The organism is Nocardia glycosmidis (assembly GCF_052545115.1).
Genome location: NZ_JBQWRH010000003.1, coordinates 1 through 230,686, shown reverse-complemented (window position 1 = coordinate 230,686; position 230,686 = coordinate 1). Strand labels below are relative to the sequence as shown.

The 230,686-nt window shown below is 67.6% G+C and carries 146 protein-coding genes and 1 pseudogene (1 of these 147 cut by a window edge); 45 read left to right on the top strand and 102 right to left on the bottom strand.

From position 1 onward, the window contains the following. Positions 1 to 2,417 carry the 5' portion of a type VII secretion protein EccCa gene (gene eccCa / locus ACT86A_RS05100; RefSeq protein WP_445090818.1) on the bottom strand. Its footprint begins 1,621 nt before the window's first position, so 2,417 of the gene's 4,038 nt are visible here — the first part of the coding sequence; it begins with the start codon at positions 2,415 to 2,417; the stop codon falls past the left edge of the window. Between the two features lie 170 nt (positions 2,418 to 2,587). Here eccCa (ACT86A_RS05100) and eccD (ACT86A_RS05095) point away from each other — a divergent pair, with 170 nt between their 5' ends. After that, positions 2,588 to 4,054: a type VII secretion integral membrane protein EccD gene (gene eccD / locus ACT86A_RS05095; protein WP_445090817.1), complete on the top strand. Its 1,467-nt coding sequence runs from the start codon at positions 2,588 to 2,590 to the stop codon at positions 4,052 to 4,054. Positions 4,055 to 4,060: 6 nt separating this feature from the next. Then, positions 4,061 to 5,524, top strand: coding sequence for a type VII secretion-associated serine protease mycosin (gene mycP / locus ACT86A_RS05090; protein WP_445090816.1), 1,464 nt, complete (start codon positions 4,061 to 4,063; stop codon positions 5,522 to 5,524). A gap of 166 nt (positions 5,525 to 5,690) precedes the next feature. Here the strand turns inward: mycP (ACT86A_RS05090) and eccB (ACT86A_RS05085) are convergent, their stop codons facing one another. Next, positions 5,691 to 7,181: a type VII secretion protein EccB gene (gene eccB / locus ACT86A_RS05085; protein WP_445090815.1), complete on the bottom strand. Its 1,491-nt coding sequence runs from the start codon at positions 7,179 to 7,181 to the stop codon at positions 5,691 to 5,693. Between the two features lie 112 nt (positions 7,182 to 7,293). Here eccB (ACT86A_RS05085) and eccE (ACT86A_RS05080) point away from each other — a divergent pair, with 112 nt between their 5' ends. Continuing rightward, on the top strand, positions 7,294 to 8,934 hold the full coding sequence (gene eccE, locus ACT86A_RS05080) for a type VII secretion protein EccE (protein ID WP_445090980.1): 1,641 nt from the start codon (positions 7,294 to 7,296) through the stop codon (positions 8,932 to 8,934). Between the two features lie 3 nt (positions 8,935 to 8,937). On the opposite strand, the gene ACT86A_RS05075 is transcribed toward eccE (ACT86A_RS05080), so the two are convergent. Together ACT86A_RS05075 and ACT86A_RS05070 are read right to left on the bottom strand one after the other, a co-directional pair. Further along, positions 8,938 to 9,498 carry an NADPH-dependent FMN reductase gene (locus ACT86A_RS05075; RefSeq protein ID WP_445090814.1) on the bottom strand — a complete coding sequence of 187 codons (561 nt, stop codon included), beginning with the start codon at positions 9,496 to 9,498 and terminating at the stop codon, positions 8,938 to 8,940. A 34-nt stretch (positions 9,499 to 9,532) separates the two neighbouring features. Continuing rightward, complete coding sequence (locus ACT86A_RS05070) at positions 9,533 to 10,342, bottom strand: S-methyl-5'-thioadenosine phosphorylase (RefSeq protein WP_445090813.1); 810 nt, start codon at positions 10,340 to 10,342, stop codon at positions 9,533 to 9,535. A 210-nt stretch (positions 10,343 to 10,552) separates the two neighbouring features. On the opposite strand from ACT86A_RS05070, the gene ACT86A_RS05065 reads away from it, so the two are divergent. Then, positions 10,553 to 10,876: a metal-sensitive transcriptional regulator gene (locus ACT86A_RS05065; protein ID WP_445090812.1), complete on the top strand. Its 324-nt coding sequence runs from the start codon at positions 10,553 to 10,555 to the stop codon at positions 10,874 to 10,876. A gap of 145 nt (positions 10,877 to 11,021) precedes the next feature. On the opposite strand, the gene ACT86A_RS05060 is transcribed toward ACT86A_RS05065, so the two are convergent. Then, entirely contained in the window at positions 11,022 to 11,855 is an 834-nt protein-coding gene (locus ACT86A_RS05060) for an LLM class F420-dependent oxidoreductase (RefSeq protein ID WP_445090811.1), read from the bottom strand. Between the two features lie 174 nt (positions 11,856 to 12,029). Here ACT86A_RS05060 and ACT86A_RS05055 point away from each other — a divergent pair, with 174 nt between their 5' ends. Further along, positions 12,030 to 12,506: an Hsp20/alpha crystallin family protein gene (locus tag ACT86A_RS05055; RefSeq protein ID WP_445090979.1), complete on the top strand. Its 477-nt coding sequence runs from the start codon at positions 12,030 to 12,032 to the stop codon at positions 12,504 to 12,506. Positions 12,507 to 12,549: 43 nt separating this feature from the next. Here ACT86A_RS05055 and ACT86A_RS05050 read toward each other — a convergent pair. Continuing rightward, positions 12,550 to 13,025 (bottom strand): annotated as a pseudogene (locus ACT86A_RS05050) (tRNA pseudouridine synthase A); the annotation flags it as partial. On the opposite strand from ACT86A_RS05050, the gene ACT86A_RS05045 reads away from it, so the two are divergent. After that, positions 12,943 to 13,305: a metal-sensitive transcriptional regulator gene (locus tag ACT86A_RS05045; protein ID WP_445090810.1), complete on the top strand. Its 363-nt coding sequence runs from the start codon at positions 12,943 to 12,945 to the stop codon at positions 13,303 to 13,305. The pseudogene ACT86A_RS05050 and the gene ACT86A_RS05045 overlap by 83 nt on opposite strands. 7 nt (positions 13,306 to 13,312) lie before the next feature. On the opposite strand, the gene ACT86A_RS05040 is transcribed toward ACT86A_RS05045, so the two are convergent. The 12 genes from ACT86A_RS05040 to infA all read right to left on the bottom strand — a co-directional run bounded on the left by ACT86A_RS05040 (position 13,313) and on the right by infA (position 23,776). Next, a complete protein-coding gene (locus ACT86A_RS05040) occupies positions 13,313 to 14,245 on the bottom strand; it encodes a TAXI family TRAP transporter solute-binding subunit (protein ID WP_445090809.1) in 933 nt (310 codons plus the stop codon). After that, positions 14,242 to 15,675, bottom strand: a complete 1,434-nt coding sequence (locus ACT86A_RS05035; protein ID WP_445090808.1) for a sensor histidine kinase — start codon at positions 15,673 to 15,675, stop codon at positions 14,242 to 14,244. The genes ACT86A_RS05040 and ACT86A_RS05035 overlap by 4 nt, the downstream gene beginning before the upstream one ends. Positions 15,676 to 15,694: 19 nt before the next feature. After that, positions 15,695 to 16,354 carry a response regulator transcription factor gene (locus ACT86A_RS05030; protein ID WP_445090807.1) on the bottom strand — a complete coding sequence of 220 codons (660 nt, stop codon included), beginning with the start codon at positions 16,352 to 16,354 and terminating at the stop codon, positions 15,695 to 15,697. 252 nt (positions 16,355 to 16,606) lie between these two features. Beyond that, on the bottom strand, positions 16,607 to 17,971 hold the full coding sequence (locus ACT86A_RS05025) for an MFS transporter (RefSeq protein ID WP_445090806.1): 1,365 nt from the start codon (positions 17,969 to 17,971) through the stop codon (positions 16,607 to 16,609). Between the two features lie 550 nt (positions 17,972 to 18,521). Continuing rightward, complete coding sequence (gene truA / locus ACT86A_RS05020; protein WP_445090978.1) at positions 18,522 to 19,331, bottom strand: tRNA pseudouridine(38-40) synthase TruA; 810 nt, start codon at positions 19,329 to 19,331, stop codon at positions 18,522 to 18,524. Between the two features lie 251 nt (positions 19,332 to 19,582). Then, positions 19,583 to 20,110, bottom strand: coding sequence for a 50S ribosomal protein L17 (rplQ, locus tag ACT86A_RS05015; protein WP_445090805.1), 528 nt, complete (start codon positions 20,108 to 20,110; stop codon positions 19,583 to 19,585). A gap of 203 nt (positions 20,111 to 20,313) precedes the next feature. Next, positions 20,314 to 21,372, bottom strand: coding sequence for a DNA-directed RNA polymerase subunit alpha (locus ACT86A_RS05010; protein ID WP_445090804.1), 1,059 nt, complete (start codon positions 21,370 to 21,372; stop codon positions 20,314 to 20,316). Between the two features lie 133 nt (positions 21,373 to 21,505). Further along, complete coding sequence (gene rpsD / locus ACT86A_RS05005) at positions 21,506 to 22,111, bottom strand: 30S ribosomal protein S4 (protein WP_043719990.1); 606 nt, start codon at positions 22,109 to 22,111, stop codon at positions 21,506 to 21,508. A gap of 20 nt (positions 22,112 to 22,131) precedes the next feature. Next, positions 22,132 to 22,545 (bottom strand): 30S ribosomal protein S11, encoded by a 414-nt coding sequence (gene rpsK, locus ACT86A_RS05000; protein WP_040704448.1) that lies wholly within the window; start codon positions 22,543 to 22,545, stop codon positions 22,132 to 22,134. Positions 22,546 to 22,554: 9 nt separating this feature from the next. Beyond that, positions 22,555 to 22,926, bottom strand: coding sequence for a 30S ribosomal protein S13 (rpsM, locus tag ACT86A_RS04995; RefSeq protein WP_039795645.1), 372 nt, complete (start codon positions 22,924 to 22,926; stop codon positions 22,555 to 22,557). A 193-nt stretch (positions 22,927 to 23,119) separates the two neighbouring features. After that, positions 23,120 to 23,233 (bottom strand): 50S ribosomal protein L36, encoded by a 114-nt coding sequence (rpmJ, locus tag ACT86A_RS04990; protein WP_011207363.1) that lies wholly within the window; start codon positions 23,231 to 23,233, stop codon positions 23,120 to 23,122. A gap of 321 nt (positions 23,234 to 23,554) precedes the next feature. Beyond that, positions 23,555 to 23,776: a translation initiation factor IF-1 gene (infA, locus tag ACT86A_RS04985; RefSeq protein ID WP_003418601.1), complete on the bottom strand. Its 222-nt coding sequence runs from the start codon at positions 23,774 to 23,776 to the stop codon at positions 23,555 to 23,557. A gap of 421 nt (positions 23,777 to 24,197) precedes the next feature. Here infA and ACT86A_RS04980 point away from each other — a divergent pair, with 421 nt between their 5' ends. Further along, complete coding sequence (locus tag ACT86A_RS04980; protein ID WP_445090803.1) at positions 24,198 to 27,233, top strand: MinD/ParA family ATP-binding protein; 3,036 nt, start codon at positions 24,198 to 24,200, stop codon at positions 27,231 to 27,233. Positions 27,234 to 27,360: 127 nt separating this feature from the next. Here the strand turns inward: ACT86A_RS04980 and ACT86A_RS04975 are convergent, their stop codons facing one another. Next, on the bottom strand, positions 27,361 to 27,861 hold the full coding sequence (locus ACT86A_RS04975; protein ID WP_445090802.1) for a DUF4254 domain-containing protein: 501 nt from the start codon (positions 27,859 to 27,861) through the stop codon (positions 27,361 to 27,363). Between the two features lie 174 nt (positions 27,862 to 28,035). On the opposite strand from ACT86A_RS04975, the gene ACT86A_RS04970 reads away from it, so the two are divergent. Together ACT86A_RS04970 and ACT86A_RS04965 are read left to right on the top strand one after the other, a co-directional pair. Beyond that, complete coding sequence (locus ACT86A_RS04970) at positions 28,036 to 28,269, top strand: GntR family transcriptional regulator (RefSeq protein ID WP_445090801.1); 234 nt, start codon at positions 28,036 to 28,038, stop codon at positions 28,267 to 28,269. Beyond that, complete coding sequence (locus ACT86A_RS04965) at positions 28,269 to 28,484, top strand: hypothetical protein (protein WP_445090800.1); 216 nt, start codon at positions 28,269 to 28,271, stop codon at positions 28,482 to 28,484. The genes ACT86A_RS04970 and ACT86A_RS04965 overlap by 1 nt, the downstream gene beginning before the upstream one ends. 178 nt (positions 28,485 to 28,662) lie before the next feature. Here ACT86A_RS04965 and eccCa (ACT86A_RS04960) read toward each other — a convergent pair whose 3' ends face one another. From eccCa (ACT86A_RS04960) to eccD (ACT86A_RS04950), 3 genes are all read right to left on the bottom strand, one after another. After that, a complete protein-coding gene (eccCa, locus tag ACT86A_RS04960) occupies positions 28,663 to 32,775 on the bottom strand; it encodes a type VII secretion protein EccCa (protein WP_445090799.1) in 4,113 nt (1,370 codons plus the stop codon). 213 nt (positions 32,776 to 32,988) lie between these two features. Further along, positions 32,989 to 34,440: a type VII secretion-associated serine protease mycosin gene (mycP, locus tag ACT86A_RS04955; RefSeq protein WP_445090798.1), complete on the bottom strand. Its 1,452-nt coding sequence runs from the start codon at positions 34,438 to 34,440 to the stop codon at positions 32,989 to 32,991. A 1-nt stretch (position 34,441) separates the two neighbouring features. Next, positions 34,442 to 35,920, bottom strand: coding sequence for a type VII secretion integral membrane protein EccD (gene eccD / locus ACT86A_RS04950; protein WP_445090797.1), 1,479 nt, complete (start codon positions 35,918 to 35,920; stop codon positions 34,442 to 34,444). 135 nt (positions 35,921 to 36,055) lie between these two features. Here eccD (ACT86A_RS04950) and eccA point away from each other — a divergent pair, with 135 nt between their 5' ends. Further along, entirely contained in the window at positions 36,056 to 37,873 is a 1,818-nt protein-coding gene (gene eccA, locus ACT86A_RS04945) for a type VII secretion AAA-ATPase EccA (RefSeq protein ID WP_445090796.1), read from the top strand. Between the two features lie 58 nt (positions 37,874 to 37,931). Here the strand turns inward: eccA and eccB (ACT86A_RS04940) are convergent, their stop codons facing one another. After that, positions 37,932 to 39,377, bottom strand: coding sequence for a type VII secretion protein EccB (gene eccB, locus ACT86A_RS04940; RefSeq protein WP_445090795.1), 1,446 nt, complete (start codon positions 39,375 to 39,377; stop codon positions 37,932 to 37,934). Positions 39,378 to 39,526: 149 nt separating this feature from the next. On the opposite strand from eccB (ACT86A_RS04940), the gene eccE (ACT86A_RS04935) reads away from it, so the two are divergent. Then, on the top strand, positions 39,527 to 41,302 hold the full coding sequence (eccE, locus tag ACT86A_RS04935) for a type VII secretion protein EccE (RefSeq protein ID WP_445090794.1): 1,776 nt from the start codon (positions 39,527 to 39,529) through the stop codon (positions 41,300 to 41,302). A gap of 65 nt (positions 41,303 to 41,367) precedes the next feature. Here eccE (ACT86A_RS04935) and ACT86A_RS04930 read toward each other — a convergent pair whose 3' ends face one another. The 17 genes from ACT86A_RS04930 to ACT86A_RS04850 form a co-directional block, all read right to left on the bottom strand. Next, on the bottom strand, positions 41,368 to 41,649 hold the full coding sequence (locus ACT86A_RS04930; protein WP_445090793.1) for a hypothetical protein: 282 nt from the start codon (positions 41,647 to 41,649) through the stop codon (positions 41,368 to 41,370). Between the two features lie 29 nt (positions 41,650 to 41,678). Beyond that, positions 41,679 to 41,978 carry a WXG100 family type VII secretion target gene (locus ACT86A_RS04925; protein ID WP_445090792.1) on the bottom strand — a complete coding sequence of 100 codons (300 nt, stop codon included), beginning with the start codon at positions 41,976 to 41,978 and terminating at the stop codon, positions 41,679 to 41,681. Positions 41,979 to 42,067: 89 nt separating this feature from the next. Further along, the gene (locus ACT86A_RS04920; RefSeq protein ID WP_445090791.1) at positions 42,068 to 42,847 is read right to left on the bottom strand and encodes an ESX secretion-associated protein EspG; all 780 of its coding nucleotides are present in this window, start codon (positions 42,845 to 42,847) and stop codon (positions 42,068 to 42,070) included. A 5-nt stretch (positions 42,848 to 42,852) separates the two neighbouring features. Next, positions 42,853 to 43,827, bottom strand: coding sequence for a PPE domain-containing protein (locus ACT86A_RS04915; protein WP_445090790.1), 975 nt, complete (start codon positions 43,825 to 43,827; stop codon positions 42,853 to 42,855). 17 nt (positions 43,828 to 43,844) lie between these two features. Beyond that, positions 43,845 to 44,141, bottom strand: coding sequence for a PE family protein (locus tag ACT86A_RS04910; RefSeq protein WP_445090789.1), 297 nt, complete (start codon positions 44,139 to 44,141; stop codon positions 43,845 to 43,847). 12 nt (positions 44,142 to 44,153) lie between these two features. Next, positions 44,154 to 45,500, bottom strand: coding sequence for a hypothetical protein (locus tag ACT86A_RS04905; protein WP_445090788.1), 1,347 nt, complete (start codon positions 45,498 to 45,500; stop codon positions 44,154 to 44,156). Beyond that, on the bottom strand, positions 45,500 to 45,841 hold the full coding sequence (locus tag ACT86A_RS04900; RefSeq protein WP_445090787.1) for a type VII secretion target: 342 nt from the start codon (positions 45,839 to 45,841) through the stop codon (positions 45,500 to 45,502). The genes ACT86A_RS04905 and ACT86A_RS04900 overlap by 1 nt, the downstream gene beginning before the upstream one ends. Positions 45,842 to 45,966: 125 nt before the next feature. Then, entirely contained in the window at positions 45,967 to 46,278 is a 312-nt protein-coding gene (locus ACT86A_RS04895) for a YbaB/EbfC family nucleoid-associated protein (RefSeq protein ID WP_445090786.1), read from the bottom strand. Positions 46,279 to 46,356: 78 nt separating this feature from the next. Beyond that, positions 46,357 to 46,671, bottom strand: a complete 315-nt coding sequence (locus ACT86A_RS04890; protein ID WP_445090785.1) for a hypothetical protein — start codon at positions 46,669 to 46,671, stop codon at positions 46,357 to 46,359. Positions 46,672 to 46,722: 51 nt separating this feature from the next. Further along, entirely contained in the window at positions 46,723 to 46,944 is a 222-nt protein-coding gene (locus tag ACT86A_RS04885) for a hypothetical protein (protein ID WP_445090784.1), read from the bottom strand. A gap of 10 nt (positions 46,945 to 46,954) precedes the next feature. Next, positions 46,955 to 47,764 (bottom strand): ESX secretion-associated protein EspG, encoded by an 810-nt coding sequence (locus ACT86A_RS04880; protein WP_445090783.1) that lies wholly within the window; start codon positions 47,762 to 47,764, stop codon positions 46,955 to 46,957. Further along, on the bottom strand, positions 47,761 to 49,812 hold the full coding sequence (locus ACT86A_RS04875; RefSeq protein ID WP_445090782.1) for a hypothetical protein: 2,052 nt from the start codon (positions 49,810 to 49,812) through the stop codon (positions 47,761 to 47,763). The genes ACT86A_RS04880 and ACT86A_RS04875 overlap by 4 nt, the downstream gene beginning before the upstream one ends. Positions 49,813 to 50,021: 209 nt before the next feature. Next, entirely contained in the window at positions 50,022 to 50,684 is a 663-nt protein-coding gene (locus tag ACT86A_RS04870) for a hypothetical protein (RefSeq protein ID WP_445090781.1), read from the bottom strand. Further along, positions 50,684 to 83,656, bottom strand: coding sequence for a LuxR C-terminal-related transcriptional regulator (locus ACT86A_RS04865; protein WP_445090780.1), 32,973 nt, complete (start codon positions 83,654 to 83,656; stop codon positions 50,684 to 50,686). Before ACT86A_RS04865 ends, ACT86A_RS04870 begins: the two co-directional genes overlap by 1 nt. Before the next feature lie 16 nt (positions 83,657 to 83,672). Beyond that, positions 83,673 to 84,167, bottom strand: coding sequence for a YbaB/EbfC family nucleoid-associated protein (locus tag ACT86A_RS04860; protein WP_445090779.1), 495 nt, complete (start codon positions 84,165 to 84,167; stop codon positions 83,673 to 83,675). A gap of 76 nt (positions 84,168 to 84,243) precedes the next feature. Beyond that, positions 84,244 to 84,561 carry a hypothetical protein gene (locus ACT86A_RS04855; RefSeq protein ID WP_068056970.1) on the bottom strand — a complete coding sequence of 106 codons (318 nt, stop codon included), beginning with the start codon at positions 84,559 to 84,561 and terminating at the stop codon, positions 84,244 to 84,246. Between the two features lie 189 nt (positions 84,562 to 84,750). After that, positions 84,751 to 86,349 (bottom strand): hypothetical protein, encoded by a 1,599-nt coding sequence (locus ACT86A_RS04850; protein ID WP_445090778.1) that lies wholly within the window; start codon positions 86,347 to 86,349, stop codon positions 84,751 to 84,753. Between the two features lie 401 nt (positions 86,350 to 86,750). On the opposite strand from ACT86A_RS04850, the gene ACT86A_RS04845 reads away from it, so the two are divergent. Continuing rightward, positions 86,751 to 87,425: a response regulator transcription factor gene (locus tag ACT86A_RS04845; RefSeq protein ID WP_445090777.1), complete on the top strand. Its 675-nt coding sequence runs from the start codon at positions 86,751 to 86,753 to the stop codon at positions 87,423 to 87,425. A gap of 234 nt (positions 87,426 to 87,659) precedes the next feature. Further along, positions 87,660 to 89,009 carry an MFS transporter gene (locus tag ACT86A_RS04840; RefSeq protein ID WP_445090776.1) on the top strand — a complete coding sequence of 450 codons (1,350 nt, stop codon included), beginning with the start codon at positions 87,660 to 87,662 and terminating at the stop codon, positions 89,007 to 89,009. A 223-nt stretch (positions 89,010 to 89,232) separates the two neighbouring features. Here ACT86A_RS04840 and ACT86A_RS04835 read toward each other — a convergent pair whose 3' ends face one another. From ACT86A_RS04835 to ACT86A_RS04825, 3 genes are all read right to left on the bottom strand, one after another. Next, positions 89,233 to 120,138 carry an alpha/beta hydrolase gene (locus ACT86A_RS04835; RefSeq protein WP_445090775.1) on the bottom strand — a complete coding sequence of 10,302 codons (30,906 nt, stop codon included), beginning with the start codon at positions 120,136 to 120,138 and terminating at the stop codon, positions 89,233 to 89,235. Between the two features lie 19 nt (positions 120,139 to 120,157). Next, complete coding sequence (locus ACT86A_RS04830) at positions 120,158 to 120,661, bottom strand: YbaB/EbfC family nucleoid-associated protein (RefSeq protein WP_445090774.1); 504 nt, start codon at positions 120,659 to 120,661, stop codon at positions 120,158 to 120,160. Positions 120,662 to 120,722: 61 nt separating this feature from the next. Further along, positions 120,723 to 121,043, bottom strand: a complete 321-nt coding sequence (locus ACT86A_RS04825; protein WP_445090773.1) for a hypothetical protein — start codon at positions 121,041 to 121,043, stop codon at positions 120,723 to 120,725. A 427-nt stretch (positions 121,044 to 121,470) separates the two neighbouring features. Here ACT86A_RS04825 and dtd point away from each other — a divergent pair, with 427 nt between their 5' ends. The 4 genes from dtd to ACT86A_RS04805 all read left to right on the top strand — a co-directional run bounded on the left by dtd (position 121,471) and on the right by ACT86A_RS04805 (position 124,761). Further along, on the top strand, positions 121,471 to 121,902 hold the full coding sequence (gene dtd, locus ACT86A_RS04820) for a D-aminoacyl-tRNA deacylase (RefSeq protein WP_445090772.1): 432 nt from the start codon (positions 121,471 to 121,473) through the stop codon (positions 121,900 to 121,902). 152 nt (positions 121,903 to 122,054) lie between these two features. Further along, on the top strand, positions 122,055 to 123,560 hold the full coding sequence (locus ACT86A_RS04815; protein WP_445090771.1) for a hypothetical protein: 1,506 nt from the start codon (positions 122,055 to 122,057) through the stop codon (positions 123,558 to 123,560). A gap of 317 nt (positions 123,561 to 123,877) precedes the next feature. Continuing rightward, positions 123,878 to 124,336, top strand: a complete 459-nt coding sequence (locus tag ACT86A_RS04810; protein ID WP_445090770.1) for a DNA-directed RNA polymerase subunit beta — start codon at positions 123,878 to 123,880, stop codon at positions 124,334 to 124,336. Beyond that, positions 124,333 to 124,761, top strand: a complete 429-nt coding sequence (locus ACT86A_RS04805) for a DUF4254 domain-containing protein (RefSeq protein WP_445090769.1) — start codon at positions 124,333 to 124,335, stop codon at positions 124,759 to 124,761. The genes ACT86A_RS04810 and ACT86A_RS04805 overlap by 4 nt, the downstream gene beginning before the upstream one ends. A 564-nt stretch (positions 124,762 to 125,325) precedes the next feature. Here ACT86A_RS04805 and map read toward each other — a convergent pair. The 9 genes from map to rpsH form a co-directional block, all read right to left on the bottom strand. Further along, the gene (gene map, locus ACT86A_RS04800; RefSeq protein ID WP_445090768.1) at positions 125,326 to 126,123 is read right to left on the bottom strand and encodes a type I methionyl aminopeptidase; all 798 of its coding nucleotides are present in this window, start codon (positions 126,121 to 126,123) and stop codon (positions 125,326 to 125,328) included. Between the two features lie 29 nt (positions 126,124 to 126,152). Further along, entirely contained in the window at positions 126,153 to 126,698 is a 546-nt protein-coding gene (locus tag ACT86A_RS04795) for an adenylate kinase (RefSeq protein ID WP_445090767.1), read from the bottom strand. Beyond that, the gene (gene secY, locus ACT86A_RS04790; RefSeq protein ID WP_445090766.1) at positions 126,695 to 128,017 is read right to left on the bottom strand and encodes a preprotein translocase subunit SecY; all 1,323 of its coding nucleotides are present in this window, start codon (positions 128,015 to 128,017) and stop codon (positions 126,695 to 126,697) included. Before secY ends, ACT86A_RS04795 begins: the two co-directional genes overlap by 4 nt. Before the next feature lie 177 nt (positions 128,018 to 128,194). Continuing rightward, complete coding sequence (gene rplO / locus ACT86A_RS04785) at positions 128,195 to 128,638, bottom strand: 50S ribosomal protein L15 (protein ID WP_445090765.1); 444 nt, start codon at positions 128,636 to 128,638, stop codon at positions 128,195 to 128,197. Between the two features lies 1 nt (position 128,639). After that, positions 128,640 to 128,819, bottom strand: a complete 180-nt coding sequence (gene rpmD / locus ACT86A_RS04780) for a 50S ribosomal protein L30 (RefSeq protein WP_039795559.1) — start codon at positions 128,817 to 128,819, stop codon at positions 128,640 to 128,642. Next, positions 128,819 to 129,478 carry a 30S ribosomal protein S5 gene (gene rpsE, locus ACT86A_RS04775; RefSeq protein WP_445090764.1) on the bottom strand — a complete coding sequence of 220 codons (660 nt, stop codon included), beginning with the start codon at positions 129,476 to 129,478 and terminating at the stop codon, positions 128,819 to 128,821. Before rpsE ends, rpmD begins: the two co-directional genes overlap by 1 nt. A 70-nt stretch (positions 129,479 to 129,548) precedes the next feature. After that, positions 129,549 to 129,956: a 50S ribosomal protein L18 gene (rplR, locus tag ACT86A_RS04770; protein WP_445090763.1), complete on the bottom strand. Its 408-nt coding sequence runs from the start codon at positions 129,954 to 129,956 to the stop codon at positions 129,549 to 129,551. A 2-nt stretch (positions 129,957 to 129,958) separates the two neighbouring features. After that, positions 129,959 to 130,495: a 50S ribosomal protein L6 gene (rplF, locus tag ACT86A_RS04765; RefSeq protein WP_445090762.1), complete on the bottom strand. Its 537-nt coding sequence runs from the start codon at positions 130,493 to 130,495 to the stop codon at positions 129,959 to 129,961. A gap of 16 nt (positions 130,496 to 130,511) precedes the next feature. After that, positions 130,512 to 130,910, bottom strand: a complete 399-nt coding sequence (rpsH, locus tag ACT86A_RS04760; protein WP_445090761.1) for a 30S ribosomal protein S8 — start codon at positions 130,908 to 130,910, stop codon at positions 130,512 to 130,514. Between the two features lie 287 nt (positions 130,911 to 131,197). Here rpsH and ACT86A_RS04755 point away from each other — a divergent pair, with 287 nt between their 5' ends. The 4 genes from ACT86A_RS04755 to ACT86A_RS04740 all read left to right on the top strand — a co-directional run bounded on the left by ACT86A_RS04755 (position 131,198) and on the right by ACT86A_RS04740 (position 134,101). After that, positions 131,198 to 131,848, top strand: a complete 651-nt coding sequence (locus ACT86A_RS04755; RefSeq protein WP_445090760.1) for a Uma2 family endonuclease — start codon at positions 131,198 to 131,200, stop codon at positions 131,846 to 131,848. Between the two features lie 101 nt (positions 131,849 to 131,949). Continuing rightward, positions 131,950 to 132,168 (top strand): CopG family transcriptional regulator, encoded by a 219-nt coding sequence (locus ACT86A_RS04750; RefSeq protein WP_445090759.1) that lies wholly within the window; start codon positions 131,950 to 131,952, stop codon positions 132,166 to 132,168. Positions 132,169 to 132,245: 77 nt separating this feature from the next. Beyond that, positions 132,246 to 132,716 carry a DIP1984 family protein gene (locus tag ACT86A_RS04745; protein ID WP_445090758.1) on the top strand — a complete coding sequence of 157 codons (471 nt, stop codon included), beginning with the start codon at positions 132,246 to 132,248 and terminating at the stop codon, positions 132,714 to 132,716. A gap of 725 nt (positions 132,717 to 133,441) precedes the next feature. Then, positions 133,442 to 134,101: a DUF8020 domain-containing protein gene (locus ACT86A_RS04740; RefSeq protein ID WP_445090757.1), complete on the top strand. Its 660-nt coding sequence runs from the start codon at positions 133,442 to 133,444 to the stop codon at positions 134,099 to 134,101. 126 nt (positions 134,102 to 134,227) lie between these two features. Here ACT86A_RS04740 and ACT86A_RS04735 read toward each other — a convergent pair whose 3' ends face one another. The 3 genes from ACT86A_RS04735 to ACT86A_RS04725 are packed head-to-tail and all read right to left on the bottom strand — an operon-like array spanning position 134,228 to position 135,431. Then, positions 134,228 to 134,434, bottom strand: coding sequence for a hypothetical protein (locus tag ACT86A_RS04735; RefSeq protein WP_445090756.1), 207 nt, complete (start codon positions 134,432 to 134,434; stop codon positions 134,228 to 134,230). Continuing rightward, on the bottom strand, positions 134,431 to 134,922 hold the full coding sequence (locus ACT86A_RS04730; protein ID WP_445090755.1) for a hypothetical protein: 492 nt from the start codon (positions 134,920 to 134,922) through the stop codon (positions 134,431 to 134,433). The genes ACT86A_RS04735 and ACT86A_RS04730 overlap by 4 nt, the downstream gene beginning before the upstream one ends. After that, a complete protein-coding gene (locus ACT86A_RS04725; RefSeq protein WP_445090754.1) occupies positions 134,919 to 135,431 on the bottom strand; it encodes a DNA-directed RNA polymerase subunit beta in 513 nt (170 codons plus the stop codon). Before ACT86A_RS04725 ends, ACT86A_RS04730 begins: the two co-directional genes overlap by 4 nt. Before the next feature lie 247 nt (positions 135,432 to 135,678). On the opposite strand from ACT86A_RS04725, the gene ACT86A_RS04720 reads away from it, so the two are divergent. The 4 genes from ACT86A_RS04720 (at position 135,679) to ACT86A_RS04705 (ending at position 138,353) form a co-directional block, all read left to right on the top strand. Next, positions 135,679 to 136,578, top strand: a complete 900-nt coding sequence (locus ACT86A_RS04720) for a helix-turn-helix domain-containing protein (protein WP_445090753.1) — start codon at positions 135,679 to 135,681, stop codon at positions 136,576 to 136,578. Next, entirely contained in the window at positions 136,568 to 136,774 is a 207-nt protein-coding gene (locus ACT86A_RS04715) for a DUF397 domain-containing protein (protein WP_445090752.1), read from the top strand. Before ACT86A_RS04720 ends, ACT86A_RS04715 begins: the two co-directional genes overlap by 11 nt. A 514-nt stretch (positions 136,775 to 137,288) precedes the next feature. Continuing rightward, positions 137,289 to 137,942 carry a hypothetical protein gene (locus ACT86A_RS04710; RefSeq protein ID WP_445090751.1) on the top strand — a complete coding sequence of 218 codons (654 nt, stop codon included), beginning with the start codon at positions 137,289 to 137,291 and terminating at the stop codon, positions 137,940 to 137,942. A 3-nt stretch (positions 137,943 to 137,945) separates the two neighbouring features. Continuing rightward, a complete protein-coding gene (locus tag ACT86A_RS04705) occupies positions 137,946 to 138,353 on the top strand; it encodes a hypothetical protein (RefSeq protein ID WP_445090750.1) in 408 nt (135 codons plus the stop codon). Positions 138,354 to 138,508: 155 nt separating this feature from the next. Here the strand turns inward: ACT86A_RS04705 and ACT86A_RS04700 are convergent, their stop codons facing one another. After that, positions 138,509 to 138,790 carry a hypothetical protein gene (locus ACT86A_RS04700; protein WP_445090749.1) on the bottom strand — a complete coding sequence of 94 codons (282 nt, stop codon included), beginning with the start codon at positions 138,788 to 138,790 and terminating at the stop codon, positions 138,509 to 138,511. Between the two features lie 90 nt (positions 138,791 to 138,880). Here ACT86A_RS04700 and ACT86A_RS04695 point away from each other — a divergent pair. Continuing rightward, positions 138,881 to 140,052 (top strand): IS3 family transposase gene (locus tag ACT86A_RS04695; RefSeq protein ID WP_445090748.1). Its coding sequence is split into 2 segments (ribosomal slippage): positions 138,881 to 139,136 and positions 139,136 to 140,052, totalling 1,173 coding nucleotides; the frame shifts between segments, so codons are not numbered across the junction. Between the two features lie 404 nt (positions 140,053 to 140,456). Here ACT86A_RS04695 and ACT86A_RS04690 read toward each other — a convergent pair. From ACT86A_RS04690 to ACT86A_RS04665, 6 genes are all read right to left on the bottom strand, one after another. Beyond that, positions 140,457 to 140,717, bottom strand: a complete 261-nt coding sequence (locus ACT86A_RS04690; protein WP_445090747.1) for a transposase family protein — start codon at positions 140,715 to 140,717, stop codon at positions 140,457 to 140,459. Between the two features lie 174 nt (positions 140,718 to 140,891). Beyond that, positions 140,892 to 141,305 carry a hypothetical protein gene (locus ACT86A_RS04685; protein ID WP_445090746.1) on the bottom strand — a complete coding sequence of 138 codons (414 nt, stop codon included), beginning with the start codon at positions 141,303 to 141,305 and terminating at the stop codon, positions 140,892 to 140,894. Then, complete coding sequence (locus tag ACT86A_RS04680) at positions 141,302 to 142,579, bottom strand: WXG100-like domain-containing protein (RefSeq protein WP_445090745.1); 1,278 nt, start codon at positions 142,577 to 142,579, stop codon at positions 141,302 to 141,304. Before ACT86A_RS04680 ends, ACT86A_RS04685 begins: the two co-directional genes overlap by 4 nt. Next, positions 142,576 to 142,875, bottom strand: a complete 300-nt coding sequence (locus ACT86A_RS04675) for a WXG100 family type VII secretion target (RefSeq protein ID WP_445090744.1) — start codon at positions 142,873 to 142,875, stop codon at positions 142,576 to 142,578. Before ACT86A_RS04675 ends, ACT86A_RS04680 begins: the two co-directional genes overlap by 4 nt. A gap of 17 nt (positions 142,876 to 142,892) precedes the next feature. Beyond that, positions 142,893 to 143,207: a WXG100 family type VII secretion target gene (locus ACT86A_RS04670; protein WP_445090743.1), complete on the bottom strand. Its 315-nt coding sequence runs from the start codon at positions 143,205 to 143,207 to the stop codon at positions 142,893 to 142,895. A gap of 210 nt (positions 143,208 to 143,417) precedes the next feature. Then, positions 143,418 to 143,567 (bottom strand): hypothetical protein, encoded by a 150-nt coding sequence (locus tag ACT86A_RS04665; RefSeq protein ID WP_445090742.1) that lies wholly within the window; start codon positions 143,565 to 143,567, stop codon positions 143,418 to 143,420. A gap of 176 nt (positions 143,568 to 143,743) precedes the next feature. On the opposite strand from ACT86A_RS04665, the gene ACT86A_RS04660 reads away from it, so the two are divergent. Beyond that, on the top strand, positions 143,744 to 144,400 hold the full coding sequence (locus ACT86A_RS04660) for a DUF8020 domain-containing protein (protein WP_445090741.1): 657 nt from the start codon (positions 143,744 to 143,746) through the stop codon (positions 144,398 to 144,400). A gap of 214 nt (positions 144,401 to 144,614) precedes the next feature. Here ACT86A_RS04660 and ACT86A_RS04655 read toward each other — a convergent pair whose 3' ends face one another. The 3 genes from ACT86A_RS04655 to ACT86A_RS04645 form a co-directional block, all read right to left on the bottom strand. Further along, on the bottom strand, positions 144,615 to 144,911 hold the full coding sequence (locus tag ACT86A_RS04655) for a type II toxin-antitoxin system PemK/MazF family toxin (protein WP_445090740.1): 297 nt from the start codon (positions 144,909 to 144,911) through the stop codon (positions 144,615 to 144,617). Next, a complete protein-coding gene (locus ACT86A_RS04650; RefSeq protein ID WP_445090739.1) occupies positions 144,908 to 145,099 on the bottom strand; it encodes a hypothetical protein in 192 nt (63 codons plus the stop codon). Before ACT86A_RS04650 ends, ACT86A_RS04655 begins: the two co-directional genes overlap by 4 nt. A gap of 195 nt (positions 145,100 to 145,294) precedes the next feature. Continuing rightward, positions 145,295 to 146,536 carry an MFS transporter gene (locus ACT86A_RS04645; protein WP_445090738.1) on the bottom strand — a complete coding sequence of 414 codons (1,242 nt, stop codon included), beginning with the start codon at positions 146,534 to 146,536 and terminating at the stop codon, positions 145,295 to 145,297. 127 nt (positions 146,537 to 146,663) lie between these two features. Here ACT86A_RS04645 and ACT86A_RS04640 point away from each other — a divergent pair, with 127 nt between their 5' ends. Further along, a complete protein-coding gene (locus ACT86A_RS04640; protein ID WP_445090737.1) occupies positions 146,664 to 147,635 on the top strand; it encodes a LysR family transcriptional regulator in 972 nt (323 codons plus the stop codon). Between the two features lie 228 nt (positions 147,636 to 147,863). Here ACT86A_RS04640 and ACT86A_RS04635 read toward each other — a convergent pair whose 3' ends face one another. The 6 genes from ACT86A_RS04635 to rplN form a co-directional block, all read right to left on the bottom strand. Beyond that, positions 147,864 to 149,147, bottom strand: coding sequence for a Fic family protein (locus tag ACT86A_RS04635; RefSeq protein ID WP_445090736.1), 1,284 nt, complete (start codon positions 149,145 to 149,147; stop codon positions 147,864 to 147,866). A 100-nt stretch (positions 149,148 to 149,247) separates the two neighbouring features. Continuing rightward, positions 149,248 to 149,829: a Uma2 family endonuclease gene (locus tag ACT86A_RS04630; RefSeq protein WP_445090735.1), complete on the bottom strand. Its 582-nt coding sequence runs from the start codon at positions 149,827 to 149,829 to the stop codon at positions 149,248 to 149,250. A gap of 123 nt (positions 149,830 to 149,952) precedes the next feature. Further along, positions 149,953 to 150,138 (bottom strand): type Z 30S ribosomal protein S14, encoded by a 186-nt coding sequence (locus ACT86A_RS04625; RefSeq protein ID WP_014981705.1) that lies wholly within the window; start codon positions 150,136 to 150,138, stop codon positions 149,953 to 149,955. A gap of 4 nt (positions 150,139 to 150,142) precedes the next feature. Beyond that, the gene (gene rplE, locus ACT86A_RS04620) at positions 150,143 to 150,706 is read right to left on the bottom strand and encodes a 50S ribosomal protein L5 (protein ID WP_445090734.1); all 564 of its coding nucleotides are present in this window, start codon (positions 150,704 to 150,706) and stop codon (positions 150,143 to 150,145) included. Position 150,707: 1 nt separating this feature from the next. After that, complete coding sequence (gene rplX / locus ACT86A_RS04615; RefSeq protein ID WP_445090733.1) at positions 150,708 to 151,025, bottom strand: 50S ribosomal protein L24; 318 nt, start codon at positions 151,023 to 151,025, stop codon at positions 150,708 to 150,710. 1 nt (position 151,026) lies between these two features. Continuing rightward, positions 151,027 to 151,395 carry a 50S ribosomal protein L14 gene (gene rplN / locus ACT86A_RS04610; RefSeq protein WP_067807954.1) on the bottom strand — a complete coding sequence of 123 codons (369 nt, stop codon included), beginning with the start codon at positions 151,393 to 151,395 and terminating at the stop codon, positions 151,027 to 151,029. Positions 151,396 to 151,732: 337 nt separating this feature from the next. Between rplN and ACT86A_RS04605 the strand changes: the two genes are divergently transcribed. The 3 genes from ACT86A_RS04605 to ACT86A_RS04595 all read left to right on the top strand — a co-directional run bounded on the left by ACT86A_RS04605 (position 151,733) and on the right by ACT86A_RS04595 (position 156,363). Then, positions 151,733 to 153,781: a M13 family metallopeptidase gene (locus ACT86A_RS04605; protein ID WP_445090732.1), complete on the top strand. Its 2,049-nt coding sequence runs from the start codon at positions 151,733 to 151,735 to the stop codon at positions 153,779 to 153,781. A 192-nt stretch (positions 153,782 to 153,973) separates the two neighbouring features. After that, entirely contained in the window at positions 153,974 to 154,951 is a 978-nt protein-coding gene (locus tag ACT86A_RS04600; protein ID WP_445090731.1) for an ABC transporter substrate-binding protein, read from the top strand. A 41-nt stretch (positions 154,952 to 154,992) separates the two neighbouring features. Further along, the gene (locus tag ACT86A_RS04595; RefSeq protein ID WP_445090730.1) at positions 154,993 to 156,363 is read left to right on the top strand and encodes a SagB family peptide dehydrogenase; all 1,371 of its coding nucleotides are present in this window, start codon (positions 154,993 to 154,995) and stop codon (positions 156,361 to 156,363) included. A 55-nt stretch (positions 156,364 to 156,418) separates the two neighbouring features. On the opposite strand, the gene ACT86A_RS04590 is transcribed toward ACT86A_RS04595, so the two are convergent. From ACT86A_RS04590 to ACT86A_RS04560, 7 genes are all read right to left on the bottom strand, one after another. Then, a complete protein-coding gene (locus ACT86A_RS04590) occupies positions 156,419 to 160,951 on the bottom strand; it encodes a non-ribosomal peptide synthetase (RefSeq protein WP_445090729.1) in 4,533 nt (1,510 codons plus the stop codon). Next, entirely contained in the window at positions 160,948 to 166,020 is a 5,073-nt protein-coding gene (locus tag ACT86A_RS04585) for a non-ribosomal peptide synthetase (protein ID WP_445090728.1), read from the bottom strand. The genes ACT86A_RS04590 and ACT86A_RS04585 overlap by 4 nt, the downstream gene beginning before the upstream one ends. A gap of 12 nt (positions 166,021 to 166,032) precedes the next feature. After that, the gene (gene nbtC, locus ACT86A_RS04580; protein ID WP_445090727.1) at positions 166,033 to 169,137 is read right to left on the bottom strand and encodes a nocobactin polyketide synthase NbtC; all 3,105 of its coding nucleotides are present in this window, start codon (positions 169,135 to 169,137) and stop codon (positions 166,033 to 166,035) included. Then, positions 169,130 to 170,446: a beta-ketoacyl [acyl carrier protein] synthase domain-containing protein gene (locus ACT86A_RS04575; protein ID WP_445090726.1), complete on the bottom strand. Its 1,317-nt coding sequence runs from the start codon at positions 170,444 to 170,446 to the stop codon at positions 169,130 to 169,132. The genes nbtC and ACT86A_RS04575 overlap by 8 nt, the downstream gene beginning before the upstream one ends. A 19-nt stretch (positions 170,447 to 170,465) precedes the next feature. Next, positions 170,466 to 171,218: a thioesterase II family protein gene (locus ACT86A_RS04570; protein WP_445090725.1), complete on the bottom strand. Its 753-nt coding sequence runs from the start codon at positions 171,216 to 171,218 to the stop codon at positions 170,466 to 170,468. 173 nt (positions 171,219 to 171,391) lie between these two features. Next, entirely contained in the window at positions 171,392 to 172,327 is a 936-nt protein-coding gene (locus tag ACT86A_RS04565; RefSeq protein WP_445090724.1) for a methionyl-tRNA formyltransferase, read from the bottom strand. 40 nt (positions 172,328 to 172,367) lie between these two features. Then, positions 172,368 to 173,678 (bottom strand): SidA/IucD/PvdA family monooxygenase, encoded by a 1,311-nt coding sequence (locus ACT86A_RS04560; RefSeq protein ID WP_445090723.1) that lies wholly within the window; start codon positions 173,676 to 173,678, stop codon positions 172,368 to 172,370. 166 nt (positions 173,679 to 173,844) lie between these two features. Between ACT86A_RS04560 and ACT86A_RS04555 the strand changes: the two genes are divergently transcribed. The 8 genes from ACT86A_RS04555 to ACT86A_RS04520 all read left to right on the top strand — a co-directional run bounded on the left by ACT86A_RS04555 (position 173,845) and on the right by ACT86A_RS04520 (position 181,826). Further along, a complete protein-coding gene (locus ACT86A_RS04555; protein ID WP_445090722.1) occupies positions 173,845 to 174,315 on the top strand; it encodes an MTB12 C-terminal domain-containing protein in 471 nt (156 codons plus the stop codon). Positions 174,316 to 174,415: 100 nt separating this feature from the next. Further along, positions 174,416 to 175,123 carry a siderophore-interacting protein gene (locus tag ACT86A_RS04550; RefSeq protein ID WP_445090721.1) on the top strand — a complete coding sequence of 236 codons (708 nt, stop codon included), beginning with the start codon at positions 174,416 to 174,418 and terminating at the stop codon, positions 175,121 to 175,123. Between the two features lie 248 nt (positions 175,124 to 175,371). Beyond that, positions 175,372 to 175,566, top strand: a complete 195-nt coding sequence (locus ACT86A_RS04545; protein ID WP_445090720.1) for a hypothetical protein — start codon at positions 175,372 to 175,374, stop codon at positions 175,564 to 175,566. A gap of 131 nt (positions 175,567 to 175,697) precedes the next feature. Beyond that, complete coding sequence (locus ACT86A_RS04540) at positions 175,698 to 176,150, top strand: TIGR03667 family PPOX class F420-dependent oxidoreductase (protein WP_445090719.1); 453 nt, start codon at positions 175,698 to 175,700, stop codon at positions 176,148 to 176,150. A 6-nt stretch (positions 176,151 to 176,156) separates the two neighbouring features. Further along, complete coding sequence (locus ACT86A_RS04535; RefSeq protein ID WP_445090718.1) at positions 176,157 to 176,738, top strand: putative glycolipid-binding domain-containing protein; 582 nt, start codon at positions 176,157 to 176,159, stop codon at positions 176,736 to 176,738. An 82-nt stretch (positions 176,739 to 176,820) separates the two neighbouring features. Then, positions 176,821 to 177,816, top strand: coding sequence for an RluA family pseudouridine synthase (locus tag ACT86A_RS04530; protein WP_445090717.1), 996 nt, complete (start codon positions 176,821 to 176,823; stop codon positions 177,814 to 177,816). Between the two features lie 63 nt (positions 177,817 to 177,879). Then, complete coding sequence (locus ACT86A_RS04525; RefSeq protein WP_445090716.1) at positions 177,880 to 178,620, top strand: CPBP family intramembrane glutamic endopeptidase; 741 nt, start codon at positions 177,880 to 177,882, stop codon at positions 178,618 to 178,620. Between the two features lie 425 nt (positions 178,621 to 179,045). Further along, the gene (locus ACT86A_RS04520) at positions 179,046 to 181,826 is read left to right on the top strand and encodes a hypothetical protein (protein WP_445090715.1); all 2,781 of its coding nucleotides are present in this window, start codon (positions 179,046 to 179,048) and stop codon (positions 181,824 to 181,826) included. A gap of 625 nt (positions 181,827 to 182,451) precedes the next feature. Here ACT86A_RS04520 and ACT86A_RS04515 read toward each other — a convergent pair. The 6 genes from ACT86A_RS04515 to ACT86A_RS04490 all read right to left on the bottom strand — a co-directional run bounded on the left by ACT86A_RS04515 (position 182,452) and on the right by ACT86A_RS04490 (position 187,563). Then, positions 182,452 to 184,644, bottom strand: a complete 2,193-nt coding sequence (locus tag ACT86A_RS04515; protein ID WP_445090714.1) for an MMPL family transporter — start codon at positions 184,642 to 184,644, stop codon at positions 182,452 to 182,454. A gap of 43 nt (positions 184,645 to 184,687) precedes the next feature. Continuing rightward, on the bottom strand, positions 184,688 to 185,158 hold the full coding sequence (locus ACT86A_RS04510; RefSeq protein WP_445090713.1) for an EXLDI protein: 471 nt from the start codon (positions 185,156 to 185,158) through the stop codon (positions 184,688 to 184,690). Positions 185,159 to 185,361: 203 nt separating this feature from the next. Next, a complete protein-coding gene (locus ACT86A_RS04505; RefSeq protein WP_445090712.1) occupies positions 185,362 to 185,811 on the bottom strand; it encodes a type II toxin-antitoxin system VapC family toxin in 450 nt (149 codons plus the stop codon). Continuing rightward, positions 185,808 to 186,032 carry a ribbon-helix-helix domain-containing protein gene (locus tag ACT86A_RS04500; protein WP_445090711.1) on the bottom strand — a complete coding sequence of 75 codons (225 nt, stop codon included), beginning with the start codon at positions 186,030 to 186,032 and terminating at the stop codon, positions 185,808 to 185,810. The genes ACT86A_RS04505 and ACT86A_RS04500 overlap by 4 nt, the downstream gene beginning before the upstream one ends. Positions 186,033 to 186,256: 224 nt before the next feature. After that, complete coding sequence (locus ACT86A_RS04495; RefSeq protein WP_445090710.1) at positions 186,257 to 186,715, bottom strand: NUDIX domain-containing protein; 459 nt, start codon at positions 186,713 to 186,715, stop codon at positions 186,257 to 186,259. A 98-nt stretch (positions 186,716 to 186,813) separates the two neighbouring features. Beyond that, entirely contained in the window at positions 186,814 to 187,563 is a 750-nt protein-coding gene (locus ACT86A_RS04490; protein WP_445090709.1) for a helix-turn-helix domain-containing protein, read from the bottom strand. Between the two features lie 80 nt (positions 187,564 to 187,643). Between ACT86A_RS04490 and ACT86A_RS04485 the strand changes: the two genes are divergently transcribed. Then, on the top strand, positions 187,644 to 187,961 hold the full coding sequence (locus ACT86A_RS04485; RefSeq protein WP_445090708.1) for a hypothetical protein: 318 nt from the start codon (positions 187,644 to 187,646) through the stop codon (positions 187,959 to 187,961). 539 nt (positions 187,962 to 188,500) lie between these two features. Here the strand turns inward: ACT86A_RS04485 and rpsQ are convergent. Genes rpsQ through rpsJ form a run of 11 tightly spaced genes read right to left on the bottom strand, consistent with a single transcriptional unit; the run spans position 188,501 to position 193,810 of the window. Then, the gene (gene rpsQ / locus ACT86A_RS04480) at positions 188,501 to 188,773 is read right to left on the bottom strand and encodes a 30S ribosomal protein S17 (RefSeq protein WP_445090707.1); all 273 of its coding nucleotides are present in this window, start codon (positions 188,771 to 188,773) and stop codon (positions 188,501 to 188,503) included. Further along, positions 188,770 to 189,009 carry a 50S ribosomal protein L29 gene (rpmC, locus tag ACT86A_RS04475; RefSeq protein WP_445090706.1) on the bottom strand — a complete coding sequence of 80 codons (240 nt, stop codon included), beginning with the start codon at positions 189,007 to 189,009 and terminating at the stop codon, positions 188,770 to 188,772. The genes rpsQ and rpmC overlap by 4 nt, the downstream gene beginning before the upstream one ends. Then, on the bottom strand, positions 189,009 to 189,425 hold the full coding sequence (gene rplP / locus ACT86A_RS04470; protein ID WP_445090705.1) for a 50S ribosomal protein L16: 417 nt from the start codon (positions 189,423 to 189,425) through the stop codon (positions 189,009 to 189,011). The genes rpmC and rplP overlap by 1 nt, the downstream gene beginning before the upstream one ends. A 3-nt stretch (positions 189,426 to 189,428) precedes the next feature. Next, a complete protein-coding gene (gene rpsC, locus ACT86A_RS04465) occupies positions 189,429 to 190,223 on the bottom strand; it encodes a 30S ribosomal protein S3 (protein WP_040774085.1) in 795 nt (264 codons plus the stop codon). Further along, positions 190,224 to 190,652, bottom strand: coding sequence for a 50S ribosomal protein L22 (gene rplV, locus ACT86A_RS04460; RefSeq protein WP_445090704.1), 429 nt, complete (start codon positions 190,650 to 190,652; stop codon positions 190,224 to 190,226). It lies immediately after the preceding gene. Next, the gene (gene rpsS / locus ACT86A_RS04455; RefSeq protein WP_043719741.1) at positions 190,649 to 190,930 is read right to left on the bottom strand and encodes a 30S ribosomal protein S19; all 282 of its coding nucleotides are present in this window, start codon (positions 190,928 to 190,930) and stop codon (positions 190,649 to 190,651) included. Before rpsS ends, rplV begins: the two co-directional genes overlap by 4 nt. Before the next feature lie 15 nt (positions 190,931 to 190,945). Continuing rightward, entirely contained in the window at positions 190,946 to 191,782 is an 837-nt protein-coding gene (gene rplB, locus ACT86A_RS04450; protein WP_040864840.1) for a 50S ribosomal protein L2, read from the bottom strand. A gap of 33 nt (positions 191,783 to 191,815) precedes the next feature. Then, entirely contained in the window at positions 191,816 to 192,121 is a 306-nt protein-coding gene (gene rplW / locus ACT86A_RS04445) for a 50S ribosomal protein L23 (protein ID WP_445090703.1), read from the bottom strand. After that, positions 192,118 to 192,828: a 50S ribosomal protein L4 gene (gene rplD, locus ACT86A_RS04440; protein ID WP_445090702.1), complete on the bottom strand. Its 711-nt coding sequence runs from the start codon at positions 192,826 to 192,828 to the stop codon at positions 192,118 to 192,120. Before rplD ends, rplW begins: the two co-directional genes overlap by 4 nt. After that, positions 192,825 to 193,490 carry a 50S ribosomal protein L3 gene (gene rplC, locus ACT86A_RS04435; protein WP_445090701.1) on the bottom strand — a complete coding sequence of 222 codons (666 nt, stop codon included), beginning with the start codon at positions 193,488 to 193,490 and terminating at the stop codon, positions 192,825 to 192,827. The genes rplD and rplC overlap by 4 nt, the downstream gene beginning before the upstream one ends. 14 nt (positions 193,491 to 193,504) lie before the next feature. After that, the gene (rpsJ, locus tag ACT86A_RS04430; protein WP_003938093.1) at positions 193,505 to 193,810 is read right to left on the bottom strand and encodes a 30S ribosomal protein S10; all 306 of its coding nucleotides are present in this window, start codon (positions 193,808 to 193,810) and stop codon (positions 193,505 to 193,507) included. Between the two features lie 469 nt (positions 193,811 to 194,279). Between rpsJ and ACT86A_RS04425 the strand changes: the two genes are divergently transcribed. Beyond that, positions 194,280 to 194,756 carry a hotdog fold domain-containing protein gene (locus ACT86A_RS04425; RefSeq protein ID WP_445090700.1) on the top strand — a complete coding sequence of 159 codons (477 nt, stop codon included), beginning with the start codon at positions 194,280 to 194,282 and terminating at the stop codon, positions 194,754 to 194,756. Positions 194,757 to 194,840: 84 nt separating this feature from the next. After that, on the top strand, positions 194,841 to 196,031 hold the full coding sequence (locus ACT86A_RS04420) for a lycopene cyclase family protein (protein WP_445090699.1): 1,191 nt from the start codon (positions 194,841 to 194,843) through the stop codon (positions 196,029 to 196,031). Here ACT86A_RS04420 and ACT86A_RS04415 read toward each other — a convergent pair. Genes ACT86A_RS04415 through ACT86A_RS04405 form a run of 3 tightly spaced genes read right to left on the bottom strand, consistent with a single transcriptional unit; the run spans position 196,001 to position 198,671 of the window. After that, a complete protein-coding gene (locus ACT86A_RS04415; protein WP_445090698.1) occupies positions 196,001 to 196,870 on the bottom strand; it encodes an ABC transporter permease in 870 nt (289 codons plus the stop codon). The genes ACT86A_RS04420 and ACT86A_RS04415 overlap by 31 nt on opposite strands. After that, the gene (locus ACT86A_RS04410; protein WP_445090977.1) at positions 196,867 to 197,646 is read right to left on the bottom strand and encodes an ABC transporter permease; all 780 of its coding nucleotides are present in this window, start codon (positions 197,644 to 197,646) and stop codon (positions 196,867 to 196,869) included. The genes ACT86A_RS04415 and ACT86A_RS04410 overlap by 4 nt, the downstream gene beginning before the upstream one ends. A 41-nt stretch (positions 197,647 to 197,687) precedes the next feature. After that, entirely contained in the window at positions 197,688 to 198,671 is a 984-nt protein-coding gene (locus ACT86A_RS04405) for an ATP-binding cassette domain-containing protein (protein ID WP_445090697.1), read from the bottom strand. A gap of 606 nt (positions 198,672 to 199,277) precedes the next feature. On the opposite strand from ACT86A_RS04405, the gene ACT86A_RS04400 reads away from it, so the two are divergent. After that, a complete protein-coding gene (locus ACT86A_RS04400) occupies positions 199,278 to 200,801 on the top strand; it encodes an aldehyde dehydrogenase family protein (protein WP_445090696.1) in 1,524 nt (507 codons plus the stop codon). A gap of 10 nt (positions 200,802 to 200,811) precedes the next feature. Here the strand turns inward: ACT86A_RS04400 and ACT86A_RS04395 are convergent, their stop codons facing one another. Further along, a complete protein-coding gene (locus tag ACT86A_RS04395; RefSeq protein ID WP_445090695.1) occupies positions 200,812 to 202,041 on the bottom strand; it encodes a TetR/AcrR family transcriptional regulator in 1,230 nt (409 codons plus the stop codon). Between the two features lie 127 nt (positions 202,042 to 202,168). On the opposite strand from ACT86A_RS04395, the gene ACT86A_RS04390 reads away from it, so the two are divergent. Further along, positions 202,169 to 202,987 carry an enoyl-CoA hydratase-related protein gene (locus ACT86A_RS04390; protein ID WP_445090694.1) on the top strand — a complete coding sequence of 273 codons (819 nt, stop codon included), beginning with the start codon at positions 202,169 to 202,171 and terminating at the stop codon, positions 202,985 to 202,987. A gap of 49 nt (positions 202,988 to 203,036) precedes the next feature. Beyond that, positions 203,037 to 204,062, top strand: coding sequence for an SDR family oxidoreductase (locus ACT86A_RS04385; RefSeq protein ID WP_445090693.1), 1,026 nt, complete (start codon positions 203,037 to 203,039; stop codon positions 204,060 to 204,062). 106 nt (positions 204,063 to 204,168) lie between these two features. Here ACT86A_RS04385 and ACT86A_RS04380 read toward each other — a convergent pair whose 3' ends face one another. From ACT86A_RS04380 to ACT86A_RS04370, 3 genes are all read right to left on the bottom strand, one after another. Further along, entirely contained in the window at positions 204,169 to 205,158 is a 990-nt protein-coding gene (locus ACT86A_RS04380) for an alpha/beta hydrolase (RefSeq protein WP_445090976.1), read from the bottom strand. 239 nt (positions 205,159 to 205,397) lie between these two features. Next, entirely contained in the window at positions 205,398 to 222,182 is a 16,785-nt protein-coding gene (locus ACT86A_RS04375) for a non-ribosomal peptide synthase/polyketide synthase (RefSeq protein ID WP_445090975.1), read from the bottom strand. Between the two features lie 470 nt (positions 222,183 to 222,652). Beyond that, positions 222,653 to 230,686: non-ribosomal peptide synthetase (locus tag ACT86A_RS04370; RefSeq protein ID WP_445090692.1), on the bottom strand; the 8,034-nt coding region annotated here is incomplete at its 5' end.

Genomic DNA, 230,686 nt, shown 5'->3' with positions numbered 1-230,686 from the left:
GCCAACGGAGAGTAGTCGCCGGTGACGATGGAGCGCTGGATAAGCTGATCGAGCGTGGGAGCCTCGTCCAGCGGCGGCAGCCAGATCTCGTGCGCCGGGCGGCCGTGGCCACGGATCCGGGAAACCAGCATGCTCACGTTGGACAGCTGTTCGCCGTCGTCGTCGTGATGCTCGGGCTCCAGACTGGGCTCCGGCGGCAGCGGAACGCGGTCCGCGGCCCGGAAATCGGCATGTGTCGCGGTGAACAGCCGTGCGTGGACGTCGATTTCGCCGGACTGGGTGGCGATGGTGATATCACGCTGCGAGCCGCCGCCGACATAGGGACCGGAGACGTAGGACGCCTGAAAGCGTTGGATCTCACCGGAATCCGCCTTGAGGTAGCCACCGCCGGGGCTGTTCGGCAGGTTGTAGGCGTCCGGCACGCCGAGTACTTGGCGGGATTCGTTGGCGGAGAACGTCTTCAGACCGATTCGATAAGAAAGGTGGCTCTCCAGGCCCTTGAGCTTGCCTTCCTCGAGGCGCTGCGAGGCGAGCAGCAGATGCACGTGCAGCGAGCGGCCGAGGCGGCCGATCATGACGAACAGTTCGGCGAAATCCGGGTGCTGGGTGAGCAGTTCGGAGAACTCGTCGAGCACGACGAACAGGGCGGGCAGCGGGTCCAGGTCGGCGCCCGCGGCCCTGGCCTTCTCGTACTCGGAGACATTGGCGAAGTTGCCCGCCGCGCGCAGCACTTCCTGGCGACGGTTCATCTCGCCGGCCAGAGCGTCCTTCATCCGGTCGACGAGATCGGCTTCTTCCTCCAGGTTGGTGATGACCGCGGCGACATGCGGCACGCCGTCGAGGCCGAGGAAGGTAGCGCCGCCCTTGAAGTCGACCAGCACCAGGTTCAGCTGGTCGGGCGAGTGCGTGGCGAGCAGGCTGAGGACCAGGGTGCGCAGGAACTCCGACTTGCCGGAGCCGGTGGCGCCGATGCACAGACCGTGCGGCCCCATGCCGTTCTCCGCGGCTTCTTTGATATCCAGTTCCACCGGAAGGCCGTCGGCGCCGACGCCGAACGCAACCCGCAGGCGTTCCCGGCCGTAGCGCGGCCGCCAGGCGTGCTCCGGGTTGAACGTGCCGATATCGCCGAGACTCATCAGTTGCGCCCAGGTCGAGATCACCTCGGAGTCGTCGGTTTCCACGTCGCTGCTGCGCTGGGTCGCCGCGCGGTAGGGTGCGAGTCGACGCGCCACCTGCTGAGCCTGCTGCGAGCTGATCCGGTCGATCAGGGCGAAGCGTTCCTGATTGCCGGTCGCGCCGCGACCGACGCACTCCCCGTTCTCCACGATCATCTTGATGCCGCGGGACACGGCCAGGCGCGGCGCGTAGCCGCACAGGTCGAGGATGGTGACGCCCTCATAACCGGATTCCCGCAGCTGATCGTCCTCGGCCTCGAGCAGACCGCCGTCGACCACGATGACGATGTGCACCATGTTCGGGTTGGCCGGCTGGTTGCGCGAGTAACGGACCCGGTTGCCCAGCAACGGCTGCAGTCCGGCCATGGCTTCGCGAATCGAGCCGTAGAACATGCGCTGGCTACCGATGCCGTCCTGCGTGTCCGGATGCTGGGTGTGTGGCAGCCACTTGGTCCACTCCCACTCCCCCGCCGTGTCCGGTCCGCAAACAACCGCGACGAGCACCTGGTCGGGCGCCTGGAACATGCACAGCTGCACCAACATCGCGCGCGTCATTTCCCGCGCTTCACCGCGATCGCCGTCGAGCGCGATGGTGGCGAAACCCTTGACCGCGATCGCGGTGGGCAGGTCCGGCACGGTGGAGTGGGCTCGCACGAAACGGCGCAGCGAGACGGCGGCGATCGGCTCGAGCTCTTCGACCGGGCCGGTCTCCGGGGCGACCAGCCTGGTCGCCAGGCGCTGACCGCCGATGCCGATGCGGGCGTGGCAGAAGTCCTTGTCCCCCGCGCGGCGTTCCCACATGCGGCTGGTGCCGGCGAGCATCCAGACCAGCTCGGGCTCCGGATGGCTCCACTCGACGGAAGCCCGCTGCTGGCGCGCGGTCTCGTCGACGTCCTTGCGGACCTGATCGAGGTAGCGCAAGTAGTCCTTGCGATCCTCGTTGGCCTCCGCGGCCTTCTGTCCCTTGCCGCCGCCCTGACCGGCGAACATGCCGACCATGGAGAACACCATCATGATCGGGAACATCATGCTCATCGGGTTCGACGCGATGCCGCCGCCCTGGGTGAACATCAGGGCCATCATGCCGACCATGCCGATCACCATCACGACCGGCATCAGCTTCATCAGCAGGTTTCCCGGTGTCACCCGGGGGATTTCGGGCGGCGGCTGCAGGGTGACCTCGCCGCCGGGCGAGCGCGGCATCTCGCGGCGCGCACGGCGCTGGAAGCGGACAGTGCTCATCGGCGAGAATCCCCCTTCGGATGCTGTGATACGGCCTCAGTGTAGAGGTCACAGCCGACATGTCGTACAGTTCGACCAGCATTCTGCTGCCCGGACCTTGGGTTCGCAAGCTCGCCCTCGGCCCGCGGCCCTCGCGGAATCATGAAGTAGCAGACCGAGTTGGGGGAAGCTTGACGCACGCGCGACTTGACCACATCGACGAAGAAGCCTTGCGCGGGATCGTCCGCGCTCCCGATCTCGCCCGGGTGACGATTCTGGCCAAGCACACCCAGGTCGACATGGCCATCCCGGTCGACGTGCCGGTCGCGCTGGTGATTCCGAGCGTTGTCGACATGGTCGCCCAGCACAGCCGCACCAACGAGTTCGACAACGAGGGCGAGCGTTTCGAGCCCGCGGAATGGGTGCTCGCCCGCATCGGGCATCCGCCGTTCTCCAACTCGCTCAGCCTCGGCGAACACGGCGTACGCGACGGCGAACTGCTGATGCTGGAGAGTGCCTCGCACACCGCGCCGACGCCGTTGTTCGACGACATCATGTACAACGTGGCGATCGCCGATACCGACCACTACCGGAGCTGGACCCCGCGGGTCGCGCGGATCACCGGCTCGGTGCTCGCCGCGATCACCATGGTCGTCGGCTGCCTCGGCCTGCTGCTGTCGCCCGGCTCGCTGCCGATCGCGGTGGGCGGCTCGGTCGCTCTGGTTGTCGCGATCCTGCTCGTGGTGGCGGCGATGGTGCTCAGCAGGATGTACGGCGACACCGGCACCGCGCTGGTGCTCGGCGGCTGCGCGCTGCCCGCCGCGTTCACCGCGGGCATGCTCTACGTGCCGGATCACTATGGCTGGGCACACATTCTGCTCGGCGCGGTATTGACGGGCGCGACGGCGATTCTGGCCTGGCGGGTCACCGGCGTCGGCCTCGGGTTGTTCATCGGCGCGGCCACCCTCGCGGCGTACGCGATCCCCGCGGCGCTGGTCGGTCTGCTCACCGACCAGCACACGCGGGCGATCGGCGCGGTCGCCGCGGCGCTCGGGCTCGGCGGTCTGTCGCTCGCGCCGCGCGTCTCGATGCTGCTCGCGAAATTGCCGCTGCCGCCGGTGCCGTCACCGGGCACGCCGATCGACCCGACCGAGGACGACCCGGACGATCACCGCGCCCTGCCGACCATGGACGTACTGCGGGCGAAGTCGGAACGCGCTCGGATGTATCTGGCCGGCCTGGTCGCCGCGACCACGCTGGTCACCGCCGCAGGCGCGCTGGCGGCCACGGACCCGATGGCCGACGAACCATACTGGCAGGGCATCGCGCTCGCGCTGGTGAGCGCGACGGTGCTGATGTTCCGCAGCCGCACCTACGCGGGCGCCGAGCAGGCCGTCGTGCTCATCGCGGGCGGGGCGGCAATCGCGCTGATCATGCTGGGCGGGGCGGGATTCGCGATGCACCAGCCGCTGGCCGTGTTCGGCGCGGCGATGGTGGCGCTGGTCGTGGCACTGATCCTCGGCATCATCATCCCGAATCAGTCGGCTACGCCACCGATGCGCCGGGGCGTCGAACTGCTCGAGTACGCGTTCGTAGCGGCGGTGTTGCCCCTGGTGTTCTGGGTGACGGATCTCTACTCGCTCGTCCGTGGGCTGTGAGCCTCGATGGGTACGAGATATTCGGGCAGCGGTTTGCGTGCGGCTCAGGTGGGTGCGGCCGCATGCGTGCTCGCATTCAGTGCGTCCATCGGGTTCGGTGCAACCACTGGAAGCCCGTTCGCGCATGCGGACAAGCCGGCTGTGAGCCCGAACACGGCTCCACCACCGGGCAATCCGGCCGCGCCGCCGGACAAGACCGAGCGGGCCTCGAACACGCCGTGCGTCGGTACCGGGTCCGGCGGTGACGGTCCGTCCATCCCCGCGGCACAGCTGTCTCTCGATCTCGAGCATGCCTGGCAATTCTCCAGAGGTGCGGGACAACTGGTGGCGGTCATCGACACCGGCGTTGCCCGTCATCCGCGCCTGCCGGGGCTTATCGGGGGCGGCGACTATGTGAGCAGCACTGACGGCACCGAGGACTGCGACGCGCACGGAACGCTCGTCGCCGGACTCATCGCGGCGACGAAGATTGACCGTCAAGGCTTCTCGGGGGTCGCGCCCGAGGCGCAGATTCTCACCATCCGGCAGACCAGCAAGCTGTACCAGAAGGAGGGCGCGAACCGGGACAAGGGGCCGGATGCCCTGCCCGCCGGGTATGGCACCACGCGCACCATGGCATCGGCGATCGTTCGCGCGGCGGATATGGGAGCCACCGTCATCAATGTGTCCGAGGTCGCGTGCAGGGCGACTTCGGAGCCATTCGAAGACACCGACCTGGGCGCCGCAGTCCGGTACGCCGCGATCGAGAAGAACGTGGTCGTCGTGGTGGCGGCCGGCAACCTCGACGACAGCTGCAACGGCACCAACCCGGTCATCGATCCGCTCGATCCAGCCGCGGACCCGTGGAGCAAGGTCAACCTGAATGTGTCGCCTGCCCGCTATGACGACTACGTACTGTCCGTCGGTTCGATCGACCAGAACGGGCAGCCGTCGAAGTTCACTGTGCCCGGGCCGTGGCTCGGCGTGGCCGCGCCCGGTGAGAACATCACCTCGCTCGATCCCCTGTTCCACGATGCGAACAGCAAGGGAACTGCGGTACAAGTAGGCAGCATCCGTCAACAGGGACAGCTCGGGTCGATTCAAGGCACCAGCTTCGCCACACCCCTGGTGTCCGGTGTGGCCGCCCTCGTGCGGGCTCGTTTCCCAGAGTTGAGCGCGCTGGAGGTCATCAAACGCATCGAGGCCACCGCCCACGCCCCTGCCGAAGGGTGGAACCCCTACGTCGGCTACGGCGCCGTCGACCCGGTGGCCGCGCTGACCGCCGAGGTCAGCAACGCATTACCACCCAAACGACCGTCTCAACCGAAGAGTGTTCAGCTCGCGGTACCCGCGCCGGCACCGCCGCCGGACCATCGCGCGCGCAATGTCGCCTTGATCGGCAGCGGAGCCATCGCAGCGTTGCTCGTCTTGGGCATGCTCGCATCGTTTCCTATCCGTCGCAGGTTCGGTGTGTCCGACGACGACATGTAACAGGCCGATAGGAAACCAGCAGCTCTATCAATGTGACGCGCTCGCAGCGACCAATCCTCGCTGCGGGCGCGCCCACGGTCCTCGATCGAGAGGGCCGAAACCGGCACCAGCGAGCTACTTTCGCTGCCCCTCGGCATCGGCCGGCGGATCACCGCCGGCCGATCGATTACTTCGCCGAGGCCACCGGCTGCTTGGCGGGTGCGGAGTCCGGGGCGACACCGTCGTGCGCCACCATCGCGGCATCACGGGCCATGGTCGGGCCGCCGGCAAGTAGCCCGACGATCGGCCATGGCGCCGGTTCCGGCGTGACGCCCGACTCCTTGTCCATGCCGAGCGCCTTCGCGGCGTCATTGTCCTTGATGCCGAAGCGGACACCGGTGTCGGCGACGTAGAACATGCTGTCTTTGCGTCGGCTGTCCGGTTCGATGCCGGTGGTCTGGACGAAGGCGCCCGAACCCGGCGGGAAGTACACCGAGTCGATGTTGTCGCCTTTGCCATCCGCCTGCGCGAGCGGGACCAGCTTGGCGTTGCTCGGCATCGGCAGATCATGGCCATCGATGACCGACAGTTCGGCCCGCACGGCCACGTCGGTATTGCCCGCGACTCCCGGGATCGGCTTCCACGACAAGCAACTCACCGGCCGCGCCTTGGACTGGATGATCGTGGGCGCGGTGTCCGGATAGGTGTCGACCGTCAATGCTCTCGACTCCGGCGCATTGGTCTTGTCGAAGGACTGGATGGTGGTGCCGTGGTCCGGATTGCGCTGCGAGCTGCGGATCACCTCGGCGGTGAACGGACTGATGGGCTGCAAACCATCGTGCAGGAGCACGTAATTCTGATTCGCTTTGCCGTCGAGTTGGACGACCGTACCGATCTTCAGACCATTGATCGAATACCCGGACGGTTGCCCACCCGGATCGGTGATCTTGGGCGGCACAATGGGATTCACCTCGGGAATAGCGTTCAGCAGGCCCTCACTGATCGGTCGCGGGGCCACCCCCCGGATCCGCAGCGAGTCGGTGACGGCCGGTTCGTTCAGGTCGACGCGGGCGCGCGTATTGTTCCAGACCAGGTAGGCCGCGCCTTTGCCCTTCACCAACAGCGCTTTGTCCTTGCCCATCGGCGCGGCCTTGTCACCCAGCTCCAGATCACCGATCAGCACGGAACTGCTGCGGTCGTCGCTGCCGTCGGTCTTGAGCGAGTCGCACACCGTCCAGACCCGCCCTTTGCCCTCCTTGTCGAAGTGCAGCGAGCCGGGAGCGCCTGGGATGCCGATCAATTGGCCGCGCGGCTTCTTGCCGAGCTCCGATTCCTTGACGATCGCCGGTTTGGCCGCTTCGCCCGCGGCCAGGCGCGCCGAGGCGAGGTTGAGGGCCGGGTGCACCACGTTGTCGATCACCACGTAGACCGCGCCCGAATCCTTGCCGATCAGGATCTTGTTGTCGTTGATCTTGTCCTGGGGGCGCAGTAGTGCGAGCACGCCGCAGCCGGCCAGCACGACGCACGCCAGGATCAAACCGACCGCGTACGCGCGGGACTGGGAACGCATGGGGTCGTGCAGCATTCGCACGTCCCGGCGCACCAAGGCGTGCTCCATCCGCCGGACCAGAAAGCGGTAACCGCTCACCTGCCAGCGTGTAGTGGGTTTTGAAGGCATTATTCCTCCCCCGAACAGTGCTCGCGTTCGCCGAACACAGTACAGTTCCCGAGGACTCTTGTTCAGCTCGGCCACGACAAACCGGCCGACACCGGGTACATGGGGGACGATGATGGCGGAACCGGCGGGCGCGCAACCACGACCGCTGCTCGGGCGCATTTCGATGCGAAATCTGCTGACCGCGCAGGTCATCGGGCTGATCGCCGGACTGATCGCGTTGCTCGGTCTGCCCCCACTGCCCGCGCTCGGCGTGGCGGTGGCCGCGATGCTGATTCCGCTCATCCCCGTCGCCAAACGCACCCTGTTGGACTGGATCGCCACCTGGTGGCGCTATCTCACCCACCGGGACTACGCGATCGGCGACACCGTCGACTACCGCGGCCAGGACGGACGCTCGCTCGGCCTGTTCTGGGACGGCAGCCGGGTGGTGACGGTCGTCGAGGTGCTACCCCCGCCGGGCGGCCTGACCAGGATCGGCCGCACCACGGTGCACGCCTCGCACCTGCTTCCCCTGCCGGAGCTGGCGAAATGCCTGAACCAGCATGACATCCTGCTCAGCGGCATCGACATCATCAGCCACGGGCACCGCAGCCGCTCCGGCACGCCGGCCGGCCCGATCTACGAGTCGCTGCTCGGGCCGCTGCCCGCCACGGCCCACCGCACGGTGTGGCTGGCGATCAGTTTCGACGCGGTGGCCTGCCCGGAGGCCGCGGCCCGGCGCGGCGGCGGGGCCGAGGGCGCTGCACGCGCGGTCACCATCGCCACCCAGCGCATCATGCGCACGCTCGAAGACGCCGACTGCAACGCCCGTATCCTGACCGCGCCCGAGATCCGCAAGGCGGTCATGCAGATCACCGGCGACTATGACCCGCGCACCCTCGCCCACCGGTGGCGCTACGCCGAAATCGGCAACAACGTGAACATCGGCAGCGCTGTCGACCCCAAGCGTCTCGCCTCCGACCTGCTCGCCCAGCTGTGGGTGGCACCGTCGCGCGGCACCACGGTGGCCGTGCGGCTGCGCCCCGGCAGTTCGGCCGAGTCGGTGAATATCGGCGCCGCGTGGCGGCTGACCGCGCGGGAGCTGCCGGAGCGGACCAAGTTGCCGAGCATGGTCTCGATGAACGGCCGTCACCGCGACGGGCTGCTCGCCCATCTGCCGATCGCCATCCCCGGCCTGGACGACACCGTCCCGATGATCGAGTACCCGATCGACGTGATCGACGCGCTCCACCTGCCCTCCTCCGGCTGCGGCCAGCTGATCGGCTCCGATGACGAAGGTAACGGCGTCGCGGTCCGCATCGTCGGCGCGGGGATCGCGACGGTGTATGTGGCGGGCGAGCTGTACTTGGCACAGCAGTTGGTGTTTCGCGCGCTCGCGGTCGGCGAACGGATCCTGATCCGCACCGACCGGGCGCAAGCGTGGGAGAACCTGGTCACGACGATCGGCAATGCCGAGCGGCTGACCATCGCGGTGGAAACCCACCAGTCCGACGCAGGATTCACCGCCACCGTCGTGGACGGGGTGCTCGCTCCCGCACCGCACGCGGGCGTCACCACCATCTACGTGACCGGTGATCCGATGGGCTGGCCCGTTACTCGCCCCGACCTGGCCATCCACCAGCCGGGCGCGATCGGAAACCACGTGAACCTGCGGACCGGCACAGCGCAGGTCGACCTGACATTGGTATCGATCCCGCGCGAAGCCACCTATATCGGGCAACCGCGTGGTCGCCGTGCCGTCGCGGCTCGGTAGCGGCTAGCCGGGGTACGGGTCGGCGGCCCGTGCGGCCCGCAAAGTTCGTGCCCACCAGGCCAATTGACGAAGCATTCGTGCAGCGGCGTCGATCGCGGCGCCGTCACGGGTGTCGCCCACATCGTCGAAACGCTTCTTGGCCTGATGGAAACTGACCGTCTCGCGGACCGAGACCATATGGATCTCGCTGACGACCTGACGCAGCTGCTCGACCGCGCGCAAGCCGCCGGAAAGGCCGCCGTAGGAGACGAAAGCGATAGGTTTGGCACGCCATTCGTGTTTGGCGGTGTCGAAGGCGGTCTTCAGCGACGCCGGGTAGCCGTGGTTGTATTCCGAAGTGACCACGACGAAGGCATCGGCCGCGCGCAATCGAGCACGGTAGGCCACCGTCTGCTCGGTCTCGGTGAGGTCGATCGGAAGCGGAGTGTGCGCGAGATCTATGACGCCCGTGTCGAATTCGGCATGGGCGCGTAGCGTGCGCAGAAACCAGTCGGCGACCACCGGAGCGAACCGCTCCGGACGAACGCTGGCCACGATGACCTCGAGCCGCAACGGGGTGTCCACCGCGCGAGCCTAACCCACGCATTGTCGATCGGGCTCAGGGCAGCTCGAACGGCAACGAGACGCCCGCGTGGACGCGGCATCGCGTGCAAGTTTCGGCGCCGTCCACCGCGGCCACCGCACGGCGAATGAGCTCTTTGAACGGTGCGAGATTGCGCGTGAACTCGGCGAACACATCGACGGCGTGCACACCCTCACCTTCTTCCAGGCCCGCGTCCAGATCGGTCACCAGCGCGATGGCGGCGTAGCACATCTCGAGTTCGCGGGCCAGCACCGCCTCCGGGTGACCGGTCATGTTCACCAGGTCCCAGCCCTGCGCGGCGAACCACCGACTCTCCGCGCGGGTGGAGAACCTCGGCCCCTCCACCACCACCATCGTGCCCGCGTGCATCATGTGCAGCGCGTCGGACTCGGCTTTGATGGCGGCGGCGCGCAGTTCCTCGCAGTACGGGTCGGCGAACGACACGTGGATGCCGCCGCCATCGAAGTAGGTTTGCGGACGGCCCGAGGTGCGGTCGACCAGCTGGTCCGGCACCACGACCGTGCCGGCCCCCCAGTCCGCGCGCAGGCTGCCGACCGCGCACGGCGCGAAGATCCGGCGCACGCCCAGCGAGCGCAGCGCCCACATGTTGGCCCGGTACGGCAGCGTGTGCGGGGCGAATTCGTGGTTCTTGCCGTGCCGCGGAAGGAAAGCCAGCGGCCTGCCGTCCACCTCCCCTACCGCGATCGGCGCGCTCGGCGCGCCGTAAGGCGTCTCGACGTCGACGGTGGTCGCCTCGTTGTCGAAGAAATCGTAGAAGCCGCTGCCGCCGATGACGGCGAGTGCGGGACGGGGGTGCGAACTCATATCACAATTGTCCCGTCCCGCCGCTGCCATCGTTCGGCGGGATCGGCTTCGGTCCACGATTGTGCCGACATCGCAGCGGTCACCGATGTCGGCAGCGGGCGATTGTCGGGTCCCGCACCAGGGCGAACGATCTGACAAGCCGGGCCCGACACTGTACCCTAGGGGGGTATTGGCCCGGTTCTCGGACCAGCAGGCGACGAGGAGACACCGGTGGCGGCTACCCCCCACGACCACGCGGCGGCCGAGCACGCGACGCACGGCTACATCACCGCCAAGGACGATTACCTCAAGCGGCTGCGCCGCATCGAGGGACAGGCACGCGGCCTGCAGCGGATGGTCGAGGAAGAAAAGTACTGCATCGACATCCTCACCCAGGTTTCGGCCATGACCAAGGCACTCCAGGCGGTGGCCGTTGGGCTGCTCGAGGACCACATCAGCCACTGCGTGGTGGACGCCGCGGTCGCGGGCGGTCCGGAGGCCGAAGCCAAAATCAAGGAAGCCACCGACGCCATCGCCCGGCTCGTGCGCTCCTGATCCGGGCGAAGGCGCCTATCTCACCGACACCGGTCGGCGTACCGACGCGGCTCAGCTACGTTCGAAACGCTGGGCAGCGCTGGTCGGAGGGTGGGCGGCGTTGGTCGGCGTTGGGCGGCGTTGGTCGAAGGGGCCGAAAGGACGCTCACAATCGCGCGGCGAACAGCGGCGCGAGGGTGCGCAGCGCGGCGAGGTAGTTGTCGCCGAGGACCTGCACCGCGACGTGGTCGGCGCCGGCGTCCAGATGTTCCGACAGCCGCGCGACGATATGCTCCGGGGTGCCGTGCGCGATGACGGCGTCGAACAGCCGGTCGCTGGGCGGGGTGGTGAGATCGGCGTCGGTGAACCCGAAGCGGCGCAGGTTCGACACATAGTTGGTCAGGCCGAGGTAGAACCCGGCAGTCTCCTCGGCGACGGCGTGCGCTGCCCGGACGTCGTCGGTCAGCACCACCTTGTGCTCGGTCGCCAGCAACGCATCCGGACCGACGATCTCGCGGGCCCTCGCGGTGTGCTCCGATGGTACGAAGTAGGGCAACGCGCCCGCCGACCGCTCGGCAGCCAGCTTCAGCACGCGCGGCCCGAGTGCCGCCACCGCGCGACGCTCGGCGGGCACACCCGCCTCGTCGAGTTCGTCGAGGTAGTCCACCAGCGCGTCGTAAGGCTTGCGGTACTCACCGGTGTGCTCCGGGTGGCCCGCGCCGATGCCGAGCAGGAACCGGCCAGGGAATCGCGCCTCGATCCGATGAAACGAGTCGGCAACCTCCTTCGCCGGCGCGGCCCAGATGTTCACGATGCTGGTCGCCACGGTGATCGTGGTGGTCGCCTCCAGCAGCGGCTCGACCCCCGCCAGATCCGCCGGGGGCGAAGCCCCCAACCACAGCGCGCCGTAGCCCAGTTGCTCCAATTCCCGCGCGTCCGCCGGACTGAAACCGGTGTGCGCCCGCCATGCTCCGAACCGTCCGAGACTGTCGAATGTCATGTCCCGAGCCAACACGGGTCGGTATACGGCTATTCCGTGCCGGCGCAGGACGCGCTTACCCGATTCCGTCAGACCGGAGCGAGCCCGGCCCATACGAGCTACTGTGAGAATCGCACAGCTATCGGCGCCCGCCGCCGTGGCAGGCGCCACCATTACACAATGGAGGTGATCGTTGTGCTCAGATTCGATCCGTTCCATGACATAGATACCGTCGCCCGCCAGCTGCTCGGCGAAACCGCCGGAACAGCTCGCGCACCACGATTCATGCCGATGGATCTCTTCAAGGCGGGAGATCACTACGTACTGAACGCGGACCTGCCCGGCGTCGACCCCGGTTCGATCGATGTCAGTGTCGACAGTGGCACGCTCACCCTCCGCGCCCAGCGCACAGTTCCCAGCGAGGAAGGTGTCCAGTGGATCGCCTCGGAGCGCTTCGCGGGCACGTTCATGCGTCAGCTGTCCCTCGGCGAGAACGTCGAAGCCGACCACATCAGCGCGACCTACAACAACGGTGTGCTGTCGGTGACGATCCCCATCGCCGAGCGCGCCAAGCCGCGCCGCATCGCGATCACCGGGGCGGCCCAGGAACCGCGGACGATCGAAGCATCGACCCAGTCCGAACAGCGCAAATCCAGGCAATCATCGAAGTGACCGACCCGCTACCCGCACCCACATGGGTGCGGGTAGTCCGTTGTCAGTCGCCGCAGCAACCGCCATCCGGTACCGGGACCGACCGCCTCTCTCGGCATTGCGAGCGGCAAGTTCGCCGACCGCGGGGTAATCGACGCCGATCAGGCTCGAGCCGTGGGCGGGAGCGACGGTGATCGCGTTGGACCGCTCCGGCGCACCCAGCAGCTCACCCACCCGATCCGGGCCGCGGCGGCCCTCGCCGACCGCGAGGACGGCGCCGACCAGGCTGCGGACCATCGACCAGCAGAACGCATCGGCGCTGACATAGGCGACCAGCAGGTCACCGTCGCGCACCCAATCGAAGCGCTGCAGCTCGCGGACCGTCGTCGCGCCCTCTCCGCGGCGGCAGAACGCCGCGAAATCATGCAGTCCCAGCAGCTCGCGCGAGGCCGCGTGCATGGCATCGACGTCGACGCCGGACCGGCAGGCGACCACACCGCGCGCCTGCAACGGCTCCGCGCCGTACGGTGCGGTGGTCAATTCGGCACACGGCTACATCACCGCCAAGGACGACTACCTCGAGCACCTGCGCCGCATCGAGGGACAGGCCCGCGGATTGCAGCGGATGGTCGAAGAGGAGAAGTACTGCATCGATATCCCTACCCAGGTCTCCGCGATGACGAAGGCGCTACAGGCCGTGGCGGTGGGACTGCTGGAGGACCACATCGGTCACTGCGTGGTGGACGCGGCCGTCGCGAGCGGACCTGAGGCCAAGATCAAGGAAGCGACCGACGCGATCGCCCGCCTGGTGCGCTCCTGATCGACGCTCACCCGTGGCGCAGCCGATAGGCCGCGGCCGCGCCGGGGTGCAGCGGGATCGGGCCCGTGCCGATCAACGAACGCGCGTCCAGGAATTGGGTGCCCGCGGCCTCCGCCGGGACCAGCAGGTTCGGGCGCCCGACCAGCAGGTCGACGATCGCGGCGGCGGCGGCGTCCGCCAGGGCGGGTGCCGCGAGGAGCAGGTTCGCCACGCCCACGGTCTGGATCGCGGAGGCTCCCGGATAGGCATCGCCCGGGATCTCGACGCGGTCGTAGATGTGCCCGTAGCGCTGGCGCAGCGGTGCGGCCAGTTCGCCGAGATCCACCAGTCGCATCCGCAGCGGCACCTCCAGCGCCGCGGTCGGCACGCCGCCGGCCCACAGCAGCGCGTCGACCGCACCGGAGCGAAGCGCCGCCACGGCGTCGCGCAGCGGGCGATGCTCCACGATGACATCGGTCGCCGGGTCCAGTCCGGCGGCGAGCAGGATTCGCTCCCCCGTCAGCGCCGCGCCGGAACCCTGGGCGCCCAGATTCACCCGCCTGCCACGCAATTCGACTACCCGGCGGACGCTGCTGTCCGCCCGCACGGCGAGCTGGAGATAGTTCTCGTAGACCCGCCCGAGCGCGAGCACGCCGCCCGGCGCACCCCTGCTCGAATCCGCCAGCGCCAGACCGGCTTCCGCCTCACCCCTGGCCAGCATGGCGAGATTGTCCTGCGATCCTGAGGTGGTGATCGGCTCAATCCGCACCGTCCCCGCGTCGGCAGCCGCCGCGGCGAGCAGGCGCGCGAACGCATCATAGAAACCGCCCACCTCACCCGAGGCCAACCTGACCACCGGATGGTCCCCGCGCCCGCACGCCGCGACGCCGGCAGCGCCGACGCCCGCGCCGCCGATGGCCGTGAGCGCCAGGAACTTTCGCCTGTTCAGCCGACCAATCACGACACCACCGCCACGGGAAGACGGACGGAGATCGCGAGTCCGTGCGGAGCCACCGCGGAGACCGACAGCGTGCCGCCGCGCGCTTGGGCGAGGGCTGCGGCGATCGGCAGGCCGAGTCCGGAACCGCCAACCTGCGCCGAAGAACCGCGGAAGAACCGGGTGGTGAGCTTACGGATCTCATCGGCGGGGACACCGCGGCCGTCGTCGCGCACCGTCACCGTGACCCATTCCGGGTCGATCCCGACGGACACGACGGTGTGCGCGCCGGATCCGGCGTAACGGTTCGAATTGCTCAGCGGCACATCGAGAATCTGCGCAAGCACATCCCTGGTCACGGCGACCTCGGCAGGCCGCCCCGGTTGCTCGGCGCGCAGCGACTGCCTGGAAGCGGCGAACGCGGAATGCCAGGCGTCGATGCGGTCGGCGACGACTTGGCCAGCATCGCAACGATGTTCCGCCGTGACCGCCGCAGGCGCGAACGCGTCCTGCGTCTCCGCAACCGCGAGGGTGAGCAGACCGTCGAGCAGTGTGGTGAGCCGCTCCACCTCCGCGCTCGCGCCGCGGAAGGTGTCCGCGGCGTTCTGCGCAATCGCGTACTCCAGCGAATCCAGCCGGATGGTGAGGGCGGCCAACGGATTGCGCATCGCGTGCGCGGTGTCGGCGACCAACTGGCGCTGCGCCTCCGTCGAATCCGCCACCGCCAGCGCCATAGCATCGAAAGACTCCGCGACAGCACGCATTTCGGGAGGCCCGCCGTAGCGGCGGGCGATCGACGCGGGCGGTGCGTCGTCCGCGGCCTGCGGCACGGACCGCGCCTTCGGCAGCGTCGCGGTCAACTCGGCGACAGCCCGGGAGAGGGCCGCGAGCGGACGCAGCACCCAGCGGCTCAGCGTCAACGCGAGCACCGTGAAGAGCACCATGGCCCCCACCCCGCCGACACCGATGATCAGCCACGCGCGAATGATGTCACGGCGCGCCTGCACGGTGGACGTCTCGATGACGACGGCCCCGTTGACCTGCACCCCGGTCCCGACCGGTCGCGCGACGAGCATCATCGGATCGCTCCACGGCACGAGCCGGTCGATCGGATGCGGTCGCTGATTGCGCCGCGCGTCGGCGACCGCGGCGACGACAGCCGGATCGATGATGGTGACGCCCACATTGACCGCGGTCGCCCCGCGAGCGTCGACCACGAGCACGTTCTCGCCGTACAACTCGTGGTAGCGCGTGACCTCCTCCGCCAGCGCGGCGTAATTGCCCTCCACCGCCAAGGCATCGGCGAGAGTGGCGAACCGATCCGCGTCGCCGGAGCGGCCGAGCACCAATTCCTGGGTCCTGCTGGTGGCGTAGGTCAACGAGAGCGGCACCGCGAACGCGAGGACGGCGATCGCCGCGAACACTGTCAACGCGGCAAGAAGTCTGCGCCGCATGATGTTTCGCCTTCCGTGCTCACTGCCCCCACCGGTACCCGTAGCCGCGGATCGTGGCGATCAGCCCTGGCCGGTTCAGCTTGGCGCGCAGACCGGTCATGTGCACGTCCAGCGACCGCGAGACGGCGACGAACGCGTCGCCCCAGATCCGGTCCATCAACTGCTGGCGGCTCACCGCCGCGCCCGGCCGCTCCACGAGCGCCTCGACCAGCTCGAATTCCTTCTGCGTCAACGCGACCGGTGCCCCGCCGACCTCGACAACCCGAGCCGCCAGATCGACGCGCACGTCGCCGGTGATCACCTCGGTGCGCTCGGAATGCGCGACCGCGGCCGCCCGCCGCATCACGGTTTCCAGGCGCGCCATCAGCTCCGCGATCCGCGGCGGCTTCACCAGGTAGTCGTCCGCACCGCCGCGCAATCCGCGCACGATCGAACGTTCATCGCTGCGCGCGGTGAGTATCAGCACCGGAACCACGCTGACCTCGCGCAACTGCCGCAGCACCTGGAGTCCGTCGCCGTCGGGCAAACCGAGATCGAGGATGACCGCGTCGTACCCGCGATGATCGAGCAGCAGATCGGCACCGCGGCGTTTGCGCTCGGCGAGATAGCCACGGGCATTGAGCGCCTCCACCAGCGCATCACCCACACCGTCGTCATCTTCGACCACCGCAAGCCGCACTCGCCGATCCTTCCATACCGAGCAGTCCCCCACGACCCACTCCAGCCGACTTCTCGAGGTCGCCCGATTCCGGTACCCGGCATGCCGCACACCTTTGTTCGCACACACCACAGCCCCGGCTCCTATCTCATAACCCCCACGGCACGGGAACGACGAAGAACCGGCGAACCGCCCAGTCGGCCGCCGGTCCCCTTCGGATCAGGGGCGTTCGAGGCGGCGTGGGATCGACGCGCCGCTCGAACGCCTGATCTGTCAACCACGCACGGTGGTCACTTCCCGGACCGGTTCGACTGCCGGGACATCTGCGGCACCTGCGGTGTCGGCGTCGATGGTGGACGTCTTCTTGGTGTCCCGCATGAAGGCGTAGGTGCCGAGCGAGATCGCGATGCAGGCCGCGACGTACCAGAAGAACGCCGATTCGTGACCCAGATCCTTGAACTTCAGCGCGATCATCGGCGCGGTGCCACCGAAGATGGCGACGGTCAGCGCGTAGGGCAGGCCGACGCCTAGTGCGCGGATCTTGGTCGGGAACAGCTCGGCCTTCACGATCGCGTTGATCGAGGTATACCCGGTGACGATCACCAGGGCGCCGAGCATCAGGAAGAAGGCGCCGATCGGGTTCGAGGTCTTCGACAGCACAGTCAGCAGCGGCACGGTCAGCAGCGAGCCCGCAACGCCGAAGAACAGCAGCAGCTTACGACGGCCGATGCGGTCCGACAGCCCACCCGACAGCGGCTGCATCGCCGCGAAGATCAGCAGCCCGATGAAGTTGATCCAGGCCGCGGTCGGCTTGCTGATACCGCTGGTGTTGACCATGAAGGTTTGCATGTAGGTGGTGTAGGTATAGAACGCCACCGTGCCACCCAGTGTCAGACCGACCACGAGCAGGCATTCACGCGGGTACTGGAACAACATCGCCAGCGAACCGCGCTTGGGTCCGCCGGTCGGTTCGGTGTCGGCCTCGGCCTTGTACTGCTCCGACTCGTCCATGCTGCGCCGCAACCAGAGGACCGTGATGGCGGAGATCGCACCGATGATGAACGGGATGCGCCAACCCCAGGCGTCCATGTTCGCCGCGCTGATGAACTGCAGCAGGATGAGCTGCACGCCGATGGCGAAGAGCTGGCCTGCCACCAGGGTCACGTACTGGAAGCTCGAGTAGAAGCCGCGCTTGCCCGGCGAGGCCACCTCGGACAGGTAGGTCGCGCTGGTGGCGTACTCGCCGCCGACCGAAAGCCCCTGCAGCAGGCGGGCGAACAGCAGGATCGCCGGTGCGGCGAGGCCGATGGTCTCGTAGCTCGGCGTCAGCGCGATGAGCAGCGAGCCCGCCGCCATCACGGTCACCGACAGGGTGAGCGCCGAGCGCCTGCCGAATCGGTCCGCGTACCAACCGAGCGCCCAGCCACCGATCGGGCGCATCAGGAAGCCGACCGCGAATACCGCTGCGGTGGAGAACAATTGCGCGGTCGAATCACCCTTCGGGAAGAACGACTTCGCGAAGTAGACACCGAAGGTTATGTAGACATACCAGTCGTACCATTCGACGAGATTGCCGATGGAACCGCGCAAGACATTTGCAACGACCCGGCGCTCGCCCGTGAGCTGTGTCGCAGTCACTTGATCTCCTCCTTCGACGCGGCAATGCGTCGCGTCGAGAAGAGTGTGTCTGCTGTCACAAGCCCAACGGAAGCTCGGCGGGGGGTTCCTAACTCTCCCTTAGGACGATAAAGCACAGGCCAGGACGGGTGGAGCGACGGGCGGCAGCGATCCGGGGCCAGACAGAACCGTTTCACACCACGATCCAGCCGCTCTCCCACCGAGACCGGCCCCTCGCAGGTACCCGGCAGTCCTGCTCGCCGAATAATTGTGACAATCAATTCTTTCCGAGCAGGAATAGCCGCATATCGCTACACACGGGCGCAATTCGAATCGGTCGCACTCGAATTCGATTCACACCGTCGGGAATACCGGATCAGCAACCGTCGCGGAGGTAACAACTGTTCCAACCAGAACGAGCTGATCAAGATCACTCGGCCGCTGCTGTTCGATCAGGAGTACTGCGTGCCTGCGGGCAAGGACGACCATCGATTGTCATGAAGCGAGCACCGGCGACTGAACCACTCCGGTACCGAGGTTCGCTGAGACCGGCCGAGGTACCGGTCCCCTATCAATCTCCGCCGCAGCACCCTCGGTTCGGCACGACCCGTATCTCCCTGGTCTCGGCATTGCGCGCCGCCAGGTCCGTGTCGGCGGGATAGTCGACCGCGACGAGGCTCAGGCCGTGGGCCGGGGCGACGGTCACCGCGCTCGAACGCTCGGTCTCCTCCAGCAGTCCCGCGATCCATTCCACGGTGCGCCTGCCCTCACCAACGGCTAGCACCCCGCCGACCAGGCTGCGCACCATCGACCAGCAGAACGCGTCGGCGCTGACGAACGCGGTGAGCAGGTTCCCGTCCCGCTCCCAGTCGAAGCGCTGCAATTCGCGGACTGTGGTCGCACCCTCCCTGCGGCGGCAGAACGCCGCGAAATCGTTCAACCCCAACAGGCTTCGGGACGCCGCGCGCATCGCCTCCAGATCGACGCTTGGCCGACAGGGCACGATGCTCCGGGCGCTCAGCGGCTCCGCGCCGTAAGGCGCCGTGGTCAGCCGGTACACGTAGTGGCGGCGAATCGCCGAGAAGCGCGCGTCGAATTCCGACGGCGCGCTTCGAGCCGCCTTGATGCGCACGTCTTTCGGAAGGAAGCGAGCCATGCGGTGGACGAGCTTGTCACCGTCGAACTCGGCGGTGGTGTCGAAGTGCGCGACCTGCCCCTCGGCGTGCACTCCGGCGTCGGTGCGGCCCGCGACGGTCAGCTGGATCGGCTCGCGGAACACATGGCTCAGCGACTCCTCCAGCACACCCTGCACGGTCCGCAGCCCCGGCTGGCGGGCCCAGCCGATGAAGTCCGTTCCGTCGTAGGAGATATCGAGGCGCACCCGCCCGGCGGCCGTGGGCGCGGCCGCCGGCGTCAACTCGAACTCGGTCTGCGAGTTCGCCATTTCCATCGAATTCTCCACTGTCACAACGATCTCCTCGTCGAACGCGAACAGGCCCGCAGCGTCACGGAGAGCGGGTTGGTTCGGCCACAGACGCGAATGAGCCCGCCACCCCAGGGGCAGCGGGCTCATTCGAGAAACCCGACCGAGGTCAGGCGTCCGGCTCATCCCGGCGCGCGGGGAAGGCAGCCTCAGGCGTCCTTCTTGTCCTCGGCAGCCTCGTCGGCCTGCTCCTCGGCAGCCGGAGCCTCGGCCTCGGCGACAGCCTCGTCGGCCGTCTCCTCGACGACCTCGGGAGCCTGCTCCTCGGCCTTCTGCGACGCGGCGACCCGACGAGCGCGGTCGGCCTCGTTGGTCACGGTCTTTTCCCGGACCAGCTCGATGATCGCCATGGGCGCGTTGTCACCCTTACGCGGCAGCGTCTTGATGATCCGGGTGTAGCCACCCTCGCGTCCCTCGAACGACGGCCCGATCTGCGCGAACAGTTCGTGCACGACATTCTTGTCGCGGATCACCTTGAGCACCTCGCGACGGTCGGCCAGCGTGCCGGCCTTCGCCTTGGTGATCAGCTTCTCCGCGTAGGGGCGCACCGCCTTGGCTTTGGCCTCGGTGGTGGTTATCCGGCCGTGCTCGAAGAGCGCCGTGGCCAGATTGGCGAAGATCGCCTTCTGGTGCGTCGCCGACCCGCCGAAGCGGGCACCCTTCTTGGGCTTGGGCATTGTGTGGTTCTCCTTATCTGATGCCCGGCGCTCCCGGGGCCCTCCGTGGTCACGCTCCGCTACCGCCTACGGGCCCGTCGCTCGCGCCGGGTGTTGGTTTGATGCCGGCGCTCCCGGGGCCCTCCGTGGTCACGCTCCGCTACCGCCTACGGGCCCGTCGCTCGCGCCGGGTGAGGCCGGTTCGGGGTGCCTACCCCGACGGCCTAGAGCTGTTCGGTTTCGGCGTAGTCCTGCTCGCCGCCTTCGGTGTCACTGAACGTACCGGTGTCGCTCCACGTGCCGGTGCTCGCGTCGTATCCGACCACGCTGGTCGGATCGAACGACGCCGGGCTGTCCTTCAGCGAGAGGCCGAGCGCGTGCAGCTTGACCTTGACCTCGTCGATGGACTTCTGGCCGAAGTTGCGAATGTCCAGCAGGTCCGACTCGGTGCGGGCGACCAGCTCGCCGACCGTGTGCACCCCCTCGCGCTTGAGGCAGTTGTAGGACCGGACGGTGAGGTCCAGGTCCTCGATCGGCAGACCGAACGAGGCGATGTGATCCGCCTCGGCCGGCGAGGGGCCGATCTCGATGCCTTCGGCTTCGACGTTCAGCTCGCGGGCCAGGCCGAAGAGCTCGACCAGGGTCTTGCCCGCCGAGGCGAGCGCGTCCCGCGCGCTGATGGAGTTCTTCGTCTCCACGTCCAGGATGAGCCGGTCGAAGTCGGTGCGCTGCTCGACACGGGTGGCCTCGACCTTGTAGGTCACCTTGAGCACCGGCGAGTAGATCGAGTCCACCGGGATCCGGCCGATTTCCGCGCCGGACGCCTTGTTCTGCACGGCCGGGACGTAGCCGCGACCGCGCTCGACGACGAGCTCGATCTCCAGCTTGCCCTTGTCGTTCAGGGTCGCGATGTGCATGTCCGGGTTGTGCACCATGACGCCGCTGGGCGGGACGATGTCACCGGCGGTGACGGTGCCGGGGCCCTGCTTGCGCACGTACATCGTGACCGGCTCGTCCTCCTCGGAGGAAACGACCAGGCCCTTGAGGTTCAGGATGATGTCGGTGACATCCTCCTTCACCCCGGGAACAGTGGTGAACTCGTGCAGGACGCCGTCGATGCGGATGCTCGTGACCGCGGCCCCCGGAATCGAGGACAGCAGAGTACGCCGCAGCGAGTTGCCGAGGGTGTAACCGAAGCCCGGCTCGAGCGGTTCGATGGTGAACTTCGAGCGGTTTTCGGCGACGACCTCTTCGGTCAGCGTCGGACGCTGTGAAATCAGCATTGGATCATCCTCCTTTTTGGGCGCCCGCTATTTGACGCCTCGTCTCAGGGGTTGTGCGTGATCACCCGTTCCAGGCGATCACGCACCATGCGCGTGTGCCGCCCAGGGTATGCCCAGGACGGCTCGCCGAGTGCTACTTCGAGTAGTACTCGACGATCAGCTGTTCCTGCAGCGGCACATCGATCTGGGCGCGCTCCGGCAACTGGTGGACCAGGATCCGCAGCCGGCCCGGGATGACCTGCAGCCAGCCCGGAACCGGGCGGTCGCCGACAGTCTCCCGTGCCACCTGGAATGGCAGGGTGCCCAGCGACTTCTCCTTGACATCGATGATGTCGTACTGAGTCACCTGGAAGCTGGGAACGTCGACCTTCTTGTTGTTCACCAGGAAGTGGCCGTGGCTGACCAGCTGGCGGGCCTGACGACGGGTGCGCGCCAGACCGGCGCGGTACACGACGTTGTCCAGGCGGGTCTCCAGCAGACGCAGCAGGTTGTCACCGGTCTTGCCCTTGAGGCGGTTGGCCTCCTCGTAGTACCGGCGGAACTGCTTCTCCATGACACCGTAGGAGAAGCGGGCCTTCTGCTTCTCCTGCAGCTGGAGCAGGTACTCGCTCTCCTTGATCCGCGCGCGGCCGTGCTGGCCCGGCGGGTAGGGACGACGCTCGAACGCCTGGTCGCCTCCGACGAGGTCGACACGCAGACGACGCGACTTGCGGGTGATAGGGCCTGTGTAACGAGCCATTGTTCGTTATTCCTTTCCCGCTAGACGCGACGCCGCTTGGGCGGACGGCAGCCGTTGTGCGGCTGCGGGGTGACATCGGAGATCGTGCCCACCTCGAGGCCGGCGGCCTGCAGCGAGCGAATCGCGGTCTCGCGGCCCGAGCCCGGGCCCTTGACGAACACGTCGACCTTCTTCACGCCGTTCTCCTGCGCCTTGCGGGCGGCGTTCTCGGCGGCGAGCTGCGCGGCGAACGGGGTCGACTTGCGGGAACCCTTGAAGCCGACATGACCCGACGACGCCCAGGAGATGACGTTGCCGTTCGGGTCGGTGATCGACACGATCGTGTTGTTGAACGTGCTCTTGATGTGCGCGTGGCCGTGCGGGACGTTCTTCTTTTCCCGGCGACGCGACTTCTGGGTCTTCTTCGGGCCCGCGGCCCGACTCTTCGGAGGCATCGGTTATCCCTACTTCTTCTTGCCGGCGACGGTGCGCTTCGGGCCCTTGCGGGTGCGCGCGTTGGTCTTGGTGCGCTGGCCACGCACGGGCAGCCCACGACGGTGGCGCAGCCCCTGGTAGCAGCCGATCTCGATCTTGCGGCGAATATCGGCCTGCACCTCGCGGCGCAGGTCACCCTCGACCTTGAACTCGGAAGCCTCGATGTAGTCGCGCAGCTTCGTGAGATCGTCGTCGCTGAGGTCCTTCGAACGCAGGTCCGGGCTGACGCCGGTGGCCTCGAGGATCTCCTTGGAGCGGGTACGGCCAATGCCGAAAATGTAGGTCAGTGCGATCTCCATGCGCTTCTCGCGCGGGAGATCGACGCCCATGAGACGTGCCATCTGGCAGTTTCCTTAATCGTTGCGGAGGTCTGCTCCCTGTCCGTCCCCTCGTCTTGTGGGGCACCGGCCTCCGAACCGGCGGTGGGCACGCACGCCCCAGGGCGAACCCTGGATTTCCGCAGCGTGCGGCTGGTGCTGGGAGTTCTTCTCTGCCAATCCGAACTGCGTTCGGTGCTTGGCGGTGAGGCCTTGATCAGCCCTGGCGCTGTTTGTGGCGCAGGTTGTCGCAGATCACCATGACCCGGCCGTGGCGGCGGATCACCTTGCACTTCTCGCAGATCTTCTTGACGCTCGGCTGAACCTTCACGTCCGTCCAATCTCGTTGTGGTTCACAGAGGTGTGAACACAGTTTTTCCCCAGTCGGCGACTGGGGAAGTCTTTGTTGTGCCGTCCTCGCGGACGGCGGTCCTGCTGGGGCAGGATCCCTCGACACGGGCTGGTCTGGGTTCACACCCAACCCCGCCGATCCGGTGAGAAACCCGCACCGCCGATCGGCACCTTAACGAGCCACCCGTCCGGGGGTCCGGGGCGAAGCCCGCCGGGCGGGGTGCGGGGGTCGCACCCCCACTGAACACCAAGTGAATCGACGCAGGCGAGCGCGCTTCGCGAGCATAGACGCCGACTCGATTCACTTGTAGCGGTAAACGATCCGGCCGCGGGACAGGTCGTAGGGCGAGAGCTCGACGACCACCCGGTCCTCGGGAAGGATGCGAATGTAGTGCTGCCGCATCTTTCCGCTGATGTGCGCGAGAACCTTGTGCCCGTTCTCGAGCTCGATACGGAACATCGCATTGGGCAGCGGCTCGACAACTCGACCCTCGACCTCGATGGCCCCGTCCTTCTTCGCCATGTCCTCCGCGATCCCGGTTCATCGAGCGGTTTCGCCGATCGAACCTGGTGTGATTGCCTGGTGTCTGCTTGTATGTACCGGGCGGCGTAACCGAACCGGCGGCATGCAAACAGGCGGCGCATAGGTGCACCGCCGCTCCAGCTTACCGGGAGGCATCCGATCCGGCAAAAACACCCCGCCGGGACGCCACGGGGCGGCCGCTCCCTGCCCCACGCCGGGCGGGCCCGGTCACGTAAACTGATCAAGTCCAGGAAACGGTCCAGCAGACTTAGGGGGATGCCGTGAGCCAGCGTACGGGGCCAGCTGTCGGCACCGCGCCCCTCGGCCACGACAGGGCCGAGCGCGAGGATAGCGGACGAGCCATCTCGGGCACCACGAAAACCGAGCGCACGACGGAGCCTTGGGACAGCGAGGCGATGCGGTGAGTCGTAACAACGACCTCCCGATGCTCCCGCCGTGGCTGTCCGACAGCGAGGTCACCGGCGGTTACGAAGCACCGGTACAGAATCTCCCGCACGAAGAGCTCATCGACGACGCGCCCGACCGCAAACGACGCCGCAGGGCCCAGGCTCCCGATGGTCGAAACGACGCGAATCAAGGCTCCGGCCGCAGGGACAAGAAGCGCAGGTGGCTCGGCCGCGACAAGGACGAACTGGTCGAGGAACAGCCCAGCGCGCCCACGGCCGGAGAGCAGCGCGGCCCCGAACCGCCCGCCGACTCCTGGGGACAGCCGCCGTCCGGTTGGTCCTCCGGCGCCGATGCCGAGCCGGGCAGGCCCGGTGATTCACCACAGCAGGCCACTCGCGGCCAGGCGGATCGCAACGAATCCCGGCAGCAGACCGAGGGTCCGGTTCGGCAGCAGCCGAGCGGCGGGCCGGACCACCCGGCCCCGCCACGGTTCGACGCCCACGGGCAGCCCCCGCAGACGAGCCATGTGCCCGGTCCGCCCCCCCCGCAGCAGTTCGGCGGACCGGGACAGCCTATCGGCGGTCCCGGTCAGACACGGCCCGAGCAGTTCGGCGGACCGGGCCAACCGCAGCAGCAGACCAGCGGCCCCGGGTATCCGCAGCAGCCGGTCGGTGATGGAGGGCCGCAGTGGAGCGGCGGGCCGCAGCAGCACGGTGGCCAAGGACAACCGGCCTATCAGCAGACCGGCATGCCCGGATACCCGCAGCCGATGGGTGGGCCGGGACACCAGCCGCAGCAGCCGATCGGCGGCCCAGGCCAGTCGACGGTCGACGGTTCGAGCCAGGTCGCGCAGCCTCCGGGCGAGGCATGGGCCCGGCAACCGCACCCCGACGACCCGAGGTCGTCCGCGCCGCGACGAGCGGGGGGGCATTCGAGCCTGCCCACCCGGCAGCCGAGCCAGCCCTCCGAGGGCTTTCAACCGCTCGGTCAGGCCATCCCCACGCCGCCCTTTCCGGCTCCAGAGCCGCCTCCGTCGCACGAGGCGACCACGCACCACCAGCGCAGCCTTCCCGACCTGCCGCCCCCACCAAGCGACGTCCGGCCGTCTCCGGCCGCCGAGGACAGCTCCGCCCGAACGGTCGGCGATCCGCAGGCCGGGCACAGCGTCACCGGCGTGGCGGCCGAGAACCACGTGGCCGACTCGCCTGCCGAGCACCACATTCCGGCCGGGGACCTCGTCGCCCCTCCGGCAGCGGTGAATCACGCTCCCGCTCGGGCGGACACGGGTCCGGGCTCCGCATCGACAGTCCCGGACCACATTTCCGTCGCGGCCATCGAGAACCACGCCGCGGCCGACGCGGAGCGTCCGAACGTCGTGCCCCGGCCGGTCGGCGACGAGGTGGCACCGCGCTCCTCCACGGCCGAGGGGACCGAAAGCGGAATCCCACCGCACCCTGACGACTTCGGGCAAGGACCGTCAGCGGTCGGACGAGGCCGAGTCGACGAGTTCACGCGCAACACCGCGGGCACAGCCGAAGACGCGGAGTCCGCGCGGGAGGGCAGGCATCGACTGTCCGCGGAACCCGAACCGAGCGAGCGTCCGTCGGACGCACCCGGTCCAGCCCAGGGCGGACACCGGGCTCCGGTCAGCGATCAGCCCGCTCCCGGCGACGTGCGCCGGAATCCCGGGGTCTTCGCACAGCAGGGCGGCGGTGAAATGCCGTGGACGCAGGTCGGATTCGGTACGCAGCCGCCGTCTCCGCAGAACGCCCCGCGGCCCGGCTACGGCTATGCCGACCAGCGTCAGGGCGGCTACGATCCGACCCCCGGCCCCGACGCGAACGCCTATCACATCCCCGGCGACCGCAGCCCCCGCGAGTCGGGATATCCGACGCAGTCCGGGCCAGGAACGGTTGAGCCCGCGAACAACCCACCCCCTTTCGTCGCGCCGCCGGCCGCCGATCAGCAGCCACCCGCACCGCCCTCATCGAACCAGGGCACGCAGCCTCCCGCGCCCCCGCAGGGCCCCACAGGCGAGAGCTGGGGTCGGCCGCAGCACGGACCGGCCGGTGAGGGCTGGGGTCAGCAACCGCAGGGCGGTCCGCGTCGGCCCCAGCAGGGCCAGCCCTCGCTGGACGACGTTCCCTTGCGCCGCGCCAAGAAATCGCCGGGCAGCGGTTGGCGCAAGGCCGTACACCACATGTCCGGCGGTGCGATCAATCCCGGCATGTCGGCCGAGGAGTTGCGGCTCCAGGAACTGGTGGCCAGGATCAGGCAGCCGGTCCGCGGCGACTACCGCATCGCGGTGCTCTCGCTGAAGGGCGGCGTCGGGAAGACGACCACCACCGTGGGCCTGGGATCGATCTTCGCCTCCGTCCGCGGCGACCGGGTGATCGCGGTCGACGCCAACCCGGATTTCGGCACGCTCTCCCAGCGCGTGCCGCTGCAGACCCGGTCGACGGTGCGCGACCTGCTGCTCGATCCGTCGATCGAGCGCTACTCGGACGTGCGCAGGCACACCTCGCAGGCCACCAGCCGACTGGAAGTGCTTGCCAGCGAACGGGATCCGGCGGCGTCCGAGGCGTTCAACGACGATGAGTACCGGGCGGTCGCTCGAATCCTGCAGCGCTACTACAACATCATCCTCACCGACTGCGGCACCGGTCTGATGCACTCGGCGATGGCCGGTGTCCTGGACCTGGCGCATTCGCTGGTGCTGATTTCCTCGGCGGCGATCGACGGCGCCCGCAGCGCCGCGGCGACGCTGGACTGGCTGTCCCTGCACGGCCACGATCACTTGGTGCGCAACGCCGTCGTGGTGATCAACCTGCCACGCGAGGGTTCACCGAATGTCGGCGTGCAACAGCTGCGCGAATACTTCCTGTCCCGCTGCCGCGCGGTGCACATCATCCCTTATGACGCGCACCTTTCGGAGGGCGCCGAGATCGATCTGCACCGGCTCAGCAAGCAGGCCAAGCGCGCCTACGTGGAACTCGCCGCGACGGTCGCCGACGAGTTCAGCGTCGACCACCGTCGCTTCCACAGCTGAGCGCCGTGGTCGACCGAGAGGTTCGACCGAGCAGTTCGATCACGCGGTTCGAAAAACACTGCGTGCCACAGCATTTCGCCGGTCAGGTGCCCGAGGAGGGTGACGACACCGGACCGAACAAACCACCTCACCACTCGGGCAGCCGCCTCCGCCCCGCGACCACGTCACGGACCAGGTCGTCGTAGGCGTCCGCCAATTCGGCGAGGTGGTGCCAGGCACAGTGCAATAGCTCGTCCTGCGCGTCGAGTGTCATCAGTGCGTGGTGCGCACGCACCGAGGACTCCGCGATTCGATCGATCACCGCGCCAACTGTCTCGGTGTGCAAAGTAGCGCCGAGCCGATGCTGGGGCACGCTGCGTGTCACCCAGTCGTCGATAGCCATGACCAATTCGCTTCGGCGACGCTCGTTTTCGAGAATATGCGCGGGATCGGTGTTCACCGATCCACCACGACCGACAAGGCGCCGCTCGTGTAATACCGCCAGATCACGGGCGAACCAGAGCAGGGGGCCACCTACGACCCGATGCCCGCGACACGCCCGAACAAGTAGATCCGAAGTGGGCAGTAGCCCAGAAGACACGGACTGCACTGCCGAATCGACGCACCGGAGTGTGCCGGGAACTGCCATCACAATCGTTGATGAATCCGAACCTGCCACGTTGCCTCGCCGTTCATCGCCGCACAACACCGGATCAGGACGTTCATTACAATAAACCTCTGAAGGTACCTGTCAAGCGTTACCCGGCCGTAGGAACAAACGAAGAGTACACTTCGTTACCTGCACGACCAACCGACGAGCAAGATGGCGGGCGGTCCGACGTATCACCGGATCGCAGACCTTCTGCGCGAGGAGATCCGCACAGGCAAATGGAAGCCGGGCGATCGGCTTCCGAGTCACACCCAGCCGGCCGAGCAGATCCAGGTTTCGATCGCCACGGCCCGCAATGCCATTCATGTACTTGGCGCCGAAATCTTGTCCATACAGCGAATTCCCGCGGCACGGTCGTCCGAAACCAGGAAGTACTCGAGTCGGTGATGACCGATCACATCCGTCGCGACCGGCCCAAGTCGCCGCGCAACATCCCCGCGGCCACCACCGGCCGGATGGCCGACCGCGGCTATCCCGAGACCGCCCAGCGCGACACGCTGGTCGCGCGACCCGCCAGCGCCGGGGAGGCGACCGTGCTCGGCGTTGCGACCGGAACGATTCTGCTCGACCATCTGAGGACCGGGCGGACCGCAGCCGGATAACCCGGGCGACGCGACAGCGCTCCATCGCCACGCGCAACCGCCTGACGTACGAGCTCGGCGACGCCGCAAAGCGACGGAGCCGGACGCACTCCGCCCTCAGTCCGCGCAGGCCAGAGCGAAGGCGGAGTACGCACAAAGTCACAGAGCCGGACGAAGCGCGCGCACGGCCGGAGGTCGCCTACAGCGGCGGCAGGTACGCCACCTGGATCATCTCGTCGCCGCCGCGAGTAACCAGCGTGCCACGACCGGGCGGCAGCTTGGCGGCGCGGATGTCTCCGATGATCTTGCCCTCATCCTTGGGCGCGCTCATCAGCAGCGCGTCCACACCCATTTCCTTGAGCGTGCCGAGCACCTTGTCGTACATGGCCCGGCCGGCGCCGCCGGCGCGGCGGCTGATCACCACGTGCAAACCGATGTCGCGTGCCTGGGGCAGGAACTCGATCAGCGGCTCCAGCGGGTTGCGCCCACCGGAGACCACCATCTCGTAATCGTCGACGACGACATAGATCTCGGGCCCGGTCCACCAGCTGCGTTCGCGCAACTGCTGTGGCGTGATGTCATTGCCCGGTATCCGCTTTTGGAGGTAGTTCGCGACCTCCTTGATCATTCCGAAGGACGTCTGCGCGGAGGTCGAGTATCCGGCCAGCTGCTCTCCTTCCAGCACTCCGAGCATGGTGCGCCGGTAGTCGATCAGGATGACGCGGGCTTCCTCGGAGGTGGAGTTCTCAGTGACGCCCGCGACGATATTGCGCAGCAGCGTGGTCTTACCGCACTCCACATCGCAGAAGCTGTAGAAGTGCGGCTGCACCGCGAAATCCATGGCGATCGGCTGCAGGTCGGTCTCGCCGATGCCGATGACGGCAAGCGTCTTGCTCTGTTGGATGCCCCGCCGCGCCGCCTCCGCGAGCACGGCCTCGCGCGAGAGCTCCATCGGCAGCATCCGGACCTCGGGCGCGTTCCGGCCGGTGTAGAGCTCGTTGAGCTGCTGCTTGGCGCTGCCGATTCCCTCGGACAGGGTGCGCGGATCGGAGTCGGAGTCCAAGCGCGGCAAGGCGAGCAGCAGATGCAGCTTCTGCGCGGTGAGACCACGGCCCGGACGCCCAGTGGGCACGAGCACCGCGGTACGCCGGTCCATCTCGGAGTCGGACGGGTCACCGAGGCGGAGCTCGATTCGGGTACCGATGAGGTCCTTGATCTGCGGGCGGATCTCCGGCCACCGGGTAGCGGAGACGATCAGGTGGACACCATAGGAAAGACCCTGTGCGGCGATGGCATTGAGCTGCGGTTCCAGCGTGTCGTAATCGGCACGGATGGTGGGCCAGCCGTCGATGACGAGAAAGACGTCACCGTGCGGATCCCGAGCAAGCGGGTCGGCTTGCCGCTCGGCAGGCGACTTCTCCGCCAGCAGCGCTTTCCGCCTGCGGAATTCGACGATGGAGTCGATGCCCAGCTCGCGGAACAGCTCCTCACGGTGGCGCAGAATGCCGGTCACCTCCGCGATGGTGCGGCGGATCCGATCGACTTCCATGCGACCCGCGACGGAACCGACGTGCGGTATCCCCGCCAAACCGGAGAGTGTGCCGCCACCGAAGTCGAGACAGTAGAACTGCGCCTGCTCGGGTGTGTGAGTGGCGGCCGCGGCCATGATGATGGTGCGCAGGGTGGTCGACTTACCCGACTGCGGACCACCGACGACCGCGACATTGCCCTGCGCTGCGGACAGATCCACGATCAGCACGTCGCGCCGCTGCTCGTAGGGCTTGTCGATGACACCCAGCGGCAACCACAGCTGACCGTGCCGGTTGACCGGCGAGCGCCAGTCCGGGTCGGGCAGCAACATGTCGACCGACGGCGACTCGTCCAGCGGCGGCAGCCATACCTCGTGCGCCGGGCGGCCGTGGCCGCGCAGGCGATCGACGACGGTGGTCAACAGCGTCGCGGGAACGGCCTCGGCAACCGGCACCGGGGTACGCTCCTCGTCCTCCTCCACGAGTTGCCCAGGCGGCGGCGGCAATTCGGGCAAACGCATCCGGCCAGGCGGCGGCGGCAGCTCGGGCCGGCCCCTCGGCACGGCCTCCCGCTCGGCCTCGACGATCTCCGGCAGCGCCACCGGCGCCGCGGTGAACACCGCCGGCGACTGCCCGCCGACGGTCTTGCCGTCCACCTGCCGGGTACCGCGCGGCGAAACATACGGCCCGGACACGTAACTGGCGTTGAAGCGCAGCGGATCGTCGGCGTCGCTCTTGAGGTAGCCGGAGCCCGGCGCGCTGGGCAGGTGGTAGGCGTCGGTAATGCCCAGCACCGCCCGGGACTCGTTGGCGGAGAAAGTACGCAGGCCGATCCGGTAGGACAGATGCGAGTCCAGACCGCGCAGTTTGTTCTCCTCCAGGCGCTGCGAAGCCAGCAGAAGATGCACGCGCAGCGAACGGCCGAGGCGGCCGATCATCACGAACAGGTCCGCGAAATCCGGTTTCTGCGAAAGCAGTTCGGAGAATTCGTCGACCACCACGAACAGCGCGGGCAACGGATCCAGGTCGGCGCCTGCGGCGCGAGCCTTCTCGTACTCGGTGACATTGGCGAAGTTGCCTGCCGCGCGCAGCAACTCCTGGCGCCGGGTCATCTCACCGGAGAGGGCGTCCTTCATGCGGTCGACGAGGGCGAGTTCCTCCTCGAGGTTGGTGATGACCGCGGAGACGTGCGGCAGCGAGTCGAGGCCGAGGAAAGTCGCGCCACCCTTGAAGTCGACAAGGACCAGGTTCAGCAGATCGGGCGAGTGCGTGGTCACCATGGAAAGCACCAGCGTGCGCAGGAACTCCGACTTACCGGAACCCGTTGCGCCGATACACAATCCGTGCGGACCCATGCCGTTCTCGGCGGACTCCTTGATGTCGATCTCGACCGGCGTACCGTCGGGGGTGACGCCGATCGGCACCCGCAGCCGTTCCCGGTCGCTGCGCGGGCGCCACACCACCGCGGGATCGATCTGGGCGGCGTCGGAAACCTTCAGCAGCGCCATCAGGCCGGGATCGACCCTGGTCTCGGCACCCAGGCTCACCATCTGGGCGGCGGTCGCGATCCGGAAGCGCGCCAGATCCCGGGCCAACGCGGTCGCCTCGGCGCGGGTCACCTGGTCGGCAGTGGCGAATTTCTCCACGCCCGCAGCAGATTTCGCGGCCACCATGCCGTCGTCGGTGACGACCAGTTGCAGGCCGCGGCGCACCGCGAGGCCGCTCTGCGGTGCGGTCAGGTCGAGCACGGTCACCGAGTCCAAGCCCGCGTCGCTGACGACGCGTTCGGAACCGCTGACGTAGCCGTCGTCGATGATCACCAGCAGATGGATCCGGCCCGCTGTCGGCTGCGCGTTGCGCATGAAGCGACCGCGCTCGACCAGCTCGGCGGACATAGAGGTCTCCAGTTCGGCCAGCGAGCGGTACATCATCCTGGCCGAGCCCATGCCGTCGCGGTCCACCGGATGTTGGAGGTGCGGTAGCCATTTCGCCCAGGACCAAGCCGGGCCGTCGGGGTCGGCACAGATGATGGCGACCGCGGCGTGGTCGGGGCCGTGGAAGGTGGTGAACTCCATCAGCGTCGAGCGCACCAGCGTGAGCGCGGCCTCACGGTCGCCTTCGATATTGATGGCGGGGAACGCGCGCAGCGAGATTGCGGTGGGCAGGCCGTGCACCACCGAGTGGGTGCGCACGAACCGGCGCAAGGCGACGGTGGACACCGGTTCCAGGTCTTCCAGCGGACCGGTCTCGGGCCGGGCCAGCTTGGTGGCCAGGCGGTGGCTGCCAACGCCGACCCGCACGTGCCCGAAATCCGGATCGTTGGGCCTGCGTTCCCACATGCGGCGGCTGCCGATCACCGATTGCAGGTCGCTGGGTTCGGGATGACTCCACCGCAGCGCCGTCAGCTGCTGGATGCCGGTCTTGCGCACATCCTTGCGGACCTGATCGAGGTACCGGAAGTAGTCCTTGCGTTCCTCGTTGAGCTCGGCGGCCTTCTTCGGCCCGCCGCCGCCGCGCATGCCGGCCATCATGCCGAACATCGACATCAGCATCATCATCGGGAACATCATCATGAACGGGTTGGCCAGCAGGTTGCGGCCCATCATGACCATCATCGCGATCATGCCGACCACGGCGACCACCATCACCACCGGCATCAGCTTCATCAGCAGATTTCCGACGACGGGACGATCTAGTTCCGGCGGCGCGGACAACGCGACCTCACCGCCCGGCGGACGCGGCGGCGCGATCCGCGGGCGGCGCACGAAACCTTCGGTTGCCATGTCCTACAACCCCTCTGGTGTTAGATCGGCGCCGCTCACGACTGCGCCTCGCTGACGCTCAGCTCCGTCGTGCGCAGAGGCGCGCTGTGTCCATGGTTCACTCGCTGACGCTCGCTCACGACTGCGCCTCGCTGACGCTCAGCTCCGTCGTGCGCAGAGGCGCGCTGTGTCCATGGTTCACTCGCTGACGCTCGCTCACGACGCCCTCGGTGGTCACGCTGCGCTACCTCCTCCGGGCGTTGAGCTCGCGTCGCGAATTTGTTGCTCCGCAACCGGATCCACACTCACCCGTTTACCGCGCCGGAACGGGATCGAGGCGGCGTAGCCGAGCCCGAGCAGGGCGAGCAGCGTGAGCGAGCCGATCGTGGCGACCAGGCGCGGGGCCGGGTTGACGTACGGCGCCGGGGACGGCCCGGCGATCTTGCGCGGTATGTCGGAGCCGACGGTGACCGGCTGCTGCGGCAGTTGCGCGGTGAGCGCGGCCAGTGGATCGATCAGTCCGTGCCCGACCTTGTCGTTGCGTCCGTTGTCCGGTGCCTGCGCGGTCAGCTTGATCCGGTCGATCACCTCGGCGGCGGTCAGCCCCGGGAAGCGCGACCGGACGAGCGCGGCCAGTCCGGCGACATAGGCGCTGGAGAAGCTGGTGCCGTCGATGGTGGAGTAGCCCTCGTTGGTCTGGGTGGCGTTGACCAGGCCCGCGCCCCCCGGTTTGCTGTCCAGGGAGACGATTTCGCGCCCCGGCGCGGCGACGCCGACCCACGGGCCGTGCAGCGAGAACGGTGAGACCGCGCCCTCGGGATCCACCGAGGCGACCGACAGCACATAGGGCGTGAACCAGGCCGGAGTGACCACGGTGCCCACCGCCGACCAGCCCGAGCGGTCGTTCTGCTTCTCACAGGGAGTGCCCTGCATGATGTTTCCGGCCGCGGCGACTACGACCACATTGCGGTCGTAGGCGTATTTCACGGCGGCGCCCAAGGCGCCGTCGGCAGCGCCTGCGCTCGCGGCCATGCAGGCCACCTCGGAGATGTTGATCACCGTGGCGCCCATGTCGACCGCGCGAATGACACCGGCGGCCAGGGTATTGACCGTGCCGTAGCCTTCGCGCGTGATGACGCCCGGCTCCTCACGGCGATTGCGATCTTTGGCCTCATAGGCCGAGCTGAGCTGGCGGATGGTCAGGATCTCGGCTTCCGGTGCGACACCGGAGAATCCGTCCTCCAGGCTGGGCGCAGCGGCGATGATCCCGGCCACGAAGGTGCCGTGGCCGTCGCAGTCGACGGTGCCGTCGGTGGTGGAGACGAAGTCGCCGCCTGCCCGGAGCGCGGGCAGGCGCCAGTGCCGGTTCACCCCGGTATCGATGACGGCGACCTTCTGACCGGCGCCGCGACTGAACTGCCACACCTCGGGCAAATCGAGGATCCGCTGCGCCAGTGGCGGATCGCGGGGCACCCCGCCTTGGAGGGTGGGTTCGGCGCAGACCTTGGCCTGTTCGGTCTCGTCCGGCGGTCTACCGCTGGCGGCGAGGCCGAGCACGGCACCGAGTGCGCCGTCGTCGATCTTCGGCGGCGCGACCGCCAGTGCGGGCGTGGGTGTTCCGGTGGCGAGCGCGAGCACCGCCGCCACCGTCACCGCCCGCAGCGGCCGCCGTAGGAGCGGTGCCATGTCAGATGTTCCGGGCGGCCGAGTAGATGTCCATGATCCACAGCACCAGCGGAAGGATGGTGCAGATCAGAAGGTATTCGAAGATCTCACCGGCGCGGCGCATGGGTGGCGACATCTCGGTGTGCGGCCCGATCACCCCGAAGACCACCGCGGCCGTGGCCACGACGAGCAGCATGCAGGCGATCGGCAGCAGCCAGTTCTCCTCGCCGAGACCGGCGCCGATGCCGAGCGCGATCAACGCGATCGCGCCACCGGCGATCAGCGTGCACGCCTGCACCAGGTCGGCGAAGGCGCGCCCGCGCAGGCACAGGATGATCGAGACCACCACGCCGAGGGTGATGCCCTGCCAGCGGGCCGCGCCGAGCGGATCCGCGGCCAGCACCACGCCGATCGCCGCGGCGACGGTGCAGCCGATGATCATGCCGGACTGGTATTCGTTGGCCGCGCGGGCTCGATGCTCGAGACCGGCGGCCGAGGGTAGCGCGGTGGCGCCGATGGCGCCGATGTCCTTGACGGTGGGACGGGGTTCGTGGTCGGCGGGGTCGATGGCGGCGCCCGCGGTCGGCACCGGCGGCACCGGCAGGCGTGCGGCCGCCACGGCCAGTCGCGGCACCAGGGTGATCACGATGAGCACACCGACCAGCACGCCGGCGGCGATCTTGGACAGCGCGGGATCCCAGATCATCCGCACCATCGCGGCCACGCCGCCGAACAGCGCTAGGGTGATGACCGTGGTGAACATGGTCGCCCCGACCCGGACCAGGCTGTAGAGGACCGCGGCGGCGGTAAGCGTTGCGACACAGGCGAACATCGCGTGCGGGCTGCCGAAGGCGTTGGGCACGAACAGCGCGGTGCCCGCGAAGATCAGCAGCAGCGCGTACAGCGACAGCATGATCACCGGCAAGGACGCTTCGGCCTGATACCGGCGGGCGACGAGCACGGCCGCGCCACCGGCGATCAGTCCGGTGCCGAGGCCGATGACACCCACTGCGGCACCGGCACCGTCGAGCTTGGCCACTGCGAGCAGGTAGATCCCGGCCAGCACCGCGAGTAGGCCCATGGACAGACCGAGCCAGCGCGCCGACAGCGGCGACCAGTGCCGGAACGAGGTCGCGGTCAGCTTGGAGACGGCGTCGATCACGTCGTCGAACAGCGCCGGTGGCTCCTTGGCGGTCACCGAGCGCAATACCAGCAACTCACCGTCGAAAACCTCGGCCTCGGTGAGCGATTGGTTTGCCGGGATGGGGTCGCGGCCGATCCGGGCCAGCGTCCAGTGCTGCGTTTGCCGCGGTGCCCCGTCCTCGGGCTCGGTGAGATCGGGGTTGCGCGATTCGATCAGCTCGACCACATCGGTAATGAACGCCGCGATCGGAACTGTGGCAGGCAAACCCAAGTCCAACTGGGTATTGCCGCCGATCACCGAGACTCGGCACAACTCCGGATCAACGGCAACCACAGCGCTGCTAGACGGATCGGTCACAGCTCGGATGACTCCCTACCTAGAACACACTTCAATGCCACGCAAGGTACTCAACTTAACGGAGAAGTCCCTATATTGCAGCAGCTATGCTTGGCAAGGAACAGCACATCCGTTCGTTTTTAGGGGCAGACCCATATGACCGGCAACCGCCAGGCACAACGCGCATTCGACGCTGGTGTCTTGTCCTTGGGCATTGTGATCGACGGACAGGAATCTGCCCGCGATCTGGAATACGCTCAGCTAGCCTTCCAGCGCGCCACCGAATGGGATCCCGGTATGTGCGACGCTTGGCTCGGACGTGCGGCCGCCGGCGAGCACACCCGTGAGGTGATCTTCAATCTCTTCAAGACCAGCACCTCGACGCTCTTCCGGGAGCAGCGCAGGCTCGGCCTGCAACCGCGGGTGCTGGCGGGCCGCTTCACCGTCGGGCAGTACATCGACTACCCGCTGGCCAGCTATGCCGAGATCTGGCTCGCGCAGGCCGCGCAGCTGATCACCGAGGGCGACTACGACGAGGCCGAGAAGGTTCTCGACGACCTGGCCAAACACCGTTCCGCACAGGTCTCCTCGTCGGATCGCGAGATCGACGACCGGATCTGCGCCTACGTCCGCGGCGTGCTGCACTTCACCACGCAGCGCTGGCCCGATGTGATGACCGTGCTGGCCGGTTCGGCGGACTGGGAGGATCCCTACCTGGCCGCGGGCGCCCACGTGATGGTCGGCACCGCCTGTGCCCAGCTGGGTTTGTTCGGCGAGGCCATCCGCCGTATGGAAGCCGCTGAGAAAGGCCCGATTCCGGCCGCGGCGACCACTGCCCGCTTCTGCCGCGGACTCGCCCTTCGCGAGACCGGCGAGGAAGAGAAGGCGCAGGCGCTGTTCGAGAAGGTGTTCTCCGAGGCACCGGGTTTCGAGGCCAACACCATGGCCATGCGCGACCGCAAATACCGGATCACGGTGACCACCAAGGAACTCATCGATGCGCGCACCAACAAGTGGGATCCGGCCTCGGCGCCGACGCTGGAACAGATGGGCCAGGAGGAGCGCGACGACAAGGCCAAGCTGATCCTCGAGAAGGCGCGCGGCGAACTCGACGAGCAGATCGGTCTCGCCGGCGTGAAAATGCAAGTTGCGAAGTTGCAGGCAACCGCTCAGCTAGCGCGGATCCGGGCCGAAAAAGGAATGGCGAGCGGATCCCGCGGCCAACATCTTGCATTTACCGGACCGCCAGGTACCGGTAAGACAACCGTTGCCCGCGTGGTGGCAAAAATTTACTGTGGCTTAGGAATTCTCAAAACCGATAAGCTGATCGAAGCCAAACGTTCCGATTTCGTCGGCCAGCATTTGGGCAGCACCGCGATCAAGACGAACAAGTTGATCGATAGCGCGATGGACGGCGTGCTGTTCATCGACGAGGCCTACACGCTGATTCAAACCGGCCTGTCCGGCGGTGACGCGTTCGGTCGCGAAGCCGTCGATACGCTGCTCGCGCGAATGGAGAACGACCGCGATCGCCTGGTGGTGATCATCGCCGGATACGACGGCGAGATCGACCGATTCCTGGCCTCCAACGACGGTCTGGCGTCCCGCTTCGCCAAGCGGGTGAAGTTCGATTCCTACTCGCCGGAGGAGCTCGGCGATATCGGCTGTTTCATTGCGCGAAAACGGGATTCGGAACTGTCGGACGACGCGCAGACGCTGCTGGTCGCCGCCTGCGGTGAGCTCTACCGCAAGGAGGCCACGGATCAGAGCGGTGAGATCCGGCGCGGCATCGACATGGCCGGTAACGGCCGGTTCATCCGCAATGTGATCGAGGCGGCCGAGGAGGAGCGCGAGTTCCGGCTGGCCAATGACATCAACCTGGATCTGAGCGCCGTGGACGAATCGGTGCTGATGCGGATCGAGGCGGAAGATATGCAGAACGCGCTGGATAACGTGCTGGACACGCTGCGCTGATATCCGGACACAGCAGTACGGCCGTGAGTACTCGGAGCGTACCGCTGTGCGGGGCAGGTCAATTGGTGGTCGGCAGAATGTCGTAGCTGACGAGCGCTTCCTCGCGCGAGAGCGTCGGCCCCGGCACCAGCTGGCTGATGATCGGCCACGGCGCCGGCCGCGGTTTGTCGGCCAGGCCGAGCAGGGTGGCCGTCTCCTGATCCGGAATGCCGTAGCGAATCCCGTTGTCGGAGATGTAGAACAAGCTGCCCATGCGGACGCTGTCGGGCGACATGCCGGTCGTCTGGAGGTACTCCCCCGAGTTCGGCGGGATGTAGGCATGGTCGATCCGGTCGCCGGTGCCGTCGCCGCTGGCCAGGTTTACCACCTTGGCCGATTTCGGCAGCGGCAGTTCACGTCCGGCGAGCAGCGTGATCGTGGCGGCCGGATCGGAGACCTTCTTGGCCCACTGTATGCAGCTGACCTTGTTCTCCTCGGGAGTAAGGATGGTCGGGACCGGCCCTGGGAACCTGTCCACCGGTAGCGGGCTCACCACGGGCACGCCAACCACCCGGTCCGGCGGCACCGAGATGATCTCGTTCATCTCCTGGGAGTTCGCGTTGCGGATCACCTCGGCGGCGAACGGCGTCAGCCGCTGCACGCCGTCGGCGAGCACCACGTACAGCTCTTCGGAGTCGACCCGCTGCACTCGGATCACGCCGCCGATCGGCACCCCCTGCAAGCGACCAGGGCCGGGTTCGCCGAGCCGATCGATCTTCGGCGGGACGATCGCGGGGACCTGGGCGGCGGAATTGAGCATGCCCGCGCTGACCGGACGCGGGTTGTACTGCCGCATGCCCAGCGAGCGCGAGATCACCGAATCGTTCGGATCCACTTCGGCGCGTTTGCCGTCCCACATCAAAAAAGTCTTGCCGCCGCGGGTCACCAGCAGCGCCTCGTTGTCGCGCAGCGGGCGGGCGGTGTTCGGCTCGCTCGAGTCGAGCGCGCCTGCGATGACCGTGGACTTGGCGCCTGCGGAACGGGCGGCGCTGCCTGCCGCGGACAGTTCCACCGCATCGCACAGGCTCCAGACGGAGTCCGGCGAGGCCGCGCCGGGCAGGGTGGCCGGAACGCCGGAAATCCCCACCATCGGGCCGCGCGGCATCGTCAGCTTCGATTCCTTGACGGAGGTGGGATTTTCGTTGCTGGCGACGATCAGGCGGGCGGAAGCCAGGTTCAGCGCGGGATGCAGTGTGCCGTCGACGATCACGTAGAGCGCGCCGGTCTCCTTGCCCATCACGATGGTCGCGTCGCCGATCGCGCCCACCGGGCGCAGGAACGCCAGGATCGCCGCACCGGCGACCACCAGGATGCCGAGCACCGCGCCGACCACCAGCGACCGGAACTGCGAGCGCATCGGATCGTGCAGCATCCGGACATCGCGCCGAATCAGCGCGTGCTCGTACCTTTTCAGCAGAAACCGGTAACCGTTGACTTGCGCCTTCGTAGTCAACTGTGCGGGCACGAAACGCCTCCGAACTGACGCGGGTACAACGGACCGAGCATTTCACCCGGCACCGGCTTACAGTACCTACCCACCCCGCCGGCTACGCAAGCTCCGCCGACGGCCATTCCCGGTAGCGAAGCCGAACGAGTTCGGGCCATTATGTCCGCATGGGTTCCACCACAGCCGGCGGCGAAAATCGCGACACCGCGCCGCAGAGTTCACCTGCCCCGTCGGCAGAACCTGCCCCAACTCCCCTGCGCTCCCCGTACTTCTGGCTGTTCCGAATTCTGCCGCTACGCTGGGTGATTCCGGCGGCGCTCGTTGCGGTCGCGGCCTCGCTGGTCGCGGTGATCTTCGATGCCTCGGTGTGGATCGCGGCCGGAGTATGTGCCGGTGTGCTCGTGCTCGGGCTGACACCACTGCCGCGCCGCAAGTCGCCGGCAGGCTGGCTGGACGAGGAAATCACCTTCCGTTGGCGGGCGTTCCGCAATCGTTCCGCAACTGTTAATCAGGCGCCGTTCGACGTACCGCTGCCCGAGGGCGGCACCTATGGAATGCGCTGGGACGGCGCGCGATTGCTCATCATGCTGCGCGTGGAGGCGCATCCGCGCACGGTGACGTTGCTGAGCCCGCGGTCGCTGATCTCCGACGATATGATGCCACTGCCGGAGATCGCGCACTGCCTCAACCAGTTCGACATCGAACTGGCCTCCATCGACGTCATCAGCACCGGCGCGCGCACCGCAGGGCCCGGCCGGATCTCGCACCTCTACGAGCAGATCTTGGGCCCGCTGCCCGCAGTGGCGCACCGCACGGTGTGGGTGGTGCTGCGGCTCGACCCGCTGGCCAACGCAGCCGCGGTGGCGCGGCGCGGCGGCGGCGCCACCGGCACACTGCGCTCGGCCATCGTCGCGACCCGACGTGTTGCGAATCGACTCGCCGCCCAAGGTATCTCCACGGCGGTGCTGTCGGCCGCCGAGGTCACCGCAGCGGTCAACCAGCTCACCCGGCACACGCCGCTGGAAGAGTTCACCGAGACCGCGCACAGCGTGGAACGCGATGGCATCCACTACACCACTTACGGGATGGCGCCGGAGGCGCTTGGACCCCGCGGATTCGCGGCGGTGTGGTCGACGCCGACGCTGGCGACCACCGTCACCATGCGTCTTCGGCGCGCCGCGGCACAGACACCGCGCGACCAGGCCGCCACACCCGGCGCCGCGGGCATCGAAGTGACCGCGGTGGTGCGCTTCGATACCCCGGACAAGCCCGCTGTGGTCAAGGCCGAGGGCCTGGTTCCTTTGCCTGGCAAGCAGTTCCGCGCCCTGCTGTATACGCTGCCGATCGCCCAGCGTGGTCGTCAATTCGCCCCGGAAACCTATCTGGGCAAGCCGGATTCGCTGCGCACACTGCCGATGCCGATCGCAGGCTGCGGGCAACTGATCGGTGCCGACACCTCAGGACAGGGCGTGGCCCTGCCCCTGGTCGGGCACCAGGTGCGGCGCGTGGAGGTGATCGGATCGTTGCTGGTCGCCCAGCAGATGATCCTGCGCTCCATCGCGCTCGGCGCCTCGGTCGTGGTACACACCAACCGCCACGACGCGTGGCGGCAGATGGCCGCCGACGTTGGCGTGCCCCAGTCTCTGACCATCGCGGCCTGGTCCGCGGCCGGACAGCAGGCCAGCGCGCACCGCTCCGCCAATGTGATCGTCTACGACGGCATTCAGCCGACGGGGCACCATTCCGACGCCACCACCGTGCTGCTCCGCAATGCCCCGGCGATCATGGAGGACCACTTCGACCCCGACGTCACCCTCGCCGAGGACCCGGAGACCGCCAACCTCGTCACCGTCCGCACCGCAGGTGTGACCACCCGCGTGCACATGGTGGCGACTCCGGACGAAATGCAGTACCTGCACACGGCTTTGGCCGCCGCCCGATAGCCGAGCGCACGGAAAGCTCCGGTTACCCGCGCGGGTGACCGGAGCTTTCTCGTTGCGAACCCGGATCAGAAGGAGTTGTAGACCTTCTTGTCAGCGGCGAACGCGTTGTTGAACGCGCCGTCGATGGCGTTGCGCAGGGCCTGCATCTTGGTGTGGGTGTCGCTGAGCTCCTCGAGCAGGGAGTTGGCCTGCACGGTGAAGGACTCCAGCGCCTCGTTCTCTTCCCAGCCCTTGGTGACCAGCCTGTCCTTGGCGGCGACGAAGGCGTCCTTATAGCCGTCGAGGTCCTTGTAGTACTGATCCATTTCGCTGATCAGCTGGTCGTGGACCTGTTTGGTGTACTTCATGGCGGTCTCTCCTTTCGAGTGGTGTGGTGTCAGATCAGGTTGGTCAGGGCGTCCACGTTTTCAGGATCGACATTCCCGAGGGTCGTGTTGCCCTCGGAGATGGTCTGGTTCATCGTGTCGATCTTGGTGTTGATACGGGTGGTTTCTTCCTGCCAAGCCGTGGAAGCCTTCTGGCCCGCTACCGCGGCGTCACCCTCCCAGCCCGAGCGGGCCGCGTCGAAGGTTTCCTGCACGGCCGAGATGGTCCTCTTGATGCCCGCGACGGCCTCCATGTATTCATTGACGACCGCAGCAGCTTCGGCCTCTGTAAAACTTGTCTGTCCGGACATTGTTCACCTCATCATGTCGGTGTGTATTTCATGTTCCGCTGCGCTGGGGCCGCGGTGGTTCGGTCGGTTCGTGAGTTCCGATGCGTTAACTAGGGCATCCACCTTCCTCCGGGCAAGGTTTCGATCAGCGCCGAGATCGCCTGGGCGATCCGGTGATCGGTTCCCGGGGTGAAGGTCGACCAGACCCGCAGGTCCGGCGCAGCGCCGGGGCTGGCGGCGATCCGACCACGCGAGGTGTCGTAAACCACTACCGCTCCGGGCGTTCTGGTGGTGACGCCGTCGTCGTAGGCATAGGCGACGATCTCGGCGTGCGCGTGGCAGCTGGACATGGCCAGCCCGAACTCGATGGCATCGCGTTCAGCCACGCCACGGGCGTAGAAGATATCGGAGTAATCGCTGGATCGCGTTGCCTCGTCGAGTCTTTCGCGCAGTTCGTCGACGGGCACGCTGATGCTCGGGAGATCGGCGGCCGGTGCGCGGCCCAGCGCTTCGAGCACCGGCCGGGCCAGCGCTCGACCGCCGCCGTCGCACCAGATGGTGCCCACGTCGAAGGCGTCGCCGGTGCGGGTGGCCAGCGCGTGCTGAGCTCCCTTGCGCGCCACGCAGACCTGGCGGACCCCCGACTCCGTGTAGATCCGGGCCGCGAGCTCACGCTCCGGGTTGGCCAGGATGAACAGCGCGTCGGTCAGGTCGGCGTCGACATCGTCGTAGGTGTTGACCAGCCCGGCCGCGCGCAGGTCGGCGATCGCCCGGTCGCGTGCGGCCCGCCAGGCATCGACCGAATCCTGCTGCGGTCCGACCCCCAGCACCAGCGGCAGGGTCTGCACGCCGATCAGGTCGGACACCGCCAGGAGCCCATCGTTGGTCATCGTCGTCATGCCGCCCCCGGTGCCGTGGCCTTCGGTGCGGGTTCGGCGGCGCCGAGCACCGCTGGGCTAGCGGCGAATCCGGCTTCGATCTCGAACGGCTTGTCCGGCTGCGCGGACGCGGCGCCTGCCCGCAGGGTGCGATCGTCGTCCTGCATGGCCGCGGCGGGCGCCATCGCGGCCGGAGTGCCCATGCGGCTCGCCGACGACGAATCTCCGGCCACCGGAGCCGTTTCCACCGGCAGCGGAGTCGGTTCGGCGGTCGCGGAGGCGGCCACGGCCCGCGTGGTGAACGCCGTCTTCGCGCGCGGCGGCGGTGTGGCCCTGGCGAACGCCGCGGCGAACGAGGTCGGCAAGGCGGTCGTGGGCATGGCCGTGGGACGCACCTCGGACGCGGCCCGCTCGGCTTCCAACGCAGCGCTATTGGCGATGACCGGTGGCGCGGTCTGCGTCCACGGCGTCTCCAGCGGCTTGGTCGCCTCTTCGTAGACGCGCATGACCCGGGCCGCGTTGACCTTGGCCAGATCCTGTTCGGCGTCGATATCGGCGGCCGCGCCCACCAGGGGCGCACCCAACCCGGCGCCGATCGCCTCCACCGCCTTCTTCGCCTCTTCCAAGGCGGCGATCTCGGCGACGTGCGGCATGGCCAGCCTGGCCACCTCGTAGGCCAGCGCTTGCGAGCCGGTCTTGGTGGCGTTCTGGGCCGCGGAACCGGCCGCCTCCAGCAGCCACTCCCGCAGTTTGGTGATCCGGTCCAGGATCTCCGGGCTCGTCTCCGAACGCCACGATTCGCCGATGGCCTTGACGATCTGGTCGTATTCGGGCACGGCCGCACCGAAACTCACGCCGAGCCGAGTCCAGGCCTGAGCCGCTTCGGCCATCGGCGCCGCGCCGCGACCGGTAGTCAGATCCTGGGCGAGTTTCTCCGTGGGCCTGGCTTCCCAGACCACGCCGGTGAAACCAGGAATCGGCGGTTCGACCATATGTCCCCCGCTTCGCGCTAGGCCGACGCCCCGAGACCAGCGGCGTTCTCGGTATCCATGCCCACCAGCGACTGCGACTGCGAGCGCAGCGCGGCGGCCAGTTTGCGTAGTTCGAGAACGCCGGCGGTCGCGGCTTCGTCGTAGGAGGCGGCTACGCCGCGCAGGGTCTGCGCGGCGCGCTGGGAAACTTCGTCCAGCCCAGCGGCTTCCACGGCCAGGGCGGGCGTGTTGGCCTTCAGATCGGCTTCCAGCCGGTCCGCGAGGGCGTCCAGTGCGGTGGCGGACTTGATTGCCCCGGCGCGATCGAATTCCATGACGTCCTCCTGTCAGAGGGTGAGTGCCTGGTCCGGCGGTTCGTTGAGTCCATCGGTGTTGGCCGCGCCGACCACCGGCAGCGAGGCGCCTTCGATGTCGCCCACGACCTCGTTGCCGTGCGAGGCGGACACCAGTTCGCCGCGCAAGCCGTTCGCGGCGTCCTCCGCGCCGCGGCCCATGCCCGCGGCCGCCATCGGCGACATCGGCATCATGCCGCCCGGTGAGCTCGTCGCCGTGGTGCTGCTGCTGCGGGCCGCCGAACTGGCGCCTGCCTGTATCGCCAAGGCCGGGTTGCCGACGCCGTTCACGCCGGCCGCGCCCAGATTGCCGACCGTGCGGCCACCGGCCCAGGGGCTGAGCTGGCGCGCCGCGGCGGCCGCAGCGCCACCACCACCACCACCGATACCACCGATACCGCCGGACTTGGCGGCGTTCTTGTTCAGCTCCGCCGGCTCGGCCTTGTCCTTATCCAGCGCCGGGTTGGTGGAGGCCACCGGGTTCAATGTCTTGTGCAGCGAGACGGCCGATTCCATGCCGGACTTCACCGCGCCGGTCAGCGTGGGGATCATCTGCATCAGCATGCTCAGCATCTGCATCTGGTCCATGCCCTTGGGGGCATCGGTGACGGGCACCTTCTGGCCCGTGGCCGTCATCTCGGCGCTGTGCACGGTCATTTCGGCGCGCGTCTTCGCCACCGTCGCCGTGGCCTCGGCCATCGTCTCGATGGTGGAGGCGACCAGGAAGGCCTGGCCACCGGGGGTCGAGAGGAACGGCGCGGAGGCCGCGACCTGTGCCATGTACTTCGCGATGATGGCCGCCATCGTCGCGCCGCCGATGGCGACCGAGGTCGCGGCGGAGGCGACGCCGACCGACTCCTGCGCGGCCTGGGTCGCGATCTTGCCGCCGTCCTTCTGTGCCTCTTTGCCTTTTTCCTCGGCGGCGGCCGCGGCCTGACTCTGCCACAGCTGCATCGCCATCGTGAGCGCCGTGCTGCCCAGCTGCACCACCGTCGAGACGACGCTGGAGACCTGACTCAGCACCTCGGTCGGATCGACGGCGGGCGCGGCGGCCGGATTCGCGGCCGGATCACCATTGGCCGCGGGCGCGGCGGCCGGCGCGGAAGCGGGGAATTGGCCGGTGCCGAAGGTGGCGGCCAGATCGGTAAGCGGCTTGGCCAGCAAGGACAGGTCGATCACCGGCAGCGGCGGCAGGCCAGGAATCGGTGGCATCAGCGGAATTTCGGGCAGCTGCGGCAGGCCCATGTCCGCGAGGACACTGTTCACCGGCCGGTCCAACATCGGACCCACCGCGCTCTGGCGCAGCAAGTCCAATACCGACTGATCGACCAGCTCCGACATCAGGCTCGACCGACCGCGTCGATGTCGGAGCCCGAGAGTCCGTCCGTCACTTGGTATTCGGCGGCGGCCTGCTGGCAGGTCAGCGCCGTCATGCCGTGCACGTAAGCCAGCTCGGCGACCGAGGTGAGGTGATTGGCCTGCGCCACCGCGAAGGAGGCGAGGAAATCCTGGCCGATCAAACCGAACACCGGGATGGCCGCGGCCATGGTGGCCGCCTGGTTCACCGAACCAGCGCTCGCCACGCTGGCCGCACACGCCGCAGCCGTGTCCGCGTAGGCCCGAATCGCGTCAGGTTCGGCGACCACATGGGGCCAGGGATTGATGTCAAAACCGTTAGGCATCGGAAACACCCTCTGCGCGAATATGATTGGAACTTCCAGTGGAAATATACCGGATTACAGGATGGCTCTTGCAGTAGATATTCGGGTGAAAAACCTTAAGGGAGGGTAAATATTTGATGTTGAGGCTAGGTCTGACCCGCGGATTCCGCATTGAACTCGGTGATGAGCTCACCCATCCGGGCCAAGGCTCGGGCCGCCGCGCGATGGGCCGTGGAAACCACCGCCCGCTCGAATTCACCGGATGACATTCGCGACACCGCACTGGTGAATCGCAAGTCCCGCAAAGCTCCGCTGCCATCGACCTCGACGGTGACCGCACCGTCCTCCGACGACTCCTGCTCGCGCACCTTCGCCATCTCGTCGCCGAGATCGCGCAGCCGGTTCAGCGCCCGCTGCGCCCGCGCCTCGATCTCGTCCATCACGGGGTTGGTACTCATGCCTCCGCCTCGCTGACGCTCGGCTCCGGCATGCGTACCGCACACTGGCACATGATTCGCTCTCCGCGTTCGCTCATGTCAAGCTTCCCTCAACCAGCTCTGCGGCTCTTCTTCGTACTCTTCTTCCTCGACCCACTCCTGCGCCGCGACATCCTCCGGCTTCGGCAACCCGGTCAGCGCGAGCTGCTGGTTGGTCAACCCCGCCGCCTGCAACTCCTCCCGCCGCGCCAGCCCGGCCCGGTTCGCCGCCTGCCTGCACAACCGCATGATCTGATTCGCCAGCTCGGCCGGATCCCGCCGCAGCTCGGCCGCTTCCACCGAAATCGCCAGCGGCAAGCCCTGTTCGGTGGTCCGCACCGAAATCGTGCCACTGATGTTCGCCGCTGTGGACATCGCATCAACCCCTCATCGCTTGTTGCTCAGTGTATGTTCCCGCCCAGGGGTTCATACCCGCTCGTCCTCGATCGCACGGACCACCTCGGCGATCTCGGCGTTGCCGTGCCGGCGGCCTCGCGCGCATCGCCCTGACATTTTCGAAGTGCACACCCCGCTAGCACCTTTCGGCATCACAACCTTGTTGAGGTCGTCCGCCGACGGCCTGCCCACGGCGTGATCGTTGGCCTTGACCGCCGCCACGAAGGTATCGGCCATTTCGGACAGGTGCACGGGAGAATTTTCAGGCCCCTCGCAGCGAACTTCGCTCGTCCTTGATCATCTGGACAACCTTGGCAATCTCTTTGTTGATCACGGCGGTGAACTTCTTGTCATCGGCGGCTTGCGCGACCGGCGGGAGCTCTGGACCGATGACGTAGCGGCCGTCGTCCAGCAGGTCTCGCCAGCGCAACAGACTCCGCATCCGCCCACGCGGACCGAAGGCCGACCTGCCCTGGCTTACCAGGATGTATCCGAAGGTGATCGGCTCCATCTGCTCGAACTGTTCGGCCCGCGTGGAGTTGCTGTCCTCGAACGAATCCCACAGGCTGGATTCGCCGAAGCTGTGGTCCATCTCGTCCTCAGTCCTGCTGCTGTCCGGCAGCGGTAGCGTGACGTTCTTGCGAGTGCCCGCTTCGACTTTCGGGAGTGCGGCCACCACCACAGCAGCCAAGGCCAGCGGATCACACTCGGTGATCGTGAATCCACCTGAGGCGTCATAAGTCTTACCCGGTAACTGCGTTGCGAGGTAACCACGGCTATCCCGACGGACCGCACGCAGGCGGATGGTGTGTTTCGCATCGGTCCACTTCGACCCGCTGCCGCCGCGGACCTCCAGGCTCAGATCCGGGTTGAGCAGGTCATCGCACAGCTGATCGAAATCTGGGTCCGCATTCGCCTTCAATTGTTCCCGGTGTGCACGCAATTCCCGCTGGAAGTCGTCGTAGTCCGGGATATCGGTAACAAAAGTGAACGGCCGGGGCAACGTGTCAGCTCGAGTCCGCGACCAGAGGGCCACGAACTCGATATCGGTGAATTTCCACGTGCGGCTCACTGTTCGACCACCGGACGCACCACCTTCGGCGCCTCACCGAGCAGCTCGTCCAGATGGGAGTCGGACTCGAGGTAGGCGGGGCGCTTGTAGTTCTGCTGGCCTTGACCGGCACCCTGTCCGGCCGCACCGGCGGGGCCGGGGGAACCGGGCGTCGCCTGCGCGGCTGCCCCGGCCCGGCCGAGCGCGCCGAGACCCGTTCCGGCAGCGGTCGCTGCCGTGGCGGCGCCCGCGCGGGGGAACAGCTTCGCGGCTTCGGTCAGACCCAATCCCTTTGCCAGGGAGCCGGGACCAGGCCCGGGGCCGCCGAGTTTCGACGCCAAGTCGCCTACCTTCGGCATGCCGTTGGCCAACGCGTTCTGCGCGGCTTGCTGCGCGGCCGCCAGCGCCTCGCTCGCACCCTTCTGCCCACCCTGGAGGGCTTCCTGCACAGCCTGCTGCGCGGCCTGCAAACCTTGCTGGGCGGCCTGCTGTACCGACGACGCGGCTTCCCTCGCAGCGGCTTGCGCCCGCTGCTGCTGCTGGTCGGCCTCTTGCCGCGCGGCCGCGTCCTTGGCGCGCTGCTCGGCCTCGGCCTGCCGACGCTCGTTGTCGGCCCTCATCTTCTTCTCGTAGGCCTCTTGTTCCTTCGCGCGCCGGGCCGCGTCCCTGCGCTGTTGCTCAGCGAACTCCGCGGCCTTCTTCTGCTCCTCCTCGGAGCGCCCCGCCGCTTTCGCCTGCGCCTTCTTCTGTTCCGCCGTCAGGCCGGGACCGGGGCCGGGGCCCGCCTTGGCTTTCGCCGGACCAGGGCCAGGACCGGGACCAGGACCAGGACCCGCGAGCTTCTGCTCGTTCTCGTCGACCTTGCCGTCACGGTTGAGATCCTTGGGATCGAAGTCCTTTTCGTCGACCTTGCCGTCCTGGTTCTTGTCCCTGGGGTCGAAATCGTTCTTGTCGACCTTGCCGTCCCCATTGGTGTCACCGGGAAGTTTCGGCAGCGGCTGCAAGCCTTTGAACGACGTCGTCGGGTCGGCGAGGACCGGAACATGCTGGGCCGCCCACTCGATGCCCTCGCCATAGGTTTGATCGAACCAATTCTGGAAATCCCCGAGCGTATCCTGCTGGTACTCATCGCCTGACGGCTCTTCCCGCACGGTCGGCGCGGCATCTTTGGTCCACGACAAGAAGGTTGCGGCGTACTCCATCACGCTCTTGTAGTAGCCAGCGGTCTGCTGAAGAGGTTTCACGGACTCGTTGTACTTACGAATTGCTTCCTTGACGTACTCCGCTCCTTCCCCCTCCCACCGCGCGTTCATCGCATGCGTGACCTGGTCACCGAAATTGGTGTAATACTCCTGGAGCTTCGACTCGATGTGGCCCCATTGCCCAGCCTTGTCGGCCAGAATGGAGACAACGTAGTTCTTCCCGATATGATCACCGTTGTCGTAAAGCGTTTTCCACTCCTGCTCCTTGGAAGGCCGAGAGATGGAAACGCTCTTGTCGAAATCGGCACCTTTGAGTTCGGGCTTGTTGACGTCTCGATAGGAGTCCCGGTTGGAACTCCAGTCGTCTACGCCGTGCATTTCTATGTCAGGCTTGGGAACAGAATATGGTTTGTTGCCGTAGTCTGCGGCCTTGAATTCGGGATAAGCACTTTTCTCGATGCTCTCGAGATCCTGCTCATTGTTCTTCTCGGCGTTGTCATAGTTCTTGGCGGCCGCGACAATGATATCCAACATGTCGTTGAGAATTTTTACGTGCGCATTGAGGATCTGATACAGCTTCTCACCCCCTTCGGCGTACGTCGACGCCAACGCCGTTCCCGAATAGAAATTCGAGATCGCGAACGGCGACAAAGGGAAGAGCCCCTCCGCACCCCAGGCCAGCGTCCGCACATTGGTGATGATCTTCGAGATCGCGCCTGCGAGCATGGAGGCGACCTCCGGGTCGAACTTCACCCAGTCGGGATTACCCTCGATGCGCGTCTTGAAATCAGGCCAAGGACTACCGGTGAGCGGCAGCTCCGCTGGCATCGGCTTCGTGGGCTGCCCATCATCTTCCCTGGGTGGCATGCTCGTACTCCTCGACTATCTCCGAAACTCCGGGACTGTCACGTGCGCCCGTGTGCCGTCTTACGTCCATCTTGTCACGGGATCAGGGTCCGAACATCTACGGACGACCCGTAAGCCCGAGCAGCGCAAGAGGTCCGAGCATTCGGACATTATCGCTCGTTCGTTGCTATCCGAACATGGTGGCCGCCAAGGAAAGTCTTAAGGAACGGTTAGGAAATATGCGGGTAGTGGATGCGGTCGTCGTCGGACAATTCGGTGATGCGGAGTTCGCCCGCTCCCCCGCAGATCGGGCACACCCGTGACCCCTGGCAGGTGCGGCAGCGGTGGCGGCCGGTGGCGGTGGGCGCCTTGGTCCGGCCGGTGCCGTGGCAGGTCGGGCACAGCCCCTGGCCGTCGCATTCGTAGCAGAGGACGGCGCCGTCGCTGACGGTGTCGGGGGTGATGGCCGGGGCGGGACGGGCAGCAGGTGGATCCGGTTGGTAGAGCTGGATGTTGGGGGTTTCACCGAGCAGGACGATGCCGCCGTAGCCGTCCTCGATGCGGGCTTGCAAACAGTAGCCCTCGCGATCGCCGCGGACGACGACGACCGTCGGCGCCTGCGGATCACGATGCACCTGGACGGCCCAGCCTGCGGTGTGCAGCACCTGGGCGGCGCGGTCGGCGCGAGACGGATCCGGCGGGCCGGACAGGTTGGCGAGGGCCTCGAACCGGTGGCGGGGCGGATCGGCCCAGTCCACCTGGCTGGGATGCTTCGGGATGACCACGTACGGCGCCGACCCCGGCACGAGCTGGGCGGCGAACCAGCGCATCTGGCCACGGAGGAACTCAGCGGAGCGGTTCAGCCACTCGCGCACGCCCTCGATCTCCGCCATTACCGTGCACCACCTTCGAGATCAGCCGTTGCCGGACGGTAACCGGCGGGCTTGTACACGATCACCATACGGTCGGTGGGCTGCGGCGGCGAGTATCTGGCCATGGCCTCCTGGTTGAGCACATTGCTGGCGCCGGTGTCGATGGTGAACAGGTATTCGTCGCTGCCGTCGCCCTCGAACTCGGTGTGCTCGATCACCTCGAAGGCGGCCGCGAGCGAGGGCGGCAGCACGCGGCTGATGGCGAGCATGAGCTTATCGCCCTGGATATGCCCGCGGTCGCCGGGTTCGCCACCCTCCACCAGTTCCGACTTCATGTCCCACTGGATCTCGATGTGCGCTCCGGACACCAGTGTGTGCGGCAATTGCCGGGCCAGGGTGTCATAGTCGGCGTCGCCGTAGTGGGCGCTGACATTGTTGATGTAGTAGCGCGCCACGCCACCGTTGCCGCCGACATTGAGCACCGCGCCGTGCAGCAGGAAGTCGGCCCACACCATGAGCGAACCCGGGCGGGTCAGCGGACCGGCGTCGAGGATGCCGAGGTTGCGGCGGCGCTGGCCGGCGTCGGCGTAGTCCATGGGCAGTTCGGTTTGCAGGACGAGGCCGCGGCCGGAGGTGTCCTGTACGGGCGTCAATTCGACCGCGAACCCACCGCGCCCGACACCCACGTCCACGGTGTGGCCACCCTCGACCGCCGCGGGCACCGACGGGCGCGGTACGAACCGCACGGGATGGCTGTGCTGGGCGGGCAGTCGATACTGCGCGCGCGGACGCGAGAGCACGTCGACCAAGGACCGGCCGTTGGCCTCGTCATGGATCACCACGACGTATTCGATGTCCAGGCCGGCCATTTCGGTGCCGCGGTTGGCCCGGTCCATCGCGTGGAAGAACTCGAGCATAGACATGGTCTGCCCGCCCGGATGGGTGGCGGTGGTCGGGAAGTACACCTGACCGGTGGACCGATCGAGCATGCCGCCGACCCGGTCGGGCATCTGGGTGTAGGCACGGGCCGCCTGCCGCATCCGGTCGAAATCGATGAACCGGTTGATCTGCTGCATGTGGCCCGCGGTGTTCTGCACCTCGGTGATCGCGGACTCCAGCGCGGACCGCCGCCACTCCGGGGGCATCGGATCGTTGAAAGCGCGTTTGATCGGAGCCAGCGCGGCGACCAGGTCGTCGCCGGTGAACAGTTTCGCCGCTTCGAGCTGTTTGCGGATGGTGCTGACGTCGCGGTTGGCGAAGATCGGCTCGAACAGGCGGCGGCACTGCTCCTCGCGCATCCGGGCATTGAGCGAAAGTCCTTCCGCCATCAGCACGTCGGAGGCGTGCTCGCCGGTCAGGAAGCGAGACAGCTGGCCGAAGTGGGTGAGCGCGGCCTCTTGGAACGCCGGGTCGGTCAGTGTCTTCCCGAAGACGGGCCGGAAGGCGACGGCGCCACCATATTCCAGTCCGATTCGGCGCGAGAGCTCCGGATCGTGGGCGGCCAGCGCTTCCGCCGCCGGACCGACCGGGTCGACGTCCATGCCCAGGTGCGCGATCAGGTCATCGAAATCCGCCCGGATCTCGGGGGTCAGCTTGCTACGGGCGGGGTCGAAGATCGACTGATCGAGCTGGGTGGCAAGCACTTTCAATTCCGCGAAGCGCGGACCGGGGTGCTGGAATTCGAGGTCGGTCAGCTGCCGGATCCGGGTGAGCATGTGCGCGACGGCCCGCGGCACGTCCCGGGTGCGCAGTCGGTCGTACAGGATGATGTCGAACGCGGCACCGCCGGGATGCAGCTGAACGCTTCCGACCTCGTCGCCGATGGTGCTGTCGACCTGCACGTGGACGGTGCGGCCGTCGGGGAGCACGAAGTGGCCGTCACGATGCCAGTCGGTCACAGGGGGCATGATCGCGCGGAGCATGTTCTGCACCGTGTGCCGGGCCACGTTGGTGGTCAGCACGCCGTCGTCGGCGGTGCGGCCGTTCCCGTCGAAGTTGCCTACGCCCTCGATGATTTCACCGAAGTCATCCGGCAGGACGACGGTCTGCGGTTGCGACGGCTCCAGGTACTCCGGTCCTTCGGTGTCCGGTTCGCGCCCGAGATTCTCCGGTTCATCGAGCTTCCCGCTCGGCACGACTGCTTCCGGCAACGACGGATCCACACCGAGGTACTCCGGACCCCCTACCTCTCCGCCCGGCACGACCGCTTCCGGCAACGACGGATCCTCACCGAAATACTCCGTTCCCTCGGTACTCGGCGCGTTGGGCAGGATCTGGGTCGGCGGCACCGGGTTCGATCCGCCGAGACTCGATTCGCTCGCCTCGTCCGTTCCCTCGGTACTCGGCGCGTTGGGCAGGATCTGGGTCGGCGGCACCGGGTTCGATCCGCCGAGACTCGATTCGCTCGCCTCGGTGGACGGGCCGGACATCAGCTGAGTGGAGGTTCCGGGCTCGACGGTGCCCGGCAGCCCGACACCGGGCATGGTCTGCGCCTGATCGCGCTGCTCGGCGGAGGCGACGCCGGTGTCGATCATGGTTGGTGCGTGCGGCACCGCGGGCGTGGCCGGGGTGGGAATCGCGGTGATCGTCTCGGCGCTCGCCACCAGCTCGGCGGCCGAGTCGATGCCGAGCTTGTGCGCGATCCGCGCCACATAGGTGGCCACGGTGTGCTCGGAAATCCCCAGCGCCTCGGCGATTTCGGCGTTCGACCGGCCAGCGAGGCGCCGGGTGCGCACCTCGGTTTCCCGGGGGCTCAACTCGCTGTGCCCTGCACCGGACGACGGCCGGAGAGCGACCTCGGCATCCATCGGCAGGATCCCCGCCCGCAGCGCCGTCGCCACCATGCCCGCCCGGCTGTTGATACCCAGGATGCGGCCGATCCGGACCAGGTGGTTCTTCACCACGGACTCGGTGGTGTCCATGGCCAGCCCGATCTCCTTGTTCGACCAGCCGTCGGCGACCAGCGCCAGCACCTCGAGCTGGATGACATCCAGCGCGTCCGCCCCAAGCCCGCCTTCGATCTTCGCGGCGACATCCGGCTCGGAGAACGGCACCAGGCCTCGGCGCACGCCGATGGCCGCCAGCGCGGCCCGATCGCCGGTGCCGAGCTTGTTGGCGACGCCGGTCAGGTGGGTGTGCACGGTGGCCTCGGCCATCGTCAGCCGCTGCGCGATCTGCTTGTTGGTCAGACCCTCGGCCACCAGCTCCAGCACTTCGGTTTCCCGGGCGGTGAGGTCGGTATGGGTGATCAGCTGATCCGGGTGGGCCGCCGGGTCGGCGACGTGCTCGGTGCTCGGCAGCAGCGCTTTTCCATCGGCGCCGTATGCGATTGCGGAGAGCTTGCGAGAGCCGGGAGTCACGGTCCCTGGCACGTAATCGTGCCACGCGCCGTTGTCGACATTGGGATCGCTGACCATGACCTTGCCGTTGTCCAGCCGCATCATGGACAGGTGCGCGACCGCCATGTCGCCGATCGAGTACTCCTCGACCAGCAGCATCGCGGTCGCCGGATCGTCGGAGTCGGTCAGCCGGGCATCGGCCGCGTCCCTGGAATCGATCTGCCGCATCCGGCCGTGCGCGTAGTTCTCCTCCACCTCGAGCGGTGTCCGGCCGGACAGCTTCGACTCGGTGGGGACGGTGACATCGAGCCCGGCCTCGTCGGCGGTGCGCATGGTCTGGCGGACGCAATCCTCGGCCGGGGCTTCCGGCCCCGTTTGTGGCGCAACCGGTTGCGGGCTGGTGAAGGCCAAGCCACCGTCGGTGCTGTCCGAGGCCGTGCGGGGCCCGCTCTCCAATGGCTGCGCCGACAGCGGCGGGGTGCCTGGGCCGCTCGACTCCCGCCCGAGAACACGATCGGTGAAGCGCCGCAGCAGACCCTTTTTCGGGGCCTCGCCCTCGGATTCCACTGCGCGGCTTCCAGTCTCGGCCTGCGGCTTTACGGCCGCCCCGGACTCGGCCGCGGTGTCCACGGCCGACGCAGGCGCAGGAGTGCGCGCGGCGATCAGCGACGGCGGGACCAGCGGCGCGATCCGGGCCGACCCGTCCTGGAGCAACTGGGCGAGGTACTCGGTGAGCTGCAGCGGGCTGGCCCCGGGCAAGCCCTGGAACCACCGGGACAGCACATCCGCCGGATGACCGGAATGGGTCGGCGGCGCGACCCGCCAGCCGCCCGCGCCATCGGCTTGCAGCCGGACCTCGAAGTGCGCGGCCGGGATCGGCAGCACCTTCGCGACAACCTTGCCCGCGGGACGGGCGGATTCGCTGTGATCGCGGATCGGGAGCGGAATCTGGCGGGTGACCAGCTGGTGAGCGACTGCGGCAGGATGCGGCTCGGTGATCGACGGATCCGCTTGCACCACGCGGAAACCCACGTGCTCGTAGCCGTGTGCCAGCGTGCCGGTTCCGTCGTCACGGGCTCCGTCGTCACGGGCGACAATGAAGGCCTCCGGCCCGAGCAGCTCCAGCCACTGCTGGACGGAGAGATCGAAGGTGAACGACGGATCCAGCTCGGCCCGCAGCCGGTAACGCAGATAGCGATTCAGCATCTGCGGCGCGACCTCGTCGTACCCCGGCGCGCGGAACATGCCTTCGGCCTCGTTCGGCAGCATCTCCGCCACCACGACCTCGCCATCGGGTCCGAGGGTGACCGACAGGTATTCGAGCGCGTGCGAGCCCCGCCACAGCACGCCATCCCAGTCCGGGTGCTCCAGCTCCAGGTCGCGCAGCAGGTCGACGTGCTCCCCTGGTTCGGCGAGGACCAGCAGGCGTGCCTTGTCGCTGCCCGGATGCGGTGGGAGCAGCGCGAGCCGGTCCGCGAGCGGGCCCGCGTCCACTACCAGTTGCGCGCCAGGGGTCTCGGCCAGTACGCGAGCCATTTCCCGGCCGAAGACCGCGGCGTCGATCCTGGGTGCGGCCGACTCCAGCTCGACGGCGATGGCCGCTTCGATCGCGGCATCCAGTGCGTCGAGCGTGAGGTGGGTGCCCGGAGTCTCCTCGGTATCCCACGGCAGGCGTCGGTTCAGGTCCTCGCTGGCGAAGCGGGCCAGGTCCAGCGCGATCTGCGCATCGGCCAGACCGGTCTCGACCAGGTACGCCTTCATCGCCGCGAGTCGCCGCGCGGTGATGTCCTCGGCGGCCAGATACGTCTGCTCGGCGGGACCGCGCGGTACGAACACGCCCGCGGCGCGCTGCCGCATGAGCTCTTCGACAGCCTCGACGAAGCGGGCGGCCTGTTTGTCCAGCTGGGCGTCCGTGAGCTCTGCGGCAGCCTCGCGCCCCGCGACAGCCTCGCGCCCCGCGACAGCCTCAGAGGCCGCCGCGACAGCCGGAATACCGTGTGCGCGATCCCATTCCGAGCCGAAGAATTCCGCCAGATCGACGCCGTCGATCAACGGGCCGTTGGCGGACAGCTGCTCACGGATCGTGCGGGCCGCGAACCGGTAGGCCACCGCCTGCATCGCCGCTCTCGGCACCTGGCTGTCGTCGCGGAGATTCGAGTAGTTCGACTCCACCGTGTAGACGTTGCGCAGCACATTTTGGGCGCGGTCGTGGGCGGCGTTGAAGGCCTGCGCCAGCGGACTACTGGTGTAGCGGCCGTGCCCGCTCAACTCGCGCCGGTGCTGAAAACGGCGGGCTTCGGCTTCGGCGCGCAGATCCTGCATCGCCGCCACATAGTCGTCGCGGCTCTCGGTCAGCAGAACCAGTGGGTCACCGCTGGCCGAACGCGCCGCATCCGCCAGGTAGGCGGCGATGACCAACTGGTCACCGTTGGATATCGCGCCACGGCCGAAGGGCAGCACGAGAGTATTGGTCGTGGCGTCATAGCCCGCTTCGCGCGCCAAGTTCTCGCGATCCACGGACGATCCGGTCGATCCGGTCGACTCGAAACCGAACCGGATCCGGACATTCAGGCGCTCCAGCGTCCGCATTGCCCACCGGCCGGTCTCCGTTGCCTGCAATTCGGCCCGGACGATGCTCATTTCGCTGTTCGCCGTCTGATCCAGCGACGGCAGCATCGACCGATGGGCGATATCCAGGCCGTCCGCCGAAACCTCGACCCGGTTGTCCGGGCGTCCGTTGATGGCGGCTATCCCGTTCTCGATCCCCGCGTAACGCGCCCGCGCCCGCTGCCACAGCTCGGTGAGTTCGACCAGAGCACCAACCTGCTGCCGGGAATGCGCGGCCCACATGTAGATCTCGGCGCCCCGGAAGCGGTCGTACATGGTGTCGATCACGAAGCGCAGCCGCGCCACCCGGTCGGTGGTGTCGGGCATCGCGTCGCCGCGGGCGGGCGTCATCGCGCTCATCTGGCTCTGGACCCGATCCAAGGCGGTCTCGAGAGCGTCGATCTCCCGCTGCACCGCCGCACCTTCGCGCATCAGACGCTGCCGGGCCCGCACCTGCTCCACCGAAAGGTCGAGGCCGCGGCTCATGCCCTGCCTGCTCTGCCACTGCTCCTCGAGGGTTGCGGGCAGATCCGTTGCCCTGAACTCCGCGCTCTCCAGCAGCGCGTCGACTCCGGCCACCCGCCGCACCCGGCTCGCCAGCGCGTCGTCGGTGCCCGGGGCAACCGGAGCCTCCGCGTAGGCGGCGAGGTAACGGGCGAACAAGCCCTGCCGGAACGCCAGATCGGCCGGGTCGGCGCCGGACAGATCGGTCCGGGCGAAACCGGCTTCCTGGACCTGCAAATCGAATTCGGCCTGCCAGGCGATCGCCGTGGCTTCCGCGCGCAGCCACGGCCGCACGAACGCGTCCCGATCCATCTCGGGGATCAGCATCGGCTCGGTCTCCACCGCGGCGGCGGCGACAGCTTGCATGCGCGCCGCGTGCGCGAGTACCTCCTCGGCCACTGCGATCAAACCGCGTCCGGTGGTGTCGATCGTGATCGCGCGGACCCGGCCGTGGAAATGATCCCGGTCGCCGAACTCCACGTGGGCCTCGGCGTTGTGCAGGACCGCCATGGCTTCCTGGCCGATGGCGGTGCGGAACAACAACTCCCACACCGGGTGGGTGGTGCCGTCGGGCTGACCGGCGACCGGCGGTCCCAGCAGCGGGTCCGGTGGTTGCGACCGGAGCTGCACCCGTGTGGTCCGCGGCTCATCCGCGAATGGGTCGTCCGGATCCGGTTGCGCAGGCCCTTGATCCGCCGGGCTCTTGCCGATTCGCAGGTCGCCGTCGGGCAGCGGGGCGGTGCGGTCGCCGACATTCTGGACGACCTGGCCGTCGCGCCACACGACCGCCCGCGTGTGGGCGGTCTCCGCGCGGGAGCTACCGGTCAGCTCGGCCAGCGAAACCCGGTTGCCCGCGGCGGTCCGGAACCAGGCCAGGCCATCGGCGTCCGGGCTGCCCTCGTAGGTGACGCGCTGTCCGTCGACCTCGAAAACGTTGTCGCCCAGGTATTTCACCGCGTACGCGTGCGCACCGATTCCGGTCTGCTGATCGGCGGTGTGGCGCTGGTCGAGCACCCAGGCCATCGCCCCCGGCCCCGCCCGGTGGATCAGGCCCTCGACCAGGTTCGCGTGCGCTTCGTGCGCCCCGGCGGTATCGAACCCTTCCGGCCGAGCCCCCCGAAGCAGCCCCTGCACGTCCCGCCACCGCCGCCCGAACGGACTCCGCGTCTGCTCATCCGGCAGGCGGGCCACATCCCCCTGATCCGCGACGACTCGGCCGAGCGACCGATCGACACAATTGGCAAACGGCAGCTCCTCCGCGGCCGGCTCCAACGGAACTGACTGCGAAGCAACGATATCCGGCTCACCGAACGCGTGCCCGCCATCGGACAGCGGCCCGCGGGCCGAAACCGCCGCGGGGTCGATCGGCTGCGCGGTCACCCGCGGATCGTGTGCGGCGCCATCCCAGCCGCGAAGCCCTTTGGCGGCCTGCGCGATTCCCTCGCCCGTGAAAGCCGCCGCCGCGGTGGCACCGATGACGCCGCCTGTCCCGGCGGCGGCCGCGGCCTTCCAGGCAACGGCACCGGCGATCCCGGAACCCGGGGCTGTGGCGGCACCGGCGGCATCCCAATTGACCTCAGCGGGAAGATTCGCAGCCATGCCTGCACCGGCAACCGCGCCGATTCCAGCAGCGGCTGCGGCATCCCAATCGACCTTGTCGGTGCTCTCCTGACCAGGGATGTTCGCGGTCATGCCTGCACCGGCCACCGCGCCGACCCCAGCGGCAGCCGCCGCATCCCAATCGACGGTGCCGGCGGTGCGCGCGAGGTCAAGGCGGATCGGTGGCGCGTTGCTGGCGCCCTTCACCAGGTTGTCGTCGTGGTGGACAGTCGGTTCGGACAGCGCGTCGAGCCCGGTAGGTGTGTGCCCCGGTACCGGGCCGGTCTCGTAGGCGCGGTTCTTGCTGGCGTCGACGCCGAGGTCGGCGGCATCGAAGATGTTCTTCGGGGTGAGGCCGGGCAGGATCTCGGTGACGCCGACGTGCAGGCCCATGCCGCAGTAGGCCGCGTCACCCGGGTGCTTCGGGTGCTCGATCAGGTCCAGCCCGTGCTCGGCGGTGTAGGCGGCGACCCGGGCTTCGATTTCGGCGAGGATGCCGGTCAGTGTTTCCTGATCGATGCCGATGACGACGGCGGACAGTTCGTCACCGCCGGTGCGCATCGGCACGACGACCCCGCCCGCCGCGTCGAGGGCGTAACGGAACGCCTCGGCAATGCCGCGGAAGTGCACGTTGGCGGCCGCGGCCCGGTTGTTCATCGCCGCGTTGAGGCCGCTGAGGTTGGCGATATCGGCGGACAGGTAGAACGCAGGCGCCCCAGTTTCGGCGACGAACTGCTGCGCGCGCACCACCTCGGCGGTCTTCACGCCGGAGAGCCGGGCGTCGTAGAAATCGGTGACCTCGTCCCTCGCGACCGGGCGATACATCGCCTCCGCCACGAGCTCGGGGGTCAACTCACCCAGGGCGTGCAAACCCTCCGCGAAGGCGAAGCGGCGCACTTCGTCCGGCGACGGGTATCCAGCGAGCGCGGCGAGGTTGCGGTTCAGTCCGTCGAGGGCGAGTCCTCGCGGCGCCGCTTCCGGTCCGCTCGCAGTTCGGCTTTGGCCGCCGCTCGCTTCTGCGCCAGTTCGCGCTCCAGTTCCTGGATCCGTCGCGCCCGCTGTTCCGGTGTCAGCCCGGTCAGCCCCAGTCGCTCGTCGCGGGTCTCCTGCGACATCGGTCCTCCCGTTCTTGCTGTCGTCGACGCCGAGGTCGGCGGCATCGAAGATGTCCTTGGGGGTCAAGCCGGGCACGATCTCGGTGAACCCGACATGCAGGCCGACACCGCGATAGGCCGCCTCGCCCGGATGCTTCGGGTGCTCGATCTCGCTGAGGCCCTCCTGCCGAGCATAGGCAGTGACGCGCCGATTCACCTCGGCGACGATCTCGGTCAAGGTGTGCTCGTCGATGCCGAGCACGATCGCGCCGACCTCGTCACCGCCGGTGCGCATCGGGATCACCACGCCGCCGGAGTCCTCCAGCGCAGTGCGGAACGCGGTGGCGATGCCGTGATAGTGCGCGTTCGCCGCCTCGGCCTGGTTGTTGCAGAACGCGTTGAGGCCGCTCAAGTTGGCCACGTCCGCCGAGACGAAGAACGCGGAAGCGCCGGTGTACGCGACGAAGTTCTGCGCCCGCAGCACCTCCGCCGTCTTCAGCCCGGACACCCGCGCGTCGTAGAACTCGGTGACCGCGTCCCGCCCGACCCGCTCGTACAGCGCATCGGCCACCGCACCCGGCGAGGAGAGGTCCGTTTCGCGAACCTTCTGTTCGAATTCGGCGCGGTGCACGTCGTCCGGGGACGGGTAGTCCGGGGCGGGGTCGGTGTATGCGGCGACGGACTCCCCCAGCCACGGGACCACGACCGAATTGTGCAGCTGCCGCCAGGCTTTGGTAACCCGATCCGCGTCCGGGCCCAGGTCGACATCGGTGTAGCGCAGGGTGACGCCGTCGCCGTCACGGGTCAGTTCCAGGGTGACCCGGCCGGGTTCGCCACCGACCGGGTGCAGCGACACGGTCACCGTGGCGCGGTCGCCGGTGGTGGCGATATCGGGGACGTCCAGCCAGAAGTCCGCGCCCCAGCCTCGGAACACCATGGCCGCGAGCTGATCACCGCGAGCCATCAGCTCCGTGACGGTGGCGAAAGGCAATGCCGGGCGCCAGATCCCGTTCTGCTGCTGCACGCCGTCGACGACCGTGTCCGAGGTGTCCACCCCGGCTTCGCTGAGCACCGAGCGCAGCTGCGCGGTGAACAGCGCTTGCCGGTTCGGGTCAAGGAAGGCGCCGCTCATCGGAATGAGCTCGGTGAGCTTGCCGTTCTCGATCACCCAGTGGCCGAAGGCGATCGGGCCGTCCGAGGGGTCGGCGTAGCTGCTGTAGAGCAGCTGGTGCAGTTGCACGTCCCGCCGATCCAGCTTGCCTTCGACATCGGCGACGGCGACGGCGACACAGCGGATATCGCCCGGGTCGGCGCCGACGAGGAAGGACACGCCCTTCGGGCCCGAACTGTAGGGCTGGTTGTTCTCGTCGTAGAAGACACCGTCGCGCAGCTGGAGCTTGCCGATATCGATGCCGTCGGTGAGCTCGGGCCGGTAGGAGTTCGCCGACTTCGGCTCGGCGACCTGGTAGCCGGTGCCAGGCCCCGGAGTGGCGGCGTCGGAATCCGGAGGAGCGGGCGTATCACCTTGCGGCGCAGTGGGATCGGTCGGTTCGGCCGGGTCGGTGCCGGGATCGGGGTCGGTGCCGGGATCCGGGTCGCTGTCGGCCATCGAGCGGATGAACCAGATCGACTTGCCGCGGCCGTTCGCGAGCGGCGCATAGTCCCAGGCGTCGGTCTGCGTGTGCAGGATCTGGATTCCGCGACCGCGTTCGTCGTAGGCCGCGGCGTCCTGCTTCTCGGCTTCGGTCCGCTCGGGTGCCGCCGGTGCTTCGTTGTCGCCGGCCAGCGCGTCCAGATCCAGATTCGCGATGGCGCCCTCGTCCACACCACCCAAGAACGCATCGAGATCATCACCCTGCAACAGCTCCGGCTTCGCGTCGCCATCGGCATCGGCATCCGCGGCCGCCAGCGCCTCCAAATCCAGATTCGCGATGGCGCCCTCGTCCACACCACCCAAGAACGCATCGAGATCATCACCCTGCAACAGCTCCGGCTCGGCGGCCTGCTTCGCGGCGGCCTCTTCCGCCAGGCGGCGCTTCTCCGCCGCCGCCACCCGTTCCTCCATCAGGTTGGCGTTCTCGCGGATCGGGCCGCTCGGCGGGTGGCTCGCGACATTGTCGATGCTTTGCACTACGAGTTGACCGGCACCGGGCAGCACGCGCAGCGTGACCCGGACCGGGCCGGTGCTGTGCTCCAGGGAGTTCGCGACCGCCTCGCTGGTCGCCACCCACACCATTTGAAGGTGCACGGGTGCGTTGGCGCTCCAGCCGATGGCCGCGAGCTGATCCCGCAGCCAGCGACGCGCGATTCCGGCAGGACGGACGCGCTCGCTCTTGGCGTGGTCGTGCTCGTAGAGGTCGTCGGGACGTTCGGTATCCGTAACCTCCTCGCCAACGGTCGTTTCCGCATAGTGGCCGGGGTTCCCCTCGAATGCCGCACCGGACTGGGCGAGCCACGGCAGGATCACCGATCCGTGCATTTCGACGAACGCGTCCGCGAGCCGGATCGGGTGCGAACCCGGCTGGAAGGCCGGATCCTTCGTGTCGACGCCGGCGTAACCCAGATCGAGGTCCCGGTACCGCATCGCGGTGCCGTTCGCGTCGCGGGTGAATTCCAGCGTGACCCGGCCCGAGCCGCCGCGCGCGAGGTCGAGCGCCAACGTCACCGACAGCGTGTCGACCGGCCCGTCGGCGGTCTCCAGCTGCTGCGTGTCCACGGTCTCAACCCGCCTCGCGAAATGCGTTCCGGGGCCAGCTAACTGGAATGCCTGCGCGCCGCTGCTGTCGAGCAGATTGCCGACCGAGATCGTCGGGGTGCCGTCCATCCACAGGCTCGCAGGCTCGGGATCTACTGCGGCGGGAGCGTTCTCGTCGAACTCGAACCACACGGTCTTTGCGTTACCGTCGTCCGGCGCGGCATCGCCGTCCTCGATCGATGCCGGATGCTGTGGTGGCGCGGGCGAGTCCGGGCCGAGATCGTCGGAGTCCGCCGGCGGACGGCCGTCACCAACCATGTTGTCGACCAGGTCCGGCAGTCCGTCACGGTACGGCCAGGCGTCGCCGGTGATCTTGCCGTTGTCCTTGACCTCGGTGAACCTGTCCACCGCGCCCTGAATGGCTTCCGGTTCGAGGCCGTCCAGGATCGCGCGCACGTCCGCCTCGGTCGCCGACGCGACCAGCGCCATCGCGGCGGGGTGGAGGTCTCGGCCCAGCGCGTCGGCCACGAAGACCGACTGGGTCTCGAACTGGGCGAAGGAGTTCTCGTCCACCGGGAAGGTGGCTTCGTCGTCGGTCGATACGACACGACCGGACGGGGTGGTGATGATGTCGCCCACGTGGCGGTCGCGGTTGCCCGCGATGTAGTCGACAATCGCGATCATGTCGCGGATCAGCCGGTCGTGGCCGCGGACCGCACGTCCGCTCTCCGCGCCCGGCATGTACTCCTGGAGGATGCCCGTGCCCTTGCTGCCTTCCCACAGATAGGTGGGCGGCTTGAGGTGGAACTTCAGCAGCCGGTCGAGCAGATAGGTCTTGACCTCGCGCAGCGCGCGGCCCGAAGGCGGGATGCCCGCGGTGTCGGCGTCGCCGTGGAACGGCTTGTACACCCAGACGGTGTCGCTGCCCTCGAACGTGACCCGGATGAGCCCGTGCGAGCTGAGTGCGGTGTCGGTGAAAACGGATTCGCGAGCCGGCCCGAGGGTGCGCGGGTCGACCGGATCGAAACTCGCCTGATCAGAATCGGTTTCGGCCTCCGCGTCCATTTCGGAGTCGGCGTCGCCGACGTGATCGCCGTGAATGCGTCCGTTGGTGCGAATCTCGTCGAGCCGGTTCAGCACTCCCTCGATCTGGGTCGCGCTGAGTCCACCCTGTTCGAGCAGCTGACGCAGCCCCTGCGGCTCGATCGCCGCGACCTGATCCAACACCGCCGCGTCGATGGGCCGGAACAGCGAGGACGCGACGAAATCCGAGCTCTCCCAGAAGCCCGCGAGGTAGTCCACCACGCCGTGCGCGGCGCGTTGGGTTCGGGTGGCGGCGTCGAAGTCGCGGCCCGGTTCGAAGTCCGGGACGAACGCGCGCAGCACCTCGCGCACGACATTGCCCGCACCCCTGGGCTTTCCGCCGCCGCCCGGCGCGCGGTGCGCATGCGTATCTGGGCCGCTCTCGGGGTCGGTGCTCGGCGCCGCCGGATCAGTAGCGCCCGTCCTCGATACTCCCCCATCCGACTGCACCGGCGTGACAGTGGTCGGACCGGACGAGCCCTCGCCCACTGAGGGATCCACGGCCTGCGGGCCGACGTCTGAACCGCCGGGACCGGTGCCGGGATCGACCGGAGACCCGCCCTCGGCTCCGTCGTCGCCGTCGGTATCGGACTCGGGACCGTTCTGCTCCGCCCACGCGACACGACGCTGTTCCAGTCGACCGACGATCGCTTCGGTCAGTTCATCGAGCTGGACGGTGCGGTCACCACGGCCGGTCAAGCCCAGTTCACGCATTCCGTCACGGAAGTCCTGGTCCCAGAGCGCGTACACGGCCAACTCCACGGTGCTGTCACCGAATCGGCACAGCACATAGGACGGCTCGACATTCGTGCGGAGGCCGTGCAGCCTCCCGCGGTTGCGCCTGGCCGCGTGCAACAAGCCCGCTTCGATGTTGTTCTGCGCGACGTCGAGCACGCGGCCGTGCGCGCTGTGCGGGGCAAGCGCCTTCGCCAGTTGTGGAATGCGGCGACCGTCGACCGCTACGGCGAGCTCGCCCGGCACGTGCACACGGACATGACGCACGTCGGCGATGGCCGTGTGCAGTGCTGCCACAACCTCGTCGGACACGTCGTGATTCGACTCGTTCAGTTCGAAACGGTTGTCACCGAATGTGAATCGCACCCGACGATCACCGTGCTCACCGCTCTGTTCCATGACGACACGAACTTCGCCGCGGCTCTGACGCAATGCGTCCTCGACCATGTGAGCGAGCTCGAACCCCGCGTCATCGACCTTGCCGGAAGGCCAGTCCGCGAGTTGTCGCGCGGCCCAGTCCCATGCTCTGGATGCGTGCGTCGCAGTGTCAGCGTCGGTGTCGGTTATGTCGGCCGCACGCAGCACTAGGACCGCGTCCGGATCGGCCGGCGCATCCGCTTCCGCGGCGTTCACCTCGGCGGCGGTCGGGGCGGGCGCGGCGTTCGCAAGCAAACTGTTGTAGTGCTCCGCGGCCTCCAGAGCCCCGGCGTGGGTCAGCCAGTCGGTGTACCGGCCGAGCATTTCGGGATCGGTATCCGGCTCGCCGGACAGATCCCTCTGCTCCAGCACGGTTTCCAGGTCCGCGACCGAGGTTCGCAGTGCCTGAGCCAACTCGCGGGCGAGGCCGTCGCACTTGGCGCGCAGTCGGGCCAGTTGCGATGACCCAGTGGCCAGCGAGTCCGGATCCACGCGGAGCATACCGGCCATGTCGACCAGGTTTTGGCGGGCCGCCGCCAGCTGGGAGTTCGGGTCCCGTTCCGCCGCCGGAATCGGCGGGAGCGCGTCGGCACACAGGTCGACGAACGCGGCCAGTTCGGGCGATCCGGTCGCCGCCGCGGCGCGCCGCAGCTCGACCACGGAATCGCCGGAGCTCTGCGCTGAGAAGTCGACCAGCTCGGCGATCGCGAGCAGCTCCGCCAGTTCCTGCTGCGAATGGGTATTGGTGTCCTGCAGGCGCTGCACGGCCACCGGGTCGAGCACCCCGGTCCGCAGCGAATCAACCTGAAGTTCCTGAGTCGCGTTGTCCCACTGCATGCGCAGGCCGATCCACCGCCGCAGCTCCGGCAGCCGCCCGGCCTCCACCGCCCGCTGCCACGCCGCCGCATCCATGGCCCGCAGCTGTCCCTGCACCACATCCACGGCCTGGCGCAGCAGCCCGGGGCGCTGCATCAGCTCCGGGACCACCCCGAGCATTGCAGCCAGCTCCGCGGTCGGTGCTGCGGTTGCCGAATCTGCGTGCTGGTCCGACGGATTCGTGTCCAGTGGCTGCTGGCTATCCGTCAGCGCGACCGGTGGCGCACCCTTCATGCCGTCCCAGTAGACGCCATCCAGGACAAGCTCACCGAGGTACGGGTTGTCACCGGCGATGCGCACCAGCCGACTCGGCGTCGGATAACCGGTGGGCGTGCCCGCGAGGTCGCGCTGAAGTTGTCGCAGCAGCAACTGATCACGCGCCGACGCGGTTTCGAGCAGCACCTCGATGCGGGCGGTCAGGATGTCCACGGCCTCGTGTACCAGCAGCGGGTTCCACTCGTAACCGACACGCGCCCAAAAGATTCCGCCGTCCGGCTCGCCTGCCGTCACCAGGATGCGGTCGGCCCCGTTGCGCAGGTATGCGGCATCCACCGCCTCGACGAAGGCCCGGCCGAACCCTCGACCCTGATGCGCCTCATCGAGATGCAGGTCGACGTGGTGCACGGTCACGGAGCCGTCGGACTCGAATCTGTAGGCCTCGGTCAACCCGCCGACCTTGCCGCCGGACTCATCTACGACAGTTGCATGCACTTGAATGCCGTCGGCCAGGCGCCGCACCTGAAGATTCGCCAGACTGTACGGGCCGTACTGCCGGACGAGGCCGCTCAGCATGCCCTCCAGCTCCACAGCGCTTGCCCCGTTGGTGACTGCGTCGAGCACATCGTGCAACGAGGGCAGTAGCGGCTCCTCCGGGTTCGCTGACAGCGCCAGCGAATCACCATGTGCCGCAGCGGCTTCCCCCGCCAAGGTCAGCGCGGCGGCGGCCAGGTTCGGCGCCATGGGGTGGGCGTCGGCGAGTTCTTGCGCCAGCCCGGCCAGTCCCGCGATATCGGCGGGAAGCGGATCGGGTCGGCCGATCGCGTCCATAACCCGCGACAGTCCCTCTCGCACCGTCGCTTCCAGTTCCTGCGCCGGACCGATCGACTCGGCGGTCGGCAAACCCGGTTCTGCGAGCAGGGCGGTGACGGCCTCGTGCTGCTGCGCGAGGAAGTACTGCAGCTGCGGGTTGTCGTAGGAACTCGCCCACGCTCGCAGGTCGGCCATATCGGCCGTGGCCGTGTCCGGCGGATCGGCGAGACCGGCGTCGAGTGGCGCCGCGGCCTCGGAGGTAACCGCCTGGAGCAACTGCTCGTACTTGGCCCGATTGCGCGGCTGGTCAGGAGCGAAAGGTGCTGTATCGCCTCCCATTTCACGGTAGCGATGCTGCTCTGCCTGGAGCCCGAACAGATCCACCGGGTTGATATCGGGTCCGCGTTCGGCGAGATTCACCAGCCATTCGGCATACCGAGCGCTGCCCTCCCGGACCGCTGCCACCCAATCCGCAGCAGGGATGTGCAGGGCGTCGAATTCGCGGACTGCGCTGGGGAATTGCCCGTTCTGCTCCAACGACCAGTTCATCAAGATGCGCGACGCGCGGCCGTTGAAGTCGAGTGGGTGCAGCGACACGAACCTGCGCTGTAGCTCCGCGGCGAGTTCGAAGGGGTCGTACTCGGATCCACGCCGGGCCGCGTTGTACCAGTCACACAATTCCTGTAAAGCCTGGTCGACCTCCTCCTGCGACGCGTAGTTCGGGTAAACGATCACGCCGTGTTCGCCCGGCCCGGCAGGCGGCGGCATGTAGGACAGCAGCGGGTTCGCCTCGATGGTGGCGATCTGGTCCGCGGTCAGCGGCGTCGCCAGCACACCCATCCGCGGTGTCGGAGCACCGAACTCCATTTCCGGCGGTGCCGACATCGTCAACTGGTCGTGCATCGCGCGAATGAAATCGACGGTCAGCTCGTGGTCCCCGTGCTGCCGGGCGACCAGCCTGGCACCCAGGTGCCCCGCCCACCTGTGCTCGCCGAGCGCGGTTTCCGGCTGTGGCTGCTCGGCGATCACGGCAATGGCGAGATACCGCTCCTCGAGCAGCAGCGCCGCCTCGAGCAGCCGCCCTGCCTCTGTGTCGATACCGAGCGCGGACAGGTTGGCCGCGATCACGGCGTCGACCGAGGAACTCGTGCCGAAGTAGACGTGGTCGGCCGGCGGTGCCGCGTTCGGGTCGGCGAACTGCGGGGACAGCAGGATGGCCCGGCCGTCTTTGTACACCGTGGCCCACAGGGCGGTGGTTTGGTCGGTGCTGCTGCCGGTGAGGTGGGCCAGCGACACTTCAGTCGTGGTGGTGGTGGTGCCGCTGGCGAGTTGGGGGGTACCGGCGGGGGCCGGGGCCTGGAACCATTCGCGGCCGTCGGGGTCGACCCGGTTCAGGATGACCCTCTGCCCGTTGAGATCGAAAGTGTGAGTGCCGTCGGCGTTTTCGCCGATGTAGGTGAGGGCGGTGGCGTGGCCCATGGCGCCGTGGCGGTCGGCGGTGGTGCGCTGTTCGAAGAGGTAGGCGGTGGTGCCGGGGCCGGAGTCGAGCAGGCCGCGCACAAGGCGGGCGTGGGCGGTGGAGTCTGCGTCGGCGACGAAACCCTGCACCGGTGCGCCGTTGAGCTCGGGCACGATATCGCTCCACAGCACGCCCGCCAGCGAGGGCTCGAGCAGGTCGGCGTCGGTGACGGTGGTGCCCTGCGCCTGGTTGACGAACCGCGCGGCGACCGGCACGCAGTCGTTGTCGTGCTGATCGAGGTAGTACCGGGTGCGCGGAAAGGCGCCGTCACCGTCCACCTCGACGGTGACCGCCAGCACCTGCTCGCCAGGCCTCCCGGTGACACGCGCCGAGACGTGCACGCCGCCGCGGGCCAGATCGTGGTCGTTGGTCGTGAAGGACCGGGTGGCCCGGTGGACGATGTCCTTCACCTCGGCGAGCGCCTGGTCGACCTTGGCCGCGGGCCAACCGCCCATGACCGCGCGCAACCTGCTGTCCACCCCGTCCAGGCCCTGCACGCCGTAATACAGCGGGAGCGCGAACTGGCGGGTGCGCGCCGGATCGTTGACGTTCGGGTCCAGCCCGGAGGTGAAGTCGAGCGGGTCTGCGCGGCGGCCGGTCAGCCGCTGCCACAGCGTGCGCTTGCCGGGCAGATGCGGGCGGTTGGCGTCCCAGTCGTAACCTGCGGCCTTGGCGGCCGCATGCGCCTGATGCCCGGTCGCCTTCGGATTGCGCGCCTGGAACTCCGCTTCGAACAGCGCGCTCTCGAGCGCGATGATGTCCTCACGCACCGGGTGTCCGGCGATCAACCGGTTCCACATCGCGACGACGTCGGCGATCTGGTTGACCTCGGAATTGCGCAGCAGGTAGTCGCGCGCCCGGTTCAGGTTCCGCACCACCTCGTCGGGGGTGCGGATGTTGCCCGCGTGATCACGCAGCCAGGTCGAGCCGTCGGACCGCTTGGGCATGTGCGTGCCCTTGGGGTCGCGCAACCAGGCTTTACCCGGGCCACGCACCCAGCGCTTGGGGTCGCCGCCGGAGTAGGTGTCGGGGTCTGCGAGCGCGTTGTCGACGATCTGGGCGAGCAGGCTGTCGTGCTCGTGCACGCGATTGTGTTCGAACTCCGCGTAGGCGGCGTCGGTTTCCAGCTGAATCCGCTGGCGCGCAGAATCATTGGCGCGCCACTCGGCGGCGAGCGACTCCGGGATGTCGATGCTCTCGCCGGTGTACGGGTATGCGGTCGTGCCGTCCAGACGCGCCTGCTCGGAGTTCAGCGCGAGCGGCGCCAGCTCCTCGCGGTGCAGCGCCTGCGGGTCGGGCTGACCGTCGTTGAACCAGGCGTAGGTGCGGGTGCCGCGCAGCACCGGGATCAAATGGATCCACTTGCCGTCGCGCACGGCCGGAATCCATTGCGTCACATCGGCCATAGCCTGGGCCACATGCGGATGCCGGTTCACGAAGCCCACCGACAGCGGCAGTGGAATCGACTGCCCGTGTGCGGTGTTCGCGGGCAGCCACTGGGTGGTCCGCAGGATGGTCCGGCCGATCCAAGGACGGTTCTGGATCAGATTCTTCACCCACGGATGGGTCGGTATCCGCTGGAGGATGCCGATGACCAAGATGCGGGCGTGGAACAGGTTGAGGCCGACGTCCGAGCTCCAGGCGTTCACGCCATCGGGGACGTTGTAGATCGTCTTCGAGAACGGCAGGTTCTGCGGAAACAGGAATGCCGGAACCTCACCCGGACCGAATTCGTGCAACCCCGCCATGATCTTGTCGAAGGTCGGAATCATCGACACCTTGAACAGGAACGGCGGCTGCGGGTCGGTCCACTTCTCCTTCTCCCACTTGCGTGGGTGCTTGCCCGGATCCCAGGCGCCCGCGCGCTGGGTGGGTTCCGCATCGGTGGACGGCAGATCGACGGTGCTCTGGTAGTGGCCCTGCGCGTCGAGCTGTACCTGCGTGAACCGCACGGTGAGCGGCGTGGTGTCCGACTTCGCCATGCCCAGCAACAGATTCAGGTCGGTTCGCGCCGATAGCGTGGCTCGCAGCGCCTGCCGGTAGGCGTTGACGTCGGTATCGGTGCCGACGACCACGATCTCGCTGTCCCCGAACAGCCCGGTGGGCTCCGCGGCCGGCCGCACACCGACCCGCTCCGAGATCGGCAGCAGGCCGAGGTCGTTCATCGCGTCCAGCGCGGCCTGCCGCTCGGCGAGTTCGCTCCGTTGCGTTTGCGCGTCCTTCAGCTGCTTGGCGACCTCGCGCAACTGCTGCACCAGCTCGGCACCGGGTTCCCGCGGGCCCTGGTACCGCGGGTTCAGGTGGTCCGTATCGCTGATCTGGAAGACCTGGGCGAGCGCGGCCCGCGCATTGGTGGCGGAGATGATCTCCGTGGTCAGCGCGGACTTCAGCAGGGTCAGATCGCCCGGCGGCAGCTTCTGCCGCAGCAGTTCCAGCGAGCGCTCCACCTCGCTGAGTGCGTGCGTGGCCTGGCGGAGTTTGGCGCGGGCGGCGGCCAGATCCTGGTTCCGCGCCCTTTCCGCCTCCGGGGTGTCGACCGTGTCGGCTTCGAGCAACCGGATGCCCGCGCGCAGCTTGTCTTGCAACGCCTTTCCGCGTTCGATCTGCGCTTCCAGCGTCTGCTGGACCTGCTCGGCGGTCTCGATGCGGTCGCGCAGCTGGAACGCGGCCTCGAGGTTGTCCACGAGGTCGATATCGGAGCGGAACTGCGCGATCTCGGTGTCGCCGCCCAGCTGAGCAGCCAGCTGCGCCTCGAGCGCGTCGATGCGGGCTTGCAGGTCGCTGCCCTGCTGCGTGATCGAGGTCTGCCACACCTCGATCGCCGCGGCGCGCGCGGCCTCCGCCGCACCGGTTGCCGCAACGCGCTGCTCGATGTCGGCCGCCAAGCTACTGGCCAGCTCGCGATCCCCGGCGTTCTGCGCGGCCATGGCCTGCTGCCGCAGATCCGCAATCTCGGCGCGCAGGTCGGCTTCGCCCGCCACCGCGGCGGCCATCTCGGCGCGCAACCGAGCCACCTCGGCCGCCGGGCTGGGTGGCGCGTTGGCCGGCGGCTGCCGATGCGCGGGAATCGGGGCGTTCGGGTCCGGCGTCTGGCCGATGGCGAGATCGGCGGCGGGCTGCGCGGCGTTGAAGTCGCCGAAGTTCGCCACCCGCTGTCCACCCTTCCAGGCGACCGCCCAGGTGGCGGCGGTCTCGTAGCGGTTGCCGCCGGTCAGCTCGGCCAGCGAGACGCGGGTCCCGTCCGGGGCGACGAACCATTCCAGGTTGCTGCGCTTGGAGCCGATCTCGTCGTAGGTCACCCGTCGGCCGTCGATCTCGAACTGGTTGCCGCCCAAGTACTTCACGGTGTAAGAGTGCGCGCCGACACCTTGCTGATCGACGGTCCAGCGCTGGTCGAGCACCCAGGCGATCGCCCCGGGGCCACCCTGCTCACGCAGCGCTTGGATCAGCCGCACGTGGCCGCGGGCGTCACCGTTGTCGAACGCGCCCGGCTCGGCGCCGCGCAGCATCGGCCGCACGTCCTGCCACTCTAGGCCCGACAGGTTGCCCGACAGCGGAATCGGGACACCGACAATATCGCCTTGATCGGCCAAGACGCGGCTGAGCGAGTCGGAGACACAGGTGTTGATCGCCGCCGGGCCCGCGGGATCGATCTCGCTGGTGTAGTAGGTCACCAACGCCGAAAGGGCCACGATCTCGGCGGCGGTCCGGCGGACCTCGGCGCGCAGTTGCTGGTGCAGTGCGGTCAATGTGTCCGGGTCGCGGACGAACAGGTCAGCGAACTTCTCGGTCTTGAACTTGCCGAAGGCCGCCTTGTACTGCGCGTCGGTGGCGTTGTAGATGTCGGCGCCGTGCAGGCGCACCCAATCCTGGTCCGGCACCGGCACCCCCGGCACGGTGGTGGAACCGGCCAGTTGCAGTTGGACGAGCAGCAGATCGACGTCGGCGATCATGGCGTCCAGATGTGCGGGGGCGTCGGCCAGGTTGATCGGGGCGATGTCGTCGGCCACCCGCGGGTCTCGGGTGAACAGTTCCGGGTCGGCTTCCAGCTTCGCCAGGAGGGCATCGACCTGCTCGGCCAGCTTGGGTTTCGCGGTCTTCAGTGCCTCCAGCGTGGCCTGGGGGTCGGTCGCGAGGTCGGCCCGGGACAGCTCCAGTTTGTTCAGCGCGGTGTCGAGCTGGTGGTAGGCGTCGAGGGCGTGCAGGGTGCGCGCGTACTCGACCAGCGCCTCGATCTGCGCGGCGCGCACCTCGTTGCCGAAACGCAGCCGCTCCAGGGTGGCGTTGATCTGACTCGGACTCAGATCGACCCGGCCGATCGGCAGGCGACCCACCAATTCCGTGATCGCGGCCTCGATTTCGCCGGGTGACATCCGGGCCAGGTCCAGCGCCGGGCCGCTCGGCTCCGCCTGCGCCGAATCGGTGACCGTCTGCCAGGGGCCACCCTCGTAGCGCACCGTGGTGACGGTCAGGTTCCGGCCGCCGAAATCTTCGGAGATATGGCGCACCGCAGGGGAATCCACCGCCGCGGTTGCCACCCGCCACGTACCGCCGACCTCGCGCGGCCACGCCACGCGGTACTCGACCTCGAGGCTGCCGTTGTCGATCAGCTCCACCAGCTCGGAATTCGCCGGATCGGCCAGCGCCTTCGCCAATGCCGCATCATGATTCATCGCGTTGTCGATGACGACCAGCTTCATCGGCGACCCGGCCAGCCCGATGCCAGGGTGGTTGACCGGATCGATCAGGAACCCGCCGCTGACCCGGATCCATTCGCTGCCCGCGATATTCGCCATCACCTCGGCGTGCTGGCCGAAATTGTCGTCGGCGTCGAGGAACTGCTGCGCCTGCCGCTGGAAAGCGGTGACGGCGTCTTGCAGGTCGGTGAGCCGCGTCTGCAACTGCGCAAGAACATTCGGGTTCTCGGGGTCGACACCTAGGAGGTGCGCGCGCTGATCCAGCTCGGTGCGGATGTGGTGGCGGCGCAGCGCCTCCTCGAAGAACCTGCGGCCCTCCGGCGTATCGCGGTGCGACAGATCCCACCACATGCGCCCGCCCTGCATGTTGTTGTTGACGCCCGTCCAGCGCAGGGTGCCGGTGCGTCCACTCGTCGCCGCGGCGGCCTCGGCCGCGTACCGCTCCAGCGGGCTCGGGCGGTTGATGACCGCGGCGGGCAGCAGATGCGACAGATCGATATCGGTCCGGAACGGGATATCCGCGTTCTCGGCGTCGTATCGGGCGAGCGCGGCCTCGAACGCCTTCGTCGAAACACTCTCGCGAGTCAGCAGATACCGCGCCTGCGCGACGGCGGTACGGACCGATTCCGAGCTCAGATCCGGTATCTCGATGCCGAGCGGGCCCGCCAGCACCAGCAGCGCCCGCGCCTGTGCGTACAGCTCCTGCGCGGCCTGCGCGACCTCACGGCCCCATTCGGCGAGATCGTCGTGGGCCGGCACCGACGGGGTGTGCTCGGCGTCGGCGGAGACCGGCGGCTCCAGCGAGGCGTCGATGCCTGGCGCGGGCTGCGCCGACGGCAGTGCCTGCGGCACCGGCAGCCCCGCGAGGAAGCGGCCGGCCAGTCCGAGACGGCGGAGTTCGGCCTCGTGCTCGCTGATCCGCTGCGGGTCGGCGTCCTCGCGGGCGTAGTCGTAGACATCGCCGGTGCGCGAGACGGGCCCGTGCGATTCCGCGGAGGTGACCTGACCGAGCAGGAATGCCTTGATCTTCGGCCAGTTGCGCTTGAGGTTGACCACCTCGCGCGCGGTGACCGCGGGGTTGGCCTCGAAGTTCCCCCAGAAGTCGCTGTCGGCCAGGTGACCGACAGTCTGGACCGTGAACGACTGGCCCGCCGACACGAGCTCCGACGGCGGATGCTGCGGGTTGACCACACCCGGCAGGTCCCGCAGGGTCCGGAGCACACCCGGGGCGGCCCCCGGCGCCTTGACGATCGCGGCGATGGGCACCTCCGGTGCCGCCAGGCGGGTGGCCGGTTCGACCCGCCAGCCGCCGGAACCGTCCGGGGTCAGCTGAACCGGGATTCGTTCGCCACCGACCTCCAGGTCGATCCGTACCGGGCCGCCCGGTGTCCGACCCGCTTGCAGCACCTGGGTGACATCGGCCAGATCCGCGACCGCCTGGGCGCGGGCCAGCGTTTCCGACCGCAGCCGCTCCATGGTCTCGGTGAGGTTCGCCGGCGCCAGGCCGTTGTTCGGTATCGCGAGCAGGTCGGCCCAGACTTCGACGATCTTGCCGATCTCGGTCCGCTGATCCGGGTCCAGCGCGAGATCGCGTCTGCCCACGGCGGTCGCCAATGCTTCGATCGCGCCCGCGCGCAACAGGATTCGATAGCGCTCCTGCGCGACGGTGCTCGCGAGATTCGCCGGATCCCGCTGCTGCGCAGGGAGATTCAGCTGGTCCGCGAGCGAATGCTGAGCCTGCGCCATAGTGAGCGGGCGTGGCGGGTCGGCTGGATCGGGCGGCGAGACCAGCGGGCCCGCGACGGCATCCGGGTGCGCGAGCGGGATCGGCGGCGCCGGTTGAGTTTCCGGCGGCTGTCCGATCGACCGCTGGAACGCCTCGGCCGCGTCGCGCTGGGCGAGGAACTCGGCGTCGGACGGATCGGACGGGTAGCGCCAGTAGCGCTCCCCGGGGAACTGCTCGTCCGCTGTGAGCGTGTCGAAGTTCGTCGGGAACAGCATGTGCTGGTCGGCCAGGCCATCCGGCGAAGCGTCCAGGAAGCGGCGCGCCAGCGCCATCTGCGCCAGGTCCTGCAGCGCGGACTGCGGATCCGGCAGTGCACCGAGAGTTTCCGCGAGACCGAGGCGCTCGGCGAGGATCTGCGCGTACGTCAGATGCGCAGCGGAAGGCTCGGCACCGGATTCCGGTTCGGTGCGCAGGCTCAGTGTTTCGTCGAAGAACCGTGCCGCCTGATGCACCGGGTCCTCGGGTCGGCGCGGCGCGGGCGGATCCTGGCCGATACGCAGGTCGGCGTCCGGCATCGGACCCTCGCCGCCGAGACCCGGGACATGCGCGTCGTTCTGGAAGACGCTCGCCCAGGTGGCGGCGGTCTCCGCCGGTGTGCCACCGGTCAATTCGGCCAGCGACAGCAAATCGGTGCCGCCATTGGGGCCGAGGTCGAACAGCTGCTCCTGGCCCTCGGCATCGATATCGGCGAGCAAAACCCGCTGGCCGTCCACGTCGAAGACGTCGCGCCCCAGGTAGGTCACGGTGTAGGCGTGGCCGCCGACCCCGTAGTCGTCGACGGTGGTCCGCTGGTCGATCACCACGGCCGACGCGCCCTGGCCCTGCGCGCGCAAGGTGGTCAGCAGGCGGGCGTGTGCGCCGCCCTCCTCCCCCGGCAGGAACGGCTCGGGCTGCGCGGTGCCGAAGTGGTTCGACAGATCCGCCCATGGCACGCCGCTGATCCGGCCGGGATCGACGGCGAACCCGCCGAGCACGTTCGGGTGCCGCACGACCAGCTGGTCGAAAGCTCTTGGCACACAGTGGTTGATGGGGGTGCCGCCGGTGGGCAGGCAATAGTACGTCTCGGCCAGCGCGGCCAAGGCGGCGAGATCGGTGGCGTCCTGGCGGACATCGGCCCGCAGTTCCGCCAGCGCCGCAGCGATCTGCTCCGGCGTGCGCAGCGTGGCCACGTCGAGCCGGCCCGCCCGGAAGTTTTTGTAGATCGACTCCAGCTCGGACGGTGTCGCGGTGTCCACATCGATGCCGAGCAGGTGCACCCAGTCGGCGTCCGGGTCCGGGATGCCGGGCTCCGGCCCGGGCCGGGTCTGGCCGTGCCTGGCCAGCGCCAGGAAGTCCGCGAGATCGTCGACGAGCAACCCCACCTGAGCGTGGGTGTCGTGATGCATCGGCAGGCCGCCGGGCCGCAACTGATCCTGCGTGTCGTAGAGGTTCGGATCGAAATCGACCAGGTCGGGGTCCTGGCTCAGCAGCCTGGCCAGCGCATCGAGCTTCACCGCCCGTTCGGGATGCCGCTGCTTCAGCTCCTCGACCGCCGCCAGCGGGCGTCCGCGCAGCTCTGACCGGTTCACCTCGGCTTCGTGCAGCGCCCGTTCGAAGGCGTTGAAGCGGGCTACATTCACGTGCAGGCGGGCCAGATCGGCCATGGCCTCGATCCGCACCGCGCGCAACCGGTTCGCGGCGCGCGCGGCGTCGAGGGTGTCCGCGACGCGGTCCGGGGCCAGATCGGCCAGCTGCACACCCTGTCCGGCCGCCGCGTCCTCGACGCGGGCCACCAGCTCCGCGGTCGACAGCGTGGCGGGGTCGGGCACTGGAATCCCGTTGTCCGGCAGCGTGAGCGCGCTTTCGCTGGGGATGACCCGCCATGGGCTGTCGTCGTCGTCGCGGACCATGGTGAGCTCGAGCCCGCGACCGTCAACGGCACCGGAGAAATGCCGGACCTGCGGCGCGTCCACCTCGGCCACATGGATGACGCCGGTGCGGTCGGCCCAGGCGACCCGGTATTCGAGCTCCAGCTCGCCCTGGGTCAGCATCTGCGCGATATCGGTATTGCGCGGGTCGGCGAGCGCGTTGGCCAGCTGCTGGTCGTGATCGCCGCCGTCGTTGATCACCACCAGGCGCTGCGGATCGCCGTCCAGCAGGCCGATACCCGGCGCATTGTCCGGATCCAGCAGGTCGCCGCCCTGGTCGAGCAACCATCGGTGCCCCGCCGCGGCCGCCATCTCCTCGGCGATCCGGGCGAACTCGGTGTCGGCATCGGTGTAGGCGGTTGCCAGCTGCGCGAATTCGGTTGCCTGTCGTGCCAATTCGGCAGCGCGGTCATGCAGCGCGGTCAGCGCGCGGGCGACATCGGCCGGGCTGTGCTCGGCCGGATCGACATCGAGCAGGTTGGCCCAGGTGCCCAGTTCGGCGCGCACCTGTTCGCGCTGCATCGCCTCGAGGAACGCCTCGCGGGCCTCCGGGCTCGGGTTGCCCTCCGGATCCCACCAGAGCTTCAGCCGCGTCGGATTGTTGTTGACGCCACTGGCTTCGGAGTCCGCACCGGGCAGACCGGCCGCAACGGACTGCTCGCGCATATAGCGCTCGAGCGGATCGGGACGCATGTCGTTGGTCGGCAGATAGCCAAGGCGCTCGTTCTCGTTGTGGAACCGCGTGGCGGCCTCCGCGTAGGCCGCTGCCGCCGCGGCCTGCCGCATCGCACGGTAGTTCGCCTCACCGACCGCGGTGCGGACCGCGTCGGGGCCGAGATCGGCCAGCGACAGCGACAGCACGTCCGCACCCTCGTAGAGCGCGATACCGGCGGCATTGCGGGCGGCGATGGCGTCGCCGAGTTCCGCGCCTCGGCGCGCCAGATCCGGATCGGGCGCCGGGCCTTGCGGTTCCGCGTCCGGAACCGGCGGCACCACGTCCTCATCGATACCGGCGCGCTCGCCGGGCGCAACCGGATCCGGCGCCTGCGGATCACCGATCCGGGGACCGGCCGAGTAGTTGCCGGTGACCATGGCCCAGAACGCCTCGCGGCCCTTCCACAGCTTCGATGCCTGCAACGCGAAGAACGCCGGATCCCAGTCGAATCCACTGACATCGGCCGCCGGGTCACCGGAGAACAACTCGATATCCGCGCCGAACGCGTTGTAGAGATCGGTGTTGTTCCCCGAACCGAGCGCGTACTGGATCGGCCGGCCGGTGCCGTGGCTGCCGAGGTGGGTGCGCAGGAACTTCATCGCCCGCTTCCACCGGCGCTGCGGTTGCGCGTCGGGGTCGCTCGACGAGTCCGGCACCGGCGGCGGCGCCAGCGGCTCGGCGGGCCGCACCCGCCACCCTCCGGCACCGTCGGCGGTCAGCAGCACCGGCACCCGTTGACCGTCCATTACCACCGTGTACCGGCGGGTCTCGTCCTCGGCCACCTGGGCGGCCCGGCCCTTGACCGCGTGCACCGCCTGGGCGACATCGGCCAGATCGTTCAGGGCGACGGCGCGGGCCAGCACGTTGTCGCGCAACCGCTCCAGCGTCGTGTCGACCTGGCCCTCAGCCAGGTCGCTTTCCGAGAGCTGGAGCAGATCTGCCCACTGGTTGACGATCTTGGTGAGATCCGCTCGCTGGTTCGGGTCGACGGCGGCATCCAGCCGGGCCTTGGCGTACGCGAGCGACTCGATCGCGCCCGCCCGCAGCATGGTCCGATACCGCTGCTCCGCGATGGTTTCCGCGAGATTCGCCTGGGTCACCTGGTCGGCGATCAGGCTCAGCTGACGCAGCAGCTGCGCCTGCGCCGACTCCGGCGCGAGCGGTTGCGGGGCTCGGGAATCGGGCCGGGCCTGCGCTGGCCCCAGCACGGGTGCGATCGCATCCGGCACGGCGATCGGCATGGCGGGCGCCGGGGAATCGGGATCGACAACTGGCAGGGCGTGGGCTTCGTCGCGCTGCAGGGCGAAATCTGGATCGCTCGGATCCGGCGAGTAGTTCCAGTACCGCTCGCCCAGATGCTGCTCGTCGATGCTCAATGGAGCGAAATCGGCCGGGCGCATGATCTCGTTCATGCGCCCGGTCGAATCGAGGAATCCGCGCGCCCACGCCATTTGGGCCAGATCCGCAAGGATCGGGCGCGGGTCCGCGAAGCTCGACAGCGCGTCGCCGAGGCCGAGTGCCCGCGAGAGACGGGTCAGGCGGTCGCGGTCGGTGTCGGTCAGCGGGGACGGGTCGCCCGTCGGCGTCGTCTGGCGAGCCGGGATCGGCTGCGGACCGGACGCCGATTCGGCATCATGGTCCGGAGTTTGCTGCGCCTCGGGATCGGGCTGCGCTGCCGGGTCCGGGGTCTGCTGCGTATCCGGGTCCGGCGTGGGCTGAGCTGCAGGCTCCGGGTTTTGCTGCGAATCCGGGTCCGGCGCAGGCTGATTGGCGCCGTGCTCTTCGTCGCGCCTGCGCTGCTCCTCCTCCTGTCGCTGTTCATCCATGAAGCGCCGGAGGTCGCGCATCGGATCCCGCCGACCCTGATCGTCGCCGACCCGCGGCAGGTCCCGATCGTCATCGTCGTGGCCCTGGGTGGCGGCACCAACCGCGAGCGGGCGCACCGCGAGCGGGCGCACGGAGTTGCCGTTCGCGTCGTAGACCATGACCCAGGTCTTCTTCGCGTCCGGCAGATTGCCGGGGTCGAACTCGACCGGGCCGCCCGGATGCTTGTACGGGTCGTCGACCATGATCTTGCCGGTCGCGGCGTCGTAGTACATGACGTACGCGTGCGCACCGACGCCGTGTTCATCGACCGTTGGGTTCTCATCGACGACGATGACCGTCGCCTTGCCTTTCATGAAGTCCAGCGCCTCGGCGACCGCCTTGTGCGGCGACTTACGCTTGCCGACCTTGACCTCGGTCGCCTGGGAATCGGCGCGCTCTTCGAGCCGGCGCATGGACACACCGTCCGTGCCGACATCGGTCGGCACGGTGATGTCCGGGTTACCGGTGCGCTGGCGTGCCCGGTACAGCGCCTGCTCGGAACACCCGTTCTTCCGCACCGGGGGCCGATCGGTGTCCAGGAACGACTCGTTGTCGGGCGCTTGGAATTCGGTGGTGCCTGCGGCGATGTTCTCCAGCCGGTACATGCGATCGACCGGCACGCCGTTGTCCGGCGGCTTCGGGCCGGTGGTCTCCGGGGCGTTGAACTGGTGGAACAGGCCGTTGGCGTGATCCTGGATGTGCACGCGGACGTCGTCGCCGAAGTGCTTCCCCCGGATCAGCGGTTTGTCTTCCTCGCCGGAGAAACCGATGAGCACGACATCGTCGACCAGGCGCTCCAAACGCCCCTTGTGGCCGGACGATTCGACCACGTCGACGCCGTAGCCGCGCGCGATGATCTTGTTCGAGATTGCGATCTCGGGTTGCCCCTGCGCCACCCGCCCTTCGTTGAGCGCTGCCCGAGTCGCGCTGAAGGCGGCGAGATCCCGGGCGAGCAGCTTGCCGCCTTGACGGGCATGCCAGGTGGTAATGGACTGAGCCTTGTTCGGCGTGCCATAGCCGACCCACGCGATCGACGCCGCCGACTCGCCCTGGCGTAGTCGACCGGCGGTCACCTGATACTGGCTGGCCATCTCGCTCACGGTGCTGCCGATATTGGCCAGCGACGCGTCCCGGCCCGGGACGTGCCAGGACACCAGGGTCGCGGTATCGATGTCGCCCATGGCGATGGCCGCCCGGCCGCTGCCGTTGAACGCGGTGGAGTCGAAGGCCATCACGTACACCGGCGTATTCGGTGCGACGGTTCGAGCCACGCCCTCCGCCATGGCGATCGCCTCTCGGGTACGCAGCAGGTTCACCAACTGCTTGTGCGAGGCGGAGTCCAGCTTGCTCTGCCGAATCAGACTCCTGAGCTCGTTCTCGACGCGCTTGACCGTCTTCGCGGTTTCTGTGCGAGCTTCGTTGATCCGCTGTTTGGCTTCGGCTCGTTCTTGGGCGGCCTGACGGCGTGCCGCCGCCTTCTCCGCCCGGCTGCTGTCCGGATCGACCTGTGTCCGTGCCCGCGGCTGCTCGGCTTTCGCCTGCGCCGAGGCGGCCGCCGCCTGCTGTTGCTCGGCCAGCAGACGCACCATTTGCGCCTGTTGGGCTTCGGTCAACCCGCTGCGGGCAATCAGACTCTGCGACTCCCGGACGATCTGTATCCGGTTGGCGATATCGACATCCGGAGTGGGGATGCCCGGCGCATTGATGCCGAAGCCGGCCGGATGCACTTGAAGCAGGACCAGCTGCTGCTCCGGCGTGATCGAGTTCCACCGCTCGGAGTTTTTGCGCGCCAAGGCATCCGCCTCGGCCTGTGTGGCCTTGGGGTCGAGCTGGAAATCGGCGGGCTTCGGCTTGCCCTCCATGCTGTCGAGGATTTCGGCGGCCTCCTGCTTTTCCGCGTCGGTCGGCGGTCTGGCGTCGGGGCGGCGCGGGCGAGCGGTCTCGTCGGTGTCGGAATCCTGGCCCGCCGAATCGTCCGGCTGGTTCCGGGTTTCCGGATCGCTGTCGGTATCCGTGTCGGTATCGGTATCGGTGTCCGTGTCGGGGTCGGGGTCGGTGCTTGTATCCGGATCGGTACTGGGGCGTGCCGGAGCGGGGGCCGCCGGGGTGGGCGACGGAGGCGGCGGAACCAGCGCGGAATCCTCATCGACATCCGGACGCGCCGCCGGATCCTCGTCGCCGTCCGGGCGCGCGGGCGCACCCTCGTCACTGTCGGGACGCGCCGGAGCATCCTCGGCGCTGTCCGGCCGCGCCGCCGGGTCCTGATCGCTCCGGGGACGCGCGGGCGCACCCTCGTCGCTGTCGCTCTGTGTCGCCGGATCCGAAGTGCTGTCGGTCCGCGCCTGGACGGCCTGCGGATCGCTCTCCGGTGTGACCTGCACCTGACTGTCGGCGTCGCTTGTCGCGTTCACGGTGGTATCCCGTTGCAGCGCTTCACTATCCGAGACCTGCGTCTGCACCGGACTGGCCGGGGTGGCACCGGGGGTCGCGGCCCGAGCGGACGAGCCCGCGCGCGACGCGGGTGCCGACTCGGCGTCGGCACTCGGGGCGACGTCGGACGTGCCGTCGTTGAAACCGGCGACGGAGGTGTCCCCGGCGCGGGGCACACCCGGCAGGTTGGGCGTCGACGGCCGCCCGGCGCCCGGCTGTCCGGTGGCGGTGCTCGACTGGCCCGTTGTCGGAGACGTGGAGGTGGACGCCGGCGCGGACGACGAGCTGCCCGGCGCGACATTGGACGCGCCCGTGCTCATGGACGCCCCTGGCGCCGACATGCTCGCACCGGGCGCCGTCGACCCCGGCGCGGCCGCTCCCGGCGCTGTCGTTCCGGCCCCGTTGGTGGCAGTGTTCGCGCTCGAGTTGGGGTCGCCCGAAATACCTGCGCCAGTGCCTATTTGGGAATCGGCCAGCGGTGTACCGGCAAGGTTGTCGACCGCGCCTGGATCGGTGACCGGGCTGACCTGCGCGGGCCCCGCACCGGGATCCGTAACACCCGCGCCCGGGTCGGAAACACCCGCGCCCGGGTCCGAAGTACCCGCGCCCGGGTCCGAAACAACCGCGCCCGGTGCCGCACCCGCTCCAGCACCGGAATCCGACACCACCGAGCTGGGATTGTCGGCCGCCGAACTCGAATCGCCTGCCTGGGGAGCCGAACTGCTCTGGTTTCCAACAGAATTCGACGAATTGCTTTCGTCCGCACCTGCTTCCGAGCCCTGCTGACCAGCCTGTTGACCCGCCTGCGGTGCGGCCCCGGTCTGCTGCTGGTTGCCCGCGCCCGAGTCTGCGGCCTCGGCCCGCGGCGCGTTCGTGTCCTGCCCGGCCTGCGGTGCGGAGGTATCGCCGGCACTGGCGGTGTTCGTGCCAGGACTGCTGTCCCCGGCCCCATTCTGGTTTCCGGCACCGTTCTGGCTTCCGGCACCGTTCTGATTTCCCCCGCCCGAATTATTCGCGGCACCAGCGGGATTGGACGGATCGGTCCCGTTGGCCGACCCGCTCGGCGGCGACGCGGTACCGTCCGGCAGGGTCACGTTGAAGTTGCCGCCGTTGAAGTTCCCGCCGCCGACGTTGGGCGCACCCGCGTACTGCCGATGTCCCCGGAAACTCGACGCACCGGATGGAATCGCGCCCGACAGGCCGCCACCGACGAACGACTCCGGAGTCCACTGGCCGGTCAGCAGGCCTGCGGCCGTCGCACCGACCACACCCGCGCCGATACCGACCAGCCCACCGCCCATGGCGCGGGTCCACCGGTTGTCGCTCATCATCATCCGGTTGAGCGCCGGAATATGGCCCATACCATGACCGGCGCCGCCGCCCGCCGCACCCGCCGCGAACGAGACACCAACGTCTTTCAGGTAGTCGCCCAAGTTGAAGGGCTGCGACTTCAGGCCCTCCGCCTTGAGGATGTAGTGGGTAGCGGCTTCCTCGATAGTGCTCTGGACGACCTCGACGAAACCCTCTTGAAGCATCTCGTAGACAATTTTGGGCAGGACGTCGCGCGCCGCCTCGGACAGGAAGCGCTGACCGATTATTCGGGCGATCCCGCTCTCCAGCATCTCGCCGATCCACCGGAAGGCGGCGCGGGTGGCAGCGATCGCACCGGCCTCGGCGGCGGGCGCGGCCGGGCCAGCGGCCAGCGCCCAGGCCAGCTCGATGACCAGCCAGCCGAGCGCGAAGATCGCGCTCAAATGGTTGCTGTGGACCTCGCCGGTGAAGTCGTCGACCGCGGTGGCCAGCTGGTCGAAGGACTTGCCCATCAGCTCGATGGAGCCGTGCTTCGGGTCTTCTCCGTGGATTACGCTCTGGAGCGACTCGAATATCTTCTCGCCGCCGCTGCCCTGCGGGTAGGACACGCGGACCGATTGGCTGGCGGTATCGGCCTCGCCGATGGCCTGCTCGAGGATCTCCCGGCCGACCTCACGCAGCACATCCGAGATCCCGTCCAGGTCGTTGGGATCGATGTGGGTGATCTCCGCACCCGCCACCCACCCGACCCAGGCGAACTCGTCGGGAATATGCCAGTAACCCATCTAAACCGCGCGCACGTCACCAAACCGAGTCGGTGACGCCCTTCCCGGTTTCGGGCTTGTTCTCGAGGGTCTCCACATCGGTGAACACCAGTTCCGCGTCCTCGCGCTCGGCGTCACCCGGTGGCGCGACGGAAATTGGCGGCTCCGTGGGGATCTCGCTCTGGAAGTCGGGCATTCCCGGAATCACGTCGGAGAGTTTGGGCAGCCGCGCCCGCTCCTGCGCCAAGGGCGCCATGACTCGCTTGCTCTGATCGAACACATCCTCGGCGGCCTGCTGGGCCAGCCGAGTGATGGATTTGGCGATGTCCTCGTAGCTGTATTCGTCGATGCCGCTGCCGAACTTGGTTTGGATGACCACCCCGTTGGCGTTCACCGTTACCGAGATCTGCCGGTCCCTTGTGCTCGCAGTGGCGGTGAGCTTGACCCGCTGCTGCTGCATCTCGGCAATCTCGCGGATGCGAGTGCGGAATTCCTCCATCACACCGGCGATCTCGGCATCGCGTCCGGCCATCTAGTTCTCACCCACTCCACAAACTTTCATGGCGGTCCGAGTGGACCGCCCGCCAACTACCAGCAAGCGGTCCGGCTCAGATGTTCTCGAACTGCTCCCGGCGCTTCTGCTCCTCGCGTTCGGCGTTGGTCGCGTTCTGGAACTGGCCATCGGAGAGCTTGCCCCAGGACTTGGCCATGGTCCGCGTGCCCTCGACAGCGCCTTCGAGCTGGTATTTGAGACCCTTCGGGTCATCCATGAACTTCTTGCCAAAGACCGGGTCGGAGCTGACGATCGAGATCAGCGAATCCAGCTGCGCCTGCACTCGATCGGCGAGTTCGTCCATGCGGTCGCGCACCTTGCCGGTGTCGGTACCCGCGATGCGCTGCTTTTCCACGAAACTCTCGACGTCCACAGTGCACCTCTCATCTCACAGGCTTGTACCAGCCGCCAAAGTTGCTGGTAAGCAGAGCTTTCCGACCATTTTGGCACCTCGGCCGACGATGCGGGCCGATTCACCGGTCCGAAAAGCTTAAGAACCCGTAAGGAAATTCGCCATCGATCCGTTCCCTGATGTTAACCCGCAACGGGTGGGTAGCCCGGGTCAGGCGTCGACCATCCCGTTGCGCTCCTGGAAGCGCTGCTCGAACTCCGCGATGTAGCGCGAGGGCGCGATCGAGGACGAGGACTGCTCCAGCACACCGTCATCGGCGATGTAGAACAGCGCGCGGCCGATGGCGATCTCGCCCGGCGCGGTAGGCACGTAGACCATCCAGCCGCAGCTGATCCGGTCTGCCCGCAGCTGATCCAGCGGATAGCCGGTGGTGTCGAGATCGCGCTCGAGAATGTAGCGGCGCACCTGATCGATGGCCTCGTCCTCGGGCATCGGATCCGGCAGCGTGGTGGCCACGCCGGCCATGGTGAGCTGGTAGAAAGCGCTGTCGATATCGTAGTCGCCCTCGTCACCGAAGACGCTGATCAGCGTATCCCTGGTCACCACACCGGCTTCCGCGGCCGAGACCAGCGTGGCCACGGCGGCGACCTGGCCGTCGGTCGGCTCGGCGGCGACCAGGCCGGCGATCACATTGGTCACCGTCTGCGCGGTCCAGATGCCGGGCACGGCCTCGGCGAGCTGATCGGCCGTCGGCGACTCGGCGCGGTACCAGCGACCGCCCTCCCACCAGTAGCAGAACGACAGCAAACCGCTGGCGGCCCGAGGATTGAGCACCGGGTTCGCCACCCATGCCGGAGCACCGGCGTAGTACGCGGGCAGCTGCGCGCCCTCGTTGTACGCCGCGTCCAAGGCGGGCGCGTTCCAGACACCACCGGAGAGCACGGCCCGGCCACCGGGCAGCATGTACAGCGTCGAGCCGCCCCGCTTGGCGCCTTCGAACCAGCCGAGCGCGGGCAGGATACGCGGCCCCCACTCGGAACCGACGGCGACGAACGCGGCCGCCAGAACCGCCCAGCGGGCCCACAGCGTGGGCAGCGCCGGGAAATCGCGTTCCGAGATCGTTCCGCGCACACCGGCTTCCCGATCCGCGCGCGACCATGCGGCAGCCTCGGCCGGTGTCCGGGACTGACGGTTGCCGTGGCTCACGTACGCGGCCAGCCACACCGGCAGCCGCTCCCGCGGATTGGCTTCCAGGTCGGCCTGATACACCTCGGCCGGGAACAGGTGATCGTCCGGGAACGGCTCGTCACCGTAGTCATAGTCGATCTCCAGCTGACCGGCTGGCGTCAGCTGCAACAGCAGCCGCCACCACGGGCCGTCGCCCATGGCGGCCGACACCTCGCGGTGCCTGCGCACCAGCCCGAGCACCGCCTCCGACGGCTGGATGCGGACCGACCGCTCCTGATCATCGCTGAATACGATCTGCGCGACCTCGGCGACCGCGGTGAAAGCGAACACCACGTCCAGCCTGGACCAGCCCTGCGGGGCGCCGGTGGCCAGTTCGCGGGCCAGATTGTGGCCGATCTCGCGGGCCTGCTCAGCCGCGTCCACGGTTTCGGGCTCCGGCTCCGGCTCGGGATCACCCAGCGAGAACTCCACGTCGGGTTTGTCGCTGCTCTCCTCGAACGCCTGCTGGAACTCCTGACGGAACTCCTCATCGGCGCGCTGCTCGGGTGTGAGATTCGGCTGCTGATCGCCGGGGACCTGGTTGTCGCGCGCCTCGTCGTTCGGGCGTTCTGGGCTGGTCACGGTGCAGCTATCTCCTCATCCACGCACCCGGATCCGAAATCCCGACGGGGCGTCCGGTTACAGGCTAGAGCCGACTTGCCATCCTTCATCCTCACACAGGATGTCGACAAGCGACCCGGCAGCCGAAACCCGCATCCCTCAGCAGGATTTGTGGATCGGCCGTGGCGGACCTCGGCCGGCCTTCGTAGGGCAGGACAAGGCCGCGGTGCTGCTGGCGGACCGGGGTGCTGGTCATCGGCTCCTTCGAAGGAAGCAGCTGGGAAGGAATTCTCTCGCACCCGGCAGCTCGAGTCTCGCCCATGAGCGGTGACTTCCCTAAGAACGTGTCAAGGTCTCGAGCCTGCCGGTCCCCGCCACCCAATACCCCTGCGGACGGAACCCCGATTTGCGAGTATCTGTGCGTGAGACTTGCGATAGTCGAAGATGACCTCGGAGTCGGCGACGCCCTGGTCGCGGCGCTGCGCGCCAAGGACTATCAGGCCGACCATCTGCGGCGCGGCGCCGACCTGCTGCTCACCCACGACCGCTACGACGCCGTCATCCTGGACCTCGGCCTGCCCGATATGGACGGCCTGGCAGTTTTGCGCAATCTCCGCGAGGTGAGCTCGGTGCCGGTGCTGATCCTCACCGCGCGCAGCGGCGAACGCGCCGTCATCCGCGCTCTGCGCGCCGGAGCCGATGACTACCTGACGAAGCCGCCGCGCGTCGGCGAGCTGGTGGCGCGCCTGGAAACCGTCACCCGCCGCGCCCGTACCCGTACCGCCCCCGCTCAGCTGGTGGTGGTGACCGGAGACGTCCGCGTCGACCTGCAAGCCCGCACCGTCGAAGTCGCGGGCACCCCGATCACGCTCACCCACAAGGAATTCGAACTGGTGCGCGTCCTCCTGGAACGCCCGGGCTCCGCCGTCAGCCGCCAGCAACTCATGGACCGCATCTGGGGCGACGCCTTCGCCGCCGTCTCCCGCGCCCTCGACGTCCACATGGCCGCGTTGCGCGCCAAACTCCAACGCCCCGACCTCATCACCACCATCCGCGGCTACGGGTACCGATGGGAAACGGAGTCTCCGTATCCCTGACGGCTACTGCGATCCACGTACCAGGAACAGGCGCCAGGCGGGCGCTTTCCGGGCGCCGATGTCGGTGCCGCCGAGTCGACCGGCGAATGCGGTGCGGGCAGCGGTGGCCACAGGGTCGGGGACAACTCTTGACTAAGGGACGGTTAGGTATTTCACGAACCGCGGTTATGCCCCAGGTGACCGGCGGCACAGTAGGAGTGCCCGATATGTGTGCGGAGTCTGAAGGAGGACAACATGACTGCGACACAAGCCGCCGGTGAACGCAGGGTCGTCGGCAACGTGATCCGAGGATCGCTAGGCAACCTGATCGAGTGGTACGACTGGTATGTCTACGCGGCGTTCAGCATCTACTTCGCGAAGACGTTCTTCCCTTCGGGCGATTCCACCGCCCAACTCCTGCAATCGGCACTTATTTTCGCGCTCGGCTTCCTGATGCGACCGATCGGCGGCTGGCTCCTGGGCAAGTACGCCGATCGGGCCGGTCGCCGGACCGCGTTGACGCTCTCGGTGACGATAATGGCCGCGGGTTCGCTGATCATCGCGGTCACACCGAGCTACCACGCCATCGGCATCGCTGCGCCGGTCATTCTGTTGATCGCGCGCCTGCTTCAGGGGTTGTCGCTCGGCGCCGAATACGCGACCAGCGCAACCTATCTGTCGGAGGTGGCGACCCCGGGCAAGCGCGGGTTCTACTCGAGTTTCCAGTACGTGACCCTGGTCGCCGGTCAGCTCACCGCGCTCGGCGTGCAGATCATCCTGCAGCACATCCTCACCTCGGAGCAGATGAACAGCTGGGGCTGGCGCATTCCGTTCGTGATCGGCGCGGCGGGCGCGGTGGCGATCATGTGGTTGCGCCGTGGGATGGACGAGTCGTCGCACTACGAAGCCGCCGCCTCTGACACCTCGGCGCCAGAGAAGAAGCGCGGCTCACTGCGCGTGCTGCTGGAATACCCGCGTGAATGCCTGGTCGTGGTCGGCCTGACCCTCGGCGGCACGGTGGCCTTCTACACCTACACCACCTACATGCAGAAGTTCATGATCAACACAGCCGGTATCTCCAAGGGCACGGTGGCCTGGATCAACTTCGTCGCGCTGCTGGTGTTCGTGGTGATCCAGCCGCTGGCAGGCGCCCTGTCCGACAAGATCGGCCGACGCAAGCTGCTGCTGTTCTTCGGAATCACCGGCACGGTGTGCACCGTCCCGATCATGACCGTGCTCGCGCGCACCTCGAACCCGGTCGCCGCCTGGGGCCTGATGATGCTCACGCTGCTGATCATCACCGGCTACACCTCGATCAACGCCATCGTCAAAGCCGAGTTGTTTCCCACCAGGATCCGGGCGCTCGGCGTCGGCCTGCCCTACGCACTGACGGTGTCGATCGCCGGCGGCACGGCCGAACCCATCGCGCTCGCGCTGAAGAAGGCGGGGCACGAATCGGTGTTCTTCTACTACGTCGCCGCATGCATCGCGATCTCGCTGTGCATCTACTACTTCATGCGGGAGACCTCGGCGACCTCGGTCCTCGAGGCCGAGCGCGCCGACAACGCCACGCAGGAGGACACGGCCGAAGTCCCGGTGGCGTGACGCGGAACCGAAACGCCTACGCACCGATCCTTCGATTTCCGAAGATCGGTGCGTACGGCTTGCCCAGTCGAAGACTGGTGATAGCGCCCGCACTGGTCAGCGTGAGCCACGCCGACGACTCGGCAACCAGCGACCTTCACCGACGCCTGAGCCGGTCAGGCCCCGAGAAGATTACGGAGCGTGGCGGATACAGCAGACACGGATCCCGCCGACGGGCCGGTGATCACGCGGAGAAGATGCGTTCGCGGCGAGCCGGGTCGGACAGCACGTCGCGGATCAGCATCCCGAGATCGAGATCGGGCGCCACAGCGGGGTAACGCACGTCGCACAGCACGGAGCCGGCGATCGACAGGGCGAAACGTGTTGTGCGCTCGTTGATTCGATCCCACCCGACGGTGACATGCCCGTCCTCGAGGTCGATCGTTCGCCCGGCGACGCGCAGCAGGAGCCGACCGCGGTCACGGTAGAACACCAACCGTGTCTCACCCACGGTGCCGTAGACGCCACCCACTGGACCGAGTCCCGTGTTCATGGCGCGCAGATCACCGGTACCCAAATCCAGTTCGGAGAACTCACCGAACCCGGTGTGCGACCGGACGACGATCGTGTTCCCCCGCGGTTGTGCGCTCTCGCCACCGGGACCGCGCCCGTTGCCGAACACCGAGGCACGTGGCACCGCCCGGGAAGGACGCACATGCGCACTCGGTGCCGCTGTACCCGGCATCCCGGGCGCGCCCATCGCACCTGCCTCCGAACCATTCGAGGCCGGGAAACCGTTACCGGAGTGACCGTTCACGCCATTCGGCTGGGCATGACCGTTCGACGACCACGGCACCCGCTGATCGCCGGTCTGCCCGGCGGATTCGCCACCGTAGAAGCCGTTCGACTGCGAGTCGTACTGCGGCGCGGGCGAATCCTGCCGATCCGGTGCGGGCGCGTCGTAGTACCCGGTCCCAGGCGAACCCGGGAGACCGAATCCATTGCCCGACCCCGGCTGCCCCGGCGGTAGCGGCAATTCCGGACGCTCCGGGAGTTCCGGTAGCGGAGCCTGCGGCTGCGAAGCGGGCGGCAGTGGAACTGCCGGAACCTCCGGGATCGGAGGCGCCTGCCACTGCGGCGGCGGTGCCAGCGGCACCTGTTGCCCAGGCGGGAACGGCTGCGGCAACGGAGACTCCGGCGCAGGCGAAACCGGGAACTGCGGCGGCACAGGCGGAACCGAAGGCACCGGAAGTTCCGGCAACGGCGACGCGGGCCACGGCGAGATCGGTGGTACCGGTGGCTGAGCAGGCGGGAACGGCTGCGACGACGGCGGCTCCGGCAATGGCGAAAGCGGCGGGACCGGTCGCTCCGGTGACACGGGTGGTACCGGAGGCACAGGCAGCGACGGGACCTCCGGAAGCGGAGGTTGCGGCAGCGGAAGAATCTCCGGGAGCGGAGGCACCGGCGGTTGCGGAGGCACCGGCGGCACCGGCCGTTGCGGAGGCAACGGCGGCTGCGGCAAAGGAGGCACGGGCGGGTTCGGCGGTACCGGCGGTGGCGTCCGAGGGTCGCGATCGTCCTCCGCGCCACTTCCGGCCGCGAGACCCGCCCGCGCACCACCGTCGGGCCGCGAACGCCGCTCGCCTCCCTCCGAACGCTGCTCCCCCTCGGTCCGCCGCCGACCTTCGCCGCCCTCCGACCGCTCGCCACCTTCGGCCTGCGCCCCACCCTCGGACCGCGACTGCGCCCGCGGATCGACCGACCCGACCGCCGACGACGCAACGGCTTCCGGCATCGACCCGTCGCTACTCTGATCGGACTCCACCGCACCACCACCAGGCCAATGCACCGTCCGCGGATCGACTGCCGGGTCGCCCGGACGCAGAATCGGTTGTTGATCCACTCCATCCGGAAACAGCAGTGCGACGGTCTGGCCGCTCGGGTGCGGAATTGTCTGAGAATCAACGTTATCCGGCGACGATGGCTCTACGGTCCGATTGTCTGGACGCGGAATCGGTTGGGTGGGTGCGTTTGCCGGGAGTTCCGGGGTGTGGTGTACCGGGCCCTGGGGGTTGGTCGGGAGTCGGTGGCGGGGGCCGGGTGGGAGGGGGTCGGGGTCGTCGGGGTCGATTTCGGGGCGTGGCGGGAGGAGGTTGTCGGGGCCGAGGGCGGCGGGGGCGTATTTGATGCCCTTGCGCCAGTCGGTGAGGGGTGGGCGGGCGGCATCCCAGTCGAAGCCGATGCGGATGGCGTACTGGTTGGCGTCGCGCCAGGCGGCGCCGTACGGGTGGGCGCGCAGGTAGTTGGATTCGGCCAGAGCGTCCTGGAGCAGGAGGATATCGGCGGGCAGGATGTTGTCGCCACCCGCGATGAGCCGGTTCCAGGCTTCGGCGACATCGGCGACCGGGTCCAGCGGAAGGCGGCGCGGCACGCCGTCGCGCGGGTCGATGCGCAGATGCTGATCGCGCATCAGATGGTTCTTGATCTGGGCGATCTCCTCGTGGGAGAACGCCGGAACGGCGTGGTCGAGCCGTTCGGCGACCGCACGCGCGATTGCCGCGCGATCGGGACGGATGCCCGTCAGGGCATCACGAATGTCGTCGACCAATCGTGCTGCGTCACCGGGCCTTTCGTGATCCAGATGCCCGGCAATCGCCTCGACGGCGCGGATCAGGTCGGGGGCCGGATCGTCGGGGCTGCGGTGCGTTACCTCGACGAGTCCGGCGGCGTAGTCGTCGATGACATTCGCGATCACATCCACGAGCACGGCGGCCCGCACCGCACGCGCCGCGCCCTGGGCCGCCGGATGGCCGTGGAGGTTGTTGGTGATGGCGTCTATATCGCCGTCGTCATCGACATACCGCCGGTATTCTGCGTCGGCCCAGTCCTGCACCCGCTGCCAGGCTTCTTGTTCCGCCAGTTGGCGCTGCTTGAACAGTTCGCCCCGTTCACCGTTGTCCGGGACACGTTCGGGCAGCTGGTATTCCCGCGCCATCGGCTGCACGTCGCGTTTCGGCGCCCGGAACCACGGGTGCCCCTTGAAGCCCGGTGTGATCCGGCCCGGATGCTCTTTATCGCTGAACCAGGTGAAGCCGAACAGTTTCGCCGGTTCCAGGGTGAGCCGCAGGATGTTGTAGGCCAGGTCGGCGAACGGCAGTTCGTACGTGGGCATGCCGTTGTCGACCGGTGAGCCACCGGGGATGGCAGGCAGGAACGCTTCGTTCACACCAGGGCCGTTGCCGACGAACGGGTCGACGATCGCCGCTTCGACCGGCGCCATACCCCACCCACTGACGCCTTCGGGCAGCAGGCGTTCCTCATAGGCTTTCGGCACGGTCGGGCCGCCGGTGCCGGCGTCGCCGCTGCGCGGCTCCAGCAAATGCCAGCTGCCTTCGCCGTTCTGCCAGCGCACCATGTGCAGCGGCGGGCGCCCAGCCATCGCCGGGAGCGTGGTGAACTCGCGGCTCGGCGCCGGCATCCGCGCGATCCGCACCGGTGCATCGTGCCCGGCGACGATCCAGCAAAACTCGATGCGGGTTTCGCGGCGCGCCATCGCTTGGGCCACAGCGGGCTCCGAGCGAATCGCGGCGGCGAGCGCGGCATCGTGATCGACGCGCGGATGGACGTCCGGCCCGATCGGCGCGACCACGATGATGCGCGGATTCTCGCCCTCGATGAGTCCGACGCGCGGATGTCCTTCGCCGGGATTGATCGGGCGCACACCCAGCGCGTCGAGGATGTCGCGGCCCGCACCCGCCAATTCGGCCATCTGGCCCTGGATTCGGTGCACGAGCTGTTCACCCTGGCTGACGCGGGTGGCGGCCTCCCGCAGCAGGGCGATATTGCGGACGTGCTCGTCCGCCTTGTCGGCGCGGATCGTCCGGTTCGCCACCTCGTCCAGGATAAGGTCCAAATCTTGTGGACCAAGACGGCTTTCGTCGACTCGGAGCCGGTGCGCAAGGTCGGTCCGCATCAACCGCCACGGCTTGCACGCGAGCACGGCTTGCGCGCGTTCGCGGGCGAGGCGATCGAGCTCGGCCTGAACCTGTTGCGAAAGTTCGGGCTCCGCGACGCCGACCCGGCCGAGTGCGCCAATCTGCCGATCCAGTTCGGCCAGTTCAGAATCCGCCTCGTTGAAGCGTTGCGCCGCGTCCTGCAGGTTGAAGATCTGCTCACGACGGCGGGCGATCTCATCGGGCCCGACCAATTCCTCTGCTCGCGTGGCACTTTCCTCACCGGTACCGGCGACATCGCGGGTACGAACGATCCCGTTCTCCAGGTGTTGCAGCGTATTTGCCAGATTCGCTTGGTTCAGCGCCTCGTTCGGGTTCCGGACCGGCAGTGGGATATCCCGGAATCGGGAAAACCGATCATCTCGCTTGGCCCGCCAGAATGCCCGTTCGGCCGCCAACTGCGCACGCTTGCGCATCAACTCCTGGAGGACGGCCTCAGGCGTACCGGCGAGCTCCTGCTCGGCGATCTCCGCATCGAGCCGCGCCACCTCGGCTTCCGCCGCCTCGAGCCGCTCGGTCGCCCGCGCCGGCGCCGCCGCCTCGGGACCTCCGGGATCCGCTTCGGCCAGCAGTTCGGCCAGCACCCGGCGGATATCCCGCAATTCCTCCCGCCGCGCCACCGTCTCGGCGCGCGCACCCCACAACCGCTCCAGCTCGGCCCGCGCCTCCGGAGTCGGCACGTCCGCCCCAACCAGCGGCGCCGCCGAAACAACACCCTCATCGGCTATCGGCTGCGCCCACGCCACACGTGGGTCGACCGGCGGCCCCTGCCGCGGTACTCCACCGACAGGTGACACACCCGATCGACGCTGCGGCGATATCCCTCCCATCGTTGGCATATTCGGCCGAGTTGCCGGTTGGGTCGCGGCCAGTTCGGCGTCCACCAGGCTGACGTCGGCTTCGGCGTCGGTGTACCGCTTGGCTGCCGCGCCGAGTTTCGCGGCCGCGGCTTCGCCGGGGCTGTGGCGGAAGTTGGCGGTGGCGGCGTCGAGGGCGGCACGGGCGGCGTCGCGTTCGGCGATCGCGGCGTTGCGTTCGGCCAGGAGCTGGGCGATGCGGGCGGGGCGCTGCGCTTCGGCCTCGAGTTCGTCGGCGCGGCGGTTCAGAGCCTCCAGCAGCTCGAGAGCGTTTGCGCGGCTTTGGATTTCGTCACGCAATTCTGTCTGAACGGCAACCAGCTGTTCGGGGGTGAGGCGTTCCTTCTGATCGATCTTGCCGTCGCGGTAGACCTCGTAGACCTTCGCCCACCGTGCGGCTTTCGCGGCCACCTCTTCCGGGGTATCGCCGGGCCGCGCCGGTTCGGGCAATTCGACACCGACCGTCCGGGTGAAGTCGGGGTTGGCGCGGGGTTCGGGTGCGGGTCCAGTGTGCGCGCCGAGAATGCCGAATCGGTCGAGGATGTCGGCGCCTTCGAGCGCATCGGTGAGGATGTCGAGATCGCCGACGACCTCGAGCAGGTGGGCGATCGCCTTGTCGTGCACCGGGAATTCACCGTCGGTGACGCGCGGATCCACGGCGTCCTCGCCGTAGCGGACCAGGTCGAAACGGTCCAGCCCGTTGATGGTCCGGAAGTATTCGGCGACCGCGTCGATCAGGTTCTCGCGCTCGCTTTCTTTGCGGGCGAGCTCGGCAATCGCCTTGTTCAACCGCTTCGGGTCGGTGCCGGACGTGTTCGGCAGGTACTTCATCTCGGAGTTCTTGTAGCTGCGCGGGAACAGGTCTTTCGGGAACCGGCCCCGGCGACGCCCGACACCGAGCCGCTCGGCAAGCCGATCCCGGGCACCGTCCACCACACCGGAATCGGCGCCGCGCAGTAGTTTCGCGTAGTCGACCAGATCCTCGACGGCCTGCAGACGGCGTGCCCTACCCAGATCGCCCTCGACCAGCGCCCGGGCTACTTGCTCGGGCGTCAGCTGATCGGTTGCCAACCCGAGGCGGTGCGTTAGCTGGGAGCGCGCATCGCTGAGCGCGTGGAAATCGTCGATATCCCAAGCGGTGCGGCCGTAATCGATAATCGCTTCGATCTGGGAAGCGCGGAGCGCGTTCTCGGCACGCAGCTGCCCGATGCATTGCCTGAGCGCCTCGGGGTTGTCGAGCTCCCCTTCCGGAATGCCCAGGCGGTTCGCCAGTTCCTGCCTCGCCATCTCGACTTCGCCGCGGGACCATCCTTCTGGGAATAGTTGCGGCCGCTGATCGGTTTCCGCCGGCGCGTTGTAATAGAGCGGACGCCACGCACCGTCATCGTCGCGCACCACGGTGGCGTCCAGGACGCGCCCGTCGATCTCCTGCCGAATGTGCCGCACCGCAATAAGTTCACTGTCCAACAGGCGCGTGAACTCGTCCGGCTCGGCATGTGCGATCCGGAACACGACATCGACCAGCCCGTCGTTGACCGCCTGCGCGAGCTCGGGATGCTTCCGCAGGGCATCGGCCAGCACCATTTCGTGGTCCAGGCCTCCGTCGAACACCAGCAGCCTGGGCTTCTGCCCGGCCTCCCCGGGCAGGATTCCGATGCCGTCCACGCCGGTCAGCAGGAACCCACCGTCCGATTCGACCGACGCGCGCAGCCCCGAATCGGCGAGCTGACGCGTGAAGTCGGCGACCTCGCCGTCCACCCGCAGATAGTTCCGCATCTGCTGGTCGATATCCGCGAGACCGCGGGCCTGCGCGCCGATGTGATCGATCGCCGCCGCGAGCGCGCGCCGGGGATGCGTGTCCAGCTGCCCGAGATCGGTGCCGAGCAGCTGCGCCCAGACGGCGCGTTCGTCGCGAATCTGGTCGCGCCGCAGCGCGTTCTCGAAGTAGGTCGGGTTGCCCTCGTCGGTTCCTGGCTGATCGGTGTAGTTGAGATCGCCCCAGTCCCGGCCGGGCTCACCACCGTTGTTGACACCCTTCCAATCGAGCAGGGTGGTGGAACGGTCGTTGGCGTGGATGACCTCATGCAGGAACCGAGTCATCGGATCGGAGTCGAAGAAGCTGACTTCGGTGCTATAGGGGATGCGGCGGTTCTCGGCGTCGTAGCGGGCGGCGGCCTCGGCGAGCCCGGCCAGCGCCCCGATGCGGCGGGCCTGGTGGTAGCGCAGCACCTCGAAGGCCTGCCGGACCGATTCCGGCGTCACTTCCGGCCCCAGGTCGGCGCCCAGGTCGCGGACGGCGGCGATCAGGTCGGCGGCCAAGTCCTCGCGCAGGTTGGCGGCATCGGCCAGGTCACGGGACAGGTCGGCGAACCGGCCGGTGGCATTCGGGTTCGGCTCGTACCGCACCCGTTCCGGGGCGGGCGCCTGCTCTTGCTTCGGCTGTTCGGCGTCGGCCTGCCTGCGCAGCTCCTCGACATCTTCGCCGGTTTCCTGGCGGACCTGTTCCGGGTCCGCCTCGTCCAGCCACGGGCGGTATTCCTCGCCGTTGCGGGAGCGGGCAGGCGGCGGGTCGCCCGCATGGTCCGGGATGCGGCTGGTCAGCTTGTTCAGGAACGGGATGAGCTCCCGGTTCTGCCACATCGTCGCACCCTCTTTGAGGATGCGCGCGGGGTTGAATTTCGTCTGCAACACATCGCCTTCCGGCGTGTGCTTGATCAGCGGCACGTTCGCTTCGTGCGCGACCACCGACTGTCCGGCGCTGTCCACACCGGACCCGGACGGATATTTCGGTGCGTGCCCGGCGAATCCGTTCGTTAGCTGAGTCCACTTGCGGCGCACCAGGTTCGGACGTCGCTCAGGCGTAGCGGGCGGTTTCGAGGTGGGCAGGGGTGCCGCTTCGGGAGCGGGCGCCTCCGGACGGACGACGGGTGGTTCGACCCGCCAGTCACCCGAGCCTTCGTCGACCAGACGCACCGGCACCTGCTCACCGTCGACCTCGATGGTGTGCGGGCGGGTTTCGCCGGTCGCGGATTTCGACCCCGACCCTCCTGGATTGTGCGGATCCGGCGGTTCGGCCGCGGTGCCCTGCTGGACGGGCGGAGCAGACGGCTCGGTGGGCACCCGGCGGGCAGCGCCCGAGGAGTCGGAATCCGGTGTCGGCTCCGGCCGCGCCGACCTGCCCGCGCCATCACCGTCCTCGTCCGGACCCGATTCGTTGTCGGCATTCGGATCAGGCTGCGGCGCGGACCCTTCCGCGCCGTCACCGGGCGGCTCACCGGGATCCGGCACCGGCGGCTCCTGCGGCGGCTTCTTCCCACCCCCATCGGCGGCGGACTCCGGCACCGCCACGGCATCGCCGTCCTCCGCCCTTCCTCTGCCGAACCGTTCCCTGATCCGCTGTCGCATCGGCTTCTTGGGCTGCGGCTGCTCGTCCGATTCCGGTCGCGGGGTCACCTCGGCCGGCCTGTCCGCGGGCGAGGAACCCGCCAGCTGATCGCGTGCCGCGGCGACGAAATCGGGATCGAAGGTGCCCGAATTCAGGTCGACGTGCGGCGCGGGGTCGAGATATTGCGGCGGCATACCGATGCGAGCTCGCGCCTCCTCGACCAGGATCCGATGCAGCACGCGCGCGGGCTCGCTTGCACGTACGCCATTGCGTTCCACGTCGAGGAAGGCATCGCCGAGCGCTTCGGCGGGATCGAAACGGCCGTCCTCGTCGAAGCTGTAGCCGCTGAGTTGGTGGAGCCAGCTACGGAATCCGTCGGCGTCGGCCTGCGGTCGAGTGGCCGCGTAGTGCTGGCGCAGCGCGTCCATCGCGCGATGCTGGGCGCGCCGCTCACCAGCGTTGTCCAGCGCATGGCCGAGTTCGTGGACAATTGCCGAGTACACGACGCGGTCGGCCCCGACGGGCCATTCACCATTGCGCAGTGCCTTTTCGGCGAATCTCGCCAGCTCCGACGCATCCGTCGCATAGCGCTGGTTGATCGTGATCCACTCCGAGTTGAGGTAGAACCCGCGCCGTCGTGCTTCCGGCGAGAAGTCCCTGCCGATGCCAGGAACCGTCTCCCCGACAATTTTCGCGTCGGACCTCGGACCCCGCAACGGGCCGAAAGCGAAATTCCTCAGGTCGATCTCGGGATACATCGACAGCATCTCGTCCAGCGCCCGCGCCGCCTCCCTGGCGGTCTCGATATCGAGTCCGTCCAGGTCGAAGCCCTCGATCCCGAGCCCGTGACGTGCACGCAGCACCGCCGCGATCCGATCACGGTCACCGATACGCGACCATTCGTCATCGATTCGAACCGGGCCCGGCTCGAAGGCCGACGGTACGGCGTGGTCGGAGTCCGGCGATTCGGAGCGGGGTAGCCCGGTGCGTCCGGTCGCCGAATCAGACTGGGGTACGGCAGCTTCGGAGGATTCATTGCCGGTCGTCGGCGCATCTCCCGGCGCACGGCGGCCTCCGACCTCGACGGGCGAGCCCGCGTCGGGGACCACGGTGGCTCGGATCAACCAGTGACCGTCGTTGCCGAGGCTGTGCACCGAGTCGACGCGCCAGTTCAGGCCGCGGCCGAGCATCACGACCGGCACCGGCATGCCGGACGGCAGGAAGCGGTTCATGAACAGGGCGGGCGTGCCCGCGGGGACGGTCAGCTCGAGGTGGAAGCGGCCGCCGTCGACCGGCGGGGTCTCGCCGAGCGCAACCTGCGGGAACTCCGCGATCCGGTGCAGCGAACCGACCACGTCGCCGGTCATATCCAGCGGATTCTCCGGCCGGACGTAGGTCATCACCGCGGTATCGGGAAGGCGGAGGCGGGTGAGGACGTCGTCGAGAATGTCGACGGCCGCGGCCAGTTCGAGTGTAAGTTCCGCATCACCGCGCAAGGCGGCGTCGATCGCGGCCCGGAATCGGTTGCCGTCGGCGTTCAACGAAGCGATGCGTTCCAGCACCGCACGCTCGTCCGGGGCGAGCGCGTCGACCACCGCGTCCCAGTTCTCGAAGCCGTACCGCAGTCGTGCACCGAACTGCGGGTTGTCGATCTCGTAGCGGTCCTCGGAGGTTTCGGCGCTGCCGTCCTGTTCGGGGTTGTCCGCCTCGTCCCGCTGCTCGTCGCGGCGGATCGGCCGTGTGGTTTCGTCCTGCTGTGCAGGCGGTTCACCCTGCGAATCCACCGGTCGCCCGTGTGCGTCGCGCTCGACGTTCTCGGCGCCGCGGCGCAGATCGATGGTCGGGTCGTCACCGATGGCATCGGCCGGACCCTGGTTCGTGTCACCGCCGTCAGGCGGCACACCGTTGTCCGAGGGGTCGCCGTCGGGATCACCGGGCGCGGTGTTCCGCGATCGAACCGGCTGCGTCCGTTCGGCATCCGGACCACCGCGCCAATTCGACACCCGCGGATCGGCAGGGTCCTGCGGACCGGCCGCCCGAGACGCACCGATTTCCGGACCGGGGCGACCCAGGTCGACGGTCGGCCCGTCGGCGCCGACGGGCCTCGGGAGGTGCACCGTCGGATCAGCGGCGCCGACCGGACTCGGAAGCTCCACCGTCGGATCGTCAGCGTCAACCGGACTCGGGAGGGACACGGTCGGATCATCCGCACCAACCGGACTCGGCAGCTCCACCGTCGCGACATCGTCCGGTGACAGCCCTGGCGGCAGCTGGCCAGAGCTGTGGGATGGCAGGGGTGGACGGTTCGGCCCAGAATCGGGTCCGGGGCCCGGCGGCAACGGAGCGGGACCGTCGTCATCGGTATCCGGCCGCGGCGGCAACGGAGCGTCCGTGGGCAGCGGGGCGGGCGCGTACCTGATGCCCTTGCGCCAGCCGGTCAGCGGCGGCCGCACCGAATCCCAGTCGAAGCCGATGCGGATGGCGTACTGGTTGGCATCGCGCCAGGACGCATAGTCGCTGGTGCGCAGGAAGTTCGACTCCGCCAAGGCGTCCTGCAGCATGAGCACGTCTTCGGCCGTCGCCTCGTCGCCGATCAACCGGAGCCAGGCCTCGGCCACGTCGGCAACGGCGTCCAGGCGCATGCGCGCGGGCGACCCGTCGATGGGCAGCGCCCGCCGGTACTCGGCCTCCATGTAGTGGTGCTTGATCTGCGCGATCTGTTCGCGGCTGAACGCCGGGACGGAGTTGTCCAAGCGCACCGCGACCTCGGCGGCGATCGCGGCCCGGTCCGGCTCGAGACCGAGCAGCGCCTCGCGGATGTCGTCGACCAATCTGGCCGCGTCACCGGGCTGTTCACTGCGCAGTGTTCCGGTCAGGTCCGCGACGATGGCGCTGAGGTCCGGGTCGGGGTCGTCGGGGTTGCGCGTCGTCACCTCGCTGCGCGCCGACATGTAGTCCTCGACGACGCTCGCGATCCGATCCACGGTCTCCGCCGCACGCACCTCGCGCGCAGCGCCCTCGAACTCGGGGCGGGCGGCAAGATTGGCGGTGATGCGGTCGATGTCGCCATCGGAAGAACGGAACAGCCGATACTGCGCGGTGGCCCAGTCCTGCACCCGCTGCCACGCGCGCTGCTCGTCGGCCTGTTTCCTGTCGTAGCCCGCCAACTCCCCGGGGGCGTGCGCCCGCTCGGCGCGCTCGGGCTCGCGCGCCATCGGCTGGACGTCGGCGCTCTTCTTCCGGAACCAGGGGTGTCCTTTGAAGCCGGGCGAGATCCGTCCCGGGTGCGCGGAGTCGTTGTACCAGGTGAAACCGAACAGCTTCGCCGGTTCCAAGCTCAACCGCATGAAGTGGTAGAAGACGTCGGCGAAGGGCAGCTCGTAGGTCTGGCCCGGGTAGATCGGATCGCCGCCCGGGATGGTCGGCAGCAGGCTCTTGTCGACGCCGGGTCCGTTGTCCACGAACGGATCCACCACCGCCGCCTGGAACGGATTGGTCGCCCAACCGCTCACGCCTTCGGGCAGATCCCGCTCCTTGAACTCCTTCGGCGTGGTCGGGCCCTTGCGGTTGGTCGTCCACTCCGGACGCTCCGGGTTGACCTCGTGCCAGGTCGTCGAATCCGGCTCGCCGGATTGCCAGCGCACCCGGCGCAGGATCGGAGCGTCGTCGGGGCCGAGCGTCATGAATTCCCGCGAGGGCGAACGCAGTCGCCTGGTCGTCACGGGCTGATCGAGTTCGGCCACGAGTTCGCGGTACTCGATCCGCGTCTCCCGCGACAGCATCGCGCGCGCCACCCGCGAATCGCGATGGGTGGCCTCGAGCAGGGCGGCGTCATGGTCGGCTCGTGGCGCGGCGAGCGTGCCGCGCGGTGCGATCACGATGATCCGCTGCGGGTCGCCATCGACGAACCCGACCCGGTCGGTGACCTGACGCGCGCTCTCGGCAGCAAGAAAATCGCGTCCCGCTCCGGCCAATTCGGCGATCCTGCCCTGAATGCGGGCGATGCGATTGTCGGCCTCGTTCACGCGCGTCGCGGCCTCGCGCAGCAAATCGAGGTTGCGGTCGAGCTCGTCCATCTGGTCCACCCGGATGGTCCGACCGGCCACCTCCGCCAGCGCCTCGTCCAGCGCCTCCTCGGGCGACTTCTGCTGCGCCACGGCATCCGGGCCGAGATCGGCCTCGTTCACCCGCAAGCGTGCGGCGATATCGGCGCGCATCTGCCGCCACGGCTTGGACTCCAGCACCTCGCGGGCGCGCTCCCCTGCCAGGCGGTCGACTTCGGCGCGCACCTGCCGCGACAGCGGTTGCGGCTCCCCGATGCCGACCCGGCCGAGCGCGGCGATCCGGCGATCCACTTCCGCCAGCGCCGCCTGCACGCGGTTGTACCGCAATGCGGCATCGTGCAGCTTGAAAATCTGCTCGCGGCGACGGGCGATCTCGCCGGGATCGAGCTGCTCGCGGGCCACATACCCGGCCTCTTCGCCGGTGCCCGCGATGTTCCTGGTTCCGGCGACACTCGCTTCCAGGTGTTCCAGGGTGCGCGCCAGATTGGACTGGTTCAGCGCCTGCGCGGCATCGCCGAACGGCAGCGAAAGATCGCTGAAACGCGAATACCTGTCATCGCGCTTGGCGCGCCAGAATTCGCGTTCCCGGGCCAGCACGGCGCGTTCGCGCATCAGCTGCCGGTACACGCCCTCCGGTGTGTTCGACAGTTCGAGCTCGGCGATCTCCGCGTCGAGCTCGGCCACCGCCGCATCCGCTTCGTCGAATTCCCACGCGGCCCGCGCCATGGCGTCGACGGACGACGCATCCGATGCGTCGAGGGCCTCCGCACACGTCCGCCGGATGTCATCCCATTCCGCACGCCGCGCCACAGCCTCGGCGCGCTCCGCGCGCAGCCGATCAAGGGCGTCCTGGATCTCCGGCGGCAACGGAGCGGCCTCGGGCTGCCCGACCTGCGCCTGTTCACTCGGTTGCGCAGGCCGCGGCTGCTCGCCCGGTTGCGCGGACTGCGGCTGCTCGCCCGACTCTTCTACCTTCGACTGCTCGCCGGGCTGCTGTGATTCGGGCGCACGTGCGCCATGGTTCGCCTGCTCCCCCTCGGCCTGTGTCCCTTCGGCAGGATCCCTGCGGTGCTTCACCTCGTAGGCGGGCTCCGCACCCGACTCGTCCGCAGGCTCACCACGATGCCGCCCCGCGCCCTCGCTCTGATCCAGCGTCCGAGACTCCGCATCCTCGGACTCCGCTACATCGGACTGCGGCGCGCGGTGCTTGGGCTCGTAATCCTGCTTCTGCGACTCGTCCGCAGGAAGACCACGGTGCTTCGGCTGGTACGCGTCGGGTTCGGCATCGGACTCGTCCGCCGGGCGGCCGCGGTGCTTCGGCTCGGCCGTTTCGGGCTGCGGAACTCCTTGCTGCGGAGCAGCGTGCTTCGGCTCGTAGGGTTCCGCCGGAGGCTGTGATTCGTCCGCCGGGCGGCCGCGGTGCTTCGGCCGGTAGGCGGCAACGTCCGGCTGGCGCAAATCGACGGTCGGATCACCGCTGTCGGCTGCTGGACCCGACGACGACCCCTGCTCCGGCTGCGGACCGCCCGGCCACACCCAGGTCCGCGGATTTTCCCGCCGACCGCGATCGACCGCCGGATCATCGTTCTCAGCAACAGAACTCGATGCAGATTCCGGCTCCGGCTGCGGACCACCCGGCCACACCCTGGTCCGTGGATCCTCCCGCCGACCGAGATCGAGCGTCGAATCATCTGCTTCGGCAACAGGACCCGACGACGACTGCTCACCACCCGGCCACACGATGGTCCGCGGATCCTCCTGCTGCGGCTGCCCGAGCTGACGGTGAGCATCGCGCAGCGCCCGCTGGTATCGCTCCTCGGCGCGCTCGCGCGGCGACTGGCGGCCCGTTCCATGCTGCTCCGGCGTGGCACCGGCAGACTGATCCGTGCCGAAGTCCGTGCGCCGGTGCGCGATTCGACCGTCGTCGAGGGTGGCGATCTCGATGTGGGTGACCACAACTCCCGGCCGCGCGAGCAGCGGGCGCAGCAGCGGGTACTCGGCCTCGAGCTGGGCGCGCACCTTCCCGGGCGTATGCCAGCCCACCATGACGATGCGCGGCGGCTCACCGGCCACGACACCGACGGTGTCGTCGATGCGGCCCGCGCCCTCCTCTGCCAGCGCTTCGCGCTGCATGGCGCGGGCAAGTGCCTCGTCGAGTACCTCCACCTCGGACTCGGCGGCGAGGTAGCGCAACGCGGCTTCGCTCAGTTCCTCGAGGCGCGCGGCCTGCTCGGGATGCGCGCTCGTCAACCGGTCGATGGTGTTCGCCACCTGACTCGGGCCCGGACCCAGCTCGTCGCGGGTGACCGGCAGACCGGCCATCGCCGCGTCCCTTGCCGCGTCCGCCGCATTCAATTCCCTGACGGCGGCGGCATTCTCCGCCGCGAGCCGCTGGGTCACCCGGCGGGCGATCTCGACATCGGTCCTGCGCGGGGGTTCATCGGGATCGAGGGTCGGCGACGGGGGCGGCCCCTGCGGGGGTATCCGTCCACCGCCTGCGGACGGTTCCGGCCGCGTGGGTGCGCCCGAGCCCTCATCCCCGTGTGCAACCGCACCGTCGGCGCCCGAAGGCAGCGCGGCGGGCGGTTCGGTGGACCGGGTCGCGGCCAGCGCCGCGTCCACCCGCGCCAGCTCGGCGTCGGCGGCCTGCTGCCTGCGCGCGGCGGCGGCCAGATCGTCGAGCGCGGCGGTGCGCTCGTGCGATTCGGTGGTGTGGTAGCGAGCCGTGGCTGCCTCGACCTCGGCACGGGCCGCGTCGAGCTGGGCGAGCGCGGCGCCGCGCTCGCCGAGCAGCCGCGCGATCTCCAGCGGTCGGCGCGCCTGCCGATCCAGTTCCGCGGCCCGATCGTTGAGCGCGGCCAGCATGTCGAGATCGGCGGCCCGCCCGTGCACCTCGGCGCGCAGTTCAGCCTGCACCTTCGCCAGTTGCCGCGGGGTGAGCCGTTCTTTCTGGTCTATCTTCCCATCGCGATAGATCTCGTAGACCTTCTCGAAACGCTTGGCTTTGGCCGCCTTTTCCGCATCGGTATCGGTCGGCTGAATCGGTTCGGGCAGATCGACGCCGACGGTCCTGGTGAAATCCGGGTTCGGCGTCGGCCGCGGATCGGGCGCGGAGTTGTTCGCGCCGAGCATGCCGAATCCGTCGAGCACCCGGGCGCCGCGCAGCGCCTCGGCCAGCGACTCGAGATCGCCGGCCATGTCGAGCAGATGCGCGACGGCCTTGTTGTGTACCGGGAATTCGACATCGGCCAGGCGGGGGTCCACCGCGTCCGCGCCGCGCGACACCGGATCGAACGGGTCGAGTCGATTGACGGTGCGGTAGTACTCGGTGAGCGCATCGATCAGGTTCTCGCGCTCGGCCGGTCTGCGCGCGAGCTTGGCGATCGCCTTGTTCAGCCGCTTCGGATCGGTGCCGGTCCGGTCGGGGCGGTACTTCTTCTCGTCGTTGCGGTAGTTGCGCGGGAAGAGATCCCTGGGGAAACGGCCGCGCCGCCTGCCCACCCCGAGCCGTTCGGCGAGCCGATCCCGCGCGGCGTCGACCACATCGGCATCGATGCCGCGCATGAGCGACGCGTAGGCGACGAGGTCCTCGACGGCCTGATGCCTGCGGGCCGAGCCGATCTTGTCCTGCACGAAGGCCTGGGCCAGCCGCTCCGGTGTCAACTGGCCGGGCTCGAGCTTCAACCGGTCGGCCAGCTGCGCGCGGGCGTCGCCGATGGTGTGGAAGTCATCGATGTCCCATGCGGTGCGGCCGTAGTCGATGAGCGCTTCGATCTGGCTGGCCCTGATCTTGTTCTCCGCGCGGATCTGTTCCATCCGGTCGGACAGCGCCTGCGGGTCGCCCAGATCGGATGCCGGAACACCCAGACGATGCGCGAGTTCCTCACGCGTGGCCTCGATTTCGGTGCGAGACAGCCCTTCCAGATCGGGCTTCGGCCGCGGATCCCCTCCTTCGGTCGTCGGCGCCACCTCGACGACCGGGCGCCACTGTCCGTCCTCGTCGAGCAGGAAGGTCATGTCCAGCCTGCGGCCGTCCACCAGCTCAGCGGCGTGCCGCACCCGCATGGACACGCTGTCGTTGACCCGAATAGTCCCGTCGGGCGCCATCTCGGCTACCCGGAACACCACGTCGACCTGGCCGTTGTTGACGACCTCGGCGATATTCGGGTGCGCGCGCAGCACCGAGGCGAGCACGTGGGCGTGGTCGAGGTGACCGTCGACCACCATCAGCCGCAACGGCCCGCCGTCGACACCGGGCAGCAGCCCGAGGCCGTCGGCATCCGGAATCAGGAACCCGCCGTCGGAGACGATCGAGGACCGCAGGGCCAGGTCGGTCACGAGCCGGGTGAGTTCATCGGCGTCGCCGTCGGCACGCACGAATTCGTTGGCCAGTTCGGCGAATCGGGCGATGTCGTCGGTACGCGCGTACACGGTGGCGAGGGCGTCGGCGAGCGCGCCGCGCGGATGCGCGTCGAGATAGTGGAGGTCGACCTGCAGGAGCTGGGCCCAGACGGCGCGCTCGTCCTTGATCTGATCGCGGCGCAGCGCGTTCACGAAGTAGCCCGGCTTGCCCTGGTCGATGCCGGGCTGGTCGGTGTAGCTGAGGTCGCCCCAGTCGCGACCGGGCTCACCCCCGTTGTTGACCCCCTGCCAGTCCAGCAGCGTCGTCGGCCGGTCGTCGGCGTGCACGATCTCGCGCAGGAAGCGCGTCATCGGGTCGTTGTCGAAGAAGCTGACTTCCTGGCTGAACGGGATGTGCCGGTTCTCCGAGTCGTAGCGCACGGCGGACTCGGCGAGCCCGGCGAGCGCACCGATCCGCCTGGCCTGCTGATACTGCAGGACCCGCACCGCGTGCAGGGCCGCTTCGCCGTCCAGGCCGGGATCGAGGCGAAGACCCATGTCACGGGCGGCGGCGACGAGCCGGTCGGCCAGTTCGCGGCGACGGTCGGTGGCCCCCGCCAGCTCGTTCAGCAGATCGGCGAAGGCGCCGGTGGCTCCGGTGTTCGCTACCGGGATCTGGGGATCTAGCTCGTTGGTAGCAGCCTGCTGGGACTCGGGCGAACTCGCCTGCTGCGCCGCGTCGTCGCGCCGCCGCATCTCGTCGATGTCGACGCCGTGTTCCTTGCGCACCGCTTCGGCATCGGTGTCGTCGATCCAGGGCCGGTATTCGGTGCCGTCCATATCGCGGATCGGCTGGAATTCGGCGGCGCGGTCGGGAACGCGGCTGGTCAGGCGGTTCAGGATCGGGAGGTACTCGCGGCTCTTCCACATCGTCGCGCCCTCTTTGAGGATGCGCGCCGGGTTGAACTTGATCTGGAGCACCTCGCCGTGCCCGCTGTCCTTGGTGAGCGGCAGACCCACCGAGTGCCCGAGCACCGATTGCCCGGCGCCGTCCAGGCTGGAGCCGGAGGGGTACTTCGGGTTGTAGCCCTGGAAGCCAGCGCGGTAGGCGGTGTTCGCGAGGAACTTCGATTTCGGCTTGTCGATGGAGCCGGGCGGCTTCTGCGCCGCGTGCGGAGTCTCGACCTCCTTCGGGTTCGTCGCCTTCGGTGCGGTCTCCGATTCCTGCGCGGGCGGATTCTCCTGGCGCAGTACCGGATTCCAGGCCCCCGCGCCATTGTCGGTCAGATCCAGTCGGAAGGTCAGTCCCTCGAACTCGAACAGATGCTCACGCTGGGCCGCCGGACGCGGCGCGGGACGTCCCTTGCCTTCGTTGGGCTCATCAGGCAACGGCGCGGGAGTGGGCGGCTGGTTCGGCGGCTTCCCCTGCCCGCCATCGGCATTCGGGTCCATCGGGAACTCGGGCGCTTCGTAGCTCGCCGGTCCACCGCGCTCGGGCCTACCGTCGGGCCCGAGCCGGATGTCGTCGGCCTCGGCGCTGTCCCGCTCGGCCCGATTCATCGCCGATTCGACTTCGGCGTTCGCCTTACGACCGAACGGCAGTCGGTCCTTCATGCGGCCGAACATGCCCTTGGGCGGCGAGGTCTCGCCGAGATCGGCGGTTCCGTCGGTCAGCTTCTTGGTGATCCTTTCCGCCAACCGATCCGGATCGGTATCGGTCATGGCATGGAAATACCTGGCCAGCGCGTCAGTGCCGTCGCCGCGCCCGGTCGGCGACACCCGCCAGCCGCCCTTGCCGTCGTTTTCCAGGTAGATGTTCAGCCGGACCGGGCCGACCTTCACCTGCCTGTTGACGAACTGCGGGCTCGGCAACGGTTCGTGCACCCGCTGGAGCGGCTGCGGAATCTGCCGCGTGTGCAGGCGGTAGGCCACCCCGGCGGAATCGGTCGCCGGCAGTCGCGGATTGTTCTGCGCCGCACGGAATCCCACCTCGACCAGATCGGGTTGGAGGTCGAACGGTTTCGATACCCAGCGATTCTCCATCCGGAACGCGAAACGGGCCTCGTCCCGGTGATAGAACGCTTCCTCGCCCAGCCGGGCAATCCAGACGTCGAATCCCTCCGTAATCCGGCCTTCGGCCCGGAATCGCAGATACTCCGACAGGAATGTGGTGACGGCATCGGTCAGCGCGGGATAACGGCGCGGGCCCTCGGCCACATTGCGGGAGACCTCGACCGTGGACGGGTTGCCGCTGGGTCCCGGTGCGACTGCCAGGTAACGCATGCGGTGCCCGTCCCACAGGGCGTCGCGCAGCGCGGGGTTGTCGCGGATCACTCGGTCCAGCGCGTCGAGATGCTCGCCCTCCGGCGCGATCACCAGCAACTCGGGCGTGCTCGATTCCGGCGTGAACCGCAGCACATTCGGGCTCAGCTCCTCGCCGTCGGGACGCGCTCGCAGCTGGTCGTCGACGACGCGGCGCACCAGCTCGTCGCTCGCCGATTCGGCCGGCGGCGCCGAATCCGCTTCGGGCACAGCGGCGATGCGTGGCGAACCCCAGTGCAGACCGTCCTGTTCGATCGAGTCGGCCGAACGGACGACGTCGAAGGCGATCTCGGCGCGCTGGGCGCCCACCTTCTCCACGTACTTGCGCACGGCGGCGAACCCCGCCTCCTCGGCGACCTTCCGCGGCGAAGGAGCCTCGGGATCGCGGGCGAGCACACGCTCGGTCCTGCGATACGCCTCGTCGTAGGCCGCCGTGTACGCCGACTCGGCCGGACCGTACGGAATGTAGCGGCCCTCAGCCCGCTGCTCGGGGAACCGCCGGATCTCGTCGGTGTAGGTGCGAGCCTGCCGGTCGAGCGACTGCGGGCTGTCGTCGGCGACCGGCGCGCGCTCCGTTTCGCCCTCGGGCGCGAGATCGGGTTGCAGTCCACGGGCCCGGTCCCACTCCGCCCCGGCATATTCGGCGGGAGTCAGCCCGTCGATGCGCAATCCGGATGCCTCGATGGCCGCACGGACGGCCCGCAGACCCGCGCGGTAGGCGGCGGCGCCCAGCATGTCCCGGCCCACCGCGCTGTTCTTGCCGTACACCTGCTCGGCGATCTTCCTCGCCTCGGTGAACGCGTCGAGGAATGCCCGTTCCAGCGGATCGTCGATGCGCCGCCTGCCCTTGGCCTGCCCCGCGCCGAAGTGGTACCCGTCGATTCCGGCAATGGCCGCCTCGACGCGGCGGTGCTGGAAGTCCATCGCGTACGTTTCGGCCCGGCGGTCCAGCCCGGCCGCGATGTAAGCGTCTCGGTGCAGCGACAACCTGTCCGGAGCCCGACCCGCGCCACGGGCATGCAATTCGGCCGCGACCGCGGCGCGTACCAGCGCCGCCACTTGGGTCTGCATGCCGTCGTAGTAGTGGAGGACGAGGGTGTTCGTCGCCCGGTCGTAGCCTGGCGTCCGCCCGGCGCCTTCCTGCCGCTCGATTACGGCATCCGGATCATCGGTGTAGCGGATCTGCACACCGTGACGCGCCACGGTGGCCGCCACCCATTCACCGATCTGCCTGGCTCCGTTCGTCAGGCCCTCGAACAGCTCTTCAGTGCGGGAGGCGGTGAGGGTCTTCAGCCTGCCCGTCCTGGCGGCGTCGGGATCGACCGGCGCGGTCCGCGGTCCGGACTCCGCAGTTTCCGGCGTGCTCGCGTCCGGTCGGTGCACGAACACCGCACCCGATTCATCGAGATGGATCCGAGGACGTCGCACCCCGTGGCCACCGTCCTCGATCGGCTGCGGCAGGTCGCGACCGACGGCGTTAGCGAGCTCGCCCTCGAGCCGCGCCCGCTCGTCGTCCAATCGGGCATGCCATTGGGACAGCTCGGTGAGCACCGCGTCGGCGAGGGAACCGTTGTCGATGCGCGCTCGCTTGCGCGCGATGCTCCACAGTTCGGCGATGATCGATGCCCGATCGGATCCGAGATCGAAGTCGTCGGGAATCTGCATTTGCCGGCGGCGCTGCTCGACCGTCTGATCGAAGGAGAACTGGACGAGCGCCTGCGCCCGCCGGACGTTTGCGCGCTCGCGGATCAGGCCCTCGACCCGACGCGCCGCCTCCGGGGTGGACGGCACATACTCGCCCGTACCCTCGGGAACGACGGTGCGTTGCCGGGCATCCCACTCACCACCGGCGATGTCACGGAGACTCACGCCGCTGTCGGTGAGATGCGGCGAGTCGAACAAGTCGGTCGCCAACAGCGCCGCGATGCCCGCCTCGCGAGCGATCGCCCGGAGCCGCTCCGCGTCCAGATCTCCGCTGGTCCGCCGGGCGGCGTCGAGGGCGGATTCGTACGCGGCCAGATATCGCTGCTCCAGCTCCGTCCGGTAGTTGCGGTCCACCAGTGATTCGGACGGGCCGACTTCGGGAGTGCCGAAATCCCGGTGGAACAGGGCTTTCCTGCCGTATGCGTCGGCCTCGGCGCGCATCCGGGCGGCGATGTAGGCGTCGCGTTCCATCGCCCGGATACGCGATGGCGTCACCTCGAGCTGCCCAGTGCGCACCGCGTCCGCCAACGCCGCCGCCCGCACCACCGCCGCGGCCTGCGCCTGTTGGCCGCGATCGCGCGCACCGACGACGATGTCCATCGTCGCCCCGTCGAAGCTGTCGGCACTGCTCGGCCGTCCGCCGTCGAAACGCACGCCCGCGCGCATGTCGGCGAGCAGTTCGATCGCCGCACGGCCTGTCTCGCTGCTGCCGAGCACCTCCAAGACCTCGGCGTACCGATGATCCGCGGCGGCGGCGCGCCACGACTTCAGTCCATCGGGCTCGGAGTGCGCGGCCACGGGGACCGACGGAGAAGCGTCGGCAGCCTCGGCGACGACGTCGTCCGCCGCGGAGTCGGCGGGGCTCGCGCTGTCCGGGACGGACCCGTCGCCGAGCGGCTCGGGTGTCCTGCTCGCACGCGGGTTGCCCCAGTACGCGCCGTCGGGCTCGGCCGTGCGAGCGGCCCGGACCACGTCGATGACCAGCTCGGCGTTGTCGATTCCCGCCTTGTCGACGTGGCGGCGGATCGCGAGCTCTCCGGCCTCCCTGGCGACCAACTCCGGTGGCCGCGAGGACTTCTCGCGTTCCGGTGCCCGCTCGGCTTTGCGGTGCGCGCGGTCGTAGGCGTCGGAGTACAGCTCTTCCATCGGGCTACGTGGGATGCCCGAGCCCTCGCCGTCGGCACGCAATTCACGCACCTGCTCGAGCTCCGCCACCAGGGCGTGAATGCGCCGCCTCAGCGGGGCGGGTGCGTCCGTCTCGGCGAGCGGCACGGTCGCGCCCGGGGTGATGCCGTGCGCGCGATACCACTGGTCGGAGAACCGCTGGGTGAAGTTCCGGCCGCCGACTTCGGGCACCAGCTCGTCGAGGTTGTCGCGCACCGCCCGGATGGCGGCTCGATGGGCGGCGGCGTCGAGCAGCTGCGCGGTGATCGCCGGGTCATTGCGGTAGGCCCTGGCGAGGACATCGCCCGCCCGGTCGAACGCCCGGAGGTAGGCCTTCGCCAACGAACCGGCCATGGACCCGATCATGTTCCCATCGGTGAACTGGTGGTTCGCCGCGAATCCCAGCGCCGCGGCGTCGGCCTGGTGATCCAGCATCAGGTCGAGGTACTCCGTGCGCGACATCCGGAGTTGCGGTAACGGCCCGTGGGGCGACGCGGCATGCAGCTCGGCGAGGCGGGCGGCGCGGATCAGCGCGATGGCCTGCTGGCGCGGATTGTCGCTTTCGCGCAGAACCACCGTGTTCGTCGACGGGTCGTAGGTTTCCTCCAGCCCCACCTCCACGTGGTCCCGGCTGGCGGAATACGCGCGCGGTTCGGAGGTGTAGAGCACCCGTACACCGTGACGCCGCAGCATCTGGGCGGCCCATCGACCGATGTCGTGGCGGTGATCCCCGAGCAGCTCGGCGACCCGATCCGATGCCTTCGCCACCAGATCCGCCAATTCCGTTCGCGCGGCATCGTCTTCGGGTCGAGCTGCGCGCGCATCGGAATCGGACGGTCGCGGCGGCAGGTCCACATCCGTGTGGGCGCCGCCGTCGCTGCCGATGAACACGACGCCGTCCTCGGCCACGTGGAGCGCGATCGGCTCCTCGGCACCGAGATCGCGCCGCACTGCCACGGCGAGATCGTCGCCGAGCGCGCGGTGCCGCTCGGTCAGTTCGCCATGGCGTGCGGTCAGTTCGGCGAGCACGGCCAAGTCGGTGTGGGCGCCGTACTTGCGCGGACCATCGGGGCCCTGCAGCTGCGCCGACACGTCCTGCCGGTCGAGCGTGTCGGCGTCCCCGCGCAGCCGCGAGACATCGCCCAATCGCCCCGCTACGCGATTCCAATCCACCTCGACCAGGGCGAGTTCGCGTTCGACGGCGGCGCGCTTCCTGCCGATGTCCTCCAGTGCCCGCGCCGCGTCCCGCGCGGTCGGCGCGTACTCGCGCAGCCCATCCGGTGCGGTGATGCGGTGCTGGGCGTCCCAGAACTCGGCCGCGGCATCCCGGTGGGCGCGCGCGGGTCCGGAACCGTCCGGTGCGTCGAATTCGCCGCCCGCCAGCAGTACATCGGTGCCCGCCTGCCGCGCTCGTTCGAGCAAAGCAGGATCGATCTCCGAATCAGGCTGTCGCGCGGCGATTTCGGCATCGAAAGCGGCCAGGTAGGTCGCCTCCATTCGCTGCCGCGCGATGGGGTCGGTGACCGGATTCGCCGCGGTGTCGTATCCGGCCAGCTCGAGTTCACGATGGAACTCGGCCTGCCTGCCCAGTGCCAGCGCCTCGGCGCGGACGCGCGCGGCGATGAAGTCGGACCGATCCTGGGCGCGAACGCGCGAGGGCGTGACCTCCAGCAGACCGGTCCGCACGGCGTCGGCGAGCGTCGCGGCGCGGACGATGGCGGCGGCCTGGGCGGGATGGCTGCGGTCCCGGGTCCCGACCGACACCTCCATCGTCCTGCCGTCGAACACATCGACGGAGCCGTTCGCGTCGAAACGCACGTCGACGTTCAGGTCGCGCAGCGCCGCCGCCGCATCGCGACCGACGGCACTGAACCCGAGTACCCCCTGTACATCGTTCTCACCAGGAAGACCGGGGCGTAATGTCCACGAATCTCCCAGTACCCCAGTGATTTCGGCCTGCAGCTCGGCATCGTGGCGGAATTCCGGGCTACCCGTGGGCGGGGTGGAATGCTGGTCGACCGCAGCGGCGGCCGGCTTGCGGTGCGATTCCCGCCACGCCCGCTCGTAGAACCCCGCGTTGGTCAGATCGGAGCCCACGGGGCGGTGCGCCGCTACGTGCGGGCGCAGCGCGTCGAAACCGGCCTTGTTCGCGATGCGGTCCAATGCGTCAGCGGGGCCGCCGATCTCGTTCGCCGCGTCCTCGCGCGCCTTACGGTAGGCATCGAGGTAGACGTGATCGGTCGCGGTGAGTTCCACCGCGCCACGCAACTGCACGGCCGCGACGATCTCCCAGATGCGGGCCGAGGTCTCCTCGTCGATCTTGCGGTCGACGTAATCCTGTCGCTCCGAGAGCATGCGGTCGCGGGCGTCGACCGCGGCGTCCTGCCTGCCCGCGAATTCGGCGTGCATCGCGCCGCTCACGATCGCGCGCATGTGCTCGCCGTCGGTGGCGCCCGCGTCGATCACCAGCAGCCGCCGCGAGGGGTAGTACCGTACCGGACCGCCGGAACTGTGCTCGATCGTGACACCGTGGCGACGCAGGGTTTCCAGCGCCCACCCGCCGACCGCGCTGTTCGACAGTGCGGCCATGATCGGCTCGAGTCGCTGCCTCGCCGCGGCGGCGGCCAGATCCGATTCCTCGACGACCCTGTCGGAGGATTCGAACACCCGCGGATCTATCGAGTCGACCTTGCGTGCTCGGACCTGGCCGAATTCATCGACGCCGAGCGAGACGTGCTCGAATTCGACCGGACCGCCGCGCATTAGCGCGCGAATTCGCGGATCGGCCGCCGCGGCATCGCGAAGGGCCTGGTGCTGGAAGGACTCACCGGCGATGACGATCCGGTCCGGCCTACCGGGAACATGGACGTAGTGGTCGCCGAGCGGGCGCGCGCCCGGAGCGTGGGCGGCCAGCACTTCGCGGGCGGCCGACGCGGTCACCCGATCGGCCTGCCGGTCGAAGGCCGTCTGGGCGTTCTCGCGCCGCACCGTCAGATCGGTCAGGTACAGCAGATCGTGCGCGGTGCGCCGCAGCTCGGCCAAACGCTCTGGCGTGACCGATGGATCGGCCATCTCGTCGCGAACCGGCCCAAGGCGCGCGGTGAGTTCCCGGTTCAGCGAGTCGGCGTCGAGGTGCGCGGCGATACCGTACTCGCCTGCCCTGCTGTTGAGTTCGTCGGTGATCTCGACCAAATCGCGCTGCGCCCGGCTGCGGTCCACGGCCGCGGCCCGCAAGGCCGCGGCCGCCTCCGGTGATGGTTCCCGCGTGATCTGCGCGTCGTAGAACCCGGCGTGATCGGTACGGGCGCTGTCCCATTCGGCCCCGTAGTACTCGGCGTAGTTCTTGCCGTTCGGCCAGACATGGGTTCTGATCTCATCGATCAACGCCTCGGCCGCGCGGTCGTGCGCTCGACGCACGCTGTCGGCATCCACGGATTGCGTTGTGCCGCTGCTCGATCCGAGCGCCGCGTCGAATGCCGCGTCGTAGATGTCTTCAAGGTAGTGCCGGTCGCCGAAGTATTCACCGAGCTGTTCGTCGGCGCGGAACTCGCGAGCGAGCTGAATCCACCGCGCTACCGCCGCCGCCTCCTCGGCGACCATCGTGCGGACGAACGTCGCTCGGTCCATGCCGAGATGGCCGGACTCGCCGCGTACGTATCGCTCGGCGTGCACCGCCTCGTGCGCCAACGACAATGCCTGACGCACCTGGTCATGGGTGCCGGTGTACACCGTGGCGGTCAACGAGTCGGCAGCGAACCCACCGCTGCGCCGATCCGCGGCCGCCGATTCGTACCGCACGCGTACCGACAAATCGTCCAGCACTCGAAGCACATCCGCGCCGGTGTCCGTTCCGCGCAACAACGCTCGCACCTGATCGGCGTGCGAGTCGAGCGAGCGGCCGATACGAACCGGCGAATCCGCCGTCGGCAGATGCCCGGCACCCTCGCCTCGGATGGGATGCACAGGGTCGCCCTGCGAATCGAAAATGATGGCGTACGTTCCGTGCAGCTCCCGCGGAATCGACGGCGGGAAGCCGTGCTCCTCCTCCTTGCCGGGATCCCGAACGGTCAAACCGTCGGCCCCCGGCCCGAGCGCGTAGGCGTGGGCGCCGACACCGAATTCGTCCAGGGGACCGGCATACTCGTCGATGACCAGCGCCCAGCCCCCTTCCGGGATCGCCCGGCGGATCGCATCATGATCGGCGTAGGACCGTAGCTGGCCACCCGAGGCCTCCTGCACCTCCGCCCGCGACATGCCATCGAGCCCGACCGGACCGTTCGGCGGCTCGATCGTCGTGCTGCCGGTCAACGCCTTGATCAACCGCAACGACAGCTCCGCGCAACGACCACGATTGCGCTCTGCCACCGAACGCGACGCGGACTCCGGCGAGCGCCCACCGGCGGAACCCGCGTCATCTCGCTGCGGCGGTGCGTCGGCCAGCTGGGCGATGGTGGCGGCGAGATCACGGGTTTCCGCGCGCAGCCTGGTCAGCGTTTCGGCGACGCCGCGATCGGTGGCGAGATCGACGGCGGGCACCTCGAGCACACCGGCCCCGTGGGCGAGTACCGCGGCGCTCAGATCCAGGTCGGCGGAGTCGATCGGAGACCGGATCGCGAGGGCGAGAGCCTCGATCGCACCTGCGCGCAACAGTGTTCGAGTCTGCTGCTCGGCAATCGCCGCCTCGAGCAGCGCCTGAAGCGGTGCGTCGAGGGGCACATTCATCTGACGAAGCAGCCACGCCCGCGTCAGTTCTGGCGACAATGGTTGCGGTACAAAGTTTTCCGGGGACGGTGACGCGACATCGGGTCGGGATCCCGGATCCGGAGACATTTGCGGCGACGGCGCGACCCGCTGTGCCAGATCTGCCAGTGCTCGCAACGGATCCGCGGCATTGGACAGCGAATCACCCAGCCCGAGACGGGTGGACAGATCGTTGACGTAAGCACGCTCGGGGTCGGTCAGCGGATCGGGGCCCTGTCGCTCAGGTGTCCGCGTTTCGTCGAGGTGGCGGCGCAGCGCGGCCATCGGGTCGGCGGGATCGCTCGTGCCCGCTCGCGGCGGCATCTGCTGGTCGAGATCGTCGTTCTGCGCGCCGCTTCCGGCCGCGAGACCGTGTCTGCCCTCATCGCCGAGCGGGCGCGTGGCGATACCGTTCTTGTTGTAGAAGATGCCCCAGGTGGCCTTCGCGTTCGGCACCTTGGTGGGATCGAACTCGAACGGATCCGGTTGCCGCAGCGGGTCATACACCATGACCTTCTCGGTGTCGGCGTCCCAGTACATGGTGAACGCGTGCGCGCCCGGTTCGCCGTCGGGGACGCTACCCCGCTGCTGATTGATGACGATCACGGCGGACTTGCCGCGCATGTACCGCAGCGCATCGGCGATCGCGTGCTGCCCTGTGTGCTTGCGCCCGGCCCCCAGCAGGTTCAACGAGGCGAGGCGCCCTCGCCTCCACAACGGAGTCAGCTGGGCATCGGCATGCCGCTCCATATCGCGCCAGTCCATGCCGTCCGGGCCGACACTGTCCGGCGCCGGTACGGTGATGGCGGGGTTGCCGGTGACCTGGGCCGCCTTCCACAGCGCCTGTGGCCCGCAGCCATTCTCGGTCACGTCCGGACGTGGCGAATTCGGCTGCGACGGATCGATATCCGGTAGGTACAGTGCCGTTCCCGCCTGGTTGGACTCGATATCGGACACCCGGTACATGGTGTCGACCGGAACCCCTCGCGGCGGCCTCGATCCCTCGGGTTCCGGCGCGTTCCACTGGTGGTAGAGCCCGTTGGTCTCATCGGGCACGAATACTCGCACGTCGTCGCCGAAGTGCTTCGATGGCAGAATCGGATCGCCCTGCGTGCCGACCAGCGCGATATCGCCGACCAGGCCCGACAACCGGCCCTTGCGGCCCGCGGCCGCCGCGACGTCGATACCGTAGCCGCCCGCGATGATCCTGACGGACGGCTTGTCCCCTGCCACCGCCCTGGTCGCGTCGAGGATCGCGATATCGCGCCGCAGCAGCTCCGCCGCCTTCTTCGCACGCCAGTTCACCATCGCCGATGCCCGACCTGGTGTGTCGTAGCCGAGCCAGGCGATGGATGCCAGCGAGTCGCCCGCGCGCAGCCGGCCCGTGGCCGCGGCGTGCCTGGCGGCGGTCTCCTGGAGGACTGCGCCGAGATCCGCCACGGTCGCGTCCCTGCCCGGCACATGCAACGACACCAGCGTCGCCGTGTCCGGATTGCCGAACGCGATGAGCGCCCTGCCCTTTCCACCGAAGGCACCCGGATCGTAGGCGAGCACGCGCACCGGCAGGTTCGGATCGATCCGCGCGGCCCGCAGCTGCGCCTGCCGCAAGTCCGCGACCGTGCGCCTCAGGTCGCGCAGTCGCTGACGTTCCTGGCGGTTCAGGGTGTCGCGTGCGCTGAGATCCGCGATATCCCGGGCGATCTGCAACCGGTTGGCGGTGTCGGCGGAAGGCGAGTCGATACCGGGAGCTCTGCCGATCACGTCCGGATACGCACGAATCAGGGCGGCCCGTTCGGCATCGGTCAGCGCGTTCCATCGCTGGGAGTTCTTGTCCGTCTGCGCCGCGGCATCGTCGTCGGTGGCGGGATTGGCGTCGGAATCGCCGAGCAGCAGGTCCTGCGCACGCAGGCCCGGCTCCATCCGGTTCAGGATGGCGTCGGCCTCGTCGATCTCCGGGCGGGTCGCCTCGCTGCTGTCGTCGGGTAGGACACGGCGCGGGTCACGGGTGCCGGTGTTGTCGGTGTCGGTGTCGGCGTCAGGGTCCGGGACAGGCACGGCGTCGGGATCGAGATCCGGATCCAGATCAGGGTTGCGGTCGGGGGCGGCGTTCGGACTCGTGTCGGGCTCGCCTTCCGCCCGATCGCCGTCGGTGGCCGGGCGTGAGCTGCTCGGCGCGGGGCCCGGTCGGCCCAGCGGTGCGGGCGGCGGCGGGAGCAGCGTGAGGGCAGCCGCGGCCGGGTCCACTCCGACGGCATCGTCCTGATCGGCAGCATCGTCCGCATCTCGCTGTCGGGAAGCCGAATCCGCCGTGCCGTCGGGCGGTGTCGGCGCCGGGTCGGGCGAAACCAGGTCGGCAGGGCCCACCTGAACCTGCTGCTGATCGGTGCTCGCCGCGGCGGCGTCGCCCTCCGCGTCCGCTTGCGATCGCGCCTGCGACGCTTCGGAATCCGTGATTCGCGCCGGAACCGGTCCGGCCTGATCCGTCGACGCGCCGGCCGCCCGGGCCGTACCCGCGCCGACCTCCGTCCGGCGGTCGCCGGTCGAGGCCGCGCCGACCATATCGGGCGGCACGGCGCGCGTAGTGCCGTCCAGCGCGGCGGAACTCCCCTGTGCATTGACGGGCCGGGAAGCACCCGGCGCGGGGGCGCTACCGGATTGCTGCGCCGGAGCAGCGGACGAGGTGGGTGACGAGGACGCCGACGACGACGCACCGGGGGCGACGTTCGCGGCCGTCGGCCCGGCGACCGCAGGCGTCGAACCCGCAACGGCCGCACCGGGGCCACTGGCAACCGCCGGCGCGCCGGGTGTGGCCACCCCGACCGGTCCGGTGTCCACCGGAGTGGCGCCAGGCGTCTGCGCCGCGGGCGACGCTGCGCCGACAGCGGCCCCGGTCGTACCGGCACCGGTTCCCGAATCGGTGCGACCGGCAGCTGAAGTCTCCGGAGTGGAGCCGTCGGCTACGCGGCGGCCATCCGCAGCTGAACTACCGTCCGGCGCAGCCGAATCCGAGGCAACCGATGCGGGGTGATCCGCGCGCGCGTCGGAATCCGCGCCGCCCGTGTGTACGGAGCCCGCTTGTGCGGAATCGGCGCCCGCTTGCGCGGAATCTCCGCTCCGCGCATCCGAATGCGCGCCCGCCGAGGGGGCACTGCCGTTCTGCGTAGCGGAGTCACCGCTCGAGGTGTTCGTATCGTTTTCGTTGGCACCGGAATTCGTATTGCCTTGACCGGCAGGGGCCGAAGCAGCGTTCTGCTGGTTTGCCGCCGAGTCACCACCGGTCTCGCTCGAGCCCACCGCTCCGGTTTCGGAAGTGCCTGCGTTTCCGGCATATTGGCTGGTGCCCGCCGACGCGGGTGTGGTGCTCGGAGTTTCAGCACCACTGCCGCCATTGGCATCGGCTCCGGCGCCATTCGCTCCAGCGCCGTTGGTCCCGGCTCCGTTCGCCCCAGCACCGTCGGCACCGGCACCGTTGGTGCCCGCACTATCGGCAACATCCGGTGCCGGAACCGGGGACGTACCGTCACCGGCAGGTCCGGAGCCGGGCTGGGTACCGACCCGGACCGGCTCCCGGTTGAGGTTCATCGGCCCGTTGTGTTGGGTATGGCCCCTGGCCCCATGAACACCGCTCGGCCCAGCACCGGAGATCGCGCCACCGACGAATGAACGCGGATCCCAGTTCCCTGTCGCCCACGCCGCGACAAAAGCGCCGGCCAGACCCGCACCTGTACCAACGATCGACCCGCCGATGAACCCACGGACGCCGTTGTTGTTCATCAGACTGGGCGCGATCCGGCCCATCGCGCGGTTCAATCCGAAACCCGCGCCACCACCGCCACCACCGGCCAGCGCGGAAACCCAGGCGTTCTCCCACATCGCGCCCGTATCCCAGCCCTGGCTGTTCAGACCCTCGGCGATGACGATGCCCTGCACCGCCACCTCTTGTGCGGTGCCCTGGAAGACCTCGACGATCGATTCCTGGACGATCTCGTAAACGAGCTTCGACACCACATCCTTCGCCGCATCCGACAGGAATGTCCTGGCGAGCATGGCGACGATCCGGCCCTCCAACCACTGCGCCATTTCTCGAAACACGGCTCGCGTCGCCGCGATCGCCCCGGCCTGCACGGCCTCCGCCCCCGGGCCGGCGAAGATGGACAGGGCCAGCTCCGCCGCCAACCAACCCAGCGAGAAGATCGCGTTCAGGTGATTCGCGTGAACCGCACCCGCGAAATCATCGACCGAGACCGCCAGATCGTTGAACGAGTTACCCATCAGCTCGATCGAACCGTGTTGCGGCGTCCCGCCTTTGGGCGTGTCGTCATGAATCACCGACCGCAGCGAATTGACGATCTTCTGCCCGCCATCACCCTGCGGATACGCATTGACCACGGCCGCGGCGGCGACATCCGCCTCCGCTATCGCCTCATTCAGGATCTCGTCGGCGATCTCCCGCAGTACAGCGGAAACCTTGACCACATCGTCGGGATCGATGCGCGTGATCTCCGAGCCCGCCACCCATTCGAGCCAAGCGAGCTCCGGCGGAATCGCCCAATAACCCATCGAGAGGCCGATTCACACGTCACCAGGCTTGGCCGGCGACGCTCTCCGTTGACCCCCGGCCACCACCGTGGTTGTAGCTCTCGACATCGGTGAACGTCATCACCTCGTCGCGTTCCGACGAACCGGGGGGCGCCAGCGAAACCGGCGGCTCCAGGGGAATTTCGGTCTCGATATCCGGCATTCCCTCGATCACATCGGACAATTTCGGCATCCGTGCCCGCGCGTCGAACAACGGCGCCGCGAGCGCCTTGCTCTTGGCGAACACCTCGTCGGCCGCTTGCTGCGCCATCCGGGTGACCGCCTTCGCGATCTGGTCGTAGCTCAGTTCATCGATGCGATCGGAGAAGCGAGTCTCGATGACGACGCCGTTGGCGTTCACCGTCACCGACACCGTCTTGTCGCGCGTGGTCGCGGTCGCCGTCAGCTTGACGCGCTCCCGCTGCGCTTCCGCGATATCCCGCATGCGGCCACGGAAGTCCTCCAACAGCCCGGCGATCTCCCCCTCCATACGCCCAGATGTCATTTCACCCACTCCGAACTCCATGCCAGCGCCCGGAAAGCCCGCCGGCGACCATTGCCGCTGCTCAGACCTGCTCGATCAACTGCCGAGCGGCGTCCTCGTTTCGCTCGGCGGCGACAGCCGCCTCGTACTGGCCATTCGACAGGTTCGCCCAGGACTCCGCCATAGTGCTGGTGCCGTCCACCGCGCCCTGCAGCCGCTCCGCCAGGCCGGGACTACCGTTGCCCTGGATGTATTTGCTGCCGAAGTCGTCGCTGCCGATCACGGACAGCAAGGTGCTCAGCTGATCCTGAACGCGACCGGAGATGTTCGCCAACCGAGCCCGGACCTTCTCGGTCTCGTACCCCGCGGTCCTCAGCTTCTCGGAGTAATTCTCAGTCGTCATCTCGCGCCTCTACCCCCGGGGTGGTGTGCCACCGCTCGACTACGGTTCGAACTCCTCCGACGATCGCAGTCCAGTGCAACTCATCAGTAACCTTTACATGAACTTAAGACGGCATGGGAGTAACGCACAGATGCGCGACGACGTACGCGTCGATAACCTCGATGAACGCCTGATGACCTGTCGCACAATCACATTGGCACGTACCCTGATTTCCCGACGACACCGTTCACACCCGGTTCACCGAGGCGCGGGAACGTCTTGGCAACCACCGTTTGCGCGGATGGCCCAGAGGCGCATGCCCGTTGTCACCGAATCGGCAATGGCACGGCATGCACACCGGGCGGGCCACGCCGCGCCGGGGAGGCGACCGCTACACAGTCCGCGGCACACCAGCCCGCCCGCGGGTCACGAGTGCGATGATCACCCGATGCGAGTTCTTGTACAACGAGTGACCGCCGCACAGGTGACCGTCGGCGGCGAACTCGTTGGCCGGATCGAACCCGAACCGCAGGGATTGGTCGCGCTGGTCGGCGTCACCCACGACGACACCGAAGCGACCGCGATGGCCCTGGCGGACAAGCTGTGGCGGCTGCGAATTCTGGACGGCGAGCGTTCCGCGGCCGACCTGAACGCGCCCGTGCTCGTGGTCAGCCAGTTCACCCTCTACGCCGACACCGCCAAGGGACGCCGCCCGTCCTGGTCCGCGGCCGCGCCGGGCCCGATCGCCGAACCACTCGTGGACGCCTTCGCCGCGGCACTGCGCGCGCTCGGCGCGACCGTCGCGACGGGTCGATTCGGCGCACACATGCACATCGAGCTCACCAACGACGGCCCGGTCACGCTGCTGCTGGAGGCCTGAACACCTGGTTCGCGCCGAGTTAGCTGGCAGCTAGCAGCCACCCCGTTCGTTTCGGGCGACGGCACCCGATTTGTGGCAGACTCTCTCCGCGAGAACAGATGCGGCCGATCGAACGACCGTCTGTGGAAGGTGATGCGGAAGTTGGGGTCGCGATGGATCTGAGTGCTATCGAACGACAGGTAGCGGTCGATCGCAGTGCGGCCCGAGACCGAACGGTCGAATCCGAACTCCGACTGGCCACCTCGCTCGCCGAGCTCGCCAAGGCGCTGATCGCCACCAGGAACGATCCCGCCGCCCGCAGGGACCGAACCGTCGAGGCTTGCGCACCGGCGCAGGAAGCGGTCGGCATCCGGTTGCACTGGCTGGCCGCCGGAATGGTCGAGGCGCGGTTCGCGGGCGAACTACAAGAGGCCCTGCGGATCTTCGAGCAGGTCACGCGGGACGCCGGGCGCCGCGATCTGGCCACCAGCACCATCCGCGGCGCCTGCGCCACGTATCGCCAAGTGGCACAGACGTATCCGCACGTGGCGGGGATGTGCGCCGACGGGCTCGGCAAGTGCGGTGTGTGGCTGGGCCGACTGGACCAAGACGCCGCGGTCGCGGCAACCGAGGAAGCGGCCCGCATCCGCGCCGCCCTGGCCGCGGCGAACCCCGAGCTGTCCGGCAAGTACCTGGCCAGCTTGAGCACACTGCTGCGGACGCTCATGGTCGGCCGGTCGCGCAAGCAGGCCATCACCATGTACCGGGAACGCTACGCGGCGCTGACCTCGACCAGCATGTCGATCCGGTTGCGTGCGTGCGGCATCCAGGACCTGGACCTCACTCCGAAATCGCATCGGGCTCTGCTCGAACTGGGCTGCCGCACGCTGGAGCAGGCGGGGCGCCTGACCCAGCAGCAGGTCATGTTCAAATCTTCCGCCGGGGACCTCTCGACGGTCGAGGAGATCAACTGGAAGCTGGTCCTCGTCGGCCTGCGACCGCTCGCGGCGGGCGCCGAGCAGGAACAGCCCGCGACGCCCGTGCGAATCGACTCCACCTTCGGCGCGCTGAGCGTGTACCTACCGGAACGCGATGCCATCGCCCAGGTGCGGACCGCGATCATCGCCGCGTACGCAGTCGATGACGCCTACCCTCTCGACCGCGAGAGCTACCTCGGTAAACCCGAGTCGAAGTGGAAGATCCGCGAGCCGAAGCTGAACACCTCCCGCACCCTCGGCGACGACATCGTGCTGATCGATCAACCCTACGGCGGCTGGGTGACGGTCATGAGCCTGAACTGGGAGCTCACTCCCGTGGCGAAACACCCACTAGCACTGCGCCTTTCGCAGGACTGGCCGGTGGCCGCCATTACGGTGACCGAGAACGTGGCCTATGAGCTGTGCTGGTACGAGCACGGCGCCGCCACCCAGTACGCCGCGCTCGGCCGTCCGGCCGGCCAAGCTCCGCTCGACAAGCCGCTCGCGCCGCTGGATTTCAAGACGCTGGCCCGCTACAACCCCGACCGGGCGACCGAGACCAAACTGCGCGCGGCGTTCGGCAACACGAAGGTGTTCGCCAACCTCACCTACCTGCCCGACAGCGGCCTGCGCCAAATCAGTGTCAACACACCGTTGTCCGAGCACGGCGACCGAGTGTTGTTCTTCCGCACCACCCCCTGAGCCCGTCGCTCAAACCTGCGGTCCGCAACCCTGGCCGCGTCGCGTTGTCACCGGATCAGCGCCCCGCGCCAAGGGTGAGCAAGGCGCCCCGGCAGCCGGTGCGCTTGCCGCGCGGCACCGACACATCAGCTGATTCGTACCCAACCGGTAACCGATATATAAACGAACTTATCGCGAACTAATTGAACGGAATCTTCATCGCGTTCGGCAGAGTGCTCTACTGAGATAGCGCCCGCCAGGTGAACCGGATCACAACACCGATGCCACCTCACCGGCCGGGCCACAGGAATATTCAGACGAAGTTACCCGAGGACCTCATGGATCAAACGGCGTTGGCGGATACTCCGGCCGCCCGATGCGCCTACTACCGACACACGTGCGACCTGCCCGCCGGAGTCCATCCGGAGATCGGCCGAATCACCGTCCGCGCCGGATGCATCGGCGCGATCACGATGCCCGCCGCACTAGGGGAAAGGGTCCAGGATTACCTCACCGAGCACCACATCGACCTGGGCCCGATCATCTGTCACGAACGGTCCAAACGATGGACCTTCCTGACCCGCCCGAATTTATCCGACGACGTTCGGCTGTTCGCTGAACTGTTCCGCCTGAACGTCTCGATCGTGCCGTTCGGCGGCGAGATCGCACTGCCTTCACCCGAGGACGTCAGCGCCCGGTATCGACACTGGATCGTGGCCCCGTGCAATGGTTTCCGCCCTTCCGGCTCATCGATCATCGACGCCGTCCGGTCCTGCTCGGGAGCGCAGAAGCGATGACCACCCGCGCCCTGCCCGCCAAGCATCAGGTGCTGCAAGCATGCCGAGGTGATGCCGAGGAAGGCAACCCGCTGCTGCGCTGCGCCCATGAGCTCGCCGGGTTGCACGAGCACCGGCTCAGCTCGGAAGGCGACTCGCTGAACCAGATCGACCTGGTTCGCGCGAGCCTGGTTCGCGAAATCGATCGCTGGATCACCATACAGTTGCCGCCCGCGCACGCGGCCGCGCGCATGCACACCGAGACCATGGGCTCGGTGATCGACCGCATGGCCCAGCTCACCGCACACGCCTATGCGGCGCTGGGCGGGGCGGCCGAATGGGATCTGTGGGACAGCTGGCAGCGCTTGGCCGAGTTGGCCGTCGGCTACGACGATCTGGCCGCTGAGGTCTGCGCGGGCATCCGCAGACTGCCGAGCGCATCGTAAGGGTTTGCGCCGCTGCGTCTCCTCCGCACGGTGAGACGCAGCGCTACCCATCTCTACCAGGACCGACGAGACGGATTCGAGGTCGGCACCGTGACCTTGGCAGTGCGCTCGCCCGGCATCCCATCGCACACCCCACTACCTACGCAGAGCGAATACCCACCCCACAGCGGTTCCCGTCGTTGGGGACGAACCGGCTGGCGGTCGGTATCCAATCGAACTACGTAGTGCGCCAGCGAATTCGAGTAGCTGCCTACTCACGTGCCCGGCCGCGGACCGGCCATACGCTGACGCCATCGTTCAGGACAGGTTCGGCACGAAGGAGGGACGAATACCGTACCGGTTCCGCCTCGGGCACACCGATTCGGTTGGACGCACCGGACGCGGGTGCAAGGAACGACGTCACCGATCCAGCGCAAGCTGGGTTCGTCCGGTGATCCGCGGTCGGCACCGGGTGCCGGCCCGGACTCGCGGCGCGATCGACCAGGATGCCTGGCGTCGGTGCGGCTCGGCTCCTCGCCGCGCAGCGTCACCGATTCGCGATGTCCGCCCGGCGATCGCCGGGCGTTACTCCGGACGCAGGGTCAGAATCCGCGGGCCGTTCTCCGTGACGGCGACGGTGTGCTCCCAATGTGCCGCGCGACTGCCGTCGGTGGTGACCACGGTCCAGTCGTCGTCGAGCACCTTGGTCTGGGTGGTGCCGAGCGTGAGCATCGGTTCGATCGCGAGAACCGAGCCCACCACCAGCTGCGGCCCCTTGCCCGGCGCACCTTCGTTGGCGAGGAAGGGATCGAGGTGCATCTCACGGCCGATAGCGTGCCCACCGTAGCCGTCGACGATGCCGTAGGCGCGACCGTGCTCCTGCTCGGCCGCGCGGGTGCCCAACTCGATGGCATGCGACACGTCCGACAGCCGGTTACCGGGCAGCATCGCCTCGATGCCGGCCTCCATCGCCAACTTCGTCGCCTCGCTCAGCAACCGGTCGGCCTCGATGATCGTCCCGATACCGAAGGTCCAGGCCGCATCGCCGTGCCAGCCGTCGAGAATGGCTCCGCAGTCGATCGAGACCAGGTCGCCTTCGGCGAGAATGTCCGCGCCGGACGGAATCCCGTGCACGACACGATCGTTCACCGAGGCGCAGATGGACGCGGGGAAACCGTGGTAGCCCTTGAACGAGGGCACCGCGCCCGCGTCCCGGATCACCTGCTCGGCGACCTCGTCCAGTTCCAGGGTGGACACGCCGGGCTCGGCGGCTGCGCGTACGGCGACCAGAGCGCGACCGACGATCGCGCCGGCCGCCGCCATCGCATCCAGTTCACCGTCGGTCCGGAACGGCACAACCTTCTTCTTGCGGTGAAAGACCATCCGGCCTCAGCGCTCCATCGTCAGCGGCATCATTGACCGAGCGCGCGCAGTGCGCGCGCGTTGACATCGTCGATCTCGCCGACGCCGTCCACCGAGACGACCAGGCCGTCATAGTGCTCCAGCAGCGGCTCGGTCTCCTCGCGGTATACCCGGAGCCGGTTGCGGATCACGTCCTCGTTGTCGTCGTTGCGCCCGCGGGCGAGCATCCGGTCGACCACCGTGTCCTCCGGTACGACGAAGCACAGCACCGCGTCGAGCGTGGTGTCCATGTCCTTGAGGATCTTCTCCAGGGCGTCGGCCTGGTCCACTGTGCGCGGGTAGCCGTCGAGCACGAAACCGGTCGCGGCATCGGGCTCGTTGACCCGCGCTTCGACCATCCGGTTGGTCACGTCGCTGGGCACCAGGTCACCCGCGTTCATGTATTTCTGCGCTTCGCGCCCGAGCGGCGTCTGCTGGTCGATATTCGCACGGAACAGGTCCCCGGTGGAGATATGCGGAACGCCCAGCTTCTCCGATAGCAGGACAGCCTGGGTGCCTTTACCCGCACCCGGCGGACCGAGCAGTACAACTCTCACTTGAGGAACCCTTCGTAATTTCGATTCATCAGCTGGCTCTCGATCTGCTTCACGGTGTCCAAACCGACGCTCACCATGATCAGCACCGCGGTACCGCCGAACGGAAGGTTCTGGGCGCCACCGGAGGAACCGATGTCGAGGAACAGGTTCGGCAGCACAGCGACCAGACCGAGGTAGATCGAGCCGGGGAGGGTGATACGGCTCAGGACGAAGTTGAGGTAATCGGCCGTCGGCTTGCCCGGGCGATAACCCGGGATGAAGCCGCCGAACTTCTTCATCTCGTCCGCGCGTTCCTCCGGGTTGAAGGTGATCGCGACATAGAAGTAGGTGAAGAACACGATCAGGCTGAAGTAGATCGCGATGTACACGGGGTTGCCCGGATTCACCAGATACTTGGCGATGATCTCCTGCCACCAGCTCGGGTTCGGATTGTTCTGCGACCCCGTCAGCTGCGCTATCAGGTTGGGCAGATACAGCAGCGACGACGCGAAGATAACCGGGATGACGCCTGCTTGGTTCACCTTCAAGGGCAGGTAGGTCGAGGAGCCGCCGTACATCTTCCGTCCCACCACGCGCTTGGCGTACTGGACCGGAATCCGGCGCTGACCCTGCTCGACGAAGATCACCCCGATGATGATCACCAGCGCGGCGACACACACCAGAGCGAACACCAGGCCGCCGCGGCTGTCCAGGATGGCCTTGCCCTCGGTCGGGATACGGGCGGCGATACCGGCGAAGATCAGCAACGACATGCCGTTGCCGACGCCGCGTTCGGTCATCTGCTCGCCGAACCACATCACCAGGGCCGCGCCCGCGGTCATCACGAGCACGATGATGATCATGCCGAAGATGCTGGTGTCCGCCAGGATGTCCTTCTGGCAACCCTGCAGCAGCTGCCCGCGGGCCGCGAGCGCGACCAGGCCGGTGGCCTGCAGGATCGCCAGCGCGATCGACAGGTACCTGGTGTACTGCGTCATCTTGTTCTGGCCGGCTTGGCCTTCCTTGCGCAGTTCCTCGAACCGCGGGATGACGACGGTGAGCAGCTGGATGATGATGCTCGCGGTGATGTACGGCATGATGCCGATCGCGAAAACCGACAGCTGGAGCAGCGCGCCACCGGAGAACAGGTTGATCAGCTGGTAGATACCGGCGGACTCACCGCCGGAGACCAGCTTGATGCAGTCCTGGACCGCCCGGTAGTCCACACCGGGGGAGGGTAGCGAGGCACCCGCGCGGTACAGCGCGACCAACCCCAGCGTGAAGAGAATCTTCCGCCGTAAGTCCGGAGTCCGGAAGGCCGATACGAAGGCGGAAAGCACTGATCCTCCTGGCGCGAACGACATGGTCATGACATGGGTTGTTCAGCGATCATCCAGCCCTGCACGGCAGGAGGAGGATGCCGAAACCATGACGAGGCTTGGCAGACAACAATTGAACTCTAACAGTGGCACCGGACGAGCCTTCACTCGTCCGGTGCCACTGTTCGCAGAGTACCGTCAGCCCAGCTCGGTGACAGTGCCACCAGCAGCGGTGATCTTCTCCTTCGCCGCGCCGGTGACCTTGTCCACGGTCACCTGGACCGCGACGCCGATCTCACCGTCGCCGAGTACCTTGACCAGCTGGTTCTTGCGAACCGCGCCGGCGGCCACGAGCTCGGCCTTGCCGATCTCGCCGCCCTCGGGGAACAGCTTGGCGATGGCGCCGACGTTCACGACCTGGTATTCCGTGCGGAACGGGTTCGTGAAGCCCTTGAGCTTGGGCAGCCGCATGTGCAGCGGCATCTGCCCACCCTCGAAGGCGGCGGGCACGTTCTTGCGCGCCTTGGTGCCCTTGGTACCACGGCCCGCGGTCTTGCCCTTGGAGCCCTCACCGCGACCAACGCGGATCTTGGCGGTCTTGGCGCCGGGAGCCGGACGCAGGTGATGCAACTTGATGGTCATGTCAGACCTCCTCAACGGTCACGAGGTGGCGCACGACGTTGATCAGCCCACGGTTCTGGGCGTTGTCCTCGCGGACCACGGTCTTGCGAATACCACGCAGACCGAGCGTCCGCAGACTGTCCCGCTGATTCTTCTTGGCGCCGATCGAACTCTTGATCTGGGTCACCTTGAGATCTGCCATTACTTGACACCTCCGGCAGCCTGAGCGCGCGCACGCAGCATGCCGGCAGGGGCGACGTCCTCGAGCGAAAGGCCACGGCGAGCCGCGACCTCTTCCGGACGCTGCAGCTGCTTGAGGGCAGTAACAGTCGCGTGCACGACGTTGATGGCGTTGTCGCTACCGAGCGACTTCGCCAGAATGTCGTGGATACCGGCGCATTCCAGCACGGCACGAGCCGCGCCGCCGGCGATCACACCGGTACCCGGCGAGGCCGGACGCAGCATGACCACACCGGCCGCCGCCTCACCCTGAACCGGGTGGGTGATGGTGGAGCCGATCATCGGGACGCGGAAGAAGTTCTTGCGAGCCTCTTCGACACCCTTCTGGATGGCCGCGGGAACTTCCTTGGCCTTGCCGTAGCCGACGCCGACCAGACCGTTGCCGTCACCGACGATCACCAGGGCGGTGAAGCTGAAGCGCCGACCACCCTTCACGACCTTCGACACGCGGTTGATCGCGACGACCCGCTCGAGCTGGTTCTTCTCGGCGGCGCTGTCGCGACGGTCACCGCCGCCGCGACGATCGCCGCCGCCGCGGCGGTCGCCACGCCCGCCCTCGGGGGCGCTGCCATTCTGTCCGGCGGGTCCGCTGCCGCCGTCACGCCTCTGACGTCCCGGCATCAGACGTTCCTTCCGTTCGTGATCAGCTGAACGCTCAGCTGTGTGTCCTGGATGCTCCGCAGGCTACGCATCAGAATTTCAACCCACCTTCGCGAGCGGCATCGGCCAGTGCGGCGATCCGGCCGTGGTAGTCGTGGCCACCACGGTCGAACACCACGGCCTCGACACCGGCGGCCTTGGCGCGCGCGGCGATCAGCTCGCCGACCTTCTTGCTCTTGGCCGACTTGTCGCCTTCGACCGCGCGCACGTCGGCCTCGATGGTCGACGCGGCGGCGATCGTCTTGCCGACCGAGTCGTCCACCAGCTGCGCGTGCAGGTGACGCGAGGACCGGTTGACCACCAGGCGCGGACGCTCGGTGGTGCCCTGGACCTTCTTGCGCAGACGGAAGTGACGGCGCGTCTTCGACAGCCGGCGCGTGGTGGACACGTCCTTGCCGAGCGGGATGCGCTTGGCCTTCTGGTTTGCGGTTTGCGCCATGATCACTTACCCGTCTTTCCGACCTTGCGGCGAACGACCTCGCCGGCGTAGCGGATGCCCTTGCCCTTGTACGGGTCGGGCTTGCGCAGGCCGTGGATGACCGCCGAAATCTGGCCGACCTTCTGCTTGTCGATTCCGGACACGGAGAACTTGGTGGGCGATTCCACCGCGAAGGTGATGCCCTCGGGCGCCTCGATCGGCACCGGGTGGCTGTAGCCGAGGGCGAACTCGAGGTTCTGGCCCTTGAGCGCGACGCGGTAACCGACGCCGAAGATTTCCAGCTTCTTCTCGTAGCCCTGGGTCACCCCGACGATCATGTTCGACACCAGGGTGCGGGTCAGGCCGTGCAGCGCGCGGCTGCGGCGCTCGTCGTCCGGGCGGCCCACCTGGAGCTGGCCGTCTTCTTCGGCGACAGTGATCGGCTCGGCGACGGTCAGCGACAGGGCGCCCTTGGGCCCCTTCACCGAGACGTCCTGGCCGTCGATGGCGATATCGACACCCGCCGGGATGGCGATGGGCTTCTTACCAATACGCGACATTTTGTCCTGACCTCCCTTACCAGACGTAAGCGAGGACTTCGCCGCCCACGCCCTGCTTGGCCGCCTGCTTGTCGGTCAACAGGCCGGAGGACGTGGAGATGATCGCCACGCCGAGGCCGCCGAGCACCTTGGGCAGGTTGGTGGATTTCGCGTACACGCGCAGACCGGGCTTGGAGATACGGCGCACGCCGGCGAGGCTGCGCTCGCGGCTCGGGCCGTACTTGAGGTCGACGACGAGGCTCTTGCCCACGGTCGCGTCCTCGGTCCGGTAGTCGGCGATGTAGCCCTCGCGCTTGAGGATCTCGGCGATGTTCGCCTTGAGCTTCGAGTGCGGAGCCTTCACCTGATCGTGGTACGCCGAGTTGGCGTTGCGCAGACGTGTCAGAAAGTCTGCGATCGGATCAGTCATGGTCATGGTTCGACCTAGACACCTTTCTCGCCGCGGTTCCCATACAACGCCGCCATACACATCGGTATGCGCGACCGTGGGCCTACGACAATTCGGATGGTCCGGCCGGCACTTGCCGACCGGATAAGGTATGCACCGCCTGAGCGCACGCATGCGGACATGGGGATGCCCAGGCAACCGCTCTAGTGTAGGCAACGGCGTCACCAGGACAAAATCGGGGTCTCGCGGCGTCCGCCTCCTCGCGGCATCGCATGACCAGCAGAAACAACTCCTGACCCGGCTAGCATGGGACCATGTCGAGTCCAAGCATCGAACGACCCGACCTCCCCGAGTTCATGACCTGGGAGGAGCTCGAACAACTACCCGAGGAGATTGCCGGGCAGATCGAACTGTGGAACGGGCGGGTCGTCTGGCTACGACGCGGGCCTGCCGAGCATCAAGAGTTCACCAACCTCCTCTGGAGCGGACTGCGCCGATGCGCCCGTGAGGATATGGTCACGGACCCGAAGCAGTGCTGGCGCGTCCACACCGAGACAAACATATTCTTCGGATCCGGAAAGTCCGATTTCGTTACACCGGACTTCCTGGTGCACCGCTGCCTTCCAAAGCCGTACCAAGATGTTCGTGCAGCCGATGTACTTCTGGTCGGCGAGGTCCTTTCTCCGTCGAACACCCAGACCGACATGTACGACAAGCAAGCGCGCTACGCCAAGGCGGGCATCCCCTGGTATTGGGAGGTGACACTAGAGCGCGCGGCGAGCACCATCGCGGTAGTCCGCGCTTTCGCACTGGAGACCACCCATGGCGAACTCCCACCCGGCGTACACCCCCTGCGAAAGGCCAACTATCTCGTAACCGGCGAGTGGTCACCGAAGGATTCCGACGCGATCACGATCGACTTCCCGTTCCCGATCCACATCCCCTGGTCCGAGCTCGAGTTCTGAGTTCCACCAGTGCGGCATAGCGTTGGCAAGCCCAGGTCCGAGACTCACCCCCGGGCAGGCCGCTCGTATGCCACAGTGCTCATATGCCTCTCCAGCGCACCATGGTCTACGCCGATGCCGACGATTTGGCCGTCATCAAAGAAGCAGCAGCGCGGAACGGTGTAAGCGAGGCCGAGATCATCTGCGACGCAATACATTTGGCCGCGCTGCGGATGCGCCGCCGATCGAGGCCATTGCGTCTGAGGCGTTTCGCGAGCGGTGATCCCACCCTTGCCGAACGCGTCGAAAACCTCCTCGGCGACGATTCGGACGGCCGATAGCCAAGCGTCACGGTTCGCGGTAGAGGCGTTCGCGGGCCATGGCGGCCAGCACGCGGTTAATTTCGAAGGTAGGGGTCTTGAAGCTGGCAGAAGCTTTGTCATTGCGCGCGGATTCGGTGCGTCGGATCGAGCAGTTGCGCGCACGTATCGTGGGTAGCGCCCGCTTTCAGGAAGGCGAGGAGCCTTCCGAAGACGCGGCGGCCCTGCTCGCCGAGGCCGGCGAGGTGCTCGGTGACTACGAAACGTTGATCCGCCGAATCAATCGCACCAACGCCGCCGCGCAGATCGGCTCGGACGGCACGCTGACGGACGCGCTTGCCCGCCGGGATGCGTTGCGGCTGCGTCACTCCGTGGTCACCGCTGCGGCAGACGCGGCCGCAGGCAAGAGTCAGGGCGGATACGCACGCCAGCTACGATCCGAATTGAAGATGCTGTCCGCTTTGCCTGTCGCCGAGCTGCGCAGGCAGGCTGATGACATCGCCCGCGAACTTCGCGAACTCGACGTGCGAATCCAGCGCTCCAACTGGGAGGTCGACCTGCTGGACTGACACGCGAGGTGGAGCAGGTAGTTTTCGCGGAGGCGTGCACAAACCCGCTGGGCCGACGGGTTGATCGGCTCTCTCCTGGCGCACGAAGGGCAGTGCGAGGGTTCGATTCCCTTTGTCACAATTCAGCCCAGCATCGCGCACAGGTGACCGGGAACAGCGCACAGCACACGACCATGTGCAGATCCGTGACGACGAGGGCGGGTAAGGGGCACTCCACTTCAACACATACGAACGACGGCCCTCACCCGGCAAGAGCCGCGGCCGCTGCCTTCCTTCCTTCACCGGGGCCTGTCGCAGTGGGCGACAGTCACATCATCTCGATCGTCGGCGCCGATAGCGTACTCGGAATATCAAGATATACCGGGATGCCGTTGTGCCCATGACGAATTCGCCCGATCATTTTCTCCCTGTCGACTACTCAGGGCTCCCACGATCTCCCCCCGGGGAGGCGCCGAACCGATGTGGCCTTCGTTCGCCGACCCCGCGACTATTCCGATCACATGAGCGCGCGGCGGGTCGGGTGACGGCATTCCACTCCAGGTTGGCAATACCCAATCTGGGCCGAATTACCTTGCTACACAATCGGTTCCATGTTGTGGTTAATGTCACAGAAGTTGCTGGCCGATCTTTTCGAACGCTAATAATGGTGCGTTCACATCACGCGATACGACGTTCGATTCGTCCACGTCGGGGGTGGTCGGGGGTCGGGAGGGAGAATGAATTCAATGTTCCATCACGCTGCAGTACGGGTCGGCCGGAGGGCGCTCATCGGTGCGCTGCCGCTGGTCGTGGCGACTACGTTCGCCGGTGCCGGAGCAGCATCGGCCACCAACTACGCCGATCAGCAGGCGCAGCTGGCCACGGCGATCTCCACCTCGGGCACGTCCGGGGACGTCGGCTACCACACCACGGTCGCGCCGGACCTGAAGACGGTCTCCACCACGCTGGATGCCGGCACGTTCCAGCTCGGCGAGACCTCGATCAAGGTCGTGGACAAGACCGGCGCGCCGGTCACCGAGCTTCCGCGCACGGTGGCCACGCCGTCCGGTACCGCCATCGCCCTGGATGCCAAGGTGTCCGACGACGGCCGCACGCTGTCGGTGACGACGCCAGAGGTCTCGGCCGCGACGGGCGCGGAACTGAAGGACATCGCGACCAATCCGCAGGCCCAGTACCCGGATCCGGTCATGAACGGTGCGGCCGCGGGCGCGGCCGGCGGTGCGATCGCCGCCCTCATCACCTGCATTCCGACCCTGGCGATCTTCATCGTCGGCTACGGACTATGCGCCGTGGTCGGCGTGGTGACCACCGCCATCCTGGGTGCCGTGATCGGCGCGGTCGTAGGTACGGTCGCGCCCGACGTCATTCCGCAGGTGCTGCCCTGACAATCAGCGATTGACCTGCTGAGCTGAAAGACCGAAAGGCGCTGCGGCGGAATAGATCCGCCGCAGCGCCTTTCTCATGTGGCGCGAACGAGCTTTCCCCGACACGAGCAAGCGTGCGGCCCAGAACTATTCGAGAAAGAGCCGCTCACCGGGCAGTCTCGCCAATCCGGTTGCGCTGCCTGGAATCACAGCGATGTAGTCGGCAGGGCGGGCTCTGCGCCACTCCTTGATGAATTGCATCGCCGCAGTGCGGCAGGCGGCAAAATCCAGGCCGACACCGTCGAGCGCAACGCGCAGATGAACGTCGGGCTCGTGCGGACGCGGCGTGCTCACAGCTTCGGCTCCTGCTGGCCGTCTGCTTGCGGAATCCGCAGCATCACCCGGCCACTGACGACTGCCGCTGCCATGGCGTTGAACCCGTCCCAGTGCCGCACATGGTGCAGCACCTGGTCTTCGGTAATCCCGCCGGGTTGCCGCTCCTCGCGACGGCACCGGACGAAGTCTGCGGTGAGCAGGCTGACCGACTCGCCGTACGAGTAGTGCGTCTGCTGGGCATCTGGATCGGGCCGGCATCCCGGTCCATTTACTGCTACGAGCATGGCTTCGACATATCGATCGATGGCCCAGATATGCAGGTCCATCAGATAGGCGAGCCGACGGCTCATCGGACGGCCGGGCTTGCCGCTCTCGTAGTGCTCCACCCACACACCGAGCAGCCCGAGAGCCGCCACCATCAGCGCGTCCGCAGGCTGCGACCGGCCATTGAAGATATCGAAGAACGCCCGAGTGCCGGGCAGCGAGATTCGCGAATCGGAGGTCACGCCAATCCCGCCTTCGGCGCGGAAACGTTTGCGATACCGAGCAAGGACAGGTCGATCGCACGCGGAGGCAGGCAGCGGCCGATCGCGGTGACCACCACTGTCGCCGAGGGCCGGAAGCCATCCCGGGGCAGCTCGACCCAATGGCGCACCGCAGGAGGACGGTCGGCCGGAGACGGCAGCGCGATCACCCGGCCATGGCCGTATACCGCGATGCCTGCGCGAAACAGCTGGGCGAAGACCGCGGCGGATTCTGGTAAATCGGGGCGCACGAGAAAGACCCAGCTCTGCGATCGCGGGTACGACACAATCGGCCCCGTCGCATATTGGTGCCGCCGGAGTTCCTCGCGTACCTGATTGCCGAGATGCGCCGCCATGCCCAGCCCCCACACGCTTCCGGCCGGAACCGTGATGCGTCCAGTGTGCGGGTCCACGCCTGCGGCGAGCCCGCCGACACGACGATAGAACGCACATCGCGTCACTGGAGTATCTCGAAACGCGCTTTCCTGCATGATGCTCCCCTCCGTCTAATGTGTTCGCAAGCACGCCTTTTCGCGGACAATCTCACCGCTGCGGCCCGGCAATGCCTTACTCGTCCGCCTGACACACGCACAGCACACCAGCCGCAGCACCGCTGCATCGGCTCGATCCGAATATTCAGGACAACTTCTCCGAAAGCCCATGACGGCATCGAGTTTTGGGGTATCAATGGATGCAGTTCAGACCGAGCGCTGAATTCATCTACCCGGGGGAACGACAATGACCGAAACGGAGTCTCCGACACTGCTGCGCCGCCAGCTCGGCCGATTCCTGCGCGAAGCGCGCGAAGGCCGAGGACTGACGATCGCAACCGCCGCACAGGAGGTTCAACTCAGCTTCAACGGGTTACAACGCCTCGAAACCGGCCGCGCGGTGAAGCCGCGCCGCCAAGACGTGCGCGAGCTGTGCATGCTGTACGAGGTGGACGCCGAGCAGACCGAACAGGCGGTCGGGTTGGCGTCCCGGGCAGCGACGGCAAGAGACGAGGACGGCATCACGCCCTTGGGCGGGCTGTTCTCGGATGCGTTCAACATGTACGTCGGCATGGAGCGGTCGGCCAGACAGCTCACGTCCTATCAGGAACTGATTCCAGGTCTCGTGCAGACGGCGGACTACGCCCGGGCACTCATCCGCGCCTTCCACCGCAACGGTTCCGCGGACGAGATCGAACACAGTGTTCAGCTTCGGATGGCACGCCAAGCGGCAGTCACCCGCAAGGCCAGACCGCTCGAGGTCGAGATACTGCTTCATGAATCGGCATTGCACCGCGTCATCGCCAGTCCTCGGGTGATGGCCGCTCAGTTGCGACACCTCGCCGATACGAGCACAAAGCCGAATGTCACGCTCCGCGTGCACCCCTTCTCTGCGGGCTCGATATGGGGCCTACCAGCAGTGCCGTTCGTTCTACTCCGGTTCGGAACAGATGCTCGAGGCCGGGAGATCGAACCTCCGATCGTGTACCTCGACGGGGCGATGAGCAGCGACCTCTATCTGGAGAAACCAGAACTCGTCCAACGTTACGATGAATACGCCGGTGCGGTCAGAGAGACCGCGCTGGATGAGACGAGAACCCGAGACCTGCTCCGGCAGGTGGCAAGGAGTCATGACGGTGGCCGTTGACCTATCCGGCGCTTGCTGGTTCAAGAGCAGCCGAAGCGAGACCAGCGGTCAATGCGTCGAGGTAGCCCATCTGGACGGCGGCGTGGTCGGTGTCCGTGATTCCAAGAACCCCACCGGCCCGGCACTGACCTTCACACCCGGCGAATGGGACACCTTCATCGCCAGAGCCAAGGACGGCGGATTCGACCGCAGCTGAGTGCAGCTCTGCCCCTGCGGCCCATTGGCCCGGACAGCAAGGGGTGGAGATGCTGCCAGCCAATCTATCCACAGCGCGCTGATTCAAGAGCAGCCGAAGCGAGACAAGCGGCCAGTGCGTCGAAGTCGGCGCTTGCACCATCACCACAGCCCGCTGCGGTGAGGACTTCACCGCTTTTGGAGGGCGTCAATGTCATGGCCGGCGCGATCGTGGTTCATCAACCATCAGCGGCCGAATCGTTCGCGTCGCTCGAGACGGTGGCGGGACTGTCCACGGACGAGATAGCCCGCACCTTCCTGATCCCGTCCGCCACGCTCGGATAGCGGATCTCGCGGGCGAAGAAGACGTTGGTCGGATGCTCGCCGCGCTCGCACCCGACGAACCGGAGCCCCACGCACTGGTGGCGCTGATGGAGGTCCAGGCGTCCCGGCGCCGGGCCGAACCGACGCCGACGGGGTCCCGAAGCCGAGGACCGACCCAGCGCAATCGGTTCGCAACGCATAGCATTCGGGACATGCACCGTGGCAGCTGGTTCCGTGTCCTGCTGTGCCTGGCCGTGCTCGGCAGTACCAGCGGATGTATCGGGGCGGTGGACCGCGCGGATTTCGAGGACCAGATTCGAACACGCGGCGGCGGATTGGTGAGCGCCCTGCCGCAGGCCGCGATCGCCGCGCTGGCCCAGCGCATCGGCGCCAGCGACCCGGAGGTGAACGTTATCCTCCTCACGGCACCGAACTCCACCCAGTTCCGGCTCGTGCTGAACAACCAGCCTGCCCAGGTGACCAACTTCCTCGCCGGAAGCGATTTCACCGCCCGTGAACCCACTGTCCGCCTGCGTGTCCGGCCGCCCGGTCTGTCCCGCGTGATGGACGACTACTCCTTCACCCTCGGCGAGCTGAGTGCCCCACGCCCCGTGCGGATTTCCTCCTTCGATGACCTGGACGGCGAGAACTTCACGACCAGCGAGGTGCCCGGCCTCTCGCGTATCGAAGACATAGTCGACACCGCCCGCACGCGTAGCGAAATCCCCGACGGTCAGGTCACCGCCATCGTGGTGAGCCGCTTCGGCCGCGACATCCGCATCGTCACCAACGTGGTCTCTGCCCGCTCGGAGGTGGTCGCAGAATTCGACCGCACCGGCGTCTTCCTCCGAGCCCAGCAGGTGTAGCCGATGTCCCGTGTAGTGACAAGCCTCTCGACCGGCCTCGTCGTCGGTGCCTTCAGCATCGTCGTGCCCGTCGCCATCTGGCCCGGCGAAGCGAAACTCACCGCGCCCCTGTTCTGTTCATCCCCGGCCACCGAACCCATGGTCGTCTCCGACACCTTCCACGACTCCGAAGGCACCTCCACCAACTACACCCTCTACTGTGTAGGCGACCACGGAATTCTCACCAACGAGGGCTTCGCCCTCCCCATGCTGGTGATGCTCACCGCGCACATCGTGATCGTGACAACCCTGGTACTGCTCGCCACATTCTTCAAAACCAGGACAAAGCCCGTGCGCGATCGGCCTGTTCGAGGTCCCCTTCAATCAGAACCGAATCCGCACATCAGTACTGAAGACTATTTCGAACACTGACCCTCTGGCGGACGCGAAATCGAGAACTACCGCTGCGGATCACTGTCGCTCCATATCCGGACCTTCCCCAATCCCCCTCGATGTAGTAAACTCCATCGGCACTGGTCAAGGAGTCGCTGCTAGCCTGATTTATTTCGATCCGCCCGCCGATCAAATCACTGACCATTACCAGAGTTCAACAGGTCTTCGAGCTGACCAATTCCATCATGAACCGGACCGCACGTATATTCTTTTCCAATTTTCCTAGCCCGCTCTAGTATCGGTATTTCCTCGAATATCTGCAACTCCCGAAGGCGGCATGCAATGTAATCGGCATCGGGATCGTCACTGCGGCGGCCGAGAACACTTAGGACCGCCAGAAGCCCGTCCCGTCCACCTTGACGTACAAGCACCTCAGCCGCTTCTTGCTCGACGGCTGTATCTTCGTCATCCAGCAATACGGAAAGCGTACTGAATTGAGGTGCCCAATTCCCTCCGGACAGTGACCCCTCGTAGGGTGGTTACGGGAAGCGAGAGGGAAATAGTTCGTGGGTCATCAGAGGAGAAAGTACTCGCCTGAATATAAGGACGAGGCTGTGAAAATGGTGCTGGAGAATCCCGGTCGGTCGATCGCGGCGGTCGCGCGGGATCTCGGGATCAATGAGGGAACGCTGGGTAATTGGGTCGCGCTGCACCGGAAAAAGCATCCGGTGGAGGACGAACCGTTGACGATATCCGAGCGAGCTCGACTGCGGGAGCTGGAACGTGAGAACCGCGAGCTCCGCATGACCAAGGATTTCCTGGAAAAAGCGGCAGCCTTCTTCGCGAGCCGCCAGCAGTGAAATACGATTTCATCGCCGAGATGGACGCGGAGAAGGCGTACCCGGTTGCCTTCATGTGCAAGAAGTTGAACGTTTCGCGGTCGGGATATTATGAATGGCGTGTTCGCCCGATCTCGAAGACCGAGAAATGGCGTGAGGATCTGAAGTCGATGATCGCTGCGATCTTCGATGACAGCCACGGCACCTACGGGCATCGGCGCATTCACGCCGTGCTGGTGGTCTCGGGGTATGCGGTGGACGACGACACCGTCCGCCGGCTGATGCGGGAGCTGGATCTGGTGCCCTGCCAGCCACGACCATGGCGGCCGTCGACCACCGAGGCCGATATCGACCACCGGATCCCGGACCTCGTACGGCGCGACTTCACCGCCGGCGCTCCGGGTGAGAAGTTCGTTTCCGATATCACCTATATCCGCACGGCCGAGGGCTGGCTGTATTTGGCGACGGTGATCGATTGCCATACGAAAATGGTGGCCGGCTGGTCGATGGCCGACCACTATCGAACACCGCTGATCGAGGCCGCACTCGATATGGCCGCCAATCGGGTCGATGTCCGCCCGGGCGCGATATTCCACAGCGACCGCGGCTCCAATTACACGAGTTACGACTTCGGCAAGAAGCTGAAGAAGATGGACATGCGTCAATCCGTCGGCCGCACCGGGGTCTGCTGGGACAATTCGATGGCCGAATCGTTCTTCGGTGCCCTGAAGAACGAATGGTTGCACCGGATGACATTCGTCACTCGCGACCAGGCCCGGCGCGCTATTGTGGAGTACATCGAAGTATTCTACAATCGGAAACGTCTTCACTCGGGACTTGGTTATAAGGCGCCACTACAGGTCCACGCCGATTACCTGAACCGGCAGTCAGCAGCATGAAATAACCCTTCAGGCAGCTGTCCGGAATCCGCCGGGCCCCTCAGAATGCCTCCGGGTCGGGAAGCAGCTGACCAAGCGCTCGTGCAGCATCACGCCTGACATCCCATTGGGAAGAATTAGATTCATCGAATGCTGACACCAGGCACCAACTCCCTTCGGTAATCAAGGTAGCTCATCCGGCCGCGCCGGACGCACATCCCTCTTTTCGCGGACGAAGATACGCCCATCCGGAGCTTGACCATGAGCCATCTCGACCACATTAGGAGTCGGCACCCCATTATGCAGCCGACCGGTCAATTCGACTCGCTTTATTCCTCGCCCATTTTCGTCGAGCTCCACATCTAACATGATCAATCAGAGATTCTGAACTGCGGATCACTGCCGCTCTATATCCGGACCTTTCCTCAATCCCCCTCGGTATGTTCCAGCCATCCGGTGACCGCGCCGATCGCCCTCGAGATCGTGGATTGGGAGGTGTCGAACCACTCCGCCAGCTCGACCTGCCGGTAGTTTCGACGCAAGTAGACCAGCGCTACACAGACATAGGTGAACAAGCCCAGTGACGGTGGGTGACCGATCCGTTTTCCCTGTTCAGCGGCGAATTCCTCGACTCGCTCGGTCAACTCGATGATCTCGTCCCGATCGAAATCGGTGATATGGTACATGCGCGGCGGTCCTGGTCCTGCGATGAAGCTTGTTGGTAGCTGGATTCTTTTCGCAGACCAGGCCGTCGCACCTGCTGACACGCCGGACACGAAACCCGTTGCCCCAGCGCCTGAATAAGCCTCAGGGTCTGCACGGCTGGCAGCCGCCAAAACCTGTCGTAGCCCTTCTCGAGCTCACGCATGCAAGTAGGGATCATCAGCCCAGGGGTCGCCATAGTTTTCGTATGGATCTCCCAACTCTTGAAGCCTTTGCCTACCCCTCTCGGTGATCCTCGCCCTGAAAACCTCATTGGAACCGATCTGACTGTCGGGAATGCTCAAATATCCAGGAACCTCGTTATAACCATATGAGATTCGATCGATCGATTCATCTGTCCCGACATTCCACGGTTCCCATGACCTGCCACCGCCCGGGAAGGCGCCGAAATCTATATAATTTTCGCTCGCCAACTCTCTGACTATTCCGAGAACATAGGCGCGCGAATATTGTTCGGGTACGATTTTCTCAACCGTTCCGTCGAACTCACCGATCGGAGCCCAATCGTCTGAAACGTTGTAGAGTAGGAAGTTCTCCAGCTTCTTTATCACGGCAAATGCACCTTTACTGGCCTTCTGCTTCCCGGGTAGAGGATGTCGATAGTCACACCACCGGATCCGCTTTGGTCTCTGATCTTTATCTCCGTCCCGTCTTCGAGGCGCGCTCCCCTGCCGGGGTAGTTACCAACATCCAGAGTATCAGCACCTCTGGTTAAATCGTCGTATAGCTGTCTTATTTCGGCATCGGTATCCAGTTGTCTATTCGGCCTGTTCCTTCCGGGGCTGGTTCTAGAATCAAGTAAATTTCGCACTTCGTCCACATTCCTGGGACCGACCTTTGGCGCCTTCCCAACGTCGTCGATTTTCTTACGCAGTCGTTCGCGTAGGTCGGTGACGGCTTTCCGGGCTTTGGCGGCTGTGTCTCTGAATTCTTGTCGTATCCCTGCGATCTGTGTCGCTTTGCGGGCTCGCCACAGCAGGATGCCTTCTTTGATCTTCACGGACCAGCGCCGGATCGTGTCGATGGCTTTGGCGGTGGTGAGGGCGCCTGCACCGAAGCTGATCAAGGACAGGCCGATGGTGATCGCGGCGTCGATGGCGAGGTCCCGGACGAGACCTTCCAGGAAGCCCTTGATTTCGGCGCGGAGTTCGTTGAGTGCGTCTCGGTACTCGAGGCAGGATCGGCTGATCTGGGTGCAGGCAGTCAGCAGGTGGTCGATGGAGTTGGCCAGGGATTTGAGGTCGTCGCGGATATGGCCGGCGTCGTCGGCGGTGTTGTTGTCGAACAAGGTTGCCGCGATGGTGATTTTGTCGCGGGCGTTGGTGTTCTGGTAGATCGTGCCGAGCCGGTCCCAAGCGTCGGCGGCCTTGGCGAGTTTACCGGTGTCGCCGTCGGGGACAGGTATGCCGATGTGGCTGATGATATTGATGCCTTTGTCGACGATGCCCTGGCCCGGTCCGCCCGCCGAGGCGGGGACCGAGAACGGCCCGAACACCGGCATGCCCGGGTCCGCCGGCCGGTCCGGTTGCGGTGCACCCTTCATGGTCGCGTCGGCTTGGGCGTGCATGAAGCCGATATCGTGCAGGGCGCTGCCGTAGGCGTACAGCGTGGAATGGACATCCTGAAAGAAGCCCACCGCCTCACCCGCGGAGGTGTTGTACGAGGTCGCCCACTGCCGGCCGTTCTCGTCCACGCCCGCCATCGACCCGCAGTCGGACAACTCCGCGAAGATGTACAGAAAACTGTCCCGCAGCGCCGACGCCGCGTCGAAACAGTTGGTCGCCGCCTGGTAATACGCCTTCGGATCGACAGCCAGAACCGTCATACGCCGAGGATCCGCAAGCCCTCGGCGACAGCGCCGGTGTAGCCCTCATGCGCCAGCTTCACGGCCTCCTCCAGGGCCGTGAGTCCCTCCCGGATGTCGGTGGCACCGGCCAGCCACTCATCGTGCGCCTCGCGGTAAGCCGCCATCGCCGCACCGGTCGAAACGGCATCGACTTGTTTCGCCTTCTGGTCGATCGCCGCCAACTGGTCGGCGAGTAGTCCGGCGAAACCCCGGATGCGGGCGGTCAGGTTCTCGAGCTTGTCCAGATCCACCGAGAAAGCTTGTTCGTCAGACATAGCGAGTCTCGCCTCGTTCAGGGTAGATCCAGCGAGCTGACGCCCGCAGCAAAGGATTGATCGGCCCGGCGAACGGTGGTGGCGGTGATCCCCAGCTTCTCCGCCAGCTCGAACAACGCATCCCACACCTGCACCGCGCCCTGATGGAACTCCTCCCACCCGGCTGCGAAAACACCGGAATTGGTCCCGCTCCAGCTCCCCAACATGTCTCGCACGTCGGTCTCCAGCGCCGCGTAGCCGCCACGACACTGAGTCGCGACATCGAACGCCAAACGGCCCAACGCCGCGACTTCGTCGGTATCGACCGACAGTGACGGTTTCTCCCCCGACAACTTCATCCCCCTCTACCGCAAAATGATTCGTACGAATGTACCCCAGCCACGCAACCACCGCACTTGCCGAATCCGGCAGCTGCGCTGCCGTCGATGAGCGGAATATCTTCTCGCGCCACTATTTCGTGAAAACTACCTGGCCCGAATCGCGCCTCGCACGGCAGCCGGTACCGGGCACAACCCGAGGATCGCTTGCTGCAAGCGCTGTCGTCACCACACAGGAAGTGGCACAAGGATCGAAACGCCGAGACCCACCTCCTCGATGAGTACCGCGCGCAGCGCCTCGATCGCCAGGTGTGGATTCTCCGCTTCGCGGGCTCTCGGCTCGGACTGCGCCAAGAACACCAGTGCGACAAGCACGTTCGCGTCATTACAGCTGTGAAAGATAATCCGGCATATCACCGGCAAACCTTGACACTGAGCGATCGTTCATGATCAAGTTTGCTGCGCGCATGCTACGGAATCGGTCCGCACAGCCGCACTGACTATCGCACAACCTCTGCCAGAAGCAGAGATCAAGAAAGACAAAGCTCGCCATGAGAATCAAGAGACTCGTCGCCACCACCGCCCTCGCGATTGCCGCGATCGGCCTGGTGGAGAACACCGCCTACGCCGCACCGCCTACGACGACGGCGGAAGCAGTTGCGGCCCTGCCTAGTAGCGCGCAAGGGGTCGACCACGGTGTCGGCTATGAGGCCACCCACGACAGAAACACTCTCGCCATCACCCTGACGGGCGGCACATTCCGCGTCACAGACGACACGATCGATGTCGTCGCCGCCGACGGCACCTCCCTCGCGAGCGTTCCGCGCGCGCTCACGCTCGACGATCACGTGCTCACGTTGGCGCCGCGGGTGGATGCCAACGGCACCAAGCTTCTCGCCGACGTCGCCGCCCAGGACATCGGCTACTGGCGCATGACCTCGCCGCGCCAGCGCAGCACCGAAGCGGCCGCCGGGATCGGCGCTTTGATCGGCGGCATCGGCGGCGTCATCGCCGGCATCGTCATCGGCATCGCCGCCTATGGGCTGCTGCTTCCGATCAGCCTGCCGCTCGGCCTGCTCATCGGCGTGCTCGGCGGCATGGCGATCGGCGGCGCCGTGGGTGCGTCCATTCCCAACTCCGACGTCCCCGACCGGTGGGATTACCAGCAGGAGTGCTACAACAGCGGGCCGTACCGGTACTGCTGGTAGCCATTGCTTGTAGTCGACGCGGGGGTGCCGAACGCGAAAGCTGGTGCCCTCGTTCGCGATAGGCCGCCGATCGATTCGCCTGCCTTCACGGAGTTGGCCGAGTTCGACTATTTGACGGATGAACAAGATGCCCGGTCGCGGCAGCAAAGGGGGATGTCGTCGCGGTCGTGAGCACGGACGGCGTGTGCGGGTTAGAGCAGGCCGAGTTTCAGCATCAAAATCCCGATCCAAATCCGCGAGCTCGGCACCGTCCAGGCTGCCCTTGAAATCCCCGAGCCGCTCCGGAGCAACGGTATAGATCTGATCGGTCAATACGCGGGTGCGGTTGCCGTCGAATTCGATCTCCGGTCGATAGACGGCCGGACGCGCTGGTGGAGGTCAGCGCCACGATCACGGTACTCGCTGGGAACCTGCCGGACTGAATGATCACGGCGAAGCGCTTATCCTGCTGCTCATGACCGCGAGTTCCGGGAAGAGCTTTGATCTCGTAGATCGCACCCCGGAATATCACGCAACACCCATGAACCGCTGAATGGCGAGCATCTCGGCCTGGTCGTCCGGATCTGCCACCAGCCGCTCCGCATCCGCGGCCGCCTGCTCCAGTAGCAGCTCCTTGTAAGTGCGCAGCAACGCGTAGCGAACCGCCTCGGATCGGGTTCGACTCGTGCCCGCAGTCAGCTTGGCCAGGGCAGTTTCCATCGCTTCATCGGTTCGTACATTCAGAGTCCCCATGCCACCTACCGTGGCACAAAATGTGTCGCACAACTTCCTGCTGCCTCCGAGCCACCGCCGTCATCCAGGGAACAACTGTGCGTCGAAGACCGACAGGATCGTGTCAGGTCGGTCGAATTCCTGCCGATCCGTCCGAATTTCGCTGATCCGTAGGTCTGCGGATCATGCGGCCTGGACGTCTTCAGCCGGCAGGGCACGCTCAGGACTGAGCAAGTGTGTCCGTTTGGGGAGCAACAGCGGGGTGGCGAGCAGCAGAACGCCGGAGATCGTAATCGCGGCGAGGGGGCTGGTGAGTGTGGCGAGGATGCCCCAGATAACCATGACGATGGCCTGCACGAGTTTGCTGCTGACACTCCATGCACTGAGGACTCGAGCGGCATGATCCGCAGGAGTCCGTTGCAGGCGTTCTGTGGCGTAGATCGGGTTGAAGATGCCCATGCAGACGATCAGCAGACCCTCGACGATGATCACGGTGAGCAGTCCGGTGATGCCGGGATGGATAAACGCGAGACCGAGCGGGAAGAGCGATCGCAGCCAGCCGGAGGCGGTCATCACCCGATACCGGCCGTACCGATTCACGACGCGGGCGCAGAGGCGGGCGCCCACGAAGCCACCGAGTGCCGGGACGCCGAAGGCAAGACCGTATTGCCAGGCAGGGAAGTGATATTCACCCAGCAGGAGGACGGCAAGGAGCGGGACTGTGGCCATGATCAGGCCGCCGACCAAGATCGAGTTGAGGAACAGGCCCCGCAGTGCGCGGTCGTGGAGGATGAAACGCCAGCCGCCGAGAAGTTCTGCGCCGCGCAACCTGGTGGCCGGATCGCGGGGTGTCGCGACGTCGTCGCCGCAGATACGAAGGACCCCGAGCGCGGACAGCAGGTAGCTGAAAGCGTCGACCATGATCGTGCTGACCGGGCCGAACAACCCGACCAGCGCGCCGCCGAGGGGCGGTCCGGCCGCGGTCGCCACCCAGCTCGTGCCCTCGAATTTTCCGTTCGCAGCCAGGAGTTGATCGCCGCGGACGAGGTATTTCAGGTAGGCGCCGGATGCGGCGGTGAAGGCGATGCTCGCGGTTCCGGAGACGACCGAGACCACCAGCAGTTGGCCGTAGGACAGCACGCCGAGGAAGTATGCGACCGCCACACTCGCGATCGCGAGGAACCGAGCCAGGTCCATCGCGATCATCACCGGACGCTTGGACCGGTGCTCTACCCACGGCCCGAGCGGGACCGCAACGATCGATGCGACGGCAAGCCCGACTGCCTCCAGAAGCGAAACCGCGAACGCCGAGGAGTGCAGCACGCGAATCGCGATGAGCGGGAACGCTCCGAAGGCAATCCACGTGCCGTACGTGCTGACGGCGTAGGCCAACCACAGCCAGCCGAATCCGGACCCCGACTTCATGCGCACACAACCCTCCGTAACAACCGATGTTTGGGTCGATCAATCACATCGGCTACACCAGAGCAAGATCAAACAACCTCCTTTCGGCGAGCCACAACGATCAGTTGGGCATGTATAGGGTGGACCAATGGATACCGAGGCAGTGCGATCGTTCGTCCGAGCGGCCGAGCTCGGCCAGCTGCAACACGCCGCCGACGAGCTGGGCGTGACACAGCAGGCGGTCTCGAAGCGGGTCGCCGCCCTGGAGCGCGAGCTGGAGGTCCGCCTGTTCACCCGTACCGCCCGAGGCGTCGAACTGACGCTCGACGGCCAGGCGTTCCTCCCCCACGCACGAAGCATCGTGGCGGGTGTCGACCGCGCCGCGACCGCGGTCAGGCCTGGTTCGCGCGCGCTTCGGATCGACGTTCTAGGCCTACGAAGCGCACAGGCGGTCGTTCTGCACGACTATTGGCGCTCCCATCCCGAAACCGACCTCGACGTGGTGACTCTCAGGGTCGACGACCCTCACGTGGCGGCCGCCGCCGTCCAGGCAGGCGATGTCGACGCCTCGTTCCGCACCGTCACCGATCCGGCCACGCTGCCACACGACGTGCAAATGATCCACGCCTTCGACTCCCCGCTGGAACTGCTCGTCGGCCCGAGCCATCCGCTGGCCGGCGCACGGACACTGACCCCGTCCCAGCTGGGCAAGCTACGAATCTGGGTGCCAGGCATCGTGCCCCGAAGCGAATGGGCAGAGTTCTACGATCAGCTCGCCACCGCCTTCGACCTGCGCATCGACGGGACAGGCCCGAACTTCGGTAGCGAGGTACTCCTCGACGCCCTCGCGGACTCCGCCGATGTGGCCACCCTCGTCGGCGCGCGCGACCGGTACATCTGGCCGACCAACTACGACCTACGCCGCATCCCGATCGTGAACCCGACGCTCGCCTACCCGCTCTCCCTCATGCTCCCCAGAACGAATCCGCACCCGGCACTTCAGGCGATCATCAACCACTTCGCAAACCTGGCGCCACTCCCCGAAACGGCCTGGCGCCCGTCCTGGGCAACGACACCATGCCGCCGCAGCACCGGCGACATCGCGCACACCCGCGACTAACCGGATTCGGAACCGGCCGACGGAGTTTGTCGTGGACCTTTGCGACGCGCGGGCTGCAACGCCCGAGCCCACCCATGAAGGAGCCCCAGGCGCATGAAGGATCAGAGGCGACACTGGGGCGTTCGCCAGTTACGATGCCGGATCATGACGGGGGGTGTCGACTACAGCAGAACCAAGGTCTGGAAACTTCCCGCGACCGGGCTTGGAATGCCGAGGCAGCGGAAATCACTAGCGGCGCATTTTATTCGACGGCACCGGGCGTATTGGATCCGATTTTCGCGTATCTCCATCCGGCCTGGCGAGACGCCGTTCCAGAGCGGTGAACGCGGTGATCGCCTCGGGTGACTCGAAGGCCCTGTTACGGCGGCCGACGGTGAGCTGACGCAGGATGCCGGCCGCGGTCAAACGCTCGATTGCGGCATTCGTAGCGGGGAAACTACGACCGATCAGTGCGGCGGCGGTCGCAACGGTGAGTATCGGGGCTCCGACGAGCTTGCCGAGGAGCAGGTCCAGCGCGGAGCTCGCCCGCACCGGCGCCACGCGATCCCGCCACGATTGCTGTAATTCGGCGGCCTTCACCTCGAAGGTGGTCGCGTCCTCGGACGCACGAGTGCAGGCAGCAGCGAATCGTGCCACCCAGGTGTTCAGGCCATCGGTGGCCTGCTCGGAATCGGGCGCACCGACATGGCGGAAGCGAGTCAGGCCGTCGATGTAACTCTCGCTCCACGTAGCGAGGATCAGCGACACGGGCGCGACAACGCGTTCGGCCACACCGCGACGGCGCAATATCAGATGAATCAATGCCCGACCAGTTCGGCCATTGCCATCGATGAACGGATGGATCGTCTCGAACTGCGCGTGTGCGATGGCCGCTTGCGCGACGGCAGGCAAATCGTCACTGTTGCAGAAAGTGATCAAATCCTTCATAAGTTCGGGCACACACTCCGGTGGCGGAGGAACGAATGCGGCAGCGAAGGGATTGAAGGAGCTGCCACCTATCCAGTTCTGCTCGTCTCGGAGGCATCCACCGTGCGATGCGAGTCGGGTACCGGCCAGCAATCGCCGATGGACTTCGAGCAGGACATCCTCGGTAATCGGCTCACCAGTAACGACCGCATTGGCGGCCACCGCCATAGCGTCGATATTCGCCAGCACTTCAGCGGCCGTCACATCGGATAATTCGCCCTCCAGTTGGCGCGCCGCCTCTGCGCGCAGAAGCCGACGCGCGCCGACCACCAGGCCCTCGATCCGTGACGACGCGATGGCCTCGGCGCGGAGCAACAACCGCGACAGCGCCTCCGTCTCGACGAGCGCTTTCGCCGCTGTGTCGAGACGGCTGATGGCCACCTCTGCGTCGACGACGTCGGCAGCGGTCTCACTGCTCAGGACGATGCGGCGGCCAACCAGCGGATCGGGCAGATACACCTGATAGCTGCCAGAGCCACGGTCTCGCCGGGACAAGCCGCCACCGTCCAGGTTGCCGACCCACCTTTGCTGTGCAAACTTGGCCATACCTCCTCCTTATTTAAGGTTAACAGATAACCTTAAATAAGGAGATGTGCTGAAGCTACTTCCCGGCCTTGACGCCGGCGCCCTCGTGACCGACCGACGACTACCGAACCAAGTCGGCAAAACTGATATCGCCGAGCACTACGTGCTCCAACCGTACGAATCCATCGCGATGCAGCCGGTGCAAGCGGTATTCGGCAGCGTGGGCGTCGAGCCGGAATTCGCGCACCTCTTCGATATCGAACTTGGTGTCGAGGACGACAACCAAGTAGAGCGGAATGCCTGCGCGCGCGTACTGAACCTTCTTGTCCAGCAGATCTTCGGCGGCGGTAGAGGGGGAAGACACCTCCACGACGATCAGCGCGTCACCAGCTTCCGGCTTCGCTCCGCGCTCGGGCAAGCAGCGATACACCGTCACATCCGGTCGCCGGAACGTGAACTTCGGTATCCGCCAGAGCACCACATCGATATCCGTTTCGACGCGGATGCACGGCTCCGTGCTCGGCAGTTCCTCTATCGAGCCGGCCAAGCGGCGTGCCACGCGATTGTGCTCAGGCACCGGCGATTCGCAGACGATCACATGCCCGTGCACGACCTCGATCTCGCGCGCGACATCCTCGGGCAGCTGGTGGTACTGCTCCTCGGTCATCTCATGCGGCAAGTGGTCCGATGCCTGGATCGTCATGACCGAAGCCTACCCAGCCCGAGGTGGCGAGCAGTCACACTGAACGCGAACGAGGGCACGGACTCGGGTGGAGTCCGTGCCCTCGTTCGGGTTCAGTGTGGGGACGCTACGGGAGCGTCCAGCTCACCAGGAGCTCTTGTGCACGCCCGGCAGCTCGCCGCGGTGCGCCATTTCGCGCAGGCACACGCGGCAGAGGCCGAACTTGCGGTAGACCGCGTGCGGGCGGCCGCACCGCTGGCAGCGGGTGTAGGCGCGGACCGCGAACTTCGGCTTGGCGTTGGCTTTGTTGACCAGTGCTTTCTTAGCCATGTGCTCAGTTCTCCTTGAACGGGAAGCCGAGGTGCTTGAGCAGGGCACGGCCTTCTTCGTTGTTGGTCGCGGTGGTCACCACGGTGATGTCCATACCACGCGGACGGTCGATCCGGTCCACGTCGATCTCGTGGAACATCGACTGCTCGCTCAGGCCGAACGTGTAGTTGCCGTTGCCGTCGAACTGCTTCGGCGACAGACCGCGGAAGTCGCGGATACGCGGCAGCGCGATGGAGACCAACCGGTCGAGGAACTCCCACATCCGGTCACCGCGCAGGGTGACCTTGGCGCCGATCGGCATGCCTTCACGCAGCTTGAACTGCGCGATGGACTTGGTCGCCTTGCGGATCTGCGGCTTCTGGCCGGTGATCAGGGCCAGGTCGTCCACGGCGCCGTTGATCAGCTTGGCGTCGCGGGCGGCGTCACCGACACCCATGTTCACGACGACCTTCACCACGCCGGGGATCTGCATCACGTTGGCGTAGTTGAACTCGCTGTTCAGCGCGTCCTTGATCTCGGCGCGGTAGCGCTGCTTCAGGCGCGGCTGGATCTTCTCGGAGGTGGTCATATCAGATGTCCTTCCCGTTCTTACGGGAGATCCGAACCCGCTTGCCGCTCTCCTCATCGGTCCGGTAGCCGACCCGGGCCGGCTTGCCGTCGGAATCGATGACCATCACGTTCGAGACGTGGATGGGGGCTTCCTGGGTCACGATGCCACCCGAGGAGGCGCCGCGCTGAGTGGCGGAGTTCGCGACGTGCTTCTTGATCCGGTTCACGCCTTCGACGAGAACCCGGTTCTCCTTCGGGTAGGCCTGAATGACCTTGCCCTTGGCACCCTTGTCTTTGCCCGAGATGACGAGCACGGTGTCACCCTTGTGCACCTTCATGTCAGAGCACCTCCGGGGCCAGCGAGACGATCTTCATGAACTTCTTGTCGCGCAGCTCGCGGCCGACCGGGCCGAAGATGCGCGTGCCGCGCGGGTCGTTGTCGGCCTTGATGAGCACGGCCGCGTTCTCGTCGAAACGGATGTAGGAACCGTCCGGACGGCGGCGCTCCTTGGTGGTGCGCACGACGACCGCCTTCACGACGTCACCCCGCTTGACGTTGCCGCCGGGGATGGCGTCCTTCACGGTAGCGACGATGATGTCGCCGATACCGGCATAGCGACGCGACGAACCGCCGAGAACGCGGATGCAGAGAATCTCCTTCGCACCCGTGTTGTCGGCGACGCGCAGTCGCGACTCCTGCTGAATCACTTCAGCGTCCTCCTTGACCTGGACATTTAGCACGCCGGATTACCGACCCGACGGGCATGGTCGGTTGCCCTCCGGACGCGCGCCTGCCAGCGGTTTTCTCGGTTCGAGCCTGAAACGCGGAACCAACCACTGGGGGTTCACTGCCGGATTGCGGGCATAGCTCCCGCAGGCAACCGGTCTAGTGTATGGGAATCCGCAGGTCGTTCCCAAATCGGGATGGCCGCGACCCTACCCGGGCCACGTTTGCGGGCTGGACCTGCGCCGCGCCGGTAGCCTCGTGTCCTGCAAGGCCGCCACCGTACATCTGCGGCACCGCCGCGTCGGGGAGAGGACTCTCGTGACATCAACCGGTCGTCCAGGAAAGCTGGACCGTCGTGCGTTCCTGATCGCGCTCGGGGCGGTCCCGGCCGCCGCCGCGCTGGTCGCCTGCTCGAACGACTCCGAAGCAACAAGCAGGACGCTCACCGGTGTCGACCTCAGCGGGGCGGACGAGACGATCCGGCCGCAGGACGACCTGTACCGGCACGTCAACGGGAAGTGGCTGCGCGAGTATCAGCTGCCGCCGGACAAAGTCGCCTTCGGCTCGACGAGCGAGGCCGCTGAGCGGACCCAGCAGCAGTTGCGGGAGATCATCGAGGGCATCAAGGATCCCGAACCCGGCTCGGAGGCGCAACAGATCAGGGATCTGTACGACGCGCGGCTGGACTGGGACGAGGTCGAGCGGCTCGGCATGACACCGCTGGCCGGGCTGTTCGCCGAGATAGATGGCGCCGCGACCAAAGCCGACTTGGCGAAAGTGATGGCCCAGCTGCCGATCGGCGGCCTGATCGGACTCGGCATCGACGTCGATCGGAAGAACTCCGACGCCTATATCCCATCGGTCGGCCAATCCGGCCTCGGACTCGAAGAGCAGTACTACCGGAAGCCGGAATACGCCAAGGTGCTCGGCGAGTATCGAACCTTCCTCGAGCGCATCGCGGCGGGCGCGGGCTTCGCCGATCCGGCGGGTACCGCTGCGCGCGTATTCGACCTGGAGAAGCGCATCGCTCCCGCGCACTGGGACAACGTGCGAAATCGCGACACCGATGCCACGTACAACGTGTACAGCTGGGCCGAAATGACCTCACTCGCCCCGGGATTCGACTGGGATCCGTGGCTGGCGGGCAACACCGACCGCCCGCGCGAGCTTTTCGCTACGATTGTGGTCGCTCAGCCGTCCTACCTCGCGGCGGCAGGGCAGTTGTGGACCGAAGTCGACATCGCCAGTTGGCGGGATTACCTCAAGGTGTCCGTGCTGCGGGCCTTTGCGCCCTATCTCCCCAAGGCCATCAACGACGCGAATTTCGATTTCAAGGGCAAGGTGCTCAACGGTCAGAACGAGCGACAGGAACGCTGGAAGTACGGGGTCAACCTGGTCGACGGACAGCTCGGCGAGCAGCTCGGGAAACTGTATGTGGCCAAGTATTTTCCGCCGGAGGCCAAGGATCGCGCCAAGGAAATGCTCGCCGACGTCATCGCGGCCTACCGGGAGAATTTCACCAACTCCACCTGGATGTCGCCTGCGACCCGGACGGCATCGCTGGCAAAGCTGGACAAGATCGATCCCAAGATCGGCTACCCGGACAAGTGGACCGACTACTCCAAGCTGAAGATCACCCGGGGCAAACTGATCGAATCTTTGCTCGCCATCAATAGTTTCGAGACCAAGCGCGCCTTCGCCCGGCTCGGCACTCCGGTCGACAAGTCCGAATGGCGTATGTCGCCGCAGACGGTGAACGCCTATTACTCGGCGACCTCTAACGAGATCGCCTTCCCGGCCGCCTATCTCCAGCCGCCGTTCTTCGACAAGGACGCGCTGCCCGCGGTCAACTTCGGCGCGGTCGGCTCGACCATCGGGCACGAGATCGGACACGGTTTCGACGACCAGGGCTCCAAATACGACGGCGACGGCAACCGCCGCGACTGGTGGACTCCGGAGGACCGCGCCGCGTTCGACGCCAAGGCCAAGCGACTGGTCGAGCAGTACGACGTCCTGGTCCCTGAGGGGCTCGAGCCGAACCAGCACGTCAACGGGGCACTCACGGTCGGGGAGAACCTGGCCGACCTGCGCGGATTGCAGATCACCCTGGCAGCTTTCCGCATCGCGGAAAAACGCCGCGGTATCGACAACCCGGACTACCGCACCATGTTCTTGTCCTGGGCGCGCAGCTGGCGGGAAAAGCAGACGAAAGAAGTCACCGTCCGCTCTCTCGCCACCGACACTCACTCGCCCGCGGAATTCCGCAGCAACCAGGTGGTGCGCAACTTGGCGGAGTTCTACCAGACCTTCGAGGTGAAGGAAGGCGACAAACTGTTCCTGCCCTCCGACCAGCGCGTCACGTTCTGAGTCGGTATTCGGCCGAGTTCGCGCGTTCGAGCCCGCTCATGGCAGCGGGCTCGAACGCAACTGGCGGTTCGGTCGTCCTCGCCATCGAAGTCCGGACACACACCCGAGGCTGCCGAGTAAGGCAAGGCTGACCTATGCTGAGGTCGGCCCGGACGAGCCGTCGGGGATTTCTCGATGCGAAGAGGTGAGGCAATGAGGTCGGTTCGCAGGTCCCGCTGGTTCCGGGCAGCGGTCGTTGCGGTGGCGGGTGCGCTCGCTCTCGGTCTGAGCGCATGCGGAACATCCGGCGATGACCCGGCTTCCGGCAGCGCGCCGGTCACCGTCGCCCACGCTCGCGGCACCACGACGGTCAGCGGCACGCCGGCGAAAATCGTCACGCTGGGTAACCAGTGGCTGGACGCCACGCTGGCGCTGGGCGTAACCCCGGTCGGTTATGTCGACAACATCGGCGTGCTGTCCAAGACTCCGGTCCCGTGGGAGCCCGCGACGCTCGCATCGGCCAAAGCACTCAACCCCGGGGGCAATATCGCCGAACAGGTCGCGGCGCTGGAGCCGGATCTGATCTTGGCCGATCCGTTCATCGCCGATCAGAAGACCTACGACGAACTGTCCAAGCTGGCCCCGACGCTGCCCGCGCTCGGCAAGGACGCGGTGACACCGTGGCAGGACCAGGTGAACACCCTGGGCAAAGTGCTACACAAAGAAGGCGACGCCGACCGGGTCATTGCCGACGTGCGCGGGCGGCTCGACGCGATCGCCGCGGCGAATCCCGGCCTGAAGGGCAAGACCTTCGCCAGCACGTGGCTGGCCGGCCCGTCGCAGCTCATGGTGCTGACCGACCCGAACGACGGCTCCAGCAAACTGTTCACCCAGCTCGGCATGACGATTCCGAAGAACCTGACCGATCAGCCCGCGAATCAGGGCAGGCTGGCGCTGTCGCCGGAACGTCTCGACGAACTGCGGTCGGATCTGCTGCTCGCGGGCTACTCTCCTGGCTTGGACGCGAGTTACCGGCAGCTGCCAGGCTATTCGGAACTGCCCGCGGTGCGGAAAGGGGCGGTGGTCTTCCTCAACACTCTGGAGATCTCCGCGGTGAACCAGCCGACCGCGCTTTCGGTTCCCTACCTGCTGGACAAACTGGCGCCCGCCTTCGCCAACGCGGCGAAATAGCATATCTATCAGATCGATTCGACAAGCGGAGGTCAGCGCTCGTGCCCGCGCCCACCTATCCAGACCAGACCAGATTCGCGCTGCGCGCGGGCGTCACCTGCCTGAGCACCCCGGCGGGGGCGGTACTGCTGCGTCCGCCGCACAACGAGAAGCTGACCGGCTTGGCCGCCGGTCAGCTCCAGGCGCTGAAAACGCTGAACCAGGGGCCCGCCACGGTCGCCGAGATGTCCGCCGGCGCCGGCGATGCCGATGTAGCCGGACTGATGGACCGGCTGGCCGACGGCGGCTGGCTCGCGGTCACCGTGCGCGACGGCGGGCGCGACCTCTACACCATCCAGCCGTTCGGGCAGCCGCCCGCACGGCCGACGACAGCGCTGCCGTGGTCGGCGACACTGTCGAAATTCGCCGTGCTGCATCGGGACTCGCTGGGCTTCGTGCTGGAACACCCGCGCGCGTGGTGCGATCTGCGCATCCACGATCCGCGGTTGCTCGCGCTGCTGGACGGCCCCGGCGCGGCCGACGCCAACCTGCCGATCGCGGTCAAGACGCAGTTCGCCGACGACCTGCACTGGAGTGGGTTCCTGGTGGCCGACCCCGACGCGGAGGACCGAGAGTTCGCCAGCCGCAGCTGGAGCGCACCCGATCTGTGGTTCCATCGGCGCAGCACCCTGGGTGAACGCACCATCACCTGGGAGAACTTCGGCCCGACCAAGTGGGCGAAGGGCCACTTCCCGCCGCCGCCCGCCCGCAAGTCCGCCTATCCGGGTGCGCCCGTGCCGCTGCCGGTTCCGGATCTGACGGCACTGCGCGCCCAGGATCCGAGCCTGACGGCGGTGCTGGAGGACCGCCGGTCCTGCCGCGCGTTCGACGACGGCGCCCCCATCACCCTCGGTCAGCTGGCCGAACTGCTCTATCGCACGGCGCGCACTCGCGGTGTGGAAATCGTGGACAGCGAGGAATTGGCTTCGCGTCCCTACCCTTCCGGCGGCAGTGTGCATGAGCTGGAGGTCTATCCGGTGGTGCGCAACGTCGCCGGGCTGGCGGCCGGCATGTACCACTACGATTCGTTCGACCATGTGCTGTGCCCCGTCGCGCCCGCGGATTCGCCTGCGGTGCAGCGACTGCTGCGCACAACCTCGGCCACCCTGGCGCAGGGCGCGGAAGCACAGGTCCTGCTGTTGGTCTCGGCCCGGGCCGGCCGGGTGATGTGGGGCTATGAGCAGGTCGGCTACGCCAACATCCTCAAGCACGTCGGGGTTTTCATGCAGACCGTCTATCTGGCCGCCACGGCGATGGGTCTGGGCGTGGTCGCGCAAGGGTTCAGCGACACCACGGCGTTCGGCGCGGCGGTAGGCGTGGACGAGCTCTCCGAATGCAACGTCGGCAGCATCATCGTCGGTTCACCCGCCTGAGCGCCGCGACGGCTTAGCACGGCGGCCCCTGCCGATCCGGCGGGGCCGTCGTGCATCAAGGTTCGACCGCGACGGCCAGCGCCGCGATGCTGCGCTGCCAGAGCCGGGTCAGGCGGTCGGCGTCCGCCGCGCTGAACAGCGCTTCGCTCCAGCGCCAATTCGTCGTGAGCTGCGGGCCTTCCGGTGTGCTGCCGATGCCCGCGATCACGTCGAGCGCGTAGCGCAGCGGCAGATCCGGTTCCGGATCCAGCGGCAGCGCGTCGTTGCGCGGGCCGGTCAGCAGCGACCATGGCTGATCGACGCCCCCGCTCAGATCCACGCGGCCCAGGTAGTTGAACTCGACCTGCGGTTCGGCTGCCGCCTGCAATTCCGGGACACGAGCGATGTACCGGAGCAGACCATAGTCCAGCCCCTGCTGCGGGACGGCGCGCAGACGCGCGCTCACCGAGTTCAGCAGGGACCGCGCGGCGGCTGGATCCGCTTCGGCCTGTTCGATATCCACCGCTGCCGCACCGATGCCGAGCCGGACCGGAAAGACGCTGGTGAACCAGCCGAGGGTATTCGTGGTGTCGGTGTTCAAGGTGGTATCGGCGCGCCCGTGGCCCTCCAGCGCGATCAGCGCGCCGGAAGCCGGGTCGTGCCCGCGTTCGCGCCGCAGACTCGCGATCGTCACGGTCAGTGCGGCGAGCAGGAACTCGCGCACCCCGTCTTCCCTGGTAAGGGTGGCCAGAATGGGTTCGGTCACCGACACCGGGGTGACCACCGAGGTCACCCGCAGGGTGGACCAGGTGTCGCTCGCCGGGGCCGGATGGCGTTGTCCGAGGGGCGGATCGGGCTCGCGGACCTGCTCGGCCCAATAGTCGCGCTGGGCCAGTACTTCCGGGATGGCGGCTCGCTCCCAGATCAGCGTGGACCATCGCCGGTACGAGGTGAATTCCGGCAGGGGCTTCGGCGCGGCCCCCGCTTCGATCGCCCGCCACGCCTCGGCGATTCCCGCCAGCATGATATGCCAGGAGACGACGTCCACGGCCAGATGGTGCACGGTGAGCAGCAGCACCTCCCCCTGTGCCGCGCCGGTGAACCAGACCGCTCGCACCATGTCGCCGGTGCGCGGGTCGATCTGGTCCAGCACTGTGCGCGCCGCGTCGGCTATCGCCGAATCCAATTCGGTGTCGGATGCCGTCGCCAACGGGACCGTGGTGAGCAGGTCGGTCGCGTGGACCACGCCGGGCTCGCGGGTGACCAGACGCGGTCCCGCGGCGGTGTCGCGCAGCAGGGCGCGCAAGGTGTCGTGTCCGTCGAGCAGCGCTTGTAAGACCGATTCGATTGCCGCACTGTCGATTCCATCGGGTAACCGAAGCAGCGCCGTCTGGGTGAAGCGGCGGTAGTTGCCGTACTCGTGCAGCCAGGACACCACCGGCAGCGGCAGCACCTCGCCGAAATCGCCATCGGACCGGACCGGTGCGGTGGCGGCCGCCGCATCGACCGCTGCGGCTAGCTCACGAATGGTGGGGGTGGCCAGCACCATTCGCGGACTCACCGTCATACCGCGTCTGCGTGCCTTGTTGACCAGCGAGATGGCCACGATGCTGTCCACACCTAGTGCGAAGAAGTCTTCGTCGATGCCGGGGACCTTGCCGTCGAACAGCTCCGCGAAGACTTCGCCGAGGGCGCGCTCGGTGCCGGTGGACGCTACGGCCCCCGTGCCCGCGGACGTATCGCCGGACAGCGCTCGCTCGGCCAGCCGGGCCAGCAGGTGACCATCCAGCTTGCCGTTGGGGTTCACCGGAAGCTGCGGCAACGTGACGATCCGGGCCGGGACCATGTACGCCGGAAGACGTTCCGCGAGGGCGGCCCGCAGCCGCACCACATCGCCGTCCCGATCCGCTCGGCACACCACGAAACCGACCAGGCTCGCGCCACCGGCGCGGCGCACCACGGTGACCGCGGCGGTGCTGACGTCGGGCAGCCTGCGCAGCGCGGTCTCGATCTCGCCGATCTCGATGCGGTAGCCGCGAATTTTGACCTGTGCGTCGGCCCGGCCCAGATAGGCGAAGCCGCCGTGCGGCAGGCGGCGCACCAGATCCCCGGTGCGATACATGCGCCGACCTGGTCGCTGCGGGTCCGCAACGAAGCGATCAGCGGTGAGCGCGGCCCGGCCGGCATAACCGCGAGCAAGCTGGGCACCGGACAGGTACAGCTCACCCACCGCGCCGTCGGGCACCGAGCGCAGCAGGGAATCGAGGACGTACCCGGAGGTTCCGGTGTTCGCCGTGCCGATGGTCGGCGTGGTGTACCGCTCGACCGGGGCGACCACGGCCTCGACGGTGGTCTCGGTCGGGCCGTAACAGTTGTAGACGGCGGTTTCCGGCAGCGCCCGCAGCCGGGACCACAGCGCGGCATCGATCGCCTCGCCGCCGAGCGCGAGCACCGGCAGCCCGCGCTCGAGCAACCCGGCCGCGGACAACTGCGCGAACATCGACGGAGTGGTGTCGATCATGTCGACCGCGTGCGCGGCCATACCGTCGACCAACCGGAGTGCGTCGCGCATCTCCTCGGCGTCGAACAGGTGCAGCGCATGTCCGTCCAGCAACCCGACCATGGGCTGCCATGAGGCGTCGAAGCTCAGCGACCAGGCGTGCGCGACGCGCAGCCGGCGGCCGAGACGTGCCGTCGCGGGACGGTAGACGCGGTCGCGGTGATCGGCGAAATACGCTGCCAGCGCGGCGTTGGTGCCGATGACTCCCTTCGGCTCTCCGGTGGACCCGGAGGTGAAGATGAGGTAGGCGCGGTGCTGCGGATGACGCTCGACCGCCGGCGCGACCGGTGCGCGGCGCGCAACCCGCTCCGCCACTGCGGGATCATCGATGACCAGCGTGGACAGCCGCGCCCCGGGCAGCGCACGCCAAGCTTCCACCGTCACCGTGAGCACCGGATCCGCCTGGCGCAGAATGGATTCGACGCGGACGGCGGGCAGCGAGAGGTCCACCGGCAGGTAGGCGCCGCCCGCGGCGAGCACGGCCAGGATCGCGACGATCGACTGCGCCGAGCGCGGCAGCGCCAGCGCGACGACCTGCTCCGGACCGACGCCGTGCTCGACGAGTTCCCCGGCCAGGCGGCTCGCGGCGGCGTGCAGCTCGGCATAGGTGTAGTGCTCACCGCCACCGGTGGTCAGGGCGGATGCGTCCGGGGTGCGGCGCACCTGATGGTCGAACAGCTCCCAGACGGTGGTATCGATCGCGGGCTCGGGTCGCGCGGCGGCGGCGCGGAGTTCGGCGTGTTCGGCCGCGGTGCGGACATCCAGTGCGTCCGCATCCGTGCTGTCGGGCAGCTGGCGCAGCACGGTGAGCAGGCGCTCGCCGACCTCCGCGGCCGGGAGGTGCGGCAACGCTGCGGGAATGGCCTCGATCAGCACCACCAGTTCGCCGTCGCCGAGATGGCTGACCACGGTCAGCGGATAGTGCGACAAGCTCTCCATCTCGACCGGGCGCAAGCGGGTGCCGTCCGCGGCGGTGACCTCCTGGATGGCGTCGTCGATCGGGGCGTTCTCGAAGACGAAGAGGGTATCGAAAAGCGTGCCGTGACCGGCTACGCGTTGCAGGTGCGACAGGCTCAGGTAGCCGATGTCGCGCATGGCGGCCGACTCCCGCTGCAACCGCGCGCACTGTTCGAGCACCGATTCCGTGCGCTCGAGGCGGTGCACGACCGGCACGGTGTTGATGAACAGGCCGACCATGCCCTCCACCCCGGCGAGCTGGTCGGGCCGCCCGGAGATGGTGGTGCCGAAGACGACGTCGCGACGGTCGGTGAGCCGGCCGAGCAGCACTGTCCACGCGAACTGCATGGCAGTGTTGAGGGTCAGGCCGTTGCGGCGTGCCCACTGCTGCACCCGCTCGGTTTCCGCCTTGGGCAGCAGGAGTTTCGTCTTTTCCGGCACAGTGGCGCGGCCGACCGCGTTGCCGTCGGCCAGCATCAGCGGTCCGCTCGCGCGGCTCAGGTATCCGGCCCATTCGGCGGTGGCGGCGGCAGTGTCCTGCGCGGCCAGCCAGCCGATGTAGTCGCGGTAGGGCCGGGGCGCGGGCAGGCTGTCCAGCGATCCGCCCGCCTGGTACACCGCGAGCAACTCGGTGAAGAACACCGCCATCGCCCAGCCGTCCATCAGGATGTGGTGTGCGGTGAGGATCATCCGGCGGGTGCTCGCGCCGGGCACCGTGAGCAGCACGATGCGCAGTGCGGGGCCGCGGCTGAGGTCGAACGGCCGCCGGCGCTCCGATTCCGCGATGGCGTCGAATTCCGCCGGCCGCGCCGTGCGTTCGGTCCAGGGCAGCTCGACCCGCGTCGGTACGATCTGCACCGGCTTCGGCACGTCCCGGTCCCAGAAGGCGGCCCGCAGATTCGGGTGCCGCACCAGCATGGCCTCAGCGCTGCGGCGCAGCAGTCCCACATCGAGCGGGCCGTCGATGTCGGCGACGAACTGCATGGTGTACAGGTCGATGCCGTCACCGCGCAGCCGCGACAGCGAGAACAACCCCTCCTGCAGCGGGCTCAGGGCCAGGACATCCTCGATCTGCGGCGGTGCGGTGGTCACGACTGCGCCTGCCAGGATGTGGTGAGCGCGGCCAGGGCATCGGCGTCCAGGCCGGAAGCGCTCATCGGCGCGCTCTCCGGTTGCGGCGTGGGCTGATCCGCGGCCGCGTCGACCGCTGCGGCGAGTTCCGCGATGGTCCGGTGCTCGAACACCAGTTGCGGGGTCAGCGCCAGCCCCGACGCGGCCGCACGTGCGGACCACTGGATGGAGATCACGCTGTCGCCACCGAGCGCGAAGAAGTTGTCCTCGGCCTGCACATCGGCGATCTCGAGCAACTCCTCGAGCAGGGCGATGAGCGTGCGCGCGGTAGTCGATGAACCCGCGGCCACCGTCGACGGTCGCTCGCTTGCCGCCACGGCGACCGGCGGTGCGAGCAGTGCGGCCAGTTCAGCCTCCGGCAGCACCGTCAACTGCGAGACGGGGCTGTCCGGCGCCACCGAATACGCGTCCAGGGTGGCCGCGAGCGCGTCGGCGAGCAGCCGGGCCGTCGCCGGCTCGTAGAGATCGGCGTTCACCACGACGCGCACGTCCATACCGCCGTCCGCGGTCACGTTCAGGCTCAGGTTCAGGTCGAGGAACGAGACGTCGAAGTCCACCGGCAGCACCGAGACCGTCGCCGCACCCGTACCGGTCAGATCGCGCCGCTGCGGTGCCCAATCCGCGCCCCGGAAATGAATCATGCTCTGGAACAAGGGATTTCGCGACCTGCTCCGAGGCGGATTGACGGCCTCGACCAGGCGTTCGATGGGCAGCTCCTGATGCGCGTACGCATCGAGGACCACATCGCGGGCGCGTGCGACCGTCTCCCGCGGCGTCGGGTCCCCGGACAGGTCGTTGCGCAGCACGACCATATTGGCGAACAGGCCGACCAACGACTCGGTCGCCGGGTCGACTCGGCACGCCACCGGGGTGCCCACCGCGACGTCGGTGCCGCCACCGAGCCGGTGCAGCAGGGTCGCGACCGCGGCCTGGTAGACCATGAACTCGCTCGCCCCGCACTGCTCGGCGAGAGTCGTGATACCCGCGCGCCCAGCGGTGGACACGCGCAGGGTCACCACTTCGCCGCGTTTGCCGAGCACGGCCGGTCGCGGGTGATCGGGCGCCACCGAGATCTCGTCCGGCAGTCCGGCGAGCGTTGTGCGCCAGTGCTCGATCTCGGTCTGGCCGAACGCATGTCGCCGGCCCGCGGCGTCCTGGTCGAACGCGTCGCGCTGCCACAGCGTGTAATCGGCGAACTGAATCGGTAGCGGCGTCCACCCCGGTGCCCGGCCATCGATCCGGGACCGGTACGCGGTGATCAGATCGTCGAGGAGGATTCCGAGCGACGCGTGGTCGGCGACGATGTGGTGCACCAGCAACGACAGCACATGGCTCTGCGGGCCGAGCGCGACCAGGGTCGGCCGGACCAGCGGCTCGGACTCGAGCGTGAACCGGTGGCGGCGCAGTTCGGCCAGCGTCGCGTCGAGCTGCTGCGGCACGATCTCGGTGACCGGCACCGCCACCTCCAGCACCGGATGCACCAGCTGATACGGAACACCCTCGTGCTCGGGGAACGTGGTACGCAGCGCCTCGTGCCTGGCCACCAGGTCGTTCACCGCGGCGGTGAGCGCGTCGCGGTGCAGCGGCCCGTCGAAGCGCAGCGCGAACGGCAGGTTGCCGACCTCGCTCGCGCCTTCCATCCGGTACTGGAACCACATGGCCAGCTGCGAATAGGACAGCGGAATGCGCTCGGGCCGGTCACGTTCGGTCAGCGCGGGGCGACCCGACGACGCGGCGGCCGATTCCGGCGCGGCGGAATCGGCGATATCCACCACGTCGATGTCCACCGCGTCGAGATCGATGCCGAAGTCATCGCGGAACCGGTCGACCAGACCGGCCGCCAAACCGGCCGGGGTCGGCGTGTCGAACACCACGCGGACGTCGAACTCGACCCCGAAATCCGCGCGAATCAAGGCGACCAGTCGAGCGGCGAGCAGGGAATGGCCGCCCAGTTCGAAGAAGGAGTCCTCGGCACCGACCCGCTCGACGCTGAACAGCTGGGCGAAGCTCGCGCACATCCGGCGCTCGGTGGCCGTCGCGGGCTCCCGGTAGCCGCGGACTGCGGCCGGGGTCGGCGTGGGCAGTGCCCGCTTGTCCAGCTTCCCGTTGACGGTCAACGGGATCTCCGGGATCACCGCGAAAGCGCTGGGGACCATGTACTCCGGTAGCAGCGCGGCGGCATGCGCGCGTACCTGTTCCAGATCCACTGGCGCGATACCGTCTTCGTTGCCGGCGGGCACCAAGTACGCGGCGAGCAAGGCGCCGACCGCGGGGTCCTGCGCGACCACCACGACGCAGTGGCCGACCGACGGGTGCGCGGTGATCGCGGCCTCGACCTCCCCCAGCTCGATCCGGAAGCCACGCACCTTGACCTGCTCGTCGGCCCGCCCGACAAACTCCAATTCGCCGAAGATGTTGCGGCGCACCAGATCCCCCGAACGATAAAGCCGTCCGCCGCGGGTGAACGGGTCGGCGACGAACCGCTGAGCGGTCAGCGCCGCCCGGCCGAGGTAGCCCCGCGCCAGCTGCGCGCCGCCCAGGTAGAGCTCGCCCACGACACCGGCCGGCACCAATTGCAGCGCCTCGTCCAGCACATACGTGTACACATTGCGGTTCGGCACGCCGATCGGTACGACTCCGGTGCCCTGCGGCCCCTCCACCGACATGTGCGTGGAGCAGACCACCGCCTCGGTGGGCCCGTAGTGGTTGCGCAGTTCGGCGTCGAAGACACCGGCGAACTTGTCGGCCACCTCGCCCGGCAGCGCTTCGCCGCCCACCGGCACATGGCGCAGTGCCCGCCACTCGCTCACCTCCGGCAACAGCAGGAAGGTGCTGAGCATCGACGGCACCATGTGCAGCACCGTGACGCCGCGCCGGGTGATCAGGTCGGCGACGTACCGGATGTCGCGGAACGCGTCCGGCTTCGGCACGACCAAGCGCGCGCCCAGCACCAATGTGACGAAGATGTCCAGCAGTGAGGCGTCGAAGCTCACCGAAGACGACTGCAGCAGTCGATCTTCGGCGGTCATCCCCCATTCGGCGATGAAACCTTCGATGTGTTCGGCGATGGCCACGTGCGGCACCGGAACGCCCTTCGGCTTGCCGGTCGAGCCCGAGGTGTAGATGACGTATGCGAGATGCCCTGGCCGCAGCGGACGAACGCGATCGCCGTCGGTCGGGGCGGTATCGGGCAGGTCGGCAGCCGCTGATTCCGCGGCCGCCAGATCCGCCCGGCCGAGTACCAGTTCGGGGCGGGCGTCCGCGATCAGATACTCGATCCGGTCGTCGGGGTAGGCCGGATCGATCGGCAGGTATGCCGCACCGGATCCGAGCACGCCGAGCATCGCGACGATGAACTCGACGGACGTGGTCATCCGCAGCCCGACGATGTCCTCGGGCCCGATGCCACGGCCGATCAGCCAGCGCGCCAGGCGATTCGAGCGGCGATACAGCTCGTCGTAGGTCAATTTGGCGTGGTCCGAGACGAGCGCCAGGGCCTGCGGCGCCGCTGCGGCACTGCGTTCGAACAGTGCGACCAGGGTGGTCGGCTCGCCCGCGACGAGTTCGCCGTGCGACTGCTCCAGGATCGCGGTGCGGTCGGCCGCGCCCAGCATGTCCAGGTAGCCGAGGCGGCGATCGGGTTCGGACAGCGCACTGTCGAGCAACCGGACGAAGTGCGTGAGCATCTGTTCGACCACCGTTTCGGCCAGTACGTCGATCTGGTACTCGGCCTCCAGCAACGCGCCCGTCTCGTCCATGATCACCGCGAAGGCCAACGGCACCTGGCCGGTGGGAGCGCCGAGATCCAGCTGCCGAGCCTCGATTCCGGGCAGTGCGAAACCGTCGGCGCCCTTGCGGACGCTGAACCCGAGCCGCACCAGCTGATCCATGCCGTCCCGACCGGCGACGCGCTCCGGATTCACCGCGCGGACAACGTGATCGATGCCGACACTCTGATGGGCGAAAGCGCCGACACAGGTCTCCCGCACCGCCTCGACCAAGCTGGCAAAGCTGTCGTTCTTGCGCACGACGGCACGCAGGAGCAGTGTATTGCCGAAGTAGCCGATCAAGCCCTCGGTTCCGGCCCGACGGTCGGTCACCGGAACGGACACCACGAAATCGGACGCCGCCGTATAGCGATGGATCAGCGTGTTGTAGGCAGCCAACAGCACCATGAACGGTGTGGCCGCATGTGCACGCGCGAAGGTGTCGAGCCGGTCGGCCAGCTCGCGCGACAACCGCGTGGTGCGGCGGGCCACCTGCTTCGAGGGGTTCGCGGCCGCGGACCCCGGCAGCTCGAGCGGCTCGGGCAACGGTCGCAACGCGCCGCGCCAGTATTCGACGTCCGCGTCGCTCGGTTCGGCCGGCGGGTCGAGCACCTCGACCGCGACGAACTGCGCCGGACCGCCGGCACGCGCGCCGTCATCGCGGTACGCGGCGTTCAGCTCGGCGAAGAAGACGGCCAAGCCGTCGTCATCCCAGCAGATGTGATGCACCACGAACACCAGCACGAATTCCGCCGCGCTGGTTCTGATCAGGGTGCTGCGCAACGGTAGATCGGTGGCCAGGTCGAATGGCCTGCCGAACTCCCGGCGGGTGAGCACCTCCACCCGCTGACCGCGTCCGGACTCGGGCAGATCCGTCAGATCGTGTGACTGCCACGCGATCTCGATACCATCGTGGACGACTTGGAACGGCTCGCCCTGTGTGTCCACCCCATACGTGGTGCGCAGGATGTCGTGCCGGGCGACGACCGCGCCGACGGCGGTGCGCAACCGCGTTTCGTCCAGCGGGCCGGTCAGCCGGTAGGCGAGGCAGATGTTGAGTGTGGTGTCCCCAGCGTCTCTGGTCTGCAGAAACCACATCCTGCGCTGTCCCGCCGACAGGGGGTACCGTTCCCCGGCCCGCACCGTCGGTCGCGGCTTCGTGGACGTTTCCGTCGCCGCCACACCGCTTTCGCGTAATCGCTGTTGCAGCAGCAGCTTGCGGCGCTGGAGCACGGAAAGGTTCGCGGCATCGGTGTCTGACATGATTCTGGCCCCTCAGCCTTGGTTGGTGTTGTCTGCCATCAGCAGCACGACATCGTCGAGCGATGCGCCGCCCAGAATCGCCGCCACCGGTAGGTCCCGGTCCAGCTCCGCCTTGACTCGTTTGCGGAAGTCCAAGGCCTGCAACGAATCCAGCCCGAGCGCCACCAGTGGCACAGCTCCGTCGATGGACTCGGAGCCATCGGCACCCATGACCTTGCGCAGTTCGGTGCGCATACGGTCGGCCAAGGCGGGCCGACCGGCCGGTGCCTCCTGCGGTGTGGGCGCGATCGTGACCACCGGCGTCGGCCCGACCTCGACCGGCGGCTGCTCGGAGGGGACCAGCAGGGACGACAGAACTGTGGCCTGGCCGTAGACATCGAGTATCTCCGACAGCAGCGCCCAGTCGGCCGCCATGACAAGTGCGTCGCTCCACGGCCCGGAAAGTCCGGCCGCGATGGCGTCGTGGGGGGGCATCGCGATCGCGCCCGCACTCGCGACTCTGTCGAAACCGGCGGCGTCGAGCGGACCGGCCGCGTTCCAGAGGCCCCATTCGATCGAGACACAGTCGATGCCCTCGGACCGCAGTCTGCGGGCCATCACATCGAGCATGCGGTTGGTCGCGGCATAGAGGATCTGGCCACGACCGCTGAGCGTCGCCGCGGTCGAGGAGCACAACAGGACCCGGCACGTGGCTGTGCGGGGGACCTGCGCCAGCACGGTGTCCAAGCCGAGAACCTTCGAGGCGGCGGCCTCGGCCACCAGATCGGCGGTGATGTCGGCGGATTCGGCCTCGACGTAGTTGACCGCGGCATGGATGAGCAGGCTCGCCGGTCGGTCGGCCTGCGCAGCCGCGAAGTGGGCGACCGCATCCGGGTCGCTGATGTCGCAGCTCGCGACGACGATCTCGGTGCCGCCGAGTGCGCGCAACCTGCGCAGCTGCGCGGCATTCGCATCGGTCTCACCGGATCGGCTCAGCAGCGTGACCCGACCGGCGCCGGTCCTGGCGTAGTGGTCGGCGAAGCGCAGGCCGAGCTGACCCGTGCCGCCGACGATCAGCACATGCGCGAGATCCGCACCGTCCGATTCGGCCCCATCCGATTCAACCGTGGTCGCGCGGGTCAAGCGTTTCACGAAGACTTTGCCGTCGCGCAGCGCCAGCTCCGGCTCTCCCGCGGTGTGCAGCGCCGCGATGATCCGGGCCGCCTGATCCGGGCCCGCCGCGTCCGCGGGCAGGTCCAGATGCCGCAGCCGGACGCCGGTTCGCTCGATGCCGATGCTGCGGTACCCGGCCGCGACGCCGCTGTGGAACAGCTGCGGCACCGGATCAGCCGGGCGCACCGCCTCACCGCCGACGGTCACCAGCCAGCATTCCGACCCGGCTGTTGCATGCAACCGATCCAACGCGGGCTGCCAGGAACGCTCGGCGAAGAACCCGACATAGTCGGGAATCGTTGCGGCGGCGTCGGTGTCCGCCCCGGGTGGCAGCAGCACGACCGCGGTGTCGAACTCGGTGGCGTCGGCCGGGCTGAAGCGGAACGCGGTCGCGCCGTGCCGTTGCGCCGCCGCGACCAATGCGTTCGCCAGCTCCGCGCAGCGGCCGGTGTGGTCGACCACGGCCAGTCGGCGTGGCGGCAGCAGTGCCCGGCGCTCCAGTGGTCGCCACTGCTCCACCAGCCGCTGCGGCTTCGGCGCTTCGGCCACGGCCCGCAGCGGGCCGAGCGCGCCGATCTCGGGTGTTGCCCACAGCTTCTTGGTCCTCAGCACGGTGTGCGGGAAATCGCGCAGCGGCAATGCGGGCGTTGCGCTGGACGCGACGCGCAGCGCATCCCAGCGGAATCCGGCGTCGTGCACCGCTACCAACGCCACGTTCCGCGCGAACTCGCGCAACGATCGCGCGGTACGCAGCGAACTGCCTATTACGCGGAAATCCTTGGCGGGCACGGTTTTCGGCACCAACGAAAGGTTTTCTTGCAGCGCGAGCTGCAACGTCGGGTGCTCGGCGATCTCGATCAGCGTGTCGATGCCGTCGGTGGCGGCGGCGATCACCGCGCGGTCGAACCGCACACGGTTGCGCAGATTCCAGTACCAATACTGATCGTGGCGCAGGTCCGGCGTGATCGGCGCGCCGAGCGTCGCACCGTAGCTCGGGACGTCCGTGTCGCTGAAGTGGCTACCGCTCATCTCGTTGTTGAGCGCGGCCTCCAACTCGGCACGATACTCGCTGACCATGGAGGTGTGCGCCGGGTAGGCGACGCGAATCTCCTTGGCGAACCGGCCGCGGGCGTTCGCCAGCTCGACCATCTCCACAATGGTGTCGCGGTCGCCGGAGATGGCCAGAATGTGCGGCGAATTGACCACCGACAGTTCGGCCCAGCCGGAGTGCCTGGCCAGCAGAGCCTCACAGGCGTCGCGATCCATGCCGAGCACCGCCATCGAGTAGCCGCTCGGCGCGATGCGGCCGACGCACCGAGCGCGGTGCGTCACCGCGAGCACCGCGTCGCGCAGCGTCATGACTTCCGAGACCGCGCCTGCCGCCAGTTCGCCCTGACTGTGCCCGACGGTGGCATGGGGGTCGACTCCAGCGGCCCGCCACATGGCGGCCAGTCCGGTCATGTGAAACATCAGCGCGGGCTGAACTTCCCAGACGGCGTCGTCGAATTCGCCCGTGTGCCCGAGCAGATAGTGCAAAGGCTTCGCGTCGCCGAACCGATCGAGGTGAATGGCGGCGCATTCGTCGACCGTCGTCCGGTACTCCGGCGAGCTCTCGTAGTAGAGCGCGCCCATACCCGGACGCTGACTGCCCTGACCTGGGAAGACGAAGCCGATACGCCGCGCGACCGCGGGCCCCTCGCCCGACACCACCGCGGGGTGCGCGGTGTCCGCGACGACCGCGCGCAGCGCGTCCAGCAGCTCTACCCGTGTGGTCACCAGCGCGAGCGCTCGGTAGCGGCGGGGCGTGCGAGTACGCAACAGCATGTCGGCCACGCGATCCGGATCGATCCGCGGGCGGTTTTCCAGGTAGGTCAGAATCGCCGCGGCTTCCGCACGCAAACCCTCCGCGCTGTCGGAGGACAGCAGAACCGGGATCGTGCCGTCCGGCATCCGATAGCTAGACATCGGTGTCCTCCTCCAGGACCGGCATGCCTACGATCGCGTGCGCGTTGGTACCGGCGACACCGAACGAGGACACGGCGGCATAGCGCACGCCATCGATGGGCTCCCATGGTTCGCACTCGGCGGCCAGGCTCAGTCCCGACGCATTCCAGTCGATGTCGGTCGTCGGATTGTCCGCCCACAGCGTGGGGGCGATCTGTCCGTTCGCGCCACACAGCAGCACCTTGATCAGGCCGAGCATGCCCGAGGCCGCTTGCGCGTGACCGACGTTCGACTTCACCGAACCCAGCAGCGCTCGGCCGCCCGCGGATCCATAAGTCGCGCTCAGCGCCGCGAGTTCCAGCGGATCGCCGACCGGGGTGCCGGTGCCGTGGCCTTCGATCAGCCCCACCAGTTCCGGTGCGATACCGCTGACCGCCAAAGTGTCGCGGACCAGTCGTTGCTGAGCCGCGGCGCTGGGCACGGCCAGCGGTGCGCCTTTGCCATTGTGATTGACCCGGGAGCCGAGCAGCCGTCCATACACACGATGCCCGAGCGTGTGTGCGCGCGACTCCCGCTCCAGCACAACCACGCCCGCGCCCTCACCCCAGAGGGTGCCGGTGGCGTCCGCGGCATAGGCACGGCAGTGGCCATCAGCGGCCAACGCGTTGTTCTTGGAGAACTCGAAGAAGGCGCCGGGCGAGCCCATCACGCAGACGCCTCCGGCGAGTGCCCAGTCGCATTCGCCCGCGCGGATGGCGGCCGCGGCCTGGTGCACCGCCGTCAGCGCGGAGGCGCATGCGGTGTCCACGCTCACCGACGGGCCGATCAGGCCGAGTCCGTGCGAGATCCGACCCGCGACGGCGCCGAGCGCGGTACCGGTCGCCCGGTAGCCGTTGTGGTCGTTGACGCCGGTGACCCGCGGCCCGTATTCCGTGATCGAGACGCCCATCCAGCATCCGGCGTTCTCCCCGTCGAGCGCACCCGGGTTGACACCCGCGTTTTCCAGCGCCCGCCATGCCACCCGCATGCCGACCCGCTGCTGCGGATCCATCGCGATCGCCTCGCGCGGCGTGATACCGAAGTACTGCGAATCGAACTCGGCCGCGCCGTCGAGAAAGCCACCGGCATCGGACACCGCCGACCAGCCGTCGAGGCGTCCGAGCGCGAGCAGTTCGGCGACCGGCCACTCCCGGTCACGGGGGAACGGCCCGATCATCTCGCGCGATTGCGCGAGCATCGCCCAGAAGCCGGGAAGCGTGTCGATGCCGCCGGGAGCCTCGACGCCGATGCCGGCGACGACGATCGGATCGTCGTGTGCAGTTGTGCTCATCATGTCCTCCGCGCGGCCGCTAGACGACCGGGCTCGCCTGCGGCACAAGTAATTCCGCGATGCCGTCGAGATGGTCGTGCAGATAGAAGTGGCCACCGGCGAACAGCGTCACCTCGGCGGCAGAGCTGGTGTGCGCCGACCACGCGTACAGCTCGCGCGGTGCGACGAACTGGTCCTCGTCACCGCCGAGTACCCGAATCGGGCTTTCGATCCGGACGTCGGCGGCGCAGGCGTACGCGTCGAAGGCGCGGTAGTCGGCCTGCAGCACCGGCAGCGCCATCCGCAGCAAGTCGCGGTTTGCCAGCACATCCGCGCCCGTGCCGTTGAGCGCGGTCATATGGTCGAGCAATTCTTCGTCCTCGGTGGGATGCCCGGGAAGATCGGCGATCAGGCCGGGTGCCGCGGCGGACGACGCCGCCAGCAGCCGCACCGGCAGGCCCGCGGCTTCCGCCAAGCGGACGAATTCGAACGCGATGATCGCACCCATGCTGTGCCCGAAGACCGTCAACGGAACATCTGCGGCGGACTCGGATCGGAAGGCTTCGAAAGCACCGGCCGCGATCTCGGGCAACGTTGCGGCGGCCGGTTCCGCGCCGCGGTCCTGGCGACCGGGATACTGCAGCAGTTTCGTGTCGAAGTGCGCACTCAGCGTCTTGGAGACCGTGCGATAGGCGGAAGCGCCCGCGCCCGCGTGCGGGAAGATCAGTAGCGGTGGGCAGTCCGCTGAACGCGGTTTGTGGAACTGTCGGATCCATCCGAGACTTGCTGGCATTTCTTGACTCCTGCTCCCGCCGGACGTCCCACGGCGCGAGTACGCGCACCGCGGGCCGCCACTGTCATCGGCGGCGTACAACACCCCACCCGCTGCACTGACTGATGTTGATCTTTGGTCGGTCGCCCAATATTAGCCTAGGCTACCCTAAATAGCGAATGCGGTAGCGTTGGTCACCGATCCGCGAGATAGCCACCGCGCGAAAAGAACTCGGCCCCGGCATGCTCGATGCCCGCTGCGGTACGAATGCGCGTGATCACCAGGCCGCGGTTGCCGCCGCGATGGGCATCGGGACCGGATACCACCGCGCCGCCACCCTCCTGCACGATCACCCGGCCGGGTGTGCCGCCATAGCGCGCCTGCGACACCCGCGCCTCGAGCACCTCGATCCGCTCACCCCGATAGCAGGTGAACGCACGCGGATACGGCTCGGACAGCGCGCGCACGAAGCGCTCCAGATCTTCGGCGGTCCAGTTCCAATCGATGAGACTGTCGCGGTCGGAACGCTTGTGGAAATAGGTTCGTTCAGCCTTGTTCTGCGATCGCCAGACCGCGGTGCCGGACGCCAACGCGGCCAGCGCCTCGTTGAGCGCTGCGGGAATCAGCTCCATACCGCGCAGCACCAGATCGGTTCCGGTATCGGTGGGACCGATGGGCAGCGCGTGCTGCACCAGGATGTCGCCGGTGTCCAAACCGTCGTCCATCCGGTGCACGGTCAGGCCGAATTCGGATTCGCCGCTGATCAGCGCCCACAGCACCGGGGAGAATCCGGTGAACCTGGGCAGCAGCGAATCGTGCAGGTTCAGCGTGCCGTGCGGCGGCAAGTCGTACAACTGTGCGGGCATCCAGGTGTACCAGCTGTTGACCACGATGACGTCGGGCTCGGCCCGCTTCACCAAGTCGATGGTCTCGGCGTCGACGCGCTCGGTCAGATGCACCGGGATGCCGTGCCGGCGGGCCAGTTCCTCGACCGAATCCGACCAGATCGCCTTGTAGGACTGCGTGCTGGCCGGATGGGTGACCGCGAGCACCACCTCGTGCTCGGAATCGATCAGAGCCTGCAGGGTTTTGCGCCCCCAGGTCTGGAAGCCGAACGACACGATACGCATGAAACGAACCTCATCTCCGATAAACTAAGGCTAGCCTAGCCTATCCGATTGGTGTTTCGGACCGCCCCACCGCCGGTCTGCGCCGGACTCCCGCGCCACGCGACGGCGTGTTCCGCAGCACTCGATCCGAAAGTTCACCCAGGCAACTCAGATTCGGGAACCCGGGCCCCTGCGCCAGCGCCGCGAGATTCGGCAGATACAGCTTGGCCGCCAAACCGGACACCGCCAGGTCATACCCGATCGAGGCTTCGATCCGCGCCTGAGTCAGCGGCCCGCCGACGGCCAGCTCGAGCCGGTCCGCCGCTTCGGCATCGAAAAGTTCCAGGAACCACAGCGGCTGCCCGCCGGTCGCATCGACCACCAGGTCGAAGTTGTGCACTTGGTCGGCGCGCAGCTCGTTGCGCAGCGTCACCGCGACACCCGCGCCGTGGTCGACGATGCGGGTCACGCGGCCCTGCAAGTGATGAACTCGGCTGTCGCCGAGCAGACTCTCCTGCACCCGGACCGAGAACACGCCGCGGTCGGTGCGCCGGATGACGTCACGACGCTCCTGGACGCCCAGCGCGTTCCACTTGGTCGGATCGCTGAACAGTGAGTTCTCGAAGTAGCTTTCGCCACGGGTGTAGATGGTGGCCATCGGCGAGATCACCGAGATGGTGAGCATTTCGTGCCGGACCAGCTCGTCCAGCGCCGAGCCCGCGGTTTCGCCGCCGCCGATCACCGCGGCCCGCGAGCAGACCGGAAGGCCGCGTTTACCCGCGAGGTCCCAGAACTCGGCGATGCTGAGCACCCGAGGGTGCTCGGCCAGCGCCGTGCCGCTGCGCCCCGGACCGGTGAGCATCAAGGCGTCCGCGTCGATGTCGACGCGTGCGCCGTCGGCGCCGAGTATCTCGACCGCCCAGCCGTCACCCGCGACGTCATGACGCTGCCGGATCGAGCGAACGGTGCCGAGCACCAGCTCGAGCTCGACCTTCCGGGCGACCCACTGCAAGTACTTGGCCCAGACATGATGTTGCGGACTGGGCCTGCCGCGATCGATCCACTCGGCGTAGGTGCCGTGCTCGACCAGGAAAGACGTCCAGCTGTAGGCCATCATGGCCTCGTTGATGGCACGGCTGTGACCGCGCGCCCAGGTCGAGTGATACGGGAAGCCGACATCCTTCTCCGGACTGGTACCCAGCCGGTGCCGACCATCCGTCCAGCCACCGCTGGGCAGCCAGTTGGCGCCGACCGCGTGCGCTTCGACCACGACGACCCGCGGCGCGGGCAACCCCAGCTTCCGCAGGACATGCGATTTCGCCGCGACCGCAAGGGCTTTCGGGCCCGCGCCGACTACCAGTAGGGTCTCCACTCCGCTCTCCACTCTCTCGCGAGCACTGCACCCGTCCAGCCGAGCTCGGGTACGGCAGCAACCCGTACTTCATGTTTGCATAGGCTTACCTTATATTGCTCGATGGGTATCGGCGGGTATCGACCTCACCAAAACTCCCGCCTCGCAACGATTGGATTGACTCGCCATGTTCAGGACCACAAACGCCAGGGCCGCCATAGTCGCGGCTATCGCCCTTTTCGGCACCTTCGGCACCATCACCGCCGCTACGTCGGCGACCGCCGCGCCGCTGACCGCCCCGATGCAGGCCGCCGCCCCCGGTCCGGGCGAGCTGAAGGCCAAGCTGCAGACCGCCCTCAACACCGGCGCGGCGCGGTCGGCCCGCGCGGCCGAACTCGAAGCGGGCGAGGCGGGGCTGCCGCTGATCGATCAGGTCGGCGCCGCCATGGCCAGCGCTCCGCCGAGCTTCCGCTGGAGCATCCTCGGCCCGGTCAGCGTGAACGGCAACGTCCTCAGTGCGCAGTTGCAGACCGCGGTGGACGGCTTCGACCCGTTCTACTTCGACCTGACCTGGAAGCAGATCGACGGCACCTGGAAGCTCACCCGCGAGGCCGAGTGCACCGTGGCGAGCGTCGCTTTCCTGCCCTGCAGCCTGTAATCGATTGCGCGTCAGCGTGAACGGCCGCCACACGCGAGGGCCGTTCACGTGACGTGCGCCACAGGCGACAATCAACTTCAGTTAGGCTAACCTTACCGCCATGGGTAAGGGATTCAACGGCCTGCTGGTGAAGGCCTGGGGTGGCAACGACTTCCGGATCACGGTCACTTCCACCGAGAAGATCACCGACAACTACCTGCGCATCGGTTTCACCGCGGGCGGTTTGCTGGCGCAGCACCCGGTGCACCCCACGCAGTGGATCCGCTGCTGGATTCCGGATGACGCGAGCGACAAACTGCACCACCGCGGCTACACCCTGGTCGACCCCGACCCGGTAGGCGACCGATTCGCCCTCGAATTCGCGCTGCACGACGGCCCGGCCACGCGGTGGGCCCAGCGCGCCGCGATCGGCGACCACCTCGACGTCACGGTGCTCGGCTCCGATTTCCGCCTGCCCGAACAGACGCCGAGCGAGTATCTCGTCTTCGGCGACACCGCGTCCCTGCCCGCGATCAACTCGCTGCTCGACGCGATCGGCGACGCGCCGGCCCGGGTCTGGCTGGAATGGCAGCACGAATCGGACGTCACGCTGCCGGTACGCAACAAGCCGCAACACGAGGTGAGCTGGCTGCAGCGGATCGACGACGGTCGCCTGCTGCGTGCGCAGGCGCACGAGATCACCTGCGCCGACGACGCCTTCGCCTGGGTCGCCTGCTGCGGCCGGACCACCCGCTCGATCGTGAAGACTTTCAAAACCGTCCATGGCGTAACCAAGAACTCGATCAAATACCAGGCCTACTGGAAGTAGCCGGACCAGCAGCTGTGGATCGACCGGAGCCGGCCGCACTCGATCGGCGCCGGATCCGCGCCACAACCCGGCGTTGACCTGCGTGACCAATTCGGTCCATGTGCGAAAACTGAGCCAGACCCGAGGTTTTCGAGCTACCGACAGTTCGAGGAAGCCTCCGTGAACGGTTGGACATCTCGGTCCGATAACCCGGGTACATCGCTAGCTTCGACGGAAAGCAAAGTTATTGCTCACGGAGGAGTACCGAAATGTATGGCACGGAAGCACTTTCGGCCCTGTCGAATTGCGCGCGCGACCCCGGCGAGCTCACCGCGGGCCAAGCACACCAGGCCATGCAGGTACACCTGGATTGCAGTGTCGAACTATGCCGGGTCCGGCGACGCGCCCGAAGGACATTGGTCGAGGCCCGCTTGATGGTGCTGGACGAGCGGGCAACGCCGTAATGGCGTCCGCGAGGCACATCCCGCGATCGTGCCTTCGGGCGCCCCTGCGGGCCACCGCGCGCCCGCACGTACCGACCTGGCTGCTCTGCGTCGAGCGGAATCCTCCGGGATGCTGCGGTGTTGTCTCTGCCATGACCACAACGGCATCCGGTCGATCCGCTGCTACCGTCGTCGACACCGCGACCGAGTTCGGCGCGAAGGTAGCCGAGCGCCTGAACCGCGAATCCGTCCTCTGGCTGACCACTGTCGGCCCCACCGGAACGCCACAACCGAACCCGGTCTGGTTCCAGTGGCGCGGCGGGGAATTCCTGATCTTCAGCAAACCCGGCCAACCGAAGGTCCGCAATATCCTGCGCAATCCCCGAGTCGCGTTGAATCTCAACAGCACCGCCGGCGGTGGCGACGTCGTCGTCCTCACCGGCGCGGCTCGTGTCGACGAACAGCGGCCGGGAGCGGACGAAATCGCCGCTTTCACCGCGAAATACGCCGACGGCCTGCGCTCGCTCGAGCTGACCGACGCGCAGTTCTACGCCGAGTACTCGGTGGTCCTGCGCGTCATCCCGGACCGGCTGCGCGGGTTCTGATCGGCGATGACGTTCGCACCGCCGCCGCCCACCGCCGCCTGGCGGCACCGGACCGCACGCGAGGGCTTCGAGGTGGCCTATTTCCGGGTCACCGAACTCGGCGTGCTCATCGACGGCTGCACGACGGCCGTCGAGGACGGCGCGGCCTGGGTGGTGGACTACCGGATCACGCTCGACACCGAATGGCGGACGCGCCGGGCCCAGGTGTCGATCCGCAAACCGGGCGGCTGGAACACGCTGGTGCTGGAGTCGGACGGCGCGGGCTCCTGGTTGCTGGACGGCATGCCCGCGCCGCTGCTCGACGGTTGCCTGGATGTAGACCTGGAATCCTCCGCGCTGACCAACGCGCTGCCGGTGCATCGATTGGCGCAGGAGATCGGCGACGCCGCCGACGCGCCCGCGGCGTACGTGTACGCGTCCGGGGCCGCGGTGGCCCGGTTGGAACAGCGCTACGTCCGCATCGCCGACAGCGAGCACGGGCCACGGTTCGATTACTCGGCACCAGAATTCGATTTCACCTGCGTTCTGGACTACGACAAGTCGGGATTCGTGCTCGATTACCCGGGGATCGCGGTCCGCGCCCGCTGACTCGTTGCCTCGTTGCCTTGTCGACTCGTTGAAGCGCAGCCTCGGATATCCCCCGCTCGCCCGGCGACTAGGGTCGTTACCGATGAGAAGGCGGCAACAACCGCCGTTGCCGAAGCGGCACGGCTTGGACCCGGCCCGGCTGCGACTGCCGGAGCAGGGCCACTGGGCAACAATTCGAGACCACCTGGTGGAACGTCTCCCCAGGGTGCCCGCGGCGCGGATCGATGAGCTCCTGCGCAGCGGCGGCATCGTCGACCTGGCAGGGCCGATCGCCCCGGATGCACCGTACGTACCGGGTGGCGCGGTCTGGTTCCACCGCGACCTGCCCGAGGAGACCGCGGTGCCGTTCGACATCCCCATCGTGCACCGCGACGACGACCTGCTCGTGGTGGACAAGCCCCACTTCCTGGCCACCATCCCCCGGGGCAGGCACATCCTGCAGACCGCGCTGGTGCGGCTGCGCCGAGAACTCGACCTGCCCGACCTGGTCCCGGCTCATCGCCTGGATCGCGTCACCGCGGGCTTGCTGCTGTTCGTGATCAATCCCGCCCGGCGCGGCGCGTATCAGACGATGTTCCACAACCGCACCGTCCGCAAGGAGTACGAGGCGATCGCCCGGTTCGATCCCGGCCTGACATTGCCGAGTGTGGTACGCAGCCGGATCATCAAAGAGAAGCATGTGCTCGCGGCCCAGGAGGTGCCGGGCGAACCCAACGCGGAAACCGAGATCGAACTGCTCGAGCACCGCGACGGGCACGGTCGCTATCGACTGCGCCCGCACACCGGCCGCACCCATCAGCTGCGGCTGCATATGAACAGCCTCGGCATCCCGATTCTCGGCGACGACTTCTATCCCGTCTTCACCGACAAGCCGGTCGACGATTTCCGCAAGCCGCTGCAACTGCTGGCCGCCTCGCTCGAGTTCATCGATCCGTTCACTGGGCAATCACGCCGCTTCGACACCACCCGCACATTGCAGGCGTGGACCGATCCGCGCGGATGGGCCGGGTCACCGATCGACCCGCAGGACGCCATCGTTGCGGAGGGCACCCGCTCTGTGCGGCACGGAGAAGTGTGACCTGTCCGGCATCGGAAAGCATCACCTGTAGCGGACCTGGCCAGGATTCGTACACTGGTGCGGATGTCTGATCCGGACCCAGCAACGCCCCAGCCACGCCACAAACTGCATGCCTCCCTCGACGTCGCCGTGGTGGTGGTCGTCCTGGCGGGCACCAATCTGATCGCGCACTTCACCACGGCGTGGGCGAGCATCGTAACGGTGCCCGTCGCCGCCGTGCTGCTGCTCGCGCTGATGCGCAGGCGCGGCTTGCGGTGGTCCGAGCTGGGCCTTTCGCCGCGGCATTGGCGGCGCGGTTCGCTGTACGGCCTCGCCGCGGTGGGGTTGGTCCTCGCGGTCGTCGCGGTCGGCGCGGCGCTGCCGATCACTCGTCCGTTCTTCATGGCCGATCGGTACGCGACCATCTCCGGCGCGCTGATCGCCTCGATGATCGTCATCCCCTTGCAGACCGTGATCCCCGAGGAGCTGGCCTTCCGCGGTGTGCTGCACGGCACGCTGCACCGTGCGTACGGCGCGCGTGGTGTCTTCGCGGCGGGCTCGCTGCTGTTCGGACTCTGGCACATCGCGTCCTCGCTGGGGCTCACCGCCGGCAACCGCGGGCTGACCGGATTCATCGGCGGCGGCGTCGCCGGACAGATCATCGGGATCCTGCTCGCCGTCGTCGCGACCGCCGCGGCGGGCATGGTATTCACCTGGCTGCGCCACCGCACGGGCAGCCTGCTCGCGCCGCTGGCCCTGCACTGGTCGGTGAACGGCGCGGGCGCATTGGCTGCCGCCGTCGTGTGGCACACCACGCTGACCTGATCACCTCGGCGGCGTCGGATAGGTCGTCGGGGAAGGGGTCACGGCCTTGGCTCGGGCCCGCCGAGCATCCCGCAGCAGCGAGCAGGCGCAGGCCGAGGAAATCGTTCGCATCGTGGCACTCGATATTCGGTGTCGGCCCGCGGTTCAGTGCGGAAACAGCGACCGCGAGACCACAGAATTTCGTCCTCGACGATGTGTGAATTCGAACTGAGTTTCGACACGCGGCCGCTTCGACAAAAGGGCTGATCACCCGGATATTCGGAGCGAACCGAGATTTTCGACATTCCGGGCGTGTCGCCCATTGGACCTCATAGACCACATTGACCACACGCAAAGGTCGGTTTAGTCTCACTGCGATCACACATATGTTCGAGCAATCATGTCTGCACAACTCGGCATGACACAGGCTCTCGGGAAGGCTCGCGATGTCCGACGCACTGTCGAACGGTAGTTCCGAGATTGCCGCGCTGGCCCAGCAAGTCGAGACCGCGCGCGGCAAATTGCCCCTGCAGTACGATCCGGCGCTGCTGGACGTGCTGTCCGAGGGTGAGATCGCCGCTGAACGTGAACTCGCGGAATGGATTCGCGCGCAACGACGCAAGCAGCGGCGCGGCGAGATCGAAGCGGAGTTGGCCGCGCAGCGGCGGGACCGCAAGTCGGCGGCCGCGCTGCGCCGGGCGGACGAGGCCGATGCCCGCTGGCACCGGCGCGCGCTGGCGGCGCGGCGGCGGGTGTCCAGCGAGGATGCCCGGCTGGCGCAACTCTACCGGCGGGCCGAGTGGTCGTCGCGGGTACTGATCGCGGTGGTCGTGCTCGGCATGGTGTGGGCCGGAGTCAATGTGCAGCACAATCTGGTGCCCAGCGGCGACATGTCCGATCCGCTGTACTGGTTGAGCTATGGCATCGAGGCGATGATCTCGATCCCGATCATCACCATCATGGTCGCGGCCACCACCGCGGCCCGCTGGGGCCGCGAACTGGCGCGCGGCAAGGTGATCTTCTTCGAGGCCGCGCTGCTCGGCACGACCGTCGCGCTCAACACCGGGCCGCATCTCGCCGCGGGCGACTTCGGCCGCGCCGCCGAGTACGCGATCGCCCCGGTGATGGTCGGCGTGGTGATCTGGCTGCATGCCTGGGTCTCCGCCCGGTACGCGGTGCTGATCGACGGTGCGCCGGTGCTGGAACGCGACGCGCCGATGATCCGGGTCGACGCCGAGCACGTCGCGGCGGAGTCCGGTCGTCACCCACTCGACAACCGGGACGATCCGGCGGACGGCGGTCGATTTCGCCGAGATGGAGGTTCGCCAGCACCGCGCCTGAGCGGAGTTGGTACGACGGACTCTTCCACCGGGCCGAGAGACCGGCTGCGCGGTAGGGGTCTTGATTCCTCGGTGAACGCCCACCCCGGTGTCCCCGGCGCCCCGGCGGCTGCCCTGGGCGTCTACACCGAGCGCGACATGCCCGCTTCCTCGACGACCCCGAACCAGCCCACCGAGACACCTGCCGACGAGGCGAAGCCGTCGCCGAGCGATGGTCACCTCACCGACAGGCGGACCAACGGTCACTCGGTCGACGAGCACGACGCGGTCGGCGGCTACCCACTCCCGCCGACAACCCATGCGGCCCGTGCAGTCCACCAAGCGCCCGCACCGACGACCCGGTCCGATGGACAGCGGCTGAGCCTCGATGTCGCACCCCTGGCCAATGGGCACGCATTCCCCACAGTTACGACTTCCGCCGACGTCCACGCACACAACCATCCGGTCAACGGGCACGCCGTTCCCACAGACGCCACTGGTCACACCGCCTGCACCACACACAACCATCCGGACGGTGAAATCCGGGAAACCTCCACCACTTCAGGCCGAGCCGATGGACGGTCGGCAGACGGCTACCCGGTCGCAGATGCCGACTCCCGCGCATTCCCGTCGGCCACCGATGACCACACAGTTGATACCTCCAGCCACGGCCATGCTTCCGGCACCCGGGTCAATGGGCACGCCCCTACGCGGAACGCCAACGGCCATACCGCTCTGCCGCCCCTCGACGCGCATGACCGCCCGGCAAACAGACGCCCCGTTCCTCCGGCAATCAACGGCTACAACACCGAGACCGGAACCAGTCACGCACACAATCTCCCCGCCAACATCCACACCGCTCCCCCAGCCCTCCACGGCCACAGCGTCGAAAATTCGTTCACCAAAAGTCGCGTGAATAACCCTCCGCCTGACGGATACACGGGTCCGACCGCCGACAGCCCCACGAGTGCCCCCGCCCACATCGAAAGTCCCGCACCCTCGGTCGGTCCCGTCCAGAACGCCATGCCCCTCTCCGGTGACCGCATAACCCCCTCTGGCGCAGCCGATGTCGACACCCGAACCATCCGATCGGCCGATAGTACTGCGACACAATCTTTCTCGACTGACGCGAAACATTTCGGCTCCGCAGCCACATCCTTACCCGCCGGCATCGCCGACACACGGAACAATTCCGCGGCACCCGCCGCGAGCACCTCCGATCGATCTCAGTTGATTGCGAACATTCCTGCCGCGCAACAGATTTCGATAGAGGACCTGCACGGAGAATTCGTTTTCGGCACCCAGTCGATTACGGCGGTCAACAACCTTGCCGCAAAAGACCCTGCCGCAAGTCAATTCTCCCTGCCCGAGCCGGACGGCCGCCGGGCCGAGCGAGCGCATCGCAGATTCGATAGCGCCGGGCACGCGAGCACCGAACCCGCGCGCACACTGCCGACGGCGAACACCGAAGCCGCGGAGGCGAACCCGGATGCGACCGGCCCGCGCGCGGCGAAACGTGGAAAATCGCTGTCCACCGACCGAGGCGAGCGCTCCGCCGACGCGGAGAGCGAACAACTCTCGCTCGACGAATCCCCCGAACCTACGCGCCCGCACCTGCGCGCCGAACTGAAGCCGATCCCGGACGAAGACGACGAGAACGACGAATTCCCGGCCGAGAACGACGAAGCCGACACCGACGACGACGAAATCTCGGCAATCGCCCGGGCAATCGCCGGCCGACGTATGTCGAACCTCCCGATCGAGGAGGTCAGGGAGATCCTCACGCTCGCAGACCAAGGCGGGACGACACCTGCGATCGCCAATGAACTCGGCATCTCCCGCTCCGCGGTCACCCGTGTCCTCGACTCCGCGATCAGAGTCCACCGGCCCTACCTCGTCATCGGCTGACCCGCCCGAGCGACTTTCGAGATCGCACGACAGTTCGGTGCGATCAAGGTCGACATTGCCGAACTCGCCCAAAAAGCGTAGGGGCCCCGGCCCATACCGAGCACGACCGGGTTTCCATCGCGTCCATCGGCCGACGTCCTCGAAGCGGGGCAAACAACTGACGTCCGCTGCCTCTCGATATCTGCCTGCCACGCGTTCGGCGTAATCGTCGTGCGGCCTCTGCTGCTCAGCTGCTTCCGCCACCACAACTGCTACCGCCACCGCAACTACTTCCACCACCACAACTGCTGCCGCTACTACAACTGCTGCCGCTACCCCCGCTACCCCCGCTACCCCCGCTGCCTCCGGAGTCACCACCTGAATAACCACCGCTGTCGCCAGCTGTCCAACTGCGTCGCCGCCGTCGCTGTTCGCTGCCGGCCCCACCGTTGGCAAGGCTGGCGACCACCACGATCACGAGCAGTATGACAGCGCCTCCGACCAAAATCTCCATGTCCGAACGTTATCCGCTAACTGGCGGCGCGCACGGGTTCAGTCCGAAAAGGGCTGTGCACTCGGCGAATTCCCGTGTGCACAGCCCTGATCTATTCTGCGCGCGTCAGTCTCCGGTGTTCGACCAACCGGATCAAGACCCGCTCTTCGTGACCGAAGTTCGCGCGGCGTCGGGCTGCGAGGCGAAGTCGGGGTGCGCCGCCGACAGCGGCTCGCCAGGCTTCGCGTCTTCGGTAACTCGGTCACCATGCCCCGGCCACCACGCCTTGTGCCCGATCATCGCGGTGAGCGCGGGGGTGAAGAACATCGCCATGACGAACGCGGCGATGGCGATGCCAACGGAGATGGCGAATCCCATCTGCGCCAGTACATTGTTTCCGGCCAGCATCATCGACGCGAACGTGCCTGCCAGAATCACCCCGGCCGCGGCGATGGTTGGTCCGGTGTGCCGCAGAGCCAACGCGGCGGCCGGCTTCGGCTCGTTACCCTCGCGTGCCTCTTCCCGCAGCCGGGCGACCATCAGGATGTTGTAGTCGGTGCCGAGCGCGACCACGAACAAGTACATGATCACCGGCAGCGTGAAGATCAGGCCGGACTCGCCCTGAAGATGTTGGAACACCAGCACCGCGGCGCCGAGCGTAGCCGCGAATCCAAGGAATACCGACGCCATCAGATACCACGGGGCGACCACACTGCGCAGCAGCAGCCCGAGCACGATCATGATCAGGATCGCCGCGACCGGGAATACGATCGCGTAGTCGCGGGCCATCGCATCCTGGAAGTCGACGAAGACCGAGGTCATCCCGCCGACCGCCGCCGTGGCACCGGCGGGCGCGGCCGAGTGCGCGGCATCCCGCAGCGGCCCCTTGACAGTATCCAGCGCGGCATCCGATTCCGGCACGTCGGTGAGGGTCACCACGAAATCCGCGATCGTCTTGTCCGCGGACAGCTTCGGTTCGGCCACCTGTCCCACCCCCGGTACCGCGGCCAACGCGGCTCGGTAGGCGCTGAGCTGATCGTTGGTCAGCTCGCCACTGCCGGAGCGCAGCAGTACGTCCGACGGCTGGGTCGTTCCCGCGGGCAGGCCCTTCACCAATTCTTTGCCGTAGACCACGGATTCGGATGCCTGCGAGGTCGAACCGGAGCTGAGGTCGAACGTCGGGTGGAAACCGAACGCGAACGCCCCGAGCGCGACCAGCAGCCCGCCGGAGACCAGCGCGAAAGCGCCGGGTCGCCGACCGAGCGCCTTACCGGCCGCGGCGAACCGCGCGGCCTTCGGCTCGGTCCGCCACGCTTTGGACGGCCAGAACACCTTGGTGCCCAGCAGCGAAACCACGGCGGGCACCAGCGTCAGCCCGGCTGCCAGCGCCACCGCAACCGCGATCGCCAGTGCCGGACCCAGCGCACGGAACATGCCGAGGGTGGACAACACCAGCGCCGAGAACGCGATGATCACCGCCCCCGCCGCGGACGTGATGGCCTCGCCGACGCGAGTGACGGCACCGACCATGGCGGTCTTTGGATCGTCGCCCGCCCGCAGCCGCTCGCGGTAGCGGAACATCAGAAACAGGATGTAGTCGGTACCGACACCGAACAGCACGACCACCAGGATGGCGTTGATCGACGCATCGATCTGCAGGTCGAATGCCCTGGCCACCATGGCGATCAGCCCACCGACCATGCTGGAGATCGCGCCGATCACCACGATCGGCAGCAACGCGATCACCGGGCTGCGGAAAATGACCAGCAGCAACACCAGAATCAGCACAATGGTGGCGACGCCGATGATGGCCATACCCTTCTGGCCCGATTCCTGCTGGTCCAGCACCTGCGCCGCCTGACCGGTGATGCCCGCCTGCAAATCGGTGCCGGCCACCCGGTCCTTCAGCTGCGCTCGCAACGCCTTGACCGCATCGCCCTGCGTGGTGTCGTTCGGACTGGTCACCTTGGTCATCTGCAGCGCGATGATCTGGATCAGCCGGTTCTGCGATGGCGGCGTCGGCACGATCGCGGTGACGTCCTTGATCCGCGCACCGAGCAGCTCGGTGCCGATCCTCGCCACCGACGCCGAATCACCCTCGGTCAGCGGCGCCCCGTCCTGGCGGGCGAACACGATGATCGCCGCGGGCGCGGTGCTCTGCGGAAACGCCTCCTGCTGCATCTGCAACGCTTTAATGGACTCGTAATGCGAAGGCAAGAAAGCGGATTGATCGGTGGTGGATTTCAATTCGGGCGCCGATGCCACCACCGCGATGGCGAGCAACACCCACAGGCCGATCACCTTCCACGGATTGTGGACCACCAGGGCCCCCAGTCGTGCGAACATCTGCGAAGAAGTCCTTTCCGGATTCCTAATGGGACCGAGCACCTCAGATTTCGAGCTCTTGCGAATTCGGGTTCTCGGCCACATCCACAACTGTCCGATAGATGTGCTCCGGAATCCGGCCCTGCAGCTCGGCGGGCGCATCCACGATCTCGACCGTGTAGTCACCCCACTCGCGATCGTTGAACCCGAGCAGTTCGCGCCAGTTCTTCCACTCGGTCCAGTCGGTCGCCGCGGCCATCTCGCGCCAGTTCGATTCCTTCCGATGGACCAGGAACTTCCCCTTGCGGCTCACGTAGACCGACACCACGGTCATCCCGACCTTGCCATATTCCCGTGATTCCCCGAGCAATTTCCCGAAGAAACGCTGCCGGCGCCCGCCACCCGGCCCCACCTTCAGCACGATCTCGTGAAAATCCAACCTGCCCGGCTCGGCGTCCTCTTTCGCGAAGGTGACCCCGCCGGCCGCCTCATCCATTTCGTCCGCACTGGTCAGCTTGTTCAGCTCGCTGGTCATGACGATTCCCCATTCCATAAATTGATGCGCATGAAAGCATGCGTTTACCACCAACGGCCCCGCCTCGGAAACCGTTGCACCGGTGTCGATGTGATGTTGTCCGCGGCACCGAACTCACAGCGCCCCGCAGGACTCACTATAAGTAGATGTATACGTATAACGCAAGGGATCGGACACCGCGGCGACCGAAGAGCCCGATTCAGCTACCGCGCCGCCGGGCTCAGATCGTCGGGCAGGATCCGAAACGCCGGGTAGCGGCCGAGAGGGCGCAACGCCCGGAAATCACGCCGGTCAAGGGTGAGGATCGCGTCGGTGTCGAACTCGTCCGCCAATGTCACGCAAACCGCATCCACGAGGTCGAGATTGAGGCTGCCGTAGCGTGCCCGTACAGCCAGTGCAGTCTGCAGTTGCGTCGCGTCAACGCTCGCGAGCACGATCCGAGTGGATGCGATTCGGCTAGCGAGCAAGCCCAGGATGCCGTCGGCTACATTGCGACCTGCCCGCACACTCGCCACATGATGCACTTCGGTGAGCGCCAGCGGGCTGACGACAATCGCGCTTGCCGAATCCGCAGCTCGCCGCACTCCGAAATGCTCAGGGTCCGAGCGATTGAACAGCGCGAGGACTCCCGAGGTGTCGGCTACGACGATCACGCGGGCCGGTTCATCGCGTTTCGGATGTCATCCTTGCTGATCGGCCCGCCCAGATCGAAGGTCTCGTCGTCGCTCAGCAGTGGCGACTCCCACTGCCGATGCCGCATGAGGTATGCCCGAACCGCATCACGCGTAACTTCATGCTTCGAGCGCCCCTCGGCATCAGCTTGCGCGTTCAGCGCAGCCTCTTCGTCCGCTGACAATCGCATGGTCCACGCCATGGATCAGATGATACCAGAGGTGATACCACACTCCGAGATGGCTGTCCTCTAGAACAAATCGGCACCCCTCAGCTGCATCACCGGACGCCACAAAGCCCCAGAGGCAACAGCGAGTCACCTGACCGCGCTCGAGGTGCCGAGTCCGTTTTTCTCGAACAGAACGCCCGAAGGCCCGACTCCCCGAGATACCCGGACAATCCGCCGAAGAAAGCTTCGGTTACCCCTTACGGTGCAGGTTCGCCATGCTCGAGGTAAGCGACGCAGCACTCGGTATAGGCGAGGTAGGCCTCCCGCAATCGGCGAGCGAGTCGTGGAATCGTGTAGTCATCGAGATCTTCAACCCGGACCCACTCCCAGCGGTCGAGTTCAGATCCCTGAAGTTCGATTGTTTGCTCGTCGCCGAGTTCACCGCAGTAGAACACATAGAGGATTTTGTCACCTTCGCGCTGGCTCGGTGCCCAATCGTGAACGAGTAATCGCCTTGGCGGATAGTCGATTCCGAGCTCTTCTCGAACTTCGCGGCGGCAAGCCGCTGTGGGCGATTCGCCCGGCTCGACGTAGCCGCCCGGAATATCCCATCCGTTACCGTATGTCTTGTGCACCAGGAATACTTCGTTGCCGCGTACGAACAACGCGCCGGCCGCCAGCCGTGCACGCGCGAACTGATTTTCCTGGCCGGTCATTGATTACCTCACGATCTGCAGACGTTGGGCAAGGGACTGCACGGCGAACGATGGGCTGCCATGTGCATTGCGGATCCACGTGAGCACGAGCTGTCTGCTCAGGTAGTGGTGTCGGACCTGTTCAGGCGCTGCCTGCTCGGCGGCAAGCACGACAGCGACCGAATCCGCTTGTCGACCTGTGAGATTGAATGCACGAGCGAGTTCGAGTCGATGGCGAATCCGACGTCATCGAATACTTCAGCCACATCCCGTTCCAGCATTGGAAAATCCGGTAGCTCGGTGTCGTCGGCTGGTACCGAAAGCGCCGGAATCAGATGCGCGAAATCCATCAAGGCAGCTCGGAGGGCGGGCACTGTGGAAGCACCGCTGTCATTGGTCCAGTCCAACAGAGTGGGCTCACCGATCAGGTCGCCCAGGGAAACATCGAGAGCATCCGCGAGCAGGCGAAGGATCGACAGTCGATCCAAGGGGATCCGATTGTTCTCGATCTTGCCCACCCAATCGTCCGTCCGACCGACCAAGCCCGCCAAAACGCCCTGGGACATACCGCGTCGACGTCGATACCAAGCAACCCGCTCACCGATGGTGAGGTCTTGGCTCATTCCGCGCACAACACGATCCTCCACCGCAGCTCGAGGGAAACCCCGGAAGGAAATTCCGGGAGTGAGACCGATCCAGGCTGAGGCTACTACCTGACCAACGAGATCAGTCATAGATGAGGGGGATAGACCGTGAACACCGACGAACTCGAATCTGTGGTCGCGTGGGCCACGTACCACCGACAACAGTTCCACCTGGCCGCCGAGAAACGAGGCACGTCGAGCCACGCGGCCGAAGTGCAACGCCACGTCCTAGAAGCCACTTGCCCGCAGAGCACACGGGTGCGCCTGGCTCGGCCAGTGCACGGCGTCGGGATAGGAGCCGCCTGATGAACAGAGAAATGCTCGTAACCCCGCCGACGATCTGCCAGTTCGCCGAAGTCGAGTTCGCTCACCAGCAGATGCGCAGGCACCGCAAGTGCAATATCGACCGGTGCGCGTGGAAGCGGGTTGCTTATCACACGCTGGTCCACTTCGGCCGCGTCGTGCCGCAGGAGCTGAGCCCACGCGAACGCGCCCACCAGCGCGGCATCGAGTACCCCCCGGACGGCACCAGCAACGCGCCACCCGCCGTAACACCCACAGCGCAGACATTCCAACAGGTTCTCGACGGGCTCACACAGTTGGTGCGGGGCGAGCAGCCATGAGCGCCTGGAACGTGGTCTGGAGCGTTGGGGCGGTCCTCGGCACGAGCGCGGTGGCAATCACCGCAATCGGGTGTGTATGGCCGAACAGCCAGCGACGCAAACCCATTACCGCACGACGTCACACCCAAACCCGGTGCGCCCCGCGGTCGGTTCAGTGGCCGCAAGCGTGGACCTGCGTCCCACCCACACGTCCGCTCACCGTCACCGAAGCGCATCACGCCATGCAGCTCCACCGCGAACACACTTGCGCCCGAAAGCAAGCCGCGTTCGCCACACTCGTCGCCGCTGGCCGGGCAACACCGGACTCCGCACGAAACAACGCCATTGGGAGTTCGGCAAATGACGAAACACAGAGCCACAGAGAATAACCGGGGGACTGATGATGAAGGTGTATACGTACAACAGTACCTCTATGTACTGGCGTGGCCAATAGCCGCCGGTGCTGGCCTACCGGGCGACGTTGTGCGCACACGACGAAGGCCCGCCTCCCAAACAGGAAGCGGGCCTTCGTTATTCGAGTCCTCAGCCGTGGAGCAGGCTTACTTCGCCTTCTCCAGGACCTCGACCAACCGCCAGCGCTTCGTGGCCGACAGCGGACGGGTTTCCATCAGCTGGACGCGGTCTCCGATGCCGGCGACCTCGTTCTCGTCGTGCGCCTTCACCTTCGAGGTGGTGCGGATGATCTTGCCGTAGAGCGGGTGCCGGTGACGGTCTTCCAGCTCGACGACGATCGTCTTGTTCATCTTGTCCGAGACGACGTAGCCGACACGCACCTTGCGGCCGCCACGCACCTCTTTCGCCTTGTCGCTCATGCGGCATCTCCCTTGCCAGCGGGTCCGGTGGCCAGACCGAGCTCGCGCTCACGCATGACCGTATAGATGCGCGCGATCTCATGACGAACGACGCGCAGACGACGGTTGTTGTCCAGCTGGCCCGTCGCCATCTGGAAGCGCAGGTTGAACAGCTCTTCCTTGGACTCGCGCAGCTTGCCCACCAACTCGTCTTCGGTGAGCTCGCGGAGCTCTGCGGCCGGTGTTCCGGTAGCCATCAGAACTGCTCCTCCCTGGTCACGATCCGGCACTTCATCGGGAGCTTGTGCATCGCGCGGCGCAGCGCCTCACGAGCGGTCTCCTCATTCGGGTAGCTCATCTCGAACATGACCCGACCCGGCTTCACATTCGCGATCCACCATTCCGGCGAGCCCTTACCCGAACCCATGCGGGTCTCGGCGGGCTTCTTGGTCAGCGGACGATCCGGGTAGATATTGATCCAGATCTTGCCGCCACGACGGATGTGGCGAGTCATCGCGATACGCGCCGACTCGATCTGCCGGTTGGTGACGTAAGCCGGCTCCAGCGCCTGGATGCCGTACTCGCCGAACGACACCGCGGTGCCGCCCTTGGCCATGCCCGAACGGCCGGGGTGATGCTGCTTGCGGTGCTTCACCTTACGAGGCATCAGCATGCGTCAGCCCTCCTGTGTCTCTGCCGGAGCGTCGGCCACAGCGGTGGCGGCGCGCCCGGCCTCGGTGCTGGTCGCCGTGGTGCCGGCGGAACCGGACCGACGCGGACGGCTCGGCCGCTCCCGGCGCGGACGCTCGGGCGCGGCGGCAGCGGCGGCCAGCTCACGCTTGCCACCGACGATGTCGCCCTTGTAGATCCAGACCTTCACACCGATACGACCGAAGGTGGTCTTGGCCTCGTAGAGGCCGTAGTCGATGTCGGCACGCAGCGTGTGCAGCGGCACCCGACCCTCGCGGTAGAACTCCGAGCGCGACATTTCCGCGCCACCGAGACGGCCCGAGCACTGCACGCGGATGCCCTTGACGTTCGGCGAACGCATGGCCGACTGAATGGCCTTGCGCATCGCGCGACGGAACGCCACCCGGTTGGACAGCTGCTCCGCGACCGCCTGGGCGACCAGCTGCGCATCCGACTCGGGGTTCTTGACCTCGAGGATGTTCAGCTGCACCTGCTTGCCGGTGAGCTTCTCCAGCTCGGCGCGGATGCGGTCGGCCTCGGCGCCGCGGCGGCCGATCACGATGCCCGGACGCGCGGTGTGGATGTCCACCCGGACGCGGTCACGGGTGCGCTCGATCTCGACCTTCGAGATACCCGCCCGCTCCATGCCGGTAGCCAGCAGCTTGCGGATCGCGACGTCTTCCTTCACGTAGTCCGCGTACTGCTTATCCGCGTACCAACGGGACTTCCAGTCGGTGGTGATACCGAGGCGGAAGCCATGGGGGTTGATCTTCTGTCCCATTTACTTTGCCCCTCCCTTCCGGCGGTTACGAGTGGATCCACCGGCGGCGGGGATGCTCTCGACCTCGATGGTGATGTGGCTGGTGCGCTTGCGGATGCGGAACGCACGGCCCTGGGCACGCGGCTGGAACCGCTTCATGGTGGCGCCCTCGTCGACGTAGGCCGTCGAGATGACCAGCGTGGCCGGGTTCAGACCGAGATTGTTCTCGGCGTTGGCCGCGGCACTGGCGACGACCTTGGCGACCGGCTCGCTCGCGGCCTGGGGCGCGAACTTCAGCAGGGCGAGGGCGTCCTCGACGCGCTTGCCGCGGACCAGGTCCACGACACGGCGTGCCTTCATCGGGGTGACGCGAACGTGCTTCGCCGTCGCGCGCGCGGTCGGGTTGGACGGCGCCGTCAGCAGTGTCTGATCGCTCTTCGCTTCGCTCATCGCCGCTTGCTCTTCCGGTCTTCCTTGACGTGGCTCTTGAACGTCCTGGTCGGCGCGAACTCACCGAGCTTGTGCCCGACCATGTTGTCCGAGATGAACACCGGCACGTGCTTGCGGCCGTCGTGCACCGCGAAGGTGTGCCCGATGAAATCGGGGATGATGGTCGAACGACGCGACCAGGTCTTGATGACCTGCTTCGTGCCCTTCTCGTTCTGCACGTCCACCTTCTTGAGGAGGTGGTCGTCGACAAACGGGCCCTTCTTGAGGCTGCGTGGCATTTCTTACCTCCTCCTTCAGCGCTTCTTGCCGGTCTTGCGCCGGCGGACGATGAGCTTGTCGCTCGGACGGTTGGGCTTACGGGTACGGCCTTCCGGCTGACCCCACGGCGAGACCGGGTGGCGACCACCGGAGGTCTTGCCTTCACCACCACCATGCGGGTGGTCGACCGGGTTCATGACGACACCACGGACCGTGGGACGACGACCCTTCCAGCGCATGCGGCCGGCCTTGCCCCAGTTGATGTTCGACTGCTCGGCGTTGCCGACCTCGCCGACGGTGGCGCGGCAGCGCACGTCGACGCGGCGGATCTCACCGGAGGGCATACGCAGCGTGGCGTAGGGGCCTTCCTTACCCAGCAGCTGGATGCTCATACCGGCGGAACGGGCCAGCTTGGCGCCGCCGCCCGGACGCAGCTCCACCGCGTGGATGGTGGTACCGGTCGGGATGTTGCGCAGCGGCAGGTTGTTGCCCGGCTTGATGTCGGCCGTCGGGCCGGACTCGATGCGGGTGCCCTGCGTCACGCCCTTGGGGGCGATGATGTAGCGCTTCTCGCCGTCCACGAAGTGCAGCAGCGCGATGTTCGCGGTCCGGTTCGGGTCGTACTCGATGTGCGCGACCTTGGCCGGGATGCCGTCCTTGTCCAGCCGACGGAAGTCGATCAGACGGTAGGCCCGCTTGTGACCGCCACCACGGTGCCGGGTGGTGATCCGGCCGTGGGCGTTGCGGCCGCCGGACTTGCTCAGCGGACGCAGCAGCGACTTCTCCGGGGTCGACCGGGTGATCTCGGCGAAGTCCGAGACGCTGGCGCCACGACGGCCCGGCGTCGTCGGCTTGTACTTACGGATTGCCATGAGTTCTTCTCTGCTTTCTGGACTCCCGGACGCCTACGCGACCGGGCCTCCGAAGATCTCGATGGGCTTGCTGTCGGCCGAGATGGTCACGAGCGCGCGCTTGGTGTTCTTGCGCTTGCCGTAACCGAAGCGGGTCCGCTTGCGCTTGCCCTGACGGTTGGCGGTGTTGACGCTGGTCACCTTCACACCGAAGACCTTCTCCACGGCGATCTTGATCTGCGTCTTGTTGGAGTCCGGGTGCACCAGGAAGGTGTAGGTGCCGTCCTCGATCAGTCCGTAGGACTTCTCGGAGATGACCGGCGCCAGCAGAATGTCGCGGGGGTCGGCGATGGTGGTCACTTGCTCTCCTCCTGTGCAATCGCCGCAGTGTCCTGCGGAGATTCCGCGGGGCCGTGCACGAACGCGTTGAGCGCCTCGACGCTGAACACCACCTCGTCGCTGTTGAGCACGTCGTAGGTGTTGAGCTGATCCGGGGCGATCGGGTGCACGTTCTGCAGGTTCGCCACGCTCTTCCACGCGGTGATGTCCTCGCGGCCGACGACGACCAGGAACTTCTTGCGGTCCGACAGCTCGCCCAGGAAGGTCTTGGCGGTCTTGGTGGACGGGGTCTGACCGGCCACCAGTTCGGTGATCACGTGGATGCGCTCGTTGCGGGCCCGGTCCGACAGGGCGCCACGCAGGGCGGCGGCCTTCATCTTCTTGGGCAGGCGCTGGCTGTAGTCGCGCGGCTGCGGACCGTGGACGATGCCACCGCCGGTGAACTGCGGCGCGCGGGTCGAACCCTGGCGGGCGCGACCGGTGCCCTTCTGCCGGTACGGCTTCTTGCCGCCACCGCGCACCTGGCCACGAGTCTTGGTCGCGTGGGTGCCCTGCCGGGCCGCGGCCTGCTGGGCCACGACGACCTGGTGCATCAGCGCGATGTTGGCGGTGACGTCGAAGATCTCCGCGGGGAGCTCGACGGTGCCGTTGGTCTTGCCGCCGATCTCCTTGACCTGCAGCGTGAGATTCGCGGACTTCTTCTCAGTGTTCACAGCAGAGCTGGTCATGCGTGCGCACCACCCTTCACGGCGCTCTTGACGATCACGACGCCGCCCTTGCGACCCGGGATCGCTCCCTTGATCAGCAGCAGGCCGTTCTCGGTGTCCACCTTGTGCACCGACAGGTTCTGCGTGGTGACCCGGTCGTTACCCATCCGGCCCGACATGCGCATGCCCTTGAACACGCGGCCGGGGGTGGCGCAGCCACCGATCGAACCCGGACGGCGGTGCACGGCCTGCGCACCGTGCGAGGCGCCCTGACCACTGAAGCCGTGGCGCTTCATGGTGCCGGCGAAGCCCTTGCCCTTGCTGGTACCGGTGACGTCGACGTAGCTGCCCTCTTCGAACACGTCGGCGCTGATCTCCTGGCCGACCTCGAAGGTGGAGGCGTCCGCGATCCGGATCTCGACGACGTGACGGCGCGGGGTGACGCCGGCCTTGGCGAACTGGCCGGAGACCGGCTTGTTCACCTTGCGCGGGTCGATGGCGCCGAAAGCGACCTGGACGGCGCTGTAGCCGTCGCGCTCCACGGTGCGGATCTGGGTGACGACGTTCGGGCCCGCCTTGATGACGGTCACGGGAACCACGCGGTTCTTGTCGTCGAAGACCTGGGTCATGCCGAGCTTGGTGCCCAGGATGCCGGCGGCCGGCCTGTTCTTGTTGTCAGTCATTTCCCGAGTCCCCGTCACTGAATGTTGACGTCGACGCTGGCCGGCAGGTCGATGCGCATGAGCGCGTCCACCGTCTTCGGCGTCGGGTCGAGGATGTCGATAAGGCGCTTGTGCGTACGCATCTCGAAGTGCTCGCGCGAGTCCTTGTACTTGTGCGGCGAACGGATGACGCAGTACACGTTCTTCTCGGTCGGCAACGGCACCGGGCCTACCACGCGTGCCCCGGTGCGGGTCACCGTCTCCACGATCTTGCGGGCCGATGCGTCGATCGCCTCGTGGTCGTAGGCCTTGAGCCTGATGCGGATCTTTTGTCCCGCCACGCTAAGTGTCCTTTTCTCCGCTTTCCTTCGTGGTCCGGCAAGCCGGCTGTACCAGCCTTCTGGACCACCCTCATTTGCACAGCCCGAACACACGAAGACGTCTCAGCTCGAGTGGGTCAGGCCTTGGGCCAGATCCGACACAGTCGAGACCACGACCGGGCACGCCCGATCCTCGCCGCTGTTCATCTGTCATGGTTCTCCGGTCCACGCGGTCGGGCGTGTCGCCCGTCCGCTCATTCCTCGGCGTCGGATCGCAAAGTATCTCGAGCCTGGAACACTGTCCCGGACGTACCCACGCCAGAAACCCGGCGAGGTACACGATGGGTACTGCTCACCCTGCCCGACCACCCGTTTCGCAGCGAAACGGACACGGCCCGGTGCAAGGCAACCCGAACAGTATGCCCGACGCGTCCGAACACTTCAAATCAGGTGGGGTGCCCCGTACTTACTTGCGAGTAAGATAGCTCTCATGGCGAACGCGACTCCGACCTATCGCGCCTGGCAGAAGCTGCCGGACAACCGGCTGGGCCACACCCTGTTCTCGCTGGCGATGGTGGCTCGAGTGCCGTACTTCGCCACGGTGCTGCCGAACGTGATCCGGCTCGAACCGGGGCGGTGTGAGGTGACCTCGCCGAAATGGTTCGGCATCCACAATCATCTGGGCACGTTTCATGCCATCGCGGCGTGCAATCTGGCCGAGGTGGCGATGGGCATGCTGAGCGAGGCAACCGTTCCGGCGACGCACCGATGGATTCCGAAAGCGATGAACGTGCAGTACCTGGCCAAAGCCGAGACCGGTCTGCGCGCCGTCGCGCAGCTGGCGCAGATACCCGACTTCGCGACCTTCGCCGAAGGCCACGAGCTGGTGGTGCCGGTGTCGATCTACGACAAGCACGGCCTGGAAGTCGTGCACGCCGACATCACCACCTGGGTCACGCCCAAATAGCCGACCGCATCACCACCAGCACCCGTACTCCGGGAATTCCGAGATCATCCAGCCTGGTCCGCGCGGAGCGGATTGAATGCCTCTATGAGTGTCAGCGCGCTCCGGGAAGTGGATGTGTGCGTGGTCGGACTCGGCCCTACCGGGTGGGCACTCGCACACCGCGCGCTGCGGGCCGGACTGTCGGTGACCGCGATCGATCCACGTCCCGACCGCCCATGGCCGCCGACCTATTCCTGCTGGGTGGACGAGTTGCCGGACTGGCTGCCGCCCAGCGCCATCGCGACCACGATTCCGGCGCCCACGGTCTGGACGAAAACCGAGCGTCGCATCGACCGGCCCTACTGTGTGCTGTCCAAACCTGGTCTGCGCAAGGCACTTCCGCTCGATGACGCCACCGTCGTCACGGGCCGCGCCACCCGGGTGGTCGCGCACCGGGTCGAGTTCGCCGACGGTGCGATGCAAGCGGCGGCAGCGGTGTTCGACACCCGCGGGCTGCCCAGCCTGGGGCGCCGCAGGGCGGCCAGCGCGCACGGTATCTTCGTCGACGCCGAGACGGCCGCGCCGATGGTCGTCGATGGCGAGGGCTTGCTGCTGGACTGGCGGCCGGAGAACGGCGCGGGGCCCGATGAGCCGCCGTCATTCCTCTACGCGGTGCCGCTCGGCGACGGCACCGTGGTCTTCGAGGAGACCAGCCTCGGCCTGCGCGGCGGTATGCCGCAGCACGTCCTGCGTAAGCGCATACTCAACCGCCTCGCCGCGCACGGCATCCGGCTCACCGGCACCGAATCGAGCGAGGCGGCACACTATCCACTCGACCAGCGGCCGCCCCGAAAAGGCGAGGCGAGGGCGATTCCGTTCGGTTCCCGGGGCGGCATGATGCACCCGTGCACCGGTTACAGCGTGGCCAACTCACTGACATTGGTCGACACCGCGATCACCGCGCTGCGACAAGGCCGCGACCCGATCGCCGAACTGTGGCCGCTGCGCGCGCGACTGGTGTATTGGATGCGGATGCGGGCCCTGCACGGTCTCGGCAGACTCACCACCGAACAGTGCACCACCATGTTCGACGCCTTCTTCAGCGCCTCCCCGCGGGGCCAGCGCGCGTTGCTGTCCAGGCACGACGACTACGCCGCCCTCGGCACCGTGCTGTTCGACATGGTCGCACACACCTGGCCGTTCCACTGGCGCTACGACCTGGTCGGCTGGACCAATCGGAATCGCTGGCTGGACTACGACTTCGCTCAGGCGCCGGTCTCGGCCGCGCGCCGATAGCCGCGGATCGCGGGATAGGCGAACAGCACCGTCACGCCGATCACCCACGCGAGTGTTTTCAGCAGCGGTTCTGCCACCGGGCCCCCGTAGGACAGCCCCTTCATGGCGTCGATCGCGCAGCTCATCGGCTGGTTGCCGACCACGTCTTGCAGCCAGGTCGGGTAGACGAACGTCGGCACGAACCCGGAGTTGAAGAACATCAGCAGGGTGCTGATGATGCCGACCGCGTGTACCAGCATCACGCCCTCCGACACCGTGGCCAGTGTCGTGACGAACAGCGCGAACGCGACCCCGAACAGCACCGGAATGCCGATCAGCGCCAGCGCCGCCAGCGGTCCCTGATCGAAGCGGAAGCCGATGGTGAAGCCGACCGCGATCACGAGCAATGTCGTGACCAGGACCCGGATCGCCTCGGCCAGCAGCCGGCCGGTCAGCCCGGCCGCGCGATGGATCGGCATGGTCCAGAACCGGCCGAGCAGCCCGGTGAGCTTCTCGGCCTTGAAGCCGAGCGCACTGACCACCGCACCCGACATTGCCGCGAGCAGCGTGATCAGCGGGACGGTCCCGTAAACGCTCGGCCTGCCGGTGGCCGCGGTGATCGCGTCGCCGAGCACGATCCGGAACATCATCAGGGTGAGCGCCGGATAGACCAGCGTCTGGATCGTCGTCGCCGGATCGCGCGCCCATACCAGCAGCAGTCGCTTGCACTGGACCAGGCTGTGCGTGGCCCAGTTGCGCACCGAACTCTCCGAGTGCGCCGGCACCACAGGCAACGCCGACGGTCCGGTCCGCTCGGCGACGTCGCCGGCGGCCACCATGGTCGCCTCCACAGAACTCATGACCGCCTCACACTCGCCCAGATCGCCAACGGAACGAACGCCGCGGCGAGCCCGATCACCCATACCAGCGGCACCCACAACACCTGCCAGGTCACGCCGTCGGCCGCCATGTCACGGAGGGCATAAGAGAACTGGGAGATCGGCTGGTTGCGCACGAAGGGACGAATCCACTCCGGGAAACTGCGTTCGGGTACGAACCCACAGGAGAGCATGCCGAAGATCAGTGTCGGCAGGGTCAGCGCCTGACTCAGCGACTCCGGGCTCTTGGTCAGGCTGCCGAGCGCGTCGGCGCCGATCGCCAGCACCGTGCCGACGGCCAGAGCGAAGGCGCAGAACAGCGCGGCTTGGCCGAAACCGGCGGTGAAGCGGAATCCGATGATGTGTCCGTAGATCAGCGCCGCGGTGAGCGAGGTGACCGATCGGACCATCCCGGCGCAGATGCGCGCGGACAACGGCACCAGGGTGCCGATCGGCATGGTCTGCAATCGGGTGCTCAACCCGGTCATCGCCTCGAACGCGGCGACCTGCGCGTTCGACATCATCGTGAAGGACATGGTCTGCAGCACGATGATCGGCATGACGAACTGCGCGTAGTCGATGCCCTGGAACTTCATCACGTAGCGCAGCGGCAGGTAGAAGCCGACGGTGAACACCAGCGGCGTGATCACCGCGACGATCAACTCGCCTTTGCTCGCCATCGTGCGCACGATGCGGCCGGTCAGCGCGCGCCACTGCGCGAAGGACGACAGCCGCGCCGCGGGCAGCTCGGCGAACAGCGCCGCCGCGGCCGGTGCGCTGTCCGGGACGGTCGCAGCGGTCACGCGTGACCACCCGAGCGGCCGGTGATGGACAGGAACACGTCGTCGAGCGAGGGGCGGCGCAGCGCGATGTCGGCCAGTTCGACACCCGCGCTGTCGAGCCTGCGCAGCGCCTCGGTCAGCGTCGCCGCACCGTCGGGCGCCGGGAGGGACAGTCGGTCGCCGCCGTTCAGCTCGGCCAGCACCGCGGCCGGGACCAGGTCGCCGAGCGCGTACGCGGCGGTGCGCAGCTTGGTCGGGTCCAGCGGGACTACTTCGCAGTAGCTGCCGCCGGTCTTCTCCTTGAGTGCCTCGGCGGTGCCCTCGGCGATCACGGTGCCCTTGTCGATCACGATGATGTTGTCGCTGAGCACGTCGGCTTCCTCGAGGTACTGGGTGGTCAGCAGCACGGTGATGCCCTGTGTCTTCAGCGCGGTCACCAGATCCCAGACACCCTGGCGGCTGCGTGGGTCCAGGCCGGTGGTCGGCTCGTCGAGGAACACCACCTCGGGACGCACGACCAGGCCGCAGGCGATGTCGACGCGGCGGCGCATGCCACCCGAGTAGTTGCGTACCGTACGACGGCCCGCGCTCACCAGATCGAATTCCTCGAGCAACGTGTCGGCCCGCTTGCGCGCCACGGACTTGCCCAAGCCCATCAGCCTGCCGAACAACTCCAGGTTCTCCCGGCCGGAGAGGTTCTCGTCCAGCGCCGCGTACTGCCCGGTCATCATGATCGACCGGCGCACGCCGGCCGGGTCCTTCAGCACGTCGTGCCCGGCTACCACGGCGGTGCCGGAGTCGGGGCGTAACAGGGTGGAGAGGACCTTCACCATGGTTGTCTTGCCCGCACCGTTGGGGCCGAGGATGCCGAGGACGGAGGCGCGTTCGGCGACGAAGCTGACGCCCCGCAGTGCATGCACGTCGCCGAATGACTTGCGGACATCCGCTACCCGGACCGCTGGCTCGCCCGCATGCGGATCTGCTTGGTTGGAACTCGGCATCAACTCTCCACTATCGGCCGCTGCGGCGACGTCGCCCGAACGCATGCTTGCGCTCGGATTGATGATCCGTCGCACTCGGCGTGATGTTACCGGCCCGCCCGTCACAGCTTTCCTCTCGCGCAGTACATCGAGGACGCGGCCGAACGTCGTCCGACCGCAGGGATGCCGAGCCGGGCCGAAGGCGCAGCAGCCGCGTCACATGCCCGGCCGATGGAAGTTCGGGCCGCGCCGGGCAGAGCCAAGGCGAAGCAGCTGCCGGAAGGTTCAGCCGTATGTCATCCGGCTGGCGCCCATGAACCGAACCCAGGCGAGCCAGTCGCAGACGGAACGCCGTAGACAGGACGCCGCGGACAGGACACAGCTGGTCGAAAGCGAGTCAGCCGCACGGCATTTGTGTGTTTGCTCACATTTCTCGGTAGCGGTTCGTCGCGCGAGGAATCGACGCTGGTTAGGACGATCCGGGGCAGCGTAGTGGCGGCGGCCGAGCCTTGTCGGCCCGCCGCGTCAGCCCATAGTCTGCTTGGTGGGGAGAGGCACACTCACTCGTCCGCGGCTGCGCCCCGCGCAGCGGTGCGCACGCTGGTTTCAACACTGTGAGAGGTGATCATGGCCGAGTCCGCGCAGCCATGGGTGGCGGCGCGTCCGGGAGGAACGGGCCGAACGAACGTGCTGACGTCTTACGATCCGCGTACCGGCGAGGTCGTGGGCAACTACGCCGTGATGAGCACCGGCGAACTGAGCCGCACCGTGCGTGCGGCCCGCGCCGCCGAAAAGTGGTGGGCCGAACTGGGATTCAGCACGCGCCGACGCTGGTTGCTGGATTGGAAACGCGATATCGCCCGGCGTTCGGGTGAATTGGTCTCCTTGCTCTGCGAAGAGACCGGAAAGCCGGCCGTGGACGCCGCGATCGAGGTGATGCTCGCGGTGGAGAACCTGGATTGGGCCGCACGCAACGCCGCCCGGGCGCTGGACCGCCGACGCATCGATTCCAGCTGGCTCAGCCGCAATCAACGCGCCTCGGTCGGCTACCTGCCGCTCGGCGTGGTCGGGGTGCTCGGGCCGTGGAACAACCCGGTCTTCACCCCGATGGGCTCGATCGCCTATGCGATGGCGGCGGGCAATGCCGTGGTGTTCAAGCCACATGAGCTCACCACCGGCGTCGGGGTGTGGCTGGCCGACAGCTGGTCTCGGCTCGCGCCGAAGCAACCGGTGCTGCAGGTGGTGACCGGCGACAGCGCGACCGGCACGGCGCTGTGCCGCGCCAAGGTCGACAAGATCGCTTACGCCGGACCGCAGGCGCAGGCCCGCGAGGTGATCGCCGCGTGCGCGCAGACCGTGACGCCGGTCGTCGTCCAGCGCACCGGTAAGGGCAGCATGGTCGTGCACGTGGACGCGAAGCTCGACGACGCCGCCGAGGCCGCGGTGTTCGGCGCGATGGCCAACGCCGGTCAGAACGCCACCGGCATCCAGCGAGCCTACGTCGCCGAGTCGGTCTACGACCGCTTCCTGGAACTGGTCGTGGAGCAGGCCCGAAAGCTGCGCCCGGGCGCGGACCGGAGAGCCTCCTACGGCCCGATGATCCTGGAATCCCAGGTCGACGTGGTGCGCAGGCAGGTGCGCGACGCGGTGGCTCGCGGTGGACGCGCCGTGCTCGGCGGACTGGACTCGATCCGCGAGCCCTACATCCAGCCGATCGTGCTGGCCGAGGTGCCGGAGCAGAGCAGCGCCATCACCGGCGAGGGTATCGGCCCGGTGCTCGTGGTGAACAAGGTGGCGAGCATGGCCGAGGCCGCCGAGCGGATCAATGCGGTCGGCACCGATGTCGCGGTGTCGGTTTTCACCAGGGACGTGCACGAGATCGAGGCGTTCGCCGAGCAGCTGCGGGTCGGGGTGGTGACGATCAACTCCTCCACCACCTATGCCGGAATCCCGGCGCTGCCCTTCGGCGGCGTGGGCGAGTACGGGCAGGGGCACAGCCACGGCGACCAAGGCCTGCTCGAGTTCAGCAGGACCCTGGCCATCGCGCGCAAGCGCTACCAGGCGCCGGTGAACCTGTCCACCTTCGACCGCCACCCCCGGCACCTGCGGCTGGCCAGAGCGATCTTCCGGATCCGGCACGCGCGCACCTGATCCGGCTGAGCTAGCCGAGCAGCACCGCGTCCATCAGCGCCGTGACGCGCGCGAGTTGCGCTGGGCGCGAATCGAATCGGATCTGCCTGCCCACATCGATCGCCTGGCCGATGCCGGCGTGCACGCGGAAACGCGCCTCCACCTGGTCCCGGTCGAGCAAGTTCGCCCACTCCTGCACGTTCTGTCGCTGAACGGCGCGCAGCTTGTGCTGTTCGGCCTGCGGCAGGTTGGTGAATTCGGCGTAGTAGACCGCCATGATCTCCGGCATGGCGAAGTTCAGCTTGGCGTAGCGGTCGGCCACGCGCCGAGCCGCGTCCTCCCGGCTGGTCGCCTCGGCCAGCGCCTCGGTGATCGCGATGGCCACCCGGTCGCCGGCGCGGTAGAAGGCCGCGGCGAGTAGATCGGACTTGCTCGCGAAGTGCCGGTACACGCTGGAGGCGTTGATACCGACGGCGGCGCCGATCTCCTCGATGCTCGCCTCGTGGTAGCCCTGCCTGCCGAAGATCCGGATCGCCTCGGTGAGCAACTGCTCCCGTTTCGAGCTCACCGGGATACCGCGCACGGGCCGGTCGGAGTCCGGTTCGGCCGGGGCGGCGGGTAGCTCGGCGCGCAGCACGGCCCAGGCCATCTCGTGCAGCAGCGGTAGCAGTCTGGCACTCGACAGCGTGGTGCGGTGCGCCGCGATACTCGCGATCGTGCTGAGCACGCTCACCGAGAGCATCGCCACGTCCGCGGCAGGCGCGTCCGGCCGCAGCAGCGCGATCGGCGCGGCGAGCGTGTTGTGCAGGTCGTGATAGATCTTCTTGATCCGGACGCGGTCCGCGCGTTCGAGATAGCGCCGTTCCCAGCGGTAGAGCCCCGCTTCGCGGCGGATCTCGATGGTGTGCTCGCTGATCGCGCGGATCAGGGCGTCCAGGCGTTGCGCCGGGTCGAGCCCGCTCTCGTCGGCGGCGCGGGCGACGGTCAGCAGATTGCGGGCGCCCTCCTCGGCGGCGGCGACCAGCAGCGCGTATTTGCTCGTGAAATGCCGATACAGCGCGGGACCGGAGATCCCGACCTCCGCGGCGATCTCGTCGACTCCCACCGGGTAGTACCCGCGTTCGCTGAAGGCGCGCGCGGCCGCCCGGATGATCTGGGCCTTGCGATCCTTGGGACGGTGACGCACCGGCGGTGCGCCCGCCCGGTTATCCGGGCCGGGCCGCGCGGGGGCGAGACCGATCTCGCTGCGATCCCCGGCCATGCACCTCTCCGTTCTGGCGGCGGCGCTGGTTGACAACGCCCGACAATGGAACATAAGTTAACCACAATTCGCCAAGTTAACCACTGTTCATCGCCTGCATATGGCTATCTCCGGCGTAGGAGCAAATATGAAGAACGCCTATTCCGCGGAATCCGCCGCCCCGCCCGACGCCACCGGATTCACGGCGGTCAAGGACGGCAAGGTGCTCCGAATCACGATCACCAAGCCGAAGCGTAAGAACGCCCTCGACTACGACACAATGCTCGCGCTCGGTGACACCCTCCGCGCCGTGCGCGAGGACCGCACCGTGCGCGTGATCGTGCTGACCGGCGCGGGCGGCGATTTCTGCACCGGCGCCGACCTGTCCGCGCGCACGGACGAGCAGCGAAGCGGCATCACCTCGGAGATGCTGATGGACGCGGCGAACCGGCTGGTGCGCGCGATCGTCGACGCCCCGGTCCCGGTGATCTCCTGCATCCGGGGCGCCGCGGCGGGCTTCGGCGTCGGTATCGCACTGGCGGCCGACCTGGTCTACGCCAGCGCGGATTCCTACCTGCTGCTGGCCTTCATCAACGTCGGCTTGATGCCCGATGGCGGTGCGGCCACAATGATCGCCGCCGCGGCGGGCCGGCCGCTTGCCGCGCGGATGGCGCTGCTCGGCGAACGGCTGCCCGCCGCGGCCGCTGAAGCCGCCGGTCTGTTCACGGCGGTCGTCGCCGACCACGAACTGGACGACGCCGTCCAAGCCGCTGTCGAGAAGATCGCCGCGGGCCCGCGGCGGGCGCTGGAACTCACCAAGCAAGCGCTGAAGCAGGCCACGCTGACCTCGCTGGACGCGGCGCTGGATACCGAAAAGGCCGGACAAGCCGAATTGCTGCGGTCCCCGGATTTCACCGAGGGCGCCACAGCGATGCTCAGCAAACGCAAGCCCGTCTTCGCCGACTGATCGGCCCGCCGCAACCCAACCAGCCGACAGGCGACTATGTTCATCGGCTATGACTTACCTGGTTACCGGGGCAACTGGGTTCATCGGTCGGTTCCTCATCCCCGAGCTGCTGAAACACGAGGGTGACATCCACGTACTGGTCCGGCCGGGTCATGCCGCGGCCGACCGGTTCGCCTGCTGCGCGCAGGAATGGGCGGGCGGCGACCGCGTCCGCTTGGTGCACGGCGATCTCGGCGCCCCCAAGCTGGGCATCGATCCGACCTGGCTGGCGCGCCATCGCGGCAGCATCGAGCACGTCTTCCATTTGGCCGCCGGCTACGACCCGACCGAGCGCGGCGGTGGCACCAGACATCTGGTCGACGCGGCCGAGGAGCTGAATGCCCTTCGGCTGCACCATGTCTCGACGGTCGAGGTAGCCGGGTCTTGCGCGGGCTCGTTCACCGAGGACATGTTCGACTACGGGCAATCGCTGGCCACGCCGATGCAGCGGGCCGAATTCGAGGCCGAGCGAATCGTGCGGGAATCCACCCTGCGCTGGCGCATCTATCGTCCGTCGATCGTGATCGGCCATTCCAGGACCGGCGAGATCGACCACATCGACGGGCCGTACCACTTCTTCCGCCTGCTGCGGATGGCCGCGCAACTGCCCCGGCTGCTGCCGGTGCTGGTGCCCGAGCTGGGCGAGACCAACATGGTCCCGGTCGATTTCGTCGCCCGTGCCCTGGACCACATCGCCCACCAGCCCGATTCGGACAAGATCACCTATCACCTGGTCGACCCGCGCCGGCTGCGCGCGGTGGAGGCACTGAACCTGTTCGCCGACGAGGCGGGCGCGCCGCATCTGGTCGAGGTGATGCCCAAACGCACGCTCGGCATGCTGCTGCGCGTTCCCGGCGCCAACTGGCTGCTGCCCCGCGTCGGCGTCGCGCTGGATGTCCTGGAGCACAGCGAATTCACCTGCTGGTTCGACTGCCGCCACGCCAGCGCGGCGCTGGCGGGCAGCGGCATCAAGGTTCCGCCGCTGGACGCCTACGCGCCGCGAATCTGGAAGTACTGGATCGAGAACTGGGTCTGATTTCACCCGGAAACAGCGAAAGCCGACCGCCTGGCTGCTCGAGGTGGCAACCAGGCGGTCGGCGCGATGCACCGGCGGTCCGGAACAGGTCAGATGCCGAGACCCCTCAGATACCGAGCCCCTTCGCGAGCACCGGCCACGAGAGCTGGAACTCGTCGCGCCAGTAACCCCACGAGTGAGTGCCCGAGTTACGGAAGTTGTAGGTCGCCGGGATACCGAGCTGATCCAGCTTGGTCTGCAGGTTATGCGTGCAGTAGTTGGTGCCCGCCTCGATCACACCGCCGATGATGATCTGGTTGGCCAGGCCGTACGCTCCGGGGAGGGCGTACTGACCGTTGAGCGTGTCGTACTGGCCGGGCAGCCCGTTGCCGGTGGAGATGTAGAGCTGCAGCCCGCGCAGTCCCTCGGCGTTCACATACGGGTCGTTGGCCACCCACTCCGGCGAGCCCTCGGGACCCCACATGTTCTCGGTGTTGCCGCCGCCCCAGGTCTCCACGGTCAGCTTCACGAACTCCGCGCCGACCGGATCACTGGTCTGCGCGCAGCCGCTGTAGGCCGCGGCGGCCTTGTACAGGCCCGGCTTGGCGATCGGCAGCGCGAGCACCGTGGTGCCCGAGGTGGACAGGCCGGCGATGGCGTTCACGCCATTGGTACCGAGCGCGCCGTCGACCAGTGGCGGCAATTCCTCGGTGAAGAAGGTCTTCCACTTGTTGCGGCCCAGCACCGGATCGTCTTTGATCCAGTCGGTGTAGTAGCTCCATTTGCCGCCGATCGGCTGGATCACGTTGACGTTCTTGTCCGACAAGAACTGCAGCGCGTCCGTCTTCGCTTGCCACGAGGCGTCGTCCTCGCCGCCGCCGGCACCGTTGAGCAGGTACAGCGTGGGACGCGGCACGGACGCGTCAGCGGGACGCTGGACGTCGATGACGATCTTCTCGTCCATTGCCGCGGAGTACACGTACAGCCGGATGCTGCGCGCGTCCTTGTACTCGGCCTTGGTGATACGCGAGCCGTCCGGAGCGACCGGGTTGCCCAGCAGGGTCTTGGAATCGATGATCGGGTCAGCTGTCGCGCTGGACGCGCCGAGACCGGTCATCACCCCCGCGAACACTGCCGTTGCCGCGATCGCGGCCGCGGCACGCAGGCCACCGCGCCGGGTCTGTCGACGTATCAATTTCGCACCTTCGCTTCGTCTCGAGATTTCGCACTTGTTTTCCCCACGCGCCGGGTGGATGCCCTGGACACCATGCCCGACCATACGGCCTATCCAGTCGTGACAACAGGGGACATCGTTACCGCACCGTTGCCCATCATGCCCGAACCGATTCGATTCGGTCACGACTGGTCCATGATCCGTGTCCTTTCCCAGCCCTGCGGAGCGAGCAATTCGGACAATCGCGGCCCGATCTGCGCCAGTGCTTCCGGAGAAGTCATCTGGTCGTGCACAGCATTGACGGGGTGATCCTGGACCGCACCGTCGACGTAGGGTTGCCAGCCGGCCGCCGCGGTGTCGTGGCCGGTCGCACTGAAGTACTCCAGACGACCCCGGAAGACCTGCGGCCGGTACTCGGCGATCAGTTCGGCCGAGCGCACCGCGCTGCGGTAGATCCGGCGCACCCGTTCCGGTGTGAGCACCGCCATGTCCGGCGGAATCGTCGCGTGCAGTGCGGCGAGCGCGTCCTCGCTCAGGTCGTGGATGCCGCCGTCGCCGGGCAGTAGGGCATCCACGCCGATACCGAGTTCGGCCAGCGCCTCGCGGATCGCCGCCCGGAAGTCGGTGACGTCGATATCGGGGTGGCTGTCCAGCATGGTCAGCAGCCCGATCGCGGCACCGTCGGCCTGCAACTGCGTCGCGACAGCGTGCGCCAGGACCCCGCCGAGCGACCAGCCGAGCAGCCGATAGGGCCCCTGCGGCTGCACCGCGCGGATCTCGGCCACGTAACGCTGCGCCATATCGGTCAGCGACTCCGGCAGGTAGCCGTCTTCGGTCAGCGCGGGCGATTGCAGGCCGTAAATCGGCGTGCTCGCGGGTATGTAGCGCGCCAAACCCGCATAGCACCAGGACAACCCGTACATCGGGTGCAGACAGAACAGCGGCTGGGCCGCTGCCACCTCATGCGGCACCATGGTCCGGATCGGCAACAGCACAGCGAGCGCGGCGTTCGAGTCCTGGTCATAGTCGTGGTCGTCGGCCAGTGCGGCCTGGATGCGGGCGGCCAGCGCCGCCGGCGTGGAGTCGGTGAAGAACCACTGCACCCGCACCTCGGCGCCGGTGAGCGCGCGCAGCCGGCTGACCGCGCGCGTCGCGACCAGCGAGTTGCCGCCCAGGTCGAAGAAGTCGTCGTCCATGCCGACGCGGTGCCCGGCACCAGGGTCGAGCACCGCGCCGAACACATCGAGAACGGTGCGCTCCAGCGGTGTACTCGGCGCACGATACGGACGCGCCGCCAGCTGCGGCGCCGGCAGCGCCTTGCGGTCGAGTTTGCCGCTGGCGTTCAGCGGCAGTTCCGGGAGCACGACCACCGCCGAGGGCACCATGTAGGACGGCAGCGCGCCGCGCGCGTGCAGTAGCACCGCCGCCTCATCGATGGTCTCGCCCGGCCCGGCCACCAGGTAGGCGACCAGCCGCTCCCCGGTCGCGCCGCGCACCAGCGACATCGCCGCGTGCCGCACCTGCGGGTGCCCGACCAGCACGGTCTCGATCTCGCCCAGCTCCACGCGCTGGCCGCGCAGCTTGACCTGGAAATCGCTGCGACCCAGGTATTCCAGCGCACCTTCGCGCCAGCGCACGATGTCGCCGGTGCGATACAGCCGGGCGCCACCTGGATGCGCGACGAACCGCTCGGCGGTGAGCGTAGGAGCACCGAGATAGCCGCGCGCCACCTGCACACCCTCGACGTACAGCTCGCCCGCCGCGCCCGGCGGTACCGGTCGCAATTGCCGGTCGAGCACGTGCACGCGGGTGTTGGCCACCGGGACGCCGATCGGGATCGTCACCGCGGCGGTGTCGCGTACCGGGTGGTCGGTGACGACGGTGGCTTCGGCCGGGCCGTACCAGTTGATCAGTGTCGCGCCGGGTACGGCGGCGGCAAAGGTGGCCGCCGTCTCCCCGGACAGCGCCTCCCCCGCGGCGAGCACCCGCCGCAACGACGGGTACTGCCTGGCGGGGTTGGCCACCGGGTCGAGGAACGCCTCCAGCATCGACGGCACGAAATGCACAGTGGTGACGGCATTCTCGTTGATGATCGAGGACAGGTAGGCGGGATCTCGATGGCCATCCGGCGCCGCGATGACGATCGCGGCACCGGTCTGCAAGGGCCAGAACAACTCCCAGGTGGAGATGTCGAAGGTGATCGGCGTCTTGTGCAGCACGACGTCGCCGCCGTCGTGCGGGTAGGCCGACTGAGCCCAGCGGAACTGGTTGACCATCTGCCGGTGGGTGATCATCACGCCCTTCGGGCGACCGGTGGAGCCCGAAGTGTGGATGACGTAGGCGATGGCGTCCGGATGGACGTAGTCGTGCGGCCAAGGTCCCTGGGGTGGCGGCAGATACAGCGTGTCGACGACGACGACCGGCACGCCGGTCGCGGTGTCGAAGTCGTCGGCGGAGGTGGTCAGCACGCAGATCGGAGCGGCGCTGCCGAGCACGTACTCGCTGCGCTCGGCCGGATGGTCCGGATCGATCGGCACATACCCGCCACCGGCCCGCAGTACCGCGTAGATCGCGACGACCAGGTCGATACCGCGCCGCATAGCCACAGCGACCAGCGTCTCCGGCCCGACACCCCAGCGCATCAACTCGATGGCCAATGACTTTGCGCGCGAATCGAGTTCGGCGTAGCTGAGGGTGACATCGCGATAGCGCACCGCGGGCGCGTGGGGCGTGCGCACCACCTGCGCGTCGAACAGCGACAGCAGCGTCGCGTCGTCGAGCAGCTCCGGCGCGTCGGTGGCGTTGCGCGCGTCCAGCTGCACGCGCTCGTCGTCGAGCAACACATCGATCTGGCCGACTCGCGCCTGCGGTGTGGTGACGAAGCGACCGATCAGCGCCGAGAGTCGCTGGGCCAGTGTCTGTGCCGCCGTTTCGTCGAAGACGTCGCGGAGGTACTTCAGCGAGACGCGCAGCCGGCTGTCCAGCACCACCATCACGGTGAGCGGGTAGTGGGTGCCGTTGACCGCGCCGACTCCGGTGACGTTCATGCCGTCGATGGCGCTGGCCTGGTCCAGGCCCTCCCGGTCCACCGGGAACGACTCGAACACGACGAGCGAGTCGAACAGCCCTTCCACGCCGATCGCGTCCTGGATATCGCTCAGCCCCAAGTAGTGGTGCTCCAGCAGCGCGGCCTGCTCGGCCTGCAACTGACGCAGCAATCCGCCGAGCGTCAGGGTCGCGTCCAGCCGCACCCGGACCGGGATCGCGTTGAGGAACAGCCCGACCATCGCCTCGACGCCATCCAGCTGCGGCGGACGCCCGGACACGGTCGCGCCGAAGACCACGTCGTCCCGATCGACACTGCGGCCGATCAGCAGCCCCCACGCCGCCTGGACCACCGTGTTCACCGTGACGTGCAGACCCGACGCGAGCCGGGTCAGCGCGGCGGTGTCGGCCGGGGACAGCTCGAAACCGACCTCGTCGACACCCGCGGAGATCTCCCGTCCCGGGTCGAGGGGCGCCAGCGGTGTCGGCTCGGTGATACCGGCCAAGGCGGTGCGCCACGCCTCGCGCGCCGCCGCCATGTCCTGCGCCGCCAGCCAGGCCAGGTAGTCGCGGTAGGGCGGCACCGTAGGCAGGTGCCGTGAGTTACCGCCGAGCGCGTACAGCGTCAGCAGGTCCTTCATCAACAGCGGCATGGACCAGCCGTCGATCAGGATGTGGTGGCTGGTCACCAGCAGGTGGTCGGCGCCCGCGCAACGGATCAGCGCGAAACGCAGCAGCGGGGCGGTCCGCATGTCGAAGTGGTCGGCCAGATCGGCCGCCTTGATCCGCTCCAGCTCGACCGCCGCCGGGGCCGGTTCCAGCTGCCGCAGATCGATCAGGCGCCACGGCACCTCCAGCGAGTCCGGCACGATCTGGACCGGATTGCCCGCGCTGTCCTCGGCGAAGGCGACACGCAGGTTGTCGTGCCGATCCAGCACGGCTTGCGCGGCCGCGTGCATCCGGTCGGCGTCGACCGCGCCGCTGAGCTCGAGCACGAACTGGGTGGTGTAGACGTCCACCGAGGATTCCGCGAGCAGCGCGTGGAACAGCATGCCCGATTGCAGCGGCGTGACCGGCCAGGCGTCCGACAGGCCGGGGTAGGCGCGGGAGAACCGATCGATGTCGGGCTGCTTCAGCCGCACCAGCGGGAAGTCCGAGGGCGTGAACCCGCCCGCGTCGGGTCGCAGGCCATGTTCGGCTAGGCCGCCGAGCGCGCGAATCCAATGCTCGGCAAAGACTTTCGCGTCCTCGCCGCGGAACACCTCGGCGGCGAAATCGAACCGGGCCAGCAGCCCGTCGTCGGTGGCCTCGACGGTCAGCACGAGCAACAGGTCGTCGGACGGGAGGTCGGTGTGCACCCGGGCCGGGCGTAGATCCCGATAGCGCAGCGCGAATCGCCCGCCGCCGAGCCCGCGCAGTTCGGCGGCGGTGTCCGCGTTCAGGTAGCGCAGCAAGCCGTAGCCGACACCATGCGAGGGCACCGACCGGCGCAGCTCCTTGATCTGTGCGATCGCGGTGCCCGCCGCCGGGCCGCCGACCAAGGCGTCCTCGATGTCGATCCTGGTCAGCCGCAGCGCCAGCGGATACTCGGTGCGGAAGCCACCCACCATGCTCGCGGCGTCGGCGTGCGTTGCCGCGCGGTCGTCGGCGGACAGCCGCACGACCGAACCGACCGCGCGGGGCACCGTCTCACCCGCCCCGGTTTGCAGTGCCAGGGCCAGCGCGGTGAGCAGAATGTCATCCACGCCGGTGTGATAGGCCTCGGCCGCGGCGGCGACGGCCTCCGCGCCCTCCGCGGTGATCGTGAGCGAAACCCGGCTGCGTGCCCGCAGGTCCCGTCCATCGGTGCCCGCGTTGTCCGGGATCGCGTTGTCCGGGATCGCGCCGAGCGCGCGCCGCCACCACTGCATTTCGGCGACCGTGGCCGGGTCGTGCGCTTGCGCCGACAACGCGCGAATGAGCACGCCGAGGCTGGACTGCGGCGCGGCGGGCACGGCGTGCCGAGCCCGATTCCAGCTCGCCGTGAGCTGGTCGACGATGACCCGCCAGGAGACGTCGTCGACCACCAAGCTGCTGGCCACCACGATGAGCGTCGAGCGGGCCTCGGCGCCGCCGGTGAGCACGAAGTGGATATTGCGGCCCTGCTCCGAATCCAGCGCCGCCGCGGCCGCCAGCACCACGTCATCGATCGGCAGCGACGTCTCGCCGTGTTGCGGGTCCAACCGGCGGAACGCCTCGCCGGTGCGCTCGGCGACCGGCGGGATGCGCAGCACCGGGACGCCGTCGTGGTACTCCACCCGCACCCACAGCATCGGGTGCTGGTCGAGCAAAGCGGCCACCGCACCGCGCACCATCTCGGCAGAGCAGGTCTCCGGGACGTCGAGGGCGATAGCGCGTACTTCGATGCCCCGGTCCAGCATCCGCGCCGCCGCCGCGGTGAGCGGCAGCTCGCCCGCCTCCGCGCCGGGGTCGTCTACGACGGCAGCGACGCGGGCCAGCGCGGCGACCGTCCGGCACTCGAAGACGTCGCGCGGCGTGAATGTCACGCCGCGGGCACGTGAGCGGGACACCACCTGAATGGACACGATGCTGTCGCCACCGAGGGCGAAGAAATCGTCGTCCAGGCCGACCTGCTCGACTCCGAGCACCTCGCCGATCACCTCGGCGATCACCACTTCGGCCGCGGTCAGCGGCGCGCGGTAGGCGCGGGTGGCCACAGCCGGCTCCGGCAAGGCCTTGCGGTCCAGTTTGCCGACCGGCGTCAGCGGGATCGCGTCGAGCACCATGATCGCCGCCGGAACCATGTATTCCGGCAGCATCCGGCCGATCCGCTCGGTCAGCGCGGCCGGATCCACCGTCGCACCGTTCGCCGGGAGCACGTAGGCGACCAGCATCGTGGCACCGGAGCCGGAGTCACGCCCCATCGTGACCGCGAAGTCGACTTCGGGCTGGGCGGCGAGCGCGGCGTCGATCTCCCCGAGCTCGATCCGGAATCCGCGCACCTTCACCTGGAAGTCGTTGCGGCCCACGTACTCCACGACCCGCGTGCCCTCGGCCCGCCGCCAGCGCACCAGGTCGCCGGTGCGGTAGAGGCGCTCGCCGGGCGCGCTGTAGGGGTCGGCGACGAACCGCGCGGCGGTGAGCCCGGCACGGGCGTGATAACCGCGGGCGAGCTGGATGCCGCCCAGATACAGTTCGCCGGTAACGCCTTCCGGCACCGGGCGCAGCCTGCTGTCGAGCACCAGCGACCGCATGCCTCGGATGGGACCGCCGATGGTGACCGGCTCACCGGGCCGCAGCCGGTCGCTGATATTGGTCATGATGGTGGTCTCGGTGGGCCCATAGCCGTTGTGGAAGGCGCGCACCGATGCGCCGCTCCACTTGGCAGCCAGATCGGCGGGTACCGCTTCACCGCCCGCCACCACCGCCCGCATGCCCGCCAGCCCGTCCGGATCGAGCGAAGCCAGCACCGACGGGGTGAGGAAGGCGTGCGAAACGCCCTCCGCGCGAATCAACCGGGCCAGTTCCTCGCCGCCGAAGGTCAGCGGCGGCACCATGATCAGCGCCCCCGCGGAACCGAGCGCGAGCAGCAGTTCCAGCATCGACGCGTCGAACGACGGAGACGCGAACGCGAGCGCCCGCGTGGACCGGTCGAGCCGATAACGCTCCACCTGCTCGGCACTGAAATTCGCCAAGCCGGCGTGGGTGACCACGACACCCTTGGGCAAACCGGTGGATCCAGAGGTGTAGATCACGTACGCGGCATTGCCGGCCCGAAGGGGTCCGCGCAGCTCGCCGGGCCGCAGCGGTTCGTCGGACCGCTGCGCGACATCGAAGGTGAAGTCGTGATCGTCCAGGGCGACCCAGCCGCCCTGCGACAGCACCGGCAGCTCGACCAGCTCCGCGGTCAGCGTCACGCCCACCGTGACACCGGAATCCGCGACCATGTGCGCGATGCGGTCGGCGGGATAGGCCGGGTCGATCGGGACGAACGCCGCGCCGGTCTTGGCGACCGCCCACAGCGCGAGCACGGATTCGACCGACCGCCGCAGCGCGATGGCGACCAGCACGTCCGGGCCCGCGCCGCGGTCGATCAGTGCGCGCGCCAATTGCGCTGAGGCGGCGTCGAGTTCGGCGTAAGTGAAGGTGCGGTCCCCCGCGACCATGGCGACGCCGGTCGGGTTCGCCCGAACGGCGGCCGCCATCAAATCCGGCAGCGTGCTCGGCGCCACCGCGGGACCGCCGGTACGCGTGAGCAGATCGACGCGCTCCGATTCGTCCAGAATGTCCAGATCCCCGACCGCGGCAGCCGGATGCTGTGCGACAGCGGCGAGCACGCGACGGAACCGGCGGCCGAACTCGACCACTGTTCGCTCGTCGAACAGATCACGGGCATAGGTGAATTCGGCGGCGAGACCGGCTTCCGCGCCGGCCTCCGTGCGCTGCTCGCGCACGGTGAGCAACAGATCGAACTTGGCCGCATCGGCGGCCGGGTCGAGCGCTGTGCAGCTGAGGCCGGGCAGTTCGAAACCGGCGACGGCGAGGTTCTCGAACGACAACGCCACCTGGAACAGCGGGTGGCGGCCCGCCGAGCGCTCCGGGTCCAGTGCCTCGACCAAACGCTCGAACGGGACATCGGCATTGGCGAAGGCGCGCAGATCGGTTTCCCGGTTGACGGCCAGCAGCTCGGTGAACGCGAGGCCGGGCGCGACTCGGGTACGCAGCACCAGGGTGTTGACGAACATGCCGATGAGATCGTCGAGTTCCGCTTCGCCGCGGCCCGCGATGGGGGTGCCGATCGCGATGTCGTCGGTACCGGACATACGGGCGAGAAATATCGCGAAAGCAGTGTGTACGACCATGAACAGCGTGGCGTTGTGCTGCCGGGCCAGCTCCGCCAATCCCGCGTGTACGTCCGCGTCGACGACGAAATCGGTCTTGCCGCCCGCGAAGGACTGGGCGGGTGGGCGCGGGCGGTCCGTCGGCAGGTTCAGCTCGTCGGGCAGATCGGCGAGTTCGGTTCGCCAGTAGGCCAGTTGCGCGCCGGCCGGCGATTCGGGGTCGTCCTCGGCGCCGAGAACGGCTCGCTGCCACAGCGCGTAGTCGGCGTACTGCAGCGGCAGCGCCGCCCAGGACGGTGCTTCGCCACTGCCGCGCGCCGCGTAGGCCATCATCAGGTCCCTGGTCAGCGGGCCCATCGACCAGCCGTCGGCGCTGATGTGATGCGCGACGAACACCAGCACGTATTCGGCGCCTGCGAGCTGGAACAGCTTGGCGCGGAACGGTATCTCGCTGGTCACGTCGAATCCGGCGGCGACGATCCGTTGCAGTTCGCCGGCGACGTGCTCGTCGCCGATCTGCGCGGGGGCCAGATTCACCGGCACGTCGTGTGGCGTGAGCACCTGCTGCACCGGACCGTCCGGCGTGTTCGGGTAGATCGTGCGCAGGGTCTCGTGGCGCGCGACGATATCCGCGACCGCCTGCTGCAACGCGACGACGTCCAGGTCACCGGACAGGCGGATGGCGGCAGGGATATTGTAGACCGAGGCCGAGGTGTCGAACTGGTTGAGGAACCACATGCGCTGCTGCGCGATCGACAACGGGATACGGTCGGGACGCGGCCCCGCGACCAGCGCTGTGCGTGTGCTCTCCCCGGCGGCCCGCTCGACCTTGATCGCCAGTCCGGCAACAGTGGACGCCTCGAACAGCACCCGCACCGGCACACGCGCATCCAAAGCCGCACCAATCCGCGCAGCGACCTGCGTCGCCAACAACGAATTACCACCCAACGCGAAAAAATCATCATCCGCGCCCACCCGCTCCACACCCAACACCCCAGCAAACACCGACGCCACAACCTCCTCGATCGGCGTCGACGGCGCACGAAACACCCGAACCTCGAACTCCGGCTCCGGCAACGCCCTCCGATCCAACTTGCCGTTCACGTTCAACGGCAACCCGTCCAACACCACAAACGCCGACGGCACCATGTACGACGGCAAACCCGCCGACAACACAGACCGCACCCCCGCCACATCCACACCCACATCACCGGGAACCACGTAGGCGACCAGACGATCACCAATCCTCGAATCCGACTTCGCGACCACCGCGGTCTGTGCGACCGCAGGCAGCGCCAACAACGCCGCCTCGACCTCACCCAACTCGATCCGGAAACCACGAATCTTCACCTGAAAATCCGAACGACCCCGATACTCGAGCTCACCGGCCGAATTCCACGCCACCACATCACCCGTGCGGTACATCCGAACACCGCCTGCACCCCCGGACCCGCCCGCCGCGAACGGATTCGCCACGAACCGATCCGCCGTCAAATCGGCACGACCGAAATAACCCCGCGCCAACTGCACACCCGCCAAATACAACTCACCCGAAACACCCACCGGCACCGGCCGCAACCGCGCATCCAGCACGTAGACCTGGCTGTTCCACTCCGGTACACCGATCGACACCGACACCTCATCGGCGCGGGTAACCCGGTGGCTGGTGATCGACACCGCCGCCTCGGTCGGACCGTAGAGGTTGAACAGTTCGGTGCGCGGGCAATCCCGCAGCAACCGCTGCGCGACCGAACCCGGCAGCGCCTCACCGATCGCCAGTACCCGTCGCGGCGACCAATCCGCCGAAGCGTTGCCCGCGGCCGCCCGGTGCGCCAGCAGCGCATCGAGCAGCGACGGCACCGCATGCAATGTCGTGACCGACTCCCGGGCCATCAGCTCGGTCAGGTACGCCGGGTCCCGGTGACCATCCGGCGCCGCGATGACCAGCCGCCCACCGCAGACGACGGCCGACCAGAACTCCCACACCGACAGATCGAACGTCGCGGCGGTCTTCAACAGGACGACATCGTCGGGCGTCAGCTCGAATGCGGTGATCTTCCAGAGCAATTGGTTCACGACAGCGGCGTGCGGCACGGCGACGCCCTTCGGGCGGCCGGTCGAACCCGAGGTGAACAGGACATAGGCCGTGTTTTCCGGCCGCAGCGGCGCGATCCGCTCGTGCTCGGTGATCGGCCCGCTCGCCACCGCGTCGAGCTCGAGGTCGTCCAGCCGCACTACGGGTGCGGCATCGGTCTCGAAGCCGGACTCGGCGTTGGTCAGCACGCACACCGGGGCTGCGGCGCCGAGGATGAAGTCGGTCCGATCCGCGGCTTGGCCGGGGTCGACCGGCACGTACGCGCCGCCGGCCTCCGAGACCGCATACATCGCCACGACCAGGTCGATCGATCGGCGCAACGCCAGCGCGACCCGGGATTCGGGGCCGACGCCCGTCGAGATCAGATAGCGGGCGAGGCGGTTCACTCGGGCGGCCAGCTCGGCGTAGCTCAGCTCCGCGCGCTCGCCCTCGGGCCGGTCGGCGACCAGCGCGATCGCCGCGGGCGCCGCCGCGACCGACCGCCGCAGCAGCGTTCCCAGCGTCGCGGCCGGCTCCAGCTGGTGGCTCGTGTCGTTCCATCCCTCGAGCAACTCGGTGCGCTCGGCGTCGGCGAGGATGTCGATATCGCCGACCGGGACTGTCTCGTCGGCGACCACCGCGGACAGGACTCGCGCTAGTCGGTCGGCGAACCCCTGTACGGTGTGCGCGTCGAAAAGATCGGTCGCGTACGTGAAGAAACCACCGATGCCGGCAGGCGCACCCGACTCGTCATAGGCATCGCCGACGATCAGATGCAGATCGAACTGCGAGACAGCCAGATCGGCGTCGACACCGGCCACCGTCAAACCGGGCAGCTCCAGCGCGGTGCGCGCGATATTCTGAAACGACAATCCCACCTGGAACAGCGGATGACGCGCCGTCGACCGCGGCGGATTCAGCACCTCGACCAGCCGCTCGAACGGTACATCCGCGTGCGCAAACGCCTGAAGATCGTTATCCCGTTGCCGCGCAAGCACATCCGCGAACAAGTCGCCGGCGTCGATCCGCGTGCGGAACACCACCGTGTTGACGAACATGCCGATCAGATCGTCGAGCGCACGCTCACCGCGCCCGGCGACCGGCGTACCGACGGCGATGTCAGCCGAACCCGACAGCCGGGCCAGCAACACCGCGAACGCCGTGTGCACCACCATGAACAACGTGGCGCCGTGCGCGCGGGCGAGTTCGACCAGTCCGGCGTGCGTCACCGCGTCGATCCCGACATCCACCCGCGCACCCGCCGCCGACGCCACGGCCGGCCGGGGGCGATCGGTGGGCAACTCCAGCAGATCGGGCAGGTCAGCCAACTGCTCGCGCCAGAACCCGATCTGCCGGGCCGCGATCGACTCCGGATCCGATTCTTCCCCCAACACCGCCCGCTGCCACAGCGCGAAATCCGCGTACTGCACCGGCAACGGCGACCACCCCGGCGTCGCACCCGAGATACGCGCCGCATAGGCGGTCATCACATCCCGGACCAGCGGACCCATCGACGACGCGTCCGCGGCGATATGATGCACAACCACGGCCAGCACGTGTTCGCGCGCCGATCCGGTCGGTGTATCGGCGATTTCCAGCAGCCGCACCCGCACCGGGACTTCGGCCGTCACATCGAACGGTGTCTGCGCGAGCGCTTGGACCTCGCTCGCGATCTCGCTCGCGCCGACCGGGTGCGCCATCACATCCAACGCCACCTGCCCGGCGGCCAGCACCGTCTGGACCGGCCCCTGCGAGGTCTGCGGATACACGGTCCGCAGCACCTCGTGCCGCGCGACAACGTCATGCAGTGCCGCGCCCAACGCCGGCACGTCCAGCGCACCGGTCAACCGCAAGGCGAACGGCAAGTTGTACGCGGCCGAACCGATCCGGTCCGCAGCGTCCGCAGCGTCCGCAGCCTGATCGAAGCGGTTGAGGAACCACATCCGCCGCTGCGCCAAGGACAATGGCAACACTTCCGGACGCGCGATACTGCCCAGCTCCACGCCGCGTTCAGTGTGCGTCTGCGACTCGATCGCCGCGGCCAGCGCCGCGACCGTTGGCGTCTCGAACAACGCCCGTACCGGCACCCTGGCCCCCACCGCGGCACCCAACCTGGCCACCAGCTGGGTCGCGACCAGCGAATTGCCGCCGAGCGCGAAGAAATCATCATCCGCACCCACTCGCCCCAACCGCAGCACTTCGGCGAACATGCCCGCCACGATCTCCTCGACCGGCGTGGCCGGCGCACGGAATTCGTGTGCGGCGAAAACCGGCTCGGGCAACGCCTTACGGTCCAGCTTGCCGCTGGGATTCAGCGGGAACTCGGCCAAAACCACCAGCGCGGCCGGAACCATGTAGGCGGGCAGTATCGCACCGATCGTCGCGAGCAATTCCGCGGGCTCGATCGATTCGCCCGGTCCGGGAACCACGTAGGCCACCAACTGGTCACCCAGTGCCGAAGCAGCGACCAACGCCGCCGCCTGACTCACCGCAGGCTGCGCCAGCAACGCGGTCTCGATCTCACCCAACTCGATCCGCTGACCGCGGAACTTCACCTGGAAATCGGTCCTGCCGAGGTAGTCCAGCCGCGGCGGCAGTTCCGCGGTCGCGGCGCGCCAGACCACCAGATCACCAGTTCGGTACATCCGCTCACCGCGGCCGAACGGGTTGGCCACGAACCGGTCCGCGGTGAGATCGGGACGCCGCACATAGCCGCGCGCCAACTGATCGCCAGCGAGGTAGAGCTCACCGGAAACACCCGCCGGCACCGGCTGCAAACGTGCGTCCAGCACATACACCTGGGTATTCCACTGCGGCACACCGATCGGAACCGACCGCTGGCCGACCGCCGTCGCGGGCCAGTAGGTGACCGACACGGCCGCCTCGGTCGGTCCGTACAGGTTGTGCACCGCCGCGTTCGACATCGCCCGCACCGCGGCAACGGTTTCCGGCGGCAGCGCCTCCCCGATCACGAAGATGTCCCGCAAACTGGGGCAGGAACCGGGCGCGGTGTGCACGGCGAACACCGTCAGCATGGAAGGCACGAAATCGGTGACCGTCACGCGCTGCGCGGCAATGGTTTCCGCGATATAGACCGGATCCCGGTGCCCGTCGTGGGTCGCGACGACGAGCTTGGCACCCGCGCGCAACGGCATGAAGTAGCCCCACAGCGACACATCGAAGGTGGTCGCCGTCTTTTGCAGATAAACGTCATCGGGATCGAGTGGATACGCCGCGAGCATCCAGCTGATCTGGTTCTGAATCGCGTGGTGGGAAATCGCGACGCCCTTGGGGCGGCCGGTCGAGCCCGAAGTGAAGATCACGTAGGCCGGATGGTGCGGCAACACCGGACGCACCAATTCCTCGGCCCGCACCGGCGAGTCGTCGAACAGGTCCGGATTCACCGCATCCAGCCGCAAGACCGCGGTGCCTGCCGGTACGTCGACCGCGTCGGCGGCGGTGGTGAGCACGCAAACGGGGTCGGCGGTCTCGAGCACGTGCGCGATGCGTTCGGCTGGATGATCCGGGTCCAACGGCACATACGCCCCACCCGCCGTCACGATCGCGTACATCGCCACCACGAGATCCAGCGATCGCCGAACTGCCAAGCCCACCAGCGATTCCGCACCCACACCCTGCGAGATCAGCAACCGTGCCAGACGATTCACCCGCGCGTCGAACTCGCGATAGGTCAGCTCGGCGCCCTCGTAGACCACCGCGACCTCGTCCGCATACGCGTCGACCATGCGCCGATAGCCGTCCAGCAACAACTCCTCCGGCACCGGATACCGGGTGTTGTTCCACTCGAGCAGCATGCGCTCGCGCTCGGCGGGAGCCAGCAGATCGATCGCACCGATCGGCTGATCCGGCTCGGTGGCGACGGCGGCGAGCAACCGCTGCAGCCGCCAGGCGAACTCGGCGATCGTCGCTTCGTCGAACAGGTCGGTGGCGTAGGTGAACGTCGCCGTGAAACCGGTGGCGTCGCCGTCGGCGGCCGGCACCACCGTCAATTGCAGATCGAACTTGGCGACGGCACCGCCGAACTCCAGCGCTTGCGCGGACAAGCCGGGCAGCGCCAGCTCCGGCTTGCTCATGTTCTGGAAGAACAGCGCCACCTGGAACAGCGGATGATGCGCCTGCGACCGCACCGGGTCCAGCACCTCGACCAGCCGTTCGAACGGTAGCTCGGCATGCGAGAACGCGGCCAGATCGGTCTCTTTCGCCTGCTCGAGCAGCGTGCGGAACGACGCGCCGAGGTCGATCCGGGTGCGCAGCGCCAGCGTGTTGACGAACATGCCGATCAGCTCGTCGAGTTCCCGCTCGCCACGACCGGCGACGGGCGTGCCGATGGTGATGTCGTCGGTGCCGGTGAGCCGGGCGAGCAGTACCGCGAACGCGCTGTGCAGCACCATGAACTCCGAAGCGCCCGCGCCGTGCGCCAGTTCGGCCAGTCCGTGGTGCACCGCAGCGTCCACCGCGAAGGTGAACTCCGCGCCCTGTCCGGACGCGACGGGCGGACGCGGCCGGTCCGAGGGTAGGTCGATCCGGTCCGCGATCCCCGCGAGGGCGCGACGCCAGTAGGCGATCTGCGCGGCCGCGACCGAATCCGGGTCGTCCTCGTCGCCGAGCACGGCACGCTGCCAGAGTGTGTAGTCCGCGTACTGCACCGGCAGCGGAGCCCACACCGGCTCCGCCCCGTCGCGCCGGGAAAGGAACGCGGTGACCAGATCCCGCAGGAACGGCGCGACCGAGGCGCCGTCGGCGGCGATGTGGTGCACCACCACCGCGATGACGTAGTCGCCGGGACCGAGCTCGGCCAGCGCGACGCGCAGCGGCACCTCGGCCGCCACGTCGAAGCCGGTCGTCGCCAATCCGCGTAGCCAGTCGTGCAATTCGTGCTCGATGATCGGCTTCGGCGCGAGGTCCGGAACGGCTCGCGCCGCCGACACGATCAGCTGGTAGCCCGTACCGTCCACCGCCGGATACAGCGTCCGCAACGTCTCGTGCCGTTCGACCACGTCCATGATCGCCGCCTGCAACGCCGCGACATCCCACGCACCCGACAACCGCACCGCGAACGGAATATTGTTCGCCGCGGAATCAGTGTCGAACTGATTCAGAAACCACATCCGCTGCTGCGCGAGCGACAAAGGCACCCGCTGCGGACGCTGCACCGCCACCAGCGCACGCCGGTCACCCGCACCCTTCAGCGGCTCCAGCCGCGTGGCGAGACCGGCGACGGTGGGGCTCTCGAACACCAGCCGGGCCGGCACTCGCGCGGTGACGGCGGCCCCGATCCGGGCCGCGACCTGCGTCGCGATCAGCGAATTGCCGCCGAGCTCGAAGAAGTCGTCGTCCGCGCCGACCGGCGCCTGCGGGCCGAGCACTTCGGCGAACACCTCGGCCACCAGCTCTTCCAACGGGCCGGCCGGCGCGCGGAAAACCTTGGTCTGCAAGCGCGGCGCCGGTAGCGCCGCGCGGTCCAGCTTGCCGACCGGCGTCAGGGGAATCTGCTCCAGCACCATCACCACCGTCGGCACCATGTGGGCGGGCAGGCTCCGCTCGGCGACCGCGGCCAGTTCGTCCGCGTCCGCGACCGTCCCGGGCGCGGCGTGCACATACGAGACGAGAATCGTGGCGCCGCTGTCCAGGTTGTGCCCGACGGTGACGGCGAAGTCGACGCTCGCGTGCGCGGCCAGCACCGCATCGACCTCACCGAGCTCGATGCGGAAGCCACGAATCTTCACCTGGAAGTCGTTGCGACCCAGATACTCCAGATCACCGTCCGGCGTCCAGCGGACCAGATCGCCCGTGCGGTAGAGCCGAGAACCGTTCGTATCGAAAGGGTTCGCGACGAAGCGGGACGCGGTCAGCGCGCCGCGCTCGTGGTAACCGCGGGCCAGCTGGGCTCCCGCGATGTACAGCTCGCCGACCACGCCGCTCGGGACCGGGACCAAGCGTTCGTCCAGCACATACTCGGTGACGGCCCGGATCGGCGCACCGATGGTCACCGGCTGCCCCGGCACCAGCGGCGCGCTGATATTGGCCATGATCGTGGTCTCGGTCGGGCCGTACCCATTGAAGAACTCGCGGGTCCGCCCCCCGGCGACCGGCAGCACCCAGCGGCGCACCAGTTCGGGTGGGCATGCCTCGCCCCCGGCGACCACCACGCGCAGCTCGTCGAGGCCCGTCGGGTCCACCGAGGCCAGCGCGGCCGGGGTGACGAAGGCGTGGGTGACCCCTTCCCGGCGCACCAGCCACGCGAACTCCTCGCCGCCGAACACCGTGGGCGACGCGACCACCATCGTGGCCGCGCCCCCCAGCGCGAGCAGCAGTTCCAGCACCGACGCGTCGAACGAGGGCGACGCGAAATGCAAGGTCCGCGACGCACTCGTCACCCGATATCGGTCACGCTGTTCCGCGCAGAAACTCGCCAGCCCCGACTGGGTGACGACCACACCCTTCGGTAGGCCGGTAGACCCGGAGGTGTAGATGACGTAGGCCGGATGCTCCGCCCGGAGTGGGCGCATCCGATCGGTGTAGGTCACCGGGTCCGCCGGGAACTCCTCGAGCTGCCGGGCGCACTCGGCGGTGTCGATGGACAGCCACTCGACCCGGTCCGGTAGTTCGGCGCGGACCCCGTCGACGGCGAGCCCGAACACCGCACCGGAATCGGCGATCATGTGCTCGACGCGATCGGCGGGGTAGTTCGGATCGACCGGCACAAACCCGGCGCCCGTCTTCGCCACCGCCCAGACCGCGATCACCGAGTCGATCGAACGCGGTATCGCGACCGCGACGAGGTCCTCGGGTCCGATGTCGCGATGGATGAGCAGCCGCGCCAGGCGGGTGGACCGCTCGTCCAGCTCGGCGTAGCTCAGCGTGGCCAGCGTGCTGGTCGCGTCGGCGAAGACCAAGGCGGCGCCGCTCGGGTTGGTTTCCACCGCGGTGGCCATCAGCTGCGGCAAGGTGGTGACGCGGTGGCGGCGCGTCCGGGTCGGGCGCACCCGGGTCGGCCGGGTCATGCGCGCACCGCTTCCGTCGTCTCGTCACACTGCCGCCCGAGCGCCCGAACCATCGAGTTGCCTCACCCTGTCTGTTGTTGCCACACACTCCCGCCCGCATGATCATCGAACCCACGCATACCGATCGTTACGAAATCCGCCGCGGCGCAGCCGAGCGCGGACGACCCACGAGTTCCGCCAGCGCGGGCGAGTGCTGGCGAACATTATTCCCTCCCGCCGCCCGGTGATCATTCCCTCCCACCGCCCGGTGATCATTCCCTCCCACCGCCCGATCCGGGTCACGAGGCGGCCACGGCAGGCCCGAGCTCTGTTTCGCCTTCGCTCGGCCGGGCGCGAGCTGTGGACAGACACGCCCCGACCAGCTCCGCTCCCCATCGCGAGCCGAGGACGGACCAGTCCGGCGCCGCCCATCAGCAGCCACCCAAGCCCGGCGACGGGGTACGCCGACTCGCCTACTCCAGCAGCTCGAGCAGCGTCGCGAGCTGGGGACCGATCTCGGCGAGCGACTCAGGAGAGGCCATTTGCTGATGGTTCGCGTTGATCGGCCTATCGACGATGCCGCCGGTTACATAAGGCTGCCATCGGGTCGCTGCCGCCCGCAGATCGGCGTCGGTCTGGCCTGGGCCGCCGATGCCGGCGCTGAAGTATTCGAGCGTGCCGCGGTACACCTGGGGGCGGTGTTCGGCGATCAGCTCGACCGACCGCACCGCACTGCGGTAGATCCGCCGCAGCCGCTGCTTGGTCAGCACGGCCAGCTCAGGCGGAATCGACGCATGCAGCGAGTCCAGCGCCTCGTCAGTGAGATCGTGGATATCACCCTCCTCCGAGATCACGTCCCCGCCGATACCGATCTCCGCCAAGCCCTGCCGGATCGCCCCGCGGAAATCGGAGACATCCACATCCGGGTAGCTGTCCAGCATGACCAGCAGCGCCACCTGGTCGCCTGCCGCTTGCAGTTCGGTCGCCACCGCATGGGCCACCACACCGCCCAGCGACCAGCCGAGCAGCCGGTAGGGCCCCTCGGGCTGCACGGCCCGGATCTCGGCGACATAGCGGCGAGCCATCTCGGTGAGCGAGCCGGGCAGATAGCCGTCTTCCGACAGCGCAGGCGACTGGATGCCGAGAATGGGCTGTTCGGCGGGCAGGAACCGGGCCAGACCCACGTAGCTCCAGGACAACCCGTACATCGGATGCAGGCAGAACAGCGCGGGCGCGCTACCTTCCGCTCGGATCGGCAGCAGCACGCCGAGCCCATCGTCCGGATCAGCGCCGAAGTCGTAGCCCGGCGCGATCGCCGTCGCGATCCGGCTACTGAGTCCCGCGACGGTGGCATCGGTGAACAACCACTGCACCCGGACTTCGGCGCCGGTCACCCGGCGCAACCGGCTCACCGCCTGCGTCGCGACCAGGGAATTACCGCCGAGACCGAAGAAATCGTCCGCGAGACCCACCTGCGCGACACCGAGGACCTCGCCGAACACCGCGGCAACGGCCTGTTCCAGCGCCGTGACCGGCGCTCGGAAGCGCGCCTGCTCGATCGCTGGCACGGGCAGCGCCGTCCGGTCGAGCTTGCCGTTGGCGTTCAACGGAAGCGCGGTCAGCTCGATGATCGTGGGCGGCACCATGTACGACGGCAGCTCCGCGGCGAGCGCCGAAGCGAGCCGCTGTGTGTCGATGACGCCGTCGACTCCGACGACATAGGCTCCGACGACATAGGCGACAAGCCGGTCTCCCGCGCTCGCATCCGTGTGCGCGACGACCGCCGCGGCCGCGACCGCGTCCTGGCGCAGCAGCGCCGCCTCGATCTCGCCGAGCTCGATGCGGAATCCGCGAATCTTCACCTGGAAGTCGGTGCGACCGCGGTACCCCAGCTCGCCATCGCCGTTCCACACGACCAGGTCTCCGGTGCGATACATGCGGGCGCCCGGCTCGAACGGATTCGCCACGAACCGATCCGCCGTCAAATCCGCGCGGCCGAAGTAACCGCGGGCCAGCTGCGCACCCGCCAGGTACAGCTCACCGGGCACACCCACCGGCACCGGCCGCAAGCGCGCGTCGAGAACGAAGACCCGGCTGTTCCACACCGGCACGCCGATGGGTACCGACGTCGTATCGGCCTCGGTCACCTGGTGCCGCGTGATCGACACCGCCGCCTCGGTCGGGCCGTACAGGTTGTGCAACGCCACCTCGGGATTCGCCGACCGGAAACGTTGCGCAGTCGCGGCGGGCAGCGGCTCGCCGATGGCGAGCACCCGCCGCAGCGACGCGGGCACGCGGGCCGCCGATTCGGCCAGCAAGGCATCCAGCATGGCGGGCACGACGTGCAGCGTGGTCACCGCGGTGTCGCGGATGAGGGTGTTCAGGTACGCCGGATCACGATGCCCATCGGGCGTCGCTATCACCAGTCGCCCGCCGCAGACCGCGGCCGACCAGAACTCCCACACGGACAGATCGAACGTCGCCGACGTCTTCAGCAGCACCGCGTCGTCGGGCCCGAATCCGAACTCGGCTCGCTTCCACAGCAGCTGGTTGACGATCGCACCGTGCGCGACGGCGACACCCTTCGGCCGGCCGGTCGAGCCCGAGGTGAAAATCACGTATGCCGTGTTGGCCGCCGTGAGATCACCGTGACGTTCGGCGGCGCCGATCGGCCCGTCGGGGTATTCGGATAGGTCGAGTTCGTCGATGCACACCACCACCGGAGCCACAGCCGCAGCCACGCCGGCGCGGGGGTCGGCGATCGCCGTGCGCCGCTCGATGACGGCGGTGTCCACTCCGTCGCGGCTCGTCGTCAGCACGAACGCCGCAGCCGCGGTATCGAGGATGTACTCGATCCGCTCGGCGGGGTGCTCCGGATCGATCGGCACGTACGCCGCACCGGCTTTCGTGACCGCGTACATGGCCACTACGAGGTCGACCGACCGGCCGATGGCCAACGCCACCCGCGATTCGACGCCGACACCGCGGGCGATCAAGTACCTGGCCAGCCGATTGACGCGCCGGTCGAGCTCGTCGTAGGTCAATGTGCGGCGAGCCGCGCTCGCGCCCTCCTCATCGGCATCGGCATCGGCATCGGCATCGGCATCGGCATCGGCATCGGCGACGATCGCGATGGCGCCGGGCGTCGCACCGACCGATGCCTCGAGCAGCGACACCAACGTCGCGGACTCGTCGACCGGCTGCGCGGTAGCGTTGCGGCCCGAGACCAGTTCGGTCCGCTCGGTCTCGTCCAGCCAGGGCAGATCACCCACCGCGACCGTGGGATCGGCCACGGCGGCGCGGATGATCCGCACCAGCCGGTCGACGATGTCCTGCACCGTGGCCCGGTCGAACAGGTCCGCGGCGTAGGTGAGGAAACCGCCGATGCCCGCGGGGTTTCCGGCTTCGTCGTAGCCGTCGGCCACGATCAGATGCAGATCGAACTGCGAGAGCTGGGTATCTATGGCAACGGTCTGCACCGAGAGACCGGGTAGTTCCAGCGTGGCCCTGGCCAGATTCTGGAACGACAGACCCACCTGGAACAGTGGATGCCGCGCGGTCGAGCGCACGGGGTTCAGCACCTCGACAAGTCGTTCGAACGGCACATCGGCGTTGGCGAATGCCTGGACATCCGTTTCGCGCTGGCGTACCAGCAGATCCGCGAACGTCTCCGCCGGATCGACCCGGCTGCGCAGCACCAGCGTGTTGACGAACATGCCGATCAACTCGTCCAGGACGGCTTCACCACGACCGGCTATCGGCGTGCCGATCGCGATGTCCTCGGCGCCGGCCAGCCGGGACAGCAGCACCGCGAACGCGGTGTGCACGACCATGAACACCGTCGCGCCCTCGGCCCGGGCCAGCTCGATCAGCGCCCGGTGCGTCAGCGCGTCGATCTGCACATCGACCCTGCCACCGGCGAACGACTGCATGGGCGGGCGGGGTCGGTCCGACGGCAGATCCAGCTGGTCCGGCAGACCGGCCAGCGCGGACTGCCAGTAGGAAATCTGCGCTGCCGCCAGCGAATCCGCGTCCTCTTCGCTGCCGAGCAGGGCGCGCTGCCAGATGCTGAAATCGGCGTACTGCACCGGCAGCGGCGCCCAGTCCGGTGCCGCGCCGTTCGAACGCGCCGTGTACGCGGCCATCAGATCTCGTGTCAGCGGGCCGACCGACCATCCGTCGGCGCTGATGTGATGCACGGCCATGGCCAGCACATAGGCGCGCTCCGCGCTGGAGTCGTCGACTTCGAAGAGTTCGACCCGCAGCGGTACGTCGCTGGTGACGTCGAAATTCGTCGAAACCACCTCGAACACGGCGGATTCGATATCGGCCGGATCGACGCTCCGCACGACCAACTGCGTAATCGCCTGCGCCGGAGGCAGAATCACCTGCACCGGGCCGAGATCGGTCTGCGGGTAGATGGTGCGAAGGATCTCGTGCCTGCCGATCACATCCCCGATGGCCGCCCGCAACGCGGGTACATCGAGATCGCCGGCCAGTCGTACCGCCACCGGCACGTTGTAGGCCGCCGAGCCGGTGTCGAACTGATTGAGGAACCACATGCGCTGCTGCGCGAGCGACAGCGGAATTCGTTCCGGGCGCGGACCGGCGACCAGGGCACGGCGCCCACCGGCGCCGGCCTGCGTTTCGATCTTCCGCGCAAGCCCGGCCACGGTAGCGGCCTCGAACAACAGCCGCACCGGTACTTGCGCGTCCAGCGCCGCACCCAACCGGGCCGCCACCTGCGTGGCCAGCAGCGAGTTCCCGCCGAGCGCGAAGAAGTCGTCATCGCGGCCGAGGTAGCCCGCTCCGTCCGCGATCCCGAGTACATCGGCGAAGGTATCCGCGACGATCTGCTCGATCGGCGTGGCCGGCGCGCGGAATGCCGCCTTCTCGAAAGTGGGCTCGGGCAATGCTTTTCGATCCAGTTTGCCGACCGGAGTCAGCGGAATCGCGTCCAGTACCACGATCGCGGCGGGCACCATGTGCGGCGGCAGAATCCGCGCGGCGTAATCGGTGAGCTCGGCGGAATCCAGGCAACGGCCCTGGGCGGCGAGCACGTAGGACACCAGCGTTTTCCCACCGGTGGTGTCGCGGCCGAGCGTGACCGCGAACTCGACGTCATCGTGACTACTGAGCACCACGTCGATCTCGCCGAGCTCGATGCGGAAGCCGCGGATCTTGACCTGAAAGTCCGAGCGACCGACATAGTCCAGTTCCCAATCCGACACCGAAACGCCATCCCCGGTCGGTTCGGCATACCACCGCACCACGTCACCGGTCCGGTACATGCGAGCACCCGGCGCGCCCCAGGGGTTCGCGACGAACCGCTCCGCGGTCAGACCCATCCGGCGCTGGTAGCCGCGGGCCAGCGCGCCACCGGCCAGATACAGTTCGCCGACTACGCCGGGCGGCACCGGATTGAGCCGGGCGTCCAGCACCAGCGCGGACATACCCGGAACCGGTCGGCCGATCGTGATGTGCTGTCCAGCGGTCAGGGTGGCGTACGACGCGATGATCGTCGCTTCGGTCGGACCGTACCCGTTGATGTACCGCCGCCCCGGCTGCCATTTGGCCAGCAGCTCCGCGGTGGTGGCGTCGCCTGCGACCGAGACGACCTCGAAGTCCGCCAGCCCGTCCGGCGCGACCGTACCGAGCATCGCCGGAGTGATGACCGCGTGCGTCACCGCTTCGGCCCGCAGCAGCTCACCCAGATCTGCGCCGCCGAGGATGGTCGGCGGCACGATCACCAGCGTCGCCCCGTTGGCGAACGCGCACAACCATTCCAGCACCGACACGTCGAAGCTCGGCGAGCAGACGTGCAGGAGGCGATGCTGCGCCTGAATGCCGTATTGCTCGGTCGCGTAGTCGGCCAAGCCGGCCAGGCCGACGTGGGTGACGGTGACGCCCTTCGGCAACCCCGTCGAGCCCGACGTGTAGATCACGTACGCCGGGTGCCGGACGGTCAGCGGCGCGATCCGGTCCGCATCGGTGACCGGCGTGGCGGGCTTTTCCGCCAGCAGCGCGTCGGTCGCGGGATCGTCGAGCACCATCCACGCGACATCGTCGGGCAACTGCTCGACGTAGTCGGCACCGGTGAGCCCGATCACGGCTCGCGAATCGGTCACCATGTGCCGCAACCGATCCGCCGGGTAGGCCGGGTCGATCGGCACGTACGCGCCACCGGCCTTGGCCACCGCCCACACCCCCGCGACCATCTCGTAGGACCGCGAGAAAGACAGCGCGACAAGCTTTTCCGGACCCACGCCGCGGTCGATCAGCACCCGCGCCAATCGCGACGAGTACTCGTCGAGCCTGCGATAGGTGATCGACCGGCCACCATCGCGTACCGCGATGTGCGCCGGGCTGGACTGCGCACCGCGAGTCAAGAGGTCCGGTAGCAGCCCCGCCGTCAGCGCGTCGTCCCGCTGTACGTGGGTCAGCAGCTCGCGTTCGGTGTCATCCAGCAGCGGCAGATCGCCCACCGGGCGCTGCGGCGCGGCGACGATCGCCTCGAGTAGGCGGGTGAACCGGTCTGCGAAAGTCCGCACCGTGACGTCATCGAAAAGGTCACGGGCGAAAGAGAACTCGGCGTACATGCCGACGCCGTCGCTGTCGACCGCCTCCCGAACGGTGAGGAACAGATCGAATTTCGCGGTCTCGACATCGAAATCGACAGCCTCGATGCGCAACCCGGGCAGTTGGAAGCCCGTGTTCGGCAGATTCTCGAACGACAGCGCCACCTGGAACAGCGGATGCCGCGCGGTCGAGCGTTCCGGATTGATGATTTCCACCAGACGCTCGAAGGGAATGTCCGCGTGCGCGAATGCCGCCAGATCAGCGTCCTTCGCCCGCGCGAGCAAGTCACCGAAGGCGTCCTCGCCCCGCACCTGCGTGCGCAGCACCAAGGTATTGACGAACATGCCGATCACGTCGTCGAGTTCGGCCTCGCCGCGACCGGCGACGGGCGTGCCGATGGCGATGTCGCCGGTGCCGGACATCCGGGACAGGAACAGTGCCAGCGCGGCGTGCACCACCATGAACATGGTCGCGTTGTGCTCGCGAGCCAGCCGGGACAGCCCCGCGTGCACTTGGGCATCGATGGTGAAATCGACCTTGCCGCCGGCGAACGACTGCGCGACCGGGCGAGGCCGGTCGGTAGGCACATTGAGCTCGTCGGGCAGCCCGGCCAGCGCGGTGCGCCAGTATTCGGCCTGCTGCGAGATCAGGCTGTCGGCGTCGCTTTCAGCGCCGAGTACCTCGCGCTGCCAGAGGCTGAAGTCGGCGTACTGCACCGGCAACGGCGTCCAACCCGGATCCGCACCGCGACTGCGGGCGGCATAGGCGACCATCAGATCACGGACGAGCGGCCCCATCGACCAGCCGTCCGCGCTGATGTGGTGGGCCACGAATACCAGGATGTATTCGATTTCGCTGAGCTGGAACAATTGGGCACGAAACGGAACTTCCACCGTGACGTCGAAACCGGTGACGGCAACCCGCTGCACTTGCTCGGCAATACGATCCGGGCCGAGCGGCACCGGCGTGAGATCGACTGGTACCTCGCGCGGTTCCAGAATTTGTTGCACCGGACCGGCGGAAGTGTGCGGGTAACGGGTGCGCAGAATCTCGTGCCGCGCGACCATATCCATGATCGCGGATCGCAGTGCGGTGATGTCGAGTTCGCCGGTCAGCCTGACAGCCACCGGAATGTTGTTGACCCCGGACGCGGTATCGAACTGGTTGAGGAACCACATCCGCTGCTGCGCCAACGACAACGGAACCGACTCCGGACGCGGACCAGCCACCAACGCACGACGCCCGCCGGCACCGGCATGCTGCTGCACCTTCGCGGCCAAACCAGCGACCGACGACGCCTCGAACAGCACCCGCACCGGCACACGCGCATCCAAAGCCGCACCAATCCGCGCGGCGACCTGCGTCGCCAACAACGAATTACCACCCAACGCGAAAAAATCATCATCCGCGCCCACCCGCTCCACACCCAACACCCCAGCAAACACCGACGCCACAACCTCCTCGATCGGCGTCGACGGCGCACGAAACACCTGAACCTCGAACTCCGGCTCCGGCAACGCCCTCCGATCCAACTTGCCGTTCACGTTCAACGGCAACCCGTCCAACACCACAAACGCCGACGGCACCATGTACGACGGCAAACCCGCCGACAACACAGACCGCACCCCCGCCACATCCACACCCGCATCACCGGGAACCACGTAGGCGACCAGACGATCACCAATCCTCGGATCCGACTTCGCGACCACCGCGGTCTGTGCGACCGCAGGCAGCGCCAACAACGCCGCCTCGACCTCACCCAACTCGATCCGGAAACCACGAATCTTCACCTGGAAGTCGGTGCGGCCGCGGTATTCCAGCTCACCCGCGCTCGTCCACGCGACCAGGTCACCGGTGCGGTACATCCGGGTACCCGGCTGGAACGGATTGGCCACGAAACGATCCGCCGTCAAATCGGCACGACCGAA

Excerpts from the sequence above, each read along its gene's own strand:
- mycP (WP_445090816.1), top strand. The coding sequence starts at position 4,061 with ATGGGTACGAGATATTCGGGCAGCGGTTTGCGTGCGGCTCAGGTGGGT.
- eccB (WP_445090815.1), bottom strand. The coding sequence starts at position 7,181 with ATGCCTTCAAAACCCACTACACGCTGGCAGGTGAGCGGTTACCGCTTT.
- eccE (WP_445090980.1), top strand. The coding sequence starts at position 7,294 with ATGGCGGAACCGGCGGGCGCGCAACCACGACCGCTGCTCGGGCGCATT.
- ACT86A_RS05070 (WP_445090813.1), bottom strand. The coding sequence starts at position 10,342 with ATGAGTTCGCACCCCCGTCCCGCACTCGCCGTCATCGGCGGCAGCGGC.
- ACT86A_RS05060 (WP_445090811.1), bottom strand. The coding sequence starts at position 11,855 with ATGACATTCGACAGTCTCGGACGGTTCGGAGCATGGCGGGCGCACACC.
- ACT86A_RS05045 (WP_445090810.1), top strand. The coding sequence starts at position 12,943 with ATGGCATCGACGTCGACGCCGGACCGGCAGGCGACCACACCGCGCGCC.
- ACT86A_RS05035 (WP_445090808.1), bottom strand. The coding sequence starts at position 15,675 with ATGCGGCGCAGACTTCTTGCCGCGTTGACAGTGTTCGCGGCGATCGCC.
- rplQ (WP_445090805.1), bottom strand. The coding sequence starts at position 20,110 with ATGCCCAAGCCCAAGAAGGGTGCCCGCTTCGGCGGGTCGGCGACGCAC.
- ACT86A_RS05010 (WP_445090804.1), bottom strand. The coding sequence starts at position 21,372 with ATGCTGATTTCACAGCGTCCGACGCTGACCGAAGAGGTCGTCGCCGAA.
- rpsD (WP_043719990.1), bottom strand. The coding sequence starts at position 22,111 with ATGGCTCGTTACACAGGCCCTATCACCCGCAAGTCGCGTCGTCTGCGT.
- rpsK (WP_040704448.1), bottom strand. The coding sequence starts at position 22,545 with ATGCCTCCGAAGAGTCGGGCCGCGGGCCCGAAGAAGACCCAGAAGTCG.
- rpsM (WP_039795645.1), bottom strand. The coding sequence starts at position 22,926 with ATGGCACGTCTCATGGGCGTCGATCTCCCGCGCGAGAAGCGCATGGAG.
- infA (WP_003418601.1), bottom strand. The coding sequence starts at position 23,776 with ATGGCGAAGAAGGACGGGGCCATCGAGGTCGAGGGTCGAGTTGTCGAG.
- ACT86A_RS04975 (WP_445090802.1), bottom strand. The coding sequence starts at position 27,861 with ATGGCAGTTCCCGGCACACTCCGGTGCGTCGATTCGGCAGTGCAGTCC.
- ACT86A_RS04970 (WP_445090801.1), top strand. The coding sequence starts at position 28,036 with ATGGCGGGCGGTCCGACGTATCACCGGATCGCAGACCTTCTGCGCGAG.
- ACT86A_RS04965 (WP_445090800.1), top strand. The coding sequence starts at position 28,269 with ATGACCGATCACATCCGTCGCGACCGGCCCAAGTCGCCGCGCAACATC.
- eccCa (WP_445090799.1), bottom strand. The coding sequence starts at position 32,775 with ATGGCAACCGAAGGTTTCGTGCGCCGCCCGCGGATCGCGCCGCCGCGT.
- mycP (WP_445090798.1), bottom strand. The coding sequence starts at position 34,440 with ATGGCACCGCTCCTACGGCGGCCGCTGCGGGCGGTGACGGTGGCGGCG.
- eccA (WP_445090796.1), top strand. The coding sequence starts at position 36,056 with ATGACCGGCAACCGCCAGGCACAACGCGCATTCGACGCTGGTGTCTTG.
- eccE (WP_445090794.1), top strand. The coding sequence starts at position 39,527 with ATGGGTTCCACCACAGCCGGCGGCGAAAATCGCGACACCGCGCCGCAG.
- ACT86A_RS04930 (WP_445090793.1), bottom strand. The coding sequence starts at position 41,649 with ATGAAGTACACCAAACAGGTCCACGACCAGCTGATCAGCGAAATGGAT.
- ACT86A_RS04925 (WP_445090792.1), bottom strand. The coding sequence starts at position 41,978 with ATGTCCGGACAGACAAGTTTTACAGAGGCCGAAGCTGCTGCGGTCGTC.
- ACT86A_RS04920 (WP_445090791.1), bottom strand. The coding sequence starts at position 42,847 with ATGACCAACGATGGGCTCCTGGCGGTGTCCGACCTGATCGGCGTGCAG.
- ACT86A_RS04915 (WP_445090790.1), bottom strand. The coding sequence starts at position 43,827 with ATGGTCGAACCGCCGATTCCTGGTTTCACCGGCGTGGTCTGGGAAGCC.
- ACT86A_RS04910 (WP_445090789.1), bottom strand. The coding sequence starts at position 44,141 with ATGGAATTCGATCGCGCCGGGGCAATCAAGTCCGCCACCGCACTGGAC.
- ACT86A_RS04905 (WP_445090788.1), bottom strand. The coding sequence starts at position 45,500 with ATGTCGGAGCTGGTCGATCAGTCGGTATTGGACTTGCTGCGCCAGAGC.
- ACT86A_RS04900 (WP_445090787.1), bottom strand. The coding sequence starts at position 45,841 with ATGCCTAACGGTTTTGACATCAATCCCTGGCCCCATGTGGTCGCCGAA.
- ACT86A_RS04895 (WP_445090786.1), bottom strand. The coding sequence starts at position 46,278 with ATGAGTACCAACCCCGTGATGGACGAGATCGAGGCGCGGGCGCAGCGG.
- ACT86A_RS04890 (WP_445090785.1), bottom strand. The coding sequence starts at position 46,671 with ATGTCCACAGCGGCGAACATCAGTGGCACGATTTCGGTGCGGACCACC.
- ACT86A_RS04875 (WP_445090782.1), bottom strand. The coding sequence starts at position 49,812 with ATGCCACCCAGGGAAGATGATGGGCAGCCCACGAAGCCGATGCCAGCG.
- ACT86A_RS04870 (WP_445090781.1), bottom strand. The coding sequence starts at position 50,684 with ATGGCGGAGATCGAGGGCGTGCGCGAGTGGCTGAACCGCTCCGCTGAG.
- ACT86A_RS04865 (WP_445090780.1), bottom strand. The coding sequence starts at position 83,656 with ATGGGTTACTGGCATATTCCCGACGAGTTCGCCTGGGTCGGGTGGGTG.
- ACT86A_RS04860 (WP_445090779.1), bottom strand. The coding sequence starts at position 84,167 with ATGGCCGGACGCGATGCCGAGATCGCCGGTGTGATGGAGGAATTCCGC.
- ACT86A_RS04840 (WP_445090776.1), top strand. The coding sequence starts at position 87,660 with ATGACTGCGACACAAGCCGCCGGTGAACGCAGGGTCGTCGGCAACGTG.
- ACT86A_RS04835 (WP_445090775.1), bottom strand. The coding sequence starts at position 120,138 with ATGGGTTATTGGGCGATTCCGCCGGAGCTCGCTTGGCTCGAATGGGTG.
- ACT86A_RS04830 (WP_445090774.1), bottom strand. The coding sequence starts at position 120,661 with ATGACATCTGGGCGTATGGAGGGGGAGATCGCCGGGCTGTTGGAGGAC.
- ACT86A_RS04825 (WP_445090773.1), bottom strand. The coding sequence starts at position 121,043 with ATGACGACTGAGAATTACTCCGAGAAGCTGAGGACCGCGGGGTACGAG.
- dtd (WP_445090772.1), top strand. The coding sequence starts at position 121,471 with ATGCGAGTTCTTGTACAACGAGTGACCGCCGCACAGGTGACCGTCGGC.
- ACT86A_RS04815 (WP_445090771.1), top strand. The coding sequence starts at position 122,055 with ATGGATCTGAGTGCTATCGAACGACAGGTAGCGGTCGATCGCAGTGCG.
- ACT86A_RS04810 (WP_445090770.1), top strand. The coding sequence starts at position 123,878 with ATGGATCAAACGGCGTTGGCGGATACTCCGGCCGCCCGATGCGCCTAC.
- ACT86A_RS04805 (WP_445090769.1), top strand. The coding sequence starts at position 124,333 with ATGACCACCCGCGCCCTGCCCGCCAAGCATCAGGTGCTGCAAGCATGC.
- map (WP_445090768.1), bottom strand. The coding sequence starts at position 126,123 with ATGGTCTTTCACCGCAAGAAGAAGGTTGTGCCGTTCCGGACCGACGGT.
- rplO (WP_445090765.1), bottom strand. The coding sequence starts at position 128,638 with ATGACCATCAAGTTGCATCACCTGCGTCCGGCTCCCGGCGCCAAGACC.
- rpmD (WP_039795559.1), bottom strand. The coding sequence starts at position 128,819 with ATGGCAGATCTCAAGGTGACCCAGATCAAGAGTTCGATCGGCGCCAAG.
- rpsE (WP_445090764.1), bottom strand. The coding sequence starts at position 129,478 with ATGCCGGGACGTCAGAGGCGTGACGGCGGCAGCGGACCCGCCGGACAG.
- rplR (WP_445090763.1), bottom strand. The coding sequence starts at position 129,956 with ATGGCGCAAACCGCAAACCAGAAGGCCAAGCGCATCCCGCTCGGCAAG.
- rplF (WP_445090762.1), bottom strand. The coding sequence starts at position 130,495 with ATGTCGCGTATTGGTAAGAAGCCCATCGCCATCCCGGCGGGTGTCGAT.
- rpsH (WP_445090761.1), bottom strand. The coding sequence starts at position 130,910 with ATGACCATGACTGATCCGATCGCAGACTTTCTGACACGTCTGCGCAAC.
- ACT86A_RS04755 (WP_445090760.1), top strand. The coding sequence starts at position 131,198 with ATGTCGAGTCCAAGCATCGAACGACCCGACCTCCCCGAGTTCATGACC.
- ACT86A_RS04750 (WP_445090759.1), top strand. The coding sequence starts at position 131,950 with ATGGTCTACGCCGATGCCGACGATTTGGCCGTCATCAAAGAAGCAGCA.
- ACT86A_RS04740 (WP_445090757.1), top strand. The coding sequence starts at position 133,442 with ATGTTCCATCACGCTGCAGTACGGGTCGGCCGGAGGGCGCTCATCGGT.
- ACT86A_RS04725 (WP_445090754.1), bottom strand. The coding sequence starts at position 135,431 with ATGCAGGAAAGCGCGTTTCGAGATACTCCAGTGACGCGATGTGCGTTC.
- ACT86A_RS04720 (WP_445090753.1), top strand. The coding sequence starts at position 135,679 with ATGACCGAAACGGAGTCTCCGACACTGCTGCGCCGCCAGCTCGGCCGA.
- ACT86A_RS04710 (WP_445090751.1), top strand. The coding sequence starts at position 137,289 with ATGCACCGTGGCAGCTGGTTCCGTGTCCTGCTGTGCCTGGCCGTGCTC.
- ACT86A_RS04705 (WP_445090750.1), top strand. The coding sequence starts at position 137,946 with ATGTCCCGTGTAGTGACAAGCCTCTCGACCGGCCTCGTCGTCGGTGCC.
- ACT86A_RS04690 (WP_445090747.1), bottom strand. The coding sequence starts at position 140,717 with ATGTACCATATCACCGATTTCGATCGGGACGAGATCATCGAGTTGACC.
- ACT86A_RS04680 (WP_445090745.1), bottom strand. The coding sequence starts at position 142,579 with ATGACGGTTCTGGCTGTCGATCCGAAGGCGTATTACCAGGCGGCGACC.
- ACT86A_RS04675 (WP_445090744.1), bottom strand. The coding sequence starts at position 142,875 with ATGTCTGACGAACAAGCTTTCTCGGTGGATCTGGACAAGCTCGAGAAC.
- ACT86A_RS04660 (WP_445090741.1), top strand. The coding sequence starts at position 143,744 with ATGAGAATCAAGAGACTCGTCGCCACCACCGCCCTCGCGATTGCCGCG.
- ACT86A_RS04650 (WP_445090739.1), bottom strand. The coding sequence starts at position 145,099 with ATGGAAACTGCCCTGGCCAAGCTGACTGCGGGCACGAGTCGAACCCGA.
- ACT86A_RS04645 (WP_445090738.1), bottom strand. The coding sequence starts at position 146,536 with ATGAAGTCGGGGTCCGGATTCGGCTGGCTGTGGTTGGCCTACGCCGTC.
- ACT86A_RS04640 (WP_445090737.1), top strand. The coding sequence starts at position 146,664 with ATGGATACCGAGGCAGTGCGATCGTTCGTCCGAGCGGCCGAGCTCGGC.
- ACT86A_RS04635 (WP_445090736.1), bottom strand. The coding sequence starts at position 149,147 with ATGGCCAAGTTTGCACAGCAAAGGTGGGTCGGCAACCTGGACGGTGGC.
- ACT86A_RS04630 (WP_445090735.1), bottom strand. The coding sequence starts at position 149,829 with ATGACGATCCAGGCATCGGACCACTTGCCGCATGAGATGACCGAGGAG.
- ACT86A_RS04625 (WP_014981705.1), bottom strand. The coding sequence starts at position 150,138 with ATGGCTAAGAAAGCACTGGTCAACAAAGCCAACGCCAAGCCGAAGTTC.
- rplE (WP_445090734.1), bottom strand. The coding sequence starts at position 150,706 with ATGACCACCTCCGAGAAGATCCAGCCGCGCCTGAAGCAGCGCTACCGC.
- rplX (WP_445090733.1), bottom strand. The coding sequence starts at position 151,025 with ATGAAGGTGCACAAGGGTGACACCGTGCTCGTCATCTCGGGCAAAGAC.
- ACT86A_RS04600 (WP_445090731.1), top strand. The coding sequence starts at position 153,974 with ATGAGGTCGGTTCGCAGGTCCCGCTGGTTCCGGGCAGCGGTCGTTGCG.
- ACT86A_RS04585 (WP_445090728.1), bottom strand. The coding sequence starts at position 166,020 with ATGTCAGACACCGATGCCGCGAACCTTTCCGTGCTCCAGCGCCGCAAG.
- nbtC (WP_445090727.1), bottom strand. The coding sequence starts at position 169,137 with ATGTCTAGCTATCGGATGCCGGACGGCACGATCCCGGTTCTGCTGTCC.
- ACT86A_RS04575 (WP_445090726.1), bottom strand. The coding sequence starts at position 170,446 with ATGAGCACAACTGCACACGACGATCCGATCGTCGTCGCCGGCATCGGC.
- ACT86A_RS04570 (WP_445090725.1), bottom strand. The coding sequence starts at position 171,218 with ATGCCAGCAAGTCTCGGATGGATCCGACAGTTCCACAAACCGCGTTCA.
- ACT86A_RS04565 (WP_445090724.1), bottom strand. The coding sequence starts at position 172,327 with ATGCGTATCGTGTCGTTCGGCTTCCAGACCTGGGGGCGCAAAACCCTG.
- ACT86A_RS04555 (WP_445090722.1), top strand. The coding sequence starts at position 173,845 with ATGTTCAGGACCACAAACGCCAGGGCCGCCATAGTCGCGGCTATCGCC.
- ACT86A_RS04550 (WP_445090721.1), top strand. The coding sequence starts at position 174,416 with ATGGGTAAGGGATTCAACGGCCTGCTGGTGAAGGCCTGGGGTGGCAAC.
- ACT86A_RS04545 (WP_445090720.1), top strand. The coding sequence starts at position 175,372 with ATGTATGGCACGGAAGCACTTTCGGCCCTGTCGAATTGCGCGCGCGAC.
- ACT86A_RS04540 (WP_445090719.1), top strand. The coding sequence starts at position 175,698 with ATGACCACAACGGCATCCGGTCGATCCGCTGCTACCGTCGTCGACACC.
- ACT86A_RS04535 (WP_445090718.1), top strand. The coding sequence starts at position 176,157 with ATGACGTTCGCACCGCCGCCGCCCACCGCCGCCTGGCGGCACCGGACC.
- ACT86A_RS04530 (WP_445090717.1), top strand. The coding sequence starts at position 176,821 with ATGAGAAGGCGGCAACAACCGCCGTTGCCGAAGCGGCACGGCTTGGAC.
- ACT86A_RS04525 (WP_445090716.1), top strand. The coding sequence starts at position 177,880 with ATGTCTGATCCGGACCCAGCAACGCCCCAGCCACGCCACAAACTGCAT.
- ACT86A_RS04520 (WP_445090715.1), top strand. The coding sequence starts at position 179,046 with ATGTCCGACGCACTGTCGAACGGTAGTTCCGAGATTGCCGCGCTGGCC.
- ACT86A_RS04515 (WP_445090714.1), bottom strand. The coding sequence starts at position 184,644 with ATGTTCGCACGACTGGGGGCCCTGGTGGTCCACAATCCGTGGAAGGTG.
- ACT86A_RS04510 (WP_445090713.1), bottom strand. The coding sequence starts at position 185,158 with ATGACCAGCGAGCTGAACAAGCTGACCAGTGCGGACGAAATGGATGAG.
- ACT86A_RS04500 (WP_445090711.1), bottom strand. The coding sequence starts at position 186,032 with ATGGCGTGGACCATGCGATTGTCAGCGGACGAAGAGGCTGCGCTGAAC.
- ACT86A_RS04495 (WP_445090710.1), bottom strand. The coding sequence starts at position 186,715 with ATGACCGGCCAGGAAAATCAGTTCGCGCGTGCACGGCTGGCGGCCGGC.
- ACT86A_RS04485 (WP_445090708.1), top strand. The coding sequence starts at position 187,644 with ATGAACAGAGAAATGCTCGTAACCCCGCCGACGATCTGCCAGTTCGCC.
- rpsQ (WP_445090707.1), bottom strand. The coding sequence starts at position 188,773 with ATGAGCGACAAGGCGAAAGAGGTGCGTGGCGGCCGCAAGGTGCGTGTC.
- rpmC (WP_445090706.1), bottom strand. The coding sequence starts at position 189,009 with ATGGCTACCGGAACACCGGCCGCAGAGCTCCGCGAGCTCACCGAAGAC.
- rplP (WP_445090705.1), bottom strand. The coding sequence starts at position 189,425 with ATGCTGATGCCTCGTAAGGTGAAGCACCGCAAGCAGCATCACCCCGGC.
- rpsC (WP_040774085.1), bottom strand. The coding sequence starts at position 190,223 with ATGGGACAGAAGATCAACCCCCATGGCTTCCGCCTCGGTATCACCACC.
- rplV (WP_445090704.1), bottom strand. The coding sequence starts at position 190,652 with ATGAGCGAAGCGAAGAGCGATCAGACACTGCTGACGGCGCCGTCCAAC.
- rpsS (WP_043719741.1), bottom strand. The coding sequence starts at position 190,930 with ATGCCACGCAGCCTCAAGAAGGGCCCGTTTGTCGACGACCACCTCCTC.
- rplB (WP_040864840.1), bottom strand. The coding sequence starts at position 191,782 with ATGGCAATCCGTAAGTACAAGCCGACGACGCCGGGCCGTCGTGGCGCC.
- rplD (WP_445090702.1), bottom strand. The coding sequence starts at position 192,828 with ATGACCAGCTCTGCTGTGAACACTGAGAAGAAGTCCGCGAATCTCACG.
- rplC (WP_445090701.1), bottom strand. The coding sequence starts at position 193,490 with ATGACTGACAACAAGAACAGGCCGGCCGCCGGCATCCTGGGCACCAAG.
- ACT86A_RS04425 (WP_445090700.1), top strand. The coding sequence starts at position 194,280 with ATGGCGAACGCGACTCCGACCTATCGCGCCTGGCAGAAGCTGCCGGAC.
- ACT86A_RS04420 (WP_445090699.1), top strand. The coding sequence starts at position 194,841 with ATGAGTGTCAGCGCGCTCCGGGAAGTGGATGTGTGCGTGGTCGGACTC.
- ACT86A_RS04415 (WP_445090698.1), bottom strand. The coding sequence starts at position 196,870 with ATGAGTTCTGTGGAGGCGACCATGGTGGCCGCCGGCGACGTCGCCGAG.
- ACT86A_RS04405 (WP_445090697.1), bottom strand. The coding sequence starts at position 198,671 with ATGCCGAGTTCCAACCAAGCAGATCCGCATGCGGGCGAGCCAGCGGTC.
- ACT86A_RS04400 (WP_445090696.1), top strand. The coding sequence starts at position 199,278 with ATGGCCGAGTCCGCGCAGCCATGGGTGGCGGCGCGTCCGGGAGGAACG.
- ACT86A_RS04395 (WP_445090695.1), bottom strand. The coding sequence starts at position 202,041 with ATGGCCGGGGATCGCAGCGAGATCGGTCTCGCCCCCGCGCGGCCCGGC.
- ACT86A_RS04390 (WP_445090694.1), top strand. The coding sequence starts at position 202,169 with ATGAAGAACGCCTATTCCGCGGAATCCGCCGCCCCGCCCGACGCCACC.
- ACT86A_RS04385 (WP_445090693.1), top strand. The coding sequence starts at position 203,037 with ATGACTTACCTGGTTACCGGGGCAACTGGGTTCATCGGTCGGTTCCTC.
- ACT86A_RS04380 (WP_445090976.1), bottom strand. The coding sequence starts at position 205,158 with ATGACCGGTCTCGGCGCGTCCAGCGCGACAGCTGACCCGATCATCGAT.